General features: G+C 58.6%; 219 protein-coding genes, 1 tRNA gene and 6 pseudogenes (2 of these 226 running past the window's edge). 99 read left to right on the top strand and 127 right to left on the bottom strand.

Annotated features, from left to right (window positions below):
* From D3261_RS00730 to D3261_RS00740, 4 genes are all read right to left on the bottom strand, one after another.
* Nucleotides 1-627 carry the 5' portion of a fumarylacetoacetate hydrolase family protein gene (locus D3261_RS00730; protein WP_120067765.1) on the bottom strand. 249 nt of this gene lie to the left of the window's left edge, so only the first 627 of its 876 coding nucleotides appear in the window; its start codon is at nt 625-627; its stop codon lies beyond the left edge, outside the window.
* A 145-nt stretch (nt 628-772) separates the two neighbouring features.
* Nucleotides 773-1852 carry a cupin domain-containing protein gene (locus D3261_RS00735; RefSeq protein ID WP_233553790.1) on the bottom strand — a complete coding sequence of 360 codons (1080 nt, stop codon included), beginning with the start codon at nt 1850-1852 and terminating at the stop codon, nt 773-775.
* Between the two features lie 45 nt (nt 1853-1897).
* Nucleotides 1898-2074: a hypothetical protein gene (locus D3261_RS20205; RefSeq protein WP_199693849.1), complete on the bottom strand. Its 177-nt coding sequence runs from the start codon at nt 2072-2074 to the stop codon at nt 1898-1900.
* A 77-nt stretch (nt 2075-2151) separates the two neighbouring features.
* The gene (locus D3261_RS00740) at nt 2152-2910 is read right to left on the bottom strand and encodes an Asp/Glu racemase (RefSeq protein ID WP_342764734.1); all 759 of its coding nucleotides are present in this window, start codon (nt 2908-2910) and stop codon (nt 2152-2154) included.
* 497 nt (nt 2911-3407) lie between these two features.
* On the opposite strand from D3261_RS00740, the gene D3261_RS00745 reads away from it, so the two are divergent.
* The 3 genes from D3261_RS00745 (at nt 3408) to D3261_RS00755 (ending at nt 7738) form a co-directional block, all read left to right on the top strand.
* Nucleotides 3408-4175: an IclR family transcriptional regulator gene (locus D3261_RS00745; RefSeq protein WP_120067767.1), complete on the top strand. Its 768-nt coding sequence runs from the start codon at nt 3408-3410 to the stop codon at nt 4173-4175.
* A gap of 370 nt (nt 4176-4545) precedes the next feature.
* A complete protein-coding gene (locus D3261_RS00750) occupies nt 4546-6003 on the top strand; it encodes a sulfatase (protein ID WP_120067769.1) in 1458 nt (485 codons plus the stop codon).
* A 361-nt stretch (nt 6004-6364) separates the two neighbouring features.
* On the top strand, nt 6365-7738 hold the full coding sequence (locus D3261_RS00755; RefSeq protein ID WP_120067770.1) for an APC family permease: 1374 nt from the start codon (nt 6365-6367) through the stop codon (nt 7736-7738).
* A 907-nt stretch (nt 7739-8645) separates the two neighbouring features.
* On the opposite strand, the gene D3261_RS20525 is transcribed toward D3261_RS00755, so the two are convergent.
* The 3 genes and pseudogenes from D3261_RS20525 to D3261_RS20535 all read right to left on the bottom strand — a co-directional run bounded on the left by D3261_RS20525 (nt 8646) and on the right by D3261_RS20535 (nt 10152).
* Nucleotides 8646-9038 carry a hypothetical protein gene (locus tag D3261_RS20525; RefSeq protein WP_233553792.1) on the bottom strand — a complete coding sequence of 131 codons (393 nt, stop codon included), beginning with the start codon at nt 9036-9038 and terminating at the stop codon, nt 8646-8648.
* A 219-nt stretch (nt 9039-9257) separates the two neighbouring features.
* Nucleotides 9258-9500 (bottom strand): annotated as a pseudogene (locus tag D3261_RS20530) (sulfatase-like hydrolase/transferase); the annotation flags it as partial.
* A gap of 283 nt (nt 9501-9783) precedes the next feature.
* On the bottom strand, nt 9784-10152 hold the full coding sequence (locus D3261_RS20535; protein WP_120067774.1) for a sulfatase-like hydrolase/transferase: 369 nt from the start codon (nt 10150-10152) through the stop codon (nt 9784-9786).
* A gap of 51 nt (nt 10153-10203) precedes the next feature.
* On the opposite strand from D3261_RS20535, the gene D3261_RS00775 reads away from it, so the two are divergent.
* Entirely contained in the window at nt 10204-10884 is a 681-nt protein-coding gene (locus tag D3261_RS00775; protein ID WP_120067775.1) for an IS6 family transposase, read from the top strand.
* Here the strand turns inward: D3261_RS00775 and D3261_RS20540 are convergent.
* Nucleotides 10877-11284: an SUMF1/EgtB/PvdO family nonheme iron enzyme gene (locus D3261_RS20540; RefSeq protein ID WP_120067777.1), complete on the bottom strand. Its 408-nt coding sequence runs from the start codon at nt 11282-11284 to the stop codon at nt 10877-10879. The two genes, D3261_RS00775 and D3261_RS20540, sit on opposite strands and share 8 nt — an antisense overlap.
* 179 nt (nt 11285-11463) lie before the next feature.
* Nucleotides 11464-11988, bottom strand: a complete 525-nt coding sequence (locus D3261_RS00785) for an HTH domain-containing protein (protein ID WP_120067778.1) — start codon at nt 11986-11988, stop codon at nt 11464-11466.
* Nucleotides 11989-12338: 350 nt separating this feature from the next.
* Between D3261_RS00785 and D3261_RS00790 the strand changes: the two genes are divergently transcribed.
* Complete coding sequence (locus D3261_RS00790) at nt 12339-12644, top strand: hypothetical protein (RefSeq protein ID WP_120067779.1); 306 nt, start codon at nt 12339-12341, stop codon at nt 12642-12644.
* 197 nt (nt 12645-12841) lie between these two features.
* Here D3261_RS00790 and D3261_RS00795 read toward each other — a convergent pair whose 3' ends face one another.
* The 3 genes from D3261_RS00795 to D3261_RS00810 all read right to left on the bottom strand — a co-directional run bounded on the left by D3261_RS00795 (nt 12842) and on the right by D3261_RS00810 (nt 16590).
* Nucleotides 12842-14077: a hypothetical protein gene (locus D3261_RS00795; protein WP_120067781.1), complete on the bottom strand. Its 1236-nt coding sequence runs from the start codon at nt 14075-14077 to the stop codon at nt 12842-12844.
* Nucleotides 14078-14617: 540 nt separating this feature from the next.
* On the bottom strand, nt 14618-15349 hold the full coding sequence (locus tag D3261_RS00805; RefSeq protein ID WP_120067783.1) for a CPBP family intramembrane glutamic endopeptidase: 732 nt from the start codon (nt 15347-15349) through the stop codon (nt 14618-14620).
* 356 nt (nt 15350-15705) lie between these two features.
* Nucleotides 15706-16590, bottom strand: a complete 885-nt coding sequence (locus D3261_RS00810; protein ID WP_158589311.1) for a winged helix-turn-helix domain-containing protein — start codon at nt 16588-16590, stop codon at nt 15706-15708.
* 162 nt (nt 16591-16752) lie between these two features.
* On the opposite strand from D3261_RS00810, the gene D3261_RS00815 reads away from it, so the two are divergent.
* Together D3261_RS00815 and D3261_RS00820 are read left to right on the top strand one after the other, a co-directional pair.
* A complete protein-coding gene (locus D3261_RS00815) occupies nt 16753-17502 on the top strand; it encodes a helix-turn-helix domain-containing protein (protein ID WP_120067786.1) in 750 nt (249 codons plus the stop codon).
* Nucleotides 17503-17567: 65 nt separating this feature from the next.
* Nucleotides 17568-19886, top strand: a complete 2319-nt coding sequence (locus D3261_RS00820) for a cation-translocating P-type ATPase (RefSeq protein WP_158589312.1) — start codon at nt 17568-17570, stop codon at nt 19884-19886.
* A gap of 480 nt (nt 19887-20366) precedes the next feature.
* On the opposite strand, the gene D3261_RS00830 is transcribed toward D3261_RS00820, so the two are convergent.
* On the bottom strand, nt 20367-21377 hold the full coding sequence (locus D3261_RS00830) for a hypothetical protein (RefSeq protein ID WP_233553794.1): 1011 nt from the start codon (nt 21375-21377) through the stop codon (nt 20367-20369).
* Between the two features lie 101 nt (nt 21378-21478).
* On the opposite strand from D3261_RS00830, the gene D3261_RS00835 reads away from it, so the two are divergent.
* Nucleotides 21479-21664, top strand: coding sequence for a hypothetical protein (locus tag D3261_RS00835; RefSeq protein ID WP_120067788.1), 186 nt, complete (start codon nt 21479-21481; stop codon nt 21662-21664).
* A gap of 51 nt (nt 21665-21715) precedes the next feature.
* The gene (locus D3261_RS00840; protein WP_120067790.1) at nt 21716-22093 is read left to right on the top strand and encodes a hypothetical protein; all 378 of its coding nucleotides are present in this window, start codon (nt 21716-21718) and stop codon (nt 22091-22093) included.
* Nucleotides 22094-22122: 29 nt separating this feature from the next.
* Here the strand turns inward: D3261_RS00840 and D3261_RS00845 are convergent, their stop codons facing one another.
* From D3261_RS00845 to D3261_RS00855, 3 genes are all read right to left on the bottom strand, one after another.
* A complete protein-coding gene (locus tag D3261_RS00845) occupies nt 22123-22398 on the bottom strand; it encodes a hypothetical protein (protein WP_147464859.1) in 276 nt (91 codons plus the stop codon).
* Between the two features lie 253 nt (nt 22399-22651).
* Nucleotides 22652-23116 (bottom strand): hypothetical protein, encoded by a 465-nt coding sequence (locus tag D3261_RS00850; RefSeq protein WP_147464860.1) that lies wholly within the window; start codon nt 23114-23116, stop codon nt 22652-22654.
* 90 nt (nt 23117-23206) lie between these two features.
* On the bottom strand, nt 23207-23650 hold the full coding sequence (locus D3261_RS00855) for a DUF5518 domain-containing protein (RefSeq protein WP_120067795.1): 444 nt from the start codon (nt 23648-23650) through the stop codon (nt 23207-23209).
* Between the two features lie 526 nt (nt 23651-24176).
* Here D3261_RS00855 and D3261_RS00865 point away from each other — a divergent pair.
* A complete protein-coding gene (locus D3261_RS00865) occupies nt 24177-25187 on the top strand; it encodes a DUF368 domain-containing protein (RefSeq protein WP_120067796.1) in 1011 nt (336 codons plus the stop codon).
* Nucleotides 25188-25198: 11 nt separating this feature from the next.
* Here D3261_RS00865 and D3261_RS00870 read toward each other — a convergent pair whose 3' ends face one another.
* Nucleotides 25199-25396 (bottom strand): hypothetical protein, encoded by a 198-nt coding sequence (locus tag D3261_RS00870; RefSeq protein ID WP_120067798.1) that lies wholly within the window; start codon nt 25394-25396, stop codon nt 25199-25201.
* A 133-nt stretch (nt 25397-25529) separates the two neighbouring features.
* Between D3261_RS00870 and D3261_RS20210 the strand changes: the two genes are divergently transcribed.
* The 8 genes from D3261_RS20210 to D3261_RS00905 all read left to right on the top strand — a co-directional run bounded on the left by D3261_RS20210 (nt 25530) and on the right by D3261_RS00905 (nt 28016).
* Entirely contained in the window at nt 25530-25742 is a 213-nt protein-coding gene (locus tag D3261_RS20210) for a hypothetical protein (RefSeq protein ID WP_199693877.1), read from the top strand.
* A gap of 93 nt (nt 25743-25835) precedes the next feature.
* Nucleotides 25836-26033 (top strand): hypothetical protein, encoded by a 198-nt coding sequence (locus tag D3261_RS00875; protein WP_120067800.1) that lies wholly within the window; start codon nt 25836-25838, stop codon nt 26031-26033.
* On the top strand, nt 26030-26323 hold the full coding sequence (locus D3261_RS00880) for a hypothetical protein (RefSeq protein WP_233553796.1): 294 nt from the start codon (nt 26030-26032) through the stop codon (nt 26321-26323). Before D3261_RS00875 ends, D3261_RS00880 begins: the two co-directional genes overlap by 4 nt.
* Before the next feature lie 60 nt (nt 26324-26383).
* Nucleotides 26384-26686: a hypothetical protein gene (locus D3261_RS00885; RefSeq protein WP_120067804.1), complete on the top strand. Its 303-nt coding sequence runs from the start codon at nt 26384-26386 to the stop codon at nt 26684-26686.
* Between the two features lie 93 nt (nt 26687-26779).
* Nucleotides 26780-27046 (top strand): hypothetical protein, encoded by a 267-nt coding sequence (locus D3261_RS00890; protein WP_120067806.1) that lies wholly within the window; start codon nt 26780-26782, stop codon nt 27044-27046.
* A 43-nt stretch (nt 27047-27089) separates the two neighbouring features.
* Nucleotides 27090-27302: a hypothetical protein gene (locus D3261_RS00895; protein ID WP_120067808.1), complete on the top strand. Its 213-nt coding sequence runs from the start codon at nt 27090-27092 to the stop codon at nt 27300-27302.
* Between the two features lie 63 nt (nt 27303-27365).
* Nucleotides 27366-27662 (top strand): hypothetical protein, encoded by a 297-nt coding sequence (locus D3261_RS00900; RefSeq protein WP_120067809.1) that lies wholly within the window; start codon nt 27366-27368, stop codon nt 27660-27662.
* A 54-nt stretch (nt 27663-27716) separates the two neighbouring features.
* Nucleotides 27717-28016, top strand: a complete 300-nt coding sequence (locus D3261_RS00905) for a hypothetical protein (protein ID WP_120067811.1) — start codon at nt 27717-27719, stop codon at nt 28014-28016.
* Nucleotide 28017: 1 nt separating this feature from the next.
* On the opposite strand, the gene D3261_RS00910 is transcribed toward D3261_RS00905, so the two are convergent.
* Complete coding sequence (locus D3261_RS00910; RefSeq protein WP_120067813.1) at nt 28018-28215, bottom strand: hypothetical protein; 198 nt, start codon at nt 28213-28215, stop codon at nt 28018-28020.
* 58 nt (nt 28216-28273) lie between these two features.
* On the bottom strand, nt 28274-28669 hold the full coding sequence (locus tag D3261_RS00915) for a hypothetical protein (protein WP_120067815.1): 396 nt from the start codon (nt 28667-28669) through the stop codon (nt 28274-28276).
* Between the two features lie 161 nt (nt 28670-28830).
* Here D3261_RS00915 and D3261_RS00920 point away from each other — a divergent pair, with 161 nt between their 5' ends.
* A complete protein-coding gene (locus D3261_RS00920) occupies nt 28831-30099 on the top strand; it encodes an RNA-guided endonuclease TnpB family protein (RefSeq protein ID WP_120068217.1) in 1269 nt (422 codons plus the stop codon).
* A gap of 295 nt (nt 30100-30394) precedes the next feature.
* Here D3261_RS00920 and D3261_RS00925 read toward each other — a convergent pair whose 3' ends face one another.
* Nucleotides 30395-31066 carry a helix-turn-helix domain-containing protein gene (locus D3261_RS00925; RefSeq protein ID WP_120067816.1) on the bottom strand — a complete coding sequence of 224 codons (672 nt, stop codon included), beginning with the start codon at nt 31064-31066 and terminating at the stop codon, nt 30395-30397.
* Nucleotides 31067-31179: 113 nt separating this feature from the next.
* Here D3261_RS00925 and D3261_RS00930 point away from each other — a divergent pair, with 113 nt between their 5' ends.
* Both D3261_RS00930 and D3261_RS00940 read left to right on the top strand, forming a co-directional pair.
* A complete protein-coding gene (locus D3261_RS00930) occupies nt 31180-32835 on the top strand; it encodes an NADH-quinone oxidoreductase subunit D (RefSeq protein ID WP_120067818.1) in 1656 nt (551 codons plus the stop codon).
* A gap of 682 nt (nt 32836-33517) precedes the next feature.
* Nucleotides 33518-35089, top strand: a complete 1572-nt coding sequence (locus D3261_RS00940) for a TrkH family potassium uptake protein (protein WP_394337568.1) — start codon at nt 33518-33520, stop codon at nt 35087-35089.
* An 80-nt stretch (nt 35090-35169) separates the two neighbouring features.
* Here D3261_RS00940 and D3261_RS00945 read toward each other — a convergent pair whose 3' ends face one another.
* Nucleotides 35170-35919: an Lrp/AsnC family transcriptional regulator gene (locus D3261_RS00945; RefSeq protein ID WP_120067820.1), complete on the bottom strand. Its 750-nt coding sequence runs from the start codon at nt 35917-35919 to the stop codon at nt 35170-35172.
* Between the two features lie 258 nt (nt 35920-36177).
* Here D3261_RS00945 and D3261_RS00950 point away from each other — a divergent pair, with 258 nt between their 5' ends.
* Entirely contained in the window at nt 36178-36450 is a 273-nt protein-coding gene (locus D3261_RS00950; RefSeq protein WP_120067822.1) for an amphi-Trp domain-containing protein, read from the top strand.
* A 141-nt stretch (nt 36451-36591) separates the two neighbouring features.
* The gene (locus D3261_RS00955; protein ID WP_120067824.1) at nt 36592-36987 is read left to right on the top strand and encodes a hypothetical protein; all 396 of its coding nucleotides are present in this window, start codon (nt 36592-36594) and stop codon (nt 36985-36987) included.
* 103 nt (nt 36988-37090) lie between these two features.
* On the opposite strand, the gene dhaM is transcribed toward D3261_RS00955, so the two are convergent.
* The 13 genes from dhaM to D3261_RS01020 form a co-directional block, all read right to left on the bottom strand.
* Nucleotides 37091-37471, bottom strand: a complete 381-nt coding sequence (dhaM, locus tag D3261_RS00960; protein ID WP_120067825.1) for a dihydroxyacetone kinase phosphoryl donor subunit DhaM — start codon at nt 37469-37471, stop codon at nt 37091-37093.
* Nucleotides 37468-38178 carry a dihydroxyacetone kinase subunit DhaL gene (dhaL, locus tag D3261_RS00965; RefSeq protein WP_120067827.1) on the bottom strand — a complete coding sequence of 237 codons (711 nt, stop codon included), beginning with the start codon at nt 38176-38178 and terminating at the stop codon, nt 37468-37470. Before dhaL ends, dhaM begins: the two co-directional genes overlap by 4 nt.
* The gene (gene dhaK / locus D3261_RS00970) at nt 38175-39173 is read right to left on the bottom strand and encodes a dihydroxyacetone kinase subunit DhaK (protein WP_120067829.1); all 999 of its coding nucleotides are present in this window, start codon (nt 39171-39173) and stop codon (nt 38175-38177) included. Before dhaK ends, dhaL begins: the two co-directional genes overlap by 4 nt.
* A 791-nt stretch (nt 39174-39964) precedes the next feature.
* Complete coding sequence (locus D3261_RS00975; protein ID WP_120067831.1) at nt 39965-41224, bottom strand: PQQ-binding-like beta-propeller repeat protein; 1260 nt, start codon at nt 41222-41224, stop codon at nt 39965-39967.
* Between the two features lie 54 nt (nt 41225-41278).
* Nucleotides 41279-42022 (bottom strand): ABC transporter ATP-binding protein, encoded by a 744-nt coding sequence (locus tag D3261_RS00980; protein ID WP_120067833.1) that lies wholly within the window; start codon nt 42020-42022, stop codon nt 41279-41281.
* Nucleotides 42019-42777, bottom strand: coding sequence for an ABC transporter ATP-binding protein (locus D3261_RS00985; RefSeq protein WP_120067835.1), 759 nt, complete (start codon nt 42775-42777; stop codon nt 42019-42021). Before D3261_RS00985 ends, D3261_RS00980 begins: the two co-directional genes overlap by 4 nt.
* Nucleotides 42777-43871 carry a branched-chain amino acid ABC transporter permease gene (locus tag D3261_RS00990; RefSeq protein ID WP_120067836.1) on the bottom strand — a complete coding sequence of 365 codons (1095 nt, stop codon included), beginning with the start codon at nt 43869-43871 and terminating at the stop codon, nt 42777-42779. The genes D3261_RS00985 and D3261_RS00990 overlap by 1 nt, the downstream gene beginning before the upstream one ends.
* Entirely contained in the window at nt 43868-44830 is a 963-nt protein-coding gene (locus tag D3261_RS00995) for a branched-chain amino acid ABC transporter permease (protein WP_233553797.1), read from the bottom strand. Before D3261_RS00995 ends, D3261_RS00990 begins: the two co-directional genes overlap by 4 nt.
* Nucleotides 44831-44968: 138 nt before the next feature.
* Entirely contained in the window at nt 44969-46516 is a 1548-nt protein-coding gene (locus D3261_RS01000) for an ABC transporter substrate-binding protein (protein ID WP_120067838.1), read from the bottom strand.
* 68 nt (nt 46517-46584) lie between these two features.
* Nucleotides 46585-47808, bottom strand: a complete 1224-nt coding sequence (locus D3261_RS01005) for a Tm-1-like ATP-binding domain-containing protein (protein ID WP_120067840.1) — start codon at nt 47806-47808, stop codon at nt 46585-46587.
* A gap of 28 nt (nt 47809-47836) precedes the next feature.
* Nucleotides 47837-48673: a phosphoenolpyruvate hydrolase family protein gene (locus D3261_RS01010; RefSeq protein ID WP_120067841.1), complete on the bottom strand. Its 837-nt coding sequence runs from the start codon at nt 48671-48673 to the stop codon at nt 47837-47839.
* Between the two features lie 64 nt (nt 48674-48737).
* On the bottom strand, nt 48738-49145 hold the full coding sequence (locus D3261_RS01015) for a cupin domain-containing protein (RefSeq protein ID WP_120067842.1): 408 nt from the start codon (nt 49143-49145) through the stop codon (nt 48738-48740).
* Nucleotides 49146-49223: 78 nt separating this feature from the next.
* Nucleotides 49224-50135, bottom strand: coding sequence for a GAF domain-containing protein (locus D3261_RS01020; RefSeq protein ID WP_120067844.1), 912 nt, complete (start codon nt 50133-50135; stop codon nt 49224-49226).
* A 216-nt stretch (nt 50136-50351) separates the two neighbouring features.
* Here D3261_RS01020 and D3261_RS01025 point away from each other — a divergent pair, with 216 nt between their 5' ends.
* Complete coding sequence (locus D3261_RS01025) at nt 50352-51074, top strand: IclR family transcriptional regulator (protein WP_255409179.1); 723 nt, start codon at nt 50352-50354, stop codon at nt 51072-51074.
* A gap of 892 nt (nt 51075-51966) precedes the next feature.
* Here the strand turns inward: D3261_RS01025 and D3261_RS01030 are convergent.
* A complete protein-coding gene (locus D3261_RS01030) occupies nt 51967-52695 on the bottom strand; it encodes an MBL fold metallo-hydrolase (protein WP_120067847.1) in 729 nt (242 codons plus the stop codon).
* A 265-nt stretch (nt 52696-52960) separates the two neighbouring features.
* Between D3261_RS01030 and D3261_RS01035 the strand changes: the two genes are divergently transcribed.
* Complete coding sequence (locus D3261_RS01035; RefSeq protein WP_233553799.1) at nt 52961-53566, top strand: hypothetical protein; 606 nt, start codon at nt 52961-52963, stop codon at nt 53564-53566.
* A 332-nt stretch (nt 53567-53898) separates the two neighbouring features.
* Nucleotides 53899-54504 (top strand): winged helix-turn-helix domain-containing protein, encoded by a 606-nt coding sequence (locus D3261_RS01040; RefSeq protein ID WP_120067849.1) that lies wholly within the window; start codon nt 53899-53901, stop codon nt 54502-54504.
* A gap of 87 nt (nt 54505-54591) precedes the next feature.
* On the opposite strand, the gene D3261_RS19870 is transcribed toward D3261_RS01040, so the two are convergent.
* The 24 genes and pseudogenes from D3261_RS19870 to D3261_RS01150 form a co-directional block, all read right to left on the bottom strand.
* The gene (locus D3261_RS19870; RefSeq protein ID WP_158589313.1) at nt 54592-54798 is read right to left on the bottom strand and encodes a hypothetical protein; all 207 of its coding nucleotides are present in this window, start codon (nt 54796-54798) and stop codon (nt 54592-54594) included.
* Between the two features lie 275 nt (nt 54799-55073).
* Nucleotides 55074-55913, bottom strand: coding sequence for a VOC family protein (locus D3261_RS01050; RefSeq protein WP_233553800.1), 840 nt, complete (start codon nt 55911-55913; stop codon nt 55074-55076).
* A gap of 230 nt (nt 55914-56143) precedes the next feature.
* Complete coding sequence (locus D3261_RS20795) at nt 56144-56977, bottom strand: hypothetical protein (RefSeq protein WP_342764735.1); 834 nt, start codon at nt 56975-56977, stop codon at nt 56144-56146.
* A gap of 31 nt (nt 56978-57008) precedes the next feature.
* Nucleotides 57009-57626 (bottom strand): annotated as a pseudogene (locus D3261_RS20800) (sodium/panthothenate symporter); the annotation flags it as partial.
* Complete coding sequence (locus tag D3261_RS01060) at nt 57610-57891, bottom strand: hypothetical protein (RefSeq protein WP_120067852.1); 282 nt, start codon at nt 57889-57891, stop codon at nt 57610-57612. The gene D3261_RS01060 and the pseudogene D3261_RS20800, both read right to left, overlap by 17 nt.
* 374 nt (nt 57892-58265) lie before the next feature.
* The gene (locus D3261_RS01065) at nt 58266-59306 is read right to left on the bottom strand and encodes a glycoside hydrolase family 26 protein (protein WP_158589314.1); all 1041 of its coding nucleotides are present in this window, start codon (nt 59304-59306) and stop codon (nt 58266-58268) included.
* A 46-nt stretch (nt 59307-59352) separates the two neighbouring features.
* Nucleotides 59353-60636 carry a glycosyltransferase family 2 protein gene (locus D3261_RS01070; RefSeq protein WP_158589315.1) on the bottom strand — a complete coding sequence of 428 codons (1284 nt, stop codon included), beginning with the start codon at nt 60634-60636 and terminating at the stop codon, nt 59353-59355.
* A gap of 181 nt (nt 60637-60817) precedes the next feature.
* The gene (locus tag D3261_RS01075; RefSeq protein WP_120067856.1) at nt 60818-62005 is read right to left on the bottom strand and encodes a DUF2334 domain-containing protein; all 1188 of its coding nucleotides are present in this window, start codon (nt 62003-62005) and stop codon (nt 60818-60820) included.
* A complete protein-coding gene (locus D3261_RS01080) occupies nt 62002-62958 on the bottom strand; it encodes a hypothetical protein (RefSeq protein ID WP_120067858.1) in 957 nt (318 codons plus the stop codon). Before D3261_RS01080 ends, D3261_RS01075 begins: the two co-directional genes overlap by 4 nt.
* Nucleotides 62959-63769: 811 nt before the next feature.
* Nucleotides 63770-64582, bottom strand: a complete 813-nt coding sequence (locus D3261_RS01085; protein WP_120068230.1) for an aldo/keto reductase — start codon at nt 64580-64582, stop codon at nt 63770-63772.
* Nucleotides 64583-64821: 239 nt separating this feature from the next.
* A pseudogene (locus D3261_RS01090) lies at nt 64822-66099 on the bottom strand (RNA-guided endonuclease InsQ/TnpB family protein); the annotation flags it as partial.
* Nucleotides 66096-66488: pseudogene (gene tnpA, locus D3261_RS01095) on the bottom strand (IS200/IS605 family transposase). The pseudogenes tnpA (D3261_RS01095) and D3261_RS01090, both read right to left, overlap by 4 nt.
* Nucleotides 66489-66636: 148 nt before the next feature.
* The gene (locus D3261_RS01100; RefSeq protein WP_233553801.1) at nt 66637-69258 is read right to left on the bottom strand and encodes a PAS domain-containing protein; all 2622 of its coding nucleotides are present in this window, start codon (nt 69256-69258) and stop codon (nt 66637-66639) included.
* Nucleotides 69259-69773: 515 nt separating this feature from the next.
* Entirely contained in the window at nt 69774-70673 is a 900-nt protein-coding gene (locus tag D3261_RS01105) for an SDR family NAD(P)-dependent oxidoreductase (protein WP_120067862.1), read from the bottom strand.
* Between the two features lie 590 nt (nt 70674-71263).
* Complete coding sequence (locus D3261_RS01110; protein WP_120067864.1) at nt 71264-71689, bottom strand: GtrA family protein; 426 nt, start codon at nt 71687-71689, stop codon at nt 71264-71266.
* Entirely contained in the window at nt 71690-73117 is a 1428-nt protein-coding gene (locus D3261_RS01115; protein WP_120067866.1) for a sulfatase, read from the bottom strand.
* A gap of 585 nt (nt 73118-73702) precedes the next feature.
* Nucleotides 73703-74797 (bottom strand): LeuA family protein, encoded by a 1095-nt coding sequence (locus D3261_RS01120; protein ID WP_120067868.1) that lies wholly within the window; start codon nt 74795-74797, stop codon nt 73703-73705.
* Nucleotides 74798-75997 (bottom strand): CaiB/BaiF CoA-transferase family protein, encoded by a 1200-nt coding sequence (locus D3261_RS01125; protein WP_120067870.1) that lies wholly within the window; start codon nt 75995-75997, stop codon nt 74798-74800.
* A gap of 2 nt (nt 75998-75999) precedes the next feature.
* Nucleotides 76000-77088 (bottom strand): ABC transporter ATP-binding protein, encoded by a 1089-nt coding sequence (locus D3261_RS01130; protein WP_120067871.1) that lies wholly within the window; start codon nt 77086-77088, stop codon nt 76000-76002.
* A gap of 6 nt (nt 77089-77094) precedes the next feature.
* Nucleotides 77095-77967, bottom strand: coding sequence for a carbohydrate ABC transporter permease (locus D3261_RS01135; protein ID WP_120067873.1), 873 nt, complete (start codon nt 77965-77967; stop codon nt 77095-77097).
* Entirely contained in the window at nt 77968-78879 is a 912-nt protein-coding gene (locus D3261_RS01140) for a carbohydrate ABC transporter permease (RefSeq protein ID WP_120067875.1), read from the bottom strand.
* Complete coding sequence (locus D3261_RS01145) at nt 78876-80108, bottom strand: ABC transporter substrate-binding protein (RefSeq protein ID WP_120067877.1); 1233 nt, start codon at nt 80106-80108, stop codon at nt 78876-78878. The genes D3261_RS01140 and D3261_RS01145 overlap by 4 nt, the downstream gene beginning before the upstream one ends.
* Entirely contained in the window at nt 80105-80266 is a 162-nt protein-coding gene (locus tag D3261_RS19875; RefSeq protein WP_158589316.1) for a hypothetical protein, read from the bottom strand. Before D3261_RS19875 ends, D3261_RS01145 begins: the two co-directional genes overlap by 4 nt.
* 218 nt (nt 80267-80484) lie before the next feature.
* On the bottom strand, nt 80485-81105 hold the full coding sequence (locus D3261_RS01150) for a helix-turn-helix domain-containing protein (protein WP_120067879.1): 621 nt from the start codon (nt 81103-81105) through the stop codon (nt 80485-80487).
* A 187-nt stretch (nt 81106-81292) separates the two neighbouring features.
* Between D3261_RS01150 and D3261_RS01155 the strand changes: the two genes are divergently transcribed.
* Together D3261_RS01155 and D3261_RS01160 are read left to right on the top strand one after the other, a co-directional pair.
* Entirely contained in the window at nt 81293-82273 is a 981-nt protein-coding gene (locus D3261_RS01155; RefSeq protein WP_120067881.1) for an ArsA family ATPase, read from the top strand.
* Nucleotides 82274-82362: 89 nt separating this feature from the next.
* The gene (locus tag D3261_RS01160; protein ID WP_120067883.1) at nt 82363-82824 is read left to right on the top strand and encodes a pyridoxamine 5'-phosphate oxidase family protein; all 462 of its coding nucleotides are present in this window, start codon (nt 82363-82365) and stop codon (nt 82822-82824) included.
* Nucleotides 82825-83462: 638 nt separating this feature from the next.
* Here D3261_RS01160 and D3261_RS19490 read toward each other — a convergent pair.
* Nucleotides 83463-83714, bottom strand: coding sequence for a hypothetical protein (locus D3261_RS19490; protein WP_147464861.1), 252 nt, complete (start codon nt 83712-83714; stop codon nt 83463-83465).
* 1559 nt (nt 83715-85273) lie between these two features.
* On the opposite strand from D3261_RS19490, the gene D3261_RS01165 reads away from it, so the two are divergent.
* On the top strand, nt 85274-85621 hold the full coding sequence (locus D3261_RS01165) for an NAD(P)-binding protein (protein ID WP_199693853.1): 348 nt from the start codon (nt 85274-85276) through the stop codon (nt 85619-85621).
* Between the two features lie 379 nt (nt 85622-86000).
* On the opposite strand, the gene D3261_RS01170 is transcribed toward D3261_RS01165, so the two are convergent.
* A complete protein-coding gene (locus D3261_RS01170; RefSeq protein ID WP_120067885.1) occupies nt 86001-87665 on the bottom strand; it encodes a sodium/phosphate symporter in 1665 nt (554 codons plus the stop codon).
* 322 nt (nt 87666-87987) lie between these two features.
* Between D3261_RS01170 and D3261_RS20215 the strand changes: the two genes are divergently transcribed.
* From D3261_RS20215 to D3261_RS01210, 9 genes are all read left to right on the top strand, one after another.
* Nucleotides 87988-88140 carry a hypothetical protein gene (locus D3261_RS20215; protein WP_199693855.1) on the top strand — a complete coding sequence of 51 codons (153 nt, stop codon included), beginning with the start codon at nt 87988-87990 and terminating at the stop codon, nt 88138-88140.
* A gap of 413 nt (nt 88141-88553) precedes the next feature.
* Nucleotides 88554-89582, top strand: coding sequence for a glycosyltransferase family 2 protein (locus D3261_RS01175; protein WP_120067887.1), 1029 nt, complete (start codon nt 88554-88556; stop codon nt 89580-89582).
* Between the two features lie 39 nt (nt 89583-89621).
* Nucleotides 89622-90782, top strand: a complete 1161-nt coding sequence (locus D3261_RS01180) for a glycosyltransferase family 4 protein (RefSeq protein WP_120067889.1) — start codon at nt 89622-89624, stop codon at nt 90780-90782.
* Nucleotides 90779-91879 carry a glycosyltransferase family 4 protein gene (locus D3261_RS01185; RefSeq protein ID WP_120067891.1) on the top strand — a complete coding sequence of 367 codons (1101 nt, stop codon included), beginning with the start codon at nt 90779-90781 and terminating at the stop codon, nt 91877-91879. The genes D3261_RS01180 and D3261_RS01185 overlap by 4 nt, the downstream gene beginning before the upstream one ends.
* Nucleotides 91880-92000: 121 nt before the next feature.
* A complete protein-coding gene (locus tag D3261_RS01190; RefSeq protein WP_158589317.1) occupies nt 92001-93536 on the top strand; it encodes an alkaline phosphatase family protein in 1536 nt (511 codons plus the stop codon).
* Nucleotides 93537-93618: 82 nt separating this feature from the next.
* Nucleotides 93619-95016, top strand: a complete 1398-nt coding sequence (locus D3261_RS01195; protein ID WP_120067895.1) for a sulfatase — start codon at nt 93619-93621, stop codon at nt 95014-95016.
* A gap of 163 nt (nt 95017-95179) precedes the next feature.
* Nucleotides 95180-96337, top strand: coding sequence for a glycosyltransferase (locus tag D3261_RS01200; RefSeq protein ID WP_120067897.1), 1158 nt, complete (start codon nt 95180-95182; stop codon nt 96335-96337).
* An 82-nt stretch (nt 96338-96419) separates the two neighbouring features.
* A complete protein-coding gene (locus D3261_RS01205; RefSeq protein ID WP_233553803.1) occupies nt 96420-98207 on the top strand; it encodes a hypothetical protein in 1788 nt (595 codons plus the stop codon).
* 60 nt (nt 98208-98267) lie between these two features.
* Nucleotides 98268-99812: a polysaccharide biosynthesis C-terminal domain-containing protein gene (locus D3261_RS01210; protein ID WP_120067901.1), complete on the top strand. Its 1545-nt coding sequence runs from the start codon at nt 98268-98270 to the stop codon at nt 99810-99812.
* A 96-nt stretch (nt 99813-99908) separates the two neighbouring features.
* Here D3261_RS01210 and D3261_RS01215 read toward each other — a convergent pair whose 3' ends face one another.
* Together D3261_RS01215 and D3261_RS20970 are read right to left on the bottom strand one after the other, a co-directional pair.
* Entirely contained in the window at nt 99909-100802 is an 894-nt protein-coding gene (locus D3261_RS01215; protein WP_120067903.1) for an alkaline phosphatase family protein, read from the bottom strand.
* A gap of 963 nt (nt 100803-101765) precedes the next feature.
* Nucleotides 101766-101993: a winged helix-turn-helix domain-containing protein gene (locus D3261_RS20970; RefSeq protein WP_120067905.1), complete on the bottom strand. Its 228-nt coding sequence runs from the start codon at nt 101991-101993 to the stop codon at nt 101766-101768.
* 201 nt (nt 101994-102194) lie between these two features.
* Here D3261_RS20970 and D3261_RS19495 point away from each other — a divergent pair, with 201 nt between their 5' ends.
* From D3261_RS19495 to D3261_RS19880, 4 genes are all read left to right on the top strand, one after another.
* Complete coding sequence (locus D3261_RS19495; RefSeq protein WP_147464862.1) at nt 102195-102569, top strand: hypothetical protein; 375 nt, start codon at nt 102195-102197, stop codon at nt 102567-102569.
* 175 nt (nt 102570-102744) lie between these two features.
* The gene (locus D3261_RS01235; protein ID WP_120067911.1) at nt 102745-103092 is read left to right on the top strand and encodes a hypothetical protein; all 348 of its coding nucleotides are present in this window, start codon (nt 102745-102747) and stop codon (nt 103090-103092) included.
* A gap of 184 nt (nt 103093-103276) precedes the next feature.
* Nucleotides 103277-103969, top strand: coding sequence for a hypothetical protein (locus D3261_RS01240; protein WP_120067913.1), 693 nt, complete (start codon nt 103277-103279; stop codon nt 103967-103969).
* Between the two features lie 778 nt (nt 103970-104747).
* A complete protein-coding gene (locus tag D3261_RS19880; RefSeq protein WP_158589319.1) occupies nt 104748-104885 on the top strand; it encodes a hypothetical protein in 138 nt (45 codons plus the stop codon).
* Between the two features lie 555 nt (nt 104886-105440).
* Here the strand turns inward: D3261_RS19880 and D3261_RS01245 are convergent.
* From D3261_RS01245 to D3261_RS01255, 3 genes are all read right to left on the bottom strand, one after another.
* On the bottom strand, nt 105441-106148 hold the full coding sequence (locus D3261_RS01245) for a hypothetical protein (protein ID WP_120067915.1): 708 nt from the start codon (nt 106146-106148) through the stop codon (nt 105441-105443).
* On the bottom strand, nt 106145-106417 hold the full coding sequence (locus D3261_RS01250; RefSeq protein WP_120067917.1) for a hypothetical protein: 273 nt from the start codon (nt 106415-106417) through the stop codon (nt 106145-106147). The genes D3261_RS01245 and D3261_RS01250 overlap by 4 nt, the downstream gene beginning before the upstream one ends.
* 421 nt (nt 106418-106838) lie before the next feature.
* Entirely contained in the window at nt 106839-108017 is a 1179-nt protein-coding gene (locus D3261_RS01255) for a Cdc6/Cdc18 family protein (RefSeq protein WP_120067919.1), read from the bottom strand.
* Nucleotides 108018-108671: 654 nt separating this feature from the next.
* On the opposite strand from D3261_RS01255, the gene D3261_RS01260 reads away from it, so the two are divergent.
* The gene (locus tag D3261_RS01260) at nt 108672-108980 is read left to right on the top strand and encodes a hypothetical protein (RefSeq protein ID WP_120067921.1); all 309 of its coding nucleotides are present in this window, start codon (nt 108672-108674) and stop codon (nt 108978-108980) included.
* A 514-nt stretch (nt 108981-109494) separates the two neighbouring features.
* Here D3261_RS01260 and D3261_RS01265 read toward each other — a convergent pair.
* Nucleotides 109495-110178: an IS6 family transposase gene (locus D3261_RS01265; protein WP_120067922.1), complete on the bottom strand. Its 684-nt coding sequence runs from the start codon at nt 110176-110178 to the stop codon at nt 109495-109497.
* A gap of 605 nt (nt 110179-110783) precedes the next feature.
* Between D3261_RS01265 and D3261_RS01275 the strand changes: the two genes are divergently transcribed.
* Entirely contained in the window at nt 110784-111959 is a 1176-nt protein-coding gene (locus D3261_RS01275) for a Fic family protein (RefSeq protein WP_120067923.1), read from the top strand.
* A 61-nt stretch (nt 111960-112020) separates the two neighbouring features.
* On the opposite strand, the gene D3261_RS19500 is transcribed toward D3261_RS01275, so the two are convergent.
* Complete coding sequence (locus D3261_RS19500) at nt 112021-112602, bottom strand: hypothetical protein (protein WP_147464863.1); 582 nt, start codon at nt 112600-112602, stop codon at nt 112021-112023.
* Nucleotides 112603-112746: 144 nt separating this feature from the next.
* Here D3261_RS19500 and D3261_RS01285 point away from each other — a divergent pair, with 144 nt between their 5' ends.
* On the top strand, nt 112747-113166 hold the full coding sequence (locus D3261_RS01285) for an ArsR family transcriptional regulator (RefSeq protein ID WP_147464864.1): 420 nt from the start codon (nt 112747-112749) through the stop codon (nt 113164-113166).
* 199 nt (nt 113167-113365) lie between these two features.
* A complete protein-coding gene (locus D3261_RS01290; RefSeq protein ID WP_120067929.1) occupies nt 113366-114331 on the top strand; it encodes a ring-cleaving dioxygenase in 966 nt (321 codons plus the stop codon).
* Between the two features lie 230 nt (nt 114332-114561).
* Here D3261_RS01290 and D3261_RS01295 read toward each other — a convergent pair whose 3' ends face one another.
* Together D3261_RS01295 and D3261_RS01305 are read right to left on the bottom strand one after the other, a co-directional pair.
* Complete coding sequence (locus D3261_RS01295) at nt 114562-115836, bottom strand: glycoside hydrolase family 26 protein (RefSeq protein ID WP_120067930.1); 1275 nt, start codon at nt 115834-115836, stop codon at nt 114562-114564.
* A gap of 496 nt (nt 115837-116332) precedes the next feature.
* On the bottom strand, nt 116333-117106 hold the full coding sequence (locus D3261_RS01305) for an SDR family oxidoreductase (RefSeq protein WP_120067934.1): 774 nt from the start codon (nt 117104-117106) through the stop codon (nt 116333-116335).
* A 158-nt stretch (nt 117107-117264) separates the two neighbouring features.
* On the opposite strand from D3261_RS01305, the gene D3261_RS01310 reads away from it, so the two are divergent.
* The 3 genes from D3261_RS01310 to D3261_RS01320 all read left to right on the top strand — a co-directional run bounded on the left by D3261_RS01310 (nt 117265) and on the right by D3261_RS01320 (nt 120817).
* Nucleotides 117265-118239, top strand: coding sequence for a bile acid:sodium symporter family protein (locus D3261_RS01310; RefSeq protein ID WP_120067936.1), 975 nt, complete (start codon nt 117265-117267; stop codon nt 118237-118239).
* A gap of 76 nt (nt 118240-118315) precedes the next feature.
* Complete coding sequence (locus D3261_RS01315) at nt 118316-119701, top strand: FAD-binding oxidoreductase (RefSeq protein WP_120067938.1); 1386 nt, start codon at nt 118316-118318, stop codon at nt 119699-119701.
* Between the two features lie 300 nt (nt 119702-120001).
* The gene (locus D3261_RS01320) at nt 120002-120817 is read left to right on the top strand and encodes a DUF6920 family protein (RefSeq protein ID WP_199693859.1); all 816 of its coding nucleotides are present in this window, start codon (nt 120002-120004) and stop codon (nt 120815-120817) included.
* Between the two features lie 28 nt (nt 120818-120845).
* On the opposite strand, the gene D3261_RS01325 is transcribed toward D3261_RS01320, so the two are convergent.
* Nucleotides 120846-121565: a haloacid dehalogenase type II gene (locus D3261_RS01325; protein ID WP_233553804.1), complete on the bottom strand. Its 720-nt coding sequence runs from the start codon at nt 121563-121565 to the stop codon at nt 120846-120848.
* A 182-nt stretch (nt 121566-121747) separates the two neighbouring features.
* Nucleotides 121748-122002, bottom strand: a complete 255-nt coding sequence (locus D3261_RS01330) for a hypothetical protein (protein ID WP_199693860.1) — start codon at nt 122000-122002, stop codon at nt 121748-121750.
* A gap of 35 nt (nt 122003-122037) precedes the next feature.
* On the opposite strand from D3261_RS01330, the gene D3261_RS01335 reads away from it, so the two are divergent.
* Nucleotides 122038-122394: a nuclear transport factor 2 family protein gene (locus D3261_RS01335; RefSeq protein WP_120067942.1), complete on the top strand. Its 357-nt coding sequence runs from the start codon at nt 122038-122040 to the stop codon at nt 122392-122394.
* 425 nt (nt 122395-122819) lie between these two features.
* A complete protein-coding gene (locus D3261_RS01340; protein WP_233553805.1) occupies nt 122820-123704 on the top strand; it encodes an SDR family oxidoreductase in 885 nt (294 codons plus the stop codon).
* Between the two features lie 631 nt (nt 123705-124335).
* On the opposite strand, the gene D3261_RS01350 is transcribed toward D3261_RS01340, so the two are convergent.
* Nucleotides 124336-124881, bottom strand: coding sequence for a dihydrofolate reductase family protein (locus D3261_RS01350; RefSeq protein ID WP_120067947.1), 546 nt, complete (start codon nt 124879-124881; stop codon nt 124336-124338).
* Between the two features lie 891 nt (nt 124882-125772).
* Between D3261_RS01350 and D3261_RS20805 the strand changes: the two genes are divergently transcribed.
* A complete protein-coding gene (locus tag D3261_RS20805; protein WP_255409172.1) occupies nt 125773-125907 on the top strand; it encodes a hypothetical protein in 135 nt (44 codons plus the stop codon).
* A 205-nt stretch (nt 125908-126112) separates the two neighbouring features.
* Here D3261_RS20805 and D3261_RS01355 read toward each other — a convergent pair whose 3' ends face one another.
* The 4 genes from D3261_RS01355 to D3261_RS20545 form a co-directional block, all read right to left on the bottom strand.
* Nucleotides 126113-127354, bottom strand: coding sequence for an RNA-guided endonuclease TnpB family protein (locus D3261_RS01355; RefSeq protein ID WP_120067949.1), 1242 nt, complete (start codon nt 127352-127354; stop codon nt 126113-126115).
* A gap of 2 nt (nt 127355-127356) precedes the next feature.
* Complete coding sequence (tnpA, locus tag D3261_RS01360) at nt 127357-127761, bottom strand: IS200/IS605 family transposase (protein WP_120067951.1); 405 nt, start codon at nt 127759-127761, stop codon at nt 127357-127359.
* 349 nt (nt 127762-128110) lie between these two features.
* Nucleotides 128111-128548, bottom strand: coding sequence for a thermonuclease family protein (locus tag D3261_RS01365; protein ID WP_233553806.1), 438 nt, complete (start codon nt 128546-128548; stop codon nt 128111-128113).
* 18 nt (nt 128549-128566) lie between these two features.
* Nucleotides 128567-128770, bottom strand: coding sequence for a hypothetical protein (locus D3261_RS20545; RefSeq protein ID WP_233553807.1), 204 nt, complete (start codon nt 128768-128770; stop codon nt 128567-128569).
* 4 nt (nt 128771-128774) lie between these two features.
* Here D3261_RS20545 and D3261_RS19885 point away from each other — a divergent pair, with 4 nt between their 5' ends.
* Entirely contained in the window at nt 128775-129071 is a 297-nt protein-coding gene (locus D3261_RS19885) for a hypothetical protein (RefSeq protein ID WP_158589320.1), read from the top strand.
* 1036 nt (nt 129072-130107) lie between these two features.
* Here the strand turns inward: D3261_RS19885 and D3261_RS01375 are convergent.
* Nucleotides 130108-131283: an enolase C-terminal domain-like protein gene (locus D3261_RS01375; protein WP_120067952.1), complete on the bottom strand. Its 1176-nt coding sequence runs from the start codon at nt 131281-131283 to the stop codon at nt 130108-130110.
* 856 nt (nt 131284-132139) lie between these two features.
* Here D3261_RS01375 and D3261_RS01385 point away from each other — a divergent pair.
* A complete protein-coding gene (locus D3261_RS01385; protein ID WP_120067956.1) occupies nt 132140-133690 on the top strand; it encodes a 2-oxo acid dehydrogenase subunit E2 in 1551 nt (516 codons plus the stop codon).
* Nucleotides 133691-133787: 97 nt separating this feature from the next.
* Here D3261_RS01385 and D3261_RS01390 read toward each other — a convergent pair whose 3' ends face one another.
* The 6 genes and pseudogenes from D3261_RS01390 to D3261_RS20975 all read right to left on the bottom strand — a co-directional run.
* Complete coding sequence (locus tag D3261_RS01390; protein WP_120067957.1) at nt 133788-134792, bottom strand: NAD(+)/NADH kinase; 1005 nt, start codon at nt 134790-134792, stop codon at nt 133788-133790.
* Between the two features lie 12 nt (nt 134793-134804).
* Nucleotides 134805-135806 (bottom strand): alpha-ketoacid dehydrogenase subunit beta, encoded by a 1002-nt coding sequence (locus D3261_RS01395; protein WP_120067959.1) that lies wholly within the window; start codon nt 135804-135806, stop codon nt 134805-134807.
* Nucleotides 135806-136855 carry a thiamine pyrophosphate-dependent dehydrogenase E1 component subunit alpha gene (locus D3261_RS01400; RefSeq protein ID WP_120067961.1) on the bottom strand — a complete coding sequence of 350 codons (1050 nt, stop codon included), beginning with the start codon at nt 136853-136855 and terminating at the stop codon, nt 135806-135808. Before D3261_RS01400 ends, D3261_RS01395 begins: the two co-directional genes overlap by 1 nt.
* 496 nt (nt 136856-137351) lie before the next feature.
* Nucleotides 137352-138821, bottom strand: coding sequence for an MDR family MFS transporter (locus D3261_RS01405; RefSeq protein ID WP_120067962.1), 1470 nt, complete (start codon nt 138819-138821; stop codon nt 137352-137354).
* Between the two features lie 195 nt (nt 138822-139016).
* Nucleotides 139017-140189, bottom strand: a complete 1173-nt coding sequence (locus D3261_RS01410) for an alanine--glyoxylate aminotransferase family protein (protein WP_120067964.1) — start codon at nt 140187-140189, stop codon at nt 139017-139019.
* A 99-nt stretch (nt 140190-140288) separates the two neighbouring features.
* Nucleotides 140289-140441: pseudogene (locus tag D3261_RS20975) on the bottom strand (cell division control protein Cdc6); the annotation flags it as partial.
* Between the two features lie 220 nt (nt 140442-140661).
* On the opposite strand from D3261_RS20975, the pseudogene D3261_RS20980 reads away from it, so the two are divergent.
* From D3261_RS20980 to D3261_RS01440, 5 genes and pseudogenes are all read left to right on the top strand, one after another.
* A pseudogene (locus tag D3261_RS20980) lies at nt 140662-140803 on the top strand (helix-turn-helix domain-containing protein); the annotation flags it as partial.
* Between the two features lie 498 nt (nt 140804-141301).
* Nucleotides 141302-141472 (top strand): YrhK family protein, encoded by a 171-nt coding sequence (locus D3261_RS01425; protein WP_233553808.1) that lies wholly within the window; start codon nt 141302-141304, stop codon nt 141470-141472.
* Between the two features lie 306 nt (nt 141473-141778).
* The gene (locus D3261_RS01430) at nt 141779-142990 is read left to right on the top strand and encodes a CynX/NimT family MFS transporter (protein ID WP_120067967.1); all 1212 of its coding nucleotides are present in this window, start codon (nt 141779-141781) and stop codon (nt 142988-142990) included.
* A gap of 267 nt (nt 142991-143257) precedes the next feature.
* Nucleotides 143258-144820 carry an acyl CoA:acetate/3-ketoacid CoA transferase gene (locus D3261_RS01435; RefSeq protein WP_120067968.1) on the top strand — a complete coding sequence of 521 codons (1563 nt, stop codon included), beginning with the start codon at nt 143258-143260 and terminating at the stop codon, nt 144818-144820.
* Nucleotides 144821-145260: 440 nt separating this feature from the next.
* Complete coding sequence (locus D3261_RS01440) at nt 145261-145557, top strand: hypothetical protein (protein ID WP_233553809.1); 297 nt, start codon at nt 145261-145263, stop codon at nt 145555-145557.
* 130 nt (nt 145558-145687) lie between these two features.
* Here D3261_RS01440 and D3261_RS01445 read toward each other — a convergent pair whose 3' ends face one another.
* The 4 genes from D3261_RS01445 to D3261_RS01460 all read right to left on the bottom strand — a co-directional run bounded on the left by D3261_RS01445 (nt 145688) and on the right by D3261_RS01460 (nt 149002).
* Nucleotides 145688-146086 (bottom strand): diol dehydratase small subunit, encoded by a 399-nt coding sequence (locus tag D3261_RS01445; RefSeq protein WP_120067970.1) that lies wholly within the window; start codon nt 146084-146086, stop codon nt 145688-145690.
* Nucleotides 146087-146088: 2 nt separating this feature from the next.
* Nucleotides 146089-146664, bottom strand: coding sequence for a propanediol/glycerol family dehydratase medium subunit (locus D3261_RS01450; protein WP_120067971.1), 576 nt, complete (start codon nt 146662-146664; stop codon nt 146089-146091).
* 3 nt (nt 146665-146667) lie between these two features.
* Nucleotides 146668-148395, bottom strand: coding sequence for a propanediol/glycerol family dehydratase large subunit (locus D3261_RS01455; RefSeq protein ID WP_120067973.1), 1728 nt, complete (start codon nt 148393-148395; stop codon nt 146668-146670).
* Nucleotides 148396-148588: 193 nt separating this feature from the next.
* The gene (locus D3261_RS01460) at nt 148589-149002 is read right to left on the bottom strand and encodes a heme-binding protein (RefSeq protein WP_120067975.1); all 414 of its coding nucleotides are present in this window, start codon (nt 149000-149002) and stop codon (nt 148589-148591) included.
* 148 nt (nt 149003-149150) lie between these two features.
* Here D3261_RS01460 and D3261_RS01465 point away from each other — a divergent pair, with 148 nt between their 5' ends.
* Complete coding sequence (locus D3261_RS01465) at nt 149151-151043, top strand: diol dehydratase reactivase subunit alpha (protein WP_120068241.1); 1893 nt, start codon at nt 149151-149153, stop codon at nt 151041-151043.
* An 85-nt stretch (nt 151044-151128) separates the two neighbouring features.
* On the top strand, nt 151129-151500 hold the full coding sequence (locus D3261_RS01470) for a glycerol dehydratase reactivase beta/small subunit family protein (RefSeq protein ID WP_120067977.1): 372 nt from the start codon (nt 151129-151131) through the stop codon (nt 151498-151500).
* A gap of 170 nt (nt 151501-151670) precedes the next feature.
* Here the strand turns inward: D3261_RS01470 and D3261_RS01475 are convergent, their stop codons facing one another.
* Nucleotides 151671-152411 (bottom strand): ThuA domain-containing protein, encoded by a 741-nt coding sequence (locus D3261_RS01475; protein ID WP_120067979.1) that lies wholly within the window; start codon nt 152409-152411, stop codon nt 151671-151673.
* 364 nt (nt 152412-152775) lie between these two features.
* Between D3261_RS01475 and D3261_RS20220 the strand changes: the two genes are divergently transcribed.
* Nucleotides 152776-152922 carry a hypothetical protein gene (locus tag D3261_RS20220; protein WP_199693862.1) on the top strand — a complete coding sequence of 49 codons (147 nt, stop codon included), beginning with the start codon at nt 152776-152778 and terminating at the stop codon, nt 152920-152922.
* Nucleotides 152923-153350: 428 nt separating this feature from the next.
* Here D3261_RS20220 and D3261_RS01490 read toward each other — a convergent pair whose 3' ends face one another.
* Complete coding sequence (locus tag D3261_RS01490) at nt 153351-153998, bottom strand: thermonuclease family protein (protein WP_120067983.1); 648 nt, start codon at nt 153996-153998, stop codon at nt 153351-153353.
* A 151-nt stretch (nt 153999-154149) separates the two neighbouring features.
* On the opposite strand from D3261_RS01490, the gene D3261_RS19890 reads away from it, so the two are divergent.
* Nucleotides 154150-154305, top strand: coding sequence for a hypothetical protein (locus D3261_RS19890; protein WP_158589321.1), 156 nt, complete (start codon nt 154150-154152; stop codon nt 154303-154305).
* Between the two features lie 452 nt (nt 154306-154757).
* Here D3261_RS19890 and D3261_RS19505 read toward each other — a convergent pair whose 3' ends face one another.
* From D3261_RS19505 to D3261_RS01510, 4 genes are all read right to left on the bottom strand, one after another.
* Nucleotides 154758-155036, bottom strand: a complete 279-nt coding sequence (locus D3261_RS19505) for a hypothetical protein (RefSeq protein WP_147464866.1) — start codon at nt 155034-155036, stop codon at nt 154758-154760.
* Nucleotides 155037-155298: 262 nt separating this feature from the next.
* Nucleotides 155299-155481, bottom strand: a complete 183-nt coding sequence (locus tag D3261_RS01500) for a hypothetical protein (RefSeq protein WP_120067986.1) — start codon at nt 155479-155481, stop codon at nt 155299-155301.
* Between the two features lie 163 nt (nt 155482-155644).
* Entirely contained in the window at nt 155645-156568 is a 924-nt protein-coding gene (locus tag D3261_RS01505; RefSeq protein WP_120067988.1) for an MFS transporter, read from the bottom strand.
* Nucleotides 156569-156976: 408 nt separating this feature from the next.
* The gene (locus D3261_RS01510) at nt 156977-157366 is read right to left on the bottom strand and encodes a helix-turn-helix domain-containing protein (RefSeq protein WP_120067989.1); all 390 of its coding nucleotides are present in this window, start codon (nt 157364-157366) and stop codon (nt 156977-156979) included.
* Nucleotides 157367-157458: 92 nt separating this feature from the next.
* Here D3261_RS01510 and D3261_RS01515 point away from each other — a divergent pair, with 92 nt between their 5' ends.
* Nucleotides 157459-158073, top strand: coding sequence for a hypothetical protein (locus D3261_RS01515; RefSeq protein ID WP_120067991.1), 615 nt, complete (start codon nt 157459-157461; stop codon nt 158071-158073).
* Between the two features lie 66 nt (nt 158074-158139).
* Here D3261_RS01515 and D3261_RS01520 read toward each other — a convergent pair whose 3' ends face one another.
* A complete protein-coding gene (locus D3261_RS01520) occupies nt 158140-158907 on the bottom strand; it encodes an IclR family transcriptional regulator (RefSeq protein WP_120067993.1) in 768 nt (255 codons plus the stop codon).
* Nucleotides 158908-159342: 435 nt separating this feature from the next.
* On the opposite strand from D3261_RS01520, the gene D3261_RS01525 reads away from it, so the two are divergent.
* The 6 genes from D3261_RS01525 to D3261_RS01550 all read left to right on the top strand — a co-directional run bounded on the left by D3261_RS01525 (nt 159343) and on the right by D3261_RS01550 (nt 164313).
* Nucleotides 159343-160707, top strand: coding sequence for a GntP family permease (locus D3261_RS01525; protein WP_120067994.1), 1365 nt, complete (start codon nt 159343-159345; stop codon nt 160705-160707).
* Between the two features lie 57 nt (nt 160708-160764).
* Entirely contained in the window at nt 160765-161928 is a 1164-nt protein-coding gene (locus tag D3261_RS01530; RefSeq protein ID WP_120067996.1) for a mandelate racemase/muconate lactonizing enzyme family protein, read from the top strand.
* Nucleotides 161925-162731 (top strand): creatininase family protein, encoded by an 807-nt coding sequence (locus D3261_RS01535; protein WP_120067997.1) that lies wholly within the window; start codon nt 161925-161927, stop codon nt 162729-162731. Before D3261_RS01530 ends, D3261_RS01535 begins: the two co-directional genes overlap by 4 nt.
* Complete coding sequence (locus tag D3261_RS01540; protein WP_120067999.1) at nt 162724-163101, top strand: Rid family detoxifying hydrolase; 378 nt, start codon at nt 162724-162726, stop codon at nt 163099-163101. The genes D3261_RS01535 and D3261_RS01540 overlap by 8 nt, the downstream gene beginning before the upstream one ends.
* 6 nt (nt 163102-163107) lie before the next feature.
* Entirely contained in the window at nt 163108-163881 is a 774-nt protein-coding gene (locus tag D3261_RS01545) for an SDR family NAD(P)-dependent oxidoreductase (RefSeq protein ID WP_120068000.1), read from the top strand.
* 357 nt (nt 163882-164238) lie between these two features.
* A tRNA-Thr gene (locus tag D3261_RS01550) sits at nt 164239-164313 on the top strand.
* Nucleotides 164314-164926: 613 nt separating this feature from the next.
* On the opposite strand, the gene D3261_RS01560 is transcribed toward D3261_RS01550, so the two are convergent.
* The 4 genes from D3261_RS01560 to D3261_RS01575 all read right to left on the bottom strand — a co-directional run bounded on the left by D3261_RS01560 (nt 164927) and on the right by D3261_RS01575 (nt 168904).
* Nucleotides 164927-165169 (bottom strand): hypothetical protein, encoded by a 243-nt coding sequence (locus D3261_RS01560; RefSeq protein ID WP_147464867.1) that lies wholly within the window; start codon nt 165167-165169, stop codon nt 164927-164929.
* A 566-nt stretch (nt 165170-165735) separates the two neighbouring features.
* The gene (locus D3261_RS01565) at nt 165736-165999 is read right to left on the bottom strand and encodes a hypothetical protein (RefSeq protein WP_147464868.1); all 264 of its coding nucleotides are present in this window, start codon (nt 165997-165999) and stop codon (nt 165736-165738) included.
* A gap of 1910 nt (nt 166000-167909) precedes the next feature.
* Nucleotides 167910-168134, bottom strand: a complete 225-nt coding sequence (locus tag D3261_RS20935; protein ID WP_199693863.1) for a hypothetical protein — start codon at nt 168132-168134, stop codon at nt 167910-167912.
* 515 nt (nt 168135-168649) lie between these two features.
* A complete protein-coding gene (locus D3261_RS01575; protein WP_120068006.1) occupies nt 168650-168904 on the bottom strand; it encodes a hypothetical protein in 255 nt (84 codons plus the stop codon).
* 156 nt (nt 168905-169060) lie between these two features.
* Here D3261_RS01575 and D3261_RS01580 point away from each other — a divergent pair, with 156 nt between their 5' ends.
* A complete protein-coding gene (locus D3261_RS01580) occupies nt 169061-169519 on the top strand; it encodes a universal stress protein (protein ID WP_120068008.1) in 459 nt (152 codons plus the stop codon).
* Between the two features lie 24 nt (nt 169520-169543).
* On the opposite strand, the gene D3261_RS01585 is transcribed toward D3261_RS01580, so the two are convergent.
* The gene (locus D3261_RS01585; protein WP_120068010.1) at nt 169544-171313 is read right to left on the bottom strand and encodes a BCCT family transporter; all 1770 of its coding nucleotides are present in this window, start codon (nt 171311-171313) and stop codon (nt 169544-169546) included.
* Between the two features lie 627 nt (nt 171314-171940).
* Here D3261_RS01585 and D3261_RS01590 point away from each other — a divergent pair.
* The 5 genes from D3261_RS01590 (at nt 171941) to D3261_RS01610 (ending at nt 177847) form a co-directional block, all read left to right on the top strand.
* The gene (locus D3261_RS01590; RefSeq protein WP_233553811.1) at nt 171941-172492 is read left to right on the top strand and encodes a hypothetical protein; all 552 of its coding nucleotides are present in this window, start codon (nt 171941-171943) and stop codon (nt 172490-172492) included.
* Nucleotides 172493-172569: 77 nt separating this feature from the next.
* The gene (locus D3261_RS01595) at nt 172570-173016 is read left to right on the top strand and encodes a MarR family winged helix-turn-helix transcriptional regulator (RefSeq protein ID WP_120068013.1); all 447 of its coding nucleotides are present in this window, start codon (nt 172570-172572) and stop codon (nt 173014-173016) included.
* Nucleotides 173016-174248, top strand: coding sequence for an MFS transporter (locus D3261_RS01600; protein WP_120068015.1), 1233 nt, complete (start codon nt 173016-173018; stop codon nt 174246-174248). The genes D3261_RS01595 and D3261_RS01600 overlap by 1 nt, the downstream gene beginning before the upstream one ends.
* Nucleotides 174249-174296: 48 nt before the next feature.
* The gene (locus D3261_RS01605; RefSeq protein ID WP_199693864.1) at nt 174297-175442 is read left to right on the top strand and encodes an alkene reductase; all 1146 of its coding nucleotides are present in this window, start codon (nt 174297-174299) and stop codon (nt 175440-175442) included.
* A 284-nt stretch (nt 175443-175726) separates the two neighbouring features.
* A complete protein-coding gene (locus D3261_RS01610) occupies nt 175727-177847 on the top strand; it encodes a hypothetical protein (protein ID WP_120068016.1) in 2121 nt (706 codons plus the stop codon).
* 2 nt (nt 177848-177849) lie between these two features.
* Here D3261_RS01610 and D3261_RS20230 read toward each other — a convergent pair whose 3' ends face one another.
* Both D3261_RS20230 and D3261_RS01615 read right to left on the bottom strand, forming a co-directional pair.
* Nucleotides 177850-177987, bottom strand: a complete 138-nt coding sequence (locus D3261_RS20230) for a hypothetical protein (RefSeq protein WP_199693866.1) — start codon at nt 177985-177987, stop codon at nt 177850-177852.
* Between the two features lie 223 nt (nt 177988-178210).
* Nucleotides 178211-179257 (bottom strand): Gfo/Idh/MocA family protein, encoded by a 1047-nt coding sequence (locus D3261_RS01615; protein ID WP_120068019.1) that lies wholly within the window; start codon nt 179255-179257, stop codon nt 178211-178213.
* Between the two features lie 270 nt (nt 179258-179527).
* On the opposite strand from D3261_RS01615, the gene D3261_RS20555 reads away from it, so the two are divergent.
* From D3261_RS20555 to D3261_RS01635, 3 genes are all read left to right on the top strand, one after another.
* The gene (locus tag D3261_RS20555) at nt 179528-180673 is read left to right on the top strand and encodes an integrin (RefSeq protein WP_233553812.1); all 1146 of its coding nucleotides are present in this window, start codon (nt 179528-179530) and stop codon (nt 180671-180673) included.
* A 241-nt stretch (nt 180674-180914) separates the two neighbouring features.
* Entirely contained in the window at nt 180915-182750 is a 1836-nt protein-coding gene (locus D3261_RS01630) for an SLC13 family permease (protein WP_394337571.1), read from the top strand.
* 125 nt (nt 182751-182875) lie between these two features.
* Entirely contained in the window at nt 182876-183640 is a 765-nt protein-coding gene (locus D3261_RS01635) for a hypothetical protein (protein WP_120068031.1), read from the top strand.
* Nucleotides 183641-183731: 91 nt separating this feature from the next.
* Here D3261_RS01635 and D3261_RS01640 read toward each other — a convergent pair whose 3' ends face one another.
* Entirely contained in the window at nt 183732-183992 is a 261-nt protein-coding gene (locus D3261_RS01640; protein ID WP_120068034.1) for a PRC-barrel domain containing protein, read from the bottom strand.
* Nucleotides 183993-184145: 153 nt separating this feature from the next.
* Between D3261_RS01640 and D3261_RS20810 the strand changes: the two genes are divergently transcribed.
* A complete protein-coding gene (locus D3261_RS20810; RefSeq protein WP_255409174.1) occupies nt 184146-184268 on the top strand; it encodes a hypothetical protein in 123 nt (40 codons plus the stop codon).
* Between the two features lie 43 nt (nt 184269-184311).
* Here the strand turns inward: D3261_RS20810 and D3261_RS01645 are convergent, their stop codons facing one another.
* The 6 genes from D3261_RS01645 to D3261_RS01670 form a co-directional block, all read right to left on the bottom strand.
* A complete protein-coding gene (locus tag D3261_RS01645; protein ID WP_120068249.1) occupies nt 184312-184653 on the bottom strand; it encodes a 2Fe-2S iron-sulfur cluster binding domain-containing protein in 342 nt (113 codons plus the stop codon).
* 108 nt (nt 184654-184761) lie between these two features.
* On the bottom strand, nt 184762-186216 hold the full coding sequence (locus D3261_RS01650) for a DASH family cryptochrome (protein ID WP_120068037.1): 1455 nt from the start codon (nt 186214-186216) through the stop codon (nt 184762-184764).
* A gap of 86 nt (nt 186217-186302) precedes the next feature.
* The gene (locus D3261_RS01655) at nt 186303-186893 is read right to left on the bottom strand and encodes a hypothetical protein (protein WP_120068039.1); all 591 of its coding nucleotides are present in this window, start codon (nt 186891-186893) and stop codon (nt 186303-186305) included.
* 67 nt (nt 186894-186960) lie between these two features.
* On the bottom strand, nt 186961-187221 hold the full coding sequence (locus tag D3261_RS01660; protein ID WP_120068042.1) for a hypothetical protein: 261 nt from the start codon (nt 187219-187221) through the stop codon (nt 186961-186963).
* Nucleotides 187222-187335: 114 nt separating this feature from the next.
* Nucleotides 187336-188307 carry an aldo/keto reductase gene (locus tag D3261_RS01665; protein WP_120068045.1) on the bottom strand — a complete coding sequence of 324 codons (972 nt, stop codon included), beginning with the start codon at nt 188305-188307 and terminating at the stop codon, nt 187336-187338.
* Nucleotides 188308-188833: 526 nt separating this feature from the next.
* Nucleotides 188834-189349 (bottom strand): hypothetical protein, encoded by a 516-nt coding sequence (locus D3261_RS01670; protein WP_120068047.1) that lies wholly within the window; start codon nt 189347-189349, stop codon nt 188834-188836.
* A 306-nt stretch (nt 189350-189655) separates the two neighbouring features.
* Between D3261_RS01670 and D3261_RS01675 the strand changes: the two genes are divergently transcribed.
* Complete coding sequence (locus tag D3261_RS01675) at nt 189656-190909, top strand: RNA-guided endonuclease TnpB family protein (RefSeq protein ID WP_120068050.1); 1254 nt, start codon at nt 189656-189658, stop codon at nt 190907-190909.
* A gap of 132 nt (nt 190910-191041) precedes the next feature.
* Here the strand turns inward: D3261_RS01675 and D3261_RS01680 are convergent, their stop codons facing one another.
* Nucleotides 191042-191710 (bottom strand): bacterio-opsin activator domain-containing protein, encoded by a 669-nt coding sequence (locus tag D3261_RS01680; RefSeq protein ID WP_120068053.1) that lies wholly within the window; start codon nt 191708-191710, stop codon nt 191042-191044.
* A gap of 202 nt (nt 191711-191912) precedes the next feature.
* Here D3261_RS01680 and D3261_RS01685 point away from each other — a divergent pair, with 202 nt between their 5' ends.
* The 5 genes from D3261_RS01685 to D3261_RS01710 all read left to right on the top strand — a co-directional run bounded on the left by D3261_RS01685 (nt 191913) and on the right by D3261_RS01710 (nt 199049).
* Complete coding sequence (locus D3261_RS01685) at nt 191913-192524, top strand: cyclodeaminase/cyclohydrolase family protein (RefSeq protein WP_120068056.1); 612 nt, start codon at nt 191913-191915, stop codon at nt 192522-192524.
* A gap of 145 nt (nt 192525-192669) precedes the next feature.
* Nucleotides 192670-193959 (top strand): glutamate dehydrogenase GdhB, encoded by a 1290-nt coding sequence (gene gdhB / locus D3261_RS01690; protein ID WP_120068058.1) that lies wholly within the window; start codon nt 192670-192672, stop codon nt 193957-193959.
* A 771-nt stretch (nt 193960-194730) separates the two neighbouring features.
* On the top strand, nt 194731-195270 hold the full coding sequence (locus D3261_RS01700) for a hypothetical protein (protein WP_233553813.1): 540 nt from the start codon (nt 194731-194733) through the stop codon (nt 195268-195270).
* A gap of 242 nt (nt 195271-195512) precedes the next feature.
* A complete protein-coding gene (locus D3261_RS01705) occupies nt 195513-197201 on the top strand; it encodes a radical SAM protein (protein ID WP_120068064.1) in 1689 nt (562 codons plus the stop codon).
* Between the two features lie 45 nt (nt 197202-197246).
* Nucleotides 197247-199049: a flippase-like domain-containing protein gene (locus D3261_RS01710; protein WP_120068066.1), complete on the top strand. Its 1803-nt coding sequence runs from the start codon at nt 197247-197249 to the stop codon at nt 199047-199049.
* Between the two features lie 218 nt (nt 199050-199267).
* Here D3261_RS01710 and D3261_RS20815 read toward each other — a convergent pair whose 3' ends face one another.
* Entirely contained in the window at nt 199268-199393 is a 126-nt protein-coding gene (locus D3261_RS20815; RefSeq protein ID WP_255409176.1) for a hypothetical protein, read from the bottom strand.
* A 21-nt stretch (nt 199394-199414) separates the two neighbouring features.
* On the opposite strand from D3261_RS20815, the gene D3261_RS01715 reads away from it, so the two are divergent.
* Nucleotides 199415-199705 (top strand): transcriptional regulator, encoded by a 291-nt coding sequence (locus tag D3261_RS01715; RefSeq protein WP_120068069.1) that lies wholly within the window; start codon nt 199415-199417, stop codon nt 199703-199705.
* Between the two features lie 5 nt (nt 199706-199710).
* Here D3261_RS01715 and D3261_RS01720 read toward each other — a convergent pair whose 3' ends face one another.
* From D3261_RS01720 to D3261_RS01735, 4 genes are all read right to left on the bottom strand, one after another.
* Nucleotides 199711-200499: a winged helix-turn-helix domain-containing protein gene (locus D3261_RS01720; protein WP_120068071.1), complete on the bottom strand. Its 789-nt coding sequence runs from the start codon at nt 200497-200499 to the stop codon at nt 199711-199713.
* A 59-nt stretch (nt 200500-200558) separates the two neighbouring features.
* Nucleotides 200559-201449, bottom strand: a complete 891-nt coding sequence (locus D3261_RS01725; RefSeq protein WP_120068074.1) for an SDR family oxidoreductase — start codon at nt 201447-201449, stop codon at nt 200559-200561.
* Nucleotides 201446-202336 carry a DUF5791 family protein gene (locus D3261_RS20235; protein WP_233553814.1) on the bottom strand — a complete coding sequence of 297 codons (891 nt, stop codon included), beginning with the start codon at nt 202334-202336 and terminating at the stop codon, nt 201446-201448. Before D3261_RS20235 ends, D3261_RS01725 begins: the two co-directional genes overlap by 4 nt.
* A 69-nt stretch (nt 202337-202405) precedes the next feature.
* Complete coding sequence (locus tag D3261_RS01735; protein ID WP_120068255.1) at nt 202406-205129, bottom strand: DNA-directed DNA polymerase; 2724 nt, start codon at nt 205127-205129, stop codon at nt 202406-202408.
* A 96-nt stretch (nt 205130-205225) separates the two neighbouring features.
* On the opposite strand from D3261_RS01735, the gene D3261_RS01740 reads away from it, so the two are divergent.
* The 8 genes from D3261_RS01740 (at nt 205226) to D3261_RS01780 (ending at nt 215454) form a co-directional block, all read left to right on the top strand.
* Nucleotides 205226-205549, top strand: a complete 324-nt coding sequence (locus D3261_RS01740; protein ID WP_120068077.1) for a hypothetical protein — start codon at nt 205226-205228, stop codon at nt 205547-205549.
* Nucleotides 205550-205556: 7 nt separating this feature from the next.
* Nucleotides 205557-205904 (top strand): hypothetical protein, encoded by a 348-nt coding sequence (locus tag D3261_RS01745; RefSeq protein ID WP_120068079.1) that lies wholly within the window; start codon nt 205557-205559, stop codon nt 205902-205904.
* A 325-nt stretch (nt 205905-206229) separates the two neighbouring features.
* Nucleotides 206230-207834 carry a DNA repair exonuclease gene (locus D3261_RS01755; RefSeq protein ID WP_120068084.1) on the top strand — a complete coding sequence of 535 codons (1605 nt, stop codon included), beginning with the start codon at nt 206230-206232 and terminating at the stop codon, nt 207832-207834.
* On the top strand, nt 207831-210539 hold the full coding sequence (locus D3261_RS01760; protein ID WP_120068086.1) for an AAA family ATPase: 2709 nt from the start codon (nt 207831-207833) through the stop codon (nt 210537-210539). Before D3261_RS01755 ends, D3261_RS01760 begins: the two co-directional genes overlap by 4 nt.
* Nucleotides 210539-211801, top strand: a complete 1263-nt coding sequence (locus D3261_RS01765) for a DNA double-strand break repair nuclease NurA (protein WP_120068089.1) — start codon at nt 210539-210541, stop codon at nt 211799-211801. The genes D3261_RS01760 and D3261_RS01765 overlap by 1 nt, the downstream gene beginning before the upstream one ends.
* A 52-nt stretch (nt 211802-211853) precedes the next feature.
* A complete protein-coding gene (locus tag D3261_RS01770; RefSeq protein ID WP_120068091.1) occupies nt 211854-212525 on the top strand; it encodes a hypothetical protein in 672 nt (223 codons plus the stop codon).
* A complete protein-coding gene (locus D3261_RS01775; protein WP_120068094.1) occupies nt 212522-214153 on the top strand; it encodes an ATP-binding protein in 1632 nt (543 codons plus the stop codon). Before D3261_RS01770 ends, D3261_RS01775 begins: the two co-directional genes overlap by 4 nt.
* 80 nt (nt 214154-214233) lie before the next feature.
* On the top strand, nt 214234-215454 hold the full coding sequence (locus tag D3261_RS01780) for a proteasome-activating nucleotidase (RefSeq protein WP_120068097.1): 1221 nt from the start codon (nt 214234-214236) through the stop codon (nt 215452-215454).
* Between the two features lie 316 nt (nt 215455-215770).
* Here D3261_RS01780 and D3261_RS01785 read toward each other — a convergent pair whose 3' ends face one another.
* Nucleotides 215771-216256 (bottom strand): DapH/DapD/GlmU-related protein, encoded by a 486-nt coding sequence (locus D3261_RS01785; RefSeq protein ID WP_120068099.1) that lies wholly within the window; start codon nt 216254-216256, stop codon nt 215771-215773.
* A 1-nt stretch (nt 216257) separates the two neighbouring features.
* Complete coding sequence (gene purD / locus D3261_RS01790; protein WP_120068102.1) at nt 216258-217622, bottom strand: phosphoribosylamine--glycine ligase; 1365 nt, start codon at nt 217620-217622, stop codon at nt 216258-216260.
* A gap of 206 nt (nt 217623-217828) precedes the next feature.
* Here purD and D3261_RS01795 point away from each other — a divergent pair, with 206 nt between their 5' ends.
* Together D3261_RS01795 and D3261_RS01800 are read left to right on the top strand one after the other, a co-directional pair.
* Nucleotides 217829-218638 carry a manganese catalase family protein gene (locus D3261_RS01795; protein ID WP_120068104.1) on the top strand — a complete coding sequence of 270 codons (810 nt, stop codon included), beginning with the start codon at nt 217829-217831 and terminating at the stop codon, nt 218636-218638.
* 140 nt (nt 218639-218778) lie between these two features.
* Complete coding sequence (locus D3261_RS01800; protein ID WP_233553815.1) at nt 218779-220389, top strand: hypothetical protein; 1611 nt, start codon at nt 218779-218781, stop codon at nt 220387-220389.
* Nucleotides 220390-220458: 69 nt separating this feature from the next.
* Here the strand turns inward: D3261_RS01800 and D3261_RS01805 are convergent, their stop codons facing one another.
* Nucleotides 220459-221127 (bottom strand): plastocyanin/azurin family copper-binding protein, encoded by a 669-nt coding sequence (locus tag D3261_RS01805; RefSeq protein ID WP_120068107.1) that lies wholly within the window; start codon nt 221125-221127, stop codon nt 220459-220461.
* 103 nt (nt 221128-221230) lie between these two features.
* Nucleotides 221231-221524: a glutaredoxin family protein gene (locus tag D3261_RS01810; protein WP_233553816.1), complete on the bottom strand. Its 294-nt coding sequence runs from the start codon at nt 221522-221524 to the stop codon at nt 221231-221233.
* 124 nt (nt 221525-221648) lie between these two features.
* On the opposite strand from D3261_RS01810, the gene D3261_RS01815 reads away from it, so the two are divergent.
* The gene (locus D3261_RS01815; RefSeq protein WP_120068112.1) at nt 221649-221909 is read left to right on the top strand and encodes a hypothetical protein; all 261 of its coding nucleotides are present in this window, start codon (nt 221649-221651) and stop codon (nt 221907-221909) included.
* A gap of 13 nt (nt 221910-221922) precedes the next feature.
* Here D3261_RS01815 and D3261_RS01820 read toward each other — a convergent pair whose 3' ends face one another.
* The 5 genes from D3261_RS01820 to D3261_RS01840 form a co-directional block, all read right to left on the bottom strand.
* Nucleotides 221923-222117 carry a hypothetical protein gene (locus tag D3261_RS01820; protein WP_120068114.1) on the bottom strand — a complete coding sequence of 65 codons (195 nt, stop codon included), beginning with the start codon at nt 222115-222117 and terminating at the stop codon, nt 221923-221925.
* Nucleotides 222118-222120: 3 nt separating this feature from the next.
* Nucleotides 222121-223536 carry a cytochrome bc complex cytochrome b subunit gene (locus D3261_RS01825; protein WP_120068117.1) on the bottom strand — a complete coding sequence of 472 codons (1416 nt, stop codon included), beginning with the start codon at nt 223534-223536 and terminating at the stop codon, nt 222121-222123.
* 3 nt (nt 223537-223539) lie between these two features.
* On the bottom strand, nt 223540-224211 hold the full coding sequence (locus tag D3261_RS01830) for a ubiquinol-cytochrome c reductase iron-sulfur subunit (RefSeq protein ID WP_120068119.1): 672 nt from the start codon (nt 224209-224211) through the stop codon (nt 223540-223542).
* Complete coding sequence (locus D3261_RS01835) at nt 224208-224858, bottom strand: hypothetical protein (protein ID WP_120068122.1); 651 nt, start codon at nt 224856-224858, stop codon at nt 224208-224210. The genes D3261_RS01830 and D3261_RS01835 overlap by 4 nt, the downstream gene beginning before the upstream one ends.
* A gap of 186 nt (nt 224859-225044) precedes the next feature.
* Nucleotides 225045-225458, bottom strand: a complete 414-nt coding sequence (locus tag D3261_RS01840; RefSeq protein WP_120068125.1) for an Lrp/AsnC family transcriptional regulator — start codon at nt 225456-225458, stop codon at nt 225045-225047.
* A 97-nt stretch (nt 225459-225555) separates the two neighbouring features.
* Between D3261_RS01840 and carA the strand changes: the two genes are divergently transcribed.
* A complete protein-coding gene (gene carA / locus D3261_RS01845; protein ID WP_120068128.1) occupies nt 225556-226620 on the top strand; it encodes a glutamine-hydrolyzing carbamoyl-phosphate synthase small subunit in 1065 nt (354 codons plus the stop codon).
* Between the two features lie 5 nt (nt 226621-226625).
* Here the strand turns inward: carA and D3261_RS01850 are convergent, their stop codons facing one another.
* The 3 genes from D3261_RS01850 to carB all read right to left on the bottom strand — a co-directional run.
* Nucleotides 226626-228017 carry an RDD family protein gene (locus tag D3261_RS01850; protein WP_120068131.1) on the bottom strand — a complete coding sequence of 464 codons (1392 nt, stop codon included), beginning with the start codon at nt 228015-228017 and terminating at the stop codon, nt 226626-226628.
* A 63-nt stretch (nt 228018-228080) separates the two neighbouring features.
* The gene (locus D3261_RS01855) at nt 228081-228632 is read right to left on the bottom strand and encodes an HD domain-containing protein (protein ID WP_120068133.1); all 552 of its coding nucleotides are present in this window, start codon (nt 228630-228632) and stop codon (nt 228081-228083) included.
* A 45-nt stretch (nt 228633-228677) separates the two neighbouring features.
* A protein-coding gene (carB, locus tag D3261_RS01860; protein ID WP_120068135.1) for a carbamoyl-phosphate synthase large subunit crosses the window boundary here: on the bottom strand, nt 228678-230686 show its 3' portion. Its footprint extends 1177 nt past the window's final position; 2009 of the gene's 3186 nt are visible here — the last part of the coding sequence; its start codon lies off the right edge, out of view — the gene reads right to left on this strand; it ends in the stop codon at nt 228678-228680.

Below are 230686 nucleotides of genomic sequence, written 5' to 3' on the forward strand. Positions count from 1 at the left end.
TGCTTTGTCGTTGACCGCAAGTGAGAGGTCAAGATTCTGCGGGTCATCGATCTCATCGGGAGTAACGATAGCGGGACCAACAACAGTGAACGTATCGTAGGATTTTCGATTCGAACGGTCTTGGTCGCCACGAACGGAGATGTCCAGAAGAACCGTGTAGCCGAAGATGTTCTCCCAAGCTGTTTCGTTGTCAGCATCCTTCGTCTCTTCACCCATAACGAAACCCAGTTCGACTTCGTGGTCGATACGACGGTCCTCGAACGGGATAACGATATTCTCGCTCGGACCGATGACGCTGGACGGTGCCTTGAGGAAGTAGCCTTTGTCCTTTATCGAGAACCATTCATCGGTCGTGATATCTTTGTCTGCAATGGCCTCCTCAATGTGAGCTTCGTAGTTGAGTGGAGCCGCAATGACTTTGCCAGGGCGTCGAACGGGCGACTCAAGCGTCACCTTATCTATACTGTGGTCAGGATCACTATCTACGAATTTCTCGGCGTTGTGCTCACCGGACATATACTCGATAAGCGGGTCTGCCGAAGTGAGACCAAGTCGATCGGTGAGGTCAACGATGCCGTCGTCGGTTAACAGGCCCAGCTGGTTACCGTTGTAGCGTACGAAACGCATACTGCAGATGGGATTGTAGACAACTTAAAGTCATTGCCTTAGCGATCCGAAGATTTCGAGTATGAATAGCTGCTCACATGCTACTTCCCACCGCCAAGGTGAGCACGAGAAACTACAACGTACGGGAACCGAACGCTCGTATTCATCACTTAGAAGGTTCAGCTTCGGCGTAGAGATTGAACGCCTCGAATACCGGTCGGTCGGTCATTCCAAGGAGAATCGCTTCAGTATTGGGTTCATGATGGTGGACCTCGGTGGGAGGAACGACGAAAATGTCCCGTTGGTCCCATTCGAATGTCTCGCTGCCGACATGGGTGGCCCCGCTCCCCTCTACGACGAAGTAAACCTCCGTCGAGCTGTGAAAGTGACGGGCGGTTGGTCCGTCGTTCAACAGCTGCGCTCGGAAGGACATCGTCGGAAATAGCGGCGGTTCTCCCGTCGCTGGGTTCACGTACGAGAGGCTGTATCCATCGTACGGGTCAGGGGTATCGTTCTGGGCTCGTTGTCTGAGAGCTTCCAGTGTGTCGTCCCATCCGAAGCGGTACGGGGGCGTGGCTTCACAATTACCTTCGAACGGTCCCGGGATGTTGTCTTGTCTTGTTGTTTCAGTGGAACGGACTCGGCCGTACTGAGAATCCCAATATCCCTGTGTCTTGGTAACCGGCTGGCGGTCCAGCTCGTGGTTCTCGAAGACTTGTTTGCTGTTCAGCGAGTCGAGCACCAGCGGTAAGTCCAGTACATCGAGCCACGCTGCTGTTTCGTCGCCCTCGTTGATGTGGTCATGCCATTCCCACTGGGGAGTGGTAACAAGATCGTTGTCCTTCATCGGGAACTCTTCACCCGCGACAACCGTCTTCATGTCTTCATGACCGTCAATAGCAAACCGGAGAGCGTTGGCAGAGTGCCGATGGGAAGGTGCGGTTTCACCCGGTGAGACAGTTTGAACACCGACGTAGATCGTGTTCGAGATCGCATGCGCCGCATTGATCGGAACGGCGACTCGACGCTGGAATCCCGGCGGTAAGTCATTGATCGGCACATCGTCTTCGATGCCATCTATGGCAGCTTGAATGTTCTCCCACTTCCAGATAGAGGGCTTGGGGTTTTTTAGAGCATTTCCCATGTCGTTTTCAACCTCCCAAAGCGGTTGGAGGTCGTGGTCGTCCAAGATCGACCGAGTAGCAGAACTCAGTTCTAAGAGATCCGCCGATGGTTCTTGCGGCATAACTACTCAGTCAGCGTGATACGGTATAAATGTGGTGAATTATGTTTATTTATTGACTTGTTCGTCGAAGACTTCCTGCGAGGCGAAAAGCATCCGACAATTCTCACAGACCATCTGTCTCTGGATGGCATACTCCCAGAGCTTGCCGCCACATTCGAGGCAGTCGAAGTGTGCTTGAACGAACGGGTCCGATCTCGCGTAGGGATTCTCGAAATCAGCCATGTGGGTATGTCGGAAGCGGAGAATGAAAAAGTATTGTAATTGAGTCTCGTTACTGCTGGGGGGCTAAGTGTGTATACTTATATTCCTCCCGAAAGAAGCTTTCCTGCACCGCTAACGCGTGTACTCCTGCCGAGTTTGTTGAGTATATCGTACGTCGTTGCGACACTTGCCGACAGGACTGGCTTGCCGAGACGGTCCTCAGCAGCCTGAATCGAAGGGAGTGAGGGCATCTGAACACACGACGAAAGGACGACTGCATCCGCCTGCTCGTGGTCGAGGTCGTCCATGTGGTCAAGCAAATCGGCCGGATCAAGCTTGGCAACTTCGAGATTGTCGGGACACTCGAGACTGATAGAATCCACGACGTCGATACCTTCTCCCTCGAAGTAATCGACGACGGTATCAGTGAGATGTTGAAGATACGGGGTGATAACCGCCACACGCTGAGCCTCAAGCGCATCAAATGCGCGAACGAGTGCGCCAGCACTAGTTACTACTGGGGCTTCGCCTCCGTTCTCAGCAGCAGCTTCGTAGAGGGATGTTTCGCTTTCTTCGTGGTAGCCCGGACCTTGTGCCATAATACCGATGAGACAGGCATACGCCAAGACATCGCATCGTGCGTCGGCAAGCTCGATCGCACATTTTTCGCTCTGTTCATCCATTCGGCGCAGTTCTTCAGGTGTGACTTCCTGCATTCGCATCCGACTGGAGTGGAACGTATACGATTCATCATAGATGGCCGGTCGGCCTCGTAACATAGCGGGGATCTCCGTTTCCATAGTAACATTTGAACTCGGAACTATGAGGCCTACGCGGAAAGTGCTGTTGCGACCCATAGCGGTCAACTTAATGAGGGCACGTATAGATGTTCCTATAGGCGCCAGATCTTTGTCACTGCATTTCAGGCGCAGCATAGGACCGAGATCACATCTTAAAGAGAACGGGGTTCGAGAAATTCTGGTTACGAGCAGCGTTCGATGCCATCGAACACAACTTCGATTACCATCGGTCTCCCCAGATAAGCGGTAGGCGCTGTCTAAAGTAAGTAGTTCACAAATTAGCTTAATCAATATGCAAGATAGATCGCTAACACGCTGCCAGCTACCACGATAGTGCATATCCCAGGTCTCTAGATGATCTCATCGAGACTCTAAGCTACGAACACCTCCATCTCGTTGACTAGTACGACTACTTTCTCCATCGATGTAACACGAATAGGGGCGTTATAATTTTATGTCTCAGAGTGTGTTCGCTGCCATCGAACAAACTTGAGTCAGGACTGTATGACTCCAGTTATGGTAAGCCTTATCAGTTCGATTTCCTACTGATTCACATGGCAAAAAAACGCTCCAAGGAACGAGGTATTAAGTCCGATGAGACTTTGTTCTCTATTATCGAACAACTACGGAGGTCGGGGGGCGCAGGAGTGACTGAGCTAGCGAGTGAACTTCAGCTCGCGAAGAGTACCGTTCACGGCCATCTGATGGCTCTTCAAGATAGACAGTTCGTGGTCAAGCGTGGTCGATCGTACCATCTCGGGTTAGAATTTTTTAACTACGGTCAGTTTGTACGGTCCAAAATAGATATTTTCCAGGCTGGTAAGTTCGCTGTTGACAGACTAGAAGAAGCTACCGGAGAGATGGCTTGGTTGATAACACACGAACAAGGAAGGGCTATGTACATCTACGGTCGGAGTGGGGAAAATGATATCAATACTAATTCCCTCCTCGGTCGATGGGTTCATATGCATTATAACTCCGGCGGAAAAGCAATCCTTGCACATCTTTCACGAGAGCGCGTTAATCAAATTATTGACCAGCATGGGCTTTCCGCGAAGACCAATCAAACAATCACCAGCAGAGAGGAAGTCCACAAAGAATGCGCCCGCGTCCGCGAGCAAGGGTTTGCACTCAATTTCGGTGAAGACCTTGAGGGGATTCACGCAATCGGTGTTCCCCTAATCTTCGAAGGGGAGATTCAGGGCGCTCTGAGCGTTGCTGGTCCTGCCCATCGGCTGTCTGAAGAACGCTGTCAGAGCGAATTGTTTGAGCAACTCCGCGCCGTAACTGATGAAATCGAATTGAATCTTGCCTACCAGTAATTGATAGCTGCTGCTGGATAATGAGATATGAAGTCAAAAAGGAGATCAATTCAGGGACTATATACTAATTATGTAGTTTGTGTGTTGCGAGGGAACATATAGAGAACTATTTTGGAGAGTATCCAGTCATTTGTAGAGGTGGTATCTCGGAGATGCTAATGAGAACTATCAATGGTGCCTAAGGAACCTATCTGGATTGGATTCGCTGACTCTGGCTTCATCGAAAAACAAGAGCAGTTGTTATATTGACAATTTCTACGTGTGTTGTAGCGATATAAACTTGTAGCTAAACTCGAATTATCCAATAATTCAGCCAGCGATAGAGAACATCGATAATAGTTTATCCATCGAGTCTTTATCGTTGATCGAGATGACAAAACAAGACCATCCAAACATAGTTATTGTACTATGTGATCAAATGCGACGACAGGCTATGAGTTGTGCTGGTAGTTCAAATATATCAACACCAAATTTAGATCGTCTTGCACAGAATGGTGTTCAGTTCACGAACGCTAATTCTACTAATCCTATTTGTGTTCCAGCTCGGCAATCTCTACTAACTGGAAAGCATCCTCATACTCGGAATTCACATCATCATTGGCGAATGTCTCCTCAAGAACGAACGTATGCACATGAATTTAATGAAAGCGGTTACCAGACAGGGTACATTGGCAAATGGCATTTGGCAGATGTTGGACGCAGTAGACCAGTCCCAGAGCACCTTCAGGGAGGATTTGACTATTGGAGAGGGTTTGAACTGAAAAACGACCCATTTGACACGGCTTACTACAAAGATAATGATCCAGAGCCACACCAAATTGAAGGGTTTCAAACAGATGGGCTCTTCGACCTTGGGATCAATTTCATAAGTAAATCCAAGAATAGCGAGGAACCATTCTGTCTGACAATTTCTGTTGAACCACCACATCCACCATTTACTGCTCCGGAGAGATATCTACAAGAGTGGGAAAATCGTAATGTCCAGATACGTCCGAACGTCCCGTATCCAAGTTCCGATCCTCCTTTGAATATCATCAGTGAACCTTATTCTAACTGGGGAAGCCAAGAAAACGCGTCAGAAGAGCTCTATCAGCAGTACGAATATCATGGAGACACTTTCTTCGATGAAGCGAGAAAATACTACGCAATGGTGAAAAATTTGGACGAGAATATTGGGTGTCTACTGGATGAATTGTACAGACTCGAAATCCGAGATGAGACTGCCCTTATCTTCACTTCGGACCATGGAGAAATGCTAGGGTCTCATGGGTATATGGGAAAACAGCATCCTTATGAGGAGTCTGTTGGCGTACCATTGATAATATCTTATCCGAGCGATGGTATTGAGTCTGGTCAGCAGATACATGAACCAACCTGTACCGAAGATTTGCTTCCAACATTCCTTGGCTTAGCAAATATTGATACGAGTCAAGATCTACCTGGAGAAGATCTTACACTGCTGATGGACGACAGCAAAAATAGCTTGGAAAGGAATGGCGTTTTGTTAGAGTTTGTCCGCGAGATAAGACCAAAACACCATTATTATGAAGAGACATGGCGTGGATTTAGAACGAAGCGATACAAGTATACCGTCAAAGGTTATGATAATATGAGTGTGGGTGCGTTCACTGACTGGGGAAAACCTTGGCAACTCTATGATCTTGAAAAGGATCCTTACGAGCAAGATAACCTTCTTGATAATCCGGACTATCGAGGAATTGTTCAGAACTTACATGGCGAACTCAGGAATGCACTTATTCGCTACAACGATGATTATGCATTGGAATCTGCATTTGGTTATGAGAGCCTCAACACACCAGATATTTAATGTCGTATGATGATACCTGTCTGATATATTTTTAAACCTAGCGACTTGTATTTATCACATAATAATTGGATTGTAATTATCAGTTGCAATTTCTCACATATCCAAAATAGTTGTTGGGCAACACTGAATGTAATTGTGGAAGTATAGATCCCATGGCCGTCTCCAGTATCGAAGGATCTCAGCACCGTCTGCTCTTTGGGTCCGACAGTCAGTGTCTCCTACTCTAGTGCATTGATTTCATCTTTAAGTAGTATGGTTGCCGGGTCTTGCTCAGCTTTGACCAGGAACACTTCCTTTTCCATCTCAACGGTCAATGGTGAACTTTATATATGGGGACTTATGATGTACGACGGAGACAGAGATGGTTGACAAGCCTAAACTTAGTTGGATTGGCGGATTAGCTGTAGCGCTTGGATTGAATATCGGGGGAGCACTGTGGACGAAACCGATTGTAGCTGGATATTTGGGTGGACCAATTGCTTCCCTTATGATAATTGTCGCCGTAGTTCCAATTATCCTAGCTGCACCTACATATATATTATTGACAAAGGTCTGGCCCATCTCTCCAGGCCACTACTACTATCCTACACGGTTACTCTTGCCAGAAAACCAGAGAATCAGTAAGCTCATTGGATGGGTTTCTATTTGGGTCTCAATAATAACGGCTTCATTTGTTTTACTTCCTGTACTCATGTATGCTGGAGCATCCTACCTACATGCTCTCATGCCGGCCGTTTCAAGCTCAACGTTCAGTGTATTGTTGATTATTTGCACAATCAGTGTTGTTTGGTTCGGTTTAAGAGCGGTCGGGATAATTGAGATTGTTTTTGCTGCAGCACTTGTCGTTATCGTAGGTATCATTCTTTCTGGAGGAGTTATAAATATCCGGCCAGAGAACTTATCGCCAATTATGCCTAATAGTCTTGTATCAACACTATCTACAGTAGGAATTCTATTTACAACAATATTCTCTGGGCTGAGCCTAGTAGATCTCAGTGGTGACATAGAAAACCCGGAGAAGGTATTCGGGAGACTATTAGTACTCAGTACAGGAGCTACAGCAGCTATTTCTGGTCTTGTAGCACTTGTTGGCGTTGGAGTGGTCCCATACTCTGAGTTGCAGGGTCAGACACTGCGATATGTCACTAGCCAATTTCTCCCTTCTTCTTTGTTAGTATTGTCTACAATAGGTTCGTTGATTGCAGGTATAACCTCAGGTATCGCTATACTAACCATCATAGGTAGATTCGTTAGAGCCACTGCTGAGGATAACCTACTTCCTGGATTTATGGGAGAAGAGAATCGCTTCGGTGAGCCCAAATACCTCTTAGTACTCATTGGTATTACATCCATAACAACGGTTGTACTCGACGTCCCTATCACATTGATCGTTACTGGTGGATCACTAGCCTCTGTCGGCCGAATAGCAATTATGTGTATAACTGGTGCTCGTCTTCCGTCCTCTCGTCCAGATTTCTTTGAGAAAGAATCTGTTCAAAATACTTCGTATCTAACTCCAACTATTGTTCGATGGACAGCAACAGGTGCGGCGATCTGCTTGATAGCTATGTGGATATCTTTGGCATTGCAAGACTTCATTGGCCTACTATCATACGTTATATTTGCAGTAATCGGGATTTCTATCTATGGGTATCGATGGCTACAGGATAAAAGGGACCCACAGTTTGATTTCTATTCTAATTCTAATGTTTCTGTATCTAACAGATCAGATTGACTCACGGCATCCTAAATTCATTAATTATAATTTTGCAATATGTAAGGATACAAACAACGTTACTAGATCAGTTTCTACAGTGATTCAACCGGTAAGTGGTCGTTGAGAGTCTGGTGAATGCCATCTCACTTTTTATGGAACCGGTCCACCTGTATCGCATGTATCAGGTACTGCTCCCTGATGACGAGTACAGGTGATCGTAGAGTTATTTCGAAGATCGAGTCTAAGTCAAATTTTAATGCAGAGGCCGCCGCTGAAATCGCTGACGACCACATCATGATACCATCACAAAGGCACGTAAACGAGTTATCCATTAATTCGACACTAAGCAATCGAGTAATGCCACTTTCGAGGACCTCATGTTTTAGCCTATCCAAATAGGACGGACGGAGTCGCGACAATACGGCCGGTCGGACTGACACAGCGGTTTGCATGAGACAAACAAAAGCAGCGAACCAAAATACCTAATTTTCTTCGCAATTATAACTACAAAAGTTCGATTATTTGTGGATTTTCTGATCGATTAGATAATAGATATTAGTACGCTAGCGACTGTCACTCTGATTGTTGGTACGTCTTTGACTGCGTTCTGTTTTCTGTGTATGAGGAATTAAATCAGGTTTCTATGGGCGAAGTCATAGTCCCTGAATCGACGGGACCAGGTACTCCACAGGAGATAGAGACCATGAAAGTCCATTTGATTACCAGCACAAATCAGCGGCCGATAGGACAAAGCTAGGTTCGTTTGCTATTGGACTACAGTAAAGGAAGCAGCCCGTACATCACTTTCCTTGTAACCATATCGAATCGCCTCCGTCCGAACTGTATGCTGACCGGTTGATAAGGAAAATGGGCCAGTGTATAGCTTCCAATGCAGGTCGTCTCCCCCATTGACTGAGTAAACGATCTAGGCATCTTGGGTCTCACAGTGCATTGTCAGTGCAACCGGAGCCGTGAAATCACCGCCATCAGGGCTTGCATCGGTCATTCGATTTTCCGGTGCGTTCGGTACGAATGTTGGTACAGACGTGGCTGGCTGTTCGTTGTGGGGCCACATCTGATCCACCATCCGAGCTTCATCGATCCACCCTTTGTCATCGATTCGATCGAGCCAATCGTCCATTGCGGTCCGTAGTTCGGAGAATTGGTCTCGATACCCTGGACCGTCCGCGAGATTTTTGATTTCGTGTGGATCATTCTTGAGGTCATAGAACTCTTCAGCGGGCCTCCCACCGGACAGCAGCTGTCTTTGGTGGTCTTCGAGTTCGTCTTCAGCAGAGAGTCGAAGGAGATCCTGCATCGCTTCCCCTCGCGCACGGTACGGTACCCATACTAACCGTGGATTCGACTGGTTGTAATTCCGGATGTATTTGAGTCGGCCGTCTCGAATCGAACGAACCATGTCGTAGCTCTCGTCGATCCGGTCACGAGCAGCCATCATATACTGGCGACAGGGTTCCTCCGCCGGCTCAAGAAACGGCTTACCGTGCATCCACGGTGGGATGTCGACTCCCGCAAGGGACAGTACTGTCGGCCCGAGATCAACGAGACTCACCAGTCTATCCGTTCGTTCACCACCACTGATTTCATCCGGCCATCGAACGAGTAAGGGGACGTTCAAGCCGGATTCGTAGAGCGTCCGTTTGGCTCGAGGAAGCCCCTCTCCATGATCACTCCAGAGGAATACGATAGTATTCTCTACAAGACCATTCTTGTCTAACTGTTGTAACAGGGTTCCAACCTCGTCATCGGAGTTATATATGTTGTCGTATTAACGAGCGGTGGCGTTCCGAACACCGTTCGTATCCGGAAGATACGGTGGAACGGTGACATCGTTCGGATCTGTGTCCGGCTCACCTCCAGCCCCGAAGGACCTGTCTCTCCACATACCGCTTTCGTGAGTTCGCGTTGGATTGAATACCGCGAAGAATGGCTGGCTTTCCTCGTTCCGGTTTCGCCAATGTGCTTCGGAGCTGCTCTCATCCCAGATTGAAACCGGCGGCGAGAAATCGTACTGCGTTTCACTATGATTGTCAAATTGGTAATCAGTATTCGAGTTGTTGGTACAGTAGTATCCGGCTACCCTCAGGTACTCCGGAAAGACTGTTACGAAGTGAGATGGTACGGAAGAATAGGGTGTTGGAAGATTTGGTGTGTCTTGGTTCGTATGCTCGGGTTCGCATGTAATGTGCACCGATCGTGGTTTGATATCGACCGGTAATTATTGATGCACGAGAGGGGGCACACACGCCGGCCGTTGAGCACGCTTCCGTATATACACGACCATCAGCCGCAAGTCCATCTATATTTGGAGTTTCAGCAAGAGAGTCACCATAGCAGCCGAATTGCGGGCTTGTATCTTCAAGCGAAATCCAGAGTATGTTCGGTGGTTGATTTTCTGTCACAGTCGGCACTATCTAGTTGAGGTAGTTTGAGGAACGAGCAGGTCGTAGCGAGCTCTGTTTATGAAACCCGGAGACCTGCTCGAAGAGACGTTGAGCGTAGATTGTGATGGGGTTTGGGAGAACGAGCGCACCCCGACACCCGTGCGGGTGTTTGGGGTGCGCCTCCATTCGATGGGGCTCTCGGTCCGGGAGATCGTTGCGGTGTTCGAGTGGCTCGACGTTGACCGCTCGCACGGAGCGGACTGGAACTGGACGCACACACTTTCGGAGGCTCAGGCGGACCCGCCGACGGCTTCGCCGTCGCGGGTCGTCGTCGACGAGAAGCAGATCACCGCCGACGGTGAGAAGAAATGGCTCTACGCCGCGATCGATACGGATTTGAAATTGCTCTTGGAGGTCGAGGTGTTCAGCCGCCGCGGGACGGACCCCGCAGCGGCGTTCCTCTCTCGTCTCATCGAGCAGCACAACGTCTCAGATGCCGAGTTTCTGACCGACGCCGGTGGGTATCTCACGGCGTTAGCTTGGCTCAACCTCCGCGGCGGACTCGACTACAGCGACCGGAATCTGATCGAGAAGTGGTTCCAGACCGTGGCAATGCGGATCGACCGGTTTCACACGTTCTGGCGGGGGAGTCCAGCCAGCGCACGGCGCTGGCTGCGACGGTTCAGGCACTATTACAACCACGATCGACCGAACCAGGCGCTCAATGGACGAGCGCCAGTCGAGGAAGTTCTCAACTAGACAGTGCCGAATCGAGTACGTGACCCTCACTCTCGGGAGTGAGAAAATCCTCGAAAACGAACGACCACCCGAACTGTTCGGCTTCTGTGGTGTATCCGGTTGCACGAACAAACTTGAGGAATTCAGCGTTGGTCACTGCAAATCGGTCAACATAAAATGAATCGAGAGTTACGTCGCACGACGGACCTTCCCCATCGGCGGGAAACACGATGTTGCCATCGGTGCCCATGCTGAACGTTCCGCCTTCCAAACGAACCATATGGTCCGTCTCCGTGCTATTATCAGTCGAAATCGGATTCTCGTTTCGGTAGTCGTGATTTGTATCGGGGTTGCTATCTGTCCTCACGTCTGCCGACCCCTCAGTCCGTGAAGGTCCACAGCAACTGGGTTGTTGATCCATGAGTGAAATTACTTGCCTACCAGTAAGAGAATATTGGCTGGAGCCGCTTGCGGACCTTACCTAAGACCAAGAGTTTCGCATACAATTTATCAAGTATCTCTGTCTCATTGCTCGGCTGAGGTGGGGTCCGGCTCAATGCATGACCAGGTGCCAAACAGACGATTACGGTCGGTAGTACACTATTGGTAGACGGGTGCTTCCATGGTTTCGGTTTTGATGATTAGTTTGTTTTCGGAGCCAACAACCCCATCAATTGTACCAGTGATCGCGAGGCTCGATTTTGGCGTCGGACCGACAGTGATCGAGTCACCCTCCTGAAAGTCTCGTACTGAGCCCTGCATCCGGAGTTCAGCGCGGCACTTCTCGGGATGGTGAACGCTCATGAGGTTGATCTCTTGGATGACCTGCTCGTCGATAGGGCTCCCGTTGTGGCTAAGAGGAACGGATGCCGGCTCGTCCATCTCCTCGAGGTCGAGGGCGTTGTAGGCTTCGGAGGTGGGTTTGTACCCTCCCTTTGGCCCAGGAACACCCTCCACCAACTGGAGGGCTTTGAGACTCTGCATCTGATTGCGGATCGTCCCGGGGTTGCGGTCGATCTGCTCGGCAATGGCTTCGCCTTTGACAGTGCTCTCGCTCTCCCGATAGAGATCAACGAGTTCCTGAAGGATCGTTTTCTGGCTCTCAGTCAGCTCGATCGATGACATACCCACAGTATCTCCTCACAATCGGTTAAATCCCAGCTTGTACCATGAGCAGCTTAGCGGTCGCCTACAAGATGCACAAATACCTCCACCAACAATTTGTGATCTCTTTAACTACTAAGCAATAATAAGGGGTCTTATGCTCTAGGAGAGCCCACGGTAGGGGCCCCAGTGACTACCCGTAGCCCCAACCGCTAGAGTTGCTCCACGCACCAATTTTTCTCGTGTGGCTGGGACAACTACTACGTGGTTGAGATCAGATTCGCAGAACGAAGTAATCTAGTTTCCTAGCGGCATCCATCCAGACAGTGAGTGAACCGGGGTTATTTTGCGAGTGCCAGCGGAGTAGCGGTATGGTCACGAAACACGATATCCGGAACGGGATTCGTGGGGGTATCGGGCGGTTCAAGCGCGAGGTGACAGCCTCGTTCACGAAAGAAGAGCTCGGAGCGCTGTGTGCGGCACTCGAAATCACAGATACTACTGACCCGATCGCGTCGACGGCGAGAATGCGCCAGCAGATCCGCGTTGCCGTCGGGCTTGTCGACGGCCGAGAGGAGGCGGCCGATGATGCGTTTTCGAAGCCCGAACTGGAAGCGATCGCTGCAGCGATCGGGGTCAAACCTGTCAGTGGCGACGAACCGGACCCCCTATTTTGACCTCGGTAGGAAAGGCAATCGGCGAAGACCGCGATAATAGCCTGGTTCGTCCTCACTTGTCACTAATTGCGTGGCTAAGGTACGCCCTCAATCGTCAGATTTACTGATACGATCTCTTTAGTTGCGGAACAACGGGTCAGCTTCGTCCAACACCGAGACACTGGTCCTCCAAGCGGTCCGGGGCAGATTCGCGTTCTTCAGTCCGCTTGTACGCTGGAAGCGGAAGGCGACTCGTTGATCTCACAGGCCGGCGAATCGATAAGCGACGTGGCGGCGTGCAGGAGACTCCCGGTGAGAAGGGCGATGCTCGTGACGAGGAAGAGCGTTCCGGCGGGCGAAGCGAGGTCGACGAACAGCCAGTAGATCGGTGCAGCCGCCGAAGAACCCGCGACCAAGATAACGAACTGTCCGATGATCGGCCCACAACAACTACACGCGTTCGCTCCGATGAACGCCGCCGTTCCGACGGTGCTTTCGGTTACTTCTGTTTGCTCACCCGACGTCCAGAGACGGGCGATGATCGCGGCGTTGAGGCCGATCAATCCTCCGAGCGTCCCGACGATAATGAGGACACCAACCGAGAGCATTCCGACGAAGGGAATCGTCGGGAAGAACCATTCGAGCGTGGGCCATGTCACGAGTGGGAACAGTGTCGGCAGCGTCGTTACGGTGGCCGTCTGCGGTGCGTTGAGACCTTCCTCCGGTACGAACGAAAAGAAGCCGGCCGCGAACATGAAAAAGAGCCCAGCGGTGAGCGCTACGCCACCACCGAATCGACGTGCCGTCCGGTCTTGAAGCACCGACCGGATCGCACCAGCACAGTCCTGCCAGAGGATATATCCGACGGTAACCGGAACGCTCAGAACGAGTACGTACCCCAGGGGATTGGTGTACTCACCCATACCGACGAGTGCTGGATAGGCGATCCAGAGACCTAGCTCGATCCCCAGAATAGAATACTCGGGTCGTATCGGCCACTGGAGCCGACCGAGGAGGAGACTACCAGTCATCACCACGGACCCAAGCAGTAGCGCGATGGGCTCATACCACGTTCGCGGAAACGGAATCGAGCTGGCGGTGTACTCGGTCGCGGTAGCTAGCTGCGTGAACAGGACACCACCGACCGCAGCCAGCACCAACCCAGCGAAGACGCTCCAGAGCGCGTAGTGCGAGTAGGCTGGTTTGAGCACTCGCGGAAGATACGCGCTGACGGCGGCCATTCCGAGCCCGAGTCCAATCAGGACCAAGGCATGCCACTGCTCCAGGTGAACACCGCCAGCGTAGACGTGCGTCCCACTGGCACCGTGCGCCGCGGCGAGTGGAGTCGCACAGAGAGCAACCAGAACAGCCCCGAGCCACACGATGATCTGAGTTGTTCGGCGTGACCGCAAACCCGCGGTTGATGCTTTGTCATCATTGCCCGGGATGCTCATATGTGACTCACAGACCCCTAAGAACATGATTCCGTCGAATGAGCGCTACGACGTTTACTTCTGATCCAGTTTGTGTTTGATGGCAAGCGATTTCTCCAGTGTCGTTACGGGTATCGGTTGTCAGCCCCACAATCTGTCGTGTGCCAGAAACGGTGATTCCTCGTGAGATATACGATGGAGACTGAAAGTGAGTGGGATCCAGGCCGTCTGAGAAATCGGAGGTTTCTACCGAGACCGTTTGACCGGACACCAGGGTCACGAGCCGAACGGCGTTCTCGCTCCCCAGGGAGCACGAATGACACGAGGACGAGAAGCTAGCGAGTGTCGTGACCGCTCTGTGCGATTACAGACTCCCCCGCGTTGAACAGCGGTTGGGTCAGCGTGATGGTCGCTCGATTCACGTCATCCAGATCACAGAGTGGATACACCAGTTCACGGATCCGGCTCGCAGCACCGCGACAGAACAGCGTTTCGAGACGCCTCTCTCTCGTGAACGTGATTCGTCGTCGCGGCCACGTTTTGAAACTTCGGGCGCGACGCTCAGAGAGCGACGAAGACCACCGACGCGGTTGCAATACTGTTTGCGACGAGGTGGGCAACGGTACTACTAACCGTTCCATACCGGGCTCGCAACCCACACAAAACGAACGCAAGGGCGACCAGTGACACCAGCCGGAGAACCGAAGCACCGGCGTCCACAACGAGGTGCTTTCCGACGAACGCGACCGCCGTGAGTACGCCACCGACGTAGGTGCCGTACGAATCCATGAGGGCCGTCTGGATGACGCCCCTCCACGCGAGTTCTTCGGTGATCGGGACGACGATCCCGTTGGCTAGAAGGAGCACGGCAGCTATCCAGAGCGTCCCACCGATGCTCTCTGCAAGGGCAGTGCTGGCGGCCGCCGATTGGGCTGTACCGACGAACTGTGTGTAGCCGACGGATGCCGCCACGACGACGATGTAGTACACGACAACGCCTCCGATGGCGGACCCGACTGCTCGAAGCGAAAGATCGTAATCCCAGTCCAAAGGAGCGATCCCCCGTCGCATTCCCCATCGTGCGATCGCGTATGCGAGCAGTGGAAACCCGACGGCGAGGAGGATCACGTCCGCACCACGAGCACTCCCAACGACGTCGGTGAGTACCCACACGCCACCCCAGCGCAAGCCGACTTCGACGACGACCCACGTCAGGATGGCAGCGGCCGCAAATCGAGCGATTGAGCCTCCCTGCAGGGACCGATCGGAGACCCGTGACCTGTTCTTCGACATCTATCTATTCGAGAAGGTGTTCCGAACGCACTGAGTTGGGGTTTCCACGGTCCGCGGTGCGTCTTCGGTGCCGAGATGCGCGAAGACTGTCTCGGATCGAGGCCAAGCGCTATCACACCGACATCGGAGACGATCGACACGATCGCTGCTTCGTGTATTCCTCGGAGGGATGGGGAAGAAGGGTGCTGGGGCGGCGGCGAGTGCAGCGACTATCGCTTCATTGAGATTTTTACTCGGCAACCCGAGCTGCGTTGTGTCGGGTGCGTGCCGTCGCCGTTCCGAACTGAGATGCATATCTCGGCATCGATTCGTCGTCGGTTAAGTTCTCGCAGAACGTCTTTTCTATACGGAATCCGTCACTTCTCGTGAAGGGAGTAGTCGACGACGTGCCCCGTCTCGTCGAGCGCTACCGAGAGCGTTTCACTCGCCACGGAGACATCGATCTCGAGACATGCCGAACGCTCCTCGATGAGCGTGTATCGCTCCCTCTCTTGGATGAACGGGAGATCCCAGAGATAGTACTCGTGGAGGTCGTGTCCATGTCTCTGATACAGTGCTACGACGCGCGAGTCCACCAAGAGAGCGTATCCAGCGGGGCAGACCAATCGTGCACCACAGGTTTCACACTGGGCACGAAAGACGGGTGTTTCTACCGATTCGGTTATCACCGCCGACTCGATGGCGTGGTAGCATTCCGGACAGTATCCGTCGAGCGTTCGCTCCATCCCTTGTCGTGCTAGCAACCCCGCTACGTCGACGATCTCAGGAAGCGTTGCAGTAGCGGCGGCGGTCGGTGGGACCTGCCAGCGAAACAGGAGATGGTCGTTGGCGCAGGAGACCGTGCAGAGCCCGTTCTCGTACGTCGCGACGGCTGGATCGTCGCAAACGAAACAGTCGCTATCCAGTTCTACTGCCTCCTTCGAGATCGCGTGCGTGTACGTGCCCATGAGAATGGCCACGACGATTTTGGCTCCGGCAAAGGTGAGTCGATATCCATCACTAGCCTTCTCGACGAAGTTCCCACGAAGCCGTTCCAAGTGATACCGGAATCGGCCGGAGTCGTCGACGCCAACGCGCCTGCGGAGATCTGCGAATCCGATGGCCCGCTCGTCCGCAGCTTCACGATGATGGTCCCCCAACGCCCGAAGAATGTCGATCCGGAGTGGGTCACTGAGTGCGCCAAACGCGTCTGCAGGGTCCGTGTCCGGTTCCTCGTCGGGAGAGTGCTCTGTGCCGACCATGGGTGTAGTGAGAAACGGATCGTAAAACCACTGACGAGGACCGGCCGAACCGTCGTCGCAGTGGTTCACCTGGACGACCCCGATTGCGGAACGAGGAAGATCCATGGGTTCGCGACGAGAGGGATGTCACCTGTTATGGGCTCGTAGCGCCTTCTTCAGCCCATGCGCGAACTCGTCTTCGCCCTCGAATACGAACCCGACCGCAATCGGGTAGCTGATGCGCTCGCTGACCATCCGGAGGCCTCGATCCGCTCGCTCTCGTTGCACGTCACTCGGGACCGACTCTGGCGGGTCGACCATGCGACGGGAACGTCCGGTGCCCTCACTGCTATCGAAGACGCGTTTCTCGAGGGCGACTACTACGCCGACTGTCTCGCCACCGACGACTGCAACGCAACGCAGACCACACAGGTCCTCGACCGGACCGCCGAAACGCTCGTTCTCTATTCGTACTGGGAACGGACTCCGCTCTGTGCGTCGATCCCCCACATCGCACGTGACCATCTCGGTGACGGGTTGCTGTTCGATACGCGCCACGAGAGCCGCCACTACACCTGGCGGATCATCCACTCCGGGGAGGGGACCGTGAGCGGGTTCTTCGACGAACTCGAAACGGCAGTCGGTGATTGCGCCCGGATGGAGATGCTTCGAACGGCGGTCGCCTCCTCGTCGGTAGGTGATACCGCCACCGGAACCGACGAACTCTCACCCGAACAGCAGGCAGCGGTTCAGGCCGCCGTCGAACACGGCTACTACGAATCCCCGCGGGAGATCGACGTCAGTGGGCTGGCCGAACATCTCCACGTCCCCCGTTCGACGCTCACCTACCGACTCAGACGGGCCGAAGAACACCTCGCGAAGCGCCACGTCGCCCGCGAGCAGCTGCCGGACGAGCCATCGCCGGCGCTCTGACCGCGAACCCCGACTTGGAATGTTCCAACGAAGTCTTATCGAACTACCCGATCTATTTTGAGAGGATGACCGATCGCGTGGATTCCGCCGACCAAGCGAGCGACTCCGAGGCAGGATCGGAGTTATCCGCTCGGTTCGCCGTTCCGGAGATGGACTGTCCCTCCTGTGCACAGAAGGTCGACAAGAGCCTCCAACGTGTCGACGGTGTCGTCGAAACGGCGCTCCAACCGACGACCGGCACGGCCACCGTGACCTACGACCCCGAGCGTACCGCCGAGGCTGATGTGGTCGCAGTTATCGAAGGAGCGGGCTACGAGGTTACCGGCAGCGGAAATGGTTTTGAGGGAGGTGCGGATAGCGGGATGAGCATCGCACCGCCCTCTGAGATCTGGACGAGTTCTCGCGCGATCAAGACGTGGGTCGGGGCGGGATTCCTCGTGTTCGGGCTTCTCTTCGAATTCGTCCTCACCGAGCAGAACGTGGATATAGCGACTATTCTCAGCTCACCGTTGGGCCTTTCGGACGGGCTCTTTCTCGTCGCGATCGCTGTCAGCGGCTCTCCAGTCGTTCGTAGTGGATACTACTCGGCGCGAAACCTGAGTCTCGATATCGACTTGCTGATGGGGACGGCGATCATCGCGGCCACCGGTATCGGCTACTTCGTCGAGGCGGCGACGCTCGCGGTTCTATTCAGCATCGCGGAGCTTCTCGAGGACTACGCGATGGACAGGGCACGGAACTCGCTTCGTGAGCTGATGGAGCTCTCCCCGGACGAAGCCACGGTCCGCCGGGACGGCGAGGAGGTGACCGTGCCGACCGAGGACGTCGCGGTAGGAGAAACGGTCGTCGTCCGCCCTGGCGAGAAGATCCCGCTCGATGGAACGGTTCTCGACGGCGAGAGCGCGGTCGACGAGTCACCGATCACCGGGGAAAGCGTCCCCGTCGACAAGTCCGACGGCGCGGAGGTCTACGCTGGAAGCCTTACCGAGGAGGGCTATCTCGAAGTAGAAGTCACCTCGAAGGCGGGTGACTCGACGCTCTCACGCATCATCGAGATGGTACAGGTAGCCCAGGAGAACAAGACCGACCAGGAGCAGTTCGTCGACCGGTTTTCGGGGTACTACACACCCCTGATCGTCGGCCTCGCGATCCTCACAGCAGCAGTCCCACCGCTCGCGCTCGGGTGGCCCTGGGAGACGTGGTTCGTCCGTGGGTTGACCCTCCTCGTCATCGCGTGTCCGTGCGCGTTCGTCATCTCGACACCCGTTTCGGTCGTCTCCGGTATCACGAGCGCGGCGAAGAACGGCGTACTGATCAAGGGCGGGAACCACCTCGAAGCGATGGGCGCGGTCGACGTAGTCGCGCTGGACAAGACGGGAACGCTCACCAAAGGGGAACTCACGGTCACCCGGATCGTTCCGCTGGGAGACCACACCGAGACGGAGGTTCTTCGGTACGGTGCAGGCTTGGAACGGCGGAGCGAACATCCCATCGCCGAGGCAATCCTCGCCCGGACGGACAAAGCCGGTCTCACTGACCTCCCGACGCCATCGGAGTTCGAGAGCTTGACTGGGAAGGGCATTCGAGCCGAGATCGATGGCGAGACGTACTACGCAGGCAAACCGGCGCTGTTCGAGGAGCTCGGTTTCGATCTCTCCCGAACCCGTGGCGTGACCGATGGGGGTGCTATCCCGGATGGTGTCCCTCGAAGGAATTCGTCAGGGCGGGAAGTGTTCGATACGAACGTGCTCACCGAACTCCAAGACGAAGGGCAGACAGTGGTTCTCGTCGGCACGGAAACCGAGTTGATCGGGGCGGTCGCGGTCGCCGACGAGGTTCGCCCGACCTCGCAGCGTGCTGTCGAGCGCCTGCACGAATGTGGCGTCGACCACGTCGTGATGCTCACTGGCGACAACGAGGGGACGGCGCGAGCTATCGCCGAGCAGGTCGGTGTCGACGAGTACCGTGCGGGACTGCTCCCGGACGAGAAGGTGGCTGCTATCGAGGAGCTGCAGGCGGTACACGGTGATGTCGCGATGGTCGGGGATGGCATCAACGACGCACCCGCACTCGTCACCGCCGACGTCGGGATCGCGATGGGCGCAGCAGGGACGGATACGGCGCTCGAAACCGCCGACATCGCCCTGATGGGGGACGACGTTGGAAAACTCCCGTATCTCTACAGGCTCTCACGAACGGCGAACGACGTGGTCCGCCAGAACATCTGGACGAGCCTCGGTGTGAAGGCACTGCTGGCCGTCGGCGTCCCGCTGGGATACGTGAGCGTTGCACTCGCGGTCGTGGTCGGCGATATGGGGATGAGCCTCGGGGTGACGGGCAACGCGATGCGACTCTCACGCCTGAAACCCAGCGACGACCGATAGTCGGGTTCGCTCGGACCGATGTTCCGTGTTGAGGACGAGGTGATGAAGTCTCGGAATGGCGAAAAGCATCTCCAGAAATAGGGTTTCCTTTCGGTTTTGCCCCTGAAGCACGTTTTCGATGTCTTCCTTCCTCGACACGCGACTGGGTTTGACGCGAACCGAGCGAGCACCCGATCCTTCCCGCTCCAGAGGAAGGTGAAGAGGAACCGTCGTCGACTCGCCCGAATCCCACATACGTCGTAATCAGTGAGCAACCCAGCAAGAGCAGACGTTCCCGCTCCGAACACCAGAGCGCCCGGCAAGAGGGGTTGGTTCGGCTCGATTCACTCGTCGTCGGGAAGGTCGGCTGTCGCCTTCCGAAGAAAGAGGGCGAACCCGAGGCTGAACACACAGAGTCCGAACTCGAAAACAGCCTTGATTCGTCGGCGAACCATTGTGCCCTGGTAGAAGCCGCGGTCCCATATAATCCGGTGGCTGTGCCTACGTCACGGTCGTTTCGACGAGTCCGTCGATCGTCGTGTTGCCGTTCTCGCCGGTGTCGGTCGCTGTATCCATCGAGTACTCACTCGTTCCGAGGTGTGTGGTGCTGGCAGGAGTGGTCGGCATCGACGAGGGAGGCGTCCCGGTCTGCTGTCGCGCCTCGGAGAGCCACGTCGGCGCTTCCAGTGCAACCGAGTCGGCGCTCTCCAGCGTGACGTGAACACGAATGGAGTTGCCGCCGGTCGGATTCGGCTGCACAGCGACGAGATCACGGGTCACGCCCTGTTCGTCGATCGAGAGCCGGTAGTCGGTGGAGAGGTTCGACTTCGAGAGCGCGCCGGCGACCTCGTACCGCGGCGAGCCGTTCACTTGCTGGGTCTCGACGGAGATGTTGCCCTGCTCGGCATCCGAGAGATACGTCGAGAGCGTCGTCGCCCCGAGCGTTCCATCGGTCGCAACCGAGTCACCAGCGGGTTGAGCGTAGCCGGTGGTGCCGTTCTTGAAGGTCTGGCGAACATAGGTCTCCTCGCCAACCGTCCACCCGTCGACGCGCGTGACGTTCGTGCTATCGGAGATCGAGCCCGTGTAGTTCGAACTGAACGCGATTCGGTCGCCGGGTCGGGATTTGTGGATGGTCTGGTTCACGGAGAAGACGACAGTGCCGTTCGGCGCGACGACGCTGCTGTTCGCCCGCGTGACCGTCGAGTGATTCTCTAAGTAGGCGGTGTGTGCTCGGAGAAGCGCTCCGGAGTTAGTGACGCCCGCGCTCGTGAGGCCGGGCGCGAGTTGCTGGACCGAGCTCGCTGTAGGCTCGTCCGTGGGCACGTCGAGGGGCGTCACGGTCGAACTGTTTGTGACCGTCTGCTGGTCGCCGCCAGAGGCGACGGTCGAATTAGTAGTGTTCTGTTGGTTGCTACCGAGAATCCCGTTACAGCCAGCGACCGTGAGCATGGTGGCGAGTGCGAGAACGCCGACGATCCGTTTCGTCTGTCGAGAGTGATTTCCAGTCATTTTGGTGTGTCCGTGAAAGAATGCCTCGGCTTCCCAGATAAATGCCAGTCGGATCGTGCTTGGAGGAATGACTTATCCCGGCGCTGGTTCTACGTCGAGGTATGGCCAACTGGACGTACAACTCCCGCTCACACGGCATCTATCTCGTCGTCTGGGGACTGCTCACGCTCGCGTTCGTTCCGTTCGCAGGCTCGACTGCTGGAATGGTTCTGGTCGGTATTCTTGGGCTTGGATTTTGCTGGTACGGGGCGGGGATGGTCCGATCGGGCTCGTGGTCGCTCTCGTAACATCTCCGAATCGGCAAAAATTGTATAGGATATGCCACAAACAGTGAGCATATGGATCGAGACGCGCTTGCCGAGCGGGTTCGGGATTCGCTCCCGGATTTCGAGTCGGTGCTGATCGCCGTTCTCTGTCTCGGTGGGTTCGTGATCCTTCTCGATATGGTCGGGATCGACGTGATCGAGAACCTGCGCGACTCCGTCCGCGGCGACGAGCCAGGCTACCTGCTGTACATCGTAGCGATGGGGGTGCTCTCGTATCTCGTCGAGCGCTTCCGTGATGCCTTCGATGAACCCCACACGGCCGACGTTCCTGACCCGCTCGGCGACCGCGAAAGCGAGCGTGAGGGTGAGGACGACGAAGCCGAGGGCGAACCGGCGACCGAGCAACGAACCGTCGAGTTCGCCCGCTCGCGGAACGACTCCCCGGAGTAAGGATTCCTGCCGTCGCGACGGCCAATCGACTACGCAGCGTTCGACCTGCCGACTGTTTTCGCGTGGATATAATTCGCCGAGACAGTGATGACGACGTTCGAGAGCAGTCCGACGGCGAGCCCGTTAGCGACCCGGTTGGGGATCGGGAGAGCCAAGAAAGCAACCACCACCGCCGCTATTGAACCCCCCACTAGAAGCGAGCGCCCACCGGGTCCAATGGAATCGGTCCACTGTCTGAAAGACTGGCCCAGTGACGACCGCTCACCGGGACCGGCGACGAGCACACCGAAAACGAATGCTGCCACCGCTACCGGCCACGCGATCCGAGAGCCGGGCTCCTGAGTGGGAAAATAACCCGTCACCAGCGCGATGAGACACAAGACGGCGGCGAAAAGGTCCGTCCGAGTCGGTGGTCGCGCTGGGAGCAGCATCGAGAGTCTCGGGATGTTCATCGGTCTTACTGTTCGTAGACGTGTTCTCTGGATAATTCTTTTCGCTGGGGTCGAGAACACATTGGCTAGGCCCCGAATACAGTGAACAGCAGACCTCCATTGAATTTCAGGGTTGGTTAGCCCGACGGGTACGGCCCGAACGATACGCTCGAACGGTTTTCATGAGACTCCACGCGAGGACGGCCAGTACGAGAGCAACCATCCCAAGGATGATCGGCTCGCCACGGAGTCCCCACTGCGTCATCGACACGAGAAAGCTCGTGATCATCACGAATCCGCCAATGATCGGGAGTCCAAGGAATCCCGTGCGAAGCCACACCTCGCGGGCACTGCCGCGCCGCACTGCGTCGTAGCCATGTATCCTGATGACGGCAACCTCGTGAGCGGCCTTCACGCCGACGATCACGCTGATGAGGACGAGCGCCGCGTACTGCCCACCGGCGAGTCCCTCTCCAAAGAGGCGAGCAACCATCTGGACGGCTCCAATGAGCGCCACCGCGGCGAGCGGGCCGATCAATAACAACGAGCCGATCGAAACGGCCCCGAGGATGAGCGCCTCGCGGTAGTTCATGAGATACATACGATGCTGACTGTGATGAATCTAACTCAAACTCGGTGGTCGCTTGTCGAACAGGCGGCGCAGAAGATGACGGCAGCGAGGTCAGCTTCCGACCCCACGTTCGGGGCGCGAATTGATCTTCTTCGAGAGCCACCCACCAAGGAGGCCGCCGACTGCCCCCGCAACGACCGAGAACGCGATCAGCGTAGCCGTCACCAATAGGAGAAACAGGATCTCGGAGACCGGGTTCGACCACACAACGATCGGTCCTTCGGGAAGCCCGAGCAACCATCCAACGGCCCACACGCTTGCTGGAACCCCACCGACGAGGCCGGCGAGAATCCCAGCATTGGCCGCCTGTCTCGAAGCGTTCACCGCCAGGTAGCCCGCGAGCATCGCTCCGAGCAGGACTCCAGTACCTGGCTGGTCGAGCGTCGAGCCAGCCCACGTCGAGGACATGATCGTGAGCGGGATCGACACGAGCCCGCCGATGAGGCCGTATTTCCACGAGCTATCGAACCGACGGCGGAGACTCAAGTCGGGCATTACTATCTATCTTATACGTCCCCCGAGAAGAAAACTGTATCTCGAACTCTCGTGGATCCCGACTGGCCAAAGAAATGGCCTCGTTACGGTGAGGTGTGGCCGTCCTCAAAGGAGAAAATCGTCCGTCGCGCCCACGCCGCGAGCTTGGCTCGACACCCACTGTCGAGCACTTCCCCCTCCACGCCCACAACTGTGGCTCGGCATCTAACTTACCCTAATTGTGAACGCCGTGCATGAGAGCGTATTCCACCTGCCGGTGGGCGAGAATGTCGGCGCCAAGAACAGACGTGTGGTAAGAGTTCTTCAGCCGATTCTTCCGTCACGATCGAGTTGTGAGCCACCTTTCCCGTTGAATAGCCCCTTTCCTTTTTCGTCCTCGTGCGCGGGTTCGTCGTCCGATTCACCGGAGTCGTCCATGCGTTAGGGTACGACCCAATTAACAAAATGACTTTGAGGGTGGGTTGCACAAACAATACAGAGCAACGGAACCACAAGGGGCATATTTCATCGACATAACAGGAGAACGATGCCTCCGTCCGAAGATCCCTCCTCGACGCTCTCAAATCGAGCGAGTTCCGAGGTTTCATTTCGAGACTCACTCAGAATATTCGGTGTCGGTCTTCTCATGGGAAGCGCGGATGCCGTCCCCGGTATCTCGGGCGGGACGGTAGCACTCATTGCGGGCATCTACGGGCGGCTCATCGCTGCTGTGACCTCGATCACGCCGAGGCGAATAGCCGACCTGCTTCGGGCGCTCATCCCATTTGGCGCGCTCAGAACCGAGGAACAGCCCGGCTCGATCCTCAACGAGTTCGATGCCGTGTTCGTAGTGAGCCTCCTGGTTGGCATCGGAACTGCTGTGGTACTCGTCGGTCGAATCATCGAGTACGCACAAGCCGAAGTGCCGGTCGTACTCTATGGGTTTTTCTTCGGACTGATCGCCGCTTCCGCGCTAATACTGTGGCGAGAGCTCTCGATGGGGACGGCGGGCAGATGGCTAACTGCACTCGTTGGATTCACCATCGCGTTCGTCCTCTCCGGCGAGGTCCAACTGCTCGCCAACAGCGGCATCGTGATCGTCTTCGTCGCCGGTGCGGTCGCGGTGAGCGCAATGATCCTTCCCGGCATTTCGGGCTCGCTCTTGCTGATCATTCTTGGGCAGTATGTCCGGATGTACGCCTCGCTCAACGACTTCTTGGACAGTGTGACTGGCCTGCTCACTGGCGGTGATTTCGAGGCCGTGTTGGCTCCCGGCCGTGAGGTGGTCGTCTTTCTCGTCGGAGGGCTCGTTGGGCTGTTCACCGTTGCTCGTGTGATTCGCCGATTGCTCGATAGCTATCGGGAAGCCACGCTGGCGTTCCTCGTCGCACTGGTAATCGGGGCACTCCGCGCACCGATCGCAGAACTCTCCGGCAACGAGACAGTAGTGTGGACACCCGAAACGATCGGTGTGTTCGTCGGACTGGCGCTCGTTGGTGGTCTATTGGTACTTGTCCTCGACTGGTACGCGATCGACATCGACTTCGATCGACTGTAGCCACTCCCTGATTACCGAAGCCACCCGCTCGGGGCCGCGCCGACGAAGCTGGCGACGAGCGCGACCAGTCCGACGATGAGTAAGGGGAAGGCGAGCGTTCGGAACAACTCCGGGACGGGCGATGAGGCGACGTAGAACGCACTACCGGTGGTCATGAACGCCGCACCGAGAACCATCCACTTGAGGTCGCGTACTGCCTCACTCTGCATGGGTTTGGCCTCTCCCGCTCACCGGATATAGCTCTCGAAGCCTATCGAGGCATTCGTTCTGAAGGGTTAGATGCCGTGTATCGGTACGATATGGCCGATAATTACAAGGTTGCTCTATTCAGGAGGGTAGTGTATGGCGAACCGCCCTCAGAGGAGATCAGTCATCCAACCCGCCTTGACGTTTCTGAGCGTCGTCGTTCTGCTGTACTCGTTCCTGATCGCCGGCCAGCTACTACTCGGCGTGTGGGTGGTCGTCTTCGTCTGGATAGTGTACTTTTTCTTCCGACTCGTCCTCGCTATCGAGCGGATCGCATCGGCGCTCGAAGAAATGCCATCGGAGGAATGAGGGGGACGAGTTCTTCGATGGTGGTAGCGTACTCGTGCTCCGCTCATTGTATCACTCACCGAAAATTTACTTCAGCGCAAAAAAACGCTGAATATGGAGCTCGCTGAGAAATCGGTGCGGCAACGAGGGTTCGACTCCCCCTTGCTCGCTATTGCCTTGCTCATGGTTACGGCGCTCACAGACGGTGGTATCCAGTGGACGCTCATTTTCGCCGGGGTGCCGGTGTTTTTGCTCCTCGAACTACTCGGTGACATCCTCGGCCAACGCATTAGGGAGTGGCGAGCGTCGTGAGCACTCGGGTCGCCGGCATCCCGACACTGTATCTCTATTCAGGTTCGATCATCGCTTACGGGGCGGTAATGTTACTCCTCAATCTATCCGATGTTTTAGAAAGAGCAAACGGACTCTCGTACTACCTTGCCGCGGTTGCTGCGGTAGCAATGATCGCTATCGGACTCTACGAAGCGTTCACGAACGACCCGGACGAGTACGATATCGCTGGTCCCGTTGTTGGTCTCGTTGCGCTCGGGGCGGTAGGGATGGCCACTACGTTACTCTTTGAGTTCTTTGGCGTGTGGTGAACGCCTGTAGATAGGCGTTTGTCGCCGGGATTCTTGTGGGATGGCGCTCGAACGGATGGTATGAGCGAGACGATCGACCGCCTGCCTATCCCCCGACTCTATCTCGGGGTCTTCCCCACTCTGCTCGTCGGCATGGTCTATACGCTCGCCGGCGTCGTAGCACTCCTGACGAACACGATACCAGCAAACAATTGGTTAACCCCGATTCTCGGCGTGTTCTTCCTCGCTATTTCCGTCCACAAGCTCTACACGACCTCGCCCGACGACGACTCGGTAGCGGACTACTGGATCGTGGTCCAATATTTCTTTGCGCTCATCCTGCTGGCGGTGTACGCGAGTGCGACCGGCCTGATCGGCTTGTAACGGGAGGGGACACCCCCCGAACGTTCGTCGCCGGAATTTTTATCGGACGGCCGACAAACCCGAGCTATGAGCAATCTGGTCGATCGACTACGGATGCCCCAGCTCTACCTCCAATCGGGGATGATGGCCCTCGGCGGTCTTCTGCTTGGCCTGCTCGGTGTTCTCTTTCTGATGGATGGCGAAGACTACTGGTGGACGATAGCTCTCATGGGCGGATTCAACGTTTTCGGGGGAGCGGGAATGTACTACGAATACGACCCAGCCGAGTGTTCGATCGGAAACAGGTGGCTTGCGCTCGCGTTCGGTGCTCTCGTCTTCGAGATCGCACTGTTCGTTTTCGTGGTGCTCTCGTTGGTCTGAGAACAGGGAACGACCGTTCGTCGTCGGGATCGCGCTCGTCGCAATGGGTGTGCTCTCGACCACGCGAGTCGGCAACTGGAGTGTGAGTTGGGTGATGGTCGGCTGTGGCGGTATCACCCTATTCGGCGGAACGACTATCCTCCAGCAAAACGACCCCGACGAGTATGCGATCGGGAACGCCCTGCTGGCGGTCGTCCTGATCGGCGCACTGGTCTCGCTTGCCGGTGTCACTCTCAAGGCACTCCGCTGGGACTGAGAACAGGGAACAAACGTTCGTCGCTGGGGTGGATTCTTGTGAGATGGCCGACAACCCCGAGCTATGAGCAATCTGGTCGACCGACTGCCGATGCCGTGGCTCTTCCTCCAGTCGGGGATGATGGTCTTCGGTGGGCTCGTGATCGCCCTAGTCGGCGTGCTCCTCGCAGAATACGACGGAAGTGGCTGGTGGGTCCTACTCGCTGTCGGTGGGATCTGCCTTTTCAGCGGGGTCGTGACCTACTATCAGAACGACCCTGAGACCTACTCGACCGGGGACGTCTGGCTTGTGGTTGGAGTCGCTTGCGTGATTCTTGAACTCGCGTTGCTCGCCCTCGTTGCGTATCCCATGCTGGCGTGAGGAGTGGCGTGTTCTCAGATCGGATTTTTGTAGGATGGAGAGTAACTGACACCAATGGTGATTCTCATTGAGCGAGCCCCAACCGAGCGACTCTACATGTGGGCAGGGCTTACAGCTCTGATCGGGTTCTCGATCACTGTAAGTAGCGTTGCGAGTCTGCTCGTCGGTGCAGGGAGCCCTTCTGACTGGTTGCTCATTATCGCCGGCGTGTCGATGCTAGTCGGCACTGCCTGGGAGATCCGTCACCGCGACCCGGCGACGTTCTCGCCAGGTGTACTCTGGCTTGGGTTTCTCGTGATCTGTACCATTGTAACGGTCGCGTTCTCCGCGCTGACCGTCCTCGGGCTGTTCTGAATCATCGACCCCACTCGGAGTAGATGACCACCGCCGCGAACGTGAGCGCGCCAACGACCATCGGGACGTCGATCGCTTCGGCGGCACCCTCACCGAAGACCACGCCGATAAGCGCTGCCGTGAGTATCCACGTCACAAATCCTAACGCTCCATACAGCCACGGGCTCTCGAAATCGGTCCACTCGCTGAACGATGTCATTGGTCTCTCGGCCGAAGATTGGCTCCGCTCACTTCGATCACGACCTCTCCGTCCACGGCTACTCCCTCCCCCATTGTTGCGAGAGCGAGAAGACGATACCGAGCCCAGCCGTGATAGCTGCGGCGACGAGTCCGGCGAGCCCGGCGTCGGTCATAAAGCCGCTCGCTATCTCGAAGACTACTCCGTAGAGAATCGCGGCGAGCACGCTCATACCCACTGTCCAGAGTACGATCGCACCTATCGACAGGTGATGGATGTCCCACTCCCGAAAGAGCGTCGAGACGCCGATCCCGACGCCGAGCAAGGCCCCGACTGCGACGGTGCTGTTTCCGGTTCGGAGTTGCATAATGTATGCTACGACGACGGCGGCGAGCGTCGATACCAGCTGCACCGCCGACGACGCCGAAAAGATCTCACTGCGGAGGTGAGCCGAGGGCGAGTCGGTCTGGCTCATAAGTTGGATTTACGTGAAAGACAGGCGCAAAGCCTCGCCCTTTAGGGCGGGGATACGCGCCGTCCGCTTTGTCCCGGATGGTCGCACCCGCCAGCAACGCGGCGATGGCCGTCTGGATATTCCACCAAACGTTTAGGTCTGTTCGCTATAATAGGTTACGTATGGCGAAAACGAGCGTCACGCGCACTTATCGAGCGAGGGTTCGCAACCACTCGCAGGTGCGTGACGACCTCGATTCGCTTGGTTTCGCCGCCAGCAAGCTCTGGAACGTCGCCCGATGGACAGTAGGGCGCGTTTGGGACGCTTGCGGCCAGATTCCCTCGGCCTTCGACCTGCAAAAGTACCTCAAGAGCCACGAACGCTACGCGGACCTTCATTCTCAGTCCAGTCAACGAGTTCTCGCCGAACTCGCTGAAGCGTTCACGGCGTGGTACGGGCATCGGGGCAACGGGAACCAGAACGCGAACCCGCCCGGCTACCGCAAACACAACGACGAGCATCCGCGCTCGACGGTCACGTTCAAGCAAGCAGGCTTCAAGCACGATGCCGCGAACCAGCGCATCCGGCTCTCGAAGGGGTCGAACCTCAAAGACGGATGGGGCGACTTCATCCTTTGCGAGTACGACGTTATCGGCCCGCGCGGAACCACCGTCGAGAACATCCAGCAGGTCCGAGCCGTGTACGAGCACGGTGTTTGGCGGCTCCACATTGTGTGCAAAGTCCCGGTCGAAGTTGCCGAAGCGCCCGGCGACCGAACGGCGAGCGTGGATCTCGGGATCTGCAATGTCGCCGCCATCTCATTCGGCGACGGGTCGTTGCTCTACCCCGGTGGGACGCTCAAGGAAGACGAATACTACTTCGCCAAACAGCGCGCGAAGTGCGACGACTCGTTCTCCCGCGAAGCCCGCCGTCTCGACCGGAAGCGCACCGACCGTCGAACCCACTTCTTCCACACGCTCTCGAAAGAGATTGTGGAGCAGTGTGCCGAACGCGGCGTCGGAACGGTGTTCGTTGGCGACCTCGGTGGCATCCGTGACGGCGACGACGGCCCGAAGAATTGGGGTCGTCACGGGAACCTCGACCTCCACGGATGGGCGTTCGACCGCTTCACGACGATGCTCACATACAAGGCAGAGATTCGGGGCATCGCCGTCGAAACCGTCTCCGAACGGGACACGTCGAAGACCTGCTCGGTGTGTGGGACGAAAGCGGATAGCCAGCGTGTCGAACGCGGCCTGTACGTGTGCGAAGAGTGTGGGACCGTGGCAAACGCCGATACGAACGGTGCTGAAAACATTAGGCAGCAAAGTACCTCCGAATCCTCTCACGAGGATAGGAGTACCGGCTGGTTGGCACAGCCAGCGGTTCGTCTGTTCGACAAAACGCGAGGAGGTTTCCTCCCGCCAGAACAGGCGACCCGCGAACCTTAATATCCCAACTGCAGCAGGGAATCCTCGCCCTTCAGGGCGGGGAGGATGTCAATGAAACTGGGATGTATGCTTTCTGGTCGCTCTGGTCTACTGAGAGGTTCTGGAGATGCTAGCGGATCGGATTTGTGATCTTTGTTTTCGGGTCGAACTCCGTGAACGTCTCCAATTTGTCATTCCGACGTTGAGCTAGTGACGGCGGTGTCGGAGAGTTAGAGATAGTGTCAACAAAGAGGATGAAGAGGAGATTACCGAACAGACACATTTCCTATTAAAAGACCACTCGCTAAGTGTGCTTTTAGGAGTCCTCTCGGGAGTTGTTGATGATTCGATGAACGAGAGCGGCTTCTGCTTTGCGGAGGTGTTCGGCCGCTGTCCCAGGAGCACAGTCGAGATGGTTGGCGACGTCTGCGACTCCGGCTTCACGAGGAGTTTCGTAGTATCCGATATCAAGCGCGGCCGTCACCGCTTCGGACTGGCGTTCGCTGAGAGCATTTGCGGCATCCATTCGGCTGGCGTCGTACTGACCGACACGCTGGACGTCAACGTCGACGCTGTCCGGAGCCTCATCAAGGGCCCGCTGGAGAGATGTGGCTGTTCCAACCACCGTGAGTTCTATCCTACGGTCGCTACGAAATTCGATCGGCGGCATCACGACGAGGCTCCCATGCGTGAATGCGTCTGTCAGACGCTTTGCTCCCGCATCGAGGCGTTCGCACACGTAGAGGTAGAATGCATTCTCCTCAGCCGGCACTATCTCGTGGTCTAAAATCGTGCTCACGTCTTCGAGGGCGTACTCGTACGGACCGGGTGGCCCCTCGGCGTAGAATATCATCGTGTTCGTCTCACCGACAGCAGGATTCCATTGAAGAAGTCGATAGGAGCTGTACTCGTCGTGCTCGGCGACGAATTCGTGCATCGGATGGATGATTTCGTCGCTCTGACCGAGACGTAACTGGAGATACTTCATACCGAATCATCAACCCCCACGTTTAAACAACCCTCTCCAGCGAGGCAGAACGCGCTCGCCGGCAGCCTTCCAATGATCGTCCATCGTGCGGCCAGCAGAATCAACGCTCCACCATGAGTTCACAAACATCCAGTGAAACCCAAAACGGCACTGTTGAGGAATCGCTCGCGGATATCCTCGCATCCTATACGATCGCTCACGATGACCATTACAATGCGCCGGGATTCGTCGTCCGACCCGATGAGGTCCAAGACGTGCTACGCGTATTGCGGGATGAAGCGGGCTTCGATCACTGCCCGAACGTCACGGCACAGGAATACGGGGACCGCTTCGAGAGCATCTATCACCTGAGGAAATACGACGATCCAACCGAGGAAGTGAGTGTTATTGTGCCGACCCCGAGGGACGACCCGGTGAGCCAGAGCGCTGAGTCAGTCTACCGAACGGCCGAGTGGCACGAACGCGAAGCATACGATTTGGTGGGTATTCACTATGAAGATCACCCTGACCTCCGGCGTATCCTCCTCCCCGAGACATGGCAGGGACACCCACTAAGAATCGATTACGACCAAGACGAACCACAGGTGGTCACGCTTGAATCGCATGCCAACCCATTGGAGGATGACCATCGCGAGGATGGTGCGGATACGATGTATCTGAACATTGGCCCGCATCATCCTGCAACCCACGGTGTGCTCCACATCGAGACTATCCTAAGTGGTGAGCAGGTTGTCGGATTAGATCCTGACCCGGGCTATCTTCACCGCTGTGAGGAGCAGATGTGTCAGAACAGCACGTATCGCAATCAGATCATGCCCTATCCTGACCGCTGGGACTACCTCGGCGGACAGATACTCAACGAGTGGGCGTATGCTCGCACTGCCGAAGACCTCGCAGGTCTCGACGTCCCTGACTATGCACAACTCATTCGGACGATGAGTGGCGAGCTCTCGCGGATTCTCTCCCACTTGCTTGCGATTGGCACCTTCGCACTCGATGTCTACGGTGAGTTCACTGCGACGTTCATGTACACCCTGCGGGACCGGGAAGTCGTTCAGAGCATCTTCGAGGATCTGACGGGTCAGCGTCTGATGTTCAACTACCTCCGACTCGGCGGGGTGGCGTGGGATCTCCCCGAACCACGTGCGGAGTTCTTCGAGAAGCTTCGAGAATTCCTTGACGACCTCCCCCACAAACTCGACGAATACCACGACCTGCTCACCACGAACGAACTGTTCCAACTTCGATGCGTCGACACGGGTGTTTTGAGCGCAGATATGGCAAAGCAGTACGGCTGCACCGGTCCAGTGGCGCGCGCTTCAGGTGTAGATTATGACCTCCGGCGGGACGATCCCTACGGGTACTATCCCGAGCTCGACTGGGAGGTGGTGACTGCCGAAGAGGGTGACAACTACGCTCGGGTGCTCTGTCGATTACAGGAGGTCGAACAATCGGCGCGTATCATCGACCAGTGTGTCGACCTACTCGAAGACTGGCCCGAGGATAGCCGTGAGATCCAGTCAAATGTCCCGCGAACGCTGCGACCGGACGAGGATGCCGAGATCTATCGTGCAGTGGAGGCCGCGAAAGGTGAACTTGGGATCTACATCCGAAGTGATGGAACTGACAAACCGGCTCGATTTCACATTCGGAGTCCGTGCTTTTCGAATCTTCATGCACTAGAGGAGATGGCGACAGGCGGCTACGTTCCAGACCTGATCGCGTCGTTGGCGAGCCTCGATATCGTTCTTGGTGAAGTCGATCGATGAGTTGCTCTGTTTGCTATAGGGTAAGCGGCTGATCATCTACCAACGAAATACAAACCAAAGCTCTCTTCAGGTATCAACAGCGCTTACACTGTTTCTTGTTCTTCTATCCATCGAGACAGTCGTCGATGAATCCGAATCCGCTGATGAACGTCACTACGTCCCCATACTCTTGACTCGCAAGGACAGTCTCGCTCCCTCGCCGGCAGCGATATAGCGTTGGATGCCGTCCATCGTTTTCGAAACGAACGGATTCGTGTAATCCAGTGGCTCAGCGACGCGAACTCACCCGTCATCGATGACAGCATGGACCGGAGTCAATTCGATTTCGGTACTCTCGGTGGCGTCGGTCGTAGTTAGTTCTCTGTAGACACGTTCTGGAACGCCGAACCTCTGGGAACGGTCTACGCCTCGAACATATATCGGTATCCAGTACATGTTGGGGAAAAATGAACTCTTTTATGTGTCGAATGTGGATTCACGGTATCGTATCGCCAAATACCGACACATGGCGAAGAGACCGGAGCGACGTGAGCGTGAGGGACGAATCCGTATATCGAGGGTCGACGACCACTGATGGGGACGGGAGGTCGTTCGAGCGTACTCGAAAGTGGAGGAGGGGACGTCCCGCTTCGTCTCACGACGCTCGCTGCGCTGTTCGGCCTAGCACACGGATCCTCGACAGATGAAAGCGGGCCGACAGCGTTCGATACGAAACCGAATACCAGGCGTCTACGTCGATTACCGTAGCAGTCTCAGCGTCACCGGTTCGGTGATAAAATACCTGGCCCTGACACCGCTGTTCCCCGCCGTCTGCGCCCTGTACTACAGCGAAGACGTTCTCCCGTTCCTGGTGACGGCCGTCGTAATGGCCGGCGTCGGGCTCGGTCTCGAACGGCTGAGGGAGGACCCCGAGCTGGGGCATCGGGAAGGGTTTCTCCTGGTGAGCCTCACGTGGCTGTTGGTTCCGGTCCTCGGGACGCTCCCGTATTTGGTGGCGGGTGAAGGGACGGTCGCCCATCCGGTGAATGCGCTCTTCGAGAGCATGAGCGGATTCACGACGACGGGCTCCACCCTGCTGGGTGAGATATCCTTCGCGCAACACACCCATTCGATACTCCTCTGGCGACAGCTCACGCAGTGGCTCGGCGGGATGGGTATCCTGGTGCTCATGGTTGCGCTCCTGCCACAGCTATCGGTCGGTGGTGCGCAGATCATGAGCCACGAATCGCCTGGACCGACCATCCAGAAGCTGCGGCCACACATCCAGGACACCGCCCGAGCCCTCTGGAAGATCTACTTCGCCTTCACGCTCGCCGCGATCGGTGTCTACTACGGCCTCCATCTGGTCGGAGTCGCGCCGAACATGGGTCTCTACAACGCCATCTCGCATGCACTGACCACGTTGCCGACCGGCGGATTCTCACCGGAAGCGCGAAGCATCGAAGCGTTCAGTCCCGCGATTCAGTGGGCTGTCATCGTGTTCATGGTCGTCGCGGGAACGAATTTCACGCTCTTTTGGTACGTGCTCCAGAACGAACCCCGAAAACTGACTCATAACTCCGAGTTTCGCTCGTATCTCCTCGCCATGGGGATCGTTGGCGCACTCCTCACGGTCCTGTTGTTCGCTGGAGTAGGGCTTTCGCAGGTTCCAACCCGTATTCCACCGTTGGTGGGTGAAGTCGAACACGCGACCCGGCAAGCGCTCTTCCAGACGGTCGCGATCGTGACCACGACCGGCTACGCCAGCATGGATTTCAATACGTGGCATGAGTCCTCGCAGGTGATCCTCCTGCTCGCGATGTTTCTCGGGGGATCGGCAGGTTCGGCAGCGGGCTCGATCAAGATCGTTCGGTGGAACGTCGTCTGGAACGCGGCTGTCAGCGAACTCTACACCACAGTCCATCCCGACACCATCCACCCGATCCGGAACTCAGGTGGGACGATCGACGCGGACACCCTCCGAAGTATATTCGTCTTCATGTTCATTTTCATCGGGATATTCGGCGTCTCGACGGTCCTCCTCTACCTCGATAGCCTTCGGATCGGCCTCAACCTCACCGGGCTCGAAGCGACCAGCGCGACGATCGCCACACTGGGGAACATCGGTCCGGGCGTCGGCATCGTGGGCCCGATGAACAGCTTTCTGCCCTTCTCACCGGTGGCAAAGCTCTACATGGTCTTCTTGATGTGGATCGGACGCCTCGAGATCCTCTCGGTGCTGGTGATCTTCACGCCGTCGTTCTGGAAGCGGTGAGCCGTATCGACCCCTGTTTCAGTTCACGGAGACCGTGTTCGGACGAAGAAAGCGAGGAGTCGATCCCGGGATACACGTCCTCACTCACCTGCAGGGCCGGTGAACTGACCGAGGAAATCATCGGTGATGCCGGTTCGGCCGAAGACGGTGACGAGGTCACCCGCCTGGATGGTCGTGTGACCCTTCGGGGTGATGATGGACTCGCCACGCTCGATCGCTACGACGAGTATCTCGTCACCGAGGAGCCCTTCTTCGTTCGCTTCCCGAAGCGTCAACCCGGCGATGGCTGCGTTCTCCGCGATCGTGAGGTCGACGACTTCTGCCTCGCCGCTGAGGGTCATGAAGTCGGTCATGGACGGCTCCACGGGGTCCTCCTCGGGACCGTAGGGTTGGTACGACCGTGTCCGCTCGCTCTGAATGAGGTCTTCGCCCTGGATGTCGACTCCGAGCGAGGAGAGCTCGCGTGAGATCCGGGAGAGGTCCTCGGTGTCCGCACCGACGGCGGTGATGTGGAGATTGCCGCGACCGCTCATGAGCTCACGCACGTTTATCACGCCGGGGATCGCGAGCGCTTGTGTCGCGAGATGGGCGCGTTCAGTGACGGAGACATCACAGACGAAGAGGTTTCTGAGGCTGTTGTCGGCACGCTCGTAATCGATGGCCGCGTGATACCCCGTCAGTATTCCGTCCGCTTCCAACTGGTCGATACGATTTCGGACTGTGCCGGCGGAGACGTTCACCTCGTCGGCGATCATCGGTGCGGACGTACCGCGTGCGTCTTCGGCTAGCCGATAGAGGATTCGGCGGTCTATTTCGTCGAGTCTCGCCATCTCTGTATGAACGTAGAACTCCGACCAGGCCTTTTCACTGTCGTTTCTCGGTGTCTCCAGTTCCTCCCCCTCCCCCTTCTCGAGGAATGTCTAACGGAAGAGTACGTTTCGAAGCGGAGGCATTCACGTTATGATATCCTGAATATTTGGCCAATCGTTTTGCATCTCACGGTAATAAATCCTGAGATAGTGTGAGATAGCGCTATTGAGAGTACTGAACCGACCACTTATGCAATTCCCGATCGTATCGGTAGCTGTATGCCAGAAGAAGTGCTGTTCGAATCCGAGAGCGCGCAGAGCAGGGACGATATCGCGGCGTTGCTGCGAAGGGTCGCGGACAACCTCGAAGCCGGGGATGCTATCACGCTCAAGGCCGGGAGCGAATCCGTGACGATGGACCCACCCGACCGCCCGACGTTCGAGGTCAAAGCCGAGCGTGAAGGACCGGCGGACGGGCCCGGTGAGCTGAGCGTCGAGTTCGAGATCGAATGGGACGAGAACGGCGAGAGTGGTTCCTTAGAGATCGAATAACGGCGAGAAGCGCGAGACGACGGATACGCTCGACACACCCGCGAAAACATCGTCTCGGGCTGTCTCGAACGAAAGCGACGCTCGTCGCTCGTTCACCGGCCGAGAGCGAGGGCCTATCTCCCTCGCCGACGAACGGACCGTATGTGGTCAGGAAAGATCCCCGCACGTGGTAGGCTTCTCATCGTCGGTCTTACGTTGCTCATCGCTCCAGCAGTGCTGCTCGGAGTGACGCTGCTCATCCTCTTGCTCGGGCGGAACATCCTGGTCAGTAACCTCTCGCTCGTGCGTATCATCGAACTCTACGTCACCAAACTCGTGCTGTTCGCCATTCTCGGCGTGCTACTGTATCGATACGTCGAGAGGGCGATCGAACACCAACTCCCGGCAGCAGTCGACGACGTGAATCGCGAACGACGCGAACGTGAAGAGCGTGAGTCCGAACGAGAGGAAGCGGAGACACCGACGGAAAGCGGAAGCAATCAGAAGAACAGGCGCGGATCGGGACGACAGCGGGATCGCCGCCACGACGATAGGTGACATCCTCTCCGGTCACGATTAGCGTAGTCGGACACACATAGCTGCACATCACGAGGACTACGATTGAGTCAGGATAGACCAGCCATAGACGAAGGCTACCAGTTCATAGTTTGTCGATGTCACGCGCGGCCTCGGCTTGCTCGCGAACCGATTCGAGCGTCGCGTCGGGGCCGGTGGCCGCGATGGCCGCGTTGACCGCCCCTTCGAGCACCGGTCCGTCGGCGATCACCGCCTCGACGTCGCTCATCTCGATGGCGACGTCGGCGTTCATCACCGCACTCCCGAGGTCGACGAGCACCAGACAGCCGTCCCCGTCGTCGGCCGCCGCGAGTGCCTCCTCGATGTCGTCGGGGACGGTGCCGATACCGCCGTCGCCGTCGCCGCCAACCGGTTCGATGCTGACGTCCTCGGCCATCTCCGCTGCGATCTCGACGATCCCCCGAGCGGCCTGCCCGCTGTGGGAGACGACGACGATACCGATCATGCCTCCGGCTCCTCGTCGGGGACCACCGGTGATGTGGCGTCGACCGAGGACGCGAGGTCGGCATCGAGCCGCTCCCGTGCGGTTGCCAGCAGCGTTTCGAGGATGAACAGCGTGCTCGTTGCCCCGGGGTCCTGGTGGCCGACGGAGCGCCAGCCGAGATACGACGCTCGGCCCTTCGATGCCCGAATGGGAACCGTGAACGCGACACCGCGTTCGGCGGCATCGACCGCTTTCGCGAGCGCCTCGACCGCCGAGAGGTCATCGACTTCGACCGACTTCTTGAACGTGTGGACCGCCGGAACCAGCGCGTCGACCATGGTTTGGTCGCCGACCGCGGCATCGCCGCGGTCCATCACTTTCTCTAGATACGTCTCGGCGAACGCGACGAGGGTCTCGTCGGTGAGTCCGCCCTCGAGTTCCGTGCTGGCGAACACGAGCGAACCGCCGTACAGCGGCCCCGAAGCCCCACCGACCTCGGACATGAGTGTCCTACCGGCCGTTTTGACGACCGTCGCGGGGCCGGCGTCGTCGAGGTCCTCGACCGCGGTAGTGGCCGCCGCCCAGCCACGAGCCATGTTCCCACCGTGGTCCGCATCGCCGATGGCCGAATCGAGGTCGGTCAGGTGCTCGCGTTCGGCTTCGAGGCGCTCCGCGATGGCCCCGACGACCGCTTCGATCGCCGCTGCCTGCTCGGTCTGGTCAGTCATTTGGTCACCATGGCGGGCGTGTCGACCGGCTCGTCGAGGAGATCCTTCAGTTCGTCGTCGACCGAGCAGATCGTGGCCGAACAGCCCGCCATGTCGAGCGAGGTCATGTACTCACCGACCCAGCTATCCCACGTCTCGATAGCCTGCTCACCCAGGAGTTCCTGGAGTCGACGGTTGACGACGTAGAGCTCCATCAGCGGCGTTCCGCCCATCCCGTTGACGACGGTGAGGACGTCCGCTCCCTCGTCGAGGTCGAGGTCGTCCAGCACCGCATCGGTCAGTTCGTCGGTGATCGCGTCGGCGCTCATGTGGGTCGTTCGTTCGACACCGGGCTCGCCGTGGATGCCGATGCCGACTTCGATCTCGTCCTCACCGAGGTCGAAAGTCGGTTCGCCCTTCTCCGGGGTGGTACAGGACGTGAGCGCCACACCCATCGTCCCGACGTTGTCGATGACCTTCTGGGCCACCCGCTGGACCTCGTCGAGGTCGGCACCCATCGCCGCCTTCGCCCCCGCGACCTGATGGACCAAGACCGTGCCACAGACGCCTCTGCGGCCGGACGTGTACTCTGAGTCCTCCACGGCGACGTCGTCGTTGACGACGACCGTCGCGACCTCCGTCCCCTCCATCTCGACCAGCTCGGCCGCGGTGTCGAAGTTCATGACGTCGCCCTCGTAGTTCTTCACGACGGCGAGGACGCCTGCGCCGCTGTCACAGGCCGTGATCAGCTCCTCGAACTCGTCGGCGGTCGGGGAAGAGAACACCTCACCGGCGGCCGCGCCGTCGAGCATCCCGTCGCCGATGTAGCCGGCATGCGCCGGTTCGTGGCCGCTTCCGCCGCCGCTGACGACGCCGACCTTTCCATCGACTGGGGCGTTGTCACGTACGAGGACGTTCGTCCCCGAAAGTCGACGGAGACGGTCGGGATGCGCCGCCACCATCCCATCGAGCATCTCGTCGACAACGGCTTCGGGGTCGTTGATGAGTTTCTTCATGATCGTATATACTCGCGGGCGAGAGGCTAAAGAGTGTTCTCTCCGTGGGCGATGTCTTGGTCGCACAGCGAGCGTAGTCGTTCGTCGCACTCTCAGGTTGAGGGGTCTGACGATACGTATAGCAGAACGATGTCAGTAGTTAGAGTGCCACGGAATCGCAATTGGTAATCGCATTGGCTCGTTTCGAGGAATAAATAAACAGGATCAGTTGGAGTAGCAGACAAAATAATATGAGTTATCTGAGTGTATCTCACACTAGAAATAGTGGTTTCGACAAAATATGTGGCTCAACCCCTTCGATTAGTCTGTTGAGTTTTATAGTACTTTGTAGATTATTGCAGCGGTATTTCACAATAAAGTGCATAAAATGTCAGTATATGTTTTTATTTTTCGCCACTCCCGTATCTCGTCATGTTATCTTTGTATTCGTAGTAGTTCTAAATTGGCGCGGCTCTTTCAGATATTTGTGTCTTCATTTTCTTTTTCCAACGCCTCTTAGAATGGGTTAAAGGCGGCGGTGGATGCTTTCAGCCACAGATACCATATTCGCTAATGATTAGTCAACGCCAGCAGCGAGTCCCTATTCGAACAGCTGATACGGAAATTGGCCGTGGCGCATACCGCGAGGTATCGAACCGCTCACACCCTCTAATAACCACGCGCACCTCTAGCGGCCAGGTCAGCGCTCAACAATCAAGCTCGGGATCCGTGTCGAAACAATGACCAACAGAGCCGTATATATGTATAGTTGAGTGCCTTTAGATCGCAAGCAGCTCTTTCGAGAAGCCCGGTCACTCAATGGCGTAAACACGACTATTGGTCCCCGCGAAGTAGAGCATCCCGTCTGAAAGTACCGGGCTGGCACCGACACCTTCCCCACCGACCTTCCGGTACCACTGCTGTTCGCCGTCCGTCGAGATCGAGTACACACCCACATCCTCGCTTCCCGTCTGTCCGTGTGTGCCGAAATACACCCGCTCGTTCGAGACGACGGGACTGCTGCCGATCTCGAACGCGGCCGTCTCGAACGCCCATCGTTCTCGACCGGTGGTCCGGTCGAGTTTGAACAACGTTCCGTAGTTCGGCGAGGGATCATCGAGGGAGTTGTACGGTGTGTTGCCGATGTAGAGGGCGTTCTCGTCGACGGCCACCGACCCGGAGATGTAGTCCGAGACCGTGTCGGTGATCCACAATTCCTCACCGGAGCCCGCGTCGAGAGCGTAGACGAGCCCGTTCCAGTCGGCGAAGTAGAGGGTCTCGAAGGCCAGTGCCGGGCTCGACCAGACCATATCCTCCGCCTCGTATGTCCATTCGGGGTTCCCCGATGCGACGTCCAGGGCGTACAGTTTTTCGTCCGAGGCCCCGATATACAGCGTTTCACCATTCGTCGCCGGCGTGCTCACGACCTCGCCATCCACGGGATAGCGCCAGTTCGTCGCTCCGGATTCGGCATCGAGTGCGTAGATCGTCCCTTGTTTGGAAACACCGGCCTCTTCGGCGAATGGCGCACAAGCCAGATTGTGACAGCCGACACCGATATAGACGGTGCCGGCTTCGACCGTTGGACTGCCGCGGATCAACCCGCCGAGGTCACGTGCCCACCGTTGCTCGCCCGTCGTCGCATCGAGCGCGTAGAGGTGCATATCGTACGAACCGATGTAGACCGTCCCGTCGGCGACCGCTGGTGTCCCCTCTACACGATGGTCCGTGGTGAATGACCATCGCTCGGTACCTGTTTCGGCGTCGATCGCGTACACCGAGCTGTCGACGCCACCGACGTAAACGGTACCGTTGGCGACGACCGGACTGCCCCAGAAGGGTCCGTCGGCCTCGTACGTCCACGCGATACTCGGTTCGGGGCTCGTCGGCGGGACGTCCCTCGCGAACCCAGTGTTGTGCTGGTCCCCACGAAACGAGGGCCATTCGGTGACTCTCCCGGCGGTCGGATGGGCACGACCGCTGTTCCGGACGATCCCTGTACACCCACCGAGTGTCATGATCGAGGACGCCGCGGTAGCCCTGAGGAGATGCCGCCGATTCATCCCGACCATACACAACGATCAATACGGACGAACCGCATAACACTGTCGGCTACTACGACCCGTTCACACGACGAGGTACTCATCGAGGTCCTCGTCTTCGAGTTCGTCCGCCGTTCCTTCGTAGACGATCTCACCTTGGTCGAGAACGAATCCACGGTCAGCCACGCTGAGTGCCTCACGAACGTTCTGTTCGATGAGCAGAATCGTTAGACCCTCATCGGCGATCCGTCGGATCGACTCCGAAACCGTCTGGACGATCTGTGGGGCCAATCCTTCGGTCGGTTCGTCCAGTAATAACAGTTGGAGGTCCGGTAGGCGAAGGGTTCGAGCGATCGACAGCATCTGCTGTTCGCCACCCGAGAGCGTCCCCGATTGCTGCTGTTTTCGTTCTTCGAGCCTGGGGAACAGGTCGTACAGCTCGTCGATGGTCATCGTGGGCTCCCCGCTCCCCGCTACCCGACGGCGGACCCTGTTCCATCGGCCGCGTGTGATCTTCGAGAGTTCGAGGTTTTCCTCGACGGTCAACTCGGTGAACAGCCGCCGTCCTTCGGGGACGACGCCGATCCCGCCGGCTGCGATGTCGTCGGCCGGCCACTCGGTGATGTCGGTCCCAGCGAATCGGATCGATCCCGAGCGGACCTCCGGTGGTTCGGTACCCGCGATACTGCGGACCGTCGTCGTCTTGCCAGCCCCGTTTCGTCCGAGGAGTGCGGCGACCTCACCGGCTTCGATCCCCATCGAGACGCCTCGAAGGATGTGGCTATGGCCGTAATGTGCGTGCACGTCCGTTAGTGAGAGGAGGCTCATTCGCTCTCACCACCGAGGTAGGCTTCCCGGACGGCAGGGTCGTCCCTGATCTCCGTCGGGGTTCCCTTCGCGATTATCTGTCCCCGATGGAGGGTGAAGACGCGGTCGGAGACGTCGAAGACCACGTCCATGTCGTGTTCGACGAGCACGATCGTCATGTCCCACTCGTCGAGCAGGTCGCGGATCAGTTCCACCGTCATGTCCGTCTCTTGGGGCGACATTCCGGCCGTCGGTTCGTCCATGAACATGAGCTCCGGGTCCGTCGCCAACCCGATCGCTACTTCCAGACGCCGTTTGTCGCCGTAGGGGAGTTCCGTTGCTGCAGTGTCGGCTTCGTCGTCGAGACCGATCGTATCGAGAAGCTCCGTTGCACGGTCTTGAACCTCCCCGTACGAGTCACGTCGGCGGAAGAAGTTGACGCTGAACGAGCCGTGTTCGGTCGCGAATGAGGCGATCTCGACGTTCTCCCGGACCGTCAGCCCGGGAAAGATCGATGCCGTTTGGAACGACCGTCCGATCCCGAGTTGCGTGATCTCGTACGGATCCAATCCGACGAGGTCGGTGCCGGCGTAACTGATCTGCCCGTCGGTCGAATCGAGCATCCCCGTGATGACGTTTATCAACGTGGATTTTCCCGCCCCGTTGGGGCCGATGAGGGAGACGAGTTCGCCCTGTGCGATCTCGATGTCGACGCCTTGTAATGCCTGCAGCCCGCCGAACTCCTTCGTCAAGTTCCGTGTTTCGAGTAGTGCCATCAGTCTCCACCTCCGAGCGAGCGCAAGCGCGACGAAGCGTTCGTGACCATCCCCCACACGCCGTCGGGGTATCGCCAGACGATCGCCGTGAACGCGACCGCCAACAGCAACAGCCACCAGGAGCCGATGCCCGGGAGTCCGTTGACGACCTGTCTGAAGTACAGGAAGATTATCGTGCCGATGATCGGGCCGACGATGGTTCCGAAGCCGCCCAGCACGGCGATCATCACGATGTAACCGCTCGTCTCCCAGTAGAGCTGTTCGACACCGGTGAACTGCTGTTCCAACGGTATCAAGCTCCCGGCGAGACCGACGATGAGACCCGAGAGCAGGAAGCCAGCGAACTTGTATCGCCACACGTCGAGACCGACGAACGACGCCCGCGTCTCGTTCTCGCGGATCGCTTTAAAGAGTAAGCCGTACGGGGACTTCCGAATACGAACGACGAACGCGACGACGGCGACGAAGACGACGGCGAGCAGCAAGTACATATAATCGAACCAGAGGGTGGAGAGAACACCTGGTAGCGCGGTATCGAGGCTGAACACACCGAGGATCGGTTCGGCAGTAATACCCGTCAAACCGTTGATGCCACCCGTCCACTCGGCCAGCGGCTCCCTCGCCAGGAAGTACAACATCTGTGCGATCGCGAGCATCATGATCGAGAAGTAGACCGTGTGCAAGCGCAACACGATCGGTGCCGTGAGCCCCGCGAGGAGGGTTGCGAACAGCGTCCCGACGACGATCATGAGCAGCGGCGACCCCGAGACGTGGACCGCGACCAGTCCGGCCGCGTAGGCACCGACGCCCCAGAACATCGCGTGGCCGAACGACAACAGCCCCAACTGGCCGAGCAGGAGATCGAATCCCAGCGCGAAGATCCCCCAGATCAGGATGAGTCGAACAAGCGCCTCATAGCCGGTCAAGCCGGAGGGAACCAGCGGCGGGTTGGTGAACACGGTCGGAAAGAGCGCGACGAAAGCGAGCGCCGCGAGGAGAACGAACCGTTCGGTGTGTTTGATCCGGTCCCAGGTCCCCCAACTCAGCAGTCCCGACCCACCGTCGGCGACCGACTCGCCTGTGTCGGTACTCATGCGCCGATCTCCCCCGTCGGGTAAATACCGGTCGGCCGGATCATCAGGATGACGATGGCGACGGCGTAGATCGCTGCCGTCGACATGCTCTGTGGGACGAACGGCAACAATCCCTGTGTGATGGCAGCGTAAACGAATCCCGCGATGAGCGACCCGATAGCGGTTCCCTTGATGCTCCCGACACCGCCCATGATGACGATCACGATCGCCGGGATGATGACCGAAAAGCCCATCGAGGGGTTCGCACCGAAGAGCGAGCCCTGAAGGATCCCGGCGACGCCGGCGTAGGCGGCCCCGACCGCGAAGATCAACAGGAACGGCCGGCCTATCCGGATCCCGAGCATCTCGGTCATCTCGGTGTCCTCGGTACCCGCCCGAACGGCGAGGCCGAAGTCGGTGTACTTGTAGAACGCGACGATGAGGCCCAGCAGGACGAACGTGAAGACGACGACCACAAGCCGCCAGCTGGAGACCGACCCAACGCCGGGGATCGCGAACGGCCCCGAGATCGGTCCCGTGTCCGCATAACTGAACCCGGTTCGACCGAAGACGAGGGTGAACAGTTCCTGTGCGATGAGCAACACACCGAACGTCACGAGCAACTGATCGAGGAGGTCACGGTCGTAGAGCGGATTGGCGAGCAGACGTTCCATGACGATTCCGAGAACGAAGACCAGTATCGGGGTGAGGATCAACGCCGCGACGAACCCGAGATTCAGTCCGAACGGTGAGAGCCCGTAACTCGCCAACAGCCCACCGAAGTTGGCCTCGAAGGCGATGACGAGACCGATGTAGGCACCCGCACCGTACAGCACGCCATGAGCCATGTTCACGAACTTGAGCGAGCCGAACACGATCGAGAGACCGATCGCGACCAACAGGTAGACCGAGGCGGTGCTCAACGCTATCACCAGAAACGTCATCGCCGCGTCGAGGAAGCTCACTTGCAACGGATTCATTCGGATACCAACCCACTGTCGGGCCTCAGCATGGTTTGGACGTCCTTCGCGTCCTTTGCGGTTCGTTCGGTGTGTGGACCGACTCGGATTCCGGTCGGTCACCAGCCGTACTAGGTCTCATGGTCGGGTTTTCGTGTTTCAATTTGCGTTCGATGAGTTTGATGAGTTCGATGAGTTCGACGAATTCGAGGAGCCCGATACGTTCAACGAACTCGACGAGTTCGACGGGCTGAACGAGTTGCCCTCGGGTGCGTAGGGGTTCTCCGACATGGTGCAGTTCGACGCCGGCGGCTCACTGCACTCGTAGACGAGCGGTTCGGTTTTCTGTACGATCTCGGTTCGGATGCCGAGCTCCTCCGCGCGCTGGTCGTCGACGCCTTCGACGAGATACCACGGTCGCTCGACCTGGTGGTCACAGGTTCGGAAGTTCGCGTCACCCCACGCGAGGGTCCACTCGTACTGTTCGAGTGCATCGACGACGGTCGGCGGGTGGAAGGTCCCGACGTCCTCGACGACGGCAGAGTAGACCATCATCGACTCGTAGGTGTGGAGTGCGCTCTGATTCGGAACTTCGTCGTACTCCTGTTGGTAGGCGTCGACGAACGGCTGTGTACCGGGCGTGTCCGCACCGGGGTTCCAGGGCTCCATGCCGTAGACGCCCTCCGCGTCCGCGCCCATCGGGTCGAGCGTGAAGGCGCTGACGTGCGGAATGAACACTTCGATGTCCTCGAGAACACCGGCATCAACCATCTGTGAGAGGCCTGACGCGGCGAGTTCGCCGAAACTGGCGAAGTGGACGACGGTCGCATCCGAGTTCTGGAGCGCCTGGATCTGGGATTGGTGGTCGGTTTCGCCTTCGGCGATCGCCGCGCTGCCCGCGGAGCTCCACGGTCCCTGTTCGACGAGGTACTTCTCCATCGCCGATCGGTTCGACTGGCCGTAGGAGTAATCCAGGTAGATGTGGAACAGCGATTCGTCCCTGCTGAGTACCTGTGGGAGGTACTGACCCGCGGCCATCCCGATTATCTCGGCGTGGAACGTCGGATGGAAGTAGTAGCGCGAGCAGTTCTCGCCACTGATGCTCGCCGTGGTCGAGTTCCCGCCCATGAAGGGCACGAAGTTGCGCTGGGCGATCGACTCCATCGCGATGGTCACGGTACTCGACATCCCGCCGGTCCAGAACTGGATGTTGTCCTGTTGGATCATCCCCTGGATGTTCGTCGTCGCGGTCTCCGCATCACCGGCCGTATCGGCCTTGGTCGATTCGACTTGGTAATCGAGCACCCCGTTGCCGCTCAGCTCGCCGACCATGTCGACGAGGCCGCCGCCGTTGTTCAGATGCTTGACCGCGAGGTCGAATCCCCGCTGTTGGTCCTGCCCGTCGGGCCCCAATGCCCCCGACAACGGCCCGTTGAACCCATAGGTGACCGTGTTGCCCTCGGGTGGGAAGTTCCCGACCGCTTCGTACTCCTGCCCGCTACCGCCACCACCGCCTCCGTTACCGCCGCCGCCTCCGCTACCGCCACCACCGTTTCCGCCGCTTCCGTTACCGCCGCCACTACCGTTTCCGCCACCACCGCCACCGTTTCCGGTACAGCCGGCGAAGGCCAGGGAACCGCCCCCTACAGCGAGTGTTTTCAGATATCGACGCCTGGTTCCGTCTGTTGGGTCAGTCTCGTTGCTCATGGTCTATCGCGTGATTCATGTATAATCGCATTAGCACTCATTAAAGTGTTATGGAATTTTTGTGATAGTTATGCCGGTGCGGAGCCGGCGGTTTGCATGTACTCGTGGAGTTTCTGCGTGAGAGCCCGCGCGAATTCGTCGTCGTTGAGGGGTGCTTCGACCTCCAGTAGTTCGACGTCAGTATCGAGCCGTTCGCGGAGCGAATCGAACAACGCCTCGTCGGCATCGGGTTCGCGAAACACCTCGCCGTCCTCGTCGAGCGCCGAAACTCCATCCAGGGGTAGTACCATCGCGGTCGGTCCAGTTGCGTCGTTGAGTTTCTCCGCGATAATACGCCCGAGTTCGACGTTCTCCTCACGAGTCGTTCGCATCAGTGTCACCTGGGGGTTGTGGACGTGGAACTGCCGGTCCTCGAACTCCGCCGGCACCGACTCTTCGGGCCCGAAGTTCACCATATCGAGGGCCCCGGTCGAGACGACCTGCGGGATCCCCCGATTGCCGGCCGCTTCCAGACGATCGGGACCGGCCGAAAGCACCCCACCAACGAGTTCGTCGGCCCACTCGGTCGTGGTCACGTCCAGTACGCCGTCGATGAGGCCCTCCTCGATGAGGTCCTCCATCGCACGGCCGCCGGTCCCCGTCGCGTGAAAGACGATGGTCTCGTAGCCGTGGTCTTCGAGCCACTCGCGGGCCGTCTTGACACACGGGGTCGTGACACCGAACATGGTGAGTGCGATCGTCGGTTTCTCCTCCACCTCGATATCGGGGTCGTTCGTGCTCATGCCGACGACCGCGAGCGCAGCGTTCGAGATGATCGTCCGTGACAGCTGGTTGAGCCCCTCGATATCGGCGACCGAGTACGACAGTGCGATGTCGCTCGCGCCGATGTACGGCTCCGTGTCACCGGAGGCCATCGTCGAGGCCACGAACTTCGGGACACCGACGGGTAGGGCCCGCATCGCCGCCGTCGCGACCGAGGTGTTTCCCGACCCACCGAGACCGAGAACGCCGTCGAGCGTCCCCTCCCGATGGAGATCGGTAACGATCTCGGCCGCACCCGCACCCATAGCCTCGATCGCTGCCCCTCTGTCGCCAGCCTCTCGCAGCGCGTCGAGGTCCTCTCCACCGGCCTCGGCGACGGTTCTCGCATCCGTATCCGGTTCGACCGTTGGTCCACCCATCACGCCGACGTCGACGAGATGCACATCGACGCCCTGCGCTTCGATCACATCACGTGCGAACCCGATCTCCTCGCCTTTGGTATCGAGCGTCCCGACGATGACGATGCTCATGATTACTGCCGCTCGTGGCGTGGGTGATTCATTGGAAATCGATCGCCTTGAACTCGCGCGTCTGGTTCTCGATCGCGTCCTCGGTCGCGAGTCGTTCGATGCTCGACGCCCCGAAGAACCCGATGACGCCGGTCGTGTTGTTGAGTACGTATTCGGCATCCTCGGGCCACGCGATCGGCCCGCCGTGACAGATGACGTGGACGTCCTCGTTGACCGACTTCGCGGCGTCGTGATGGGACTGAACGCGGTCGGCTGCCGTGTCGAGGTCGAGAGCGGTTTCTGCGCCGATGTCGCCGGAGGTCGTCAGTCCCATGTGCGAGACGACCACGTCCGCGCCGGCCTCGGTCATCGCTCTGGCCTGGTCCTCGTTGAACACGTACGGACAGGTGAGCAATCCCTGTTCGCTCGCCTCCCGGATCATTTCGACTTCTCGGTCGTAGCCCATCCCGGTCTCCGCGAGGTTCTGCCGGAAGCTGCTGTCCTCGTCGATGAGACCGACGGTCGGGAAGTTCTGCACACCCGAGAACCCCCGTCGGCGGAGGTCCGCGAGAAACACGCTCATGTCTCGAAACGGGTCCGTACCGTTGACGCCCGCGAGAACAGGGGTGTCCTCGACGACCGGAAGTACCTCGTGGCCCATCTCGACAACGATCTCGTTGGCATCACCATAGGGCAGGAGGCCGGCCAGCGACCCGCGGCCGTTCATCCGATACCGACCGGAGTTGTAAATGATGAGTAGATCGATGCCGCCGCGTTCGGCGAACTTCGCCGAGATCCCGGTGCCAGCGCCGGCTCCGATAACCGGTTCACCGGCATCGATCGTCGATGCTAACCGTTCGAGCGACTCGGTCCGTGAGTATTTCATCCGAGTATACCGTTTCTCCGCCGTGACTTCAGTATTTCGGGCGGTCGGATGACGGTCGGACGGGCTACTCGGGGACTTCGCCCGGCGGGAGCACCGTCGCCTCGAACGAGTCGCGTATCTCCGCTTCCGGCCCGGGCGGGCCGTACATCGCGAGAAAGCGAAGCGGTTCCCAAGAGCTGTTGACCGTGCTGTGCTCGACCCCGGCCGGGATGTAGATCATGTCCCCACTCGAAACCTCTCGTTCGTCCTCGGCGACCGTCTGGGTTCCCTCCCCGCTTAGGACATAGAGTACCTCCTCGCTGTCCGGGTGAGTGTGTCGTTCGTGGCCCTTTCCAGGTTCGAGCACGACCATGCCCGCGCTGAACGCCGCTGCGCCGGTCGTCTCGGGGGTGTTCATCCACTTCAGCGTTCCCCAGTCCAGCTGTACCGTTTCGATGGCCTCGGAGTCGACGAAGCGTTGCTCGTTTGCCATACGATCACTCGACACGATCACCTGATATCAAGCTTTCGTCGGTAGAAGGAGACCAATGGGCAGTCGTTCCCTCGACCGTCATATCGCGCGTGACCGCTTCGTCAATCCGATTCGCTTGAGCGCTTCTGCCCCGAGCTGCCCGAGAAGACCAGCCGCCTCGAGGTCCTGTTCGTCGAAGGCATCCAGTGTGATGTCACCCGCACTCAGTACACCCATATCGCCGATCGGAACGTACAGCCCGGACTGTAGCTTCCCCCTGTCGTATTCGTCATCGGTCCTTTCGTGGTCCCGATGGATCTCGGGCTCACCGGTACGGTAAGTCCGTGCAGCGGGCGTTTCTTCGGCGATCGAGTAGTTCGGACGTTGGCCAGCACGCTCGACACATTCCTCAGTAGCTACGACGGTTCGGAGTCTACTGTCGTTCTCGTCGACGAATCTGATCGTGGTATTGACCAGTCCGAGAATGTTCTTCGACGCGTTGGCCAGTATCTCCGCGACTTCCTGCCGGGAATTGGCTCTTTTGAGCTGCTGGCTGGTTTTGCGGAGAACTCTGATCCGCTGCTCCTGACGAACTCTCTCGGTAACGTCTCGGATGGCACCGAAGAGAACGTCCGGTTGTCCGTTCCGACTCTGTGGCTCACAGCATATCTGCACGGCTTTCTTCCCCTGTCCATCGTTCACGAACTCGACACGAATGTCGAAGGGTGTCTGGTCCTCGATCGCTTCGTCAAAGGCCTCTTCGAGCGCTGGTTCGCTCTCCTCCGTACACCGGTGTACGATATCCAAGACAGAGGATATATCAGTACCACTCACTCCACAGAGCTGCCGTACCTGTTCGCTCCACCACGTTTCCCCGGTCGCTGGCACGTGTAACCAGATCCCCGCGTTCGTAAATCGTTGAATCAGTGTTAGTAGTTCTCGGTGGTAATCTCCCAATAGACGCTCCGTGGAAGACGGTCCTTCTCGGCCTCGTTCGTCGACGTCTTTCATATATGCGAACGGACAGCCCGTCCGAACGTAAATGTTTTTATGGTGTATTTGGCGAGGAGAAGCTGTAAAGTTTGTGAGATTAATGACTCCCAATGTCCCCTCCGCGACTCTCGGTGAAGGGGCATCCGTTCGCATTATGCAAATGCCTATTGCGGACGAGGCGGTAAGTGGAGTATGAAGGACGAAGCAAACGGGCGAATCTTGAAGACGACGCGAATGTCGCTCCGGGTCCTCGAACTGGTCTTGGAGCACGACGGCCTCACCCTGGCACGACTGGCCGAACTGATCGACAAACCCAAAAGCTCCCTCCATAGCCACCTCCAAACACTGTTGAACGCCAGATATCTCGTCAAGAACGACAATACCTATCGGGTCAGTTTTCGGGTGTCGTTGCTGGGCGAGATGGCGAGACAGCAACGCCTCGAGGACAGTCGTGTTCGAGGAATCGTCGAGGAGTTGGCTGCAGAAACCGGTGAAGAAGCGAACTTCGTGGTCCTCGAACACGGGCGGCTGTTGATGGCTTACGGCGCATCGGGCGATTCGGCGTCCGAAGAACGGAACGTCGACTTCAGAACGGAGTATTACTTACACAATACAGCCGCAGGAAAAGCCATCCTGGCCGAGATGGAGCCCGCGCGTGTCGACCGCGTCCTCGACCGCTGGCATCTCCCCCAGGAATCCGAGTCCACCATTCAAAGTCGGGAACGGCTTCTCGAATCACAGAACGAAGTTCTCAGTCGAGGCTACGGTATCTCGGATGAGGAATCGGCACCGGGACTGGTTACAGTAGGGGTTGCCATACATCGAAGCCAGGATATCATCGGTGGTCTGAGTGTTGGAGGGCCCAAATACCGGATCAGTATGGACCGTCTCCACACCGAGTTCGCGGATACGCTCCTCGAAAAAGCTGCAGCACTGGAGAACCAGCTCGAACAGTGACATCGTTCACAATATGTGAATGACTCCCGCTCGATTCGGTATTGCATCCTCCAAACGTACATGATCTATAAACGTCATTTGTGGGTCGGCGGGGGTTTCCAGCATGAGATGAACGAACCCTTGAACCACATGAACCACACTCTCTTCTCCGACCGACCAACGGATATTGCACACCGCTAGGTGTAACACCCGTAGATTCGTTACACATACGTCGTTGTGAATCACAACACGTGGAAACACTGAAACCGGGCGATCGTGGCTGCTCTATGAGTGAACGGCCCGCAGGGAATGCTTCTGAGTAAATGAAGGTCTCAATCCTGCCCATTAAATTGCTCATCGAAGATCCGTAGTGCACAAATAGACAATGGCTTGACAAAGACAGTTAATAGTATCTACCCGAACTCGAACAGTCCTTTTTGTGGCTAAATAGGGACGTGTGCTTCCATGAGTACCCGCACCTGTTTTTCAAATTCGGCAACTAATCCACTATTCAAACAATATTACTAAGTAAGATGGCCACTATGATACCTTTATTGACTATTCCACCCAGTTATCACAATAGATTCCGAGACCAGTCCTTGAGGCCAGGATATCTGACTTAGTTCAAGCCAGTTCAAAGGAACAGACCATTTTCTGAATCAGAATCTTTCGTTTGTTTTAATCCCCATACAGAACGTTTGTTGTATCTATATGCAATAAAGTACGCTAAAAGAAAGGGATAACAAATTGTATTCACGAAGCTTCTATTGAGCATATACTATTGATGGTGGCTTCGAGACAGTACGTCGCTAGCAGAGAGTTATCCAGACACCACTCACTCTTCTCTCTGGTGAGATAGTGGTCTCTTCTTTGCAGCTCGGGAGCAACAGCGGAGCGTTATCGGTGCTCTCGGTCAGATCGAATTGAGCTCCACCGTTTCACCATCGGCGGGGATTATCACATCGTCAACGGCCTCATCGAGTTCATCACGGGAGAGCAGACAGTGGTTGATCGACTCCATGTGAACGGCGAGAACCGGCGTCTCCGTGTCGATGTGCTGGCGAGCGCGGTCGACGTCGGTCTCGTCCATCGTGATCGGCTTGCCTTCGAGGAACTGCGCCGCGCCTGCGTTTACGACGACTGCATCCGGTTCGTTGGTGTCGATGGTTTCGGGGATCGGGGGATACCAGACCGTATCACCGGCCAGATAGAGGGTTTCGTCTCCTTCGAGCACGAACCCGCAGACGGGTGCCATCACCTCGGCCAGTTCACCATGGCCGTGTCGTGCGGGTGTCCGCCGGATCGTGATATCCTCGAACGACTGCGAGTCTTCGACTGGTCGGACGTCCTCGAAACCCTCCTCCGTGAACGCGTCCGCTTCCGCTGGATTGCAGAACAGCGGCGTTTCAGTGTCGATGGCTTCCTGCCAGTCGTTCCAATGATCGGGGTGGCGGTGGGTGACGACTACTGCATCGTGGTCCAAGGGAACGTCGGGGAGGTCAACGAGCGGATTCCGTTGCTGATTGGGCGTGTTCTCGACCGGTGGGTTCGCACCGGACGCCGACAACATCGGGTCGACGAGAAATCGCGTATCTTCGATGTCGACGACCAGCGTTGCGTGCCGGACGAGTGTCACATCCATATCGGAGCTAGTGCCTCCGATGCCATTAATATTCTCGGGAACAGGGGGTCGAAACCAGTTTCCTCGATTCGTACTGGAGGTCAAGCACACTCAGCGCAATTCCGTTCTCCTCTGAGGCGAGGATGGTCTCAGCAACGACCCCATCGTTCGTATCGATAATCGGAAAACCCGGACGTATTTGTAGATTTGATTCGAGGAAAAACGTAGTTCGATGAGTATGTCCAACGTCTCGGACGCAGAGATGGATCGAGCTCGGTCACCCGGTGTGATCGAGATACTTCGCGAAGGGGTTTCGATCGCGGTCAGCATCCCGCTGGCGTTCGGCCTCTACGCTATTCCTGCTGTTGCAAACGTCTTCAGCACCTATCTGGGTGGGCTCGTTTCACCGATCGTCGCCGCGCTGGTGACGGTGATGGCGTACTCCGCGATGGGTGGAGAGGTGCAAGTCGAGAGATCGCGTATTCTGTTGGTCGTCTTCGTCGTGGTAGCGTACCTTGTGACCTACGTAGCCGCCGGAATCGCGGGGATTCTACTGATTATCCCAGGGCTATACGTAGCGTATCGGCTCTCGTTGACGACGGCAGCGATCATGATAGAAGCGCAGGGCCCGCTGGCGGGTCTGAAACGGAGTTGGGCGCTCGCGGGCGGAAACGTCTGGACGATCTTCGGGGTGAATCTCGCGTTTTTGGCCGTGGGATTAGTGATTTTCGTCGTTGCTTTGCTCGTCGGGGGCGGGATTCCGAGTGGTGCGAACGCGGCAACAGGGTTGCAGACGCCGATAGGGTATGGCAGTGCGATCACTGGAGTTCTGACTGGCCCGATCCAAGTCGCCTGTAACGTCTTCATGTTCGACTCGTTCCGCGGCCAATAGCGAATCCCCGCTCTATCACCCGAAAGGTTTGCAAGAGGTCTACCTCCGTCCGCCATCCCGATTAGCACGACAAATGTCAAACTCAGCGCAAACGTGTACTTTTGCAGATGTTATTATGAAATACTGACTCGTACGTTGCCTGAGAGCTTGGTCGCGGTCCGATCTCTGACCGATGAGTGAGTGTTCAGTATAACTCCTCGAACGGAACAGTGCGTTCCACGACAACCACCGTTCTTGGTCGAAGATGCTCGGCAGTGTCGTAGCGGGAAGCAGTCGAGAAAATTTAGTGATTCGGGAAAAGCCATAATTGTCTCGACGAGAAAGGGTGTCACATGGTGGATAGGGGTCAGCTCTGGGATGGTGATGTCAACGAAACCGTCATTGAAGAATGGAAAGACGAAACGACACCGTTTGAACGGATCCGTGAGGTGCTCCGCTCTACAACTGAACCACAGTATGCGAACCGACTCGCCGAGCGGGCTCGTGTGAGCGAGCCGACTGCTCGAAAACATCTCGAAATCCTCGTTGAGACAGGTATCGCTGTGGCGGTCACGACGGGGAATGGCACGCAGTACAAACGCTCGCGCCAGACGGTCGCTATGCAACGTATCAGGGACTTGCATACACAGCTCTCGCGTGAAGAGCTGACGAATGGGATCCGTGACCTTAGGGAACGCATTCACGGGTATCAAGAGGAATACGATGCAACCAGTCCCGATGATTTAGCACTCCAGTTTGCCTCGATCGATGATGCCGAGTGGGATATCGTCGCGGAATGGCGCACGCTGAAGCAGGACCTCGATGTCGCCCAAGCTGCTCTCGCTCTCTACGATTTCACGCCTGACAACGATAATCGGGACGAGGGCTCCCGTTCAGACAGTGACGCTTACGGAGCCTTCACCAGCAAGTCCGAATCCGGATCCGGAGTATCGGTCTGAAAGATGGGTGGTTCGCCTCCCGATGGGATTCCGTCCGAGGAGTTGACTGGCGATATTGGAGCTCCCGACGTTGCGTCCATGCAAGCACTACGGCAGTTGTTTCTCCACGAGGAGCCGCTCGTCGAGGATGCTACCTTCGATTCGGTTCTCGCTCCCCGCGAGCTTCGTGTTCAGTTCGCCGATGGCATTGGCGAGGCGAGCTGGTGCCGATTGGATATCACTTGGTACACCACCGATGCGTATCGGTTTCACTACGTGGACGAGAGCGATGTCAACTGGCGGTTCGATCGGCATCCGAACGACCATTCGCCCGAGAAGCACTTTCACGAACCCCCAACGGCAGTATCCGAAACAGCCCGCCAATCATGTATCACGGTCGAAGAACCCCGGCTCGTGGCTCGGGCAGTACTGAGTCTCTGGCGTCGAGCATACGAGACGGATTCGATAGCAGAACTGAACAACGCTCAGAACCCTCCACAATGGCCCGTATGAAGACGGCGCGAATAGTAAATAGCAATATCACACTCTTCGATTCGAACACGATCGGATGGATATCGTCCGGTTGCGAGTTATGACTCTCCCGTGAATCGAATCTCGATCCCATCTGCTCCGACGACCGAGACATCGCCGTTCGTCTCGGTCACGCTGAACTGACTGTCCGCTACCCGATCTCGGATCGCCTCCAGTGCTTGGATCTCCGGAAGGACGATTTCGAACCAAGCCAGTCCGCTGCCGTCGCTCGGACTCGTTCGATCGTGCCAGACGTTCGCACCGATGTGGTGGTGGTACCCGCCAGCGGACACGAACAGCGCGTCCGGTTCGGTCACCTGGGTCTCGAACCCGAGAACGTCCACGTAGAAGTCCCTGAACGCTTCGAGCGAGGTGACTTCCAGGTGTACGTGTCCGACATCCGTTTCGGGTGGCACCCCTGGTTCACCACCGGCGGCCGCCTCCACCGATCCGAGGTCGAGGCGAGTCGTTCCCATCTCGATACCTCCGTCATCAGTACGGGGCCACTCCTCACGAGGGAAGTCGCAGTAGATCTCGATACCGTTCCCCACCGGGTCCGTGAGGTACAACGCCTCACTGACGCCGTGGTTGGACGCACCACTGAGTCGCCAGTGGTCCCGTATCCGCCCGAGCGCGTCACCGAATGCTGCACGCGAGGGCACTCTGAACGCGTTGTGATACAGTCCTGCCTCCGACTGGTCTCGCGCTACTGAGTCCTCGTTTTGCTCCAAGACGAGGAGCGGTTTTTCGCCAGCCCCGAGGACCACGGTAGCGTTGGAACGACGTTGTACACTGAGACCGACGACATCCCGGTAGAATCCCGCCAGCTCGTCAAGGTCGGAGACTTGGAGCGCTGTTCGGCCGATGTGTGTCCCCACTGGGAGTGTGTCCGAATTCATGTGAGTGGCGTCCATTGCATGAAGGTGGGTAGTGGTTATCTGTTTAGGTCTCTCGACTGGGAGAAGTCAGAGACGAGTAGTTCTCTGTCGAAGAACGCGCGCTCAGCCGAGAGTGTTCCGGGCCATTCGCGACAAGCGCTAGCGTGATCAGCAGCCCAGAACACACACATACCCTCAGCGGAGGACTCCGAGAGATGATACAGCACCTCCGACATTATCTGTGAGGGTATTCACTCACTTTCATACTTTCCAAAGTAGAGCCGAAGCGTTTCTGGAGAGGGATCTTCCGTGAAATAGCTAACAAGGATGTTCAAACCGAATGCGATTATCAAAGTGACAATGATAGGAGACTGTCCAATGGGGCCAGGAGCCCAGATCTTGAGAAGCACATAACTGACGACCCCCACGAGTGTCCCTACAAAGGCGCCATACTTGTTCGCCCGAGGCCAGAAAAATCCAAGCAGCAAGGGAGGGGCTAAGCCTGTCGCCAATCCACCGAACGCGAAGACAACGATGAGTTGCAAGAGCGGTGGTTCGCTCAGGCCGATACCCAAGCCGACAAGACCAACGGCAGCCGTCACGCTGCTTGTGAGCAAACGCTGTTGCCGGTCTGAGAGCTCTTTGTTCCCATATTCTTGATATATATTGACCACGATCGCGGAACTGATTAGGATACCCATCGCCCCGACGGTCGTTTGTGCGGCACCAACAACACCTGTCAAGACGATTCCGGATGGGACATCTGGCAGCGCAGCGAGCGTGTACAGCGGAAGGTTCTGGTCAGGGGCAATCCCGGTCGGATTGAGTACTTTCCCAGCGCTCCCTGCAAGAATGATCACCACGAAGGACCAAAACGTCACCAAAAACGCACCGAGTCCTGCCGACCGCTTGATCGTTGTTGTTGAGTTCACCCCTAGATTTCCCTGAATTGCATGGGCGATACCTAACCAGCCAAACGAAAACGTCACCCATATCGCGACGTATCGATACCAAGAGATCCCGTCGCCGGGGGGGGATGAGAAGGTCTGGATTGATGGAAGCGATATTCGAGAACATCTCACCACCGGAATCCAGACTGACGGCCAACAACGCCAGCGTTCCGAACGTCATCGCAATGCCGCCAACAATGCCGATAATCCCGGTTCCACGAAGTCCTCCCAGCGTCGTGTACAGAATAACGATACCAGCGAATATCAACATACTGAGTGTATATGGGAGACCGGAGATAGCGGTGATCGCTCGCGCAGCACCGGTAAACTCAGTCGAGACGTAGGCTTCAGTGAACACAATGACGACGAGCCCAAGCAGTAAAATAAGCGGTTTGTAGGATTCGTACCGCGCAATATACAGATCGAGAAGGGAGTCTGCATCGATCCGTCGAGAGATAATACCCATTTTCTTCCCATAGATACCGAGTACGTAGAGCGTAAATGGGCCTTGAGCGAGTATCGCTAGGGTGTAGGACGGCCCATACTCCCAGGTATACCCCGGACTGCCGATGAACGTCCCGGGACTGATGCCGGATGCGGCAACTAAGATGAGCGTGACAAGTATTCCGAGATCGCGCCCTCCGACGTAGAATTCGTTCTGATAGTCCTCCGTGTCGACTCCCTGCTGGAGATACCCCACATAGAACGTAGCGGCCAGTAAAATCAGGATATACGCTGCGAAGGTGAGGACAATGCCATCTACCATATTAGCTCCTCCAAGCATCTAGCGGGGTGTCCTCGATATAGTAGAACGCGATGAGGAAACCAACAATTGCGAATAGAACCAACTCCACCGTAATGAAGAACATGTACGTGGGGAACCCAAGAATATACTCAAACTGACCATCGTAGGACAGCGTCCCCCAAGCAGCGGTTGCGAAAAACAGCAACCCCATCGTGATCATGTATGCGAATACGACCTTTGCTTCGTGGTGGGCTCGTTCGAGCCTTGGGTCAGGCTCGATATTGTATTCGTCGAGGAGCGACATTCAGCTTCCCCTTTCCAAACAGTCGCTCGGTAAAAGTGAACGAAACGTGGGTAGAATGTGTCCGAGCGTCTTGAACAGAAGAGTCGGTTTGTATCCTCTTATGCTATTTAATAGCATGCGACTCGAAGCCATATCCCGAGGGCATATTTGTTGTGGTGGCAAATTCCAGTTGTTACGTAGTCACACCGGTACAAGAACTCACAGACAGCGTTGCTTAGCCTTCGATAAACGTATCGTCTATCGATGAGTGGTGACAGCACCCTTCACTGCTGCTCAGTCTCAAAACCGATCTCTTATCCAGCGACTTTGTGACCTGAGCGAGTTTCTGGAAATTGATTCCCATTCCAGAACACGCAGTGTATACGAACCATCACCTACTGTCCGGAGCCTACGAACGCGTCATCGCTAAGCACGCCCGCTGAAGCCGATTTGGCTCCCTGAACGCCATGCCCGGTTGCAATTTGTCGGTATGCGGAGTAGGTGTGATAGCGTTCTCCGCCTCCTTGGAAGGTGTCGGTACCACGTACCCCGCCAAAGACCGCCCAATCAGTCTCCTTGTCGGTGTTGAACCAGCATGCTAATCGAACGTCTTGACGCCGGAAGTACTCGAACGCAGATTGAATCCACTGGGCTTTCGCTGCGGGCCGAAAGGCTCCTTGCCGTCGCGAAGTGCTCCCGAACTCCGGTACCATAACGGGTTTATCGATATGATCCCTGAGACGGTCGAGCATCGGCGTAAACACGGAGTCCGGGCTCTGCCACGTCGACCATGGCTTGGCATCGCCGAAGTTGTAGCCGTCGATGCCGACCCAATCGACAAACCGATCACCCGGATAGTACGCTTCGGCCGGGGGGCTCTCGACATCGGTGGCGTTTGGGTTCCAAACCCACTGCAGTCGGTCCTCATCGATGCCTTCGTTCGCGACCCGTCGATGGAGTCGGTGCCAGGCGATGCGATAGTCCCGCGGCGTCGCGGTGCTCCAGGGCGTCCCGGCTCGATTCATTTCCGGCAATGGTCGGAAGTAGAGTCGTCGATCCCCCACTTGTAGCCACCGAGCGAGATCGCGGGCCCAGCGGTCAATGACGTCGTCATAGCCACCACTGTTGATAGTCTCGAGAATATTTCGCGATACCTCCGAATCCGACTGGGATGATGCCTCCCAGGTTACCATCGGAATATACCCTGAGTTCCAAAGGTCGGTCAAAACATCGTCGAAAAAGGTTCGGAGCTTCGCCGGTGGTCGGGTTGCATCGACGAAACACACCACGACAGCATGCTGAAGACCAAGCCACTGCTCGAACGGTTTGAGTTGTGAGAGCGGCGATTCGCCAGTGTACACACCAAGGATAGTGCGTGATCCTGCCGCTCCTGCATCGATGGTACTGCAACCGGCAATGACGCCGGCCGATGCCACAGCGCTCGCTTGCAAGAAATGTCGGCGACTCTGTCGCTCCATTGAGTCAGTCGTGGTCGCGCATGCGGAGCCGCTGTGCGCTCCGTTTTGCGCTGGTCCAATGGAGGTCACGGTTCATTAGCACATCAAAGACGGACTTGAGGACGACGGTATCGAGGAACTGCCGGTAGCCAACGATGAACAGCGGTGCGTACATCGCGAGCCTCATTCGGTCATCGTCCATCCAGAGAGCGATGATCGAGAGCAACCCTTGCAGCAACGAGAAGAAGGCGAACATCAAGAGCATCTCAACCGTGTTGCCGATGAGGAGTTGTGAGATGATCGAACCAAAGATGACGAACCCCGCAATCGGAATCACAGTGAGATTGAGGAGCATCATCGGAACCACGACACCTTGTAGATGACCGAATCGCGTGTTGAACAGTATGTCACGGTGTTTGAGCAGCGTCATGAAGTTACCGCGGTACCACCGCAATCGCTGGTTGTAGAGGTCCTGCCATGTCATTGGAGCCTCGGTATAACAGAGCGCGTCGACGGCTTCGATCCGCCAGCCCTGTTTGAGCGTCTTGATCGAAGCATCGAAATCCTCTGTCAGGGTATCGGGGTCGTAGAAGTGCACTCCACTGAGCGCTTCTCGACGGTAAGCACCGAGTGCACCCGGTACTACCGGCACCGATCCGAACGCGCTGAACGCCCGCCGGAAGACTAAGATCCCGACGATGTATTCGAGCGTCTGGAGTTTCCTGACGAGGCTCTCACGATTATCGACCTTGATATTACCGGCGACTGCACCGAGGTCGGCATCGGCTTGGAAGGCACCGACGAGCTTCGAGAGCGCGTCCGGTGCGACGATCGAATCCGCATCCACGGTAACGATGATATCACCTTCGGCGTACAACAGGCCGTAGTTCATCGCCGAATGCTTGCCTCCGTTTTCTTTCTGGACGACTTTCGTCCCCTCATTGGCGTGCCAGTTCGCTTCGTGATACGTTCGGTCGGTCGAACCATCGTCGATCACGACTATTTCGCGCGCCTCGCTGGGATATTCGCTTTCCTGGAGTGCGTCGATCGTCGCCCCGACGGAGCCTTCCTCGTTGTAGGCGGGCACGAGCACGCTCACCGTTGGATAGGGAGCACTTGCACTCGAGTCGGGGTCGGTTCCAACGTCGATCAGCGCGATCGGCAGGAAGTACGAATAATAGAAAAAGACGAGCGTCAATGCGATCAGGAACACCACGCTGAGTGGTGCAATGACCCCACCGAGTAGCGCGAAAACGAAGACTGGGGCCGCAACAATGGTGAGGACGTAGAAAAAGCCGACCAGCCACATCTCGCTTTGGGCTTCGAGTCGGTCGAGAACGTGCGCCAAGACGAGACAACATGCCGCCGCGGTGAGTCCGACGCTCGAACAGACCACGAACACAGTCCGGTCCATCAGGAAGTACAGCAACCCGAACGAGGAGAGGATTGCCAGCATCCCCAGCACGGAGACGACGTGTTTTCCGAGGCGTTTATCCATCAGTTCGTCTCCCGACCGACTGCGATGGGGTTCGGGCTACTGTTCGGACAGTGGTCTCGTTCGAGGCGACGGTTTCGACCGGTGCTCGACTCGTGTTCGCGAGCGGACTGGATCCCGATGCATTAGCTGTGGCCTCTGTAGTGGCGTTCGAGTAGCGCCATCCATCTGGTGTATGAGTGATCGTTCCCTCCCGGACCCCGCGAGCGAACTCATCGACCGTCATGAACTTCACGCCCGGTTTGTGTTTCATATACCGAATGAGCGAGCGAAGCTGGGCACGTTTTGCCGGGGTGTCGAACGAGGGGTAATGAAGCATCTGGACGTACACCGAGTGGTTTCGGTAGCTGCGATCGAACTGTTCGCGAAGATACTGCTGACTATAGAACTCGTCGGTGCTCCAGTTCCGGATGAACGATTGGGAAGAGGGAAGATGGGTGGTCCCGCGCGCAACAAATGGCGCAGCGTCGGTCCGATTGTAGTATTCCTTTGAAAACCAGCCACCGTCGGAGATGGTTTCGATGCCATTGGCCCGGAGCACAGCGGTAGTGTTGGCGTCGTACGTGTTGAACGGCGGCACGAACGTCCGTGGTGTGAGGCCGGTGCACGCTTCCAGAATCGCCTTTCCACGAGCGATCCGAGCCGCCTGTTCGTCGATCGGCACGCCACCGAACTCACTGCCTCCGTGGAAGTCGGTCACGCTCTCATGGGTGTATCCGTGAAGAGAGTACTCGATGAGTTTCGGATGGGTGCGCTTCAGCTCGATGAGATACGAACACGTCTCGGTATCGGAGATGTTCTCGCCAGCCATCCGAGGGATTACGGCGTTCGTCACCGGAACGCTCTCGTTGATGAAGACGTTGTCTACCGCTCGCATTCTGTCTGGGCGGTAACCCGCCTGTATGTCGTCGTTACGGAAGATGACTATCGACTGGTAGGTGCCGTTGTCGGGGGTTCGCTCGGGAAGCGATGCCCGGTCGAGTCGTTGCTCTTCAGGCACCGTTGTGGCGTTTCCGGGAGTATCGACGGCCGTGAGTCCATCGATGTCGCCAACCGAGAGACTTCTCTCTGGCTCTTCAGTTATCTGTGGGCCGACCATCGACAGTTCGGCCGCGACCGATGTGACGAGGACAAGCGCACAGACGGCGACCGCTATCCCGGTGATCCGCGACCGTCTTGTCATTGGGGAAGCAGTGCTTTCGAACTGCTTGTGTTGGGAACGCTCGCAAAGAGCCTATCAATCGCGTGATTGGATGAACCGCTGACTGACTCGTTTAGTGTGCGCTCGTTTGCAGCACCCATCTCGAACACGGTGATCCCATGCTCCTCGGCGAGTGTCGCTGCGGATCCGGACTCGCCAGCGGTCGCAACAATAGGATGTGCTTCGGTCCCATCGACGACCGTCTGAAGATCACTGATCGTCTCGACATTGATCGAATCACGAATTTCCACCGCGAGGTCGGTTTCACGTGTTGGATCGGTAGCCTGAAGATCCGTTCGTGGAGCCGATTCTGCACAGTGACCGCCGAGTTCGATTTCGTATCCGTCGGCTTCGAGTCCCCTCGTGAGGTCATCGCGCATCGCCACTAAGCGATCAAGCCATCCGCGCCGGTCCTCGTTGAACCGGTACCGATGGAGTCGGTATGTGTCCACGTCCGTGAGTGTATGCGGCCCACAGTCCGGACAGTCGAGATACTCGGTTAATGAATCGAAGCGGCCGTCACACGTACGGCAGTGGTGCATCGTGCCCATCAGTTCGCATTCCTCGGCGAACGATTCGATATCGGAGGTGCACTCGGGGCAGCGCTCCACACCATCCTCAGAAAACGCCTCGCGTGGCTGCACACAGCCACACACGGTGTGTTCGTGTATATCAACCGGAACGGTATTCCCGGAGTGGCAGTCGGGGCACTGCAGTTCGAACTTGAGGTGGTCGGCGCCACACTCCGGGCAGGCAATTACACGCTTGACGAATTCCCGCCGGAGTAGGTCTTCATCGAAGAGTATCTCAAGTGTTTCTGACGATTCCCCTACGATCGGGTGGCGGACGGATTGCGTGTTCGTCTCATAGCTGGGTTCAAGCCAGTCCGCATCTCCATTGGCGATCGCATCCAGAAGGGAGATATGTCCCATCATTGCTCCCTCATAGACGACTTATCTGTATAGGTCGAGTTTCTAGACATTTAAATTTCAGTATGTTTTTTGCTGGTGCAACACAGTGACCATTTGCACTAACGAATATGGACGGTTTATCGCAGACTTAGCAGCGATATTACTTGTCGAGAGTCGGGATTTCAGTTGGTCTGAACGGTAATATCCAAATGCGAACTGCCATATAACCGCTGACGCGCGCTGCTCGGCAGTGAGCACGTCATATATAGCGAGCGATTCCGAGTGGTCAGCTCGTCTTTGAACAGGTGCAAATCACTGTCAGATTTTGAACGTGCAACGATATCACGGGTCGTGTATTTATTATTAGATGGTTCGAAATGGCTCTTAACGAGAACGATCGCAAAGAAAGACAGTCGACGATGCTGGTATGCAGTGGATCTTCCAGTGGCGATGGGGATGAATCTATATTTGAGGTTGCTCAACACACCACCGAAAGCATAGTCCCGCACAGTCTCGCGCAAAAACCATTTTTCGTCGCCAATTTCCTAAGCTACAGAGTACCGTTGATTCCACACATTTATTGTTAATAGACAGTACTGCTTAGAAGAAAGACGGTCACAGAACGGGGTAGTCGGCGACGCTGATGTGCGCTGGACCCCCAGTTGCGTGGGGGAAAACCGTAGCCAACACCCCAACACATCGACGAAACATGATGTCTCGGCTGTCCCGTGTGAAAACCGTCCTTCGTCGTGCGCTTTAAGCGGATACTAATGGGCGATAGAATTATCAACCATCCGACACTTCTGGTCGACGATTCGAATCCCATACGGCCGCATTAGCAATTCCACGGTGCGTAATCGCGGTCGATAATACGCTCTTCGCGCTCGATGCCGTCGATCCGGGCAAGGTCCTCCTCGCTCAATTCGAGTTCCTGAGCAGCCAGGTTGTCATGGAGATGGTCTGGACTGGACGCTTTCGGAATCACGGCAACGTTGTCTTTCGAGAGAAGCCACGCGAGGCTTACTTGTGCTGGCGACGCACTGTGCCGCTGCGCTATTTCTCGTATCTCCGGGACATCGAACACCGCTCCTTGGGCTAGCGGGCAGAAGGCAACGATCCAGTGGTCGTGGTCTTGAGCATATCCGACGAGTTCTTCTTGCTGAAGAAGCGGATGCATTTCGATTTGATTTGCAAAGAGAGGTGAATCGAGAACGTCGCGTGCACGATCGAGTTGGTCGGGTTCGAAGTTACAGACGCCGACGTGTTCGACCTTCCCCATCTCCCGGAGTTCGTCGAAGGCACCGAGAGTCGTCTCCGGATCGTAGAGCTCGGCCGGCCAGTGCACGTAGAGCAGGTCGACGTAGTCCGTATCTAATCGATCGAGACTGCCTTCAACGCCGGTTAGTATGTCCTCATGCTCTGGACCTGGCTCCACCTCGTGGACGGTTTTCGTGGCTAAGAAGACGTCCTCACGGGGTACCTCGGATTGGGTGATCCCCTCGCCGATATACGTCTCGTTCTCGTATACTTCGGCGGTATCCACCACTCGATATCCCGCATCGAGAGCTTGAAGGACGTTTTCTCGCCACTGCTCTCGGTTTTCCTCAGAGTAAGTACCCAGTCCAATTCGTTGGAAGTCTGCGAACATGTCTTGAATCGTTTGGCCCATGCTATTTTAGTGCTAATGGTACGATGACCTGAATGATAGATATGCAGCCTCAACTATAACCTGGTCCAACAAATTCCTGCACATCAATACGCGCGTGGCTTCCAAATGGAGTAGCCATCACTACCGATGACGACCATGTAGAACAACTTGACATCCTCCCACGTCTGAAGACGTGGGATTCCTTCGGTCGGGGTCTGTTCGGCAGACACGCCGACGAAGGTCTTTTGCTGGTGCGTGCGAACTTCGTTGAGACGAAAGTGTGATGACTCTCCCCATGTGTGGGCGTCCCACTTGAAGCGCACGGGACGTGCCATCGCCCCTACTTCGCTGTCTGTGTGTTGATTCAGGAACGTCGCCGACGCTGTGAGGTCCGCGTGGCCCTCGAACCCACACGGACAGGTGAGCGTATCGCCGTGGCGTACCGTCTCGTCGCGTTCGCCACAGTCGGGGTACTCTTGGGAGGTCCACGCTTCCGAGCGCGCTTCGACCTCCATGCCGTATTCCTCGGCGGTGTACGTCAGCCGGTTCAAGAACGCGCGGAACGCCCAGAAGTTGTGCGTCTTCGCGTTTGCTTCGACCAACCAATGCGTTTTGAGGATACCCGTGAGGTCGCCGACGTACACCGTCGAAACGCCCTCGGCATGAAGGCGCTCTATGAGGTCTCTGGCGAGCGCGTCCATCGCGTGGTCGCGTCTCGCCGTTCGCTTTCGGTACAGCCGCCGTATCCGTTGGGTGCTGTATCGGCCTTCGTCGGCTTTGGCGAGTGCCTGATACTCAGCGATTCATTCCGTCGTCTCGCGGAAGCGGGCGAACAAGCCTCTGCCTTCGTACAGGTACTGTTGGCCGGTGCTCGTACTGCACGCGATGATGTTGTTCGCGCCCACATCCAGAGCAGCCGTTTCGTCGGCTAATGATGTGTCCTGCCGAGAACAGTTTTTGACAGGTTGAATGGCTCTGAATTGGTCGGAACGCTCGTCGTAGAACAGTTCGAGTTGGCACTGTTCGCCGGTCCACTTCGGTTCGCCCCGCACTTTGAGGCGCAGCCGCTCGCGGTGTCCAATGTCGAACTCGTCTTTGAGGTCTTTGCCGACCGAGATTTCGAGTATCGACTGTTCGCTGTTGCCGGTGGCTCACCGAAGATGGTACATATCGTTGCGGATGTACGACCGAAGATCGCGGCCTTCGTCTCTATTCCCCCAGTAGCCGGGAAGCCCGTTCGATTCGCCGGATTCCTTGAGCTTGAAGAACGAGCGCCATACTTGGTCGTTCTTCCGAATCACCTGTTGGGCAGTCGCCGAACCGAGGACACTGATGTACTGTTTGCGGTAGTCCTCGGTGTCCCACACTGATTTGTCGATATCCGGGTCGGTGAAGTTCTGGCGACGTTCGTAGTTCAACTGATTCCAAAGGCTCGTTGAAGCGTCCAACACCCGCCGAAGGCACTCCGCGTCCGCGTCGGAACGGGGAACGACTCGGAAGGTGTTCACGCGCTTCATTGGCCTGTTTGCGCCTCGATGTATTCCTCGATGATTTCATCCGACACCGCACCAGCAGAGAATACGAAGTAACTCCGTGTCCACATCGACGGCAGGCCCATGCTACCGAACTCGTCGCGGAGAACGCGCGAGGAGTAGCCTTTGACCTGCTGGATGATTTTGTTCGGGGCGAGTTTCGGATTGCCCTCGATGAACAGGTGAACATGGTCGGGCTGGATGGACAGGCTGATGATGTCCACGCCGAGTTCGCTCGCCTTGTCGTGGATGAGGGCTTCGAGACGGTCGTGTACGTCGTCGGTGAGCACTGCCTTGCGGTACTTCGGATATCAGATGAAGTGGTAGTGCAGGTTGTGGATTGAGGTCCGTTCCCGGCTGTATCCGCGAGGCATTGACAGTAGATAGAAGATATACAAGAAAAAGTGTATTGCTTCCATTGAGACCCCAGACTGCCGAGACTCTGTGTATTCGGCAATTCAGCCACCTCCTCTCTGGCGCTCGGCCCCACGACTAAAATCGTGGGCTTCCACTTGCTTACTGTCAGTCAGTCAGTGAGAGATCATCGGACCCGCCACGCATCGTTTTCACCAGAACCTCAAACCGAGCACCACCATCAGTTCCTTCAACAACGCGTATTTTCCATCCGTGAGCCGTTGCAATAGTCTCGACGATCGAGAGTCCTAATCCGGTACCCTCGTCGCTGGTGGTATATGCTGAATCAAAAATCGAATCACGGTCGCTTTCCGGGACCCCCGGTCCATCGTCCTCAACGTAGAACCCAGCTGGGAACCGTCCTACTCGAACCGTGGTGTATTCACCAGCGTGTTCTATCGCGTTTCGATACAAGTTCTCGAATAGCTGTTTGAGTCGGCTTTTATCCGCGTCAACCCCTCCGAGGTTGCCACACATCACTAGCTCTGCATCCTTACTCTCGACATTCTCCCATGCTTCGGTAACAAGTGTTTTGAGGTCGATCGACCTCATTTCACCGATAGTTTCTCCATGCCGGGCTAATGTCAGCACGTCCTCAATGATCGCATCTATCCGGTCGTGAGCGGTCCCGATCCGATTGAAATATTCATCCTCGCCGGTTTCGCGTGCCAGTTCAAGGAAGCCGTTTGCGACCGCCAAAGGGTTGCGGAGATCGTGGCTGAGCACGCCTGCGAACTTCTGGAGCCGTTCGTTTTGTTGCTCGAGTTCGATGTCGTGTTTGTGTCGTTCGAGTGCGCTTTCGACCCCACGAGCTACGAGTTCGATAAATAGCTGCTCGATCGCTGTAAACTCATCCTGGCGGGGTGAGCGGTCCGCGAAACACACTGTCCCATAGCGGTCACCATCAACCGTGAGCTTCGCCCCTGCATACGCTTCGGGACCAAACCGGTCGTAGGCAGGATCACCCGACCAGCCAGACGCCTCCGCATGTGCAACGGTCAGCAACTCATCCATCTCAAGGGTTTTCCGGCAGTACGATTCCGAAAGCGGACATTCCTTCCCCGGCTGGAGCGCCTCATGCGGGCTACTAGCTTTTACGATTCGCTGAGTACCGTTTTCGACGTTGGTGAGAAAGCCGGATTCCAGCCCGAGATATTCACACCCAAGCCCAAGCATTCGTTCGATAGTTTCATCGATGGTCAGGTCGGTGTCAGCGGCAGTCTCGTACAGTTGGCGACGATACTTCTCGTGCTCATGGCGGTCCGCAATGGTCCGACCCGTTCCAGTTAACCCGATGACGCTTCCACTCTCATCCGTGATAGGTGCCGCCGTCAGTTCCATCTGAATGTGTCTGTCCGATTTCGTGACGAAGCTCACTTGGTGAGTAGTGACTGATCCATCGGCAAACACTGCTGTGCTTGCCTTTTGCAGCTCTTCAGCATCTTTATCTGCAATGAAATCCAACGGTTTCATCTCGGTGATTTCTGCGTCTGAGTACCCAGTCACGACAGACAGCTGTTCGTTCCACCGTAGCAGTGTACCCTCTCGGTCAAATGCATACAGGATGTCCGGGATTGCGTCGAGGATGCTCTCAGTGAAGGCTTCCTCTTCACGAAGATTACGTTGGTAGGCATTCTGATCGGTAATATCGTTCGCAATGGCAATTCCTTCATCCTCAATTTCGTCTCCGTTTTTGACTGGCTGAGACCACATCTCGAAGAAACGACCGGCAAATGTTCCCGTCGAGTATGCCGTTTCACCGTTGATTGCCTGACGAACATCTTCAGCAATCGGCATTTCTGGATAAAGATCGAAAACAGACTCGCCTACGAGATCTCCAGGGTCCAAGCCGATGCCTGCTAGTCCCTGCCCTTCTGAGAGAAGAACGGTGCCTTGCTCATCGACAGTGAATAGAACAACTGGGAGGTTGTCAAGCACCGTTTGCAAGCGCTCGTTTTGTCGCTGAATTTTTAATTCACGTTCTCGTTTCTCCGCAACATCGTTAACATGAAATGTCAAACCATCCGTAGTTGGAACTGCCCGAATCTGATAGTAAGTGTCTAATGGGGGATAGTATTCTTCGAATTCGACAGGGTGGTCCTCGCGAAATGCTTTCTTGATCTCGGATTCGAATTTGGTCCCGACTCCTGCAGGAAACTCATCCTTGATCGACGTGCCAAGCAATTCCTCCTCCGAGCGTTCGAGAAGTTCCTCGGCGCGAGCGTTGAGATGGGTGAATCGACCCTCTGTATCGAGAGCAAAGATAGCATCAGTGAGGCCAGTATAGAGGTTTCGGACTCGCTTGTTGGTGGCTTTGAGTTCGCGTTCGGCATGGTATTGAGAGACGAGATTGTCAATTCGATTGGCGAGCACCGTATACTGGTTGGTTCTATTCTGTTTGTTGAGATACTCACTCACGCCTGCGGTGATGGCTTCACTCGCGATCTCCTCGCTTCCTCGACCAGTAAAGAGAATAAACGGAATATTCGGATATTTCACACGCACACTCTCTAAAAATTCAAGACCGTCTGTCTCTGGCATATCATAATCACTCACAATACAGTCGATGCTTCCAGAAGCTTCAGTGAGATACTGGAGACCATCTCGAGCACTCATCGCGGTCACCACGTCAAACGCATCGCGTTCGCGTTCGAGAAACGTCGATACCATCTCAGCGAACCCCGGCTCGTCATCGACATGGAGTATACGAACCGTCTCTGTTTTCCCCACACTCATTAGTATATTATCATCAGTATCGGAATATATACTTATTTCGAACGCGGATACTGTCGAGTTGAGCGAGGTCGAACAGATGAATGCCGCTATTTAACAAATTTTATTGTTTTATGAGGATTCAATGTGTGTTTCACATAATTTGTTCATCGATTAGGCCACCGAGGCCACGATGAGCCTTCTCACGCCCGCGTTAGCAATCGCTTGGACACCGAGAAATATCTTGCCGCTCCCTGTTGGCAATACTGCGTTCTCTTTCCGATCATGAACCAACCACCCATTGAGCGCCGCCTTCAGTCGCGCTCTTTGAGGAAAGGTCATCGGCGACCTTGAATACAAGACAGGACCAGATGAACAACAGGTACGTGTAACTCACGCCGCCAAGAGCAAGCGCGAAATGGCTCTACTCCTAACCAGATAGGAGAGTCATTGGAGGAACCAAAAGAAAAGCACGAAAAGCCGAAGATGAAGCTACTCGACATCGCTTCTACAAACGACGAGAATTTGGTCTTTTAATAACCCGGGCTCATTCGCATTGTTTCGATTCCTTCGGTGAGTTTCTCCCAGTGCTCGTCGATCTCGGTGGCAGTCCAGCCGCCCTCCGTTCCAACGTTCTTCGACAGATATTGTTCACGCCCGGGGTCGGAGACGATCGCGAGGTTACCGCCAGCGATAGCGAGCGTGATACCGTTGACATCCCGGGCACTCTCGCTAGCAAGAAAAACCGGCGCCCCCGAGACTAATTGTGGGCCCATAGTCTCTTTCTCGACACCGACCATTGCCGGCAAATCCTCAGTCATTCGGGTTAGTGCCGTTGGCCAGAGCGCGTTCGTTCGCACGTCATATTGGTGGAGTTCACGTGCCGATGTACGCATTAAACCGAGGATGCCCGCCTTCGCCGCTGAGTAGTTTGCCTGACCGGGATTGCCAGCGGTGACACCGCTCGAAACGCAAGTAAGCGAACGTTGTCGGTCAAATCCATCTTCGGATTTGAATCGCGCACGCCAATGTGCCGACACTGCTCGGACAATCGAGAAGTGTCCTTTTAGATGAACGTTGATTACTGCATCCCATTCATCTTCGTCCATGTTGAACACCATCGAATCCCGGAGAATACCGGCATAGTTGATGATTCCGTGGACAGCGCCGAACTTCTCAATTGTGTTCGCTACGAGGGTTTCCGTATAGTCAAGCTCCGTTACATCACCGTAGTGAGCTATTGCTTCACCACCCGTAGCCTCGATACGATCGACGGTTTCTTGAGCAGGTTTGGTGTCGGTACCCTCACCGCTGACATCAACCCCAAGGTCATTCACCACGACCGTCGCGCCGTGTTTTGCCATTGCGACAGCTGTTTCCTCGCCGATTCCACCACCCGCTCCACAGACTATTTGAACTGTGTTGTCAAGCATTGATCGTTCCTTGATGCTTGAGCACTTACCTGTAGTGGGTCCATTGAGGACTGAGAGAGCTGACGGCTATTGAAGAAAATAGTTGATTTGCAATTTCAAACACGTTATTTGGTGTGTGGTGGTGGTTTTCAGCTGTGAGAACACATACATTATCACTGACAAGAGGTCAGCAACCATCTAGCTACTAACAGGGAGTGGTTGAAAGGCCAATTCAGTCATGAAGGCGGGGTGGATCAACAGTAAAGTGGTTTGAGATTGCAAAACCATCCTATGCCTTCTGCTTGCGAAAGCCGGGTGTAGCACCCCGTAGACGTGAGCAGAGCCGTGGAAATAGGCGTGCGTTTTGTGGGTACGCGGTCTGGCTCTGGCTAACCGAGAGGGTAGGTGCTCTTCGGTAGCCACGAGTCAGTCAAAGCACGCATGCTGAAGCTTTGAACGCCTTGTCGAGAGATTATGTAAATGTGTTAAAATATCAACAAGAAAAATCGAAACAAACTCAAGAGTCATCTACGGCGTTAGATTGTTCAGTAGGCTATGGGTTTGTAGCGGTCTTCGGCCGGAATCGATATGAGAGATTGGAGTGCGCTTGTTCATCCCCAAGTCCACCGCTTATCAAGGATATACCTGTAGACCCCGCTGAAGAGGATCGCGAACGCGTTCCCCAGTAGATACGGGAGGCCGCCCAATTCGACGAGTACGAAGAGAACAGTCAACTGGATCGGGATCGCTGTTCCGCGGACCAGGTTCGTTTTGGCAAGTCCGACGAGATACTCGGCCCATCCGGTATTACGCGAGGCTCGGAACGTCCAAGCGTTGTTGAGCACGTATGAGAGAACGATCGTAATCTCGATAGCAAGAGTAGCGCCAAACAAATAGTTCAGACCGCCTTCATCAACGAGCAGCCACAGGAGAACCATCTGAACGCCAGCAGTGAAGGTACCGACGACGGCGAACCGACACAGTCGTGGGGAAAAGTGTTCGTCGACGAGATTCCGGAGAAACAAGCGGACCGTCATCTATTGATAGCCGAGCGCTGATAGGCGAGCCTCTAAATCGTTATCGATAGACCCGTTGGATGGCTGTCGGTCATGGTTTCGGAGGGCGGCCGCGTGTTCGTTGGCGATGGCGCTGAACCGCTCGATCACCTGCTGTTGGTCTACCGTTGGGTCCCTCGAGAGGTCGTCGTGCTCCGTTGGATCGGTTGGTTGGTAGTAGAGTTCGATATCACCCGCATCGATATTTTCGACATACGTCCAGTCGCGATCCCGGACGCTTACGAGCAGGTCGCCGTCGTTGAGCGAACGGGGGATTGGTTGAGCGGTGATCTCCTCACTGCGGACGGTCACGGAGACAACGGGCTCGGTGGGGGACGAGTCGCCGTGTAACACGCTCGGAGCAAGCGTCTCTCCCTCCCACTCCGGGGGCAATTCGACATCCAGCAGATCGGCTACTGTCGGTGGAATAGCACCGAGATCGACTTGTCCACTGATCCGGCGGCTCTCAGTGCCCGGCACATCTACGATGAACGGGACCCGGATCAGTTCGTCGTACAGTTTCGGGTAGTGGGCGAGGTGACCGTGCTCTTGGAACTCCTCACCGTGGTCACCGGCGAGGACAACGGCCGTTTCGTCTCCGGTGCCGGTCGCTGAGAGCGTCTCCAGAAGCCGTCCGATACTGGCGTCGACCTGGCGGGCGGCTGCCTGATAGAGTGCCCGGAGGTCAGTGAGCGTCTGGTCGCCGACGTTCAGACCCAGCCCGGTCCGAGCGTGAGCGTGCAGCAATCGTTGGGTGCCAAACAGGTCATCCGATACCTCACGGATGTATCGTGGTGCGGGGACGTACGGTGTGTGCGTGTCCATGTAGTGAACCCAAAGGAAGAATGGCGATTTCGTCCCCTTGAGAAACGACATTGCAGCATGTTCGACATCGAACATCCGGGACGTGTCCAAGAATGGTCTGTCGTCGGTCTTTCCCTGAAGCCACGCACTCAGACGCCGGGCCGGTGACGTTACCAGCTGGAGCCATGCCTCAACCGTCGGATGTGTTGCGAGATAGCGACTGTAGACATTTGAACCGACATTGGCGACGAACGGTTCGAATTCGTCGAAGCCGTCATCGTATTCCCAGTGTGAGGTGAGAAATCCGTTCGCGGCGTTGAATCCCCCGGTCGAGATACCGGCGTCGGACAACGTCGCTGCAAGCGTCGGCACACCGCCGACGCCGATCTCCCCCGAATCGGCGAATACCGATTTGGAAGCGAGGATCGAGGGGAACGAGAATGGGGTCCAGTTCCCAGTTGCAAGGGCGCGATCGAATACGGTCCCGCTTTCGGCGAGAGAATCCATGACCGGGGTGTTCCATTCGTCGTTGTAGGCACCGAGTGCGTCCGCCCGGAGCGAGTCGACCGTGACGAGTACCACGTTCGATATCTGAGTGGAAACCATAGTAAGAATGAACCGTGTTGACACACGTTTAGGGAAGGTAAACTAACGATCGGTCAGTAAGGCTGGAGTTTCACCGTTTCGATTCGCGACGGCGAATTCCCTCCCCCCACCACATCTGTTCTCACTACCAGAATGAAGCGAGAACCTGCCCACTGAGGGCAGCTGTACATTGAATGTCATCAGTAGATGCTCCGACGAGCAGGAAACTGATGGAACGTAGAGAGCCTGCAACGTGCGGCCATATCTCGATATTTCAGGTATGTCCATACTTACTTCTACCGAGCATGGTATCGGAGTCCCTTGGTTGAGGCTGTCGGACACATCCGGCAGCGGATGGAACTTGAGATGAATTGCGGGTCATTCCTGCATTAGCAGTTGTGGAGACCGTTCGTTAGTCGCGCAATTTTATCCCCAGATTTGTGGGTGAATCGAAGCCATTTAGCGGGCATTGGGGGAGCAGCGGTATGATCACGAGATACGGTATCCGAAACAGAATTCGTGGGGTGTTGCTGACGCAATCAACGTTCTCAGCAGTGATGCTTACAGCAAATACGGCCTCAGGCATCAACTGGCCACAAAAGGTGGTTATCTCACGTTCTCTATTTGCTCTGCGAGTTGTAGCGCTGCAGTTTTATCCATCGGACCGTCTGCGGCGAGTGCATCAAGATAGCGCCTTACGACGCCGTCAGTCGGCTCCACGCCGGCAGCTCGCAAGATTTTCGCTCCACCACTACGGCCCGTCCCCTCACCAAATACAAGTGTACGCTCGCCGCCAAACATGGCAGGGTCAAACGGCTCGAACAATCCCGGCTCGTCAAGCATAGCAGCTGTGTGGATACCGGCTTCGTGAGTCGTCGCTGCCGATCCAAGAATCGGTTTTCGAGCAGCGATGCTCTCGTCGAGGAAGTCCATTGCTTCCTCTGCCACAGGAATAAGCGATTCATGGTTGACGTCGAATGGATCCCCATATTCGAGCGCACTGAGCGCGATCACCTCCTCAAGCGAGGGATTGCCAACACGCTCACCCAACCCCCCAATGCTCACGTCAGCGTTTTTGACGCCGCATTCATAGGCCTTCATGACGTTTGCTGTCCCGACCCCGAGGTCATTGTGGAAATGAACACTGACTCTTCCCAGGTCGAACTGTTCGGAGAGGGAACTGAGTGTCTCACCAACGGTTTTGGGTGACCGACATCCGACCGTATCCGCGAGCCCGATCATCGGGAGAGCATCGTATCGCTCGAAGACAGCGTTCAATCTGTCCTCAGATGTCCGAAACCCATCGAGAATCATCAGCTGGACATCGGCACCTTGAGCACGTCCTGTTTCGATGGCGTCGTCTATCATCGCGAGGACGCTTTCGAACGACTTTTTCAGGTCATGATTGAGGTGATGCTCCGAAACCGGGACGAACACTTCGATGAACTCCGCGTTTGCGTCGAGAGCTGCTTCTACGTCTGCTGAGACGGCTCTGGCAATCGCTACAATATCTGCATCGACGGCTCCAGTCAGTTCACGTACCACAGCCTGTTCTCGGTCCCCGGCAGCCGGAAATGCCGGTTGGATCCGTGTGACGCTCAAGCGATCGATAGCTTTGGCGGCTTGGACGCGTTGGTCGACCGAATATGAACGGCCAGGCATCTGAGCTGCTTCACGAACGGTTACATCCGTCAACTCCACTCAGATCACCTCCTCACTTCGAAGCTGTTGGTACTCCTCTTTGGTTAATCCGAGTCGCTCACGGTAGACTGCTCGGTTGTGTTGGCCGTGCTCACCGCCAAGGTGTCTAACCTCGCCCGGCGTCTCGGAGAGTTTTGGCACCGGTGCATGCGTCGCCACGTCACCGAGTTGTTCATCGGGCACCGAGAGCATGTCATCACGAGCTTGGTATTGAGCATCAGCGAACGTATCCGCAATGTCGTATACCGGCCCGACCACTGCACCAGCACTCTCCATTTTCGCAATCGCTTCGTCGGTTGAGTGCTCGCGACACCACTCTCCGATCACGCGATCGATAGCATCCGCGTGTTCAACCCGGTCGGCATTCGTCCGGAACCGTGGGTCATCGACGAGGTCGGATCGACCAATGCCCGCCATCACGTTCTCGAAAATGTTCTGTGAAGAGGCGGACAGCGCAATGTATCCATCCGCTGTTTCATAGAGGTTCCGTGGTGAGGATCGAACGTCTCGATTACCGGTTCGAGTAGGGACGACACCGTTGGTATCGTAGGCTTCGACGTCGCCGATCATCAACCGAAACAGTGGTTCGAAGAGACTGACGTCGATCACCTGCCCGGACTGTCCACCATTGTCGCGAGCGTAGAGTGCGAACATCGCACCCTGAACGGCGAACATCCCGGCAGTGAGGTCCGCCAGCGGAATCGGAGGCGAGAGTGGTGGGCTCTCCCCGAATCCATTGATGTGCGAAAAAGTAGAAAGGGATTCGGCGATCGTGCCGAATCCCGGTTTCGTTGCTCTCGGGCCAGTCTGCCCGTATCCGGAGAGACGCACCATGACGAGGCTCTCGTTCCGCTCGCTGAGCGAATCGTATCCAAGATTCCAGCGCTCCATCGTCCCTGGGCGGAAGTTTTCGACAACGATGTCGACATCCGCTGCAAGCGAGCGTGCCAACTCTTGACCTTTCTCCGTGCTCAGATCCAACGAGATATGCTTCTTGTTCCGTCCGAGATTCTTCCAGTAAAACGAATCACCACCGGCATCCGGAGACCAATCACGTACCGGGTCGTTGTAATCCGGATGTTCAACCGAGAGCACCTCAGCACCGAAATCGGCGAGCATGACGGTCGTGAAGCCACCGCTGACCATCGTCGAGAGGTCGAGAACCTCAAGGCCTGCCAGTGGGGTATCTGTGTCTGTCATCCTTATTCTGCCTCCACACCGTCTGGTTTCGGTCGCCGAATTCGTTCGCCGCTCGATCTGAACAAGTGGACGTTCTCCAGCGCTGCACCGATCGTGATGACATCACCGACGGCCAACTCATCAACCGAATCGGTAACCACGTTGACCTGGTTGTCACCGTCGAGTGAGGTGGTATGGACCACATAGTCTATCCCGAGCGGTTCGATCACGTCAACAGTCACGTCAAATTCGAGGTCGCCGCCACCGACCGTGAGATACTGGGGTCGCACCCCGAGCAATACCTGATCCTCAGAACTGGTAGAGTTCGGCAAGGGTAGGGTCGTCGATTCGACGCGCCCGACTCCATCGTTAACATCCACAGCGAGAACGTTCGTGGAAGGAGTTCCGATAAACGTTGAAACGTGTCTCGAGACCGGATCATGGAAAATGGATTCGGGTGAGTCGAACTGTGCTACCCGTCCTTCGTTCATCACCGCGATCTTGTCGCTCATCGTCATCGCCTCGTTTTGGTCGTGAGTGACGTAGACAAACGTTGCATCGAGTTCGTGATGGAGCCGTTGGAATTCAACCCGGAGCGTCTCTTTAAGCTTCGCGTCAAGGTCACTCATCGGCTCATCCAACAGCAGTACTTCAGGGTCCTCAACGAACGCACGCCCGATCGCAACCCGCTGTTGCTGGCCACCGGAGAGTTCGGACGGCGACTTATCGAGTTGGTCCTCGATTTGCAGGCTCTGTGCCGCTTCTTCGATCCGTTCGTTTCGTTCTTCAACGGGAACCCCGTGTATCTTCAGCCCGTACCCGATGTTCTCCCGACAGGTCATATGCGGGTAAAGCGCAATGTTTTGGAATACCATCGAGAGCGGACGATCCTGAGGAGGGGCAGTGGTCAGATCCTTGCCACCGAAGCTGATAGTACCACTCGTCGGTGATTCGAGTCCGGCGATCATTCGCAAGAGCGTCGTCTTTCCGGACCCGGATGGCCCGACAAGCGTAACGAACTCACCTTCCGGGATCGTGAGCGAGACGTCTTCTACGGCAACGATACTCCCGAATTCCTTCGTGACGCCGTCGAGTTTGATTTCTTTTGCCATTGGTAATCACCCGTGACCGAGATTGAAGCCCTGCAGCAGGTAGTTCTGGAGAAACGCCGCAACGAGGAAGGGCGGCAGACTCATTATCAGCATCATCGACATCTGTTCGCCCCAGCCGACGAACACCTCCTGGAAGATCAGCTCGGAGCCAACCGTCAGCGGGTACAGCGCTTGGTCGTTCAGCACTACTCGCACCATCGCGTAGTCGTTCCAGGCAACGGCAAACGAGAAGATCGCGACTGAGATGTAACCAGGGCGAGCGAGCGGCAGGATCACGTCGCGTACCGCTCGCCAGCGACTTGCGCCTCGGGTCCAAGCGGACTCCTCGTAGGCGATCGGGATGTTCTGGAAGTACTGCCACATCAACCAGATCGAGAAGGGTGCGGAGATGGCCGTCACGGCTAGGATCGCCGAGATATACTGGTTCAGCAGGCCGATCTTGAAGAATATCACGTACAGCGGCACTGCGAGGACGATCGGACTTACCATGTAACTAAAGAGTACGATGCGAGCGATCAGCGACTTTCCGGAGATGTCGTATCGAGTGAGGCTGTACCCTGAGACAACCGCCAGCACCGTCGAAAGCAGGACGGACGCCCCAGTGATAATGATGCTGTTGACGAAGTAGGTTACCGTGGGTGTCCCATTGATGAGAGTTCTGAAGTTCTCCAGGGAGACTGTCGGCGGTATCAGGGTCAGATCACCACCACTGAACAAAGTCTGTGGCGATTGGATGGCCACTACGACCATTAGGTACAGCGGCGTCAAAACGAATATCGTGACGAGTATAGCGATGAGGTAGAGCCCGACGGTGGAGAGTCGCTTTTGAACAGTGTTCGGAACGAGTCCGCCAGGACCACCGAATACTCCTTCGAACATCTACTCAGCCACCTCCTGTTCGGGATTCAAGGCGACGAAATAGACGACGCCAACTATCGATAGCAACACGAACATGATGATGGCGAGGGCCGTTCCCTGGCCGAAGTTGCCGAGCCGAATCGAGAGATCGTAGACCCAGATCGGGAGCGTCGTCGTTGCTTCCGCGGGTCCGCCACGCGTTGTCAGCCAGATAATGTCGAACTTGTTGAACATCCAGATACCACGAACCAGGATGATCAGCAGAATTGCACCACGAAGGTGTGGGAACATGATGTCGCGGAACTGCTGCCACTGGGAAGCGCCCTGAACCTGCGCACGCTCAAAGTACTCATCAGGGATCGCCTGCAGGTTCGCCAAGATGATGAAAAACGCGAACGAACCCCATTTCCACACGCTAGCGGTGATGATGCTCGGCATCGCAAGCGACGCATCACCGAAAAACGCGATCGGGGCAGCGATGAGCCCGGTATCGACCAGCACTCGATTCACCAGTCCCAAATTTTGATCGAGCAAGAACTGCCAGAGGAACACGACGACGACCGTCGGGAGCAGATACGGAAATATCATTAGCGTCCGCAAGATTCCTCCGCCGCGCAGCGTTCTGTTGACGACGAGCGCAAACAGCAATCCCACGACCAAACAGAGGACGGTCGTGCTTATCGCGAAGAAGACGCTGTTCCAGAGAAACGCGAAGAACTCGCTGCTCGTAACGAGCGTGACGTAGTTTCCTAAGCCAACGAACTCCGCCGCGCCGAGCGGGTTCGCGAACAGGCTCGCCCAGATCGAATACACCATCGGGACGAACCAGAGCACACCGAAAAACAGCGCCAACGGTGAAAGCAGTGCAAAAACGACGAGTCGACTTCTATCGGTATCGCTTACCAGATTCCGGGAGCGCTCGACAACGCTCATTGCTGTGCGATCGAGCGAAGCTGCTTCGTGAGCCAATCAACGGTCCCAGCCGGTGACTTCCCGCCGTAGAGGAGTTGGTCTGCAGCCTGACCGAATAGCTGTTGACTGTACGCTTGGGCTGCGACAGCGTTCGGTGCCCCGTCATCGCCAGTGTTGAGAACGGACGCCATCGAGTCCCAGTTGTTCTCAACGAGTTCGAGAAAGGCAGGGAGAGTGTCGTAAATCTCCGCGTTCGCGTACCGCTTGTCTTGGATCGCCTCAAGCGAGGTCGGGAAGCTGAACGGCGCAGTCTGCCGAAGGTAGTCAAAGTAGTAATCGGATTCCAAGAAGAACTTCAGGAACTCTCTCCCACCTTCAACGTTGTTCGCCCCCTTGTACGAATAGATACCTTCGAAGTACGCCCACCACTGTGTGGGATCCTGACCCTGTACCGTTGGGTAGGGTGCTGGTTTGAACTTCGAGACGAGGTCCGGACGATTCGCCTGTAGCTCTTGAATGCCCAGTCCGAGTCCAGCCCATCCCACGAGCTGTTCTTGGATCAACGCGTTGCTGCAATCACTCCAATCCCACCCACTCGCCTGTGGTCCGAACTCGTTGATATTTTGCAGCCACTCCATGGTCGCAATGGCCTTCTTTCGGTTGTCATCGTTATCGAGGACGATCTCGATATTGTTGCCCGTACCGCTGTATGGGTTGACGCCGCCGTTCCAGAGCGTCTGATTCATATGTGTCGTGGCGGCGTTCGTGCGACCGGATGGGACGACGTATGGCGACTGGTCTTCTTCGTTTTGGATACGTTCGGCTTCCGCGAGCCACTCACTGCGGGTGCGGGGATTGCCCTGAACAACATCCGAGCGATACATCATCATCAGTGGTGAGGCCACAACGGGCACGAGATATGATTCACCGTCGACCCGAACCGGATCCTCAACCCCTAACTCATCTACGACACCGGTTAGCGGTGCAGTGAGTCCTTCGAGCGTTTCGGTATAGCAGTCAGCAGATGTCTCGAAAATCAGAGCTGGGAGGTTCCCCGCGGACTGCATTTTCGCCACCTGCTCGTTCATCGATGTCCCCTTCGGGAGCCAGGTGATCTCTACGGTGTAGTCGGAGTTGGAGTTGAACTCCTGGGCGGCAGCGTCCCATACATCCCGAGCAGAACGGTCGTTGAGAAATGTGACTTTGTTATTGGCCCCTCCTTGATTGTTTGCGCTGCCGTTCTGGCTCACATTGCTTCCACTGCTTTCGCTAGTCCCGTTGCTTCCGTTTTGGTTTCGACCGGCGTTCCCGCTTCCACCGATGCATCCAGCAAGGCCGACACCGAGCGCCCCACCAGTTGCCCGGAGGAGGTGTCGTCGCGTCTTTCCTTGTTGACGTCTGCTACCATTACCCATATACACTAATTAAGGTGTTAGAACTTACTCCTACCACCTACAGTTGAGGGCTCTTTAAGTGGCTATGGGGATCCCATGACGTCGATACTACTGGGATTCATCACCTCGATCCGCAGCAGGAGAACGGTAGAACGAGTATGAGCGGAGTATACTATGTCTACCAATCTGTGAGGTCGGTATCCACCCGAACCGCTGCCATTGATTGGGGCGGTTACGCTGGTGAATCGGATTTCAGCGTCTCATCGAGGATTTTGGCCTCGGCTTTTCGGAGATGCTCAAGGAACGTTGTGTGTGAAATATCTAATTGCTCAGCAAGAGGCTCTAATTCGGTGTCCCGAGGCCAGTCGAAGTATCCTTGGGCATGCGCGAGTGAAATCACCTCCTGCTGACGTGAAGAGAGCAGTGCCGCAGGGCCCTCAATAGGGGTCAGTTGACGAACGTTGATATCACCCAGTTGCCGGAGATCAGCGATGATATCTTTGAGGTCATCCCTCTCGAAAACGACGATCTCGAACATTCGTGTGTGGACTTTAAACTGGTTCACATTCTGGAACAGGCCATGATTTCTCCGAATTACTGGAATTATTCCGGATGATTTCTTGGTAATAAGGAGCAGTGTCTCAGATACTAGTTCAACTGATCGGACGCTCTCATCCCGGTCCAGCAGTTTGGCTGCTTCCTCTCGATACCGGCCAGCATCAACCACGAACTTAATCATATTTTCATTGAATGTTTCAAAGTAGTAGACGGAGAATGGCTCCTCTTTGAACTGCTCCATCTCGCTGAGTACGAAATCGCTATTCAGCTCGATGTGAATCTTCACACTGAACATTGTTGACGATCTATCTTTGTCAAGCATCAAAGTTGCGGCAACTCTGTGACGGGGTCACTAGAAGAGGTAATGGTCAAAGCGCTGTGGCGGCACGAAGTATGATGCTCAAGCTTGCGATACACCAGTGGGCCAGAATGGCTGAGGACCATGGGTTTGTGCCATCGAAGCTCGTAGCCCCCCACCCCTCATGAACCCTTCCGAAACGAGCGGTCAACAGTCGCCCGATCTCGTGCTCTACGGTGGGAAAGGCGGGGTCGGGAAGACCACCTGTGCGGCCGCACATGCGCTCGCACGCTCGATCAAACCGGAGACGACTGCACTCGTCATCTCGACCGATCCCGCCCATTCACTTGGCGATTCACTCGAATGCGATCTCAGTGGCGAGCCAACGGCGGTGACTGATTCGCTGTGCGCGCTTGAGGTTGATGCCGAGGCCGGACAGGAAGCCTATCGCCGGGTTATCGAAGCGCTCGCAGGTGAATTCCGGAGTGCGGGCCTCCGACTCGGAGACGATGACTTAGAGCGTCTCTTCAGGGCGGGTTTGATCCCAGGTGGGGACGAGGTGGCTGCACTCGAATATTTCGCCCAGTACGCCGAAGCGGAGTACGATTGTGTGGTGTTCGATACGGCTCCGACCGGGCATACACTCCGATTGCTCGACCTCCCAGCCGTACTCTCGGAAACGCTGGGCGTGGCAGGCGAAGTCCAACAGCGCGTCAAACGAACGGCGACGGCGGCCCGAAGCATGGTGTTCGGTCCAGCGGCGTACTGGGGGGCCGGAGATGAGACTGACGAAGTGGGCTCGCTTCGTGATCGAATTACCATGGTGGGGGACCTCCTCCGGGATCCGGAACGAACCCGATTCCGCGTTGTGCTTACGCCCGAACGGATGGCCATCGCCGAGGCGGAGCGCCTCGTCGCCCAACTCGATGAGCTCTCGATACCGGTCGATTCCCTCGTTGCGAACAGGGTCTTTGAGAACGCCGAGGACTGTCCGTGCGAGCGGTGCCAGCGCGACGCGGAGCGGCACGCACGACGGCTCCGGGAGATCGACGAACGCTTCGAGCACGCCGTGGTGAGTGTTCCGCGGCTCGCGGGCGAAGCACAGGGCCTCGATACGCTTTCGGAGTTTGGGTCGTCCTTGTTCGCGGGGACACAGAAGAGGTGAATGCACACATGCCGAGAGCACCGGCAAATCCAGCGCTGATAATGCATACTTGAGGTCTACTTTTCTCGCTTGACTCCGTAGAGACTACTATGACCACCATTACTGGTGCTTGGTCCGAAACCCGACTCGAAGATTTTTTACAGAAATCGCGGATTCCGATTCGCATTGCAACCCAACGAGGGGATGGTTCGCTATGGATGGTCGCGTTGTGGTATCAGTATCAGAATGGTTCATTTGAGTGTGCAACCGGGGCGAACTCACAGCTGGTACGATTTCTCAAGCGCGACTCCAAGGTAGCGTTCGATGTCTCGACGAATCACCCGCCGTATCGCGGTGTCAGAGGGAACGGAAGTGCCACGATCTCGTCCGACGATTCAAAGACAACACTTCAGGCCCTCATCGAACGATACCTCGAGGACACCAAGTCCGACCTCGCGAAGTGGCTGTTGAGCGACGACCGCGAGGAAGTCCGTATCCGAATTTCCCCTGACAAGATGCATAGCTGGGACTATGCCAACCGAATGCAAGAATTCGGCAACACCACCTCGTGATCTCGTTCCTGTATACGGGTCTGCTATCGAATATTCGTCGTCTCTACCAACACTGCTGTGTCGTGAAACGCAGCTTCCGTATTCAGTACGACTGTTGAAAGCTACCACCAACCAATTAGTTCACAACGAAGCGAAAGATCCGGCTCCCGTTTCTGATGACGAGAAACACGGAGTGGGGTTTCAAAGGGTGAGACAGGAATCCCGAAGTGATTTCAGACCCGCGCCCGTCCATCAGTGAGATGGGCAAACTAATTCTCAAACACGATGTCGTGGAACTCATGCGCCGCGAACGCGAATTCGAAGCGACATACAGCAGTTAACCGGGGAGTCAGAGAGTGATGTTCGCGTTCAATCTACCGGTTTCGGGTGGAAGCAAGTCAGTGTGTCACACATCATCACTTCGACTGGAAACGGCACTCTCCCCATACCCACTGGAAACGGCGGTGTAGAGAGCGGATAATTTGACCGGAAACGCCGTCTTTTCGATATTCATTCGTCTCGAGAACCCTCAATAACCGAATAGCTTGCCGAACGCCATCGGATTGCATGAGTGTGGCTTCACCGCCGATAGAGACGAGAACGCCTCGTGAAACATCCCTTCTCGTGGTATTGAGAAAGTAGATACGAGCAGTGCCGAATCACTGCCTACGGAGATCGCGGTCCCTACAGCGGGCGCTTTTCGTCCGGCCGCTGCAAACCACGTCGCCGAAACAAGAAGTCCCGCCCTCAAGCGCGAGCCGCGAGACGAGTAGTAGGGCGGGGAGGCTGTCACCGAAGGTATCGACGAATTGATTCGCGGCGAGCAGGCGTTCAAAGGGATGTACGACGGGTCGACTGAAATCGAACGCTGGCGGATCACGGTTCCCCGCTTGGCCGAACAGTGAAGCCATACACGGCACGGCTCGGTTCTCGCCGTTAGACGCCTCCCAATGAACATCCGAACATGTCTCATACCCGTTCCGGAGTCGGCACGGATGATGATACCTCGATGAATGCCGCTGCTCGTCGTCGGCCTCGAGTACGCGACGCTCATCGATACCCATTTGATGGCCAATGGTCTCCACCCCTCGTATCGGGAATTCGCTCGGAGACCGTGATTCCATCGACGCCTCCGCTTCGGACACGGCAGATGACCGCCTCGGGACTGCGCCGCTCACCCCGCCGCACCCCGCTTGCCGCTCACCCCTCTGGGCTGGCGCCCCCGGGGTTCGCTCCCGGGGGTTCGGGGGTTCGCTGCTCGCCGCTCGGCGGACACCGCATCGCCGCTGCGCTGTCCATGCCAATCACTTTCCGCCCCCCTGCGGCGCACGGGGTCGGGACACGCTCGTCGTTGGCCTGCATCATTTCGCTGCACTCCGCACCCGGAGTCGCCCTGCATCGGTATCCGCTTCTCGGAGGTCACCTGCGGTGTGCATCGCCGGTGAAGCTACCCGTCGCTCATTGCGGCATCTGCATGGCCACCTCAGCTCCGGGGAGGGTACCATCCGTCGCGAGGTAGATCCATGGGCCTGTCTGTTCTGTGTTCTACCACATCGCAGAGAGGTAGTGTGGCTGATGACTTTCGTGTCACAGGTCGGAGTGCATGGTTGCATCGGCACGGTCCACCGGGCCATCATTGTCTCGATGTTTCGGTGTGCGGAGATCCGGTCAGGCAGGCGCCGCGGGGTGCACTGGCGCACACCGTATCACTGGTTGACTGAGGCCCCATATCGGGCAAACCCCTCTTGCCCCCCCTCTATAGTTGTCGGGCGGCGGCGTCCCGGTATGGACCCGGTACAACAGGGGGCCTATCATACCGGCATGCGGCATACCGGTATAGCACAAATCGGGCCAACATACCGGTATGCTATCGTACCGGGTCAGATGTGGCCAATGTATACCGGTACAATCCATACCGGTACATCGCGTACCGGTCTGAACGGGCGGGGATAGTTAAGTGGGTGAGCCAGAATCGGGGACCATGGAAATCAACGAAGCCAACATAGACAGGTTGGGGTAAGATACTTTATAGATATCATATACTGATGAGGAGGACTCGACGAACACGGTTGACGTTCGGAGATAAGATCCAATACCACGGAGGTAATGTTGAGTCGGGGGATCGGGTCGCTCTCAATAAGAGGGTGAAGCGACGCTTCGGTCGACTCGAGGATGGGGATCTTGTGCCAGTGCGCTCTTATGAAGTGCATTATCGGTGGAGAGCAGTCGGGTGATTTCGGTAACTGAATGGTGGCTCCATCGGAACCGATCTGCTAGATTCAGCGGCTCGGACGCACCTTCTCAAATCCGGATTGAGCAACCCAGTCGCCGCCAACAATCTACTACACATGAGCGATGTCGGTACCTCAGGCAATAGATTGCCCGTCATAGCTGGCCTGAGACTTACTCATAGCCACCACCTCACTGTAAATAGTGCTCACCCGTGTCAATTACTGACAGGAACACGAATGTGATCGATGACAGCTGTGATGTTGACGCCATCGTGATCGGAGCCGGCTTCTCTGGACTGTGTATGCTCCACCGTCTCTGCGAGCAGGGCTTGTCCCTTCGCGTCCACGAGAAAGCCAATGACGTCAGGGGAACGTGGTACTGGAACCGGTATCCTGGTGCACGCTGTGACAGCGAGAGCCACATCTACTGCTATTCGTTTGTGGATGAGTTACACGAGGAATGGGAGTGGAGCGAGCGCTACCCTGAACAGCCTGAAGCCCTTGAATATCTTCGATTCGTCGCCGATCGGTTGGACCTTCGGGGCGATATCACGTTCGATACAGAATCAAGGTCAGCTATTTTATGATGGGTCCAAAGCAACGTGGAGCATCGAGACAGCGGCGGGTGAACGAGTTTCAACGCAGTTTGACCAAATAAACATCGAGGAGAAAATAAGTCATACTTCATTGACAAATGGGGTCAAAGAAGAATATAGTATAGAAATCAGCCATCAACGGCGAGTAGAGTCACAAATCTACTGCCAGATAGCCACAATCCATAGGATACTCCAGCCTCGTCTTAACCTTATGAAATAAAACGTGCCTTCTTAGAGTCTCAGTTGACATGACGTCCTCTATGCTGTGGTCTCCTTCGCATTCGATTCCTCCGCCGTCTCATAGCTGCTATCAGCGTTAGAGATGGTTCTCACATCCACAAACGCTATACTCGTCATATCTTCGGCACCCTTAGCATCCCGACGAGGCTCTGCCCGTCGGAACTGTCAACGACAACGGATTCCGACCGGTCGTGGTGTATACCAAGTTGTGGCTGCTGAGCCACTCGTGATATCGGGCGTCGGATATCGTCTCCGGGGCGCTCGGGAAGAGGTGAGCTCCCGTGGTGGTCCACGACTCGGCGGAGAGGACCGGACATCTCGGCTGCGGCCCATCGTTTAGCCAGTTCGCGACGGGCGTGTACGATACCTGTGTTCGAGTCGGGTAGTAGAGGATTCCGACCTTCCAAAGGGAGTGCTCGGTCGTCCACTGGCCGGGGACGTGGTTCGTGGCGAACGTCGTGCCATCGAACTCCTCGGGGGTGGTGGTGCTTGGATAGGAGAGCGTATCGAGATCGACGAACGCCAACGGAGCCGTCACGGCTGCACTCGCCACTAATACGGTGCCGAGGGTTACTTGGATGGAGTGACGACTTGGTTTCGATATTCGTCCTTGGGAGTAAGCGTGGAGGCCACCTGCCGCGGTCAGTGAGGCGAGGACGAACAGCGGGAGATGAACGAACGTCTGGGCTCGCATCACCGTGCCGAAGAATTCGGGGGTCAGCGACGCGGTGAGCGCGAAGAAGACCTCGGCAATCGGAGCGACGAGGAGTGCGACGACGACGGCCCCGTCCCGGGGATCGGTCGCGGCCAGCGGAAGCCCATAGCTCGCCAGTGCCGCGGGGACGAGAAAGACGAGTACGAGCACCAAGATCGGAAGCGGTGTCGTTACGGTTCCCGGGAATATCGGGAGGAAGACGTTCGCGACCAGAACGGTGTATCCGAACCCGATAGCACCAATGAGGATCGTTCGCTGAAGGCGCTGGCTGGTCGAGCGAAGCCAGAGGATACCGACCACGAGAACGATGAGCCAGGCGACGAACAGTCCCGGATAGGCCGCCACTCGACCGACGTAGGGGACCGTGAGCCCGAATCGAGCAGCGACATTATAGTAGAGCGCAAAGTAGCCCCAGAACCCACCGACGAGCGCGATACCGACCGTGGCGATGCGGGTGGTTGGAGCACGGAGGATCTGTGTCGTGAGGACGCCGAGGATCGTGAGAGCCGCAATGAGCGTACTGAAGGTGTGGACGAGGGGGAACGTGACGGTGAGCACGATGGTCGTCGCGAGCCAGGCTGCTCGCCGCGTTCGGACGGCTCTGTGAACCGCGATCGCGAGCAGTGGGACGAGCAGGATGCCGATCGCCTCCTCGTCGGCGACACCGGTTCGTCTGAGGTAGAGCCCTTCGACGGCGAGCCCCAGCCCGGCGAGAACGGCCGCATACCGGACCTTTCGACTGGGAAGACTGAGTCCTACACCGAGACGGCGGACGATGGCGACGGCCGTGAGACAGGAGCCGGCTCCGAGGACGGCGATGAGCAGTTGCGCCGTCTTTACGGGTCTCATGTCTACGACGGCACTGAGCATCGCCAGTTCGTTGGCGAAGACGAAGTTGTCGGCACGGAACTGATCCAGCGGGATGGAACCGGTCGCGAGCGTATCCCGCGCGAGAGCCGCATAACCGAACCCGTCGGTCGTCGCCGGGTATGGGCTCCAGTGCAGCGTCAGCGTCCGCATCCCGAGCGCCACCGCGAAAACGGCGAGAACGACGACCAAGTACTGCTGTTTTCGACTCATTCTAGTAGAGAGGTCGCGCTCTCTGAGAATCGTTGAGGATGGAACGGTAGTGGTTCACGTGAGCCGTCGATCGCCGGTCGATAATTGCAAAACGGTCCACAGTTACTCTATTCCTCTATGCTGAATACCATACGGCCACTCCGCTTAACTGTGGTGTGTTGGCTCTTCGAAGGATACTGGCGCTCTCGGGCTCCCGAAATATCGTATCGGTCTGGTTCGGCTGTATGGGATGTTGATCCCGGTGTTTTGATTTCGGGGTAGTGACATAGAAGCAAAGTTTATAGGTGTGTGTCTATACAAGTTACTCAGAAACTGAGTAACTATGGTCGTAGAATCAAACGCGGATGGGGAGACTGGGGGAGAGGCGGACGAGGAGCGAGAACAGGAGGCGGTTGATGCACATCTGGACGGGGTCGCCGATGGCTGTGGGTGTACGGAAGTCTGGGAGCACCTCTCCGAGCACCGCGATGGGTGAGCGAGTGCGGATCGGTTCGTCGAACCAATAGGATTGGCGGCCCTATTGGCGACCGAGAGGCGATGATGGCATCCGATAGGTTGATCTCCCCACACTGATCCTCTTCCAAAACTCCGAGAGGTTAGCAGAAATCTGGAGCTGGTCATGGTCCGTCTGACCTCTCACCGCGTATCTTCATGACTTCCGTTGCTGGTATCGCGGGCGTTCGTCCGGCAGCTATATTTCATCATATATTGAACAATATGAAATTAGATTTCGGAATAGTACAACTGCGGTATGAGGACTGACACTGAGTGTTTTTGGGATATATAATCTACCGGAACCGGTAGTATTATTTCCTCTCCGAACAAGTGGATTTTGGACGGGGAACGGTAGTTGATGGAACTATACACAGGGTATGACACAGGGGGCAAATGAACCTACCGTTAACTCTTCTGCTCGGGATAGTTGCGCTTGGAATACTTCTTTGGGGTTTCGAGCGCTATCGATCCCGATTCAGCAAAAGTGAACTACTCATCGCGGTAGTGGCCGCGATAGCGCTCTTCGCGATCGCATTCGTTCCGACGGTGTATGACTGGGTCGGGAACGCCCTGAACATACGTAGACGGTACGTGACTATTTCCTTGCTCGCGAACATCGGGCTCATCGGCTGTGTGCTTTACTTGGTATCCCTGATCAGGAACACTCGCACGAGGGTCAACGACCTCACGCGGAGCCTGTCGGTCGACCAGGCGGACGCGGCCATCGCGGACGGTGGGGAGGACATCCTTAGCATCGTGATCCCGGCGTACAACGAAGAGGAGACGATCAGGGACGTCGTCAGTTCGCTCCCCGAGAAAGTGTGGGGTCACCTGGTGCAACCGGTCGTCGTCTCTGATGGGTCGGCGGACGATACGGCAGTTCGCGCTCGGGATGATGGTGTCGTTGTGGTCGAGCACCCATTGAATCAGGGCCAGGGTGGAGCGCTGCGGACGGGTTTCGAGATCGCGAAGAAGCAGGGCGCGTCCATCGTCGTCACCATGGATGGCGATGGACAGCATCCAGTCGACGAACTGGAGGCGTTGGTGAGCCCGGTCGTCGACGACGAGGCGGACTACGTCATGGGGTCGCGGCACAAGGGAACGGACCGCTCCGGGAATCACCTCCTTCGACGGTCGGGTATCCGGGCCTTCACGGCCATGATAAACGTGCTCACGAAATCCTCGATCACGGACTGTACGAACGGTTTCCGGGCGATTCGTGGGTCGGACCTCGACAAGCTGCTCCTGACCGAAGAACGGTTCAGTGCGCCGGAGCTGATCATCGAGGCTCGAAAGAACGGGCTTCGGTTGAAGGAGATCCCGATCACCATCGAGAAGCGACAGGCCGGCGAGACGAAGAAGCCACGCCTCGGCTACGCGGTCGGGCTCACGCGTACGATACTAACGACGTGGATACGATAAACAGCCAGTGAGAGCCAGTCTACCGAGCGGGAGGGCGAAATGAAGTTACTGTACGTCAACAACACCTCGTTTCTCTCGGACGGTGGTGGAGGGGAAGAACGGGCGAACGAGATCACGAAACGCCTCGCGGCGAGAGGACACGACATAACGGTCGTGATGGGGAAGACGGACCCGGGACTTTTGAAGTGGCACAACGACCACGGACGTCGATTTCGCCACGTGACGTGTGTCCCGGAGTTCGTATTCGGGTACGGATCGCTCGGTTACTTCCTCTCGCGATACCTCTTCGCGTTCGTGAGTCTCCCGGTGGTGGTCTGGATGCTCTGGCGGGAGGAGTTCGACGCCGTGGTCGAAACGATGACGCCCTATCCCACGTTCGCGGTCCTCGCAGCGAAGCTTTTCGAGGTGCCGATCGTCGCGACCCGCCACGAGTTCTTCGATTGGGACTGCTACGAGGTACACGATCCGCTCACGGCGACGATCCAGTTGCTGGTGCAGAACTTTTTGCGGTTGTTCGAGTATGCAGCGCTGGTCGTGCCGACAGAACACGTCAAGGAGGAGTTCGTGGCGTACGGCGTCCCCGAAGAACGCCTCACCGTGATCCCGAATGGCGTGGAGTACGAACGCTATCAACGGCCGGATATCGATACTGAAGAGGGCCGACTTGTCGTGGTCGGCCGGCTAACGAAGCGAAAGCGACAGGACCGACTGATCCACGCCGTCCGGCAGCTTCGTGACGATGGCTACGACGTTCGATTGGACATCCTCGGCGACGGGCCGATGCGAGACCGATTGGAACGGCTGATCGCTGACCTCGACTTGGATGCACACGTTACGATGCAGGGGTTCGTCGACGAAGACGAAAAGTTCGACCTGCTCAATCGGGCGGAACTGTTCGTCTTCGCTTCCACACAGGAGGGATTCGGGATCGTCTTGCTGGAAGCGATGGCCGCCGGCCTGCCGATCGTCGCAAAATATCTACCAGTGTACGAGGATTTCTTCATCGACGGAGAAAACGGCTATTTGTTACGTGATAGCAACGGTAGTACTGACGAGTTCGTGGCCGCTGTTCAGGACGTACTCGACTCACCTTCGATCAGAGACGAAATGAAATCGAAGAATCTGCGTACTGCTGAACGCTATTCGTGGAGTACCGTCGCAGCGCGAACGGAGACGATACTCGCGACGACGATAGCATGACTCACGTACTCCTGTTCGCTCCGCTATATCCACCGTACAGTGGTGGCTCGCCGACCTACTTCTCGAATTTGGTTGACTCGCTTTCCAGCGAACATACGTTTTCGATTGTTACAGCATACCACTCCGACGAACCGATCGTCGAGGGATCCGATGGTTACGTGATATATCGAGTGATTCCGTTCTATCAGTCGCTCCCAGCTCCCGTTCGGCTGTTGCTCGAATCACTCACCGCGTTCGTTGTCTCGCTGTACCTCATGCTGAGTCGTTCCATTGGGGTTGCACACATTCACGCGACGTCATACGCATCGCCGGCTATCGCGGTCGCAGCCTCAGCGACCGATACGCCGGTCATCTACGACTGTCGTGATCTCTCGTTCCCTCCCTGGATCGTCAACATCGGGACCCAGCCGCTCGTGTTCAGTTGCGCTCCGAACGTCGACAACATTCTCGGGCAAGAGGGCGTCCCAGAAGATAGAATCGTTCGTGTGCCGATCACGAATCCAGAATACGTCTCCGAATACGCTGATAACGATGCAAAGACGAGCAGTGATGGATCATCTTCGTTCACAATAGTGTACGTCGGAAATCTCAGGGAGTTCAAAGGAGTCGGAATACTGATCAAGGCGGTCGAAGACCTCATCCAAGAGATAGATGGGATACAACTCCGCGTCATTGGGAACGGCCCACATCGGTCGACGCTACAGGAATACGTCGATGAGGCAGGCTTGGGAGAGCACATTGATTTCGCTGGAGAGAGAGATCATCGGGAAGCACTCCAATGCATTTCCCGTTCGGACGTACTCGTCCATCCCTCGGATAGAGAGACCGGCCCACGCTCGGTTACAGAAGCGATCGAACTCGGCACGACCGTCGTCGCAACACCGGTCGGAATCGTACCGGAAATCGTCGAAGAGGGGGCAAATGGAGTGATTGCAGAACGGTCCGTGGACGGGATCAAAGAATCGCTCATGACCGTATATGCTGGTCGTGAGCGGAGCGGGTTCCTTACGGGAGAGAGAAGCGGGGAGAGGGTGTACGACTGGGAAACAGTTGAAAAAACGGTTTCCGAGAGCTACTACAGTCATTCAGACCGATAAGGGGATGGTCGTTCGCTATTTTTGATATTTCGACACTCTTGGGGGCTGAAGTTATGCATAGTGGTAGTTTTTGTCTGGAGAACCGACAGTTTTTTCTAACGAGAAGGGGATTGGATACACAGTGTCCCCCGTCACCATAATCGGCCTCGATGGCGCGCCATGGAAACTATTAGGGCCGTTACTGGACGATGGAGAACTCCCGAACATATCCCGTCTCATCACGAGTGGTTTCTCCGGTTCGCTCTATAGCACGGTTCCATCTCGGACGAGTCCCGCCATTCCGTCACTCTATACTGGTTGCGATCCCTCTGAACTCGGGTTCATCGGGTTCACCAAATCGAACGGAAAAACGATCTCGTCGAACGACATCGACCTCCCTCGAATATGGACGATCCTTGACCATCACGATGTTCGCTCGTCGGTCGCCAACGTCCGAACGACTTACCCACCCGATCGGACCAGTGGCGTGGTTATCGCGGGTGATCCTGCACCAGGCGAGGATAGCGATTATGCGCATCCGCCGGAGATCCGTGAGCAGATCAAAGGATTCCGCGCCGAAGATCTCGACCACCGCCGACACGAAGAACTGGTTCCCGCCTCGGACTACGCCGACGAGGTGACTGATATCTCGATCGAGATATTGAATCGTCGTTTCCGGTCGTTCATGGAGATACTTGCGACCGAAGACTCGCAGTTCAACATGTTTTGGATTGGCGGGACGGACTTCCTCCAGCATCGACTTTGGGGCCATTCGGAACAGCTCAAACGATTCTACAAAGCCGCAGACAGATGCATTGGTCAGGTGCTCGAAGCCACGGACGGTGATCTGTTCGTCCTCAGCGACCATGGATTCTCCACGCCGTCGGAGTGGAAATTCCATCTCAATCAATGGCTCCATCAGGAAGGGTACGTGAAACTGTACGGTGGGGCGGTTGGAAGCAGAGCGATTCGCGTCGGGCAGACGCTAGCGCGAAAGTATGTTCCGACGAAGTATCTCTTGCAAGTACTGAACTATCGAAACGGAACGTCGGATGAGGACCCGGATCCACCGTGGTTCGACAGCTCATACTTGAACACCCCCGGGGTAAAACCGTCTTCAACCGCGCAGCTCGGGTCACCATCGACGATTCACATCAACGCATCGGGACGAAAACGATGCCAAATCGCCAGCGAAATCATCTCCAAACTCGAATCCGTCCGGACACCGACCGGTGACGCAGCAATCGAGAACGCGTGGCTCGGGGAAGAACTCTACAGCGATGGGAGGTACAGCGAAGACCTTCCCGATATATTCATCCAGGCGAGTGATTCCATCGGGATCGACCCGCAGATCACTTCTTCGAGCTTTTCCAAGAACTCTACACAGCGAACAGGTCACGTACATGCTCGAGAAGGCGTATGGTTGGGAGCCGGACCCAACGTCGAATCGCAGTCGGAGGCATACGACGCGACGATAACTGATGTCGCCCCAACTGTCCTACACATGCTGGACGTACCGGTAGGGGAACACATGCATGGATCCGTACAACAGGACCTGCTTACAAACGATGCTCCGATCCGAACGGAAAACTACCAGCGGAGCGTGAAAAGAGGGGTACAGAGCAAGGAGGATCAAGCGGAAATGGAGGAGTGGCTGTCCAATATGGGGTACTTATAAATCAGTGTATGAGAACTCAAGCGAAACGTGACATTCACGGCATCACTGTATTTTTGTGCAATTGTCTGCTGGTAGAAATACAATGACCGATTACAACGTAGTACTTCTTACAGTCGACTGCTTCAGATATGATCGGTGTGGATTCAACGGGCGGAATGAGTCCCCGACACCGTTTCTGGATTCGCTGGCCGAACAGTCGGTCGTATGGGACAATGCGTACTCTACCGGACCGATGACCCCGGAGTCAGTTCCTGGCATACTCTCCGGTCTCTACTCGTACAATTCTGCTCAGATCGGTGATGATGTAGCCATGAAATCGATCCCGGATGGACAGCCGACGCTTGCTTCGTGGCTCTCCGAAGCCGGATACAACACTCACGCTGTTCTCAGCAACACCCATCTGACCGCGGAGCGGAACTACAATATCGGGTTCGACGAGTTCTGGAATCCGACGGAAACTCGAAACGAGAGCCACGACGGAAATCAGTCCGGAGAGGGGAGGACGAGCAATGCTGTTGGATATGTACGGAGAAAGATCCAAGACAACGACAAACTCCTAAGCCCCTATTCGGTCGGCTATCTCCTGTATCGGTTCTACCAATCGCGAAACAGTTGGCCGTCACCGGGCGCAGAGCGAATCACTGACCGAACTCGGTCGACGGTCAGTCGATCCTCGACTCCGTTCTTCGTTTGGAGTCATTTCATGGATGTTCACGCACCGTACCATCCAGATACCTTCAGAGACCTCGGGACGTACAAAGGTCTGCTCGCCGATTGTGGCCGAGCTGCCGGCACACACACGCGGTGGCTGGACGAGGCATACGATTGCACCGTAGCTCACGTCGACCGCCATATCGAACGGATCGTTGATTCACTCAAAGCTAATGACCAGTGGGAGGATACAGTGCTAATCGTGACTGCAGATCACGGTGAAGCGATCTTCGATAGGGGATGGTTCGGGCATTCGGCTCGCCATTACCTCTTCAACGAACTCCTTCACGTTCCACTGCTGGTCCGGCATCCTGACAAGAAGTCGAAACGAGTTAGTGACCCGATATCATTGGCGTGGCTCAACGAGCTGATCGCGGAGGCTATCGACGAACAGCCGCCGGACTTTCCGTCGGCTAGCGGCCAGCCGTCGCTCTTCGAGGACACCACTGAGAGCACCGTTCTGGTAGCAGATGGGCTGGACGAGCAAGGACACTCCGTCGCCGCCATCGACACGAACGGCAAGTATATCGTCCATTCATCGGGAGAGCTCCGGGATAACCGGAGTTTGGTTTGGCACGAAGACGATACGTACTACGATTTGCAGTCGGACCCGATGGAACAAGCGCCTCTCTCGGGGGAACAGGCCAGTGATGAGGTAGTTACTACTGCTTGCCAGTATTTAACAACCGACAGGGATCTCCCAGCGATAGATAATTCGTTATCCAACGCGACGAAGGAACGACTCCGGGATATTGGCTATCTCTCGTAAGCACTCTACTCATGACTCGATTGCTATCAAACGATGCAGCAAGGAGTTCGTGCGTAAGGAGAGCGCTCGTTCGATCGGCTGAGAACCGTACTGTTCAGTCACCGGACGGGGCAAGCCACTCATAGTAATTCTTTTGACGACCTTGAAAGAATCACCTACACGAATGTCTGGGCCCGTCATTGGGTTTGTGATCGCCGTCAACACGCTCGACAAGCACAACGCGGCGTATCCAGCGGCTCAGAACTTCATCGATCTCTACCAAGAGGAAACCCAAGAGATCAGGCTGTTCGGTCCATCAAGTTCGAGTATCGACCGAAAGGGGGTGAAATCGATCACCACCCATCGTGACTCGTCATCGAACGCGCTGACTCGGGCTCTTAACTATGTCTGGTATCAGTTTCGACTCGCCGTCGAAGTCTTTAGCGCTCGTGACGACTGTAGTTCGATGTTCTTTCACATTGGTGGGACGACGATGTTGCTGCCGGTTCTGGCGAGCCGTCTCGCAGGAATGCAGACGAACGTGTTCGTCCTTGGCTCTACCAGTCGTAGCTACCACGAGACTCACAGTCAAAACCGCTTCTCAGCCGTGGTATTTTGGATATTAGTCACACTCGAATGGCTCACCTGCCGGCTCGCGGACCGCATTCTTGTGCTCTCGAACGGAATCGTTTCGCCGAGCGACGGGAAGCTTTCGTCTCCCGAACGTATCGTAGCCAATCTCAACTATATCGACTGCACGCAGTTCGAGCGCGGGCCTCCGGCGAACGACCGACCGTATGACGTCGTTTACATCGGGCGGTTCGAACACGAGAAGGGCATAACCAAGCTCGCTCATGCACTCACACGTCTCGCCGAGCGCCGGCCCGAGGTACGCGTTCGTCTTATCGGGGATGGGTCGCTCCACGAAGAGGTAGAACGCATTCTTCGCCAGGGAGATGCTATCGAACAGGTGGAGTTGCCTGGCTGGATCGATCACGAAGCGATGCCGGATCGGCTTGCAGAGAGTCGATTGCTCGTACTGCCCTCCGAATCGGAGGGGGTACCGAAGGCGATACTCGAAGCGATGGCGTGTGGAACAGTACCCGTCGCGACCCCAGTTGGTGGCATCCCCGATATCGTTGCCGACGGTGAGACAGGGATATTGCTCTCCGAGAACGATCCGGAGACGATCGCTACCGCTCTAGAGCAAACACTGGACCGGGACGATCTCGATGAGATGGCTACCCGTGCACGGAAGTACATCCGTGATAGCCACTCCTACGACGCGACCACCGAGCGGTTTCACCGACTCATCGCGACTACTGAAAAGATGGATGTCTGAGCCAAGATAAGTTACTAACGGGATCGTCTCTGATACAACGTTCGAACGCAGGTACTAAGACCCAGCCATTGGACTATATTTCATGCTCAGGCCACGTCTCCACGAGCGGGCTCTATTGGCCGTTGGGACGATGGCATTTAGCTTGTTTACCGTAGCTGCAGTGATGATGCCTGCGGCAACGCGCTATCGTGCGGACCTCTACGGTGCGCTGTCCCCGCTCGGGTGGGTGGCTTTCGCCATAGCTGTGATATGTGGATGTCTCATTATATTCACGTCGATACGACGAGGGTCACGTTACTGGTTATCTGGTACCACAGTCATGATGGGGTCCTATGCTGTGTTTTTTTGGCTGCCGGTCGCCCGCGGATACGTACTGTTCGCTACGCCGCTCTCGGATTCACTCATTCACCTAGGGATCGTTAGAGATGTGTTGAGTTCGGGTTCGATACCGGATGTGATATACCCGGCATCACATCTCTTGATCGCACTACTTGCAAGTATCACTGACATTAAGTTGACCTTATTTCAGCCGCTTGTCGGATATCTGTTCACTCTTCTGTTGGTTCTTGGGATATTGGTTTCCGCGCGCAGACTGCTTCGCAGCCACACCGCCGGTCTCTATGCACTACTTGCAGGGCTCCCACTCCTCTACGCTAGCTACCATGTCGTCATCCTTCCTTGGTTCTACACGCTGACTATGTTTCCAATCATTCTCTACGTAGCCGATAGGTGGCTCACCGATAGGGGCGACCACCGGCCGTACGTGATGCTGTTCGTGTTCATGACAGCGATCGCGTTTTACCATCCGATGATGTGTCTACTTATTGCTGGTCTGTTGGTGAGTTATTGGGGATACCTCCGATTGGAGAGTTGGGTTCCCGGTCAAATGGACCTGAGCAGGCGTTCGGTTGGACCGCTGGTTTTCCTGTTGCTCTTTCCGCTTGCGGTCATCACTCAATGGCACCTCGGACTACCGAGAATGCAGAGTCGAATCGGTACCATTCTCCTTGCGTTCCAACAGGGTGATCAGAGCGCAGCATCGTTCGCTGGCCAAGCAGGTCAAACCAGTTACACTGTTTCCGAGTTGTTGTGGGAATATCTCGTTCTCCGCTGGGGGCCAACAGTCGTCTACATGGGAGTAGGTGGTCTCCTCTTACTTGCAGTGTGTTACCGGATCTGGCACCGAAGGACGACTATAGCTGACCGTCGAATAGCAGCCCTCTATCTTGCAAGTTTCATGACTGCTATCGCCGCGTTGGTCGTTCTCCGAACCAGAAACCCGGTGCGCGCCGTGCGATTCGTACTGCTGATAGTGGTCTACCTGATTGCACTTGCGTTCTGGAATCGCCACAGGATAGATAGCAAACTAGAGCGGTGGGATTCTCGTGTAATTGTTCATAGTCTCCTCGCAATCATCGTCGTTGTCGCTTTGCTCGCCAGTGGTATCACCTATCGTGGTGATGCACATCTCACAGAGACAACAATCGATGGAACGACGTGGCATCTTGAACATCAAAACGGCGAGAGTATCACGTTGGCACATCGGATGGCTAGAAACATAGATATATACCAAGATGGATATCGAGAAGGACGCTTCAACGAACGGGTGTTCACTCGATACAATGCGACCCATCAACTTCCAAAACACCTTGGATACGATGAGAACGAGACGATCGCGACGACACTATCCGATAGACGCTATCTTGTAACTAAGTACAGCGACACACAGTGGTATCGCAGCCAGCCGAGATCACGCTACTCCGAACTGCTGTTTTACAATCGATCCGACGCCGCAGCGCTTGCGGATGATCCTGCTGCAAACCGGCTCTATAACAACGGAGATTTCGATGTTTGGCTGGCTGGAGGTTGATAGTATGCCCCACGAGCTAACTCTTTGTGCTTATGCCGCTGAGTATTATCCTTGTAGCTAATGAGTGAGAACGTCGTTGATCGCGTACTTGCGGTACTTGGCTCAAATGTTGGTACGCAAGCTATTACGATCGTTTTCACCCCCATATTGGTTCGGTTGCTTGGCGTCGGAGCATACGGTGAGTACGCGTTCATGCTATCGGTATTGGCCATCTCTACGGTTGTAGCCTCTGCTGGAACCTTCGATAGCGCCCGTAAATTCATCGCCGAGCGCCGTGAGACACCTTCTTGGCGTGAACAGGTCACAGGTCTCTATGCCCGTGTTGTGCTCGCACTTGGGGGGCTATTCACGATCACCTTTGTCGCCGCTGGATACTTCGGGCTCGTCGAACTCCAACTCAGTGCAGCATACGTCCCTTATTTCTACGTTCTGGCGTTGCTCGTTCCGCTGGTAGCAGCGTTCAAACTCGCACGTAGCGTACTCATGGGTCTCGATCTCGAATCGAGCTCCGAACCGCTCTACGTCCTCCAGCGGTTGCTGTTTTCGCTGTTCGCGCTCGGGCTTGTATGGGCTGGATGGAGTGTTGTCGGGGTACTGATCGGCCGTACGCTTGCGGTTGCGAGCGTACTCATTATCATGATACTACTCATTAGACGTGAGCTCGATGTTGCAGCGATAGTCCAACCGATATCGTCGTCGTTTCCGCGACGAAAGTTGCTATCGTACAACACTTCAACCGTAGCGCTCAAGCTGCTCATGACCTCGCTGTACAATCTCGACATCGCACTACTCGGTCTACTCGTAGGTAGTGCAGCGACGGGGTCCTACCGTGCAGCACTCGTCATTGCGTCGTTCATCTGGGTCATCCCAACCGCTATTCAAATCGGGCTGCTTCACGCTACCTCACAACTGTGGGCCGAGGAAGCCTACGATCGTATTACAACGCGCTCTTCACGCGCAGTTCGATTCACCCTCGTATCGACACTTCTGCTCGTTCTCGGAGTTGCCGCATTGGCTGAACCGCTCGTGTCTGTGTACTTCGGTTCCGAATTCACTGCCACGGCCGATACACTGTTGGTTCTGCTCCCTGGGACGCTCGGGTTCGCCGTTGCGCGACCGATCATTGCGATCAATCAGGGCCACGGTAATCTCAGACCGATACTGCTAGCGACCGGGAGCGCAGCACTACTCAACTTCGTCCTCAATGTGGTGCTTATTCCGCGGTATGGGTCCGTCGGTGCTGCCATCGCGACCAGTCTGGGCTACAGTTCAATGGTTGTTTTCCATATCGGGGCCGCTCGAACGCTCGGATTCGATCCAATTGACGACCTTAGACCGGTACGCATCGTAATCACCGCTGCGCTTGCCGCGATTCCGATCTTTGGGCTCCCAAGGCTGCTGAGTGGGAATATCGCTCCATTAGTCGTCGTTCCTCCTGTGGGGTTTGTAGTCTATACGATACTAGCTCTTCGCACTCGCGCTGTTGACCCTGCAGAGGCGCAGACATTGGTCAACTCCGGTCCAGTAAGCACACTCAACGAAATGTTACCACAGCGTATCGTAGTAGTTCTTAAACGATCGCTGGGAATGGTACTTGGGTTGTAACGAAATGCCGCATTAAGTGGTGGTTGATGCTCGATACATCCGTAAACAGCATCTCAAGCTTCGGTCGTCGCCTCGGCAATATAAGATGATAAAAGTCTATAGATAGCCGAGGTCTCGTAAGTGTTCCATCGGCGCATCCACCGTAGCCTTCGATTCTCTTTCTTCGGTGTCCTCGACAACGCGTTCATCGAGCCAATCCCGGATATCCATGACGTTTGTCGGAAGTTCACCGAACTCCGTGGTTGCCATTAATGCGTGAGAGGAGTGGACACCTGGGTCCGAGTCGTCAGTGCTCGTGGTTTGCATCCCGTGATCGGAGATGATTACAAGCCGATCCACCTGCTGTCTGAGCCAACCGACAAGAGCATCCATCTCCATATATGCTGATCTGAGGGTTTCAGGCCGTTTGCCGTACAGATGTCCCATATGATCGAGGTAATGTATATGAGCACCTGAGATAGGTACGTTGGCGAGTGATTGACCAGCGAGCCAACCAATACCCTTGCCAGCGCTTCCGAGGTGGCGACGCCGGAATTCCTCCTCTGAGAGGTTGCCTTCAGTTACGCCGCTAAACCACTCACCTTCGAGGTTCCAATCTAGGCATGGCGTGAGGCCGGGCCAGTTGTAGACACTGCCCCGGTCGAATATGTGTGCTGCTTCCGTCTGTTGGATGCTGGAGCCGAGTCGATCCTTTTTGAGCTGTAGTAGGCTTGAATGAACGGTATCAGGTAGCAGTTGAGCCAATTTCACGACAATATTTAGGCCCGTTCGATTGTCCCATCCAATTTGGTTGACAACAACCCCGTGTTCTTGCGGGGGCTGGCCGGTTGCGATCGACGGCCATACTTCGAGAGTGGCTGGAACGTCAAGGGAGTAAGAAAACGTTTTGAGCTCTCTGTGGTTGTTGAGTAGCAGATTTTCACAGTCCCAGCGTTGGGCGAGGCGGTAGTCTACCGCATCAAGGCCAAGAACCGTAAGAGCTTTACCCATGATATGTTGAGATTTAGATGAAGTAGTATTTTAATTGTTTGGCTTCGAACTACTACTCTCTGTCTAGCAAGTTCGCGAACTGCTTCACCATCAACAGGACAACCGTCGTTACAACACTTCCTCCAACACTCGGCTCTTAGTCAGCGCTCCGAAGAACAATCGGTTCGAAATCGTTAGGAGTCCAGTAAGACTTCCCCGCCACTGACGATCAATTCCTCGTCGAGGGAACATCCGGTCGGGTGACGTTCCACCGATGTGGCTCCTACAGTCGGTCATGTCACTTAACCCGAAAACGTCACTAAACATGGTGTGGGTAGTGCTGCAGACCTTTTCGCCTTCGGGGACCGTTCCGACGGTGGTCGCGGCGTGTTTCATTCCGAACCCGAGTTCATAGATATGTCGTACATAGGAGCACCCTCGATCTCTCCCAGAAATCCACCAGTGCGGTCGCCGTATACCGCTGAACGTACACAAATTCGACACGTACCGTGAGCGAGCTCGCTCCGTCTCCGGAACCAGCAACCCTATCATTGAAAACGAGTCTTCCCTTGGCGTACCCTCGATGGATGTAATGTAACCCCCTCCGCGGAAGGAGATCGCCGGATGTACCCGCCTCATGGAGGACATCACTACTTGCGACGCCGCTCCGACCGTCGAGCGAGACGATGAACCGATTGCCACTTCTATTCCGGCAGTCAATGCAATTGACATTCATCCGTAGCGACCTTGGTTAGTTTCTCAATTTGGCCGTGGTCAGCTGCTATTTCTTTCCCGTCAAGATTATTATTTGAAGTTAACGCGAAAGGGGACCACTGAAAAAGGCCTCGATGTAACCATTAGGACGCCTCAAAGAATGCATCTGGCTTTCATCGGTAGACCTCTTGGATTCGCGTAGGAGGAGAATCACTTGAGTTACTTCGAGCCACGTGAGGAAAAGGTGATTACTAAATAGAGATCTTTAGATTAGTTATCAAGCGCGTCGCTACCTTTTTCTGTTATATCGTAAAGGTTTGGCGCAACTTCTGTTAAGAATCCATGTTCGCGCATTCGTGTGATTCTGTCAGACACGTACGGTCGTGAAACGTCTACTACCCCAGCGATTAGTGTTGTCGTGGCACGACCGTTGTCCAGTATTTCTCGGAGGATCGCGCGGTCAGTTTCATTTAGCCGCGGTTCCATTGGTGCGAACATAGTTAATGCAACTATAAGAACATATGAGATGCTTCGATTTAAACCCTTCACGAAAGAGTCTGTGCTGCAAACCCTATGTATTGTAAAGTTTTAAGTCAGTGGCCTGTATTACATCTGTTGGGAAGTCCACGAAGCCACAGAAACTGTGGCCGGTGTTCAGACCACCGACCACGTGGGTAGCCCATTGGAATCGACTAGCCCATGTCTACGAAGACACACGGCAGCCTTGAAACTGCCGACCGAGAAGTCGAATCACCCACCAATCACCAACCCGCACATCGCACGCTCAAGCTAACTACAGCGACACCGGTCGCCTGCGACGGCGCGACAGTGATCTTCTGCGACTCTTTCGAATCAACCCCACTCGGACAGCGATACGCCGGAGACGTGCCCCTGTTCATCCTCGGAGCTTCCAATCCCGATGCCACCAGCTCGAAGCTCGCCAATGCAAACTACCACCCGCAGAACATCGAACAGGCCCTCAAAAGAGGTCACTGGCTTCACGAGGAATACCCGGAGCACGCACGAGAAACCATCGCGTATGCCGAGTCCAAAGCCAATGGAGGTCACCGATGACGCTCCAGTGCACGTGCGGTTCGTACGCGCTTGAGATCGTTAGCCAATCCTACCCGGAAAACGGTAACGCGTACGAAACCTACAAGTGTGAGGTCTGTGGCCGGACTGGATCCCTCACCCACAACGCCACGACGAACGCAACCACGCTGAGTGGTGGCCTGGGGAACGACTGGGAATGAGCATCGATTCATCCGAAGCCGCCACGCAAGCCATCTCGGGTTGGGGCGTCGGCATCGATACGAGCGCGTTCTGCCAGCGATGTACGAACGATCTCGGCGAAGGAGATCCCGTTACCGTCTACGCCTACCGGCCTGCCGAAGCACAACGCGTCTCGGTCGCACGGCTCTACTGTAGTGCATGCGACCATCGCCGTATCGAACATCCTGCACGTGGCTGCCATGAGTGGCTGGCGACAGCGTGGCTCGTCTCTACCTCCGATGTCACAACCCAATCACACGGACTGATCCTTCAGGATGTAGAGATACTCGATGAATGCGGCCCTAAGGAAGGCGGTAAACTGTGAGCAAATCTAGCCCCCCGTCAGCGCCCACAAGATGCGACCAAGGCGAGACCCATCTCACTGCCAGTTCGAACACAGAGAGGGTCTCACGAGCCACAGAGACTCGTCAGCAAGCCACCAGCCCGGACGCATAGCCAGCTAACCTCCAACCAGGAGTGAGCGTTTCACTCCTTCGCCCGATACAGAGATGCCCACAGACAGAGCCACCGCTATCGACAGCACCGACACCGTCGACATAGAATCGAGCGACAAACTCACCCAGCTGCTCCGACGCGTCGAAGCCTTGGAAGCTGAGAACGAACGACTCCAAACAGAACTCGACAGTGCTCGCGAACAACAGCGTGCGGACCGTCATGCACTCGCCCGTGAGAATCACAGCCTCCGAGAATCCAACGAACAGCTCCGAGAGCGCGTTGACAAAGCCGAAACCAAGGATAGCCACCTACTGGACGATATCATCGACCTCGAAGAGCATCTCGGCACGCTCGAAGAGCGAGTTACAATGACCAACGACTCGGACAGCGAAGCCGGTATTGAGACGGATCTGACACCGATCGAGCGCGTCTCGATACTCGGCACCGAAGAAGTGGGGCTCTCAGTGACTCCATCGATCGAGCGCGCCGTCACCATCTTCGAGCACTGGGAGGAATGGTCCGAGAAGACACCGAAGGGACGCGTACTGAAGGACGGGCTCAAGACCCTGCTCCGCACGGCACGAGACGAAAAACTCGCGTGGCGACAGGTCTATCGGGCAGCTGAAGCTCTTGAAGAACTCTCAAAAGGGCGAATTCAGCTTCTCGATCACGCTCGGCACGGGAAACTCTTACTCGAACCTCCTACTACACACGACTGTCAGGCGTCGTCAGTACCTACAGGATAACTACCGTCAGCATATCGTCTGTCAACTAAAAAATCAAAGACAGAAATATCATTCCAAATCCGATCGGCCTGTACGCATCGGTTCTCTACCGGTGGGTAAACCGCCTCAAACAGCTACACAGCAACGAGAAATCGGATGGGTTGAATCAAGTACTAACGACGTCTGTCAGTCTCTTTCCAACCACTGTGTACAAAGTCACGATCACCCAGAGAGTCCCATTAAACCAAACTTCAGTCGCGTCCATGGAGTTGACCCTAAAACACAGAGACAAGCTTGTCGTACGCCTCTAGCACTCAACAGTCAATCTTCGCTTCGGGCACCTCGTTCGTGAGATGGGCTTTAGAGAGGTTGAACTCCACCGTCGGAACCCCTCATACGCTCCAATTTACCGGCTAGAGATACTCCGAATGAGTCGCGAGAACATCCCGTAAATCGCTGATAACGGTTCTGTTCTTGAAGTACGTCGGTATCCAGAGCTGAGATAGGGACTCAATCCCCGTTACCTTGTGCCCGGACTAGTTCAGATGCAAAGCAGACAGAGAGCGACTCATCAAACCACGTATAGACGATCCACTCTGAATCGATAGTCGGAGCTCGTCGTAAGGTTCTCTGTTGAATGGGTATCGAAACACCGTCACTCACAGCTTCCGCTCGTGGGTAAGCACCCTACTGCTGACGGTGGTTTATACTGTCCCAGCTATCACACACGATATGGGCGTAACTGGCGAAGAAATTGTCGAAGGCTACAAACAGATACGCGAACGGGATCTACCGGGAAATGGAAGGCACGAGCCAAGAAGCGAACCAGTATCTCGGCGACGCACCCTCGGTAACGCCCGATCCCGACCACCCCCGCGTCACAACCACCGAAACCTGGGAACCCGGCGACGGCGCACCCGAAAGCGAGGAGAGCTAAGCGAGCGCATCACGTCCACGGATTTCGAGTCCGCTTAGCAGGCCAGTACCGTGACGTTGGCACCTCTCCTCCTTTGTAGGTGTCCCCTCACATTCGTTGGGGTTTTGGGTCGTTGTTCACCAGTAGCGACGCTCTCAAACAGTACTGCATGGTTCGAATGGATTCGTCATGTGGCGAGAACGAACACCCCACCTGACCTCTTCATAGACATTTGAAACATGCCGCTGGCGTTCTGAGGGTGCACCCAGGGAGCAGCGGGCGCGCTGAATCTTACCAAACATTGAAAAATGGTTGAGGGCTATTGTTAGGTAAGGCGGCAGTTCTGATTAAGCGATATCCAACATCGAAGAACCGCCAAAATCTCATCGACTGCTGACTTCCATAGCCTCTTCTCGGCGATAGTCTCGCGAACGACCACAGCTATCACTGCATGGAAGAGTTTCACCGATTCAGTTGTGCTCAGACTGTCGTCCGCTTAGAGGTATCACTCAGAGGAGAAAAATTCTGCCGGAAGAATAGTTGAAACCTGTAAGACAGACCATTATCAGGCTTTCCCTACCCAAACAACAGTCCAAACTCGCTGAGCGGTTCAGAGAGCTGGTCTTCGAAGACGTCAACGAGACCAGCGTACCAATGTAGCGTGTACTGACCGAGGGGATCATCTGGAATCGTTGACGGCATGTGATCGAGTGAGGTGTCGAGGTTATCCAAGGATGTCTCCTGAAGTTCATCATTGACGAGGTCCTCGAACCATGAGAAGCCTTCCAGGTAGTCCTCAACGGCTTTGACTACGACCTGACCCTCCGGATGAATCGAAAGCCACACCGGCAGCTCTACACCGACGATCTGTTCCGAGAACCGACGATACGAAAAGTATTGTGTGTACAATGCCCCGTACTGCCAGAGAGGCTGTAGATTGGCTTCGGCGTTATCCGATGCGCTGTCATCGGAACCGGAACGAAAACTGGTCGTCGCCATACGGGCTGTGTGGTCGTACTCGATCTGGAGGTGTAGAGCCGTTGTGTGCAGGTCATAGAGCGCGTTTCGACCGAACCGCGAGATAACGCGCGCTCGCTTGAGATAGCTCAGCTCTGGACCATTGTACTGAGCTCTGGGGATGGTGTCAATCAACCGTCCCTTCCACTGCTCGTTGTCCTCCGCCGCCCCGATCAGGTAGAGGCCGATACGCTGTCTAGGAGTGAGCCCACGGAGTTTCCGGTCGGAGATCTGGTCGATGTCGGTTTCGACAGTTCGTTTGCTCATCGGTTGATATCCTCGGCTTTCTGCAGCAGTTCTAGGTCCTCCTCGAACTCGTCCATATCGCTATCTTTCATGAGTTTCCGATATTCTCCGGAAAGGGTGGCAAGCGTTCGGAGCCACTTGATACGGATTTCCTGTTTCTGAACGTCGTCGGACGCCAGGTCCGATTCACTGAGTCTGTCATCGATTCGATGGAGCTGGTCGCTAAGGATACTGAGTATGGCCTCCCGATCTAGCCGCCCGTCATCATACCATGAATCGAGCGAACTCATCGGTTTCTCATATGTGTATATACGTTCAACGGTTGTTCTCGATACACCTGATCTCGCGCCCGAGCGGGTCTCGGGTATAAATGGGATTTCACCATAGAGAGGATACTACTCAGAGGGTTATAGATTTAATTTTTAGTATTTTATTGATCTCGGATTAGAAAACCGACCAAAGTGTCTTAGTCTACAAGTAAATGTTTGCAGCAAATCGTACATATGAGAATTTAGGCTAAGTCTACATAATGTTTGAAGGTAGAAAGCTAGAAAGGGCCGCATGACGAATGGAGAAGTCTATGAGTGCCTCATTGAGGGAGAACGATGAAATGAACCGCTCGGATTTCCCTTTGAGCGGCAAATATACCGTCGTTTGAGGTGGTGCCGTCGAAGAAGGGTTCATCAAGTAGGACACACCAATAAACCGACCTTATTCTGAGCCAAGATCCATCATCCACTCTGGGTCAAATGTAGTCTCAACCTGCTTCGATCGCCCGCCTCGACCACGTGATTCGACCCACGTTTCGATCAACCCTATGGTCTCAAGGTTTGTCAGGACCTTTCGGATCGTTCGCGTCCCGAGCCGCGAGTCAGCCGGGATATCTTCGCGTTGTAGCGTCTGTTCGATCTGAGCTGTTTCGACTGGCTGTACAACCTCGCCATCGCGCCTTCGGCTGGTGAGTGCTGCCAGCACCAAGAAGTGGCTTTGGGGAAGCTGGGTGAGTTTTTCGAGGACGCTCTCTCGTTCAGCATTCTCGATATTCGTCTCAAGACATTCGTCCGTTACGCGTGTTAGACCACGTGCGTTAGCAGTTTCTCCCGCTTGCCGAAACAACGTCAGCGCTTTTCGCGCATCGCCCCATCGGTTGGCCGCCATTCGAGTTCCGTTTTCAAACGTCTCGTTGGATAGCGCATCTTCCTGAAAGGCACGCTCTATGCTTGGTTCGAGTATTGTGGCCAACTCTGCAGCGGAATACGGCGGAAAGAACACTGCCTCGTCGCTCATCGCGCTCTCAACCCGACTGTCCAACCGGAGGTCAACGTCGAGCAGTTCGTTGCTCAACAACCAGACCGAAAGGGAGATCCCACGACTCAGTTTCCCCTCCCCACGGAGCAATCGATAGAAGAACTCGTTGGGGTCGTAGTTCGAATCGTGTTTGATCTGGTCGATCTCATCGAGCAACAAGATCGTATACTGGGGGTACTCTTCGAGCGCGTTCCAGATACCCTCGAACACGCCATCGAGCCCTTCGTAGGATTTCTTTTTCTCGCCCGTCAGCGCACGAAGGATCTCGTTGGCGACGCTGAACAGCGTCCGACATTCTTTGAGATTCACGTACTCTACCGCGACCGTCTCGTTGCGAGCCGCGAACTCCCGGCATACCCGTTGGGTCGTCATCGTCTTCCCCGTTCCGGGTGGCCCGTAGACCGAGACCGTCGTTGGGAGATAGCCTTCGTAAACGCCCGAGAGAATTCTGGCGAGCGCTTCCTCTTGGGTCTCTCGAGAGACTATCTCCTCGGGGTCGGCAAGCGGGTCAAGCGCGCCCTTGTCGGTGAAGACGCTCTCGGTCGGCGTGGCATCCTCAAAGAGGTCGTCGTATTTACTCATACACCCTAAATGTAAGTTCGGTAGTGATCAACGTGCTGGCGACTGTGTGCATCTCCATCGGAACTACGTGTATGTATACCCGAGATTCGGATAGGTATTCCGCCCTGGTGCTGTCGTCAAATCTAGCTTTCTATGAGAAATTTTCAGCACAGCACTATTCCGGCTGACCGAGAATTCGTCGCTAAGCATGAGTGTCCCCCAATAGACAAATAATAAAACCACTGGAAGCCAGAGTACGAAACCATTACGTCTCTACTGAATGATTCTGAGTGTATCATTCGCGTACACGCGCGCTGATTCTTATCAAACATCAAAATAGAGTTTGAATTCCAACGTTAGGTAAGAACGACAGCACTATTCGGAGCGATCCGGCTCCGAAGAACTACTAACACCCGCTAAACCGCTGACCACCGTAGAGCCCTACTTTTGATGAGAGCCCCGCATTTGATCAGCTTTCATCGTATCCTGGAACTCACGATCCAGTCGCGATCAGATATGTAATAGTCCAATACTGGAAAGCTATCAGTCGGTGGGAGTGGCCCTGTTGCTGGAGTCTTCGGGGACTCGGGCGACTGGATACCTCTCGTTCAACAGAGAGAAACCGAAACTTTCCCAACATCAAACTCACGCGATGTTCTGACTGGCGAAACGCGGATGAGGTTCAATCTTGAACCCGCTCGTGACATAACCGGCTTTGATGCGGTTGGGTTCGATTTATCCGGTATCTGGACTGTCCCTTCCGATGAAACCATCCACGCAGAATTATACATTTTCTCTGGTGGTTCTGGTACTATTACGGCGATTGACGTGGAAGGGTCGAAAAACTACACGGAGGTCGCCTCGGAAGTTGGAGAAATTAGTGCCCAAGGTGCTGTTAACCTGAACATAAGTATAGAATCGACAGGAGGCCAGACGGTCGAGATCAGGACGCCGACGATGACGATGTACGGACGGGTGGCCTGACACATAGACTAATGAAACTGGTCAAACAGACACAGATAAAACGGTACAAAGCCAATTATAATAGTCGGACACATAGCGAGGCAGTCGGCGTTGCCGGTGTGCTCTGGTCCTCGGTGGCGACGGGAAGATCGGAAAGAGATCCGCAAGCAACACACCAACGAAAGCACTGTTCCGTGCTGTCTCGTGTGAAAACCGTTCTCAGCCGCTACTGGTTGAGCGACAGACCAATAAGATATTGCCCATATTTATTATCAGCACCTCAGAAAGGCCGCCTACGAGAACGGTCACAAAGCGAGACAGTCGGCGGTGCTGGTATGCTCTGTGTTCCTGGTTGCATCAGGGACAGGCCGAGGCGGACCCAAGGACAACATACCAACGAAAACATTGTTCCGGACTGTCTCGCGTGAAAACTGTTCTTCGTCGTCAGTTCTTGAGGGACGGTCAACGGTGTATCTATCATATGTTCACCGTCTTATCAACCAGGGAGGGAGTTTCATCACTCGGCACGGTCTAGTCACTGGTTCAACACCTCCTCAACCGGGGTACGGTTCTCGAGCGCTTGATTCGATCGCTGAAAATTATAGTAGTGAACGAAGGCGGCGAGCCAGCGCGCAGCGCTGGCGAGCCCGCCGTTCCAGGTGTTGTGGAAGCGCTTGACCCGCATTTTCAGCGTCTGGAACCATTTCTCGATCTTGTCGCGATGAGTGTACTCGAGGTGACCGCTCAGGTCGGTACGTGCGAGAGCGGTCAAGTAGCCGAAGCCATCGACCAACAACTCCGCCTCAGAGAGGTCGTGACGCTCTTTCAACTCCGAGGGGAACGCCGCGGCGGGGGTCGTCCCCCGCCGCGGCGACAGCCGCACACCGAGCAGAAGCTTCGTATCCAAGTCGATCGCGGCGTAGAGCCAACACCACTCAGTACCTACCTGGACAGCAGTTTCGTCGACAGCGACCCGCCGCGGAGTACTCCGCGGCGGGTCTGGGAGATGGTCAGCGAGGCGGTGGACCCACTGAAAGATCGCCTGATGGGAGCGCTCGACGCCGACCAGCTTCAGCACAGCCGCCGTCTCCCGCAACGACAGCCCCGCTGAATGGAGGCGCACCCCGAGCGCCCTGACGGGCGTCAGGGTGCTCTCCTCAGCCCAACACTCAAGAGATGCCGTGTTCAACGTCTCTTCGAGCAGTTCTCTGAGTTGCATAGACACCAACCCCAGGAACTGCTCATACTTTGACTATACAGTGCCCTTCTAGTCTGATTACTTGGCGGATTATAGAACATACTCACTCACACTCAAACGAGCATGAGGCGCTCGCTGGAAAACAAGAGCGCAATCGGAACCAACGCATCGAAGCTACCAAGCGGTGGGTACAGTACATCCAAGACGAGCCGCCGGAAACCTGGAGTCCATAACAGAACACCCTAATCGACGAACAGCTCGAAGCTGCTCAGAGTACAAATCTCTCCGCGAGTCACCACCAGCGTGTTCGCTCCGTTGCATCGGACATCGTGGCCAAGCGCACTCAAAGAACGGCCGATAGTGACTCGGAAAACTCGGGGTAACAGATCACAAATCGGTTAGTCGCCTTCGATACCGAACTCATCGTCTTCGACTCAGGAGTCGGAATTCACGAAGCAGTCCGTGCCCTCCGAGCCCCTCTCAATTCTCGTGATCGGCGCTCACCGTGATGACTTCCTGAAATTTATCTACTGTGGGTGTATTCATCCATAGCCACTCTCAGCCCCCATTCATTCATTCGACACCGCTAGAGTAATACTTCGGAGAGATCTATTGGTTGAGTATGTATGCAACAATCAGAGCTCAATTCTAACGCTCCTGGCGAACTCATCCCGTACGGACGGAGGTCGTACTACAAACCTGCTCCGTTGCCGCCATCCCGCGACCTCGCTCTCCGGCCCGACTTCTACGAGACGCTCTCAGACGCAACGTTCTGGTTAGGGAAACTCAGTGGGATAAGTCTCGAACTCGATTTCCCGCCAGTACTCTACACCTCACTCCTCCGCAAGGAAGCCATGCAATCCGCTGAAATCGAAGGTGCGGACGTTGACTACAATGCTCTCTACAGCCTCGAAACACGCTCATTTGACGCCGGTGAAGACGAGATAAGCGTCGAATCCACGAAGGGCCAAACGAAGGACACGCAGGAAGTCCTCAACTACGAAGACGCTATCAAGGATGGTATTGAGGCACTCGACCGAGGCAAAGACTTGACCGTCGAACGATTGCATGAATTCCACGAGACTCTTCTCACGGGCGTTCCAGACGACCGCGTTGATACCGATACTCTCGGCGCGTACAAGACGACACCGAACCATATCGGAGAGTTCTTCCCACCCGTTCCAGATCAGGTCGATGGCCTAATGGATGGGCTATTCACCTACTACAAAACTGGCGGGAGCTACCACCCGCTCGTAAACATCGGCATCTTCCACTACCAATTCGAGACCATCCATCCATATGGTGACGGCAATGGTCGTCTCGGCCGACTTCTCATCACGCTCCAGTTGTACGACGCTGGCTACCTCGAACGCCCGAATCTCTACCTCAGTGAGTACTTCAATCGAAACAAACCGACGTATATCGACCGATTGGAGGCCGTTCGATACGATGGCGATTGGGAAGCGTGGCTATCGTTCTTTATCGAGGGTGTCGCTCGCCAGGCCCACGAGTCCGTCGACCGAACGCTCTCGCTGGCCCACCTTAAGCGTCAGTACGACGCTGAGTATGGGGGAAAGTCGTACACGAAGAACCAACTTATTGTGAAACTCTTCGAACAGCCCTACGTCACGAGCAAGACTGTTCAACGGCTCTTTGACGTCAAGCAACCGACGGCGTCACGAGTAATCAACGACCTCGTCGACGAAGGAATTTTGGAAGAAGTGACCGGGAAGGGACGCAACAAGGAATATCGTGCGCGAGAAATTTTCGAAATTCTTGAGCAGCCACCGCAGACCTACTGAACGCGATGGTGATGTGCCGGATAGTGTAATGTGTTGCTAGACCTCGTTCCTGGGGGATTAGTTACGTATCTCGTGATGAAGGGACGTGTTCGTCGACTAATTCGAGAAGATCTTCTTCGGTTTCCCATCGATACAACTGCCCTCGATTTTCCATGATCTCGAAGAGATGGGCAAGCATAGCATCGTAGTCATCGCACTCCGCCTCAACGGTCAGATACTCCTGTTTGAACACGGTGGTCTTTCGCTGGTATCGCTCTCGGTCGAGTTCGGCGATCTCAAGTTCGTGGCCTCCTTCGTTATCCTCAAAGACACCGACGACGAAATCGGCGCGGTCGGCAAAGATTTTGAACTTCACAACGAAATTCTCCCAAACCTCGTTGCCGATTTCATCCAAGAGAAAGGCGAAATGGGACACTCCTCGATCGCTCAGCCCGTCACGTACTACTCGGAGACGGGATTTCTGTGGTTCATCGAAGTTTTCGATGACGAGATATGCAACATCACTGTAACCGAAATCGCGGAGTAACTCATCGGTCAGAGCAGCATCCATGAAACGCTCGATCGCTTGAGGACTGAGTTCATCACCGAGATGAGCTCTGGAGTCCTCTATTAGGCGCTCCGGGTCGATATCACGGTCAGCCATCGATTGATCGGTAGTACACCAGTTTCGTATAAAAGCGTACTAATGTAGTCACTGATGTAGCGACGAATAGTAGAACAACTGATTCAGTATTTCCCGAAATGGTTAATGCCCGCGAAGTCCGTAGTTCATGATAGGAGGCACTCAATGAGCGATACAGGCGAGATGGTCGGTGAGGTCGATACCGAACGAAGCGATGAGTGGGCGTCGCTTCGGTTGATTCTGCAGAACTCGCGCGCGAAGCTTCTCTTGCAGATCCTCGCCCACCCGCAGCGGATGCCAAGTGCTGCCGAGCTTGACTATCGAAACCCGAGCATGGAAAGCAGTACGATCCAGTATCATCTTCGAAAACTCAGTGACGCCGGAACAATTGAAAAGGTGAAACTACCGAAGGGAGAAAGAGCACGCGACCTTCCGTCGACCTTCTTTCGTATCACCGAGAAAGGAGAGCGATTACTGAAACAAGCAAACCTCTATGAAGAGGTCGAGACGTGGCGCGAAGTGTACGATCGGATGGAACGTACCCCTGAAATCCGAGAGATCGAGTCGATGCCCCGTCCCTCCTGAGTACCGTCCTCGAACTGCCTTCTCATCGATACCGGACTCATCGTCTTCGACTCAGGAACTGGAATTGTCTAGTTGAGTATTCGAATGAATTGAACTCTGGATGGAAGAATGAACCGACAATGGGTAGTAAGGGTGCTGTTACCTGCTGCTTCGAGTGTTAGCTGAGATATAACCGATTTCGCTCCATAAGACCACTACAATGTCACCGACGACACCGGGGCTACATCACGTGACCGCTATCGCGGGAGACCCACAGCGAAACGCCGAGTTCTACGTCGAAACGCTCGGTCTGCGCTTTTTGAAAAAGACCGTCAATCACGACGACAAATACACCTACCACTTCTATTTCGGCGATAGCGAGGGGACACCGGGATCCAACATCACGTTCTTCCCCTGGGGAGAGCGCGGCCGCCCCGGGCAGTTCGGTGCGGGACAGACCAAGGTCGCGACGTACTTCATCTCCGAAAATTCCCTTGAATACTGGCTCGACCGGCTGGAAGCACACGATATCGATATTGAAGGCCCGACCGAACAGTTCGGCGAGACAGTCATTCAGTTCGACGATCCAGATGGCATCACACTCGCGCTCGTTGCCACGGACGACGCACCCGAGGCAAACCCATGGGGGGAGAGCCCCGTTCCCAACGAACACCAACTGCGCGGCTTTCACAGTGTCACCCTCAGTCTCAATGACATCGGATCGACCGCCGACGTGTTGACCAAGGGACTTGGCTACGAGTTCGAGGCCAAGGAGAATGGGCGGCATCGGTATCGGTCTGCCACCGGAGGTCCAGGCTCTATCGTCGATCTCGTAGAGACGGAGCGATCACGGGGGCAAATGGGTACCGGCACCGTTCACCACGTCGCCTACAAGGCCGAGGATACTGACGAACAAGAGCAGTGGCGCGATCACCTGACTGAGCAAGGATTGCGCGTTACTGATATCGTCGATCGAGTGTACTTTAAATCGATCTACTTCCGCGAACCGGGTGGTGTCCTCTTCGAGATCGCAACGATGGGACCCGGCTTCACGATTGATCAGACCCAGGACGAACTCGGCACGGACCTCGCGCTCCCCGACTGGTTGGAGAGCGAACGCAAGGAAATCGAGTCCCGCCTTCCATTGTTCGAGAATCCGTCTATAAGCCCCTTTTCCAACGATTAGTAGCGGATTTCTCGCTGCATATCCGCATACTTGACTACCCACTCTACTATTCGTTTTCGAGTTTTTAGATAAATTAGGGAAGGTGGAATACAGTGAAGCATCGAAGGCTAATACTCCATCGCTGAGCGACCGTCCTCATCTCTGTCGAATAGTCGTTGAATAGCTCTGGAGGAAAGAGGGGTGCCAGAAATAGGCCATTCAACAACCGATAATGAGGTCTTCCGGAGAATTCAGAACTGACCAGTGAATTCGTCATCGGTCAAAAGTGGTGGATAATCCGGTAGTGTATTGAGATATTCACTGGCTGTGATGGCCTCTTTGTAGCTCTCGTACGCTGGATACTGTTCCCCATCGACTGTGACCTGAGATGTACCTCGCGCACCACCGAAGACCGCCCAGTCGGTCTCATCCTGGCCCGTCTTATCGACGTTAAACCAGCAGGTCATCTTGATATCGTTCTCTGAAACGTAGCTGAAAGCATCCTCGATCCATTGGGCTTTCTGTTGGGGTTCGTGTCCTTCGCCCGAGTCAGGAACAGACGAGGAAGCAAACTCAGTGAGAGCCACCGGTTTACTGGTCAGCTCGCGAATCCGACCCAACATCGATCCAAACAACGCCTCAGGAAAGCGCCAGTCCGACTGCCCGCTCGAGTATCGCTGACTCCCACCGAAATTGAACCCATCGAGACCGACCCAATCGACGAACTGATCGCCGGGGTAATAACGTTCAGCACGAATACCACCGATCTCATCCGCGTTCGGCGACCACATCCATTGAATATTCGATGCCGCAAGTGCGGTCTCGGAGAACCGCCTATGAAGCTGACGCCACATTCCAATGTAGTCTTCGGGAGTGCCTGCAGTTGGATCCTCTCCTCCCTCATTACCCGATTCGGGAGATGCGGTTGCCTCGATGCGTGTCGAATCGACTGCACTCCATGGGAACCAGTTCCCGTTCATTTCGTGGGCCGGCCGAAAGTAGAATCGCCGGCCGCGGGTGTCGCCACCACGTGGTCGTGCCCAGCTCTCGAGCAGGCTTGCCCAGTCATCGATCTGGTCGTCGTACTCTCCGTTTGCGATCGCACGCTCGATCGTTTCACTGGTTTCGTTGCTCTGTTGCCCGAACGGTTGCCAGGATATCAGCGGCACGTGACCCGCTTTCCAGACGTTCGTTAGCGCACCTTCGACGAATCCCTGCTTCGTGCTCGCTAGCCTAAACGCATCGAGGAAAACAACTGCGACTGCCGGCTTCTGACCGAGCCAACTACTGTAGCTTTCCAAACTCCCCACGATGTCGTCGCCGCCGGCATAGACACCCGTCAATGCTGTCCCCGAACGAGTCTCTGGAGGTTCAGGGGTTGGTGTCAGCTCAGGTGTTGATGTTCCACCCGACCCACTAGCATTGTTTCGATTCGGTTCCGAGAGCGGGTCGAACGGTGTCGAACAGCCGCTTACGCCGGCAATACCAACCAACCCTGCTGCTCGGAGGAACTTCCGGCGGTTCATCCATTGGTACTCACTGGCAATTCGATTAAGCATTGGGTGATTCGGAGTGTCAGACCGCTATCGGTTTGGTTCCCGATTTTCTCGGAAGCTACAGAACAGCTGCTAGTCTCGTAACTGACTGAGTATATTGGTGCTGCCACATTTCGGACACTGTGTAAGGCTGCCGAACGGCGGCGCATCAACTCGTTTCCATTTCTCACTACCGGCATCCGCTTCAAACCCACATTTCAAGCATCGCGATTGACGTGATGCGGATCGAGTGCTCATAACCGGCAATAGTACATCGAAGATGATAGCATTTGTCCCCTTGCTTAGGTCTCTGGGACCGAGAAGGAACATCCGGTTCACCGGTTGTCGAGGCGCGGTCGTGGTGTATTTCTGAGAACCGACTCGACATGATACTCGGCCCTCTATTGACAGTCAGTATCGTGCTCTGCACCATTCATTTCGCGAAGTTCGTTGAGTTGTTCGGGGTTGCATACAGATGGTGATTTCGCTACTGGGAGTTCGTCATTCCCCCGTCGATGACGAGTGACTCGGAGTTGACGTAGTCGCTGAGATCCGAGGCGAGGAAGAGCGCTCCCTTTGCAACGTCCTCTGCCGTACCGCCGCGTCCGCTCGGAATCTGCCCGACGAATCCTGCCTCTTCGTCAGTTCCGAAGATCGGAACATCTTCAGTGGTCATCGATGTCTCGATCAGGCCTGGGTGGATCGCGTTGACCCGAACGCCCTCGGGTCCAAGCAGTGATGCAAGCGAGTACGTCATCAGGCGAACTGCACCCTTTGAAGCACAGTAACTGATGAACTCTCCCGACCCTTCGAGGCCAGCAACGCTTGAGAGATTGATGATGCTGCCGCCGCCGTTATCTACCATGGCATTGGCGGCCGCACGCGAGCCGTAGTAGGTTCCACGGACGTTGATGTCCATGATCATATCGAAGATGTCGTCACCCTCCTCGAGGAACTCTTCAGCGCGGAAAACGCCCGCGTTGTTCACCATTGTGTCGATACCACCGAATTCGTCGGCGGCCGCTACTGCATCCTTCAGTGCTTCGTAATCAGTAACATCGCACTCAACAAACGTCGCGTTCGCATCGGTGTTTGCTTCGATCCGTTCGTGAGTCGGTTCACCGCCCTCACGGGGATCTTCCTGGATATCGGCGATAACGATGTCTGCACCCTCTTCTGCGAACAGCGACGAGATCGCACGGCCGTTCCCACTTGCCCCACCTGTGACGACGGCGGTTTTGCCGCTCAACATTTTCTCCATGTATCTTATTGCCTACTCAACTCATATATTTCTTATGACTGTATAAGGTGAGGCAGTTCTTTCAGACCACTACTCGGTCATTGCTATCGCTACCCCGTTTCTCGGGCGAGAACCAGTAGTTATATTCTCGCTAAATATGTGGATTTTCTTGGCAACAAATGTCTTGGCAAAATAGGTTGGAACAGATTACTTCCTTCATAAACAAATATTTTGTTATATGGGTGATCGTAGCGTCAGTGCTTGCGTTGTACCAACCAGGGGCATTCAGCTGGCTTGGAGAGTATATCTCACCCCTACTGGGTATCGTGATGCTTGGGATGGGTTTGACGCTCACCCCTTCAGATCTCAAACGTATCATCGAGCGTCCCCGAGATGTTTTCATCGGTGCTCTTGCCCAGTGGTTAGTCATGCCATTGGCAGCATATCTGTTAGTGCAGGCTTTTAGTCTCCCGCCGGAGATTGGAATTGGCATCATCCTGCTTGGTGCATCGCCCGGTGGAACGTCTTCGAACGTGATGACATACCTCTCTAAAGGTGATGTCGCACTTTCGATTGCGATCACCTCGCTAACGACCATTGCGGCACCCATCATCATGCCAGCATGGGTACTTTTCCTGGCTGGGTCGGAGATCCAGGTTACGTTCGCTCAATTGTCCGAAGAAATCCTGCTTATCGTTTTGCTCCCAGTTATCTCTGGAATCGTCATTCGCCAATTCCTGGACCGACGAGCACCCAACGTGGCTGAAGCGAGCCTTACCGTGTTTCCGTCGATCAGTGTTGCAGCTATCGTCGTTATCGTCTCAGCCGTAGTTGGCCTCAACGCAGAGACCATATTCGGCGTGAGTCTGTTTGCACTCGCAGCAATGGTTATACACAATACCATCGGCCTCGCGTCTGGATACGCAGTTGGTCGCGCAGCAAACATGCCCGCCGACCGAGTCCGGGCGTGTACTTTCGAGGTTGGACTCCAGAATTCCGGCTTGGCAACTGCCCTGGCTGTTACGTTCTTCACGCCGCTTTCGTCACTGCTTCCTGCTCTGTTCAGCGTCTGGATGCTCATCGTGGGGCCGCTATTGGCAACATACTTCGCTCGTAAAAGCGACGACGCGGAGGAGTCAGCGATACCAACCTGAGAAGCAGTGAAAGAACCACAATAGAGAGTGTACCGTGTGAACAACATTTTTGCTTCTGCTACTAGACAGAGTACCAATGACGCCTGATGGGGAATACGATGTCAGCTTTCTCGATGATCTTAGCGTTGAGGGCAGTGTCGTAACTGATAGAGCGACTCTAGAGGCGTACAGTCACGATGAGGGACCGCATACAGCCCATTATCCGGATGGGGTTGTCCGTGCGATGTCTGCAGGTGACGTTTCAACTGTACTTGAGGCATGTCATACTCGTGAGGTAGCTATCACACCGCGAAGTGGCGGGTCGAGCATCGAGGGGAACCCAATACCAGTTGAGGGTGGTGTCGTCCTCGACACACTCCCAATGGACAGCGTGGAGATTCGGCCGGCAGATCGTCTTGCTATCGTCGGACCTGGTGTTGTCTACGATGAGTTGAACAGCAAGTTAGAGTCACACGGACTCCGTTTCGCCCCCGGAATCGCTGCCGGTGATCTCGCGACTGTCGGTGGTATGGTAGCGAACAACGCTAGTGGACTGAATGCCGTTAAATACGGTGTGACTGGTGACCATGTCCGTCGTCTCACAGTCGCGCTGGCGGATGGCGAGATAGTTCAGTGTGGTCGAGATGTTGCGAAGTCATCGTCCGGCTACCAACTCAAAGACTTGTTCGTAGGGAGTGAAGGAACGCTCGGTATCGTAACTGAGGTTGCGCTTGCGCTCGAGCCGCTTCCTGCTGAACGCCGGGCTGCACTCGCCACCTTCCCTACCCGAGGCGCTGCGGGCAAAGCCGTCGCAAATATCATGGCCAGCCCGCTTACACCCGGTGCTATCGAGTATCTCGACAGCGGTGCGGCTGGTCTTTTGAACGAAACTGACGATGCGGACCTGCCAATATCGCCTCAGCTTCTGATCGAACTCCATGGGACGAACAGTGGCGTAACTGCAGACCTCGACACTGTGAAGGCATCCTGTGAAGCTGCTGACTGTGTCGCATTTGAAACCGCTGGCGAGGCAGAAATGGCTCAACTCTGGGCAGCACGACGGAACGTCTACCCGGCAGCGTGTGAGTACCGGTCGGATGCAACTGTGGCGTTTATCGGTGATGTAGTTGTTCCAGTTTCGAGATACCCAGAGATTGTGCGTAAGGCTGCCGAACTGTCGGAAGAGCTTGGTCTTACCGTACCATGTGTCGGCCACGCAGGCGATGGCAACCTCCATTTCCTCCCGATCGCGGACCTCGACGATGAGCAGGAATTCGAACGTGCGACCGAACTCAACGATCGAATGGTGCGTGCGGCTATCTCAATGGGTGGAACTTCGACGGGTGAACATGGAGTAGGCATCGGGAAGCGAAAATTCATGCGACAAGAACACGCTGCGGCGGTAGATTTGATGCAGGAGATAAAGGCAGCAGTCGACCCTCACCGGATCTTGAATCCGGGAAAATTACTACCCGAGCACTGAATGATTTCACCCTACTGATTCGATTCCTTCGGTCGATCCAGTCGAGTTCGGCGACATGGGCCACCGGGCCTCCGAGTGACCTTATGGACGAATAGCTGACCCACGCGACGAATACACGCTCCGAGAGAGTGTCAACCGTCGGTCTTGGTCTGTCGTTCGTTTCGGTCATCCAATCTATGAGAGGTCAGTGTCCGAAGCACCGGTACCGAAAATCAAGACCGAGCAGCCAACCATTCGGTAAAAAAGCCATCCCCTGCTTCCGCCCGAAGATATTCCCGGTGGAAACCGAACTGTCAGTGTATGCCTGAGTTGACCACCTCACGTCGCGTCATGCTAGCTCTTGCTGAGTTTGGTGGTGTCTTAGGCGCGGTTCAGATCCATGACCGATGGAAGCTTAGAAACCATCGACGAGCGCTCAGGACCGAACGGACAGCTGATGATATGTTCGATCCTTCCTTGATCGAAAGCCTCCCGGAAGCAGCCCACCGCTATCTTCGTCATGCCATTGCACCTGATACACCACTCGCCCGTCGGGTCGAGTTGACGATGGAGGGCCAGCTCCGTCTCGGCGAGCGCTGGCTGGCATTTGACGCCGAGGAGACACTGGCCGCGCAACGTGGATTGGTTTGGCGACCGAACGTTCGGTTCGGTCCCGGTCTCGCGTTTTCAGGAGCCGACTTCCACGTTGACGGCACCGGTGGGCAGCGACTTGTCCTCGCCGGTCTCGTTCCCATCGTTCGTTCTGGCGGGGCAGCCATCGATCATTCATCGGCTGGTCGGTTTCTCGCCGAGTCGGTCTGGCTCCCCACGAGCCTTCTTCCGACAATGGGGGCCGAGTGGGAGGGAATTGACCACCGACGGGCGCGCGTGACGCTTCCGGCCGTTGAAGAATCGCTCACCATAACGATTGACGAGAAGGGGGCGGTCGAATCCGTCGAAACACTCCGTCTTGATGTGGATACCGGCGAGATGCGTCCGTTCGGAGCAACCATCGAGCGTGAGCGAACCGTCGACGATCTCACGATCCCCTCCCGATTAGAGGTGGGATGGGGGTTCGGAACCGATGCGTACGAGCCGTTCTTCCGGGCAGAGCTTCGAGACATCTCCTTTCATTGACCGATAGTGACCAATCAGGTTCGCTATTTCACACATCAAGGACGACGGCGAGATCCTCGAGGTCGTCGGCAACTATCTCGGCCGTTGAATTGGAGGGCTCGTTCGTCGACCTAGACTCGTTTGATCCCCATTCCAGTGGTCGGTGGACGTACGCTGTTCGGAGACCCACTTCGCTGGCGGCCTCGAGGTCCATCTCGTGAGCAGCCACCATCATGACTTCGTCGGGCGTCACGTCCAGCAGCTCGACCGCTCTCAGGTAAGCCTCCTCGGCGGGTTTGTAGTGACCCGAGAGCTCGGCCGAGAGGATGATATCCCAGGGAAGCCCCGCACGCTTGGCCATATTCGCAAGCAATCGGACGTGCCCGTTCGAGAGGGTCGCAACGAGATACTCGGCACGAAGTCGACGAAGACCCGGTATCGAATCCGGCCAGGGGTCGAGTCGATGCCATGCGCCCGTGAGCCACTCTTTGTCGCTCTCAGTGAACGCCTCGATACCGAACCGATCGAGGAGTGTCTCCAGTGAATCACGATGGAGGGCATCGAGGTTTCGCCAGGGAATGTCGCCCTCCCGAACCCGGTCCATCGATGGTTGGTACTCATCGCGCCAGGCGTCCGCAAAGGCTGCCCAATCCACATCGACGTCTCGTTTCACGCCGAGTTTCTCCCCGTCACGGATCACGCCGCTTCGCCAGTCTACGACCGTTCCAAAGACATCGAAGACGAGTGCATCGATATCTGGTGGTGCCATCAGGGCCTTCTCCGGACACATTTGGCGTGGCTGCTGCTGTCCATCGGGAGAATATGAAGCTTGATAGCGGCACTCATGTCTGGACTCACGAGCGCGATCAATGATAGGCTATCCGATGGATGGGTTCTGACCGCACGAGACCGCGAAGAGTTTCAGTCATAAGTCAATGGTTGTCATCGATTCTATAGACGAGTGACTTCTTCGTACCGTTCGATATCCTCCGATTTCTTCACTTGAGTGTACGTATCTCGCCAGACTCCCTTATCGAGGACATCGCTTCGATCGAGGAGGTCGCATGCCCGTTCGGTGATAGAGTAGAACTTGTAGGAGAGGTCTCGACCGAGACGTTTCCCAGCGGGCAACTCAGCGGAGGTGACCACTCCAGTCTCTCCCGGCAATGCGATCGTGCTATCGAGACCGTGGTCGACACCCTCCACGGCAGTTTAAACAGCTCCAGTCAGTATTTCGAGGCATGGCTACGACTGGCCCGGAGTCAGTAGTACGGCGGTACTACGAGTTCGTGGACGCGGACCGTTATGACGAGCTCGTGGAGCTGTTCGCTGAAGACGTCTACTACGAGCGACCGGGACAGGCTACTATCGAAGGACGGGGTGCGCTCAGGGAATTCTATGAGTCGGGCCGCCCGCTTGAAGATGGCACTCACGAGATTCACAGTATAATCGTTGAGGGCCCCACCGCGGCGGTCCGAGGTTCATTCACAGGGAATCGATATGGCGAGCAGGTCCGGTTCGGATTCGCTGACTTCCATGAATTTGAGGACGAGGTGATCACACGCCGCTATACGTACACCGACCGTGACGAAGTATAGCCTCTGGCATGCCACGTTACGAATGTACCGAGTGTGAATGGACGGGTGAAACGCTGTTCGCTGCACTCGACCACGCAAAGACCCACGAAGTCCGCCTTACTGGAAAGTAACCTGTGTCTTCTCCATATTTCACCCCATACATAACGAAGACTCGCGTTTCTGTTTCGGAAGATACGAGCTGCCGGTCGAAGCACAGCGGTGCTGCTGATGGTGGGTTAGAAACCGTGAGAACGGTCATCGACGCATAGCGACCAACAAATGAGGTCCTATGTTGTTACTTCCAATACCGACCTCATAGTGTCCATAAGACAACGTAGTATGTTCCGTTGAGAAGTTTCCATTCCTGTCGCTTCTATAGTGTGTCTGGCACTTGCAGGCTATCCTCTTTCCCTCTAGAGGTTCCCATCCTCAAGCCGATCTCGATTATGGGAGAAAATAGAGTCGCGGAGAAAGCGGAACAGATCGGTCCACAGAAGCAGGACCGCCAACCGGGTACCGAGGACGAGATGCAGCCATCCGCTGATTTCATCCGCAACAGCTACAACGGAAGCGACAAGCTTGCGGGAAAAGTTGCAATAGTGACTGGTGGTGATAGCGGTATCGGGCGTGCCGTCGCCGCCCATTTCGCCAGGGAAGGGGCAGACATCGCCGCTCTCTATCTCGACGAGCATGAAGACGCTCAAACTACCAAGGAGGTGGTCGAGGACGAGGGTCAAGAATGTCTCTTGATCGACGGGGATGTGCGCGATAGCGCCTTCTGCCAAGCCGCCGTCGAAAAAGTACTCGACACACTCGGTGGGATCAACGTCTTGGTCAACAACGCCGCTCAGCAAGTCGTCAAGACCGATCTCGCCGAGATCACTGACGAACAGTGGGAAGAGACCTTCAACATCAATATCCACGGCTACTTCTATCTCACGCGAGCCGTCTTTCCTCATCTGGGCGATGACGATACGGTGATCAATACGACGTCGATCAACGCTTTCGTCGGTAACGATATGTTAATCGACTACTCCTCGACCAAGGGTGCGATTGCCGGATTCACCCGGTCGTTGTCTCAACAAGTGGTTGGGCAGGGGATCCGGGTCAATCAGGTTGCACCGGGTCCGATCTGGACGCCCTTGATTCCAGCCACAATGGGTCAGTACGACCCCGAAGTCGTCGAACAGTTCGGAGAGGACGTCCCAATGGGCCGTGCCGGCCAACCTTCCGAGCTCGGCCCGGCCTACGTATACCTTGCTTCTCAAGATTCATCGTACATGAGCGGTCAAACCCTCCACCTCAACGGCGGAACCATCCTCAACGGATAGGTCTGGAACCGCATTTCCTTCCAAAGGCCTCGTGGGGTATCGGGACCCACTCAGTGAACACACCCTTTCTGTGAGTTATATGGAAAAACGAAGAAGCACGGTTCCTTAGGGGCTCACAAATAGCTATGATGGCGAGACGCTCGGATGACTTTGAAGCCGAAGATACCTCACGGAATCGAACTCTGACGCTGGCTGCCACCTCTGCCGTGGTTCGTCACCGGCTTTGGCAACGTGCACCCCTGCTATCGAGCACCGAACTCCTCAGGCCACGAGGGTCTCGAGCGGAATGGGTATCGTCGCCTCCTTGAGCGCTTTTGTGAAAGTGCCGTGGAGTACGTTGTGGTATCCCGGTCTCATTGGGTTACCGGGATCTGTCTCCGAATCGCTCGACCCATTGCGGGTATTGATACTGTTCTGGTTGTTCTGGCTCTGGCCATCAGTGAGCGTTCTCTTCGTCTCTTCCGGTGACGAGGGACCAATTGAGTTCGGCTGGCGCTTGGAAAGTGCGGTATTCCCTGAGTAGCCTTTCGCTCATGCTCCATCCGGTTGTCTTCGTTCGAAGTAGTGCGGACGCTCTCGACAATTTCGCTGATCCGTCACATACAGCGGATCGACTTCCCGCTCCGACACGTTACACCTCGTATGTCAAAACTGCAAAGACATCATCATACCCTCGGACGTTGGTCAATTTCAGAGGTGGTTCAGTGATCCTGCGCGGCAGGAGTGGCGCACCCGAACCGAGCGTGACGGGCGCGACGGTGAGAACGATCTCGTCAAGGAGACCACGATCGTGGAATTGGCCGACGAGATCACCGCCTCCAACGAGCCAGATGTTCTTGCCGTCGGCGGCCTTCAGCATCTCTTCGTGAACAGGTGCAACATCCCCCTGTACGAAGCGAATGTCCACACCATCGACTATCGGTAATTCCCGGGTACTAAATACCCACGCTGGAACCTCATACGGCCACTGTTCAGGGTCCTCCAGCAGGTTTTCGTGCTCTGTGATCCACTCGTAGGTCGTCGAACCCATGGCCAAAGCACCCACCTGGTCTATGAAATGGGGATAGTCATCCTCCATACCCTCGATCTCACCGAACTGGAAGAGCCAGTCGAGTGAGTTCTCGTTATCGGCGAGATACCCGTCGATGCTCGTTGCTGTGTAGTACTGTGTCTTCATCGGTTTCGTCGCCGATTAGGGAAGCGTTCTATCGAGATAAAGGTTGCAAACCACACACCATGCGTTGTTTTGCGACCGTCGCTCCCAGTATCCGATCACACATATCCGAGAAAGTACGGCTTGGATTCATCGGTTACGACCCTATTCAGATCCACGTCGTGCAAGGAGGAAGTCCCGTGGTTTGACCGGATAAGCGTTCACAAGTGGTCCACAGTGATTCATCATCGTTATACGTGTGTGACTGTCATTCACACTTGGTGCCATGCCAGGGAACAACGGAGTCGGTCGAAATAGCGGGACAGAATCCTGCAGAAAATGTAAGAAAGGAATGGGAAGACCGTTCATCGGAGACGGGGTCTGCTACCACTGCCGTAGATAAATACCTCGAACCTCCCACTCCTATGCCCAATAACATGGCGTGAAACTGGGTACGAGCATTCTCGGATTTGGTGTAAGTCAATTACGGCGTTCGGTTCAAGATCACGTATCATGTGAGCCACATGGGAGGTTGATAACCATGCCCGATGAAACGCCATCGTATGCCAATCACGATCTGCCCGGGGTGTGGCGCAGAGACAGGGTATCACGAACGGAACTGGCGGCGGCCAGAGCAGTATACCCTCTCCTGTTCAGTGTGTAATCGCGTCATCTCTGTTTCGTAGATTCAGCGCTCTCACTGCGACTCAACCAGTCCATTTCTTGGCTCCGTTCTCAGTCGACTCGAATACTGCTCACCTGACGGCCCCATCGCCCGATAGTGCTGAGTCCGGCTACAGGGGTCTCAAAAACTGCCTTTCCTTCTCAAAGCTATGGGTTAGAGAGGAGGTCGTGGGCGGGCAGCATCGAGTTCGCGTGCAGATCCCTCAAGCCATGGGGCAAAAAATCCTCTATATGGACGAAGACGACGATAGACTCCAGACAGAGTTCGAGTGCGATGACTGCGGCGAGACCGTCGCTACCGAGGACAACAACCCACCGTTCAACTGCCCTCACTACGGTGGAGAACAGGGATTCACCGCTGTCTAATAACGAGACCGCAGTCCGATATTGGTAGGGCAGTGCGCTGAAATATCGAGGCAGGAGCTACGTGGGTGATGCCTGTAAGAACTGGGACAGCCCCACCTCAAGTCGTATAGTAAGCGCTCTGAGAGCATAATCCTCGCGTTTAGACAACATATCCGAGTGACAGTGAGGATGGGGTTCTCGATCGGCGGCAGTGAACTACCGCGCCCTACTCGCTCACCGCTGACGCCGTTCGCTCCTTGAGGGCGCGGCTTCCTGCCTCTACGACGCGCTTTGCAGATACGGGCGTATCCACAGGGAGCGCGGTCTCCACAGGCGTTGATTCGGAGTGAACCACTCCTATATGTTCCAGGCCGCGAGAAAGAATGTTCCATGCAGCGTTCGCGTCCCTGTCCGCCGTGAAACCGCACGAGGGACAGGAATGTTCGCGGACCCACAGCGGTTTGTCGGTCGAAACTCCACACGCGGCGCACTCTTTGGTAGTTCCCGCCGGTTCGACCGCCGCGAAGTGCGTCCCTTCACGCTCGCACTTGTATTCGAGCATGGAGAGGAACATTCGCCATGCCGCTGACGCGGTGTTCCGGCTGTTCGACGGGCTTTCGAGCATCCCACGAACATTCAGGTCCTCCACCGCTACGAGGTCGTACTCGGTGGCGTAGTGGTTCGACAACTTGTGGAGAAAGTCGCGGCGCTTCCGTTTCAGGTCGGCGTGGCACTCGGCTACCCGCCGCCGCTGACGTTCGTAGTTGGCCGACCCGTGTTGCTTCCGTGAGAGCGCGCGCTGTTCGCGTTCAAGTCGCTCACGTTCGTCCAACAGATCGGGCGATTCGACCGCCGCGCCGTCGGTGTCGTGAGCGTATTTCAGAATCCCCACGTCGATACCGACCACATTTTCCGGGTCGGTCGGTGGTTCGGGTGGCGCTCGGTCGAACTCGACGCCGAACGTGGCGAACCACTCGCCCATCGGTTCCTTCTTGAGCGCGACCTGCTTGAGTGCCGCATCGTCGGGTATCTCGCGGTGGAGTACAATCGGCACGTCGCCGAGCTTCGAGAGTGACAAAACAGTCCGACCGCCCTTCTTGTCGAGCTTGAAGCCGGACTGACTGTACGTGAACGAACGGAACTCTCGCGGCGGTTTCCACTTGAGAGCGCCGACGCGGTAGCCCTCCCGTTTCAGCGCGGAAAGGCCCTTGAGGTTGTCGAACAGCCGTTCTACGACCACCTGAAGCGTCCGCGAATACACGTCCGAAAGGCCGTCCCACCACTCCTTGAGGTCGGGTAGCTCCGACCGAAGCGCGGTCATGGACGGCAGTTCGCCGTGGTTCTCGCGGTACTCGCCGAGCCGGTGGCGGAAGTGGTTGTAAACCTGCCTACAAATGTCGCGGTGGCGGTCCAACTCCTCGCGCATGGCGTCGGATGGCGTGAGACGATACTTGTAGGCATAGTACATGGTTACTCCCGCTGGTTCTCGACATATTCCATGAGCACATCCAGAGACACCTGTCCCGTCGATACGAGACAGTACGAATCGGTCCAGAACGAGTCGCCCCACAGTTCGCTCTTGAGTTCATCCTCGTACTCGTTGCGGACGCGACGTGCAGTAGCGCCCTTGAGCGTGTTGATGAACTTCACGAGGTTCGTGGTCGGCTTCGCCCGGAACAGGATGTGCAGGTGGTCGTCGCCGCCGTCGAAGTTCGTGACTTCGACACCGTAGTTGTCCGCGAACCCGTTGATGACCTCGCCGATGAACGCGATTCGTTCTTCGGTTAGCACACCACGCCGATACTTCGTTGTGAGTATCAGGTGGTAGTGGAGCGAATACACCGAGTGCGCTCCTTTGTCGAGGTCGTACTGCATTGGGTTCACCGTATAGTATGCCACCCTACTGCATTAACCCTTTGACGGGAGCGCGATAGGGTGGTTGAACAGATGATGATGATGATGATGATGGGCGCTGTATCCCCTCCCTGCTCGCGCCTTCGGGGCTCGCTGAGGAAGGGGGATTAGCGCCCTACCTTTGAGCTAACTCGCTGTGTAGATCGTCGAGAGGGTGGATGCACCAGTCCGGAGTGATGCATCCATATCTCCAAGGGTCCCCCGCAAGAGCGCCGCGCATGGAAGTTCGCCGAGCTACTGCTCGCCGGAGTAGGGCTCTCAATAGAACGCTCGTTGGGCATTGACGAAGCGTGATCGGGGCCAACCCGGATTAGAGCGATTCGCAGGCTACGCCATCGTCGTCAGCGTCGAGACCCGACGGATCGCTGGAATCGCTATCGAGGACTTGCTGAGCGGGCTCCTGAGAGTCGAAGTCCGAACAGTCGTAGGGATCGCTCGCGTCGCCGCTCGGCGTCGGTGTCTCGACACCGCTACCACCATCGCTCTCGCCGTCGCCGGATCCGGATTCAGGCGTCGGTGTCGGGGTGGGCGTCGCGGTCTCCTCAGCCTCGAAATCCCACACTCCAACGTCGTTCGAGCGGGCCTCCTCTTCGGTGCTATCGAAGTCCTCGCGGAGCGAGAACGACGAGTCGTAGACCCGCGCATAGCCATCCTCGAGCAGCTGCTGGTTGAAATTGGAGTCATCCACGTAGATGTATACGAGCAGGCGACCGAAGCTCCCGCGGCGATCGCTCTCGTCGTCGGTCACCACGCGCACGGTCTCACCCTATAGTTGGTTGGTAGCGTACTCGCTGGCCTGCTGGCCCCAGTTGTAGAGGTGATCGCGTGCAGCCTGGGTGTTCGGGATGCCCTCGTATTCGTCGGGCGAGACATCGCCGAGTGAGGTCTCGGGGGTGTCGACACCGATGAATCGGATGGTGTCGGTCTCGCCACCCGCGAACTCAACCTCAACGGTGTCACCGTCGATCACGCGCGTGACCGTCGCCTGGCGAGCGTCACCCGAGACCCCGTCCGGTACTGATGCCTCGGGCTCCGGAGTGGGTGTCGCCGTTGGTGTTGCGGTCGGAGTCGGCGTCGGGGTCGCGGTCGGTGTTGGCGTGGCAGTTGGTGTCGGCGTAGGGGTAGGTGTTGCAGTCGGTGTCGGCGTCGCAGTCGGTGTTGGGGTTGGAGTCGCGGTGTCGGTCACCGTCACAGTTGATGTTGAAGTCCGAGTCTGTGGTGGTGTTTGTGTACTCGTCGATGTTCGAGTCGCTATTGAAGTCGCGGTTTGAGTAGGGGCTACAGTTGCCCCGGTAGTCGTCGAGGCACTCATCGTAGTTTCGGTGTCCGGTACCTCTGTTCGCTCTCCGCTGGCTTCATCAGTGGGTACGGCGGTGCCTCCTGAGCCCGGGTCGGTACCACTACAGCCCGCGAATGCAAGAACGACGACGAGAACGATCGAGAGTAGCGTTCGGTTCATCTGAATTAAAATAACGAAAGAGCCGAGAAAAAATGTTCGGGTGGCGTTAGCCGTCGGTGGGGTTTGCGTCGCGGTGATCTCCTGAGGCGGGAGTCGGAGCGGTCACTTCGAAGCAGCTGGGCGAAGCGTGGGGTTGTCCTAGATCGCCGCCTGCCGGTGCAAGCCGGTCCGATTTGTTCATTGCTCTGATACCGTACTTTGGTGCCTCGAGAACTATAGGCACCACTGAAGCACGGAAGAAGGCTCATCAGCATTTCCCGGAGTGAGGTGGTTTCCCTATCTCCCACCTCGCCGCTTCAGGCATGACCGCTTCATCTCAAGAGGGGTACCAGGATACCCCTTTACACCTCGACCCGTCGGCTGACAAGCTTGTATAACAGATCTCAGCAGCTCCGCCCTTATACGCTACTGTTTCAGCAGGCGCTAATACCACAGTCTTCAGGCTGTGGATACAGCGCCGTAAGCTCTCTTTCACTTTCAGTCCGCACACCGACCGCTTAACCCTTCGACCGCCCAATGTAGAGGTATCGGAGGCGGTCCATCCGCCACCCAATAAGACAGTATCCGACAACCCACCGAACACGGCGAACGACCTTCGCCGGGAGTTCTGTGGGCCGGTCAAAAAGGTACTCCCGAATCCGCCGACGAACGCTCCGAAGCCCGACGGAAACGCCGGGGACGGACGTTCCGAGGATAGGGATAACGGCTGCTTGGCACAGCCAGCGGTTGTCCGCTCCGCGATGGGTTCAATCCCCGACAAGGACGGTCCACCCGCGAACCTGAAACTCCCAAATCAGCGCGGTGCGGTGTGGGCGTGGGATTCCACGTCGTTCACGGCGTGGAGGATGTCAAGTGTATTCGTGTACACTGCCGGTCTTGTTCTCGAGGATGAAATCCCAATCGTAGTCGACCCCCAGTCCGGGCCCGTTTGGAACACTAACGCAGCCTTCACCGGTAATACTATCGAGTTCATCAGCGTAGTCGCCGAGATAGACTGGTGGCGTCGAGTTGGAGCAGTCGGGATGAACCAACGCGAGCTCGTAAAAATTGGTGTTTCGAGTCGCGGCGATGCAATGGCGCTGTGCAGGGCCAGGGGCGTGGAATTCCGTATCGAGTCCGAACCCCTCAGCCATTCGTACGACTTTCGTCGCGCCTGTGATTCCGCCATCGTACACCGGGTCGACTCGGACGAGGTCAGTTCCCTCATTCGCGACGAAGTCGGTCTTTGGCTCTAAGCCACGGATGTGTTCGGTTTGGAGGAGGGGTGTATCGAGCATCTGTCGTAGTTTTCGATGCGAATGCTGGCTGATGCCAGTATCTCTGTAGGGGTCCTCGTACCAGAAGAAGTTCTGTTCATCACATGCTTGTCCGACCCTGAGTGCGTCCATGAAGGTCTCGTACTCACACGCAGGGTCGATCATCAATGCCATTCGATCGCCAACACGTTCACCAACGGCAGTCACTAATTCGATTTCACGTTCGATATCACGGGCAGCGTCGCTTCCACTCCATGGGTGGATTTTGAACCCGGAGTACCCCATTTCGTAGCACTCTTCGGCAAAATCGGCGAAGGCACCGGGCGAGTCGAGCCCTCCCGCGTCGTCGGCGCTATAGGTTGAGGCATACGCTGGGATTTCCGTTCGGTATGTTCCGAGTAGCTCGTGGATCGGAGTTTCGTCCCGTTTGCCTGCGAGATCCCACAGGGCGATATCCAGTGGTCCAATCCCCATTCCATCGAACTTTCGAAGAGCACGTTTGAGCTCACTCCAGTGTTTCTCGCGCTCAAGAGGGTTCTTGCCGATCAAATAGTCCGCAATCATGTTGATCTGGGCTGCCCCCGGTGACGTTCCGCCAACGAACTCACCGTTCACGCCACTATCAGTCTCGATTCGAAGCGCGAAGGTCTTTCGTTCAAGTTCGTTACCCGGGTCATATCGGAGGTTAAACCCGTACTCATCCGTCCCAACGTCCGGAACGGTGTAGGCGAATTCCGTACTAACTATTCGCGTTATTTCTAAACCCATCCCCGGGACCAACAGAGAGTCGCCGGATAGGTTTTGCGGCGGGCGACTTTTGAGGCAGGCATAGCTGTCGGCTGAAAGTACATTCCCTTCAAGAGATGCATCTTCTCCTCCCAATTCGGAACTCACACTTAGATAGGATGTCGCTGAGAGAACCAAGTGAAAAGTCAAATGTCCAAAACGATCACCAACCGGTACTGTGTCAGCAACAGATAGCTCTGAGCGGTCGGTAGTGAGATTCCGGATGTATCTATTTCTCTCTATGGTTCTGCTCGGATGTTCACTGAAAAAATCGTCTGGAGGTGAAGAGATCCAGCTGATGAACCTGCTATCACTTTGGGGCCTCTACACATTGGTTGAGCTTAGCTCAAGTGATGACTCTATTCGGCTCCTGATCCGTATACACGCAGTTACTGTCGCCGGTTGCTCTTCGCTTCGCGGATGTCGCCACCGTCGCGTAGCATGTCGGGACAGTCAGGACATACTCGGACGGTATTCCATCCAGTCGGAGCGAACACACGAACATACTGTTGAGTCACGAACGCGCCACAATTGTCGCATTTTGGCATAGCTTCATGCTCTGCTTCTTTTACTTGACTGTGGTGGTCTTTCTTCATGCACGTGAGCCCATGGGGCCACCGCTCCCTGCGGATCTTACCAAACGCTAGGTCAGGGGTGTTGTTCTACTGTTTGGTAAGACTGCTTACCCGCTATCCCGAATTAGGGCGGAGGGACTGAAACTAGATGCGATAGAGCGACTTGGGGCGGTATCGCCAGTTATCATCTTCGCCCGACTAACAGCCAATGGTATAGTTTGATTGTAATGAATGTTTAGTATCTTGGATACACATAGCGTGTCATGGGATACGTTGTCAAGATGCCGAAGCTGGGTTTGGAGATGGACCAAGGGACGATTCTCGACTGGTACATCGATGAGGGGGATCCGATCGAAGAGGACGAACCGGTCGCCGAGATCGAATCTGAGAAGAGTGTTGCTGATATCGATGCCCGTGAAGGGGGTATTCTTCGGATGATCGAGATCGAAGAGGGTGCAACCGTTTCTCCAGGTACTCCTATCGCTATCATCGCAGGTGAAGATGAGGATATCGCCGACCTCGAGGCTGAATTCGAAAGAGAGGGGTCTTCAGAGTCTGCAGAGCCCGAAGCTGACGAAAGTGATACTACCGAACAATCAACGGCCTCAGACAATGGACAAGCGGCGAGTATAGATGATGGAGAGCAGGACGTAAGGGCCTCACCGAGGGCGGAGCGGCGTGCTGAGGAGCTCGGTGTGGACCTCGCTACTGTGAATGGTTCAGGGCCGCAAGGGGCAATCACTGCTGATGACGTCGAAAGCACCGGTGATGAACAGAGTGCAGACCAAGTGAGGGCTTCACCTCGGGCAAAGCAGCGTGCCGATGACCTCGGTGTCGACCTTAGTGAGGTAGATGGTTCGGGACCGCAGGGAGCGATCACAGCCGACGATGTTGAGGCTGTGAGTGAATCGGAACCAGCAACCGGCCGTACTTTCGCTGCACCGCGTGTTCGTCAGCTCGCACGGGAGCATGGGATCGACATCGAGAGTCTTGATGGATCTGGCACGAACGGACGAATTACCGAATCTGATGTACAGCTAGCGGCTGACGAGAGCGGCACCACCCAATCGAGAGATGAAGCATCCAAACCCTCGGCTGAAGCTCAGGCCGGACCCGCGGAACGTACTCTCCGGGAGGAGAGGGCGTTTGATGGCATGCGCCAAACTATTGCTGGCCGACTCAGCCAGAGCTATCAGAATGCGGTCCACGTCACCGAACACCGGGAGGTGGAGGTCGAAGCCTTCCTCGACGCTGTAGAGGCGGCTAAAGACGCGTTCGATACCGAGATTTCGATGCCTGACCTCCTCTTGCTCGCTCTCTCTGCCAGCCTCTCCGAACATCCTGGATTCAACGCGACTTTCGAGGACGATATGCATCGTCTCTACGAGGAGCACAACATCTCAGTCGCGGTTGATGTCGAAGCAGGCCTCATCACGCCGGTCGTCCCTAGTGTGAATGACAAGACCGTCGACGAGATCGCGACTCAGCGCCGAGAGCTGACGGAGAAGGCACTCTCTGGTGAGTACACGATGGACGATCTTCAAGGCGGAACGTTCACCGTGACGAACCTTGGGGTGTTGGGCGTCGAATCATTCGATCCGATAATCAACCCACCCCAAGTCGCGATCCTCGGTATCAACGCGATACAACAGCGTCCAGTTCCTGATGGAGACGAAGTTGCGTTCAGAAAGCATCTGCCACTCGATCTCTCTTTCGACCACCGAGTCGTTGATGGGGCGGACGCAGCACGCTTTCTCGAGACACTCACGAACTACATCGAGAATCCGATGGCGTTGCTCTTCAAATCGGTATAATTCGGAGGCTCCATTACGGGCGTCCTTTTCAGTTCCTTGGACACCAATAGCGAACTCAGCTCTAATAGAGTCTGGAGCGGGACGCCGAACGCCGGATTTACCGATTCTCAAATGAGTTCGAGACTAAAACCTCGTTTCCCGCTGCACGGTCGAACACTGCTTCGTACGAGATGAGTCGTGGACCATCGGGCACCGGGTAAAACTCAACAGTTTCGTTGGTGACCTCGAGTTCACGTTCGCCGTCGGCACCGATTACGGCATCATCCACCTCGACAGTCATTGAGCTCCCATCAGAGATGCGCTGAAAATCCGTGACAGCGAATTCGGTCGCGACACCAGGTGCGACGATCGCTCTCGCTGTACGATCACACGTCTCGACATCAGCAAGACGAAGCCCGATCGAACCAGGTTCGTCCGGGGCGAGCGAACCGAAAGCCCCTGCAACACCACTCAGACCGATCGCCGATAGACTCGCTCGGGAAACGATTCCGCCGAGTAGCTCATCCGGATCGAGTAACGCCCGCGTTCCAACGAACGAGCGATCGGAGAGTTCGACCGCTGCGAGTCCAGTCACCGAACGATCCGACTCGGTACGTGCTTCAACCATCTGATGGCAATAGGTGACCACCTCATCGTCGACAGCCCCGGTCGCAACGAGTGCTGCTGCGGCTCCAGCCACGGTTCCGTCGATAGCGGATGGAACGACATTGTTTGTGCCAGTGGATACCGAAAGGAGCGGAAGGTCGTCACATCCAAGCGCTACATCACGAGTCGTCCCGTCACCCCCGAGGACAATGAGTGCATCTGCGTGTGTCTGAAAACGCTCGGCAGCTCTGCGGGTATCTGCCGCTCTTCCAGTGGGAGACATATCGAGTAGATCGACAGAAACGTTCTCTGGTGCGTTCTCGACAACGCTCGCTGCGATTCCTGATTTGTCGGGCATTAGCGTTACCTCTGGTGGATCCGAGACGACGGTGAGCCCCGCAAGAACACATTCTGCAACGCGGCGCTTCGCGTGATTGTCGACGACGGTCGCTCCGCCGGTTAGCCGCCGGATGTCGCGACCCGCAGCAGGATTAACGATAATTCCAAGATGAGACACGAATCGCTAGCCTCAAGCGATTCGTTCGATAGCGTTGCGAACGTCGTCCGAATCCGGAAGCACCTCGCTTTCGAGCGATGGGCTGAACGGCATATGGGTATCCGGAACTCCAACTCGCTGGATCGGAGCATCGAGACTGTAGAAGGCATTTTCGACGGCTCGTGAGACCACTTCCGCTTGTGCCCCATAGGAGAGCGGGCTCTCTCCAGCAACAATCATTCGTCCCGTTTTGTTCAGACTCTCAACGATAGTATCCGTATCGAGAGGGTAGAGTGATCGGAGGTCAATCACCTCTACATCAGTCTCGCCGTCGAGTTCGTCGGCGACTGATAAGGACTCGCCAACGAGGCGCTGAGTCGCGACGACAGTGACATCTTCTCCATCTCGCTCGACGTTTGCTTCGCCGAGTGGGATGGTGAAGTCTTCATCGACCGGTACTTCCCCTTCTTGCTCGTAGATCATCTTGTTCTCGAAGAAGAACACTGGGTCGTCCGACCGGATTGCTGTCCGGAGCAAGCCTTTCGCGGCTGCAGGCGTTCCAGGTGTGACGGCCATCAGTCCCGGGAAGTGAGCGATCATCGTGTGAACGGTTCCGGAGTGTTGGCTCGCAGCGCCCATGCCACCCCCCTCGGTGGCACGCACCGTCACTGGCATCTCGATCTTGCCGCCAAACATATATCGCATCTTCGCCATCTGATTCATTATCTGCTCCATCGCGACGCCAATGAAATCCGAGAACATGAGTTCAGCAACGGGTCGCGACCCGGTCGCTGCTGCACCCGTCGCTGCACCGATGATTCCTGCCTCCGAAATCGGTGTATCACGTACTCGCTCGGGTCCGAACTGATTGTAGAGGTCTCCAGTCACATCGAGGACCCCTTCCATCACGCCGATGTCTTCGCCAACAAGGAAGACATCATCGTCCCGATTCATCTCCTCGCGCATGGTTTCCCTGATGGCCTCCCGGATCGTCATCGTTTCCGTCTCCTGAGCTTCGAGCTGTGCGCTCGCCATCAGAACCCACCTCCCCTGATGCCGCCATCGGCACGTGCGTTCGCTTGCTCTACAAACAGGTCGATGTCCGGCACTCGTTCTCCGAACATATCTTCGTATGCTTCTTCTGGGGATGGGTCATCTGCATCCATAGCGTACTCGAGAGCCTCCTCGATCTCCGTCTCGATGTCCGTTCGCATCTCTTCTAACTCCTCATCGGTGAGCTCATCGCGGTCGATGAGCCGTTCGGAGAATGCATCAATCGGGTCGCGCTTTCGCCACTCTTCGACCTCCTCTTCGTCGCGATAGAGCTCCTGGTCGCCTTCGAAGTGACCATGGAAGCGATAGGTATCTGCTTCGATGAACGTCGGACCAGCACCGTCCCGAGCCCGTTTCCGTGCTTCCTCGACGGCCTCGTTCACGGCAATAATATCCATCCCGTCGACATTGATACCCGGAATATCGTATGCCGCAGCTGTGTCACTGAGGTTCTCGACGTTGTGTTGGTCGCTAACCGGTGTTCCTTCGCCGTATTGGTTGTTCTCGACGAGGAATATCACAGGGAGGCTCCATGCAGAAGCCAGATTCACCGCTTCGTGTACTTGCCCTTGTGCGACAGCGCCATCTCCGCAAAACGAGAGTGCAACTCGGTCCTCGTCCTTTTGAGTGATGCTCAGTGCCGCGCCGGTTCCAAGCGGTGGGCCTGCACCAACGATCCCGTTCGCTCCAAGCATGTGCGAATCTACGTCGGCGATGTGCATCGACCCGCCCTTGCCGTTACAGTATCCTTCGCGCTTCCCAAACACTTCTGCCATCATCAACTTCGGATCGAGACCCTTCGCGATACAGTGGCCATGTCCTCGATGTGTGCTGGTAATGTAATCATCCTCTTCTAAGGCGGCACATGCTCCTACACCAACTGCCTCTTCACCGACGTAGAGGTGTACAAACCCCGGAATATCTCCGTCTGCAAAGTACTCCCCTACTTTGGTGTCGAACTCGCGGATCCTGAGCATCCGTTGCAGTGCTTCCTTTCGTCCGTCTTCTGCTTCGATATCGATTGCTGGCATTTGCGCGAAGACAAACGTAATGAAAGACCATAATTGTTGTGGCAGGTTATCACATATCGTGATCCGAGCAGCTCTCGGCGATTCGGATCGTGAACAAAAGGATTCTGATTTGAAGAACTGCTCATCTTCGGTGAGGAACGACGGAAACGTGGGGTGGCTGATCTCTGTTGTTGCGTTGATCTTCAGCGAGTGAATTTCGTGGACTTTCAATCTAGGCGTGTGTGGACGGATAATTCTGCGAGGCTATAGAGCAGACGACTCCCTGTTGGTTGCTTCGGCGCGTCGGTAGGCTCGATTGCTTCGAAACGGTCTACCAGAAGCTGCTTAGATACCCGATTCATGAACATTCACTACGAACGAGCGCTGCGAGCTCCATGCCAGACATGTCACACCTATTCTAGCTCCTGATGCTTATCGACTATTTCGACTTATAGTGGTAGACGTGCTTGATGAACGCCGATGTCGAACACTATCGGACCTCGATCCCCTCAGCTCGTCAGTCCGTGGCGGGGTCGGCTTGCTCGGAGTCTGCACTACGCCCACTCTCCCCTCGCGGGAGCCCGAAGACGGCCACGAGCGCACCAACCCCGATGACCGCCGATATGACGAATGCCGACGAGAGCCCGCTGGCTAGTGCAGCGGCCGCCCCCGCCGGTGGCGTGTTCGTCTCGAATAGGACGCGCTGGAGGTCACCGAGCGTCGACACGCCAGGGACGGCAGCGAGTTGTTCGCGTGCGAGCGTCGTGATCACGACACCGAGTATGGATACGCCCATTGCGCCGCCAAGCTGACGAAAAAACTGCTGGGAGGAGGTCGCGAGTCCCATCTGTTCAGTTCCAAGATGATTCTGGATGACAGTGAGCAACGGCGGCGTTACCGTCCCCATGCCGACACCCATGACGAACGCAACGATGACGATCACGATGAGCGACGTTGTGGGTGTCCAGAACGCTCCTGCGGCGAAACTCGCCACGATACAGGTTGTGCCGGCGACCGAGAGTCGGCGTTCGCCGATGCGTTCGGTTGCACGGCCCGCGAGCACACTCATGCCCGACCAACCGATCGAGATCGCCACGACCGCGATCGCCGAGCTGTTCGCGCCGCCGTGAACGCTCTGGACGAATAGCGGGATATACGTCAGCCCGGCGAAGACCACGAAGCTCGTGAGGAAGCCAGCGGTGATGGTAGCGAGGAAAGTTCGATCCCCGAACAGTGACAACGGAATGATCGGCTCCTTGGCCCGTCGTTCGGCGAGATAGAAGCCACCGAGCGCGGTGAGGCCGATCGCGACCGCGATGCCGGCAGTAAGCGGTCGCGTCGTGAGTAGTTCGAGGCCGACCAAGATCGTGCCGACCCCCACCGTGATGGTGAATGCGCCCGCATAGTCGATATCACCTGTAGCCGCACCCGTCGTCTCCTCGAGTGTGGTCGCAATGAACGCGACTGCAATGACCCCGACAGGGACGTTCACGTAAAAGACCCAGCGCCAGCCGAGCGTCGAGACGATCGCATAGCCAAGCGGCGGGCCAAGTACGCTCGCAACGCCCCAGACTGAACCGCCGAGCCCGATGGCCCAGCCGCGTCGTTCGGGCGGGTAGATCACGCCGAGGATGGTGTAAGGGAGCGCGAGCATCGCCCCACCACCGATACCTTGGATCGCACGGAAGGCGACGAGCTCGGCCATGCTGCCGGCCGCTCCCGAGAGCACGCTGCCGGCGACGAAGGTGGCTATCCCCACATAGAAGAGCCTCTTCCGACCGTAGGCGTCGGCCAGTCGACCGAACAACGGCATCGTCACTGCGGTAAACAGCATATACGAGGTGAACACCCATGGGTAGAGTTCGAGCCCACCGAGCGCGGTGACGATCGTCGGCATCGCGGTTGTCACGACGGTGCCGTCAACCGCGGCGAGGAAGATGCCGACCAGCACGCCGATGGTTGCAAATCGCCGTTCTCGTTCTTCCACAGATTAGGCCTCTCGGGATCTGTTGACCCTATCTGGTCGAACACTGCGTGTTCCGTGCACAGGGATGCTACTCGATATGTGTTCTTAAGCAGTGTGACCATTGAGATTCTCCCCGCCGTGAACGGCGAGGATTCCCTGCCGCAGTTGGGATCTGAAGGGCGAGGCTTTGCGCCTGCTTTTCTTGTAAGCGAGGGTTTACAGCTTACTCTGTGTCGCCGCCAGTCCGGCATCTACATCGATCTCATTACCCTGGGCCGCAAGCGCGTCACCGAGTGCCGCTATGACTGCGAGGACGTTCGCCGGTCGGGCGGAGCGACCCATACACCCAACCCGGAGCACGTCGCCAGCGAGGTCGCCGAGCCCGCCCGCGACTTCGATCCCGTGTTCGGAGAGCAGGTGATCGGTGATCGCCGCATCGTCGACGCCCTCGGGGAGCGCGACTGTGTTCAGGCTCGGAAGCCACGACTCGCTCGCGAGTTCGAGTCCCATCGCCTCGACGCCATCCCGCAGTGCTCCCGCAACCCGTTCGTGGCGCTCCCAGCATGCTTCGAGCCCCTCTTCGGCCACCAGTCGAAGCGCCTCGCGGAGCGCGTAGACGTTGGTGATCGGCGCCGTATGGTGGTACGCACGCTCTTCGCCCCAGTAGTCGGCGAGCAGCGAGAGATCCAGATACCACGACCGGACCGGGGCGTCGCGATTCGTGACTTTCTCGACAGCACGTTCGGAGAGGGTGAGCGGGCTCGCACCAGGCGGCGCGGAGAGACATTTCTGCGTCGCTGAATACGCCGCGTCGATCCCCCAGTCATCGACTCGGAGTTCGACCCCGCCGAGTGATGTCACGGTGTCCGCGATCGTGAGCGCGTCATAGTCGTGGGCGATCTCAGTGAGTGCTGGCACGTCCGGCTGGAGGACGCCAGTGCTGGTCTCAGCGTGAACGAATCCCACCACATCAGGGTCATGGGTTTCACACGCCGCGGCTACGTCGTCTGGATCGAGCGGCGCACCCCATGGAGCGTCGACGCGTTCGACCGAACCGCCAGCCCGCCGAACCATTGAGGCCATCCGGTCGCCGAAGTACCCGTTGTCCGGAACCAGAACCGTATCGTCGGGTTCAGTGAGATTCGCGATTGCGCTCTCCATCGCACCCGACCCTGTACCGCTCACTGGAATCGTGAACTCGTTGTCGGTTTGGAACGTGTACCGAAGCAGTTCTTGGACTTCGTCCATCAGGTCAACAAAGGCTGGATCCAGATGGCCGACCAGGGGTGTACTCATCGCTCGCCGTACGCGTGGGTGGACCTCGCTCGGACCGGGCCCCATCAATATTCGGTCGGGTGGTACGAGCTCGTCGATATCAGGTGCCTCCATATTACCGTCTAGGTGAGGTCAGGTAAAATGTGAACGACTTGAACCAGGTCTAGCCTTGAAAATGAGTTCTCGAAATCGGTCCTTCTCTGCGTGTTGCTAGGCTTGGTAAACGTGTTCTTCTCCAATCGTGTTGGCCCTTTCTCCGTTAGCTACCTCGCCAGCATGGCGAAGAATATCGATAGCTTTGCGGTCATCACCAGGCTCCTGTGCCTCAAAGGCCGCGGCTAGAGGAATCACGTCTCCCGAGAGAGCAGCTGAGCTGCGGTTCGACCTCGGCGAGATACCTCGTAACCATATGTCCGGTGGCCACGCCCGTTCCCATGCTCGCACCCGGAGGTACGTCTGCTCTTTGCGGCGGTGGATCGCCGACTCGAATAACGACCATTACAAGGAAGAATACAACTGGAATAAATATACGCTGAATTCGATCGACAATGGTTAGCCTTTAGCTTGCATTTCATCGGTGGTCTGGATGCTCAGAGTCGTCTTTCGCACCGATTCGACCGGAGTAATCGACCGCCTAGGGCGAGCAGTGGACGACATCAAGAGCATCGAACTCGACAACGCGTTCTACGTAGAGGATGGCACATGGATTGAGTCACTAACCATCACTGCTGAGACAGCATTTTCACCACCGGATCTCATAGCCAGTCAGCCTGAAATCGAGCTATTTCATCATACAACATTGCCAGACCGACATATCAAATCTTCGACATTTCCTGAGATTCGCGACTCTTCGGGAGACGTCATGGAGTAGGAACACGAGAATTCTATCGTTCAAATATAGTTAGAGAGCTTTACCTATTAGCGGTAGTGTAGGAGAGGTATCGTTGCTTCTTCTCCATTCTTCTTCACTTGCAACAGTGGTGTCTCTCACGCCAGTATGTGATGTAGTCTCTTGTTCGAATTCATACTCTAAAGCTGACGACTCTTACCTAACGCTTGAGGGGGCAATCTGTCTGAGTGTTTGGTAAGATTGTCTGGAGCAAAAGTACTTACTGAAGATGGGGAGTACCCAGATATGGGACAATGGAAACCGAAATGCATCAGCAGATGCACCTCCCAGATAGCGACGACTTAGAAGAATTCTTCTCGGAGTACGAATGGATCATATGTCTCTGGGGGTCGTCGGAAACCTGCTGTTCTTCGCTGGCAGTATCCTGTTCCTCTCCGAAGGACAATTACAGATGCTCGGTACATGGATGTTCATTGTCGGGTCGTGTCTCATGCTCGTTGGCTCAATGGGGAACGCGCTGGTCAAATACGTCCGAGACAGATGGTGAGATTCTCACTCCCCTCACTGCAAGTAAAGACAGGAGAGCACTCCCAACCGTAACTGGACCTACTGCATCTTACTCGAGCTAGTACGCGCGTTTCTCGCTGGCTGAGACAGCATCACAAAAGAGTTCGGACCCTTCGGGCCGGCCAAAGTTCAACCACGCACCCACGGGATGGGTGCAACTCAAGATGGCCTCCAACATACGGTCAATGCACACACTGATGACCTCCGTGCTGAGACGTCGTTGTGAACGTTCGGGTAGTTCATGGAGGTAGCCTCAAAAATTGGTACCCAATCAGGTTGTTGCTAGATGACTCGTCTTTCAAACCAGCGGTGGAGCTATTTCGCACTTGCTCTCGGTAGCGTAAGTTACGGATGTCTGACCTTCATCTGGTTTTTACTACCGGCGTTTCTTTCACCGATGATCGCTGACCTCGCTCTCACCGGCTGGCAAGCTGGGGTTCTGGTGGGAGCGATTCCCCTAACGTACATCCCACTATCACTAGTCAGTGGACTCACGATCGACAGGGTTGGTCCGCGATGGGGGATCGGAATCGGGTTGTTCATCTTTGGGCTCGCTGGTGCCTGTAGAGGGCTCGCTGCAGGATTCCCATCGATGTTCGTGTTGACATTACTCGTTGGCGCGGGTGCAACCGGAATCACCTTTGGTCTCCCGAAGCTCGTCGCAGCCCTGTTTCCGGCCCAGCAGGTCGGCTCCGCCTCAACGGTCTACGTTCTTGGTTCATATGCTGGGTCCTCCGGAGCATTCGCTGTCGGTCGACCCATCTTGGGCCCTGTGTTTGGTGGCTGGCGGCCCGTCTTCATCTGGAGTGGTCTTGTTGTCGTCGCGTTCGCTTTCATTTGGTTTGTCGGGACACTTCGTGTGGAGTTTCGAATGGATGGTGAGGGGCGGACTTTCTCCGTCCATTCATTTACTACGGACGCCAGGCAAGTGTTTTCAAGCCGGAACATGGTCTTGCTCGTCATCGTTGGAGTCGCATATTTACTGGTCAACCATGGACTACAGGGCTGGCTTGTGACGATCTTCGAAACGCGAGGTTTTCGACCTGTACTTGCAGGATTGACGACGACCGTTCTCGTTGCCGGTCAGGTCGTCGGGGCGCTCTCGATTCCGCTGCTCTCGGATCGACTCTCGGCTCGGCGTCCGGCAGTCGTATTTGCAGGACTGCTCGTCACTGGTGGAACGCTCCTCTTGCTGGCATCCAGATCGACACTCTTGCTCGCAGCTGGTGGGGTCGCCATCGTCGGAATCGGTCTCGGTGGCATAGGACCGCTCATCCGCACGATTCCGGTCGAAATCAAAGAGATCGGCCCCGAATTGACGGCAACGGCAGTAGGGATTATCTTTGCTGTGGGTGAGATCGGAGGGTTCCTCGGGCCGTTTCTCGTCGGTTCGCTTCACGATGCGACCGATTCATTCGCTCCTGGTCTGGCGATAGTTGCTATGGGTGGGGTTGTGATCGCCGTTACAGGGTGGCAGATATCGGGACTTGGTTCGTGAGACGAGCGTGCTCAAAGCCATGTTTGTATATCCTTTCCGCCCTGAAGAGCGAGGCTTTGCGCCTGTCTTTCGCGTTAACGGCGATAGTCTCAGCTCACCCCTCGTGTAAAACTGTCTTAGCGGCGATTCTCCACGATAGCTGAGATCGCTATTGAAGTGTTCTGTGAAGGCTGTGACGGCGCTTATAGGCGTGTTCGGTTCAACCGGGAAACCTCCTGATTTTGTCCGACAGCAAGGTATATCGGCAGTCGACAACAGGCAAACACGATGGACATCGTGTGTTCAGTCGACAAGGCCGTCGAACAAGTCGATACGGGTGACACTGTCGGAGTCGGTGGCTTCGTCGCCGTTGGTTTGCCAGAGTACCTCCTTGAGGCACTGGGAACTCGCTACGGTGAGACCGGAACTCCGGGTGACCTTACGCTGTATCACCCCGCCGCCGAAGGCGACCGTCAGGGACGGGGAGTCTCGCATCTCGCCCGTGACGGGATGCTCGAACGCGTCATCGGAAGCCACTGGGGGTTCGTTCCGCAGCTGATGGAACGCATCGCTGCGGGTGACGTTGAGGCATACAATTTCCCGTTCGGGGCGATGGACCACCTGCTCCGTGACACAGCTGCCGGCAAACCTGGGACGATCACGAATGTCGGATTGCGGACGTTTGTCGATCCGCGACAGGATGGAGGTAAGGCAAACGACGCCACGACCGAAGACCTCATCGAGGTTATGGAGTTCGACGGCGAAGAGTACTTGTTCTACCGTTCTATCCCGCTCGACGTAGCCCTCGTGCGTGGGACCACAGCCGACGAGAACGGGAACATCTCGATGGAACGAGAGGCGTTGAAGGCGAATATGCTTGCGACGGCACAGGCTGCACACAACTCCGGAGGAACGGTCATTGCACAGGTCGAGCGCGTAACCGAAGCGGGGACGCTCTCTCCGCGCGAGGTGGACCTCCCAGGTGTTCTCGTGGATACAGTGGTTGATGCTCCGTCGTCCCACCACCGCCAGACGTATGGCGAAGACTACAGTGGTGCACTGAGCGGTGAAATTCGAGTCCCCGAGAGCGACAACGCTGAAAATTGGCCAGTACTCACCGAACGAAAGGTTATCGCACGCCGTGCGGCAATGGAACTGGTTCCGGATGCTGTTGTCAACCTCGGGGTTGGGGTTCCGGAACTGATCCCGGCGGTCGCAACCGAAGGTGGTGTCGGCGATGAGATCACACAAACCGTCGAAGCAGGTCCTGTCGGTGGGTCACCGTCAGGTGGTATCAATTTCGGGACGGCTGTCGACCACGATGCACTTGTCAGTTCGCCCGAACAGTTCGACTTCTACGATGGGGGTGGGCTGGATATCGGGTTCCTCGGGATGGCACAGATCGATGCTGCTGGCAACGTCAACGTCAGCCGCTTCGGGGCCGACATCCCGGGCTGTGGAGGGTTTATCAACATCACACAGAACGCTGAGCAGGTGGTATTCTGTGGAACGCTCACGGCAGGGAACCTCGACGTCGCTGTTGGCGACGGCGAGATAGAGATTCGAGGTGAGGGAACGAACAGTAAGTTCGTCGAGCAGGTCGAGCAGATAACGTTCAGTGGCGAACACGCTGTCGAGATTGACCAGCCAATCACGTACGTCACCGAGCGGGCAGTCTTTGAACTGACTGACTCGGGCCTTGTGTTGGTTGAAGTCGCCCCGGGAATCGACATCGAGAGGGAGGTGCTCGGGGAGATGGGATTTGATCCGATCGTCGCCGATGAGGTTTCAGAGATGCCGCAGGCGCTGTTCGAGGAATCGGCGTTCGCGCTTCGCAGCCATGTCAAGTGAGGCGTTGCTCCTAGTTGGGATAAGGGCACGATGGTAAAGATGCGGATGTCGGTACGGACTATTCGCGGGAGATCGGTTAGCCCGCTCCGAGAACCAGTGGCGGGCTCGGATCTCGCCAACCGGTTCTTTTCCGATACCACGTTCGGCGTCGATGAGCTGCGAGACACAATGCTCGACAGGGGGCAACATCAACGACGATATCGGACCGGTGGCGTGGCGTGAGTCGATGAATTTGTGCCGGAACAGGTCTATGGGTGTCGATGCAGTGGGCGGCACTGACGGCTTCTGAGTAGTCATTGCTGGTCCTTTTGGGACCGTCATCTGGCAAAGACACGGCGCCGATAGACTACGATGTTCTCGATCGGCTAGGTCACCGACTTTCGGGGAGCGAGCGGTTCGAAAGCGTGGAGTATCGGCCGGATTGTGCGCCGAATTCCGTCGTGCTCAGCTTTGACCTCGGATACTTCCCAGTTGAAGTTGAAAGAGCCTCCCTCCAGATCCGCTGGGACGAGAACAACGATTTCAGTTTCCAGTACACCGAGCACTGGAAGGATGGTGATCACTGGGAGTGTCGATGGGACTGCCACCCGAACACGCACAGTGCCCGAGAGCACTTTTATTCACCGCCGGATGTAGCGCCTCCTGGAACCGATGAACCCTACTCGGAGGACTGGCGCGACGTAACTGTGGGCATCCTTGGAAAACTGGACGCTCGTATCATGGGTCTCTGGGAATGAGTGATCAGATAACTCCTCCCCACCGGTGCCGTCAACGTCACTTCACGAACGCAGTTGGGTCCGAGAGTCAGCACGCCCAGTGCTGGGCAATCTACATCGACTCCGTCCTACAGATGAGGTTCAAATCTCATCAGTAGAGGCCACGCTCTTCGTAGACTTCCGCAGCCTCACGAACATGCGCTGCGTTGAGCGTGGCGTCATATTCTGTTTCGAGTTCATCCGCGATCTCAAGGAGTTTCCCTTTCTCAGCCCCGCTCGGCCGGAGTGCGTTGTAGATCTCGAGGATTCGGTCGTCGGGGATCAACGTGAGTTCGGCCGCACGCCGAAAATTCTGGGCGAGTTGCGTTCGACCCGCCTCCTCGGCGATCTGGGCTTGGCTTTCGAGAGTTTCGGGCGCGATATCCAGATCCTCGCCATCGATTTCGCCTTCGACGATCTTCTCAAGCGAGATGTCCGAGAGTTTGGTTCCGCTCTGTGTTTCGACGTTGTCAGGGTTCTCACCCAGGGGATAGTTCGTATCGTTCGACATAGTTACTCGAATCGTACCTCCATTTCGACCGGGTCGCGGTCGTCGCGATACTCCATCTCCTTTATGTGCCAGAGCGCCGCGAACGCCTGGTACTTCGGTCGGGCCATCGGATCGTTTCCGACAGGTACTGGCTCCGGCGATTCGCCTTTCGCATACCGTGCCGCGTTCCGTCCGATCGCCCGAAAGGTTTCGAGGTCGATCGAGGGCGCCTGTGGGAAGAGTTCGAGATTACTGAGCGGTACCAGATCACGCTGATGAATTAGCGTTGTTCCTCGCGTCTGGATACCAATGGCGATACCTGAACCGCTGAGCTTCGCCCCTCGGAGACCAATGACGCCGAGATCGAGGCTATCGTAAAAACGTACGACTCGCGAGGTAATCCCCTCTTCCTCGATTCCGGCCATCATTTCTCTGAGTACGTTTGCGTGCTTGACTCCGGCGAGGGTCTCATCTTTCATCTCGTTGAACCCCGCACTGATTGAGATCACCACCTCGTCGTCATTCGTGCCTGTTTCGGCGGGACCCGTATCGGCGAGTACCAATCGCCGTTCCGTTGTCTGTTGTTGTGCTTTTGCCATCGCTCAGATGTCCTCCGGATCGACCGCGAAGCGGATTCGTTTCTTCTCCTCCCAGTCTTCGCCCTCGAGGCGGTGACCCGTGCCGGGGCCCGCATACTCGTTCGGATCGTTGACCGCACTGAGAACTTCGAACTCACCATCACCCTCAAAGACACCCGATGTCTGGATGTAATCGCCTGCGATCCGGCCTTTCAAAATTCCAAGTAAGTTTTCAGCAATATCCTCGAAGCCGTTCTTGGCGAGGATCGTGACGATATCCGCACCGGTGACGTTCTCATCCATCATTTCTTCGGCAGCCTCGATGTCGGCGGCGGTACTCCGTTCGGGCATGTCTTTGCTGCCGTCAGCATAGATCGCGGCTTCGACCTCTTCGTCAGTAATCGGGGGGAAACCGAGTTCATCAAAGACTGCTTGGAGAGCTTTTACCGCCCGCTCACGGTATTCGAGTACTGTCTCTTCCTCGACCGGCCGTGTACCTCCCTCGACTTGGAGATCGCGCTGCATAACGTTGTATTCGTCGTAATCCGCCGAATCGAACGTTGAGCCCGCGAACATATCGTCGTAGTTCGGCATTGAGCTGTACCCAGAGAAGATGAAATCGGTCCCGGCGAGGAATTGAGGCATCATTCGAGCGGTTCGACGCTTCTCCGAATGAGTGAACGTTTGATCGTTGCCCGAGGCGACTTCGAGGTCCGCGAGCATGGTGATGAGATTCTCGGCCGCGACTTCCTTGACTCCGGCAGGCACCGACGTGGGAATAGCGATACAGCTGATACCACCGTTCTGGAGCCCCTGTACGCCACAGCCCTTCGTGACGAGAATGCACCTGGCTTCGAGATACAGCATCGATTTGCCTTCCGCCTGTCCCATGTTGAGTTCGGATCCCGCCCCCGAGGTGTAGCGCATTTTCACACCGCGTGAGGCGTACCCCGACGCAAGGAAGGCCTTCGACCACGGCGTGTCGTCACCATCCTTGAAGACGCCCTCAGTGCCGTAGACCGAGACCGTTTCGGCATAGCCCGTCAACCCACGCATTCCGAGTTCAAGTTCGGTAGCTTCCTCGACAGCACATTGTGTGATGACACCGCCGCGACCGCACTGGGTCCCGATCTGCTGGGCGAGTGCGGTTAGGGGGGCCATCCGTGCGACACCAACTGTGTTCTCAGCTTCGTGGAATCCCCGATATGCGGCCTCAGCCCCATCGGCGGCGATCTGGGCTACGTTGTCTTCGACGCTCGTGACATGGCACTGGTTCGCGGGGGTACCACGGGCTCGCATCTTCTTCATTGCCATAATGATCTCGGCGATGTCGAGCTCATTCACGACTTCCACGAGTTTGGCCGGCGTCATCGCCGTTGATCGTTTCACGACCTCCTCACGTGAGACGTTGATATCCACTAGGTCACGGGCAAACTCGACCGAATCGGTCGCCATTGCCTCCTCGACTTCTTCGATGTCGATGGCGTAATCCGCGATGAATCGATCGATAAAATCGAACTCCTCACGGGGCTTACCATCCATTTCTACGATCACTCCGTCTTCGACAGTGACACTGGGGTCAGGATCGTTCGGGCTCTCCATCGCTACGAAACCGACTTCTGGCCACTCGTTGACGAACCCGTCTTCTGTGATCGCGCGGTTGTCGAGTGCTTCGAAGCGTTTCGAGCGCTTTGGCTCCCCTTGTTCGATCTGGTCGTCTTCCTCGTTCGGTGATACACTTCTATCCGACATTCCGTATGTTATTGTGTAGACAGACACAAGTATCTAACATATTTTATCACCAAGAAAGACAACTATGTTTTGAGTAGCACTCCTTGGCTTGTAATTGGACGATCTATTGTTGGAAATAGTGGCCGGCGCTCGTGACTTTCTTGGAGTATCGACCGCGTACGATCTCTGCTACCGATTTCCAAGACGTATCGATCTAACTGTTTTCAAACGCTTGAACGCCAGCTTGGGCGACTTCCATATCCTCCGATGCGCTCCCACCCGAGACACCGATGCCCCCGACTACTGTATCGTCATTTCGCTTCAGTTGAAATCCTCCCCCGAAAGTGACGATCCGTCCTCCATTAGTGGTACCCAACCCGTACAGCGACTCACCGGGTTGGGATATTTCGTGAATGGTGTCGGTATCCATCTGCAGCGATACCGCGGAGTAAGCTTTGTTCTGGGCGATATCGATACTAGCCAAGAGCGCCTCATCCATCCGATGGAACGAAACCAGGTTCGCACCCTCGTCCATCACTGCGATACACATTGGAACTCCCATCTCGTTCGCTTTTTCTTCTGCGGAGGCGATGATCTCTCGTGCCGTGCTTGCGTTTATGTCGTCCATGATACGATCCCGTTCCATAGTCTCTCGTCAACATAATAAAATTACGTGATGATTTTGAGGCCTCTCTATTTCGTCCTCGTCGAAAGGTCTGTGTAGTAGTTAAGAATCCGGAGGAATGTATTTCAAAGCGGTACTCGTCAACCATGGCATGAGATATGCCGCTGGAGTCGACATCGGGAATTCGAGCACTGAGGTCGCGCTCTATCGGTGTACCGGGGATCGACCTGGATTCGTTGCCAGCGCGCTATACCGGACAATCGGGTTGAAAGGCACCCGGAAAAACGTCCCTGGGGTACTAAACGCAGTATCGCAGGCCGTCGAAAAGGCGGATATCGAGGCCGAGAAAATCGACCGAGTGTTTCTCAACGAAGCTGCACCAGTGATCGGTGACGTAGCCATGGAGACGATCACCGAGACAGTCATTACTGAATCCACGATGATCGGCCACGACCCCTCGACACCGGCCGGGGTTGGTCTGGGAGTCGGAACGGGTATCGAAATCACCGCGGACATGTCTGAACACTCTTCCGACGACCCAGTGGTGTTCCTCGTGCCTAGGACTGTCGATTTTGCAGCAGCAGCCGAAATCATCGAAGAATGGTCTGCAGCGGGATATGAGGTTACCGGCGCGGTAGTCCAAGGTGATGACGCGGTCCTAATCCACAATCGTATCGACTTCGAGATCCCGATCGTCGACGAAGTGTCTCAGCTCGAGAGGATCCAGCGTGAGCGGCCCACTGCCGTCGAAGTTGCTCCGAAAGCCACCGGTCGCACGATCGACGAGCTCTCCAATCCATACGGCATCGCCACTGTTTTCGACCTCTCGGCCGACGAAACCCAGAAGATCATTCCAGTCGCACGAGCACTGGTCGGGAACAAATCCGCAGTGGTAATCGAGACTCCCGCTGGCGATGTCGAGGAGCGAACGATCCCGGCCGGAAAGCTCGAAATCATCGATAACCGGGGTAACGCAACGGAGGTTCCGGTTGATGAGGGAGCCGAAGTCGTCATGGACGCCATAATGGAGAGTTGGCCGGTCACGGACGTACGCGGGGAAAGCGGATCGAACATCGGCGGGATGTTGAATCGAGCACGCGACAGCATGGCCGAAGTCACCGAACAGCCGGTGGATTCGATCGAGATTCGGGACGTTATGGCGGTCGATACGCTGGTTCCACAACGGATCGAGGGTGGAGTCGCCGACGAACACCGGATGGAGAGTGCTGTCGCGCTGGCTGCGATGGTAAAGACCCAACAACTCCCGATGCAACAGATTGCCGATGGAATCGAGGACGAACTCGATGCCGAAGTCGTGATTCAAGGTATCGAGGCAGACATGGCGGTACTCGGTTCACTCACGACACCTGGAACGGATTACCCACTTGCCATACTCGATATGGGCGGTGGCTCGACCGATGCAGCCTACATGCATGAGGACCAGAGCGTCGATTCGATCCACCTCGCGGGTGCAGGTGACCTCGTCACGATGCTGATCGACTCCGAACTCGGTCTTGACGATCGCGACCTCGCTGAGGCAGTCAAGAAGTACCCTGCAGCGAAGGTGCGTGACCTCTTCAGCATCCAACAGGAGGATGGGACGGTCGATTTCCTCGATGAACCAGTCGAACCGGAGTTATTCGGCCAGACTGTATTGCTCGATGGCGATGGGATGCAGGCTGTTTCTACTGACGAGTCAGTCGAGGAGATTCGACGAGTCCGGCGTCGGGCAAAGCGGAACGTGTTTGTCGCCAACGCCGAACGCGCTCTCGACCTCATTACCCCTACTGACTCCATCCGTCAGCTCCCGTTCGTTGTGATAGTCGGGCGTTCAGCTCTCGATTTCGAGATTCCGGACCTTATCTCGGACGCACTGGCGGAATATGGCATCGTGTGTGGTCGCGCGAACGTCCGAAAAAGCATGGGGCCGCGCAACGCCGTTGCCACTGGCCTCGTTCTTTCGGGTGTCGGTGGTGGAGACGTCCTCGGCTTTGAGATTCCCGAATCGTTTACCGACCCTGTCGACCGATCGGCGACGAACTGAGGTAGCTTTGTTCTCCAGTGGAGGAGCTGTCCGACGACCAAAAACCGGCCGACCGTTTATGTGATCGTGAACTTGAGTGTTCAGTATGAGCGGCTGTCGCGGCTCAGTTGAAGAGGACGAAGTTCCACGCATCCACATTTGGTATCCGGGTAAGGTGGAACCGGAGTCGATCGCGGCTGTAGAACACAGTATCGAAGAAGAGAGCGTCTCATGGGTGATTCAGTCTGGACCAAACAACGACCCAGTTGCCATGGCGCACAAGGCAGCGATTGCGTCATCGCTCGGCATCGGTGTATGCGTGACGCCCGACTCACGTATCGTAATCCACGATGAGCGACTTCAAGAAGACGATCCGGTCTTCGACAACTCGGAGACCACGCCTGAACAAGCCGAACGGCTTGGCTCGAATGCGGCTCGACTCGCTAAAGGTATACCACTGAAACCGATCTCGGATTAAGTTCATCCCAGAGAGATCGGGTTCTTCAAAACACTGCATCAAGACCTGTACATACGATTCGTCACAGAGCACTGTCTCACCGCCGCTCACACTGGTTGGATTGTCAGATGGTGTTTGACTTGGTCTCGGTGGCAGCAACTGGATGTTCACAAACCTCGTCAGTATAGACTTCAGTGAACGGTTCGATCGTCAGTCATCTCGATGTCCTCTATTGGCTCAGCGTTGCCGAAATCCGGTGTTGGTCCTTCGTTGGGAGCCGCCCACAAAGCAGCATTTGCTAGCACTTGTTGGATGGTTTCATCGTGATAGACGGGATAGGTTTCGTGACCAGGACGGAAATAGAATACACGGCCATTCCCGCGATGGTAACAGCACCCAGAGCGGAATACCTCGCCTCCCTCGAACCATGAATTGAAGACTAAAGTATCGGGCGCTGGAATATCGAAACGCTCGCCGTACATTTCGGCCTCGGGTACCTCAATGTACTCGCCTACCTCATCAGCGATCGGGTGACTTGGCTCGACAACCCAAAGACGCTCTTTCTCTGCTGCTTCACGCCACTTGAGCGAGCACGTCGTTCCCATCAACCGTCGGAAAATCTTCGAATAGTGCCCCGAGTGTAGAACGATGAGACCCATTCCATCGAGAACTCGCTGATGAACACGGTCGACGATCTCGTCTTCGACCTCTTCATGCGCTGCATGCCCCCACCACATCAGTACATCAGTTTCGTTGAGTACACTCTCCGGAAGCCCGTGCTCGGGCTCGTCAAGAGTGGCAGTTCTCGTCTCGAATCCTTCTGATTCGAGGGCAGTAGCAATAACGGTGTGAATTCCCTCTGGATATATTTCGCCAACAGTGTCGTTTTCTTTCTCGTGGCGATATTCGTTCCAGACTGTGACCGTTGTCATACCCCTATGCCCGTTGGTTGGTCGTTAAGCGTTGTGATCGCAAAGATTTCTGGAGAGCCACGGTACCCCTCATACCGGTATGGCGAGCTTCATCGATTCGGGATTTCGCTCAACTCGCTGCCCGCCGTTTCAAACGCGATTCCTCGATATGAGCTGCCATATCGTCCACGCCGAAAGGTTTGGTTCCCTCGTCTATAGCAGTCTTGTAGAAATTCACAACTGAAAGCCGCTGATCTCCCTACCAGCGAAGGAGTCACAGGTGCATGCTAATTACTATACGACAGTTCACCCGATTCTCGTCCGATTGGCCTGCTGGAAGGTGTTGGAGCGGACAGTCACTCGTGCACCTCCCGCTTTCGATTGAATGCGATCGCGAAGGTACTCCGAGAGGTTCGGGTACGACTCGTTCGACGCGCTCACGATGACCGTCGCTGATTTCGAGGACGACATCAGCCCGCTTCCGAATCCAGCATATTCAGTCTGGGTCGACACCGAGTTCACGCCTGAGTAGGCTGGGTCGTCGAGAACTGTATTGACACTCTCTGTTGCTGTTTGCTAAAAGAGTGCCTACTGAGAGACTGCAATACCGGCGACAGCAACCGCTCCAACGATGCAACCCGCCATGAAGAAGATGGCAAACCACCTCAGAATCCAGCAATAGCCACGAATTTCGCTCCCGGCATTGAGATACCACGGCTCGCCGTGAAACCTAGTAGGGCGAGACTTCTTATCTAATGACGAAACCACCGACCCCATGCACCTTCAGGATCGGTTGCTCATCGCCGAAGCACTCGTTGCCTTTGCTGGTGACGCTCGTACCCTCTCGCCGCGCGAGCGCCGAGCTTGGGACCTTGCCGACGGGCTGCTCGCTGAAACGGACGTCCCACATGAAGCGCTTGCCACACAGATCGACGAGGAATGGTCAGGACCTGAAAGAGATTAGAGCGATTCGCAGGCCTCACCGTCATCGTCACCGTCGAGACCTGATGGGTCGCTCGGGTCGCTATCATAGACTTGCTGTGCAGCCTCTTGGCTGTCGAAGTCCGAACAATCGTAGGGGTCGCTTGAATCGCCGCTCGGAGTGGGAGTTTCGACACCACCACTGCTGTCACCATCATCGGATTCGGGTTCTGGAGTAGGTGTCGCTGTTGCAGTTTCCTCGGTTTCGAAGTCCCAGAGGCCAACGTCGTTCGAGCGCGCCCGCTCTTCGGTGCTATTGAAGTCCTCCCGCAACGAGAACGACGAGTCGTACACCCGAGCGTAGCCGTCCTCGAGAAGTTGTTGATTGAAGTTCGTCTCACCCACGTAGATGTAGCCTAATAGGCGACCGAAGCTGCCGCGGCGATCGCCCTCGTCGTCAGTGACTACACGAACGGTCTCGCCTTCCAGTTGATTAGTGGCGTACTCGCTGGCCTGCTGACCCCAATTGAAGAGATGATCGCGTGCAGCCTGGGTGTCGGGAATACCCTCGTATTCGTCCGGCGAGACGTCTCCGAGACTCGTTTCAGGAGAGTCGACACCGATGAAGCGGACGGTGTCAGTTTCGCCATCTTCGAACTCCACCTCAACGGTATCGCCGTCGATCACGCGCGTGACCGTTGCCTGACGAGCGTCACCGGAGATTCCCGAAGGGACCGACACCTCGGGCTCAGGCGTCGCCGTCGCAGTTGGTGTTGGCGTTGGGGTGGGAGTCGATGTGGGCGTTGCAGTCGGTGTCGGAGTCGGAGTAGGAGTGGGTGTGAGTGTCGCAGTAGCCGTTGCCGTCGCCGTGGCGGTAGCGGTCATCGTCGCGGTAGCTGTGGCCGTCGCGGTCGATGTCTGTGTCCGAGTTCGCGTCTGTGTTGCCGTTTGGGTGCTCGTTGTTATCGATGTTGCCGTTGAAGTTGTAGCCTGAGTTGCGGTCGCCGCAACAGTCGTCGGAGTACTCGTCGCGGTTTCAGTATCCGGAGCTTCCGTTTGCTCTCCACCGGCTTCACCGGTGATGACAGCGGTGCTACCCGAATCCGATCCGGTACCACCACAGCCTGCAAGGACAAGTGTGGCGATGAGAACGAGTGAGAGGAGTGTTCGGTTCATAGTATCATTCCACGAAAATAACAATAAAAAGTGTTCGCATTACTGAAGCGAATTCTGTGAGGAGCTGCTGAGAGTTTCATGGGTAATACTAATTCTGTAATACACACTGTGCGGTACTGCGTATGCCATTCGTCACGACTAAAGGACAGGTGACGATTCCCATTAGTATCGTAATGTGATAGGAATCAAACCCAGCGATAGAGAGGAGTTCAAGGGTTGGAGAGTCAGCACTCGTAGATAATCACATCAGAGCTGTTTGAAGTGGGTCTTTCAGTGAGCTCCGTCGCTCTCGCGCCGTTCAAAGCCTGTAATGTACACTGCAATCGAGACGACGCCGATGAGGATCGCCAGCGGTGTATTCGATGTGTTTTCGAGAACGGTTATGGCGAACCCTGTCACGACGGCTACACTCCCAATTAGCGGGACTGAGTTTTCCTTGACCGTGTCCTCTTTGACTGTTGTATAGATTATCCCGAGAGCGCCCCCGACCGCGAAAAGAATGAGCAGAGGGAGTACTGGTGGTCCACCAGGGATGCTGTTTTCTGGCATGAGGCTTCTTTTCTCAGTTTTTTTTATCAATCTTTTAGCCTGTAGAAGATGTTTGAGTCCTCCTTAGCGCCTCTGTAGTGTTATTGAAAGACGGCGGGCCCGATAACGGCGATTAACACTGCTTCCATTCGCGATCCCGGATTCTTGGGGGTGATAACGGGGACACGGTGGCCGCCGCATTCTTATCTAACATCTGAGTCGATGTCCTGTTCTAATGTTTGGTAAGACGCGGTCGTGGAGACGTAGGGTATTTCCTGAGTCGTTAGTGCCGACCAACCAGCGTGATCACGAGCTTGTCGAGCGCAACCGCGAGCACCCATGCCAGCATGATAGCCCAGCCGATTGAGGTGAAGAACTCCATGGCGAGCGTCCCCAGCGGCCCGGAGCCGTTGAGCACTCCCAATCCAATTGTGAGGGCCAGCCCAATCCAGAACACCCACGCCATCGCCCCTCGGAGACACAGTGGCAGCGCCCACCATCGGTTCGGAAGCGGCGAGCGTTCGGCTCGCCGACACTCCGGACAACTACACCGCTGACAACATCGAGGGAGCGCTCGCCGAACTCGCAGGGCATACGGAAATTAGCGGGACGACGGCGATCTCGGGTGACTACACAACATCTGGCGATAATACGATCCTCGTCGAGACGTCCCCTGGGAGCTGCACCATCACGCTCGCCTCAGCCGATGCGAGCGACGCCAACAGTGTCCAAGTGATCGACATCGGAGGGAACGCCAGCGCGAACGCGATCATGTAGACCGAAAAGAACGCTTCACCACCCATCGCCGAGAGACGAAGCAGGAAACTCGCGGCGACGATCACGACGAAGGTCGGGCTGGTAACAAGCATCCGCGTCGCCTCCAGAAGACCGGGTTCGTTGGACGCCACTTCGTTGTCTCTGGCGGCATCGTCATGCTCGTCAACGCTCCTGTTACTGGGGAGTGACCAAGCGATCCCGACTAAGATTGCCGCGCCGGCGATATAGAAGTAAACGATGGAGACGCTGCCCAACGTACCAACCAGGAACCCGAAGCCCAGACTCCCGATAGCGAACGCGAGCGAGCCGAAGGCTCTGACGCTGCCGTAGTCCAATTCCCGCGAGAGGACCATTCCGGACGCGATGGGACCGATCGGTGTACGGAAGGCCGAATACGCAGCCGTCCCGAGGGCGATCAGGAGGAAGGAATCGGAGAGATCGCTACCGAACGGGTAGCTAAGGATTGCGATGGCCGACCCGATTCCGGCGATAACGAGAACCGTCCGCTCAGCGCGGAAGTAATCAGTGAGTAGCCCCCAGACCGGTTGGACGACGACGCCAGTCGCTAAGAGGAGTAATCCGATTAAACCCATCTGTGAGCCGGATAACCCTATTTCTTCGAGGTACACGTTCCGGAAGACGATGAATCCTGACGACGAGATGAAGAAAATGAAAAACAGGATCTGAAAACGCATCTTCACGCCGTCCAGCGCCAAGGGTCGCCCAAGGCTCGTCGGTCCAGTAGTTATCTCGGGTCCTTCGTCCGAACTACTCATTTCTCCCTTCGATTCGAAACGCTACTTCGTCATTTATCGTGTCTTCGGTAGCTAATATCATTTGATATAATCGAGAAGATCTCTTCGTATGACCTGTATAGATCTGAAGGCGCGATTCAAGTAGGTTCTCTGCTGGGATTTTGACGTAGAACCGTCATAACTACTAGTGATTCAAATACGTCTTACCAAACGCTGGACAGAGGACGCTACTACAATGTTTGGTAAGACTCAGTAAATCCTCTGTGGAGCGGACCTACACTCCCCACGAGCGACAACTATGTCTATTCCTCTTATCACTTCACCCCTGACGAGAGACATCAGACGTAACCAATTCCTCAGAAAGAAACCGTAGTCATGGCTAATGTTCGTCGCAGCACATGGCAACTGCCAGACCCGACCACGCCACAATCAGGAGTACCGCTCTTGAAATTCGTGTTCGCGGCGCATGAGTTCCTCAACACCGTGTTCGAGAATCCCCTCGCCGAGTGCCGACGCACGATAGTACGAATAAAGACCCGCCGAATCCGCCTCCTTTCGCTTACGATTCTGCACGAGTCCGACATCGACGAGAAGATCGAGGTGGTAGTGCAACGAGTTGGCTTCGAGTCCGAGCGTCTCTTTGAGGTCGCTCGCGCTCAGGTCGCCGTTGTGAGTCAGCGTCCGGAGGATGCGATACCGGGTTTTGTTCCCGATCGCCGCTTGCATTTCGAGGTACTCCTCCAGCGAAAGCACGCTGTCCTCCGGGAGAATACCCGATGGTTCGACCGGCTGGTTCGATTCTGCGGCTGTCTCGGCCATGTAGATCCTTTGGATGGCTGCTTACTTAACGATTGGCGAGTCATTGGACGCTGAAAGGATGGTCTTTTATATTCGGCATTGGTACGGTACGTATGCGAGATCGTATCGTTGAGGTACTCGATCCCGTCGAATACCAGCGATTTCTGGTCTACATCATGGGGCCGTACAAGCCGTTCGACCTCGAAGCGGTGCTCCCTGAGGACGTCGACCCGGACTCGCTCACCGCGCCGTGGCTCGCTGAGTGGGACGGCGAGAGCGGCGAGTATGAGGCGGCAGACGTTCTCGCACTCTTGAAACGAGTCAGGGATCGACTCCGCGCTGAAGCGAAGCTCAACGGCTATCTCGCCATCGACGTGGACATTGACCTTGCAGAGATGGACGCCGCCTCACAGAGTATCGCGTTCGCCCGTGCGAGCAACGCGGTCGTGTTCGTTGCACCACGGGTGGGGGACAACCTCGGCCTCGGTATCGAGGTGGGCTCGGTACTAGAAGCGCTCGATGACGACGACCGCGAGCGAGTGGTGTTCATCCACGAGGATGGCGTTCGGAGCGCGATGATCGCCGGGGTTTCACGGCGATGGGATGCGACTGTGTATTCATACGCTGACGAGGACGACCTCGTTCGCCAACTCAGGACGTTCGCTATCGATATCATGAACCGAGAGCAAACCGGGTCGCTGCCGTCGCGCGACCGGGAAACGGAGTGATGTGCGACGAGATCGCCCTCTGCAATGAGTTCGCTGAACTAGAGGCCGTTTCGAAGCCAGCTATCGCTACGCATAATATTGGATACGAACCTCGGATTCGTTTTTCGCCTGTTCCAGATAGCGGAGTAAGCGAGTCAAATAGGATGGGTCAAACCGACTTCGTGGGCCAGTGAGTCCAAGCGAGGCGATGACGTTCTGCTGGGCGTCGAAGATTGGGACCGCTATACCTCTGACTCCCGAGAGATGCTCTTCATCGTCGACTGCATACCCCTGTTGACGGATCCGCTCTAATTCTTCTCCGAGCGTATCTCGCTCAGTGAAGGTATTATCCGTCCCCCGAGGGAGACCATGCTGATCCACGATCTCGGAGCGTCTTTCGGGGGGCAGGTGAGCAAGAAGTGCCTTTCCAAGCGATGTCCAGTGAAGATCGCTATGTGCACCTATCGGGAGCTTATCACCGGCTGCCATTTCGCCAGCACTCCGATAGAGGATTACTCGCTGTCCACGCTCTTCGGTAGCAGCTCCAGCGATCTCACCCGTTTCCGAAGCAAGCTTGGTAACGTGCTCTTGGAGATGTTGTGTTGCCTCACAACGCTGTCTTATCGTTCCAGCAGCCTCCAGAAATCGAAGCGAACGTACGTACTGCGTATCGTTTTTCATCACGTATCCTTCCTGCACAAGCGTATTGACGTGCGAAAACACGGTACTCGTTGACATCTGAATTTCTTCTGTGATTTCGGACACGCCCGCCGGTTCGATCCTGTTGAGGATATCCAATATCTCGAACGATGTCTCAACGGCGCTGACCGTCTTTTGCTTGCGAGTTCTTGTCATGACCCTTCAAGAATCTACCTTGGTAAAAGATTTACTTCCCTCTCCCGACTCTGCTTTCGGCTGTGGCGAAAGGAATTGAATCCTCGTTCACCCAGACCTCGGAGCGCTATCCCTATCGCACATTACTCGTCTGGCGTTTCAAGAACTCTATACGGCGGAATACAGGAGTACGGAAAATACAAAGAGTACGTTAGTCGATTGCACTCGCAATACATGAGGGGAAATAGATGCCTGTCTTGTGTTGCCTTGGCGAACGCACGAAGGTAGTTTACAAAACATATTCTCTCTGCTATCCCAGTCACGGGTAGCGATTAGCGGCGAGAACGCTACAAGTTGGATATTTTCCAGTGACGAAAGACAATAGGGGAGAATTTTCCGAAATAAAGTCAAAGTCGGTCCATAGATATATGTTTGTCCAGTATATCCTCAATTAGTATGGTGTTCGCCGATGCTCCATTGGTGGTGTTCGTCGTCGGACTAGCCGTAGCGATATTACTGCTGGTCCGTCTCAAATTACCCGCGTTCCTTGGGCTGATCATCTCGACATTTGTTGTCGGGTTGATCTCCCCACAAGTCCCGTATGGCAACGTTGCATCTGAGACAGCAACGGCATTCGGAGATACCCTCGCAAGCGTTGGCATCCCGATTCTGATGGCCGCGATAATTGGGAAGACGATGCTCGAAAGCGGTGCTGCAGAACGCATCATTCGTGCATTCACTGCACTCACCGGCGAGGACCACGGCGAGTACGCCCTCTTCGGGAGTGGCTTCGTGCTGGCTATCCCCGTGTTCTTCGCCAACGTGTTCTACCTGCTCGCCCCGCTTGCACGCTCGATGCGCGCCCGAGTTGGCCACAGCTACACACTGTTCATCGTCGTCATCTGTGCGGCGGCCGCAACGACACACGTCTTCGTGCCGCCAACGCCGGGCCCGCTCGCGGTCGCGGGTGAAATCAATGCGAATCTCGGGACGACCATTCTCGTGGGCTTGCTGGTCGGCGCACCGACAGCCACCCTCTCAGGGCTCGTCTATGGGAAATTCATCTCCAAGCGTGTAGACATCCCGCTCCGTGATGCAATGGGAACGACCACAGAGGAGGTGCAGGAAATCTCAGAGCAGTCTTCAGATCTACTGCCTGGCGTCTTCGAAGCATCGTTGCCGATATTGCTCGCGATCATCCTCGTTGGAGCCCAAACGGTAACGAGTACGTTCTTCTCGTCCGGACCAGTGGTCTCGCTCTTCTCGGTTCTCGGCGACCCGAACTTCGCGTTGACGGTCGCCGCGATGGTCTCTGCAGCGACGTTTTACCGAATCAAATCCATGGATCTTGAGGCGTGGTCAGACCAGCTCACTGACGCACTGAAAGAAGGAGGCAACATCGCTGCCATCGTTGCTGCCGGTGGTGCGTTCGGCGGGATGCTCGCGGCCGCAGGTGTCGGCGAATACATCGCCGGTGCGCTCCAAGAAGTCGGGTTAGGGCTTCTCATCACAGCTTGGATCATTGCCGCTGCCGTTCGCATTGCACAGGGGTCCGCGACCGTCGCCATGCTCACTACGGCCGGCATCGTGGCGCCGCTCACAGGCCAACTCACCGTCAATCCAGCCTACTTGGTGATGGTCATCGGCGCAGGCGGCAACATCCTCTCGTGGTACAACGACGGTGGGTTCTGGATCATCACAGAAATCGGTGGCCTCACACAGGCCGAGACCCTCAAAACATGGACCGTCGTGACCACGCTCATATCCGTATTCGGGCTCGTGTTCACCCTGACGTTTTCACAGGTGTTGCCCCTCACATGAACTCACAGTTATCGAAGAAAGACGGACAGTCGAACAACCACAACAGACACTGATACAATGGAAATAACGGAAATCAACGCCTACGGCGTCAATGTTCCCCTAGTACCGTTCGAGGAGGGTGGGCTCGCTCCCTACGTGACGAATCACAACTCCCTGGATGACATGGATCGGATTCTGGTCGAGGTGAAAACCGATGAAGGCCTGTCCGGCTGGGGTGAGGTACGGTCGTTCCTCACGCCGGAGGCGACCATTTCGGTTATCGAAGACGGTGTTCAGCCGCTCGTTCTGGGTCAGTCTCCATTCGAACTCGAGAAGCTCCGGCGGCAGGTGTTCATCGAGTATACAAACGCGGACATGTTCTTCGCCCCGGTCGAGGTCGCGTGTTGGGATATCGTCGGCAAAGCCCTCGATGAGCCGGTGTACAAACTGCTTGGCGGATGGACCACCCCCACACAAACCGAGACCAAACACAGGAGCCATCAAGGGGAGTACGACGACGAGATGGCGGTCGAGATAGCGTACTGTCTCGGGATCCTCTCACCAGAGCAATCCCGAGAGCGAGCGGCCGAAGTGCTTGAATCTGGCTACTCCGTGTTGAAAACGAAGGCCGGTCGAGATTGGAAAGCCGACGTTGCACGGATCAAAGCGATGCACGACGAAGTGGACGGTGAGTTGGAGTTTCGGTTGGATCCGAATCAGGGCTGGACTACTGATCAAGCGATCCGCGTCGGCTCGTCACTCGCCGATGCAGGGATCTACCTCCAGTATATGGAACAACCGATCAGGGTCAACGCTCACAAGTCGCTCGCGAGTCTGAAAAACCAGACCCGACAGCCGATCGGTCCCAACGAGGACACGTACATCCCGAATAACCTCCGGCGACTCATCGATGCCGGCGCTATCGATGTTGCGGTGCTCGATCTGACGCCTGCTGGCGGTATTGCCGGACTACGACAACAGGCGGGTATCGTTGAGGACGCTGGGCTCCCGATGGTGCACCACTGTGCGTTCGACCTCGGCGTGAGAACAGCAGCCATCTTACACGCCGTCTCTGGCATTCCCGGCTTCTCTATGCCACCCGATTCGACGTACTACGCATGGGAGGACGACGTGATCGAGCGTGAATTCACCGTCGAAAACGGTTCAATCGATGTACCGGAGGGGCCCGGTCTCGGTATCGATATCGACCGCGACAGTATCGAGGACTATCGCATCGCATGATGTTTGAATCCACTACACTGAACGACAGCGTTTCGCTCGGGGCACAGTCCGCTGACTTCATACTCGATACTGGCAGCAAAAGTGGGTCCGTTCTCGTTCTCCCTGTTGGGAGTACGGAACAGCACGGCACCCACCTCCCGGTCATGACGGATACGCTCTTGGCGAACAGCGTCGCCACACAGAGCGCTGAGGACATCGCAGATACTGTCCCAGTACTTGTGGCGCCACCGTTCTGGTCGGGCTACTCCCCACACCATCTCTCATTGGGTGGGACACTTACTGGGGAGTTCGATACCCTTCTCGGTCTCCTTTGTGAGATAGCCAATACCGGGCTCGAAAACGGGTTCGATGCGTTGGTATTCGTCAACGGCCACGGCGGTAACACCCCGCTCATCGACGCTGCGGTCTCGGAAGTCGGAAAGACCCATCCGGAGGTTGAGGTCCTCGGCTTGACGTATTTCGAACTCGTCACGGATCTCGTCGAATCCGTTCGAGAGAGCGATGTTGGCGGAATGGCTCATGGAGGTGAGTTCGAGACCTCGTTGATGCTCCATCTCTATCCGGAGTTAGTCGATACGGAGGCCATGCCGGCAACGTACCAAGACGAACAGTACGAACTCGCAGGTTCCGATCTCGTCGTTGGCGGACCGGTATCCGTTTACAGGCCGTTCGAGCAGTACTCGGAGAGCGGTGCTATTGGGGACCCAGCGGTGGCGAACCCGGAGACAGGTGAACAGCTCTTCGATGGGGTCACTACGGCACTCGCAAATCTCCTCAAGGAGGTTCAGCAGAACAATGCATGAAGTTTCAACGACCGATGCACCGGAGAGCATCGGTCCGTTTTCACAGGGTATCGTCTCTAATTCGAAGGTCTACGTTTCGGGGCAGGGACCAGTCAACCCGCAGTCGGGTGACATTGTAGCGGGCGATATCCGAACCCAGACCGAACGGACGCTGGACAACATCGCCGCGGTCCTTCGAGCCGCAGGATGCTCACTTGACGACGTCGTGAGAGCACAAGTGTACGTACGCGACATGAGTCAGTACGACGCAGTCAACGAAGTGTATAGCGGGTATATGAGCGAACCGTATCCGGCACGAACGGCTGTAGAAGTCTCCGAACTCCCCATCGACATCGATGTAGAGATCGATGTGGTCGCAGAACAGAGGTGATAACTAATGGACCACGAAACGAAGAACTCGGCAGTTACGGTAGAGGGAAAGAACGCGGTCGTGATCGGCGGAACCAGCGGCATCGGACGCGGGATCGCTCGTGCCTTCGTCGAGGACGGTGCAAACGTCATCGCCACCAGTCGCTCTCAGGAGGCAGTCGCGGCGATAACCGAGGAGATTCGGAGCGAGGGTGCAGCGACGACGGCCCAACCGTGCGACACGACGAACCGCGAGTCGATAACCGACCTCAGAAACGCTGCTGTCGACACGTTCGGCCACGTCGATATCCTAGTCAACTCGGTATCGACCACCGCTCACGCTTCGATTACGGAGATGAGTGACGAACAGTGGGATCGGAGTCTGGACGTCTTCCTGACGGGAACCTTCCTGGCGTGCCAGATCTTCGCGAGGGAGATGGACGAGGGAAGTATCGTGAACATTTCGTCGATGTCAGCGGACCAGATCCGTGAGGAACGGCCTGCCTACTGTGCAGCCAAAAGTGGTGTGAATGGCCTCACTCGTGCTGCATCAGTGGACTTGGCTCCTGAGATCCGTGTCAACGCTATTGCTCCTGGGTTCGTCAGAACGAGGGCAACAGCTGACCGGCTCGCTGAGGGAACGTCCGCACGCGATAGCATTGATGAGCGAACGCCGATGAACCGAGTGGCGGATACAGGGGAAATCGCAGGCGCTGCGATTTATCTCGGGAGCGATGCTTCATCGTTCAGTACTGGGGAGATTTTAACGGTTGATGGTGGCTACGATCGCAGTGCTATGTAACTCGTGATGATTGCAGAGTACGCCGAGTGCAGTATTGATGGTATTAGCGGAAAGAGACGGGGAGAGAGAATCGTGCTCCGACAACGGCTGTAAGTGGGTCATTCTCCGAAGTATTGGTTCTTCTCTCAAAGCCACTCACTAATCATCGACAGATCCGAATACGTCTTACCAAACGTCAAGTCGATACCCTTCTTTGCTGTTAGGTAAGAATCCTTACGCCCGTCGGGGGTGGTTTGAGCTATTGAACAACCAGAAGGATCGATTACTCTCTGAGGAAGGATAAAGTCGTACAAAGGATGATACGGAGTGATCCACGGTCTTTTGCTGGTTCAGCGCTGGTTCAACTACAGAGAGCGGGCCGAAGTAGCTCAGCCTGGCCAGAGCAGCTCCCTTGTAAGGAGCTTGTCGGGGGTTCGAATCTCCCCTTCGGCTTTACCCCAACTCCGAGTGGCAAAGGAATACTAACTGTCGTCTAAGCATGCCCTCTGCCGCGGCTAGAAGTCGAACGAGTCCAAAGCCGGGTCCAGAGATCGAGCTGCAGTGCTGTTGCTTGCAGCCCGGCAGAGGCTGCTAGTTGTGGAAGCGTAGTTCCCGGCATCATCAGAGCAGAGATATCGTGGCTGGGATCCCTGTCCGATGGCGAACGTCCCCGAACTGCGAGGTGAGTCCCACAAATGGAGCAAACGAGCGCGACTCGACCCTCTCTGTCTGTTTGATCCCTGACCCAGTCACCTACCGCAGACGCTTCGTGTCCACACTCAGGGCAGATGAGAACCGACTTTCGGTGCTGCGAGAGGTCCTGGTCGGCCTCAGCGCAGCCAGAACCGCCATCGGGATGCGGGTTGGTCTGGTCCACAATGCGCGCTACTGCGTGAGTTCTTGTATGCTTGTTGGCAATTCGTGTGGTTGATGATGTGAGAGTTACCCTGTGTCCGTCTCTCCACGGGTCACTTCGGCGGAAGCACGGGGTACTCACCTCGGATAACTGGGATTCTCGTAGCTGCTATTCCAGGTGGACAGTTGGATTGTTCTCTACGGCTGATTCTCAGTAAGTCGTGATCGAGGCATCTTCGTGGTCGCTGAGATACGATTCGATGTCTCCCCGTCGCCAGCCGAATGGGGCTAGCACACTCTCGGCGGCCCGAATCGTACGCTGCTGATAGAATTCGATATCGTACTCGCCGGCCTGTGGCCGCTCGTCGATAAGTCGGACCCGTTCTCGCGACGTCTTCTCGTCATCGGTAACCACATAGGCCACGTTCTTACCCGGCACTTTCTCTATTCCCATGTCGTCCGCTCGTTCGAGCGCAGCGACATTAGTCGTCTGCTGGGTGTACTCCTCGAGACGCTTCGAGACTCGATTCTCAATCGCCAATTCTCAAGGGTCTACTGTTCCATGTTCGAGTGACACAAGCTCTACAGCGAGAATATCCCATACCTGCTCTGGGTCCTGATATTCGTCGACTGCTTCGATAAGCTGTTTTTGAACTCGCTCGATGAACGCAGGCGTTGATCGCTGTCGACATTCGATTCCCCTTGTACTTGTAGGCGCTGTCGCCATCCATCGGTCACTTTTTCCCGAAAGACTTGGTGAGGGCTCCCGCAGCTGGCTCCAATAGGCACACGATATTCTTCAGCGAGGACCAACTCCTCCGTTTCAGTATCCTCAAGGCAGCTAGGCGGCGAATCACTCTGAGGACGAAACGAACAGTATGGAGATATATCGCCAATAAGCGTCACTCGAACCTATCGCCCATTATATAATACAAGTGCGATAGCATAGAGAACGAACGAGATCACTGCAGCAGTCGTCCGAACGTGATTCCACCATCTCCACCGAGCGCGAACAGTCATCTATTCACTGAGAGATGAGCTAACTGTCCACGTCGCGAGGTAGTCGTTCATCGGGATATAGATCAGCATCGTCACTGCAAGGGTGCCGATGACACAGACGAGAAAATCAATCAAGAACAACTGACCATACCCCTCTGTCCAGACTCCGTCGAAGACCAGGACCGCTACGCCGATCGCCGGAATGACGATCACACTAACGAACGTCAGTCCGAATACTGGATTCTGGATGAGATCGTTAATCGACTGCATCACGGTCGGATACATCGATGCTACTAGCGTATCTAACGCTAGAACCACGCTCACGGAGTAAGCAAAAAAGTCCAGCAATGAGCCTTGCCAGAACGGTTGACACAATGAACAAAAACGTAAGCGTATTTTTCAGAGCACTTCTAATCGGATTGTCAATACGAATCGGCTGACCAAGTCAGATTTGGCGGCGACCGAAATCCACAATCCCCCCCCCAAATTCACGTTTTCTATCCCTCTATTCCCGCTGTAGTCCCATGTTCGACGAGATAGAACCCCATCGAAATAGGTACCGACCGAATCACAGCCCCTCCACATGACGTTTGCTCTCCCTTCCGCCCGCAAGTGCTCATCGTGTGTCATCCACCTTTGGATCGCCACTACAAGGCAATCTCCAACGGTTTTACACCCCGCTCGGCCCCCTCTCGAAGCGGTTGTGATGCCCAACGGCAGGTCCTAAGACGGGGCGTCAGTTCCAGATGAACGCGGTCACGATCACAATCGCTCCAATCATCCGAAAGGAGTAGGGTGAATGCAGTAGCGGACCTGGTTGTGAATCCCGTTCAAAGGAATGTCTCGATACTGCGGGTCGATATTGCCATGCGTGCTGGAGACCCAATGGGGTCGGTGTTGCCGATGGCATCATGGTCTCGTCCGACGACGATCCGACTAACTACCAAGCAGTCATCAAGCAGGGTTTTCCGACGGGCCACTTCAGGGTCGTGACGAGATATGACACCGACGGATCCCGCTTCGAAAACGAATACCGGCGGATACCGACTAAAGACTCGGGACCGAACCAGGTGACCGTACCGATAGCTGAGCGAGTGCTCAATATCTACTCCACCAGAGTATGGACAGCGCAGCAAAACACAGCGCTCTACCGAGCGCTCGCGCACGACAAAATGCACTCTCGACGAGCAAGTGAGTGAAGTGGCTCTCGATGTAGCTCCAAGGAGTAGCTGCTCGAGAGATGCTCTGTGTGCCATTATCGGTGTGGTTATGTGCCCGTCACGGCCCATCGCCCACTGAGTGAACTATCTAGCTGGTAGAGGTCGTTCGTGATACTGTTGTGGGTCAGCACGTTTGGTGAGCGCCCCATGTCTGCTCGTGCGTCATTTCCCCCCTTGTGTTGGCCGCCAACACCCAACGGTTCGCCACGGCTGTATTTCGTATCGGAGCTCCGATAGCGAGGATCGGGTAGTAACCATTTACAAGCGACGAATCGCTGGACGGAAGCCGTGTGTGAACTCTCAGTCCAGTCTACGACCGGCTTGAAGCCGTCTCTCCAATAGTACGGAACACTAGCGTGGGTACTCGTCCAGCGATTAACAGTGTATTCCGTGTGTGAAGGACCCTCTTATCGAAGCCGGTCGCTCTTTTTTCGTCAACTGTCTCCAAATGAGATAGCTCAGTGTTCACTTCTTCGGAGTAGTAGAGGAAGTGTGGGATGATGAGAAAGCGTAGAGACCTCCTTATAGACTCTATAGAGCGTCTCAGAGATAGTATTCTGATTGTGAAAAAGGCACTCTTACTTAGGGCGTAGATGTTATTCAGATTATAATTCTGACGCTGCGTGAGACTGCTGAAAGGGTAAGCGCATCGACTTGCTCGCACTCATTCTCCTAGAATCCGCTGTGAACCCCTATTTCAGACACTACGGTTGCCGTGGTGCGGATCAGGTAGCAATATCAATCGGGACCACACCAAAGGTGATAATATTTCCCTTTCGAACTCTCCAGGGTTGAGAAGGGAAAGCATCGATTCACAGGTTTCGAGTCGTGATTGTATTATGAGCGCGAGAGCGATTCTCTGGTCTCAGAGGTCTCGCCGAGTGTCTTGTGGAGCGCTATTGGTTCGGAATGGCCTGCAACTGCGTGCTCAACAAGAATACTCATAGAAGTCGATAAAAAACCGCGATGGCACAATCAGCCTTCACCAACGAGGACCGTGGAACCGCCGTGTTTGACTACGACGGGAACCAAGTTGGGACCGTAAGCGACGTTCGAGACGGCACTGCACACGTCGACACCAGCGATGGCGACTCGGGTATCCTCGACGACCTCACGGATGCTCTCAGATGGGATGACGACTATGAGACCCACGAACTCCGGAACGACGATGTAGACACTGTTGACGATGACGGTGTTCACCTCCGTCAGTTCTAACGAGGTCCCAGCTCACGTCGATTTCTTTCAAGAAGGTGGGAAACCAACAGACGCTTTGTACAGAACACGAAGCCAATTGGGAAGCGCGTATTCATCGTTCACTCTGACAGAACAAGAATGAAGAAGGCGCACAACCCCTGTTTTGGGTACCACGGTGTGGAGCCAGCGGTGGGGACAACGCTGTCCGTTCAGGACGTAGTCGGATCGTCTACACTCAGCCCCATAGAACTCGTGAGCACGAGTACGACCTCTGTTAGCAATTAGGGTTCAGAAAATAGCCGAGATGATGTGGAAGTTTGTAAGCAGTGTTTCAACCAGTATCGAAACGAACTGTTCTGATCGCTGCGTCGTTTGAGGAGCACATGTGACTCGAAGATGAAAGCACTCACTAGAGGTTATCTCGACGTTTGGCGATGGAAGCCAACTCAACAGGAGACCGCAATCGTGAGGTGGTGAGCAGTTTCTTCGATAGGATCACGAACACACCTCAACCCATCGCCCTACGGGTCCTTGTACACCGGTCTGAGGTCGGTCGCATCCGCGTTGTACCCGAGCCAGACGCTGAGCACCGAGGCCGCACCGACGAGGTACATGGGGAACAGGAGGACGATCGCGTAGCCAGCCAGGTGCAGCGGGATCACGTCGACCGTATGGAGCGTGCCGATCCCGGCGAGTCCGAGCAGTGCCGCCGCTATCATCCCCGACCGGAACGCGCTGTCGGCGGCCGGGCCGGGGGAGCTCTTGAGTGTCGTCATACTATCCCTACGCCATCGAGTCGATAAACGATTGCGAAACGGGCCGTCTACCGGTGTAGCTCGTCCATCGCCCCGATCGAACGTCCAAGATAAATGGGTGACCTATCTCCTCACCAGATTTATGCCGATATGCGAGGTAACCCAGTGTGAACGATCATGTACGAGACGATCCTGATCCCGACCGACGGCAGCAACGAAGCGCGGAAAGCCGCCGCACACGGCATCGAGCTCGCGGCCGCGCTCGGGGCGACGGTCCACACGCTCTACGTGATGGACCTCCCGGGCGTCCCGCGTGCGCTCTCGGTCCGGGACGACGAGGAGACGGTCCGCGAGGAGTACCGGGAGTTCGGCGAACGGGTCACGAGCGAGGTCTGTACAATGGCGAGCAGGGCGGACGTCAAGTGTGTCACCGCGCTCAGAACCGGGACGGTCCACGAGGAGATCGTCGAGTACGCCGACGAGATGGGCCTCGACGCCATCGTGATGGGGACGGGCTACCAGGGCCGGTTCGGCGCGCTGCTCGGCACCGTCGTCGAGAAGGTCGTCCGGATCTCGTCCGTCCCGGTGATCTCGACGAAGATGAACGAAGCCGAATCGCGTCCCTCCGGGGCGTGAGGGAATCGCCGCTACCGATATCGGTCAATCCGGGTTCGAGGTGCCCTCACCGCCATCCGAAATGCCGGTGACGACGTCCTCGCTGGAAGCGGTCACCTCGACGTCGTCCATGCTGTCGATCCGACTGATCTGCTCCTTGAACGCCTCGGATTCGAGGATCGTGTACTCGTTGTCGAGACCGAGATAGACGGTATAGCACATCAAGAGCAGGATGAACGCAAAGGGCAAGCCGGTCGAGACGGCGGCGGTCTGCAACGCCGTGAGCCCCCCGCCGGCCAACAGCACCGCCGCGACACCGCCCTCGCTGAGTGCCCAGAAGACGCGCTGGGCCCGCGGGACGTCGTGTTTTCCGCCGGAGGTGAGATGGTCGATCACCAGCGAGCCCGAATCGGAGGACGTGACGAAGAAGGTTATCACGAGGAGCGTGGCGACGATGGTCGAGATCGCCCCCAGCGGGTACTCCGAAAGCATCGAGAACATCGCGATCGACTGTCCCTGCGTGTTGAGCGTCGCGAGGATGCCGGCTCCGGCGATCTGGGCGTTTATCGCGCTCCCGCCGAACGTCGACATCCAGACGAACGAGAAGATCGACGGGAGGAACAGTACCCCCATGACGAACTCACGAACCGTCCGCCCCTTCGAGATCCGCGCGATGAACATCCCCACGAACGGTGACCACGAGATCCACCAGCCCCAGTAGAAGATGGTCCAGCCACCGAGGAAGTCCTGTGCGGGTTGCCCCGCGAACGCCCCCGTGAAGAAACTGAGACCGGGGAGACTCACGAGGTACGTACCGAACGCGTTGGTGAACCCGTTGAAGATGTAGAGCGTGGGGCCGACGACGATCACGAACGAGAGAAACGCCAACATGAGGTAGAGGTTGATGTTGCTCAGCCGCTTGACGCCGCCCTCGAGCCCCGCCGCCACCGACGCGGTCGCGATGAGCGTGATACCCACGATCAGGGCCACCTGGCCGAACGTCCCGGTCGGGAAGCTCGCGCCGAACAGGTCACCCGCGATGACGTTGAAGCCCCTGCTCACCTGTGTGACCCCGAGCCCGAGCGAGGTCGAGAGCCCGAAGAGGGTGGCGAACACCGACACGAGGTCGATGACGTGGCCCGGCCAGCCGTAGATGCGCTCGCCGAGCAACGGCCAGAAGATCGACCGGAACGTGAGTGGCAGTCCCCGATTGAACGAGAAGAAGGCCAGCCCCAGCCCCACGAGCGCGTAGATCGCCCACGGGTGGAGCCCCCAGTGGAAGAACGCCTGTGCGAGGGCGGGACCCGCCGCGGCGGCCGAGCCCGCTTCGATACCGTTGCCGGCGAAAAAGGGCGGCACGCTCCCGAAGTAGGTGACCGGTTCGGCCACGCTGAAGAACATCAACCCGATACCCATGCCGGCGCTGAACAACATCGCCATCCAGGAGAAGGTGCTGAACTCCCTTTCGGCTCCGACACCGCCGATCCGTATCTTGCCGTACTTGCCCACCGCGAAGTAGACGACGGTGACGATGAAGACGTTCACCACGAGGATGTAAAACCAGCCGAAGTAGTCGTTGATACCGTTGAAGATGGCGGTGTAGATCGACGACGCCTCGTTGCCGAGCAGGAGGGTCGCCGCCACGAACGCCACGATGACGACCAGCGCGACGGGAAAGACGACCGGGTGGACGTCGAAGCCGTATCCCTGGTAGTTTGTATCCCCCGGTTCCCGGTCGGAGTCGGGGTGGAACAACTCCACTTGGAGCCCGTCCGACATCTCGCCCGCCGTGGTGTCGCCCTCGGCGTCAGCCATGCTGCCCCCTCACCTCGGATCCGTGGTCGACTGGATGGGGATCGCGCTGCTGTGTCGCCGCGTCGGTCGGGGATCGATGGATCATGTGATTCTCACCTTCGTGATGGTCGGCACCGTCGAAACCGCGCTGGCCTCGGCGCATTTCGGCGTCCCAGCGGAGCGAGCTCGTCTGCCTCACTCCACTGGTGCCGTGTCGTTCGTGACTTTTTGCCGTGCTGAACGTTGTCACGAAAGGAGATAAATATTGCCGCCGATGACTCGGTTCATTTCTTACCGCGATTTTGGCGTGATTGGAAGCCAGTCGGTTCCACTGCTGACCGCCGTCCTCCGTTCTTCCCGCCGCGTGCGGACCATCGGATAGGTCGGCAGGACAGTGAACACCGGGTTCGACTGACTTAGGACTCCAAACCGCTCCGGAGTATCCAACGATCGTCCTTCACGTCGATCGGCGGCGGGCACTGGACCAGGTGGGAGTCAGCTGTTGTCGCATGGGCGTTTCGAAGGCGGTCGTCCGATCCCGAGCCGATGTTGTGTGAACGCCAACATGCTCATACCGCTACGGATACTACATTTACCGAAAGTGGTAGTACACGTGGCCCTCGTGGGTTGTGGGGAGTCTGAGAACTGATGCGGAGACGAAACTATCTTCGAGTGCTCGGGAGCCTCCCGTTCGTCGCTGCCGGCGTCTCGGGCTGTCTCTCCGGGCGTATGAACGGACCAGCGGAACGAGCGCTCACGGCCGACGCGATCGGTGAAGCCTGGACGTATTCGGACGGGGGCTCCCCGGTAGTCACCGAGAGCGGAACGATAACCGCGAGCTACCACGCCGACGAACCGTACCCGCAGACCGTCAGGCTCCGTTTGTGGCCCTGTGAGGGTGAGACGCTCGACGCACTCGGTGGGACGTGCTCGCTGGGGAACCTTCCGGACCAGATGCGAGCGAACGAGAGCGTCACGACGGCGGATGGCTCGATCGGTGAGACCGCCTTCCTCTGGTGGACCGGCACCGTTACCGATATCGAGGTGGTCACCGCGAACCACGTCTTCCGCCTCACGCATACGGCGCTCAGCGGGACGGATTCGGCTGCTGACCCGGAGATACCGCCTCAAGACGACCGAATCGAGACGGTCACCAGGATCGCTCAGCTCCAGACAGACAAGATCGACCGTCTGACCTGAACACGACGAAGGAATGCTCGCCACCCGGGTGGACCGCTCTTCGACGTATCTAAGTTGTGCACGCAACTAACGGTCCTATGGATGGCGTCAACGTCGCTCGAAACGTCTCGCTCGCCGGCCGCGCACTGAGCGCTCGGATCGAGCGCGGGCTCGCACCGTACGGGATCGGTCGTGGCGAGTATCGTGTCCTCTTCGCGCTCTACAGCGAGGAGGGGGTCCCGCAGAAAACCCTCGCCGAACGACATCACCTCCACAAGGGCGTGATCGCACACGTCGTACGCAGACTCGAGGAGAAAGGGTACGTCGAGCGCCGGACGGACCCCACGGACAAACGCCGGAAGCTCCTCTTTCTCACCGACAAGGCCGAGAATATCCGTCCGGAGATCGAGGAGCTCAAAGCCACGGTCGACGCCGAAGTCGTCGACGGACTCACCGAAGCGGAGATACGGGCGCTCGAAGCCGGATTGCAGACCGTCAGCGCGAACCTCGGCGTCGACCTTGAGGCGAATCCGGACGTGAACTGATGGCCGGATCGAGCGAAACGATCCACTCCGGATCGAAGGCAGGGGGTTCGGTTCTCCCGCGGTCCCCAGAAACCGCGCTCTGGGTCATCATCGCCTCGGGGACGCTCACCGTGATGGCGGGGGCGATCCTCGGTCCCGTGGTCAACGGGATCCAGACGGGGCTCGGGGTCTCCGGCTCGCTTGCAGGACTCATCATCACGACACACGGTCTGTTCATCGTCCTCGCCAGTCCGGTCGCCGGGTCGCTCATCGACCGGTACGGGCCGCGGCGGCCGTACATCCTCGGACTCGTGCTCTATGCGTTCTCCGGGGGAGCCGGACTCGTCGTCGGTTCGTTCGAACTGCTTCTGGTGTCGAGGGCGTTTCTCGGTGTCGCGGTCGCGTTCGTCTACACCTCGATCACCGTTCTGATCTACAACCTCTTCGAAGGCGAGCGAAAGGACCGCGTGATGGGACTCCGCGGGAGCGCGAACAGCCTCGGGGCCGCGGTCTGGCCGCTCGCAGGCGGTGTGCTCGGGACGGTCTCGTGGCACCTCCCGTTCGGCGTGTACGTCCTCGCACTCCCGCTCGGCGTGCTTGCCTACGTTACGGTCCCCGAACCCGCGATGGCCGCTGCGCCGGACGACGGCGACCGATCCGCTGACGGGATGCGTGGTATCGCACGAGTGTTCCTCGACACACCGGTCTTGCCGTTCGTCTACGGACTGTACTTTGCAACGAACGCGTTGCTCTATACGATCACCATCTACTATCCCCAGCTGCTGTCGGGATTCGGTATCTCCTCGTCGTTCACGATCAGCCTCTATCTCGCCGCGCTCGGCGTTGCGGGCGGCGCGAGCGCGTACTTCTACGACCGGATCAAGCGCCGGTTCGACTACCGACAACTGACGCTCGCAGCGCTCGTCCTCTGGTCCATCGGGTTCGGTATCGCCGGAATCGCCTCGACGCCGGTGCCGGCCGTACTCCCCGTCGTGTTGTTCGGGCTCGGACAGGGGCTGGTCTTCCCGACCGTACTGCTCTGGGTCGAAGAGCTGGTTCCGGCCGACAAGCAGGGCCAGTTCAGCTCCTACGTAGCCATGGCGGGATACATCGGCCAGTTCCTCTCGCCGGTGCTCTTCGGGGTCGTTGCCGGACCGTTCGGCGTCAGAGGGGTGTTCGTCGCCGCGGCGCTCTTCGCTGGCGTCGCACTCGTCGCTACTGGCGTACGGTATGCCGCTTCCAGTTCCGCGTAGACTGCCCCCGACGCAACGGCTAAGTTGTGTGTGCAGCTAATAAGTTGTGTGAGCAACGAACCACGGCCGTCGCGATCGCCACCGGATGAGGCGGCCAACCGAACGCCGTCCCTGTTCGACGCGGTCGCTCTCGGCCCGAACCTCCTCTCGAATCGGATGGTGATGGCCCCGATGACCCGCGCACGGATGGCCGAAAACGGGGTTCCGGGACCAATGAACGCCGAATACTACCGACAGCGGGCCTCCGCGGGGCTGATCGTTACGGAGTGTACACAGGTTTCACCGAGCGCCCGAGGAACGACCTACAATCCGGGGATCCACACCGAAGCTCAAATCGATGGCTGGCGGAAGGTGACGAATGCGGTACACGGGAAGGGCGGGAAGGTGTTCCTCCAGGTCTGGCACAGCGGGCGAATGTCGCACTCGGCGATGCAAGACGGCGATCAACCGGTCGCGCCCTCGGCGATCCGTCCCGATGGGGAGTTCCACGGCCCGGACGGAAAACAGCGATACGAAACACCCCGAGCGCTCGAAACCGAGGAGATCCCGAGAATCGTCGAGACGTTCGGGACGGCCGCCGAAAACGCCCGCAAAGCGGGGTTCGATGGGGTCGAACTCCACGGTGCCTTCGGCTACCTCCCTGCACAGTTCCTGAAATCCGGGACGAACGAGCGAACCGACCGGTACGGGGGATCGGTCGAGAACCGCGCACGGTTCACGCTCGACATCGTCGAGGCGCTCTCGAACGCATGGGAGTCGGATCGGGTCGGCATCAAGCTCTCACCGTCGAACCGCCAATCGGGGATTTCCGATGCCAACACGGAGGAGACGTTCGGTTATCTCCTCGAACGGCTCGACGGGATGGGGCTGGCGTACATCCACATGATGGAACCGAATCCGGGCGACCGCGAGATCGGGGTGCAGATCGAAGAGCCCACGCGGACGTTCAGACCGTCTGCACCGACGACGGCGATGATCGCCAACGGTGGTTTCGTGAAGAACTCCGCCGAGCGCATCCTCGCCGATGGCACAGCCGACCTTGTTTCGTTCGGGAAGTCGTTCATCGCGAACCCGGATCTCCCCGCCCGGTTCCGACAGGGCGCACCGCTCAACCGACCGAACCCGGAAACGTTCTACGCGGGTGGCGAACAGGGCTATACCGACTATCCCGCTCTCAGCAGTTTGTCAGAGTAGGACCTCACGGACACCGTTCTGTCGGCCTGAGCGGCACCGTTTTTCGGCGTCGATGCCCTGGACGTCACGCCGAACCGACTGTGACCCATGGGACTGGTTGAACAAGAAAGCATAGAGAGCGACCGATAGCCCTTCTAAGGACGTCTCAGAGGCGAGGTCCTGACCGCGAGATCGTCGCTTGAGCGATCCTCGCTTACCGGGTAGCGTTCGGTCTGTGGGCACGGGAACACCACCGCGATCACCGCTACGCTTTTACTTCGGCGAGCGTACCTGAAGAATAGAGGATGAGCGAGTTGGATGGATTATCCAGGGGGGCTGGGAAGGAGCCGTTCTTCGAGGCTCCACAGAGCGGTGGGCTGGTGGCGGTCGATCCGATCGAACGGCACCGCTACATGCTGTCAACACGGGAGAGGGTGCAGCCGAAGCCAGCTACGACGGAGGACTTCCGGTTCCCGGTCGATACCGCCGTCTCGGTCCGTACCGAAGCCATCTCGCTCCCGAGCGTCGTCTCCGTGCACGTCCGCGACGAGGAGGGAGCGCCGCTGTGTGAAGCGGAGCACTTCGCCTTCGAGGAGTTGCCCGCCGGTCGGTACACGGTCGAGCTGAGTGCGCCGATCAAGCTCTATCTCCTGGTCGAGAGTCCGATCACGCTGCATGCCACCGCCGAGACCATGCGCATCGAGTTCGGCGAGGAGACGGCGGTCGTGGTGGGAGCGCGGTCACACCACGACCAACCGGCAGCGACGGTGACGACGACGTCGGACTCCGAGGACCTGATGCGGGCGGTCTCGACGTTCGGTTCGGCCCTCAAGACGGTGAGCCCGGAGCGGTCGTTCCCGACGCTGCGGGGCCACCCCCCGCTGGTCGAGCTCGGGGACGAACTCGACCTCGCGGGGCTCGAACCGCCCGATTCGGGTGTCGTCATCGAACTTCCAGCCGACCGCCGGATGATACTCATCGCCGCGCCGCTGGCGTACTACCTCGGTGCCCGTCTGGTCCCCGGCGACGAACCGCTCCTGCGAGCCGACACCGGTTTCCAGTACGACCTGGATGGCCCCCTGGGGTTCGAACGGACCGTCGAGCGCACCCTGAAACAGGTGTTCTTCCTCGACTGTCTCACGCGTACCGAAGGGCTCTCTCCTGTGGCGGTTCACGAGCGAGGGGCGCTCGAAGGCGACCTCGAACTCGACTTCGCCGCTCTGTACGACCGTTCGTTGGCCGACCAACTCGAGACCTATCTCGCCGTTCCATTCGAGACCCTCGAAGCCCACCTCCCGAAGTGGAAGCTCACCACACACGTCGAACCAACGGCGTCCAGCGTCGAGATGCTCCCGTTCGCCGTCAACGACCTCGCGATCGTTCGGTGTGGCGAGACGACGAACGCACCGAACCCCGCCACGGCAGGGGTCATGGAGGGTGACGGAGCGCCAATAGCTGAATCGGCTCGACGCGAGAGTTTCACGCGGAGTGCGAGTTCGGGAACCGTCGTCCAGCCCGAGGACACGTTCGTGGAACCGGAACTGGACGATTCGCTGGAGCAGATGTGGGTGGGCGAGGGGACACCCGTGAACGCGAGCAAGGCCGCCATCGAAGCCTACAGGCATCACCTCGACCGGACACCGACGGCCGGTGACATCGGGATAACGGTCGTCTGCAACGACGCGACGATGGACGAAGAGCGTGACTTCATCAACGAGGTCTACGGTGAGCGCGACGAGCTGCCCTTCGACATCACCGTCGAGCGCGAGCTTACGACCGCGGAACTGAAGGCGGTGCTTTCGTCCCGGACCGATTTCCTCCACTACATCGGGCACGTCGACCCCGAGGGCTTCGAGTGCGCGGACGGCAAGCTCGACGCGACGACGTTGGAGTCCGTGGGTGTGGACGCGTTCTTGCTCAACGCGTGTCAGTCCTACCGCCAGGGCATGGCCCTCATCGAACACGGGGCCATCGGCGGTATCGTTACGCTCAGCGACGTCCTGAACTGTGAAGCGGTCAGGATCGGCCGGACGCTCGCACGCCTCCTCAACTGCGGGTTTCCGCTCCGGCCAGCGCTCGACATCGCGCGTGACGAGAGCATCATGGGCGAGGAGTACCTCGTCGTGGGCGATGGAACCCTCTCGATCGCACAAGCCGAAAGTCTGACCGCGAACCTACTGCACATCGAACGCAACGGCGACTTGTTCGATCTGACGTTCAGTGCGTACCACACGTCGAGAACCGGGATGGGAACGTTGGTTATACCATATCTGGACAATAGCGAATACCACATCTCCACTGAGGATATTCAGGAGAAGGGTCTCACGAAGGACGAGCTCATGGATTTCTTTTCGCTCTCGGACGATCCTGTGAAGATCGATGGAAAGCTACGGTGGAGTTCTCAGATCGGCGCTGACGAACTATAGATTTACGGGCCGGCGTAGGCACCACTATTGGCCGCTGCTGCACTGCCCGCCTGTGATAGGAGGACCATCAGGCCGAACAGCGCGGCGAGGGTTTTCGGGTGGTTCTGGAGGTACGTCCGGAGTTCGTTGGTATCGGACATTGCGTTTTACCGAAGGCACGCCCTCGATATGAATATTTTCGAATAGTTATGATATGAACTGAATTGGTTTTTCTCGTAACATCATAGAGATTTCCGATTGAGACCTTCGACATGCCCGATACATGGCAATACACCCCCGCAGAATCGTGCTCCTCAGGGTCACCGGCCGGGTCGAAAGCGCAGCGCAACCAACGGTCGATGGCCTAATCCGACGACGGACGGACTATCGCGGGTCGCCACGGAGGGGCAGTGCCTCCCCGTTCGTGGCGGCGCTTCGTTGGGCCGTCTCGATGATCCGTTGGGCAGATCGGCAGAACGCCGGGTCCGTCGGTCCGGTGAACGATATCTCGTTTTCGAGACAGTGGACGAAATACTGCACGAGGTTCGCGTGGGGCGCTTCGAGCGGCTCCGGTTCGACGACGTAGCCGTCCGGCGACTCGGACGTCTGCACCCGGATCGGGCTCCCGTGCTGACGAGTCGTGATGGCCCCCTCGGTCCCGACGACCTCGTAGCCCTTCGCCGGTGTCGAATCGTGCTCCCAGGGGTGCGTTGGCATCCGAAGCGAGGTCTGAAAGGTCGAGAGACCGGTCTCGTATCGACAGACGGTCACGCTCTGGCGGTCGACGTCGGTGTCGCCTGTGGGGTGGGTGTGTGCCGAGACGGCTTTCGGGAGCTCGCCGTCTCGAAACCACGTCGCGAACGTCGCGCCGTAGCCGAGGTAGTCCAGCAGGGAGCCACCGCCGGATTCCGTCTCGTAGAACCAGCTGTCATCCGGCGGCGCGCCCGCGTTCCCCCCGTAGTACTGGATCTCGACGATCTCCCCGATCGTGTCGGTCGTGAGGAGTTCCCGGAGCGTTTGATGGACGGGGGACCAGGTCACCGGCCAGTTGACCGCGAGCCGTCCGTCCGAGTTCGCCGCCGCGTCCAGCATCCGGTCGGCGTCGGCCAACGAGCGGGCGAACGGTTTCTCGATGGCGACATGGATGTCGTGAGCGAGGACCCGTTCGACGAACCGGGGGTGCGCCGAGTTCATCGGCCCGCCGAGCACGATGTCCGGTTCGAGGGCGCACAGACAGTCTTCGAGGTCGTCGTAGCACCGGTCGGAAGACACGTCACGGTCCGCAGCGGCCGCTTCAAGCGACCCGGTGGAGGTCTCCGGGGTCTCGTCGCAGAGCCCGACCACCTCGGCCCCGGGGTGGTCCGCAGCCCACGCGAGATTGGTGTTCATGTGCATCTGGTCGAAGTTCGCGCCGACGATGCGCCAGGTCATATCCGCTTGGGCCCCTCCAGGGACATAACGTATCGTATCCGCGAGCCACCGATCGTTCCTGACTCGGATGGGAGCGTTCCACCAGCTTCGCCGTCGTCTTCAGGCTCCGGACACTCGGCCGGAGATCGGCTGGGAAACCGGATCCGAATACTGATGTGGAGCGGGTTTGATGACCAACGAAATGGTTTGGTGCCCGGTTCGTGTCGAGAAGCGATCGGTCCGTGAGCTGCCGACGAACCGACGGGCCGTTCGGCGGGGAGGGAGCCGACGATGAATCGCCGCTCCCTGCTCGTCGTTCTGGTGGTCCTGTCGATACCGCTCGCCGGCTGTAGTTTCCTCTCCCAGGCACCCGAGGACACCTCGACGGCGGCTCCGACGGCGACCGACGCGGGTGGACCGGCGAACACCTCTACCGCGACCGCCGCAGCGGCTCCGGGGACGCAAACAGCGGGGACCACGACGGGGGCGGGAACGTCCACATCAACGGCAACGTCGACCGGAACGACGACTGGAACACCGGTTGACACCCCGACACGCACGTCTACATCGATACCGACCGCTACGTCAACGTCGACACCGACACCCACTGAGACACCGACGTCCACGGCAACAGAGACGCCAACACCGACCGCCACGGAGACAGCGACTGCGACTGCAACGGAGACACCGACGCCGACGGAGACGCCAACCGCAACGGCGACAGCCACACGGACGGAGACGGCAGCGGAGACGGATTCGTCCCGTGAGGGCTGGTACAACGTAACCATCGTCGCGGACGGGTCGGGCGGCTCGTACTACCGAATGTATGGGGGAAGCGGGCCGGATATCGAACTGGGAGCGGAGGCCGATACCGACGACTCGGCCAGTTACGAGGACCGAGTGATCCTCGACGACCCCTACTACGCCGAAGGGTTCGTCGGGGACAACGGGGTCGATAGCTATCAGTACAGACCGACTGTTCTGGACGACCCCTCCCTCAGCTTCGTCAACGATGGCGACGTTCCGCTGCAGGTCTATCTCGATGGAGAGCTCTACGAGACGGTGTCACCGGACCAGGGAACCGAGAACGAACGCGTCGACCCCGAGGCACCGTCGACAGGGCAAAACACCGTCAGAGTCGAGGCGGTCGGCGAGGGAGCCTCGAACTACACGCTCTCGGCCGGAGAGGGCGGCACGGCTGCGTTCTTCTACGAGAGCCGGGCGAACCCCGGGACGACGGCCGAGAACCCCGATTACACGGGGTACGTTTCGGGTGCATACGGCTTCGTTGGGTCAGGTGGTGTCGATACGTACTCGTCGGACGGCCTGCTCTACAGCGCCGAGAACAACGGCACAGCGACACTGAGGATCTACCAGAACGACGAGTTGTGGGCGACCCTCGAACCGGGAGAGAGCGAGGAGTCGTCGAACCAGTGACCCGTGGCTGCCGAGAGAGACGGGGCGAAGCCCCGCCTCCGACGTGTGAGAGGAACGGGATCGGGACCAGCACCTTCTAGCACTGCCCCAGACGGAAGCGGTGTGGTCCACAGCTGCGACGAATTCGAACGAATACGACCGTGACCGGCATGGGTCCCGTTATCTGCGTGCGAAGCGGAGCGGGACCAGTATGTCGATCGGTGTCGCGGTCCCCCTTCAACTCCCGTCGGTCACGACCGGAATGGTCGTCGTCTTCGCGATCACCCTGCTCGCGTTCGGGCTGTTCGCGACCGAGCGCGTTCCGGTCGACGTCACCGCGCTGATCGTCATGGTCGCGCTGATGGTGCTCGAACCGTGGACCCGGATCTCCGTCGAGGAGGGCGTCGCGGGCTTTTCGAACAGCGCCACGATCACCGTCCTCGCGATGTTCATCCTGAGTGCGGGCGTGAGTCGTACGGGTGCGGTCCAGCGCCTCGGCGCACGAATGGCGACCTTCGCCGGCGACAACGAGCGACGGCAGCTCCTCTCGGTGATCTCGGTCGCGGGCCTTCCGTCGGGGGTGCTGAACAACACACCGATCGTCGCCATGTTGATCCCGGCCGTCTCGGACCTCGCACGCGAGGGCGGGACCTCGCCGTCGAAGCTTCTGATACCGCTCTCCTACGCGTCGATGGTCGGCGGGATGCTCACGTTGATCGGGACCTCGACGAACCTCGTCGCGAGCGACGTCTCCGCACGGCTGCTCGGCCGTCCGTTTTCGATGTTCGAGTTCACGGCGCTGGGGGCCATCGTCTTCCTCACCGGGGCCGGATATCTCTTGCTCGTCGGTCATCGGCTCATCCCCGAACGGATCGAAGCCACCGACGGACTGCTCGCGGAGTACGAGATGGGCGAGTACCTCACGGAGGTCGTCGTCACCGACGGGTCGCCGCTCGTTGGACGTCCGGTCGAAACGGTCGACGGGGCGTTTCCGGCCGACGTCGCCGTGGTTCGGCTGCTCCGCGACGGTCGAGAGGTCGACGATTCGACCGCCGAGACGTCGATCGACGATGGCGATACGCTCATCGTTCGTGCCCGTCCCGACCGCATCCAACGCCTGATCTCGACCCAGGGGTTGTCCATCACCCCCACGGACGTCTCCGAGGCAGCCCTCGACGACTCGTCGGATGGGGCTGCCGGGGGCCCCGGAGAGGGAAGTCGCGACTCCGATCCGGTCTGTGGACCGCGAACGTTGGTCGAGCTCGTGGTCCCGACCGGGTCGTCGTTCGTGGGCGAGCGGATGACCGGGACGCCTCTCGAACGCGAGTACGACGTCGATCTCCTCTCGGTCCGGCGTGGGAACGACCTCCTCCACAGGCGGATCGAGGGCCTCGTCCTCGACCGCGGGGACACCCTCCTCGTCCACGCCCCCACGGCGACCCTCGAACGGATGGCGGCCGACCCGAACGTGATCGTCGCGCGCGAACTCCCCAACCGGGAGTACCGGCGCGCGAAGCTTCCGCTGGCGGTCGGGATCGTTCTCGGCGTAGTGGGTCTCGCCGCGCTCGGCGTGCTCGATATCCTGGTCGCCGCGCTCGGGGGTGTGGTCGCGATGGTGCTCGGGGGTGTGCTCAAACCCGACGAGCTCTACGACGCGGTCGAGTGGGACGTGATCTTCCTGCTGGCGGGGCTCATCCCGCTGGGGACCGCGTTCACCGAGACCGGGGCCGCGACCCTGATCGGCGGGCTGGTCGCCGAGAGCGCCGTCTACCTCCCGGCACTCGGTGTCCTCTGGGTGTTCTACGTCATTACGGCGCTCACGACCGCCGTGGTGAGCAACGCCGGAAGCGTCGTCCTCCTCGTTCCGGTCGGGGTGGCGACCGCCGCCGAGATCGGCGCGAACCCGTTCGCGTTCGTGCTCGCCGTGACGTTCGCGGCGAGCGCCGACTTCATGACACCGATCGGGTACCAGACCAACCTCCTCGTCTACGGACCCGGTGGCTACCGGTTCACCGACTACACCCGTGTCGGCGCACCGCTACAGATAGTGCTCTCGGTCGTGACGGTCCTCGGGATCGCGACGCTCTGGGGAATCTGACACCCTCTTCAGCACTCGTCGAAACTTGCCACCGCTGGCACGAAGGCTATCCAGAACCGGACCCTCGAACGAACGAGAGGCATTCGTATGAGTACAACCCATCCCACAGCACAGAGGTTCGCGGTATGAGCGTCCGTGTCGACCGCTCTGCGGCGGAGAAGGGCCAAGGACCGAGCCTTGGCGACACCCGCCAACGGCTCGAAGGCGCGCTGCAGCAGTCGAGGGGAGGACCGAGGTCGAACGACGGGACTACCGAGACGGCTATCGCCGATGTCGCGCTCGAAGCGGGGGAGCTACTGGAACGGGCGGACCCCGGCATCGCTGCGCTGCGAGAGTGGCTTCGAGGGAACGGCTCACTCCAGGACTCCCAGGAGGAGATCGACGACCTCCGAGTGGTGATCGAGGCGGCGACCGACCTCCTCGAAACGGTCGACGTCGCCGCGCTGCCGGACGCCGTCGAACTGAGTGGGCTACCGTCGGCGATAGAAGGAAGGGAGGTTCCCGGAGCAGTCGTCGCTGGGAAACCGACGGACTCGGTCGACTTCGGGCGGCTCACCGAACTCGTCGACTACGGGAAGCTGCTTCAGGTGGTGGACCTTCGGGCGTTGATGAAAGAGAAAGCGGAGCTCGACGACGCGCTCCTGAACGGTCTCATCACGGACGAGAGCGATTCGGAAACGGAGGAACAAGAGAGTGGTACCGACCTCTCCCCCCAGGACGGCCTCCAAGCGGCGTACGAAACGGCTCACGAGAAGAGCGGCGCGCTCGACGAGAAGGTCGGCGGCAGCGAGGGAGGTTCGCCGAGTAACTCGACGACGCACTCGACGGTCCCTTCGAGCAGACCGGATATCGGTGGCGCGACACGCTTTTCGACCGTCCCCAGTCGGTGACGGGACTATTGGTCTGAACACCTGGTGAGCTCGAAAGTGCAACCGACGACGTCCACTCGATGTCCACCCAGCGTTCACATGGAGGGGGATGTCACCGCTCGTCCACACCGGCGACGTCCGTCACCCGGAGTTCGCCGTCGGTACGCGCACTCACGTCGCCCGGGTGGAGCGGGAACGTCTCCTCGGAGACGTCGTTCAACCCGAGTTCGGCTTTCACCGCATCGGTGATGTCCGGGTCAGCGTCGACGTGAGCGACCCCGTCCTCGACACTCACGACGACACCGACCGTCGCGCCGTTCGCGTTCACGACGTCCTTTCCGATGTCGTCCTCCGTGAGTTTCTCCGTACTCATGAGGCATGGCGTACGTTCCGGAGGGCCATGCCGTTTGCGGCCCTTCGAGGAGCCGTCCCTTCGCTCGAACCCGCATCCGCGCTCCACCCCGTCCGGCGCTCCTTGCGTGGGCAAGCAAGACGTGTTTGGTTACGTATAGCATGGTCGATCGGTATGGAGATCGTCGTCTGTCCGGAGTGCGGTGCCGAAACGGATTACGGGGAGCCGGAGCGCCCGCGGTCGGACCAGAACGCCATCCCGTGTGCGAACTGCGGGGAAGTGCTCGTCCTGGAGTGAGTCACCCAGCTGCTCGTCGGGACCCAACGAGCGGTCGCGGTACCTACGGGGCATCCGGCCGACGAGGGAGTATCTGCCCCCAGACGTACTTATCGAGGAGCCGAACCCTGAGCGGGTCCTCGACCTCGATACAGCACGAGAGGCGGGGATAACCGAACCGAGCAGCCGCAGCATCGTGCCAGTGAGTCGGCTCCGGAGCCGGATCGACCTCGACGGTGCAGGTCGCACACAGACCCCGCCCGCCACAGTTGGCGTGTTTCGATACCGCTCCGTAGACGGGGAACCCGTGCGCCAACAGCGTATCCCGGAGATTCTCACCACGTCCGACCTCGATGGTCGTCTCGTCGTCGTCGGTGACGACCGTCACGGGGATTCGCTCGTCCATGACCTCGATACGGGTTCGAACCACGTGAACACCACCGTCGGATTGGGCCCCCTCGCTCCGGACGGTATCAGGTGAGAGGACGATCCAGTGGCGCTATCGAACGGCGGACTACTTCGCCAGTCGTTCGTAGACGGCCTCGACGTCGACCATCGGCTCCGGATACTCCTCGCCGAGTTCGACGCCGTACATCTCCTGTTGCCCATCCGAGAGCTGCCACGGCTCGTGGCAGGCGTCGGCGGGCAACCCCCCGAGCGCCGGGAGCCAGCGGCGGATGTACTCGGCATCCGAGTCGTAGCGCTTGCCCTGATCGAGAACGTGGAAGTAGCCGTCCCGCGAGTCGTTACCGACGCCGGCCTGGTAGGCCCAGTTGCCCCAGTTCGAGCAGACGTCGTAGTCGACGAGTCGCGCCTCGAAGTACGCCGCTCCCCGCCGCCAGTCGAGTTCGAGGACGTCCGCGAGGAAACTCGCCACGTTCTGCCGGCCACGGTTCGACATGTATCCCGTCCGATTCAGCTCGCGCATGTTGGCGTCGACGAACGGGATACCGGTCTCACCGGCGGCCCACCGTTCGAAGGCCGTCTCGTCCCTCCGCCAGTTCTTCTCGACACCTCGGATCCCCGTCGGCGTGAAGAACGCCGCACCGTGCTTTTCGAACTGGAAGGTCATGTAATCGCGCCAGAGCAATTCGAACACCAGCCAGTAGGTCGACTCGTTGGCGACGCGCTCGTGCTCGTACCGCTCGACTGCCTCGTAGACACGGCGAGGTGAGAGACAGCCGAGCGCGAGCCACGGCGAGAACTTCGAAGAGTAGTCGGGCCCGAGCAGTCCGTTGCGGGTCGCCTTGTACTCGCGCAGGTGGTCGCCCTCCCAGACGTACTCGTCCAATCGCTGGAGGCTGGCGGTCTCGCCACCCTCGAAGTCGAGGACCGCTCGGTCGTCGGGCGCTCGTTCCGTGTCGTCCGACGCCAGTGGCGTCGGGATAGCCGTCGGGTCGGGTTCGGAGTCGCCCTCGAAGAGCGTCACCGCGAGATCGTTCGGTGCCGGCGTCTCGAACGTCTCGCGTACCGTCGCCTCGTTCTCGACGGTCTTTCGCCACGGTGTGAACGTGTCGTCGATGCGATCGACCTCGACGGGGAGGTCGTCGATGTGGTAGAGCGTCTTTCCCCAGACCCGGTGGTGGTCGACGCCCCGTTGGTCGAGCCCGTCGACCACTGCGCTCTCGACGGCGCGCTCCTCGGTCGACGGCGTCGTCTGATAGTAGACCGTCTCGGCCCCGTACTCGTTGGCGAGACCTGGGAGGAGTTCTTCGGGGAGTCCACGCCGAACGAAGAGGTCACCGCCGTGCTCCCGGAACGAGCGCTTGAGGTCTCGAACGCTCTCGACGAGGAATCGCGTTCGATGGGGGCCGGTCTTCCGGAGCCCGAACATTGTGGTGTCGAACTCGCGCGGGTCGAAGCAGTAGACCGGGAGCACCTCGTCGTGGGTGTCGACGGCCCGCGCAAGTGCCTCGTTGTCGTGAAGACGGAGGTCGGTCCGAAACCAGACGATAGCAGCGTCACTCATCGATCTGCAGGAGGCGATCCGGAACCATCAACTCCGCCGTACCGGCAGCGAGGACGAGGGGATGCCGCTTCGAGAGCGCCGCCCGTTCACTTGTCGAGCGTCGGGTCCTGGACCTCGTCGGCGTCCTCGGCGAGCCGAACGCGCGCGGCCGGATGCTGGTCGGGGCCTTCGACGATCTCACCGTCGTTTCTGAGGTCCTCGATACGTGCTTTGACCGCGTCGGGGTCGGTCCGACCGACGACGGCGACGATGTCGATGAGGTCGCTCTCGGGTATCCCCGCCCCGGTTCCCTGGGACCCGAAGGCCTCGAAGTCGTCCGCCTCGTCGCGGAGATATCGGACGTACTCGCGGACGTCCGTCGACCGACCGAGCGCGTCGTGCCAGGAGCCGGGGTAGATGCTTACTCGGTCCGTCCCCAGGGCGTAGAAGCTGTCGGCATCGACCCACGTATCGGCGTCGGTGAGCCGTGCGTTCACCGTTTCGTCGAACGTCCCACGGTCGAAGCTCCCGTCCGCACCGTCGGTGAGCGCCTCCGAGTACGCTGCGACCGTCTCCCGGCTCACGCCCGGCTCCTCGTGCGGGTGGTACGTCTCGATCAGCTTGAGGAACTCCTCGGCGAGCAGGTTCTGATTGCGGTCTTGGGCCTCCGAGATGATGTTCTCGTTGATACTCGTCATCGTACCAGAACACGGGCACAAGGGGAAATAAGGGACCGGATAGCGGTTCGCACGACCGATAGTGATGTCAGGCGTCGCTCTCCGTGTCCGCTGAGGAGAACACGGTGATGCACGCGTACAGAACGAAGAAACTACTCAACGCGAAGACGACACCGAACCCGGCCATGCTGTACGGCGTTTGCGGAAAGGTGAACCCCAAGAACGTCGCCGTGCTCGCCGGGTCCAACCGGCCGAGGTAGTAGCCGACCCCAGCGACGACGAGAACGGTTAGAGCCGCGATGGCACCGAGAATACGCCGTCCGGAGGTGGTCCCTGCCGTCTCGACCATGGAAGAACCGTCGGGCTGGACGGCGATAGCCTTTCGCTCTCGTCTCCCGAGCCGAACACCCGCTCGTCGAGGCCGGGGTACGAAGTGAGACACGATATCCACGCCGAGGGCGGCTCAGTCGTGTCCGTAGATCGCCACCGGATGGTACGGTGCTTCGAGGTACTCGACGTCCGAATCCGAGAGGTCGATGTCGAGGGCGGCCACCGCGGCGTCGAGGTGTTCGATGCTCGACGTCCCGACGATCGGCGCATCGACGTTCTCGTTCTGGAACTGCCAGGCGAGGGCGATCTGTGCCATCGTCGCGTCGTACTCGTCGGCCAACTCCTGCACGCGGTCGTTGATCGCCTCGCTCCCCGGCCCCTCGTGGTACGGCACCCCTTCGTCGAGTTCGTGTTCGCTCCGGGTGGTCGTCGCGAACTCCGCGTGCGGGCGTGTGAGATAGCCCGCACCGAGCGGGCTCCAGGGCATGACCCCGACGTTCTCGCGCCGACAAACCGGGAGCATCTCGCGTTCCTCCTCGCGATAGGCCAGGTGATAGAGGTCCTGCATCGTCTCGAACCGTGCGAGACCGTGGTCGTCCGCGACGTCTAGGGCGTGTTCGAACTGGTGGGCCCACATCGAGGACGCGCCGATGTGGCGGACGTCGCCGCGATGAACCGCGTCGTCGAGGGCGTGAAGCGTGGTCTCGATCGGCGTCGAGTAGTCCCACCGATGGATCTGATAGAGGTCGACCGTGTCCATCCCCAGTCGGTCGAGGGAGTGCGCTAACTCCTGCTCGATGGTCTTCCGGGAGAGCCCGACGGCGTTTCGGTGGTCGATCGCCCCGCTGAAGCGGACCTTGGTGGCGACGACCTGCCGATCGCGGTCGTACTCCGAGAGCACGTTCCCCAGGATCGCCTCGCTCTCGCCCGCGGAGTAGGTGTTCGCCGTATCGAAGAAGTTGATGCCGTGGTCGATGGCGCGTTCGACGAGTTCGCGCCCTTCGTCCTCGTCGAGCATCCAGTCGTGGCCGCTCCCGAAGCTCATACAACCGAGGCAGATCTTCGAGACCTCCATCCCCGTGGAGCCGAGTGTCGTGTATTCCACGCCTATTCGACCACACGAACCAGTATAGTGCTGTCGGACGTTCCGGTAGATCGCCGGTACTCACGGGGAAAAGCGAAGCCCATGACCCACATCGCACGCCGTCCGCCGACCCCGAACACGACGGCGACCACCCAACACCCGTGTTCGGTGGTCTGCTACCGAAGGCGAGTGCGATCACGACGGAACGGTTGCCCTCGGATGGCTCTCTAGCGACGTACAATCCGGTGACGAGCGCGTGGGTCTCCCCGACGTATGAATGGCAATGGGGAAGAGCCCTCCGAGCTTCCCCGTTGGTGTCCAGTTCCCTCGGTGGGTAAACACCTGAGCTTTCACCTGCCACCCATAGCGTCGGCCGGTGGCACGAGCAGGCGGTGGGCTCCCGCAACGGCGAGCCGGGGTCAGAGTTCGGTAGCATCGAGAACCGAGGGTTCTCGAACCGTGCCGCGGTCACCGATCTCATCGATCTTCGACGGGTCGCTACTCGTCGAAGCCCGTTCTTCGCGTGGGTCGTCGGCGTCGCCTTCGTTTACGTGAGCTCCCCGCTGACGGACGTTCCGTTCTCGAACTGCGAGGTGTACGATTGCTGGACGAATCGGCCGTTGTGGAGCAGTATCACCGAATGCGGGTCGGTTCCCGCATAGGGGACGGTGAACTCCAGGCGATAGAACGCGGCACAGCTCGTATTCTGGGGGTTGTCCGCAGCCTGTGGGCTCGTAACGTTGATGAGGAACTGCGTTGGCCCGTTCGTCACCCGCGGCTGATCGAGTGCCGCGCTCGGGCCGCGAACCGGGAGCGCCCCCGCGATCGTGTAGTTCGAACGATGCTGCGTCGGCGCGTTCATCCGCAGCATTCGTATCCCGGGCTGGACGCCGGGGCCACAGTGCACTTCGCTGGGAGTGAAGTCCGTGACGACGAGCGTCTCGGACGACTGGTCGGGGGACGCCCCCGAGTCGTCGACGAAGGGGAATCCAGCGATGCTTCCACCGACCATGAAGACGGTGATCGCGAGAGCGACGAGCCAGACCACACCTCTCGACTTCATACGACAGCCCCGAGGGCGGAAACCCACGAGTTTACTCGTGGGGAGGGTGTCATAAAAGTCTTCACACACCTCCGCAACGACCCGAAAAGCGACGTCTAAGAATCAGCCAATATCACCACTATTCTGGACAGGCAGTAGCGAGGTTCTCTGCTACTAGCTGAACACCATGCCAACCGTTCTATGACACCGTACGTGGGAGGAAGCCCGATCCAATTTGCGTGTTCTGAATGCTGTACCCCTCCGATCGCCCGACTCCCCACCGGGGAGTACCGTTTTCTTTAAGTATCTCACTGACCCGTATGAAGTATGGAGGTTCGGCGCACTGTCCCGGTCAAGCTCGACGTGAGCGACAGTGCCACCGAATCCCTGTTTGCGACGTTCGCCGAGTTTCGCTTCGCCGCGAACCTCGTCGTTCAACGCGCTCGCAACGATGACGGTTACATCGAGACGAGCAAGCAACGCCTTCACGAACGCACCTACGCTGAAGTCCGTGGGCGAACTGACGGACTCACTGCAAACCTCGTACAAGCCGCCCGTTCGCGGGCGGCTGACGCCATCAAAGGCGTCGTCGCACGGTGGTCCGACGGTGAGTACGCCGAACTCCCGACGTTCACCGCCGACTTCGCCGATTACGACAAGCGAAGCGCCACGTTTCACAACGACCGTGTGTCGCTTTCGACGGTGGACGGAAGGATCGAAGCGGAGTACGTCCTGCCACCCAAAACCGACGGGACACCGTTCACCGAATATGTCGAAAACGACGCCTTCGACGTGGCCGGCGCGACACTCCACTACCGCGACGGTGCGTTCTACCTCCACCTCCGCGCAAAGACGGAGATGGACGAACCCGAACCTGCCGAGCACCCAACGGTCCTCGGCGTGGACCTCGGAATCGAGAATCTGGCGGTCACTTCGACCGGTAGGTTCTGGTCCGGCGGCTTGCTCAACCACCGACGAGACGCCTACGAGCGCGTCCGTGGCGGCCTTCAACAGATCGGAACGGAATCGGCGCACCGAACGATGCAGTCCATCGGCGACCGCGAAAGCCGATGGGCGAACGACCTCTTGCACAACGTCTCGAAAGAGTTGGTTCAAGAAGCCGCCGAACACGGCTGTTCGGCTATCGTATTCGAGCGATTGAACGGCATCCGTTCGCGGTTGCCAAAGGCCAAGGAGTTCCATACGTGGGCGTTTCACCGGCTTTTCGAGTACGTTTCGTACAAGACCGAGCCGTTCGGTATTGACACCGTTCAGGTGAATCCGGCGTACACCTCGCAACGGTGCTCGAAGTGCGGCCACACGGCACGAAATAATCGACCGTCGCAAGCGGACTTTTCTTGCGCGAAGTGCGGCTATTCGCTTCACGCTGACTACAACGCGGCGAAGAACGTCGGTCTGAAGCACGTCCGGGCCGGGCAAAAGTCTCGGTCGGGACGGGCGAACCGTCAACTTGCCCTGAAGTCGGGGACGCTGAACACGAGTGGGGAGTTTACCCCCGCCGACACTGTGTCGGCCAGAGTGGGAGTCCACCGACAAGCCAATGACGTTAGCCATTGGTAGTTGACATACCTGCCGGACCGGAGGTGCGTACGGCGAGGTCCGTCGCCGCGTCGCTCGGAGCGGCTCGCGGCCCCGGAACGATTCCCGACGGGCTTTCGGCCGAGACGCGGTCCCGTTCCCTGCACCACAGTCTCAGTTCCGCTCGTCTTCCTCGTTCTGGTCGACGAGGAGCGTGTCCGTGACGAGGTTCTTGGTCGCCCGTCGGAACCGCTCGGAGAGGGCTTGGTGGGAGATATCGAGTTCGTCGGCGAGCTCCTGGGCGTTTATCTCGCGCGGGATGTCGTAGTAGCCCCGCTCGACGCCCGCGGTGAGGGCTTCGTACTGGCCCTCGGAGAGGTCGTGTCGAGCTTCTTCGAGTTCGTCGACCCCGTAGATACGGGTCACGTTCAGGCTGCATCCGCTTTCGCGGGCGTACTCGTTGGTCGCCGACAGCCCGTCCCGTTCGGGAAAGAAGACGCGGAGGTGCCACTCGCCGTCGCTCGCGGTGGCCTCCTGGACGGTCGCCCCCAGTTCGGCGACCATGTAGCCGATGATCTGGGCCCGTTCGGTCCACACCATCCGGTAGAATCGCTCGCCCTCGACGTCGGCGAGCAGTTCGACCTCCGCGACGCTCGCGTCGTCCTCGAGTATCCCGGTCAACCCCTCGAACTCCCCGTACGTCGCCCGTACGAACGGCACCACCCGGCTGGTCTCGTGGGCCACCACGCGGTCGACCTCGAACACCATGTCCGGGCGGCGTTCGAGCGTGTCGTGGAGCGCGAACTCCGTCACCGGGATGCTGAACTCCGCTATCGTCGACACAACCGTTCGTCAGGACGCTTGCACATGAAGGTTTTGTCCGATGAGCGATGCCCTGTTCACGCGTCGAAGAGGGTGACGTTCGGATATCCGGTGAACATCGCTCGATACGACCCGGGAAACACGGCTCGGTATGGAACCCCTACCACACGACCGGTGCCAGTACGCTCTTGCCCGTGCCGATGGTCTCACCGGGGGAACAGCGATGACCGTCGCAAACCAGACCCTCGATGAGTTCCTCGCGAGCGTCGCGGCACCCACCGTAACGCCGAGCGGCGGTGCAGTCGCGGCCGTCGGTGGTGCGTTCGGCACCGCGCTCTGTGAGATGGCCTGCATCCACACCCTCGGGAAGGAGAGCTACGCCGATGTCCACACCGAGTTCGGGGCCCGTCGCGACGCGCTCGAAGGACATCGAACCCGGCTGCTGGAGCTCGCCGACGAGGACGTGGTCGCGGTCGAGGAGCTACAGTCGGCTTTCGAGTCGTCGGACGACGGCGGTCGCGCCGAGTCGGTTCAGGAGCGGGTACGTCACGCCGTCGACGTCCCCGTCGCGGTCGCCGAGTGCTGTCTCGACGTCCTCGAACACGCGACGGCAGCGACAGCGAGGGGCAACACGAACGCCCTCGCCGATACCGGAACCGGGGCGTTGCTCACCCGTTCGGCCCTCCGGTCGTCGGTCCTCACGGCGCGGACGAACCTGGAGCTACTGGAGGACGCGACGGCGGTTTCGGAGACGAACGGTCGGTTGGAGACCATCGGCGACGAGAGCGACGACGCGCTCTCGCGAATAACGTCGAACCTCGAACGAAGGGGATGATCCGGTCTCGGAGGGTCCCGCGTGGGCCACGCTTCTCGCGTGAAGACGACCCTCGCGCGAACACGACCATGATCATCGATGGAAGGGGAGGGACGTCGCAAGCCACAGTCCTTTCCGGGAGGGTCACCGAGAGCCGGTCCACCAAATGAGCGAGGACACGTCCGCACCTTCGAACGGGTCGTCGAGTCCCGACGCGGAACACTCGATCGGTGAAACGGCGCAACAACAGCTCACGCAGGCCGCTGCCTACGTCGACGTCGATCCGGACATCATCGAACAGCTCCACCACCCCAGCAAGATACAGGAGGTCACCATCCCGGTCAGGCGGGACGACGGGAGCGTCGACGTCTTCACCGGCTATCGGGCACAGCACGACAGCGTCCGCGGGCCCTACAAGGGCGGGCTGCGCTACAGCCCGGAGGTCGACCGGGACGAGTGCGTCGGTCTGGCGATGTTGATGACGTGGAAGTGTGCGGTGATGGACCTCCCGTTCGGCGGCGCGAAGGGCGGTGTGCGGGTGAACCCGAAGGAGCTGAGCAAGATCGAGACCGAGCGGCTCACGCGCCGATTGACCCACGAGTTCAGTTCGTTCATCGGTCCGACGAAGGACATCCCCGCCCCGGATATCGGGACCGACTCCCGGGTCATGGGCTGGATCATGGACGCGTACAGCATGCGAAACGGCGAGACGACGTCCGGGGTCGTGACCGGGAAGCGTCCGGCCATCGGCGGCAGTTACGGGCGCTCCGAGGCACCGGGTCGGAGCGTCGCGATCGTCACCCGGGAGGCCTGTGGACACTACGACCGGCCACTCGACGAAACGACAGTCGCAGTCCAGGGGTTCGGGAGCGTCGGGGCGACCGCAGCGCGGATACTGGACAGCTGGGGAGCGACGGTCACGGCGGTCAGCGACGTCGACGGAGCGATCCGCGACCCGACGGGACTCGACATCGCGGACATCGACGGCGAGGGGCCGCTGACCGATGCCGCAACCGATGAAAGCATCGAGACGATCTCGAACGAGACGCTGCTCGAACTCGACGTCGACGTTCTCATCCCGGCCGCGATCGGGAACGTGGTCACGGACGAGAACGTCGACGACGTCGAGGCCGACCTCATCGTCGAGGGCGCGAACGGGCCGACGACGCCCGCAGCCGACGAAACCCTCGAAGACCGCGGCGTCCCGGTCATCCCGGACATCCTCGCGAACGCCGGCGGCGTGACGGTGAGCTACTTCGAGTGGCTCCAGGACATCAACCGACGAGCCTGGTCGAAGGAGCGGGTGAACGAGGAGCTCGAGGACGAAATGCTGACGGCCTGGGAGGGCGTTCGGGACGAGTTCGAGGAGCGCTCCGTCTCGTGGCGCGATGCCGCGTACATCGTCGCGCTCTCACGGATCGCCGAGGCCTACGACGAACGCGGACTCTGGCCGTAGCACCGTTCAGGCGGTCCTCGGCCATCCCGTGCGGAACGGCGTCTCGCCGTTTCGAACCGTTCGGGGGACGAGACACGACGGAGATGAGTTTATGAGGGAGCGGTGCTATCTCGTAGCAAATGGATACGTGCCCGATGTGCGACGGGGCCCTCGCCTCGGAACGGCCACGGCATCGAGTGATACTCGAAGTGGAGGACAGGACCCGTTCGGTGAGCCAGATCACGACCGACGAAACCCCCATCAGACGGTTGTGCGTCAACCGACGGGTCTGTATCGAGTGTTGGACGAGCATCGAGGAACGTCTCTCGTAGGATCGTCGGGAAAGCTCGGGGCCAGTTCGATCAGTTCACACGCTCCGCCAGTCCGCAAGTCGGGCGGCGAATGTCCTTTCAGAGACCGACCCGAGACCGGAGGTCGTCCGCCCAAACCGGTCTCGGCTGGGACGGTTCCAGTGTCGACGGCGTGTACCGATGGCGCTTTCTGAGATCGACCGCCGCCAGCTCACCGCCGTCCCTCCCCTCGAAGCGTCACTCGGACCTCGTTCAACGGTTCGGCGGTCGATTCGGCGCGTCCGTTCCCTCTTTGTCAGACACACCCCGGACCAGGGGCGCACACCAACTCGTCACGCCAGTGCGTTCCACGAGAGCACGACCGTGTAAAATCGTGTATATCGATTGGATTTTCTCGACTTACGAATAACTGATCGAGTTATGTAATTTAAATAACTAGACATCCGCCTTACTGCTGAAGGGCGACGAGTAAGAGTTGGAGATGGCATCGAAACAACTGAGCGAATACGAAATACACGATGTACTCCGGAACGAACGGCGTACTCGGCTGCTAGAACGCCTCCAGGAAGCGCATGACACCGTCACGCTCCGGGAGTTGTCCGAACACATCGCGGCGCTCGAAACCGGGGAGACGCCGCCACCACGTCGGGTGCGCGAGAGCGTCTACAACTCCTGTCACCAGTCACACCTCCCGAAGCTCCACCGGATGGGCGTCGTCGAGTACGAGCCCAACCGGAAACTCGTCAGACTGGGTGAGACGTGGCTCCAGGTGAGCCCGTACATGAACCCCAGCACCGAGAGCGCCATCGTGTGGCCGGTCTACAGCTTGCTGGTCGGGTCGGTCGGGATGGTGGTCATCGCCCTCTCTAGCCTCGGTGTAGCGTTCTTCGACGCGGTCCCGATTCTGGGCTGGGTCGGCCTCATCCTCGCCGTCAGTATCGCGTCCGCGCTCTATCGAGGAGCCACCTCGAACCGAGAGGATCCGGTCGGGTCGTGGTTCAAGGGCCGAGGGGACCTCTAACCACGACGACGAGTCGTCGACGCTCTTCTGTGAAATCGCAACCTCCGGGATCGAGGTCGGAGAAGCGAGTGAGACGAACGCCGTGATTCCGAGAACGGATATCGGAACTCGCGTCGGCGGTGCTCCGACGGGGACCGCGACCGAGTCGATGACGGCGTTCACCCAAACCGAATCCGGTGTCGTCCCCGTGAGGCAGTCGCCCGGTAATCGGGTTTTTACGCCCGGAGACCGCACCAGCGGGTATGACCGACCCCACAACCCTCGACGTGACCCTCGTGGACGGCTACGTCGACGAGCCCGCCCACTTCGGGGTCCCGCCGTACGTCTCGACCTACCCGCGGTTCACCGCCGGCGCGCTGGTGGATGCCGGCGTTCCCGAAGAGCGGATCACCTACCACACCATCGACGAGCTCCGCGACGAGAAGGCCAACTGGCGCGACGTGGCCGGGGCCGACCTCACGATCTACCTCGGCGGGATGACGGTCCCCGGGAAGTACGTCGGTGGAACGCCTGCCGAACCCGACGAAGTGAAGGAGGTTGCGTGGGTCGCGGAGGGAACCACGCTGCTCGGCGGCCCCGTCAGGTTCGGTGTCGGCGAGGAGAACGCGGGCGGGCAGGAGATGAAGCGCAAGGACCTCGACTTCGAGTTCGTGGCGAAGGGCGACGTCGAGGCGGCGGCCCACGACCTCGTCGAGAGTGGTTTGGAGGGGTTCGGGAATCGGATGCGCGACGTCGAGGAGGTCACGCGGTGGGCCCGCGAGGGCGCGTTCGTGGTCGAGAGCCACCCAAACCACCCGGACTACCTGATCTGTGAGATCGAGACCTCGCGCGGCTGTGCCTACCGGTGTTCGTTCTGTACCGAACCGCTCTACGGCAACCCGTCCTTCCGGCCCCCGGAGTCCATCGTCAGGGAGGTCGAAGCGCTCTACGAGGCGGGGGTGCGCCACTTCCGGCTCGGCCGCCAGGCCGACCTGCTGGCCTACGGCGGCGACGGCGAGGCCCCGAACCCCGAGGCGCTCCGCGACCTCTACGGCGGCATCCGCGAGGTGGCTCCCGACCTCGGTACCCTCCACCTCGACAACATCAACCCGATCACCATCGTCCGCTGGCCCGAGGAATCGAGGGAGGGCCTCGAGATCATCGCCGAGCACAACACCCCCGGTGACACGGCGGCGTTCGGGCTCGAAAGCGCCGATCCCGTGGTGCAAGAACAGAACGATTTGAACGTGACCGCCGACGAGTGTTTCCGGGCGGTGGAGATCGTCAACGAGGCCGCGGGCTGGCGACCCAGCGAGGATCGATTGCCGAAGCTCCTCCCCGGGATCAACCTGCTTCACGGTCTCGCGGGCGAGCGCGAGGAGACCTACGAACTGAACAAGCAGTTCCTCCACCGGGTCTACGACGCCGGACTCTCGCTCCGACGGGTCAACATCCGGCAGGTGATGGCCTTCGCGGGCACGAAGATGAACGAAACTGGGACCGCGATCGCCGACGACCACAAGAAGCTCTTCAAGCGCTACAAACGCGAGGTCCGCGAGGAGATCGACAACCCGATGCTCGGGCGCGTCGCCCCCGTCGGCACCCTGCTTCCGGACGTCCACCTCGAATACCATCAGGACGGCACGACCTTCGGTCGACAGCTCGGCACCTACCCGTTGCTCGTGGGGATCCCGGGCGAGCACCCGCTCGGCGAGACGGTAGACATCGCGGTCACGGACCACGGTTACCGATCGGTGTCGGGCGTTCCCGCCCCGCTCGACCTCAACGCGGCCTCGATGGACGAGCTCGCGGCGCTGCCCGGGCTCGGAAAACAGCGCGCGGGCACGCTGGTGGTGAACCGACCCTACGGTTCGCCCGACGAGGCGAGCGACACGCTCGGGGTCGACCTCCCGAGCTTCGCGACCGCACGAACGCCCGAGGGCGCGGACTGACCCCGACCCAGAAGGGCTTTGTCGGTGGCTTTCCCAGACCGCACAATGAATCAGGAGGTCGCCGTGAGCGTCGTCCTTCCGGCCTACAACGAGGAGGCCACGCTCGCGGGGACCGTCGGGACCACGCTCTCGACCCTCGACTCGTTTCTCCCCCACGGATCCTTCGAGGTCCTGATCGCCGAGGACGGCTGCGACGACGCTACCCCCGAGATCGCGACCCGCCTCGCGAACGAGGACGATCGGGTCCGCCACGTTCACAGCGACGAGCGGCTCGGCCGCGGCGGGGCGCTCGTTCGAGCCTTCACGGCCGCCGAGGGTGAGACCCTCGCGTATCTCGACACCGACCTCGCGACGGACATGACCCACCTCGAAACGCTGGTCGAGAGCGTGCGCTCGGGCGAGTACGACGTCGCCACGGGCTCCCGGCTCCTCGGGACGAGCGACGCCGACCGGCCCGCGAGCCGCGACGTCCCGAGCAAAGTCTTCAACCGCCTCGTCAGGCTGTTCCTGCGTTCGTCGGTTCGCGACCATCAGTGCGGGTTCAAGGCGTTCTCCCGCGAGGTGTTCGAGGACGTCGTCCCCGACATCGACGACGACCACTGGTTCTGGGACACCGAACTCCTCGTTCGCGCCCAGCGCGCCGGCTACCGGGTCAACGAGTTTCCCGTCGCCTGGACGCCAAAGGGCGACACGAAGGTCGACTTCGTCCGCGACGTGCTCGGGATGGGCAGCGGGATCCTCCGGACGTGGTGGCAGGTCATCGTCGCGCCGCGGATCACCCAGCGGGTCACGCTCGCCGCCGGTACCCTCCTGACGGTTCTCGCGGTCGTCCTGATGACCCAGTACCTCGAAGTGTCGAGCGTGCTCGACGCCATCGAGGGGGCCGACCTCGCCCTGGTGGCCGTCTCGGCGCTGGTCTACGCCCTCTCGTGGCCGGTCCGTGGCGTGCGCTATCGTGACATCCTTGCCGAACTCGGGTTCGAGGAGGGAATCGGCTTCCTCACGGGTGCGGTGTTCGTCTCCCAGACGGGGAACCTCGTCTTCCCGGCGCGGGCGGGCGATGCGGTCCGCGCCTACGTCGTGAAGACCCGTCGACGGGTGCCCTACCCAGCCGGCTTCGCCTCGCTCGCGGTCGAGCGTGTCTTCGACCTCCTCACTATCACCCTGCTCGCGGGCGTGGTCTTCCTCGGGCTCGCCGCGACCGGCGCGACCAGCCTCACCGGGCTCGCCGCGACCGTCGCGGGCGGCCACCAGAGCGGCCAGCTCGCCGTGACGGTCGCGGGGGGGATCGGTATCGCCGCCATCGCCGCCGTGGGGCTCATCGTCGCCAGCGCGAGTTCGGACTCGAACCTCGTCCGCCGCGGTGTGCGGGCTATCAGCACGGACGCCTACGCCGACACGGTCGCCGGTGTCATCGAGCGCTTCGTCGGCGATATCCAGGCCGTCGCCAGCGACCGCGGCGCGTTCGTTCGCGTCGGCGCGTCGAGCCTCCTCATCTGGACGCTCGATGTCGTGACCGCGCTCGTCGTCTTCGCTGCGTTCGACGTCTCGGCGGCCCCATCGACCCTCCTCGCGGTCGGCTTCTTCGCGGTGAGCGTCGGCAACCTCGCGAAGGTCCTCCCGCTCTCGCCCGGCGGCATCGGTCTCTACGAGGGCGCGTTCGCGCTCCTCGTCACGGGCCTCTCGCCGGTCGGCTTCTCGGTCGCGCTCGCGGTCGCCATCGTCGACCACGCCGTGAAGAACGTCGTCACCGTCATCGGCGGTCTCGTCTCGATGGCGGTCCTCAACGTCTCGCTCACCACCGCCGTCGAGGAGGGGCAAGAGGTCGAGGCCGCGCCCACAGAATAAGCCCCCACCTTTTGCTGCGGTCGCTCGTTCGCCTTCGGCTCACTCGCTCCCTGGCAAAATGTGGATCAAAAGCCGTCGTCACCTCCTCCGGAGGTTCCTCGGCCCGCTCGCTCGGCTCCGCCTCGCCCGCGATACAATCACTAACGATCCGCACCCGCAGACCGCTTTCGTACCGCCTACCGCAACCGCACAGCACCGCACCGCCGAAGCCCTCGCGCTCACTCCGTTCGCGCTCGCCCTTCATCCACCAGGAACAGCACCGCGACCACACGGCTGCCCGCCACCGCGGGCCGCAGCCGCCCCGCGGCCGCACCGCCGCTCGCCGCTGCGGAAATCGTTTTCACCCGGCGCATCGGAAACGGGGTATGGAGAACGCGAACGCGACGACGCGCGAGCGGATCGCCGACTACCTTCGCGGGCGGACCGCGGCCGCGGGCACCATCGCCAACGAGTTCGACATCCCGACGAACGACGCGCTCTCACACGTCGAACACATCGCCCAGTCGCTCGACGGCACCGACGAACAGCTCCTCGCCGCCCCGCCCGAGTGTCGCGACTGTGGCTTCGCGGGCTTTGACGACCGCGCGAACCGTCCCTCACGGTGTCCGGAGTGCCGAAGCGAATCGATCGAGGAACCGCTGTTCAGGGTCGAGTAACCGACTCACTCCGACGCCAGCGGGTCGATGCGCCGGGCCGCCGACCGCCGCTCGTCGTAGACCGCGGTCGCCCACTCGAAGAGCGCGTCGTCGGTACCGTCGAGACACTCACGGAGCACCCCACGGTCGTCGTAGGCACCGACAAGCACGCGGTCGTCGAGGATCGTGAGCCCGAACTCCAGCGTGCCGGGATACTGGAACAGCTCGATGTTCTCGAACGCGTGGGCGTCGTCGAGCGCGTCGGAGAAGGACGCCTTCGAGGTGGAGAACACCGAATCGTCGATGACGAGCTCCATCGGGACGCCGGCGCTCACGAGCTCGAAGGCGGCCTCGTTGATGACGGTGCTCACGACCGGCGAGATCCCCCGAAAGCGCTCGGCCTCGGTCGTGTCCGTGAACACGTCGGCGAGGTGGGTGAGCGCCGCGTGGGGGTTCTCGGGACAGCCGGCTATCAGCGTGGCGTCGTCGAGCGCGGCGAGCGGGAGCGCCCCGGCGTCGCCGCCCAGCCGGTTCAGGAACGACCCCCACTCGCCGACGCGCTCGACCGCGCTCTCGAGCCCCTCGTAGCGTTCGAGGATCAGCCGTCCGCCCGGCGTGAGACGAAACCTCCCGTTGTCGCGGACGACCCACTCGCGGTCCGTGAGCCCATCGAGCGTGCGGTGGACCGTCGAGCGCGAGAGGTCACCCTCGCGAACGAGATCGGACTGGCGATGCGGCCGGTCACGGAGCGCTTCGAGGATTCGCACCCGGTTTTCCGACCCCGCAAGAAACGAAATATCTTCGCGCGTGGTCATTGATAATTCCTCAATTCGCACGCGTGAATATCTTGTGGGCTCCGGCTCCCCGAAAGGATCTACTCGTCCCGAAACGCCGCGACCGCGGCGCGGTAGCCTTCGCGGTAGGTCGGGAACGCGAACTCGTAGCCGAGTTCCCGAAGCTTGTCGTTCGAACACCGTTTCGAGGTCCTCACCCGCCGCCGAGCGGCCTCGGAGAGGTCGTCGTCCGCGAGTCGCGCTTCGGTCGTCCGCTTCTCGGGCCGTTCGACCCCACACTCGTCGGCGAGCCAGTCGGCGAACGCCCACCGGTCGGCGGGTTCGTCGTCGGCCACGAGCACCGTCTCCCCACGGGCGGCGTCGGCGGCGAGCAGGAATCGCACCGCACCGGCGGCGTCGTCGCGGTGGACCATGTTGAGATACCCTTCCGTCACCGGTCCGTCGAGATAGCGTTCGAGCCGGTAGCGCTCCGGACCGTAGAGCCCCGCGAACCGGGCGACGGTCCCATCGATCCCGTGCGATCCTGCCTCCTCGATGGCCACCCGTTCGGCCTCCGCCAGCACCTCCGTCTTCTCCGTGGTGGGTTCGATCGGCGTCTCCTCGTCGACCCACTCCCCGCCGTGGTCGCCGTAGACACCCGTCGAGGAGGTGTAGACCAGCCGATCGGGAGGGTCCTCGCGCGTCCCGAACGCCTCGATCGCGGTGCGAAGTCCCTCGACGTAGACCTCGCGTGCCGCCGCAGCATCCCGACCGCCCGAACTCGCCGCGAACACCACCGTGTCGACGTCGGGAACGTCTTCGAGATCGTCCCGGCTGGTGATGTCAGCCTGGACTGCCTCGAACCCCGCGCGTTCGATCAGCTCGCACCCGTCGGCGGACCGACGCACCCCGACGACCTCGTGGTCGGGCGCGAGCCGTCGCCCGAGTTCGAGTCCCACGTAGCCACAGCCGAGGATCGCGACCCGGCTCATGGTTTCCGCTCCTCGATGTAGCCGTGGATCATCGCGAGCTCGTCGAGGGTCATCGGGAGTCGCCCCTCGATCTTCTGTTGGATCTCGCGGGCGTCGAACGAGCCATTTATTCCGGATTCCACAGCCTCGACGTCGAGCACCGCGGTGGTCATCCCGAGGAGCAGCGCGTCGCGGGTCTCCGTGACGATGGCCTCGGCGTCGGGTTCGTCCTCGCTCGTGGCGAGCACCGCCGCGGCCTCGTCGAGCGTGAGCTCGGGCGAGTCGCCCGCCGCGAGCGCGCGAACCGTTGCCGCCTCGACGCCCGACTCGTCGGCGACGGTCTCGACCCCGTGCTCGTCGATCACCGCCCGCAGGCGCTCGTCGTAGCGCGCCCGGAGCTCCGCCGAGTCCAGTTCGCCGGCGTCGTCGATATCGTGGAGCATGGGACGGCTACCGCCCGCCGACGTAAGTGGGTTGAGTTCGGTCGTCGTGTCGAATCCCCGCCGACCGCTCGCGAGCCGACGAACCCCCTCGATGAGTCCGGTCTCGGCGGCGAGGTCGGCGACGCGGCCCCGGCGGCCGACCGCTACGCGAGCCGCTCCCCGGGGATCGCGGCGCGCTCGTCTCGCCAGACCCGCGTCGTGGTCCTCGACCAGTGCCGCGAAGCGGTCGGCCGCAACGAGGAGGCCGACGACCCCATCGGGATGGACGACCGTGCCGGCCTCGACCCGAACGCGGATCGAGGTGACGCGGGGCGTGACCGCGCCGACGATGCGTGTCCGACACGTCGGGTTCGTCAGCCGACCGCCGGCCGGGCAGTCGGTCGCGTCGACGACGAGCCGATGGTGGTCGACCCACGTCTTACAGCCGCATCGGTCGGGGCCCGTCGGGGTCGTCGTGCCCACCACGACCGCGGGTGGTCGCGTTCTCGCATATCAACCTTCGGCCACCGTTTGGCACTCGTTCGACGGGGCCGGTCACATGAAGCTGCCGAGGCCGGTCTGGGTCTGCCCGGACCTGACCTCCTCCCAGGAGATCCCGAGCGCTTCGAGCACGCGCGCGATCGGCCCTTTGAGGGTCTTGTCGAGCATCTTGTCCTGGTCGATGGCGAACTCCGCGGGGATCTGGTCGGCGAACTCGAAACAGATCACGCCCTTGCCGTTGCTGACGTCGCGTTTGAACTCGCGGTAGCGGTCGTCCTCACCGATGTCGGGCCGCTCGGACTCGATCCGCTGGAAGAAGCGGTCGTCGACCCGGTCGAGGTAGAGCCGCTTGGGTTTGCTGCCGCGCTGGAAGTTCGTCCCCAGAAGGAGGTTCGCGTACTTCGCGCCCCGGACCTGGGCGGTGTCGGTGTCGTAGTCGTCGAGGCGTTTGCCGATCCCGCCGGGGATCCCGATCGCCTCGACGTCGACCTCGTCGGCCTCGAACTGCTCGATGACGTCCCGGACGTAGTTCTTGACCTCGTTCAGGTCCTCCCCATGGACGATTTGGTCGATCACCTCGTGCTGGACGCGCTTGGTGATCGGCGCGATGTCCGAACGTTTGTACTCGAAGCCAGTGATATCGACGTCGTCGACGTCCTTTCCCTCCTTCCAGATGATGTGCCCGGCGTAGCGTTTCTTCTTGCCGGCCTGGAAGAACCGTCGGTAGAGCTTCTCGAACTCGATCTGGAAGCGGTGGTTCTCGGCGTTCAGGGTCTCCCTCGCGAACGCGTCGTAGGCCTCGTTGATGTGGTCCTCGATGGTGAACGCCTGCTCGATGGCCTCCTCCTTCGAGACCTCGTTCCCGAGTTCGAGCATCACCGAGTCGGTGTCGCCGTAGGCCACCTGGTAGTCGAGTTCGTTGGCGGCCTGCTCGGTGAAGCTGATGACCTCCCGGTTCGTGGAGGTCACGCCCGCGCTCATCGCGCGGTCGTAGAGTCGGAAGCGGTCCCAGCCAAAGACCCCGTACAGACTGTTCATGATGACCTTCACGGCCTGCTGCTGGCGGTCGAGGCGACCGTACTCACCGGTTCCAGGGGTGTGTTCGTCGCGACGCTGTTTCTTCTCCTCGCGTTCGGTGAGGAGCTCGTCGACCATCTCGCGGATCATCCCGTCGGGCTCCTTCCGGAAGTGAATACCAGTGGGAGTCCGGTAGGTCTCGCCGTCGTAGGTCTCGGGGTCGACCTGTGTCTCGGGCGAGGCGTTGATCGTCACCATCGACATCGGGTAGAGGGACTTGAGGTCGAGCACCGAGACCATCTCCTTGACCCCGGTGATCGGGTCGAACACCGCACCGCCCTCGAAGTCCTCCGTCTGCTGTTGGCCCTTCGAGGGGAGCGCGAACCTCCCGTGTGCCTCGTGGAGGACGTACATGTCGACCGCGTCGCCCGGTGTGGTCGCGTCCTCGAGTTTGCAGCCGACGAACGAGGCCACCTCCTTCCAGAACGGGATGACCCCTTGCTGGCGGTCGATCTCGACACAGATCTCGACGTCGCGAAGGTTGTATTCGAGCAGCCGTTCGGGGTTCTCCTCCCAGAGATCCCCAATGGAGCCCGCGTAGCGCTCCTTGCCGACGCCGAGTTCGACCTCGCCCACCGCGTCCAATCGATACGAATCGAGCTCGGAGAACTGCGTCCGTTGATAGGCGTAGAGCAGGTCGAAGACGACGCGACCCTTGATGTTGGGGCCCTGCCAGTCGCTTCGCCAGACTTCGTTCACGCGGGAGAGCCGGTCGGGGTCGAGGTCGTAGCCCTCACAGTCCGCACCGCCGAGCACCTCTAACCTGTCGATGAAGTACGGCGCGTCGAAGTCCGCGAAGTTCCAGCCCGTCAGAACGTCCGGGTTCTTGGTCTCGATGTAGCTGAGGAAGGCGTCGAGCATCTCCTCTTCCGTCTCGTAGTTCTTCACCGTCGCGTCGACCTCGTCCTCGATCCCGGCGTAGCCCGCGAGTTCGCCGGGGCCGTCCGCGCCCTCGGGGGCCTCGTAGAGCCAGGTGATGTACTCGTCGTCCGTCGAGTCGTGGCTCGACAGGCAGATGATGGTCTCCTCGCCCTCCTCGGGGAAGCCCGAGCGGTCGTCGACCTCGATATCGAAGGTGCAGACCCGCACGTCGGCCGTCATGGGGACGGCTTCGACCTCGTCGTGGGGGACCACGAGTGCGTCGTCGGAGCCACGGCGCTCGGGGACGCGAACGCCGCTCTTGACGTCCTTGTCGATCAGGAACCGGTTCGGGAACAGGATGTCGGCCTCGTAGTGGTCGTAGCGGTCCCGGAGCTGGCCCACGTCGCGCGGGGTCTGGCCGAAGATCTTGGTGAGGCGCTCGCCACGGATGCTCTCGTAGGGCTCGCCGTCTTCGTCTTCTTCCTCCGAACCCGTGAGGCGGTCGTCGAGGTCGCCAGAGAGCGAGTCGGTGGGGGCGTAGAAGTAGGGTCGGAACTCGTGGACGCGGACGTGTTCGACCTCGCCATCCGCCGTGCGTCCGAAGACGTGGATGATCGGGGTCTCACGGTCCCCCGACCCCTCGACGGTGTAATCGACCTGGGTGATGGCCAGTTCCACGGTTCCGGTCGCGTCGGGATACCGGCGCTCGGTGGGGTCGACGATCTCGGCATCGCTCCCGCCGTCGCCCGCGACCGTCCGCGCCGCCGCCTCCGCCGCCGACCGCTCGCCGCCCGACTCGGCGCTCCCGCCGAGCGTCGTCTGTGTCCCCGGAGTAGTCATACCACCCCCTTCGCCGCCGCCGCTAAAAATCCCCGCGGTCGGCCGCCCCGGGATCCAAACCGTCATTGCCCGGCGGGTGGTAGCTCGGCCGAAACCGTGTTCGACGGCCTGCTGGGTGGTTCGACGACCGACCCCGACGACGAGTCCGACGCCGAGACGTCAGTGATCCCCGGCGCTCCCTCGGTCGACGTTCCCGACACCTCGGACGTCGAAGTTCCACCCGAGGTCTCACACCTGTTCTGGAGCCTCGTGGTCTCGGTCGACATCGCCGTGCTCCTCGTCGCCCTCGGCGGGATGTTCATCTACTTCGAGGGCCGGTGGCAGCTCGGTGGGGTCGGGATCGCGCTCGGCCTCTTCACGCTCGGCTACGCCTACCTCAAGTACCGCGTTGCGGAACCGCTAACCGACCGGGCCGAGTAGTCGAGCCATGCACCCGACTTCCGACGGCGCGAACGAACGGGCACCGGATGACGGCTGTTCGGCGGACGGGTCGGGGTTCGCCGACGCCGCGAAAGCGGTCCCCGAACCGGTCAGACGCCTGATCCGGGGGACCCACAACGACCGCGGTCTCGGACTCCTCCTGACGATCGACGACCGGGGTGGGGTCCCAGTTCGGGAACTCCTCCGCGACGACCTCTGTGAGAGCGACCTCCACGGGCTGTGTGGCGAACTCCGTGCGGCGGGCCTGCTCGAACCCTACGAGGTGGCCGGCGAGCGCGGCTATCGGACCACCGAGACGGCCCACGAGGCGCTCGAACGGCTGCACGCGACGTGAACCGCTCCGCCGCGTCCGCCCGGCGACCACTTTCACTCCATGCTACGGTGTTTAATAGGCGACCGCCGGCTAGCTGTGTCAAATGAAGGTGAGACCATGACCACGATCCTCCACGTGAGCGACACTCACCTCGGAAAGCGCCAGTACGGGAGCGACCTTCGGCGGGCGGACTTCGCGAACGCGTTCGCTTCTCTGTGTAGGCTGCCCAAAGTTATTATTCGTGGAACCGGTGATTCCGATAGTATGCAGGCTCCCGCCGTTCGTCGTTCTCCTCGATGGTCGTCACTGTATCGCAACGCGTCGGCCGTCGCACCGAGGCGGTGAAATGCGGCTCGCACACCTCGCCGACGTCCATGCCGGACACCGACAGTACGGCCTCACGAAGCGCGCCGACGACATGATCGCGACGCTCCGTTCGACACTCGGCGATATCGACGACCGGGACGTGGACGCGATACTGCTGCCGGGTGACCTATTTCACTCGCGGGACCTGCGACCGAAGACCCTCGATCGGGTCGAGACGGCGCTCACCGAGCGCGTCCGCGACGAGATTCCCGTTCTCGTCTCGCGCGGGAACCACGACGAGAACCTCTCGCCCCGGGAGGTGACGTGGCTCAGCTACCTCCACCGCCGCGGCCACATCGTATTACTCGAAGCCGACCTCGACGGCGATCCCTCGGATCGGTTCTCTGCGTTCGATCCCGACGCCCCCGGCGAACATGCCGGCTTCATCGACCTCCCGACGGACGACGTCGACGGCCCGGTTCGCGTCTTCGGGTTGCAGTGGCGCGGTGCACGCGCGCCGGACGCGCTCGACGCCGTCGCCAGCGGCATCGAAGCGACGAACGAGGAACACGGCGACCCGGCGTACACCGTCTTGCTCGGGCACTTCGGCATGGAGGACGAGGTCCCGACGCTCGGCGGGACGATCACGCACGCCGACCTCCGCGAGGTCCGCGAGTTCGTGGACTACCTCGCGCTCGGTCACATCCACAAGCGCTACGACGCCGCCGACTGGGTCTACAATCCCGGCTCGCCGGAAGCCCACAACACCCGCGAAGGTCGTGAGGACTGGGAACACGGCTACTACACGATCGAGCTCACCTCCGAGTCCAGCACCGGGAGGGACGGCCCCGGAGTGCTCTCCCACGACGTCGCCCACCACCCGACGAAGCGACGGGCCTACGCCCGCATCGAGTTCGACGTCACACCGTACGACTCCCCAGGCGACCTCGAAGCGGCCTTTCGTGAGCACGTCGAGAGCCAGCGCGAGACCATCGAGACGCGCTGTACGAAGGGTATCCATTCTAAGGTCGATGGCAGCCCTCGCGCTCCGCTCGTCGACCTTCGGTTCACCGGGACGCTTCAGTTCTCACGATCCGACCTCCGGACGGGCGACCTCGCCGAGTGGACCGAGGAAGCATGTGAGGCGCTCTACGTCCAGACCACGGTCGGGGTTCGGACCGCGGACGTCCAGGCGTTGCTCGCGGAGCTCGACGACGAGGAAGTATTCGTCGACGGCCGGCTCAACACCGACGCGCTCGAACGCGAGGTCTTCGAGACCATTGCCGCCGAGTCCGAATACGGCGACCGTGCCGAAGGGGTCGCGGACGTACTCGAACGCGCCCACACCATGGCGCGGGACGAGGAGGACACCGAGGACGTCGTCGAGCTCCTCAGCGAGCGCCGCCGGGAGCTGTTCTCGGGGATGGCCGCGGACGTCACGCTCGACGTCCCCGAAGACCCGTTCGCGGAGCGCACGAGCGAGACGGACGAGAATTCCGACGCGACCGAAGGGAGTCGGACGGACGAGGGTCGTCCCGAGCCTCCGGCTGCGGGAGCCGGGACGGAGCGGGCGACCGGCGGCGACGCGATGGACTCCCGACTCGGCGAGTTCGCGAGTCCCGACGGGGGGAGTGACGCCGAATGAAGATCACGCAGGTCGCCCTGGAGGATATCAAATCCTACGGGGACCGCACGGAGGTGCCGATGTCCGGTGGCGTGACGGCGGTCCTCGGCGAGAATGGAGCGGGGAAGTCGACGGTCCAAGAGGCGATCGGCTACGCGCTGTTCGACTCGTTGCCGTTCGCCAACAAGGATTTCGTCCGAGAGGGAGCGTCCTCGGGATCGGTCGAGGTAACCTTCGAGCAGAACACTACCGACGGAACCGAAACCTACCGGGTGACGCGCTACGCCGGTCGGTCGAGCTACGGGGTGACCCGAAAGGTCGGCAACGAGTGGGTCGCCCAGGACATCGATTCGAAGAACGCGCTGGTCGAGTGGCTCTGCGCCCGGTTCGGGCTCGCCGACGGCGACGAGCTCTCGGACCTCTGGACGTCGTGTATCGGCGTCCCGCAGACGCGCTTCCTCGCGGACTTCGCCCAGACCGCACGCGGTCGCACGACGACCTTCGATGCGCTGCTCGATATCGACGCCTACGAGGAATCGTTCTCGGGCACGCTCAAGGACGTTCCCGACACCATCGAAGCCGAACGAACCGCGGTCCGTGAGGACGTCCGCGAACTCACCGGCGAGGTTCGGGCGCTTCCGGAGCGCCGCGAGACCGTCGCGGACCTCTCGGCGGAGATCGAATCGCTCGACGCGAAGATCGAGGAGGCCGAAACCGAGCTCGCGGCGGCCGAGGAACGCTACGACGAACTCGCGGCGGTCGAAGACCGGATCGACGACCTCGAAACCGACCTCCGGACGGCCGAGACGCGCATCGAGACCACCGAGGACAAACTCGAAACCGCCCGGCGGGAGCTCGGCCAGGCACAGGCAGCACACAAACAAGTCGAAGCCGCGCGCGAGGGCCACGAGCACCACCTCGACGCCGCCGACCGCGAGGAGACGCTCGAAGCACGCGGGGAAACACGCGACGACCTCCGCGAGCGAAAGCGCGAACGCGAGGGGGAGATCCGCCGACTCGACGACCGCATCGAGGGACTGGAAGCGGACGTCGAGACGCACGAAACGGCGTCGGCAACGATGGACGACCTCGCCAACGCGAAGGCGCGCCACGACGACGTCGAGAAACGCATCCGCGAGAACGAACGGGCCCAGGACACCATCGAGGACCTCGCGGGCGATATCGAGGCCCTCACCGACGATATCGAGGACGTCGTCGCGGACCTGATGGAGACCCACACGGTGATCCGGCGGATCGAGCGCGAGCGTGCGAACGCTCCCGATATCGAGGGGGTCGAATCGAAGCTCGGTGACGCGAAGGCCGAACACGCCGCGCTCGGGACCGAACGCGACCGGCTCCGCGAACGACTCGACCGGCTTGAGGACGCCGATGCCGATGCGACGTGTCCGACCTGCGGGCAGTCGCTGACGGCCGACCACCGCCGAGAGACGATCGCCGAGCGCGAGGAACGTCTCGACGAGATCGAGACCGAACGCACGGCGCTCGCAGCGCGTATCGAGGAGCTCCAGGGTCGACTCGACGCGGCGAACGAAGTCCAGCGGCGGGTCGATACGCTCTCGCTTCGGGAGGAGAAACGCGACGACCTCGCCGAGGAGCTAGGGGAACTGAAGGGCGAACGAGCGGCGGCGCGCGACGAGCGCGAGCGCCTCGACGACGATCTCGCCGACCTCGACGCCCTGCGCGAGACCCGCGACGACCTCGCGGCGGACCACACGGCGTACCTCCAGGCGAAGACGCGCGCCGAGGACACCGCCGACGCCGAGGCGGAGCTCGAAGCTACCCGCGAACAGATCGAGGACGAGCACGAAACGCTCGCCGGGATCGAGGACGAACTGCGCGAGTACGAGGGTCTCGACGACCGACTCGCGGAGGTTCGAGCGACGCTCGCGGAGACCGAAGACGACCACGAGACGTTCGTCACCCACCGCCAGCAGGCCGAGACGGTCGAGGACCGAAAGAACGCCGTCGAGGAACTCGAAGCCGACCTCGAAGCCATCGAGGCAACCCGCGAGGAGCACGAGGAGGCGTTGTCCGCGGCCCGCGAGGCGTTCGATGCGGACGAGTACGCCGCGCTCGATGTGCGGACCACCGAACTGACGAGCGACCTCGGCGGGTATCAAAGCCGGAAGAGCGCTCGCGAAGACGACCGAGCCGAAGCAGTCGCGGCGGTCGAGCGCCTCGAAGCCACGCTCGAAGAGCGGACGAAGCAGGTCGAGCGGCTGAAAGAACTCGCCGCCGACCACCGCTTCGCGGTGTGGGTCCGCCAGAACGTCCGAGCGGCTGGACCCAGGATGCGTGAGGTCATCACGAGCCGGATCGGCGAGCGCGCGAACCAGCTCTTTCGGGCAGTCCGCGGGCGGGCGACCGAGTCGCTCGAATGGACCAGCGACTACGAGATCGTGGTCACCGACGCCGACGTTCGGAAGTCGTTCGACACGCTCTCGGGCGGCGAAAAGATGGCCGCCGCACTCGCGGTTCGACTCGCGATCTTAGAACAGCTCTCGTCGATCGGTGTGGCCTTCCTCGACGAGCCGACCGCGAACCTCGACACACAGAAGAAGCGAAACCTCGTCGAACAGCTCGACGGACTCGACGCGTTCGACCAGCTCGTCGTCATCAGCCACGATACCGCCTTCGAGACCATGACGGAGTACGCGGTCACGGTGACCAAGGACCGACAGACGACCGCAGTGGAGGCCGAGTGATGCCGTTCGACAAAGCAAATGCCGCCGACGCACTTGATGCAAACGTCGAGATGATCCGTGAGTACCTCACGGACGATGACGATCTTCTTGAGCGATATCGGGAAGCCCTCGAATCACTCCCGAAACAATCAATGTATGAAATCCGGCAAGCTCTCCGAAACACGTCGTATCCGGGTGCATTGCCGACAAAAATGCACGACGAAACGGATTCGATCATCCACACCCATTTCGAAAGTGCATCGTGGGAAAGTCACGAGGCAGTCAACGAATGGGCACGTGAGGTGCTGCTCGATGTGCCGATGCTTGCCGTCGATGGTTCCGAAATCCCTCCGACTACCCAATTCAACCTCCCGGTCGCTTACGTTCAGGCGGCGTGGTGTGTGAACCATCATTCATCAGAAGGTCGGTTTGAACGCGGTTGGGACGACGATCTGCTTACGCCAAGTGACCTAACCAAGGAGAGCAACGGTGGCAACGGCCGACCCGTGGATAGTTCACTTGCCGGTCTCCGGCGCTACGAACTTGAGGGCAAACTAGTGGTGAAGCGAATGGAAGAACTGGCAGAGGCCCGCAACGCAGGAGAACTCACACGACCACCTGTCGTTCTATACGACGGGCCGCTTGTGGTGGCTTTCGTAACTGCGCTCGACGAGGTGAGCCGCCAGCGGTATATCGATACTATCTCTAAGATCATTGCAGCCAGTCGTTCATTGGAGATTCCTCTTGTCGGATATGTTGCGGGAACTGATGCAACGGATCTTACTACGATGATACAGAACTTCCCGAGCTCCGACCTCGACGATCACCCAGCGATCTCGGACGCCCGTGTGCTTGCAGAACTTACAGGTCGCTGGGGTGACCAGACGACACCGTTCGTTTGTCGGCGAAACTGGAGTGTGGACGACCTCTCTGTATCCGGTGAGAACAGTCAGTATCAGTTCACTGGCGAGATCCTGTTTTCGTACCTCAACGTCCCGCCCGGTTCGGGACTCGATCGGATCGAATTTCCCGACTGGCTCGTCAACGAGGACGGTCCCGAGGAGTACGACCGGATGTACGACTACGTCGTCGAGACGGTCCGGGCGGAGGCGGCAATCGGGCGCGGCTATCCCGAACTCCTCCAGCAGGCCGACAGCGATGCAGTACTCGACCAACGCGACCGAGACCAGTTTCTCCGACTGGTACAGAACTGGGCCGAGGAGAACGACATCCCGCTCGAATGGGATGCGAAGGCCCTGAGCAAGGAGCGCCGCCGGCGATGACCTGCCCGTGCGAGCCCGGCGGTTCGCGACATCGACCACACCCATCCCACCCATGAGCACGAACACGACCGACTGGGCCGCAGAGGCGAGCGTCGACGACTGTCTCGCCATTGGACGTATCGTCAGATCCGAGAGTCACATGGATTACATCGTCGAGATCCACAACAGCCACGATGTCGAGCGCGATCCCAAACCACACGAGTACGGCTTCGGCCAGCCGGTGTTCGTCCACACCACGGTCGACGGGAGCGACTACGTGGTGATGGGCGTCATCTACGACACCCAACTCATCGACCCCGATCAGGGTCGTTCGGGACCACGGCTCGCACAAGACGACCAGCGCCAGTTCACGCCGGGCTACGTCGAAGAGCAGACCACCTTCGCCGGGATAGCACTCCTCGGAACCGCCGAGGTCGGGCCGGACGGCTCAATCAACGAGCCGAGCCACGAGATGCCGCCGTGGACACTGGCCGTCGACAACACGGTGTTGCGGTGTCCGGATGGGGTCACGGCGGCGTTTCACACCGACGAGAGCGACGGCCTGCGGATGGCATACTGGGACCGGCTGCTCGCGGTCGCCGGCGACCTCGGCACGGAGGTCACGCTCGCGATGATCCGTCGGCTTCGGGAAATCTTCGACGACGACGCGAAACGGGACGTACTGGCGGTCGTCGAACGAAACGTTCGCTGGCAGGCCTCGTCCGACCGCGGGGTGCTCGGATGAGTTCGTCTGGCGAGGTCGTAGGGTCGGTGGTCGAACCCGGCAACGGTCCGAACGAGTTCGTCTTCGTCACGCCCGACGAACAGGCGGTCAAGACCGGCGAGTTCATCACCTACACGATCCCGGTCGAGGGCACCTCACGGGACGTCATCGCACGGGTCACGAACCGCGAACAGGACCGAGGATTGCCGGCGACGTTCATGGCCGACCCAGGGGTCGCACCCGAGACCGTCGCGAACGCGCTCGGCGTCCCGAACGACGACGCCGACCTCTATCGGCTGACGGCAATGGTTGTCGGCTTCTACGACGGGGGAATGGGGACGTTCTCGAACCCACGACGGCTCCCGCGCCCCGGCGCACAGTTACGGATCGCGCCGAACGAACTGCTCGAAGCGGTTCTCCCGAATCTCGGGATCGAGGACCCGGCGAGAGCCGAACCGGACCGAATGGATGGGGTCGCTCACGTCGGTTCGCTTCTCAATCGTCCGACCGGGGCGACCGATGTCCGACTGCCGATCGACGAGTTCGCCTCGACGCATTTGGCGATCCTCGCATCGACCGGCTCCGGGAAGTCCTACACGGCAAGCGTGTTGATCGAGGAGATGATGGAATCACGGGCATCGCTGCTGGTGTTCGACCCGCACGGGGAGTACGAGACGCTCGCCGATATCCAGGGGCCAGCGTTCGGTACTGATGGCTACGAACCGGACGTGGAGTACTTCGACCCCGACCGCCTCCGGGTTCGGATCTCCGAACTCGAACTCGGTGACGTGATGGCGGTGCTCGACGACCCGAGCAACCGAATGCAAGAGCGCCTCGCGAGCGGCTGGCGCTCGATGCAGAGTTCGGAGAGCCGGACGTGGGGCGTCGACGAACTCGTCAACGCGATGGAGGCCCGATACGGCGACGACGATTCGAGCGTCGGAGCGCTCGAATGGCGATTGCGGCGTTCGATACAGCGCAACGAGCTCTTTCAGCCCGATGCGAACGTTCCGCTCGACGAACTCGTCGCACCGGGAAAGTGTACCGTCCTCCAGATGGATACGTTGAGCCGGCGCAACCAGCAGATGATAGCGACGGTTCTGTTGCGTCGACTGTACGGCGCACGTCTCGACGCCGAACGTGGCCGCGATTCCGACGTGGATTTCCCTTTGTTCGCGCTGTTCGAGGAGGTCCACCGGTTCGCACCGAACGAGGGCAGCGCGCCGTCACTCCCCATCATGCGCACGGTTACCTCGGAGGGACGGAAGTTCGGCTTCGGGATCGGGGTCATCTCCCAACGTCCCTCGAAGATCGACCAGGACACGCTCTCGCAGTGTGGCACGCAGATCACGATGAAGATCCAAAACCCGACCGACCAGCAAGCCATCGAGCAATCGGTCGAGGCTGCCGGTGAGGACGTACTCGACGAACTCCCCGGACTGACGCCCGGTCAGGCGGTGCTTTCGGGTGACGCAATGAACACACCAGTGTTGGTTCGAATCCGAGAGCGCCGTACCGAGGACGCCGGCGAGAGTATCTCGGCGGTGGAAGGCTGGACCGACGCGTACGATTCCCGTCAGCGCGAGCCAACACGCTCGGAGACGGCGGATTTCGGTGGTGGGAAGTCGACCGGAGTCGACGAGCTCTGACCTCGCGATCGAAGTCGATGGTCGTGTACCGATCCCGTCGACCCGAACCCTCTTATGAAACACAGTCCTATCCGTACCCAATGACCGACACGGTGGACGAGGGGTCACAGCCCTACGATACGGACGCCTCGAATCAGGAGAAACTCGACGCGCTCGAAGAGCGGATCGAGATCCTCGACACCCAGAACGAGGAGATGCGCGACAAGCTGCTCGACGCCAACGCCGAGAACAACAAGTTCCAGCAGAAGCTCGAACGGCTGAACCACGAGAACAAGAAGCTCAAGCAGTCGCCGCTGTTCGTCGCCACGGTCCAGGAGATCACCGACGACGGCAGCGTGATCATCAAACAGCACGGCAACAACCAGGAGGCGCTGACCCAGGTCACCGACGAGACCCGTACGTCGCTCGAACCGGGCTCACGCGTCGCGGTCAACAACTCGCTGTCGGTGGTCACGGACCTCTCGAACGAGACCGACGTCCGAGCGCGCGTGATGGAGGTCGAGGAGAGCCCCGGCGTGGAGTACACCGACATCGGTGGGCTGACCGAACAGATGAACGAGGTGCGCGAGACCGTCGAGATGCCGCTCGAAAACCCCGAGATGTTCGTCGACGTCGGGATCGACCCACCTTCGGGTATCCTGCTTCACGGCCCGCCCGGCACGGGCAAGACGATGCTCGCCAAGGCCGTCGCGAACCAGACCGACGCGACGTTCATCAAGATGGCGGGCTCCGAGCTCGTCCACAAGTTCATCGGCGAGGGTGCGAAGCTCGTTCGCGACCTCTTCGAAGTCGCCCGCGAGCACGAACCGGCGGTCATCTTCATCGACGAGATCGACGCCATCGCCTCGAAACGCACCGACTCGAAGACCTCCGGCGACGCCGAGGTCCAGCGCACGATGATGCAGCTCCTCTCCGAGATGGATGGCTTCGAGGAGCGCGGCGAGATCCGGATCATCGCCGCCACCAACCGCTTCGACATGCTCGACCGCGCGATCCTTCGTCCTGGGCGGTTCGACCGCCTCATCGAGGTCCCGAAACCCGACGCCGAGGGCCGCGAGAAGATCTTCGAGATCCACACCCGCGGCATGAACCTCGCCGACGACGTCACCTTCGAGGATCTCGCCAACGAGATCTCCGGCGCGAGCGGCGCACAGATCAAGGCGATCTGTACCGAGGCCGGGATGTTCGCGATCCGCGAGGACCGCACCGAGGTCCGAATGACGGACTTCCACGAGGCGTGGGCGAAGATCGACGCCGATGAGGACACGAGCGAGGACGAGGTTTCGAAGACGTTCGCCTAGGACCACCCACCTTTTGCTGCGGTCGTTCGGCGCTCCGCGCCTCACTCCCTGGCAAAATGTGGATCAAAAGCCCACGTCACCCCACTCGCTCCGCTCGGGGGTTCCTCGGCCCGCTCGCTCCCTCCGGTCGCTCACGGTGCAACCACTAACCACTCCGCAACCGCCCCGCGCAGCACCGCCGAAGCCCTCGCGCTCCCTCCGGTCGCGCTCGCCCTTCATCCGCCAGGAAAGCACCGCAACCGCAAACTACCGCCCGCCACCGCACCGCGGCGGCCGCGCCGCATCCGTCCCGCGCCGCTTCCGTACCGCCTGCCGCTCAGTGCTCAGTGGCCGGGACACCCGCGACCGTCGTGTCCGGTGGGACGTCGTCGACGACCAGCGAGTTCGCGGCCACCCGCGCGTCGGCACCGATCTCGACACCCGGCAGCACGATGGCCCCCGCACCGATCATCGCCCGCTCGCCGACCACGACCTCACCGGTGCGATACTCGTCCTGGAGGAACTCGTGACACAGCAACGTGGCGTCGTAGCCGATGATCGCGTCGTCGCGAACGGTGATGAGCTCGGGCCAGAACACGTCCGGCGTGGATTCGAGCCCCCACGAGACCCCACGACCGATCGTGACCCCGAGCCGCCGGAGCAGCCAGTTCTTTAGTCGGAGGCTCGGGTTGAGTCGCACCAGCCAGATCACGGCGTAGTTGCGTGCCACGACGAGCGGGGATTTCGCATTGGTCCAGGACCAGAGCGAGTTCCGCGAGCCGGACGTCGCGTGGTGGTCGATCCGGTCGTGGCGCGAAGGCATCTCAGTGCCCGCTCGCGTCCCGGAGCTCGTCCATGTGCTCGACGCGGGACTCGACGAGATCCGCCGTCCCGATGTCGTGGCGCACCCTGAGCCCCTCCGTGCCGGCGTACGCGAGCGTCTCCTCGACGACCTCTTCGGCCGTCGAGATGTCGTCGGCGAGCCCGACCACCGCGAACGCCCGCGAGGTCGTGGTGTAGACCCCGTCGTCGCGCTCGTCGACGCTAGCGTAGAACAACATCGCCTCTGGCGACCGGCCACCGTCCGCGGCCACCGAATCGCCCTCATCCGCGAACCGCTCGTTGATCTCCTCGATCGCCGACTCGTCCACGTTGACCTTCGCACCCGCGGTCGGGTCGTCGGGATAGCCGTCGGGGACCGCGTACTTACACACCGTCGCACGGTCGGCGAAGTCGAGGTCGGGCAGCGATTCGCCGTCGCGCCCCGCGGTGAGCACCGAGACGAAGTCGGTGTCGAGCACGGGCAGGACGTTCATCGCCTCCGGGTCGCCGAAGCGCGCGTTGAACTCGACGACCTTCGGCCCCTCGGCGGTCAGCATGAACTGGCCGTAGAGCACCCCCGTGTACCCGTCGAGCGCCGCAACGGTCTCCTCGACGATGCCGATGGCCGCGTCGTAGTCGGCCCGGTCCATGAACGGCAGGGTCGCTTCGCTATCGCTGTAGCTCCCCATCCCGCCCGTGTTCGGTCCCTCGTCGCCCTCGTAGGCGCGCTTGTGGTCCTGAACCGCGGGCGTCACTCGAACGTCGCCGTTCGCCACCAGCGCCTGAACCGTGAACTCCTCGCCGACGAGGCGCTCCTCGACGACTATCCGGTCGTAATCGGCGTCCTGAAGGTACTCGATGGCCTCCTGGGGGGTGACCTGGTCGCCGATAACGCGAACGCCTTTCCCACCCGTCAACCCGGCCGGCTTGACGACCCAGCCCTCGCCGTGCTCCTCGACGAACTCGCAGGCGCGCTCGGTGTCGTCGAACGTCTCGAACGCGGGACATCCGGAGATACCGTGTTCGCGCATGAAGCGGCGCTGGTAGGCCTTGTCCGTCTCGATCCGCGCCGTGTCCGCGGTCGGGCCGAACGCGTAGACCCCGCTGTCCACGAGCGCGTCGGCCACGCCGGCTTCGAGCGGCGTCTCCGGGCCCACGACCGCGAGGGTCGCGCCGACCTCCTCGGCGTACGCCACGACGGCCTGCGGGGTCGTGGTGTCGAGGGTCTCGAACCCGTCGGCCAGCGCGGCGATGCCGGGGTTCCGGTTCCCGGCACAGGCGTAGAGCGTCGCGTCGCCCGCGTCGACCGCGCGCGCGATAGCGTGTTCGCGACCCCCGCCCCCCACCAGCAGGACTGTCTCCGTCATGCTGGGTAGGCGTCGCCGGTCGGTCTAAAGTGTACCCCTCCCGGTCGAAGGCGGGTCGGCGGCCCCGCCGACCTCGAAACGTTCGGACATCTCAGATCGGTCGACAACACCGATCTCGGGCCATGAGAACGTGCTCCACGTGCGCTGCAGTAGCAAGCCGCCCGACTAATCGTCTCCGACCCGACTTCACTCACGAGACAACAGCAATGTTCTACCACGACGACGAACTCCAGTACGAGGTCGAGGTCGAGGATCCGGACCCGCGGTTCGCGAAGATGCTCCAGCAGGCCATCGGCGGGGCCGAAGGAGAGATGCGGGTCGCGCTCCAGTACATGTTCCAGGCGTTCGCGGTGCCAGCCGAGAAGAGCGAGTACCGTCGCCTGCTGATGGAGACCGCGACCGAGGAGCTGGGCCACATCGAGATGCTCGCGACCGCGGTCGCGAAGAACCTCCAGGGGGCCTCCGAGGAACAGCGCGAGGCCGCACGCGAGGACGCCGTGATCGCCGAGATGATGGACAGCGGCCAGCCCCGTCAGGCGCTCTCGGCCGGCCTCCACGCCATGCCGGTCGACTCGAACGGCGCGCCCTTTACCGGCGGCTACGTCGTCGCGAGCGGTAACCTCGCGGCCGACATGTACGCGAACGTGATGGCCGAGTCGACAGGTAGATTGCTCGCCACCCGGCTCTACGAGATCACCGACGACCCCGGCATGGAGGACATGCTCTCGTACATGATCGCCCGCGACACCATGCACCAGAACCAGTGGCACGCCGCGCTCGACACCATGGACGACCACCTCCCGGTGCCGAACAGCTTCCCCCAGGAGAAGGAGAACCAGGACTACAACTACGAGTTCATGTCGACTTACCGAGAGAGCAAGCCCGACCCCGAACAGCGCTGGACGCAGGGCGAGTCCATCGACGGCGAGGGCGAGTTCTCCTACGGCGACCAGCCCGGCGGCGGCGAACCCGACCTCGACGACGTCATCGAGGCCATGCACAACGAGATCAACTGACTACCTTCATAGTCACCAACGATCCACGGGGACCCAGCCGTAGTCTTCTTGTCCTCCTGTCCTGTTCATCCGAGTAGATGGGGTCTCGGGCAACGCGGATCGCCGCCGTCGCTTTCTGCCTACTCCTCTGTATGGCCAGCGTGAGCGCCCCTATCGGCGCGTCCACGAGCCCGTCGCTGTCGTCGTCACCGGCCCCGAACGCCCAGGGGTCGGTAGCGGCCGATCTCGACGAACACGGCGATCGGGGATTCCAGATCGGGGCGGGGAACCGCTCCGCCCAGCTGCAGGCGGAGTCCCCGAACACGCTCACGATCGTCGCCCATTCCGACGAGCGCGTCTACTACAACGCGACGACGAACGGCCGGTTCGAGCCGGGAAGCGCAGCCGACCTGGTGGAGGCCGAGCAACCCGATACGGTCTCGAACACGACCGCCGCGGGTTCGACGGCGGAGGGTGGCGTCGACGACTTCAACTTCACCGGACAGCTCACCGACCTCCGGGTCCGCGGCGGGCCGGTTCGCGTCTACGTCAACGGGAACCGGATCAATCCCGCCGCGGTCCCGGATACCACCGTCTCGTCGCTCAACACGACCGCGATCCTCACCGTTCCCGCCAACGAACGCCAGGAGGAGGCCCAGTCCCAGGCGGCGCTGGACGTCTCGGCGTCGCTCGCACTCGAAAACGACCGGCTCAGCGGACGGTACCAACGGCTGTTGCTGGACGAGCGGTTCAACGCCATCGAATCCCCGGCGCTCCGACAGACGACGGTCAGCGCGGCCACGCGGGTGATCGAACGGGGCATCGAACGGCTCTCGACCCGCCAGCAGTCGTCGATAGCGGCCTACAACAACGGCTCGCTGACGGCTCACGAGTTCCTCCGCGACCTCGCCGTCATCGACGAACGGGCCGGACAGCTCTCGCTCGCGACGGACCGCGTGGTCGCCCGGTCCCAGTCGACACCCGGGGCGACGGTCGACGGACAGAGCGTCAGTAGCTGGGCGCAGGACCGCGACCTCGAACTCGCGACGCTGCAGGGCCCGGTCCGGGACCAGATCCAGGAGGCGCTCAACGGGAATCACACCGACCAGGGCACGCGGGCCACCCCGACCGGTGCGTCGAGGGCCGTCGACGAACAGGGTGGCCAACGCCAGTTCCCCACGCCGCTCCCGGTGTACGTCGAGACGTCGAACCGTGGCGTGATGCTGGCGACGGTCGTCGACGGCGAGTACTACCGCGAACTCTCGCTCTCACGCCAGCGCAATGCGACCGGGGACCGGTTGTCCGACGTCGACGCGATCTTCAACCGCGTGGCGGAGCTGTACCCCTGGGCGTCGGCGCACTCGCGGACGACCGGGCTGACGGGGAGTCGCCAGAGCGAGCTCTCGGGGATCACGATCGGGCACTCCCACGGTGAGCTCACGACGTTCCTCAACCTGAGCACGGGCCGCGTCGTCGCCGAACACCAGCGGAAGACGCTGGGGAGCGTGCCGACGGCCGACCCGGTGAACGCGACGAGGGGTGGGGTCCGACTCAGCGTCGAACGGACCCAGCCGACCGGCCCGCTCCACCTCTCGCTGGCGACACCCGGCGGGGAACCGATCGACGGCACGGTTCGCGTCGACGGCGGGCCGGCCATCCAGACGGGGACCGACGGCGAGCACTGGACCGTCGCCCCAGACGGTCGGGCGACCGTCGTGGCACGCGCGAACAACGAAACGGTCCGGGTACGGTTGCCGCCACAACCGTCGTAGTCCAACTCGCACACACCGTTCTCGGCAGGGGTTGGGGGTCGATCGAAAAAGGAGTCGAATCGTCGGTCGTCAGTACTCGCCTTCGCCGGCCTCGTTGTCGTCGTACCGGCCGGTGGCGCGGTCGTAGACCGAATAGAGGTAGAGGGTGGTCGCCGCGAACACGCCGGTCCCGCCCCAGAACAGCGCCGGCGGGCCGCCGTGGCTCACGCCCGGCACGTAGGGGTATTCGAGGGACTGGTCCTCCATGATGGTCTCCGACTCCGGGACGATCCCGCTACCGACCTCGTCGGGGATCTCCGTTCCCTCGGCGGGTCCGCCGGGGCTCCCGCAGACGATCCGGGCGACCATTCCGAGGGACTTGTGGGGAGTACAGTAGTAGTCGTAGGTGCCCTCGGTCTGGAAGGTGTAGGAGAACGACCCCGAGCTGATCACCCCGCTGTCCCAGCTCTTCGCGCCCTCGGGGATGAGGGTGTTCGAGGCCTGTGGGTTGCCCTGGGAGTATGAGGCCGTGGAGTGCTGGCCGCTCTCGATCGTCCACTCCACGGTGTCGCCGGGTTCGACGTAGAGCCCCACCGGGTCGAAGTAGTAGTCCGAGCCCTCGGTGTACATCCCGACGGTGTGGGTCGTGCCGCCGCCCTGCTGGTGCTGTCGGAGCGTGGTCACGGCCCCGGCCTCACCCATCGTACCGACCGCCACCGCCGTCCCCGCGGCACCCGCCAGGAACGTCCGTCGCTGCATCAGCCGTCACCCTCCGGTCGCCGTCGGATCGCGTGCATACGAGGCCCTTGATCGCCGGTTGGTGTATGTGTTCCGAACTCGGAATCGGCCGACAGGGGAGCGATCACGATCGAAGATCGTGTGGGTTCGACTCGTTCGGTTCCTCGTCGGTGGCGAGCCGTCGCCGGAGGTCGGCCTCGTCGACGCGGAACTTGTACCGCGGCCGGTCGTCGACGAGGACGTACGGCACCCGCTCGCCGTAGGTCTCCCGAAGCTCTGGATCGGTATCGACGTCGACCTCGTGCACCTCGACGGGGGTCGCGACCGCCTCGGCGACGCGGTCGATCGCCGCGAGCGCGTCCTCACAGAGATGGCAGTCCTCGCGCGAGTAGACGGTGATCGTCCTCGAATCGGTCACGGCTCGTGTAGGCGATCCGGCCTCAAAGCGACTCCGGTCGGGATCAGAAGGGTGTTGGTCGCGGGTGCCGTACTCGTGGGTAGACACCCAGCGCCGGGATCGGCGACTGGACCCGACACCGACCATGACGATCCGCTCGTACCTCGACCGATTCGTCCACCCCTGGGTCGCGGCGATCGCCACCGTCGGCGCACTGCTCTGGCTCGCGTCCTTCGTCGTCGCGGCCATCGGGCTCGGGATCCGGACGTCCTCTCCGCTCTGGAGCATCCAGCTCTTCGCCGCCTCGGGCTATCTCGGCCTCTTCGGGATGGGAACCATCGCGGCGTGTGCGCTCTGGCTCGGTGGCGTTCGGGTCGTTCAGGTCACGCGTCGTTTCGCCGGCTGACGTTTCGAACCCGCTACTCCTCGGCCGACTCCTCTTCGTCGACCTCGATGTAGACCGTCGCGATACCGATCACGAGACCGAGCACGCCGAGCACCGGGCCGAGCGAGCCCGCCGCGCCTTCGAGGAACACCACGACCAACACCAGCGCGACGAGCTTCGAGAGCCGATCGACCAGAAAGTAGGTTCGCGGGTCGAGCGAGACGGCCATCGCTCAGTCGTCGTCGGGCATCCGACCGGCGCTGTCCATCTTCGAGCGGTTGGCCGAGCGCTTCGAGTCCTTCCGACGGACCCGCCGGCGGAGCATGAAGTAGACGATCAGGCCATAGACGACAGGGATGACCACGGAGAGGAGCTGGAGCGGGAGATGGAGCATGGTCGCCGTGATGTTCGGACCGAGCGACTCGGCGACGATCTCGTTCATCCCGGCGATCGAGAGTATCAGGACGAACGCGATCGAGGCGATGCCGACGGCGGTCGGCAGCGGCCGGTCGAGCGGGTTCGCCGTGAAGTGTCGTGGCTCCTCGCTGCGGTCGACGAACGGCCAGAGGAACATCGCCCCGACGACGAGCCCGGGGATGAGGACGCCGAAGACGAAGGTCCCGTAGCTCCCGAGCGCCGATATCGCGAGCTTCAACGCGCCGTAGGTCCACATGAAGAACCACGCCGGTGCGGGCTGGAGCGGCGTCTCGAACGGCGACGCCGGGCCGGCGATCGCGATCCGCTGGATCGGGAACAGCCCGGCGAGGAACGAGACGATCCCGACGGTGAACAGCCCGACGATTATCGTGACCGCGATCTGGTTCGGGGCGAACGGGATCCCGACGACCACCGACTCGTCGTCGTAGTCGGGGGCGTTCTCGGTGTCGGGCAGGTCCTTTCGCGTCCCCTGCTGTTCGGTGTGCTTCTGGCGAACCAGGATCCCGAGGTGGGCCGCGATGAGACCCGCGATCACCGCCGGCAGGAGGAAGACGTGATAGAAGAACATCCTCGGGATGATGGTCGAGGCGTTCGCCGGCCAGTTCCCCCCGAAGACCAGGTTCGTCACCCAGGTCCCGATGAACGGGATCGACTGGGTGAGCTGGAAGCCGATCCCGGTCGCGGTCTGGCTGAAGTTGTCGTAGGGGAGCGCGTAGCCGAGGAACCCCTCGATCATCGCGATCGCGAGCAGGCTCGTGCCGATCACCCAGTTGATCTCGCGCGGGTTGCGGTAGGCACCGCTGAAGAAGATCCGCATCGCGTGGATACCGATGGCCGCGACGAAGACGTAGGAGGCCCAGTGGTGCAGCATCCGGACGTACATCCCGAGCCGGACGTCGTAGGTGATGTGGAGGACGCTGGAGAAGGCCTGCGGGACGGTGGTCCCGGCGTAGTCCGAGACCTGCCCGACGTACTGGACGTTCTGTGCGGCCGGTACGTAGAGCAGCCCGAGCACGGTGCCGGTCACCGCGAGGATGACGAAGCAGAACAGCGAGACCTCACCGAGCAGGAAGGAGCCGTAGCGGTCCTCCGGGAACGCCTTGCCGAGGAGTTCGTCGTCGAGGTCGAGGCGCGAGTCGAACCACTGGTAGATGCGGCTGTGTGAGTAGCGCTCGTTCGTCTCGGCCTCCTGTGGGTCTGGATGCGCCATCGGTTAGGCGGTCCCGACCGGCCCTTCGAAGTTGCCGGTCGCGACGAGGACGTCCCCCTGCTGTGAGACCGCGATCGGGAGCTGTGGGATCGGTCTCGACGCGGGCCCGGCGACCACCTGCGCACCCTTCGTCGCGTCGTACTCGCTGCCGTGACACGGACACTGCGGGTAGCCGTTGAGGTGGTTCTCGACCAGACAGCCCGCGTGGGTACAGACCATCGAGTAGGCGACGTAGCCCTGGGCGGTGCCGTCGATGTTGGTCGGCTCCTCGAAGTCGCTCTGGTTGTACCGGAGCAACAGCGTCGTCGCTTCCTTCTCCTTCACCGGGTTGCCGTTCTCCTGGGGGAGCGCGAGGATGTGCTCCTCGGGGGCGCTCCCCTTCTGGAGCGAGTTGAGGTTGATCGGGTCGCCGTTCTGTTTGACGAGCTGGGTACCCTGTGTGTAGATTTCCGAACTCGCCCCCGAGGCGTTGCCCGCACCGGCCAACCCCTGGAGGGCCGGCAGGGCGAACGTCGCGACGGAGACCGTCCCCGCGATCCCGCCGAGCCACTTGGCGACGTCACGCCGTCGCGCGTCGGGTGGTTCGTACCACATTCCGTCGGCGTCCTCACGCTCGACGAGCCGTCCTTCGGTCGCTTCGTCCGCGGATGTATCGGTTGTGTTGTCGTCCGTCATTGGTTATCGGAATCCGAACGTTTCGTGAGCTTTCCCTCGTGGCCCCGGTCCTCGGCGACGTGGATCCGCGGCATGAACGACGCGGTGTAGATCGTGGCGAAGACTCCGAGCGAGATGAACGCCATCCCGGCGTAGACACCGAGATACTGAGTCCGGGCCCATGTGAACGCCTCCACCCCGAACAGGAGCGAAAACGACGTCGCCGTCCACGACATGACCACGATCCCGATCATGCCGGGCGTGGCGTAGTCCGCGGGCCAGTACTCCGCGAGCCGGCGCGAGCCGGAGAGGAGATACGGCGGGAGCGACGGGGCTTCGCGAGCCTGCCCGCCGTCCGGCGCGACCGTCCCGTCGCGGTGTTCGGCCCGTGACCGTCGCAGGTGGCTGATGACTCTGATGTATCTGAGCGTGTAGTAGAGCATTCCCATCAGCGCGAAGAGGGCGACGAACGTCACCACGCCGGCGACGAACTCGTTGACCTCGACGGGCATCGGGAGGAACGTCTCGGTCGGGTTGATGACGCCACGGTCCTCGGAGAGGACGACGGCGGATTCGGACTCGTGGGACGCCAACGCGAAGAACCACATCGGGACGAGCAACACCCCGATCAACAGCCCGATGACACCGGTTTCTTTTTCGATCTTCATGATTCGGTTCGGTACGAAACGGTCAGGGGCGGAGCATCACAAACCCATCGTCTCCGGCCCGAACCGTGGGCGTTCTGCGAACTGGTCACGATGTAGCGGGCTACACCCCGGCGTTACTTCGGCATTGCGATCAGGTTCAACCGTTCATCGCCTCCCAGACGGCCGGAGACGGGTGAAATCGGCGGTTTATCCTCGTCGTTCATCCAGGATCAACCGCGTCTTCGTGCTCACGACGTCGTCGAGCTCGCGCGCCTGCGTGATCAATTCGTTGACCGCCCCGGTGTCCGCCGCGTCGACGATGAGCACCACGTCCTCCTCGCCCGAGACCTGCCAGACGAAATCCACCTCGGGCCACTCGGCCATCCGCGCCGAGACCGCCGAGGTGTCGACGTCGACCGCGACGCCCACCTCGACCATCGCCTTGATGTTGCCCGTCCTGGTCGTGACGGTGAACCGCTCGATGGTCCCCTCGTCGATCAGGCGCTCGACGCGGTTCCGTACCGTCCCCTCCGACGTGCCGACGCGTTCGGCGATCTCGGTGTAGGGCGTCCGCGAGTCGCGCCGGAGCACGTCGAGGATCGCCCGGTCGAGGTCGTCCATCCCCCACCTTCCCCCGGACCGTACTTCACGATTTCGAATATCGTAACTTCACTTCGAACACAACCATTATTAGGGCCGCGTCTATACGGATATCGTAATGACCGACGCCTACGTGGCAATCGAGGGCGGGCACGTCCTGACCGGGCGGGCGCGCGCACCGGGCACCGCGCGCGGCGAACTGGTGTTCACCACCGCGTACACAGGGTATGAAGAAAGCCTCACGGACCCCTCCTACGCCGAGCAGGTCCTGACCTTCTCGTATCCCCTGATCGGGAACTACGGCGTCCGGGACGAGCGATTCGAGTCCACCCATGTCCAGCCCACGGCGGTCGTCGCACGCGAGCTCACCGACGACGTCGCCGAGTGGCTCACGGACGAGGGGGTCCCCGCGGTCGACCACCTCGACACCCGCGACGTGGTGACCGAAGTCAGGGAAGAAGGTGCGATGAAATGTGGTATCGCCGCGGGGCCCGACGCGACGCCGGACGACGCGCGCGCAGAGCTCGATCAGTGTAAAGCGATGAGCGACCACGTCGACATCGGGGCCGCGGTCAGCGTGACCGAGCCCGTCCACCACGCGGGTGACGGGAAGTACGATGTCGCGTTGATCGACTGCGGCGCGAAGGGCTCGATCGTCTCCTCGTTGGTCGAGCGCGGTGCCGACGTCACCGTCTTCCCATACGACACGACGGCGGCGACGGTGGCCGAGGCCGACCCCGACATCCTATTCGTCTCGAACGGCCCCGGCGACCCCGAGAACTTCGGCGCGGCCCAGGAGCTCGTCAGGGAGTTCGCCGGCGAGGTCCCCATCGCGGGGATCTGTCTCGGCCAGCAGGTCGTCGCGAGCGCGCTCGGCGGGAAGACCGAGAAGATGACCTTCGGCCACCGCGGGGTCAACCAGCCGGTTCGGGACCTCGAGACCGGCCAGGTCGTGATGACCACCCAGAACCACGGCTACACGGTCGCCGAACCCGGCGACGACCTCGACGTCACCCAGGTCAACGTCAACGACGACACCCCCGAAGGGCTCGAAAGCGACGACCTCGACGTGCTGACCCGGCAGTACCACCCCGAAGCCAACCCCGGTCCGCACGATTCGCTCGGGTTCTTCGACGACGTGCTCGGGATGGCCGAGGCGCGCGTCGCGCCGACCGCGGACTGAACCGACTAATCGACCTTTCTGACTTCCGTTCCAGCGAGGAGGTCCCCGAGCCGCTGGCGTCGCTTCGTCAGCCCCATCGTCACGAACCCGACGAAGTAGAAGATCAGGAAGTCGACGGGCCGAACGAGGTTCCGCACGAGACAGGCTCGGCGGGAGGGCTCGTACCCCTCCTCGTCGGTGACGACGAGCCTCGTGAGTCGTTTCCCGAGCGTGCGCCCGAAGGCGGCTTCGAGCCCGAGGTGGTAACCGAACGCTATCAGCGCGAACCCGACCAGTACGAACCCCGTCTCGCTTCGAAGGCCCGGAACGAGGTCGAGCCCGCGAGCCAGCGCCCACGTTAACACCATGACCGCCGTGAGGTCGACGAGGCTCGCGGCCGCTCGTCGCCCCGTCGAACCCGGCTGGATCGGGTGGTCCCGCGACACCCGCCTCTGCTCCTCGTCCGGCTCGAACTCGGGGTCGTCGTCGATCGTGCCGGTGCGGAGCCACCTCGGGGTGTAGGTTCGCGAGACGCGGAGGCTGTGCCCGGTCGCACGCTCGCCGAGTCCCGAAACGTGCGCGAGCCCGGTGACGAGGACCATGGTATCGTACCCGTTCTCGTCGGCGATCGTCGTCATCCGATCCAGCATGTGCTCGTTGCGGGTATCGAGCGTTCGGTGGGCGAACTGTCCGATCGCCGCGTAGGACCCCATCACGAACCATCCGACGACGAGATCCGTCGAGAGTACTAACCAGCCGAAGAGGGCGACCAACCCGAGCCTGGCGCTCCCGCGGAGGATCTTCCCCGGGTTGAGCGACACCACGACCGCACCGGCGAGCGGGAGCGCGACGAGCAAGAGGAGCCCGGCCGTCGCCTCGATATCGAACCACGCCGTGGCGAGGATCCCGGCGACGGCGACGAGCGTCCCCACAACCGCTGCGAGGCTGCGGTCACGGCGAAACACCAGCCGAAAGCCCACGCCGACCGCGAGCAGCACTCCGACCGTGACCGCGGTCTGAATCGGAGCGATAACGAGGAATGCGATCAGGACGAGCCAACTGAGTGCGATCGCCAGCGGGCCCGACTCCGTCATCACCGAGACTAGGGACCGATCGACCGAATGAACCGGCGTCTCCGGTGACAGCCGTTCGGTAGCGACGTGTTCGGTCGAATCGAACCGACGGTTGAACAGGAGGTAGTACGGCGACCGCATCAAATTCAGCACGATACCACCCAGAAGCACGAGCGGAACGCGTATCGCCGCTCGGGCGGCCATTCGACCTGTGATCGTGTCCGTGGGCCACTCGATGAAGACGGCGTCGGCATCCGCCTCCCGCACGTAGTCCGTGAGTTCGTCCTCGACCTTCGAGAGCCGGTCGAAGTGGATGGTCCCGAACAGGTCGAGGCGGCGACGCATTGACCGTTCGTTCACCGGACGGCGATAAATGCCTGCTGTCTTCGTGTGACGAGAACTCCCGAATCAGACCTCGCGGAGGTCGTCGGTCGCTTCCCACCGGATCGCGGCGGCCGCGGCCTCGTCGGCCCGTCGGAGGACGACGGCTTCGAGCGTGGCGGGCTCGACAGCCGTCCGCGAGGTGTGTGAGAGCACCATGTGCGTGACCTCGACCGGAAGGCCCGCCGCGGCGGTGACGTAGACCCCGTAGTGGGGATGCCCGAGCAGTTCTTCGATCCGCGTACTCTCCATCCCGTCGAACTCGTAAAGTTTGCTGATGTCGTGGACCAGCGCGCCCGCGAGCAGGCGGTCGAGATCGAGGTCGGCGTCGCGGTGCTCGATCAACATCTCGCCGAGCGCCAGCGCGCCCGCGACGACGTCCCGGACGTGCTCGACGAAGGTTTCGTCGGGGAGGTCGAGTTTCCGCTGGGCGGGCGGATACCACAGCAAGGATTCGAGCGAGTCGATGCCGTTCTCGGCTATCGCCGTGGCCCACGCCTCGCGCACGCCCGCCTGGAGGTCGTCGTCCTCGATCCGCTCGATGCTCGGAAACACGTCGGCGAGTTGGTCCGCAGTCATACCGAGAGAAGGAGGACGGCCGTGTTGTAGCCGTCGGGTCCGTCGCTACGCGCCCCAGGTCGCTTCGGTCGTCGGCCGGTCGCCGACCGCCTCGACCGCCGAATCCTCGTCGCGTGATTCGAGTGCCGACAGCGCGGCCCGTGCGCTCGCCGTCGTCGAGAAGTAGGTGACCTCTTCCTCGACACAGACTTCGAGCGCGTCGCGGTTCCGCGAGACCATGAGGTCGACCTCGCCGTCCATGATCGCCGTTTCGAGGTCGTCGAACTCGCGGAGCTCGAAGTGCTCGGCGAACTCGTCGCGGAGCGCGCGCCCGGCCTCGCTCTCGGGGTCGGGGAACTCGGGGTCCGAGAGGTCGACGACGGCCGTCCCACCTGTCGGGACGGGTTTGTTGGTCGCCGACTGGGCCTTCCCGTAGGCCTTGCCGAAACTGTCGGCGGTGCCCATCACCTCGCCCGTGCTCTTCATCTCCGGGCCCAGTCTGGGGTCGCTACCTGGCAGGCGGTCGAACGGCAGCACGACCTCCTTGACGCTGGTCTGTTCGGGGACCTGCTCGGTCGCCGCCAGCTCGGTGAGCGAGGTGCCCGCCATCACCTGGGCCGCGAGTTTGGCGATCGGGACCCCGGTCGCCTTCGAGACGAACGGCACCGTGCGTGAAGAACGGGGGTTCGCCTCCAGGACGTAGACCTCTCCATCTTTGACCGCCAACTGAACGTTGAGCAGGCCCACCGTACCGAGCGCCTCGGCGATGTCCTCGACGACCTCGCGAACCCGGCCGAGAACCTCACTGTCGAGCGATTCGGGGGGGATCATGCAGGCCGAGTCGCCCGAGTGAACCCCCGCGCTCTCGACGTGCTCCATGATCCCACCGATCAGGACTTCCTCGCCGTCGGCCACGGCGTCGACGTCGAGTTCGACCGCGCCTTCGAGGAACTGGTCGACCAGAATCGGCTGGTCGGGACTCACCCTGACGGCCTCCTCGACGTAGCTCTTCAGGTCCGCGTCGTCGTAGACGACGTCCATCGCGCGCCCGCCGAGGACGTAGCTCGGACGGACGAGGACGGGGTAGCCGATCTCGTGGGCGAGGTCGAGCGCCTCGGCCTCACTCTCGGCCGCCCCGCCCGCGGGCTGAGCGATCCCGAGGTCGTCCATCAGGCGGTTGAACCTGTCCCGGTTCTCCGCGAGGTCCATCGCCTCGACGGTCGTCCCCAGAACCTCACAGTCGAGGCTGCGACGGTCGAGTTCGGCCTCCAAGCCACGGCCGATGTCGACGGAGGTCTGGCCGCCGAACTGGACCATCACGCCGTCGGCCCCGGTGGTCTCGATCACGTCGGCGACCTCCTCGGGGGTGATCGGTTCGAAGAAGAGGCCATCGGAGGTGTCGTAGTCCGTCGAGACGGTCTCGGGGTTGTTGTTGACGACGTGGGCTTCGATCCCCATCTCGCGGAGCGCGCGCACGGCGTGCACGGTACAGTAGTCGAACTCGACGCCCTGACCGATCCGGATGGGACCGCCACCGACGATCACGACGCTCTCGACGTCGCGGTTCACCTGGACCTCGTCGTGGTCGATACCCGAGAGGCGCTCGCGGGCGGAGTAGTAGTACGGCGTGGAGGCTTCGAACTCGCCCGCACAGGTGTCGACCTGCTTGAAATCACGGGGCGACGCGTCGGCTTCGACCGCGTCGATCGGGGCCTCGTCGGCCGTCGTTCCGCCGGCTCCGTCGGCCCGCGTCACCACGCCGTCGTCGCCCGCGGCGAGCGCCGCGACCTCCTGGTTGGTGAAGCCCACGTCGGCCGCGGGCTCGAAGTCACCCTCCGCGGCCGCGCTCGCGGCCTCGGCGATCCGGGCGTAGCGCTCGACGTACCACGGTTTGATCCCCGTGAATTTCGAGACCTCGTCGACCGAGTAGCCCCGTCCGAACGCCTCGAACATCGCGTACGGGCGGTCGGGAGTGGGCCGTTCGAGGTACTGGGTTTCGAGCGCCGCGTCGTCGAGGGCGGCCCAGTCGACGTCCGGTTCGTACTCGGTCGAACGGAGCGCCTTCAAGAGGGATT

The sequence above is a fragment of the Halococcus sp. IIIV-5B genome, assembly GCF_003602035.1.
GTDB lineage: Archaea > Halobacteriota > Halobacteria > Halobacteriales > Halococcaceae > Halococcus > Halococcus salsus.

Coding starts and splice junctions, on each gene's coding strand:
- D3261_RS01170 (WP_120067885.1), bottom strand. CDS start 87,665: ATGAGTCGAAAACAGCAGTACTTGGTCGTCGTTCTCGCCGTTTTCGCG.
- D3261_RS01610 (WP_120068016.1), top strand. CDS start 175,727: ATGAGCGAGTTGGATGGATTATCCAGGGGGGCTGGGAAGGAGCCGTTC.
- D3261_RS01105 (WP_120067862.1), bottom strand. CDS start 70,673: ATGCTTGACAACACAGTTCAAATAGTCTGTGGAGCGGGTGGTGGAATC.
- dhaL (WP_120067827.1), bottom strand. CDS start 38,178: ATGACTGACCAGACCGAGCAGGCAGCGGCGATCGAAGCGGTCGTCGGG.
- dhaM (WP_120067825.1), bottom strand. CDS start 37,471: ATGATCGGTATCGTCGTCGTCTCCCACAGCGGGCAGGCCGCTCGGGGG.
- D3261_RS01015 (WP_120067842.1), bottom strand. CDS start 49,145: ATGGCAAACGAGCAACGCTTCGTCGACTCCGAGGCCATCGAAACGGTA.
- D3261_RS01290 (WP_120067929.1), top strand. CDS start 113,366: ATGTCACCGACGACACCGGGGCTACATCACGTGACCGCTATCGCGGGA.
- D3261_RS00755 (WP_120067770.1), top strand. CDS start 6,365: ATGGTTGACAAGCCTAAACTTAGTTGGATTGGCGGATTAGCTGTAGCG.
- D3261_RS00815 (WP_120067786.1), top strand. CDS start 16,753: ATGCGCGAACTCGTCTTCGCCCTCGAATACGAACCCGACCGCAATCGG.
- D3261_RS01575 (WP_120068006.1), bottom strand. CDS start 168,904: ATGACGACACTCAAGAGCTCCCCCGGCCCGGCCGCCGACAGCGCGTTC.
- D3261_RS01705 (WP_120068064.1), top strand. CDS start 195,513: ATGACCGACCCCACAACCCTCGACGTGACCCTCGTGGACGGCTACGTC.
- D3261_RS01205 (WP_233553803.1), top strand. CDS start 96,420: ATGCTCAGGCCACGTCTCCACGAGCGGGCTCTATTGGCCGTTGGGACG.
- D3261_RS01560 (WP_147464867.1), bottom strand. CDS start 165,169: ATGGGAATAGAGAAAGTGCCGGGTAAGAACGTGGCCTATGTGGTTACC.
- D3261_RS01630 (WP_394337571.1), top strand. CDS start 180,915: ATGGTCGTCGTCTTCGCGATCACCCTGCTCGCGTTCGGGCTGTTCGCG.
- D3261_RS01265 (WP_120067922.1), bottom strand. CDS start 110,178: ATGCAACTCAGAGAACTGCTCGAAGAGACGTTGAACACGGCATCTCTT.
- D3261_RS00930 (WP_120067818.1), top strand. CDS start 31,180: ATGAGTTCACAAACATCCAGTGAAACCCAAAACGGCACTGTTGAGGAA.
- D3261_RS01700 (WP_233553813.1), top strand. CDS start 194,731: ATGGCATCGAAACAACTGAGCGAATACGAAATACACGATGTACTCCGG.
- D3261_RS01795 (WP_120068104.1), top strand. CDS start 217,829: ATGTTCTACCACGACGACGAACTCCAGTACGAGGTCGAGGTCGAGGAT.
- D3261_RS01135 (WP_120067873.1), bottom strand. CDS start 77,967: ATGTTCGAAGGAGTATTCGGTGGTCCTGGCGGACTCGTTCCGAACACT.
- D3261_RS00980 (WP_120067833.1), bottom strand. CDS start 42,022: ATGAGCCTCCTCTCACTAACGGACGTGCACGCACATTACGGCCATAGC.
- D3261_RS20210 (WP_199693877.1), top strand. CDS start 25,530: ATGGCGAACCGCCCTCAGAGGAGATCAGTCATCCAACCCGCCTTGACG.
- D3261_RS01445 (WP_120067970.1), bottom strand. CDS start 146,086: ATGTCGAACGATACGAACTATCCCCTGGGTGAGAACCCTGACAACGTC.
- D3261_RS01675 (WP_120068050.1), top strand. CDS start 189,656: ATGGAGGTTCGGCGCACTGTCCCGGTCAAGCTCGACGTGAGCGACAGT.
- D3261_RS01735 (WP_120068255.1), bottom strand. CDS start 205,129: ATGACTACTCCGGGGACACAGACGACGCTCGGCGGGAGCGCCGAGTCG.
- D3261_RS01425 (WP_233553808.1), top strand. CDS start 141,302: ATGTCTCTGGGGGTCGTCGGAAACCTGCTGTTCTTCGCTGGCAGTATC.
- D3261_RS01305 (WP_120067934.1), bottom strand. CDS start 117,106: ATGGAGAAAATGTTGAGCGGCAAAACCGCCGTCGTCACAGGTGGGGCA.
- D3261_RS01835 (WP_120068122.1), bottom strand. CDS start 224,858: ATGAAGATCGAAAAAGAAACCGGTGTCATCGGGCTGTTGATCGGGGTG.
- D3261_RS01115 (WP_120067866.1), bottom strand. CDS start 73,117: ATGGTTTCCACTCAGATATCGAACGTGGTACTCGTCACGGTCGACTCG.
- D3261_RS01500 (WP_120067986.1), bottom strand. CDS start 155,481: ATGGCGTGGGTGTTCTGGATTGGGCTGGCCCTCACAATTGGATTGGGA.
- dhaK (WP_120067829.1), bottom strand. CDS start 39,173: ATGAAGAAACTCATCAACGACCCCGAAGCCGTTGTCGACGAGATGCTC.
- D3261_RS00945 (WP_120067820.1), bottom strand. CDS start 35,919: ATGGCGAGACTCGACGAAATAGACCGCCGAATCCTCTATCGGCTAGCC.
- D3261_RS01245 (WP_120067915.1), bottom strand. CDS start 106,148: ATGAGCAAACGAACTGTCGAAACCGACATCGACCAGATCTCCGACCGG.
- D3261_RS01670 (WP_120068047.1), bottom strand. CDS start 189,349: ATGAAGTCGAGAGGTGTGGTCTGGCTCGTCGCTCTCGCGATCACCGTC.
- D3261_RS01595 (WP_120068013.1), top strand. CDS start 172,570: ATGGATGGCGTCAACGTCGCTCGAAACGTCTCGCTCGCCGGCCGCGCA.
- D3261_RS00850 (WP_147464860.1), bottom strand. CDS start 23,116: ATGAACTACCGCGAGGCGCTCATCCTCGGGGCCGTTTCGATCGGCTCG.
- D3261_RS20805 (WP_255409172.1), top strand. CDS start 125,773: ATGGACGAAGACGACGATAGACTCCAGACAGAGTTCGAGTGCGATGAC.
- D3261_RS01805 (WP_120068107.1), bottom strand. CDS start 221,127: ATGCAGCGACGGACGTTCCTGGCGGGTGCCGCGGGGACGGCGGTGGCG.
- D3261_RS01335 (WP_120067942.1), top strand. CDS start 122,038: ATGGCTACGACTGGCCCGGAGTCAGTAGTACGGCGGTACTACGAGTTC.
- D3261_RS01210 (WP_120067901.1), top strand. CDS start 98,268: ATGAGTGAGAACGTCGTTGATCGCGTACTTGCGGTACTTGGCTCAAAT.
- D3261_RS00785 (WP_120067778.1), bottom strand. CDS start 11,988: ATGTCATCGATCGAGCTGACTGAGAGCCAGAAAACGATCCTTCAGGAA.
- D3261_RS00895 (WP_120067808.1), top strand. CDS start 27,090: ATGGGTGTGCTCTCGACCACGCGAGTCGGCAACTGGAGTGTGAGTTGG.
- D3261_RS19875 (WP_158589316.1), bottom strand. CDS start 80,266: ATGGTAGCAGACGTCAACAAGGAAAGACGCGACGACACCTCCTCCGGG.
- D3261_RS00820 (WP_158589312.1), top strand. CDS start 17,568: ATGACCGATCGCGTGGATTCCGCCGACCAAGCGAGCGACTCCGAGGCA.
- D3261_RS01580 (WP_120068008.1), top strand. CDS start 169,061: ATGTACGAGACGATCCTGATCCCGACCGACGGCAGCAACGAAGCGCGG.
- D3261_RS01660 (WP_120068042.1), bottom strand. CDS start 187,221: ATGGTCGAGACGGCAGGGACCACCTCCGGACGGCGTATTCTCGGTGCC.
- D3261_RS01505 (WP_120067988.1), bottom strand. CDS start 156,568: ATGAGTAGTTCGGACGAAGGACCCGAGATAACTACTGGACCGACGAGC.
- D3261_RS00735 (WP_233553790.1), bottom strand. CDS start 1,852: ATGCCGCAAGAACCATCGGCGGATCTCTTAGAACTGAGTTCTGCTACT.
- D3261_RS00925 (WP_120067816.1), bottom strand. CDS start 31,066: ATGAAGTATCTCCAGTTACGTCTCGGTCAGAGCGACGAAATCATCCAT.
- D3261_RS01545 (WP_120068000.1), top strand. CDS start 163,108: ATGGACCACGAAACGAAGAACTCGGCAGTTACGGTAGAGGGAAAGAAC.
- D3261_RS01455 (WP_120067973.1), bottom strand. CDS start 148,395: ATGTCGGATAGAAGTGTATCACCGAACGAGGAAGACGACCAGATCGAA.
- D3261_RS01850 (WP_120068131.1), bottom strand. CDS start 228,017: ATGCGTCGCCGCCTCGACCTGTTCGGGACCATCCACTTCGACCGGCTC.
- D3261_RS01040 (WP_120067849.1), top strand. CDS start 53,899: ATGGTGGATAGGGGTCAGCTCTGGGATGGTGATGTCAACGAAACCGTC.
- D3261_RS01395 (WP_120067959.1), bottom strand. CDS start 135,806: ATGGCGAGCGCACAGCTCGAAGCTCAGGAGACGGAAACGATGACGATC.
- D3261_RS00990 (WP_120067836.1), bottom strand. CDS start 43,871: ATGAGTACCGACACAGGCGAGTCGGTCGCCGACGGTGGGTCGGGACTG.
- D3261_RS00940 (WP_394337568.1), top strand. CDS start 33,518: ATGAAAGCGGGCCGACAGCGTTCGATACGAAACCGAATACCAGGCGTC.
- D3261_RS01460 (WP_120067975.1), bottom strand. CDS start 149,002: ATGGACGACATAAACGCAAGCACGGCACGAGAGATCATCGCCTCCGCA.
- D3261_RS01780 (WP_120068097.1), top strand. CDS start 214,234: ATGACCGACACGGTGGACGAGGGGTCACAGCCCTACGATACGGACGCC.
- D3261_RS01710 (WP_120068066.1), top strand. CDS start 197,247: ATGAATCAGGAGGTCGCCGTGAGCGTCGTCCTTCCGGCCTACAACGAG.
- D3261_RS20205 (WP_199693849.1), bottom strand. CDS start 2,074: ATGGCTGATTTCGAGAATCCCTACGCGAGATCGGACCCGTTCGTTCAA.
- D3261_RS00920 (WP_120068217.1), top strand. CDS start 28,831: ATGGCGAAAACGAGCGTCACGCGCACTTATCGAGCGAGGGTTCGCAAC.
- D3261_RS01295 (WP_120067930.1), bottom strand. CDS start 115,836: ATGAACCGCCGGAAGTTCCTCCGAGCAGCAGGGTTGGTTGGTATTGCC.
- D3261_RS01260 (WP_120067921.1), top strand. CDS start 108,672: ATGAGGTTCAATCTTGAACCCGCTCGTGACATAACCGGCTTTGATGCG.
- D3261_RS01180 (WP_120067889.1), top strand. CDS start 89,622: ATGAAGTTACTGTACGTCAACAACACCTCGTTTCTCTCGGACGGTGGT.
- D3261_RS00910 (WP_120067813.1), bottom strand. CDS start 28,215: ATGACATCGTTCAGCGAGTGGACCGATTTCGAGAGCCCGTGGCTGTAT.
- D3261_RS01825 (WP_120068117.1), bottom strand. CDS start 223,536: ATGGCGCATCCAGACCCACAGGAGGCCGAGACGAACGAGCGCTACTCA.
- D3261_RS01085 (WP_120068230.1), bottom strand. CDS start 64,582: ATGTTCGCAGACTTCCAACGAATTGGACTGGGTACTTACTCTGAGGAA.
- D3261_RS19495 (WP_147464862.1), top strand. CDS start 102,195: ATGTCTACGAAGACACACGGCAGCCTTGAAACTGCCGACCGAGAAGTC.
- D3261_RS01830 (WP_120068119.1), bottom strand. CDS start 224,211: ATGACGGACGACAACACAACCGATACATCCGCGGACGAAGCGACCGAA.
- D3261_RS19505 (WP_147464866.1), bottom strand. CDS start 155,036: ATGCCAGAAAACAGCATCCCTGGTGGACCACCAGTACTCCCTCTGCTC.
- D3261_RS01005 (WP_120067840.1), bottom strand. CDS start 47,808: ATGAGCATCGTCATCGTCGGGACGCTCGATACCAAAGGCGAGGAGATC.
- D3261_RS01760 (WP_120068086.1), top strand. CDS start 207,831: ATGAAGATCACGCAGGTCGCCCTGGAGGATATCAAATCCTACGGGGAC.
- D3261_RS01155 (WP_120067881.1), top strand. CDS start 81,293: ATGAACCCTTCCGAAACGAGCGGTCAACAGTCGCCCGATCTCGTGCTC.
- D3261_RS19490 (WP_147464861.1), bottom strand. CDS start 83,714: ATGGCTTCACTGTTCGGCCAAGCGGGGAACCGTGATCCGCCAGCGTTC.
- D3261_RS01315 (WP_120067938.1), top strand. CDS start 118,316: ATGACGCCTGATGGGGAATACGATGTCAGCTTTCTCGATGATCTTAGC.
- D3261_RS01125 (WP_120067870.1), bottom strand. CDS start 75,997: ATGACAGACACAGATACCCCACTGGCAGGCCTTGAGGTTCTCGACCTC.
- tnpA (WP_120067951.1), bottom strand. CDS start 127,761: ATGCAGTACGACCTCGACAAAGGAGCGCACTCGGTGTATTCGCTCCAC.
- D3261_RS01010 (WP_120067841.1), bottom strand. CDS start 48,673: ATGAAATACTCACGGACCGAGTCGCTCGAACGGTTAGCATCGACGATC.
- D3261_RS01600 (WP_120068015.1), top strand. CDS start 173,016: ATGGCCGGATCGAGCGAAACGATCCACTCCGGATCGAAGGCAGGGGGT.
- gdhB (WP_120068058.1), top strand. CDS start 192,670: ATGAGCGAGGACACGTCCGCACCTTCGAACGGGTCGTCGAGTCCCGAC.
- D3261_RS01025 (WP_255409179.1), top strand. CDS start 50,352: ATGTCGCTCCGGGTCCTCGAACTGGTCTTGGAGCACGACGGCCTCACC.
- D3261_RS01645 (WP_120068249.1), bottom strand. CDS start 184,653: ATGGACGAGCGAATCCCCGTGACGGTCGTCACCGACGACGACGAGACG.
- D3261_RS01340 (WP_233553805.1), top strand. CDS start 122,820: ATGGGAGAAAATAGAGTCGCGGAGAAAGCGGAACAGATCGGTCCACAG.
- D3261_RS01060 (WP_120067852.1), bottom strand. CDS start 57,891: ATGTCGCTCCTCGACGAATACAATATCGAGCCTGACCCAAGGCTCGAA.
- D3261_RS01785 (WP_120068099.1), bottom strand. CDS start 216,256: ATGCCTTCGCGCCACGACCGGATCGACCACCACGCGACGTCCGGCTCG.
- D3261_RS00900 (WP_120067809.1), top strand. CDS start 27,366: ATGAGCAATCTGGTCGACCGACTGCCGATGCCGTGGCTCTTCCTCCAG.
- D3261_RS01820 (WP_120068114.1), bottom strand. CDS start 222,117: ATGGCCGTCTCGCTCGACCCGCGAACCTACTTTCTGGTCGATCGGCTC.
- D3261_RS19500 (WP_147464863.1), bottom strand. CDS start 112,602: ATGGCTGACCGTGATATCGACCCGGAGCGCCTAATAGAGGACTCCAGA.
- D3261_RS01855 (WP_120068133.1), bottom strand. CDS start 228,632: ATGACTGCGGACCAACTCGCCGACGTGTTTCCGAGCATCGAGCGGATC.
- D3261_RS01130 (WP_120067871.1), bottom strand. CDS start 77,088: ATGGCAAAAGAAATCAAACTCGACGGCGTCACGAAGGAATTCGGGAGT.
- D3261_RS01450 (WP_120067971.1), bottom strand. CDS start 146,664: ATGGCAAAAGCACAACAACAGACAACGGAACGGCGATTGGTACTCGCC.
- D3261_RS00885 (WP_120067804.1), top strand. CDS start 26,384: ATGAGCGAGACGATCGACCGCCTGCCTATCCCCCGACTCTATCTCGGG.
- D3261_RS01080 (WP_120067858.1), bottom strand. CDS start 62,958: ATGATGGGACATATCTCCCTTCTGGATGCGATCGCCAATGGAGATGCG.
- D3261_RS01050 (WP_233553800.1), bottom strand. CDS start 55,913: ATGAATTCGGACACACTCCCAGTGGGGACACACATCGGCCGAACAGCG.
- D3261_RS01535 (WP_120067997.1), top strand. CDS start 161,925: ATGATGTTTGAATCCACTACACTGAACGACAGCGTTTCGCTCGGGGCA.
- D3261_RS01275 (WP_120067923.1), top strand. CDS start 110,784: ATGCAACAATCAGAGCTCAATTCTAACGCTCCTGGCGAACTCATCCCG.
- D3261_RS01110 (WP_120067864.1), bottom strand. CDS start 71,689: ATGACGGTCCGCTTGTTTCTCCGGAATCTCGTCGACGAACACTTTTCC.
- D3261_RS01350 (WP_120067947.1), bottom strand. CDS start 124,881: ATGAAGACACAGTACTACACAGCAACGAGCATCGACGGGTATCTCGCC.
- D3261_RS01235 (WP_120067911.1), top strand. CDS start 102,745: ATGAGCATCGATTCATCCGAAGCCGCCACGCAAGCCATCTCGGGTTGG.
- D3261_RS00830 (WP_233553794.1), bottom strand. CDS start 21,377: ATGACTGGAAATCACTCTCGACAGACGAAACGGATCGTCGGCGTTCTC.
- D3261_RS01435 (WP_120067968.1), top strand. CDS start 143,258: ATGGACATCGTGTGTTCAGTCGACAAGGCCGTCGAACAAGTCGATACG.
- D3261_RS20810 (WP_255409174.1), top strand. CDS start 184,146: ATGGAGATCGTCGTCTGTCCGGAGTGCGGTGCCGAAACGGATTACGGG.
- D3261_RS01590 (WP_233553811.1), top strand. CDS start 171,941: ATGCGGAGACGAAACTATCTTCGAGTGCTCGGGAGCCTCCCGTTCGTC.
- D3261_RS00865 (WP_120067796.1), top strand. CDS start 24,177: ATGCCTCCGTCCGAAGATCCCTCCTCGACGCTCTCAAATCGAGCGAGT.
- D3261_RS00775 (WP_120067775.1), top strand. CDS start 10,204: ATGAAACCCGGAGACCTGCTCGAAGAGACGTTGAGCGTAGATTGTGAT.
- D3261_RS00975 (WP_120067831.1), bottom strand. CDS start 41,224: ATGGTCGGGATGAATCGGCGGCATCTCCTCAGGGCTACCGCGGCGTCC.
- D3261_RS01195 (WP_120067895.1), top strand. CDS start 93,619: ATGACCGATTACAACGTAGTACTTCTTACAGTCGACTGCTTCAGATAT.
- D3261_RS01510 (WP_120067989.1), bottom strand. CDS start 157,366: ATGGCCGAGACAGCCGCAGAATCGAACCAGCCGGTCGAACCATCGGGT.
- D3261_RS00875 (WP_120067800.1), top strand. CDS start 25,836: ATGGAGCTCGCTGAGAAATCGGTGCGGCAACGAGGGTTCGACTCCCCC.
- D3261_RS00750 (WP_120067769.1), top strand. CDS start 4,546: ATGACAAAACAAGACCATCCAAACATAGTTATTGTACTATGTGATCAA.
- D3261_RS01540 (WP_120067999.1), top strand. CDS start 162,724: ATGCATGAAGTTTCAACGACCGATGCACCGGAGAGCATCGGTCCGTTT.
- D3261_RS01150 (WP_120067879.1), bottom strand. CDS start 81,105: ATGTTCAGTGTGAAGATTCACATCGAGCTGAATAGCGATTTCGTACTC.
- D3261_RS01530 (WP_120067996.1), top strand. CDS start 160,765: ATGGAAATAACGGAAATCAACGCCTACGGCGTCAATGTTCCCCTAGTA.
- D3261_RS01765 (WP_120068089.1), top strand. CDS start 210,539: ATGCCGTTCGACAAAGCAAATGCCGCCGACGCACTTGATGCAAACGTC.
- D3261_RS00740 (WP_342764734.1), bottom strand. CDS start 2,910: ATGGGTCGCAACAGCACTTTCCGCGTAGGCCTCATAGTTCCGAGTTCA.
- D3261_RS00855 (WP_120067795.1), bottom strand. CDS start 23,650: ATGCCCGACTTGAGTCTCCGCCGTCGGTTCGATAGCTCGTGGAAATAC.
- D3261_RS01285 (WP_147464864.1), top strand. CDS start 112,747: ATGAGCGATACAGGCGAGATGGTCGGTGAGGTCGATACCGAACGAAGC.
- D3261_RS01585 (WP_120068010.1), bottom strand. CDS start 171,313: ATGGCTGACGCCGAGGGCGACACCACGGCGGGCGAGATGTCGGACGGG.
- D3261_RS00985 (WP_120067835.1), bottom strand. CDS start 42,777: ATGGCACTACTCGAAACACGGAACTTGACGAAGGAGTTCGGCGGGCTG.
- D3261_RS01325 (WP_233553804.1), bottom strand. CDS start 121,565: ATGGCACCACCAGATATCGATGCACTCGTCTTCGATGTCTTTGGAACG.
- D3261_RS01255 (WP_120067919.1), bottom strand. CDS start 108,017: ATGAGTAAATACGACGACCTCTTTGAGGATGCCACGCCGACCGAGAGC.
- D3261_RS20540 (WP_120067777.1), bottom strand. CDS start 11,284: ATGGATCAACAACCCAGTTGCTGTGGACCTTCACGGACTGAGGGGTCG.
- D3261_RS01770 (WP_120068091.1), top strand. CDS start 211,854: ATGAGCACGAACACGACCGACTGGGCCGCAGAGGCGAGCGTCGACGAC.
- D3261_RS00955 (WP_120067824.1), top strand. CDS start 36,592: ATGTGGTCAGGAAAGATCCCCGCACGTGGTAGGCTTCTCATCGTCGGT.
- carA (WP_120068128.1), top strand. CDS start 225,556: ATGACCGACGCCTACGTGGCAATCGAGGGCGGGCACGTCCTGACCGGG.
- D3261_RS20220 (WP_199693862.1), top strand. CDS start 152,776: ATGCGATCGCGAAGGTACTCCGAGAGGTTCGGGTACGACTCGTTCGAC.
- D3261_RS01185 (WP_120067891.1), top strand. CDS start 90,779: ATGACTCACGTACTCCTGTTCGCTCCGCTATATCCACCGTACAGTGGT.
- D3261_RS01775 (WP_120068094.1), top strand. CDS start 212,522: ATGAGTTCGTCTGGCGAGGTCGTAGGGTCGGTGGTCGAACCCGGCAAC.
- D3261_RS00995 (WP_233553797.1), bottom strand. CDS start 44,830: ATGAATCCGTTGCAAGTGAGCTTCCTCGACGCGGCGATGACGTTTCTG.
- D3261_RS00915 (WP_120067815.1), bottom strand. CDS start 28,669: ATGAGCCAGACCGACTCGCCCTCGGCTCACCTCCGCAGTGAGATCTTT.
- D3261_RS01375 (WP_120067952.1), bottom strand. CDS start 131,283: ATGGGTTTAGAAATAACGCGAATAGTTAGTACGGAATTCGCCTACACC.
- D3261_RS00890 (WP_120067806.1), top strand. CDS start 26,780: ATGCCCCAGCTCTACCTCCAATCGGGGATGATGGCCCTCGGCGGTCTT.
- D3261_RS01720 (WP_120068071.1), bottom strand. CDS start 200,499: ATGACCACGCGCGAAGATATTTCGTTTCTTGCGGGGTCGGAAAACCGG.
- D3261_RS01385 (WP_120067956.1), top strand. CDS start 132,140: ATGGGATACGTTGTCAAGATGCCGAAGCTGGGTTTGGAGATGGACCAA.
- D3261_RS01815 (WP_120068112.1), top strand. CDS start 221,649: ATGACGATCCGCTCGTACCTCGACCGATTCGTCCACCCCTGGGTCGCG.
- D3261_RS20525 (WP_233553792.1), bottom strand. CDS start 9,038: ATGCAGGATCTCCTTCGACTCTCTGCTGAAGACGAACTCGAAGACCAC.
- D3261_RS01615 (WP_120068019.1), bottom strand. CDS start 179,257: ATGACCTGGCGCATCGTCGGCGCGAACTTCGACCAGATGCACATGAAC.
- D3261_RS01320 (WP_199693859.1), top strand. CDS start 120,002: ATGCCTGAGTTGACCACCTCACGTCGCGTCATGCTAGCTCTTGCTGAG.
- D3261_RS20215 (WP_199693855.1), top strand. CDS start 87,988: ATGGTCGTAGAATCAAACGCGGATGGGGAGACTGGGGGAGAGGCGGAC.
- D3261_RS01070 (WP_158589315.1), bottom strand. CDS start 60,636: ATGTGGCTGGTCGGCTTTTTCTACGTCCTCACCATTGTTGCGGCCCCA.
- D3261_RS01655 (WP_120068039.1), bottom strand. CDS start 186,893: ATGACGAGTATCAACGAGAACATCATCTCGGAGGCCCAAGACCGCAAT.
- D3261_RS01475 (WP_120067979.1), bottom strand. CDS start 152,411: ATGACAACGGTCACAGTCTGGAACGAATATCGCCACGAGAAAGAAAAC.
- D3261_RS01030 (WP_120067847.1), bottom strand. CDS start 52,695: ATGGATGTGACACTCGTCCGGCACGCAACGCTGGTCGTCGACATCGAA.
- D3261_RS00745 (WP_120067767.1), top strand. CDS start 3,408: ATGGCAAAAAAACGCTCCAAGGAACGAGGTATTAAGTCCGATGAGACT.
- D3261_RS01520 (WP_120067993.1), bottom strand. CDS start 158,907: ATGACAAGAACTCGCAAGCAAAAGACGGTCAGCGCCGTTGAGACATCG.
- D3261_RS01565 (WP_147464868.1), bottom strand. CDS start 165,999: ATGTATCCGACCGTGATGCAGTCGATTAACGATCTCATCCAGAATCCA.
- D3261_RS00835 (WP_120067788.1), top strand. CDS start 21,479: ATGGCCAACTGGACGTACAACTCCCGCTCACACGGCATCTATCTCGTC.
- D3261_RS00950 (WP_120067822.1), top strand. CDS start 36,178: ATGCCAGAAGAAGTGCTGTTCGAATCCGAGAGCGCGCAGAGCAGGGAC.
- D3261_RS01250 (WP_120067917.1), bottom strand. CDS start 106,417: ATGAGTTCGCTCGATTCATGGTATGATGACGGGCGGCTAGATCGGGAG.
- D3261_RS00870 (WP_120067798.1), bottom strand. CDS start 25,396: ATGCAGAGTGAGGCAGTACGCGACCTCAAGTGGATGGTTCTCGGTGCG.
- D3261_RS01355 (WP_120067949.1), bottom strand. CDS start 127,354: ATGTACTATGCCTACAAGTATCGTCTCACGCCATCCGACGCCATGCGC.
- D3261_RS20970 (WP_120067905.1), bottom strand. CDS start 101,993: ATGTTCGCACCAATGGAACCGCGGCTAAATGAAACTGACCGCGCGATC.
- D3261_RS01310 (WP_120067936.1), top strand. CDS start 117,265: ATGTCTTGGCAAAATAGGTTGGAACAGATTACTTCCTTCATAAACAAA.
- purD (WP_120068102.1), bottom strand. CDS start 217,622: ATGACGGAGACAGTCCTGCTGGTGGGGGGCGGGGGTCGCGAACACGCT.
- D3261_RS01400 (WP_120067961.1), bottom strand. CDS start 136,855: ATGCCAGCAATCGATATCGAAGCAGAAGACGGACGAAAGGAAGCACTG.
- D3261_RS00795 (WP_120067781.1), bottom strand. CDS start 14,077: ATGAGCATCCCGGGCAATGATGACAAAGCATCAACCGCGGGTTTGCGG.
- D3261_RS01000 (WP_120067838.1), bottom strand. CDS start 46,516: ATGAGCAACGAGACTGACCCAACAGACGGAACCAGGCGTCGATATCTG.
- D3261_RS01020 (WP_120067844.1), bottom strand. CDS start 50,135: ATGAAAGACGTCGACGAACGAGGCCGAGAAGGACCGTCTTCCACGGAG.
- D3261_RS01640 (WP_120068034.1), bottom strand. CDS start 183,992: ATGAGTACGGAGAAACTCACGGAGGACGACATCGGAAAGGACGTCGTG.
- D3261_RS19870 (WP_158589313.1), bottom strand. CDS start 54,798: ATGCCGATCGAACCGCCAGTTGACATCGCTCTCGTCCACGTAGTGAAA.
- D3261_RS19880 (WP_158589319.1), top strand. CDS start 104,748: ATGGAAGGCACGAGCCAAGAAGCGAACCAGTATCTCGGCGACGCACCC.
- D3261_RS01075 (WP_120067856.1), bottom strand. CDS start 62,005: ATGACAAGACGGTCGCGGATCACCGGGATAGCGGTCGCCGTCTGTGCG.
- D3261_RS20230 (WP_199693866.1), bottom strand. CDS start 177,987: ATGTCCGATACCAACGAACTCCGGACGTACCTCCAGAACCACCCGAAA.
- D3261_RS01715 (WP_120068069.1), top strand. CDS start 199,415: ATGGAGAACGCGAACGCGACGACGCGCGAGCGGATCGCCGACTACCTT.
- D3261_RS01470 (WP_120067977.1), top strand. CDS start 151,129: ATGAGCGGCTGTCGCGGCTCAGTTGAAGAGGACGAAGTTCCACGCATC.
- D3261_RS01525 (WP_120067994.1), top strand. CDS start 159,343: ATGGTGTTCGCCGATGCTCCATTGGTGGTGTTCGTCGTCGGACTAGCC.
- D3261_RS00805 (WP_120067783.1), bottom strand. CDS start 15,349: ATGTCGAAGAACAGGTCACGGGTCTCCGATCGGTCCCTGCAGGGAGGC.
- D3261_RS00905 (WP_120067811.1), top strand. CDS start 27,717: ATGGTGATTCTCATTGAGCGAGCCCCAACCGAGCGACTCTACATGTGG.
- D3261_RS01685 (WP_120068056.1), top strand. CDS start 191,913: ATGACCGTCGCAAACCAGACCCTCGATGAGTTCCTCGCGAGCGTCGCG.
- D3261_RS01140 (WP_120067875.1), bottom strand. CDS start 78,879: ATGAGCGTTGTCGAGCGCTCCCGGAATCTGGTAAGCGATACCGATAGA.
- D3261_RS00810 (WP_158589311.1), bottom strand. CDS start 16,590: ATGGTCGGCACAGAGCACTCTCCCGACGAGGAACCGGACACGGACCCT.
- D3261_RS01465 (WP_120068241.1), top strand. CDS start 149,151: ATGAGATATGCCGCTGGAGTCGACATCGGGAATTCGAGCACTGAGGTC.
- D3261_RS01515 (WP_120067991.1), top strand. CDS start 157,459: ATGCGAGATCGTATCGTTGAGGTACTCGATCCCGTCGAATACCAGCGA.
- D3261_RS01200 (WP_120067897.1), top strand. CDS start 95,180: ATGTCTGGGCCCGTCATTGGGTTTGTGATCGCCGTCAACACGCTCGAC.
- D3261_RS01175 (WP_120067887.1), top strand. CDS start 88,554: ATGAACCTACCGTTAACTCTTCTGCTCGGGATAGTTGCGCTTGGAATA.
- D3261_RS01160 (WP_120067883.1), top strand. CDS start 82,363: ATGACCACCATTACTGGTGCTTGGTCCGAAACCCGACTCGAAGATTTT.
- D3261_RS00840 (WP_120067790.1), top strand. CDS start 21,716: ATGGATCGAGACGCGCTTGCCGAGCGGGTTCGGGATTCGCTCCCGGAT.
- D3261_RS01215 (WP_120067903.1), bottom strand. CDS start 100,802: ATGGGTAAAGCTCTTACGGTTCTTGGCCTTGATGCGGTAGACTACCGC.
- D3261_RS01745 (WP_120068079.1), top strand. CDS start 205,557: ATGCACCCGACTTCCGACGGCGCGAACGAACGGGCACCGGATGACGGC.
- D3261_RS01410 (WP_120067964.1), bottom strand. CDS start 140,189: ATGGAGGCACCTGATATCGACGAGCTCGTACCACCCGACCGAATATTG.
- D3261_RS01240 (WP_120067913.1), top strand. CDS start 103,277: ATGCCCACAGACAGAGCCACCGCTATCGACAGCACCGACACCGTCGAC.
- D3261_RS01840 (WP_120068125.1), bottom strand. CDS start 225,458: ATGGACGACCTCGACCGGGCGATCCTCGACGTGCTCCGGCGCGACTCG.
- D3261_RS00790 (WP_120067779.1), top strand. CDS start 12,339: ATGGTCACGAAACACGATATCCGGAACGGGATTCGTGGGGGTATCGGG.
- D3261_RS01650 (WP_120068037.1), bottom strand. CDS start 186,216: ATGAGTGACGCTGCTATCGTCTGGTTTCGGACCGACCTCCGTCTTCAC.
- D3261_RS01725 (WP_120068074.1), bottom strand. CDS start 201,449: ATGAGCCGGGTCGCGATCCTCGGCTGTGGCTACGTGGGACTCGAACTC.
- D3261_RS01755 (WP_120068084.1), top strand. CDS start 206,230: ATGCGGCTCGCACACCTCGCCGACGTCCATGCCGGACACCGACAGTAC.
- D3261_RS01430 (WP_120067967.1), top strand. CDS start 141,779: ATGACTCGTCTTTCAAACCAGCGGTGGAGCTATTTCGCACTTGCTCTC.
- D3261_RS01635 (WP_120068031.1), top strand. CDS start 182,876: ATGAGCGTCCGTGTCGACCGCTCTGCGGCGGAGAAGGGCCAAGGACCG.
- D3261_RS20555 (WP_233553812.1), top strand. CDS start 179,528: ATGAATCGCCGCTCCCTGCTCGTCGTTCTGGTGGTCCTGTCGATACCG.